This window comes from Nocardia brasiliensis ATCC 700358 (genome assembly GCF_000250675.2).
In the GTDB taxonomy this organism is placed as follows: Bacteria; Actinomycetota; Actinomycetes; order Mycobacteriales; family Mycobacteriaceae; genus Nocardia; species Nocardia brasiliensis_B.
The window spans coordinates 7121552-7352237 of sequence record NC_018681.1 but is presented as its reverse complement, the minus strand read 5'-3'; the positions used below and the strand labels follow the sequence as shown (position 1 = coordinate 7352237).

Sequence of the window (230686 nt, the reverse complement as noted above, 5' to 3'; positions counted from 1 at the left end):
GACAGCGTGCTGAGGGCCACGCCGGACAGCCCGCGTTGGGTGAGCGCCTCGCGAATATTGCCGCGCAGCACCGGGTGCGGCCCCACCTCGAGGAACACCGGATTGCCCGCCTCGAGCAGACCGCCGACGGCGTCTGCGAAGCGCACCGGCTCGCGCACGTTGCGGCACCAGTACTCGCTGCCCCATTCGGTGCCCGCCAGCGCCGTGCCGGTCACGGTGGACCACAGCGGGATTCGGGCCACGGTCGGGCGCAGCCCGGCGAGAACAGCGCGGAGTTCGTCGAGAATCGGGTCCATGAGATGGCTGTGATACGGCACCTCCACCCGCAGGGGTTTCGCGAAAATCTCTGCGGCGGTGAGGCTTTCCCGGAGCTGCTGCAGTACGCCGAGGTCGCCCGCCAGGGTGACCGCGTTCGCGGAGTTGACCGCGGCCACACAGACCCCGTCGAGGTCTTCGATCTGCCGCAGTGCCGTGTCCTCGGGCAGTCCCACGGCGAGCATGCCGCCACGGCCTGCCGTGGTCGCTTGCAATCGCGACCGGTGGTAGCTGACCAGCAGCGCGTCGTGCAGTGACAGCGCGCCGGAAACGTAGGCGGCGCTCACCTCGCCGACACTGTGGCCCAGCACCGCGCGCGGGCGGATGCCGAGTTCGGCCAGTTCCGCGGTGAGCGCGACCTGCACCAAGAAGTTCGCGGGTTGCGCGAAGACGGTACCGGTGATCCGCGAGTCTGCCTCGTCACGCAGCAGTTCGGCGATGATCGACCATGCGGCGATCGGCCGGAACACGGCGTCGATCTCGTGCGCGACCGCGGCGAACCGGCCGCCGGCCCGCAGCAGGCCGCGGCCCATGCCCCACCACTGCGGCCCCATACCGCTGTAGACGAAGACCGGGTCGGTGCCGAGCTCAGCCGGCGCCCGGCTCGGGGTCTGCCCACCGCCGCTCGCGAATTCGGCCAGCTGGGTCCGCAGATCGTCGCCGTCGCGATAGGCGAACGCGGCGCGCAGCGGGTGGTGGGCTCGTCGCGTCCACGCCGCCTCGGTAAGGGCCGTGGTCGCGGTCGTCTCGGCGAGTGCGCCGATCGATCCGGCTAGCTCGCGTAGCGCCGTCTCGTTGCGTGCGGAGAGCGGAAGTATCGGAAACGGCTGGGAATGAACATGTTTTGTCGGCAAAAGGGCGGGGGCCTGTTCGAGGACGGCGTGGGCGTTGGTCCCGCCGTAGCCGAAGCTGTTGACCGCGACGACCGCCCGTCCGTCGATGCGGGGCAGCGGCGCGGGCTCGAGCGGCACCCGCAGCCGCAGTTCGTCGAACCTGATCTCCGGATTGGGTGTGTCCAGGCGGAATTGGGGCGCGATGGTCGCGTGGTGCAGTGTCAGGGCGGCCTTGATGACACCGGCGACGCCCGCGGCCGCCTCGGTATGGCCGATGTTGTTCTTGACCGAGCCGACCGCCAGCGCGTCTTCCCGGCCCGCGACGGCACCGTAAACGGTACCGAGAGCGTGCATTTCGAGCGGATCACCGACTGCGGTGCCGGTGCCGTGCGCTTCCACGTAGCCGATCTGGTGCGGTTCGATTCCTGCGAGACGGTGCACCCGCCGCGCAAGGGCCTGCTGCGCCCGCGGGTTGGGCACCGGGATGGCCAGGGTGCGTCCGTCCTGGTTCACGCCGCTGCCGCGCACGACCGCGTAGACGCGGTCGCCGTCGCGCTGTGCGACTTCGAGCGGCTTGAGCAGGATTGCCCCGGCGCCCTCGCCGCGCCCGTAGCCGTCGGCGGCCGCGTCGAAGGTCTTGCACCGGCCGTCGGCGGAGAGGAAGCGGCCCTTGCACATCGAGATATAGGCCTCGGGGCGCAGCATCGCGTTCGCCCCGCCGACCAGCGCGGCCGCGCACTCGCCCGCCTCCAGCGCGAGCACCGCCTGATGCAGCGCCACCAGCGAGGACGAGCAGGCGGTATCGATGGTCAGGGTGGGACCGAGCAGATCGAGCAGAAAGGCGATCCGTGCCGACAGCAGGGTGTGCGACGCGCTGGTGGGACTGTGGCTGTTGATCGCGGCGCGGGCCAGCGCTCCGCTGCGCACCAGCGCGTTGTCGTTCATGAACCCGCCGACGAAGACACCGACCTCGCGCCCGCTCACCCGGCCCGCCATGCCCGCGTCGTCGAGTGCCTCCCAGGCCACCTCGAGCAGCAGCCGCTGCTGGGGGTCCATGATGGCGGCCTCGCGCGGCGAGATGCCGAAGAAGTCGGCGTCGAAGTCCCACAGCGACCGGGTCAGGAAGCCGCCGTGGCGCACATACATTCGGCCGGGGGCATCCGGGTCCGGGTCGTAGAACTTGGCCAGGCTCCACCGGTCCGGCGGCACCTCGATGATCCCATCGCCTTTGTGCAGGACCAGATCCCAGAAACTGGCCGGGTCGTCGATTCCGCCGGGGAATCGGCACCCTATGCCGACTATTGCTATAGCAGACATGCAAAAGTCCTTGGCTGTCGCGACATCGAATTCCGCGCAGGGACCGGCAATTTCTCGGTCGCGCCGCCGAATCGTTTGAAAGACACCGGAATAATGCGCCCGCCGAGCGTGATAATCAGCCGCGTCGTCCGGTGTGAGAGTGGTTCCGTGGTAGGAGTGCTGTGTCCAACCATGGTAGGAGAGTTGCTCGTCGACGGTCAATAAGTATCGGTCGGCAGTCACGAAATGCCTTGTCATTGACCTGAAATGGTGCCGATAGGCCTGCATGACAGCATTATTCTGCTGTTATCACAGGGTTATGCCGGAGGGCTCTTCGGGCATGACGATGTTATCGGATCGAATGACGTTGTTATGGCCTGCATTCGGTGGCGACTAATACGTAAACGATTGCCCGTGGGTCGAATTGGGCGGCTATGCTGAGGGCGCGAATCAGTGTCGGCGAAAGGCGTTGCGTCATGGATCCGTACCGCACCGGGGAGTTCCGCGTCGAGCCCGAGGCCGAGACGATCGCGAGCGCGGCCTGGCTGGCCGAGTTCACCGCAGGCTACATCGCGGGCTGGAACAGCGGCGACAGCACCGCGGTCGGGAAGTGCGCTACGGAAGACACCGTCTGGTACGACCCGTCGCTCGGCCGGCGCGCGGCCGGTCGCACCGCGGTCGAGGAATTCGTCGCGGACACGGTGCGATCGTTCCCGGATGTGGCCTATGTCAGTCCTTTTCCGCCCGTGCTCGCCGCGGACGGCAAACTGGCGGTGGTGCCGTGGCGGATGACCGGCACGCACCTCGGCCCCATCGAGCCGCCCGGGTTCGCCGCCACCGGCAAGAAGATAGATCTGCTGGTGGTCGACCTCTGGCAGTTCCGGGCGGGGCTCATCTGGCGCAGCCAGTCGAGCTGGGATCTCACCGAGATGTTGTTGCAGCTGGGGCTGATGCCACCCCGGGGCAGCGCCGCCGAACGCGCGATGGCCCGCGCGCAGCGGGTACGGTCCCGGCTGCCGTTCTGAGCCGCCGGGCGCCGGTCAGTCGACCGCGGTGAACCGTTCCATCGCCTCGATCACCGAGCGCCCGATCTCGTCCATTTCCGCGCCCATGCCGATGAGCAGGTTCATGATCGCGGGCACGAGTACTTCGAGCAATCCTTCGTCGCCGAGGTGTCCGGCCATCTCCAGTTGGACGAAGCCGAACAGGCCCATCCACAGCTGCGCGGCGGCGGAGCGCACATCGGGGGTGTCGATCAGGTGGGCCTCTTGTGCCCGGCGCACCGTGTCGACCACGTGGTCGAACGTCTCCTGATAATGTTCGAATTCTGAATCATTCTCGGCGACAAGGACATTGCCGCGATTGATCTTCATATCGATGCGCTGCGATCCGGTGCCGAACATCAGTTGGAAAAGTTCGGGCCTGCGTTGCGCCTCGTCCCGGAAGACCAGTCCGAGCACCAGCAGATCCGTGATCGGATCGTCGGTCATATCGAATTCGTCCATCCGCGCGCCGAGCAGCGCGAAACCCGCCGACCCCGCCGCCCGGATGAGACCCGCCATGCCGCCGAAGTTGGAGTACACCGCCATCGTCGAGACGCCGCACATGCCGGATACGCGGCGCACGGTCAGCGCGTGCAGGCCTTGCGTGGACACCACCTCGACGGTCGCGTCGATGAGCCGGTCGCGCAGGGCGGTGTTGAGCGGGTCCGGTGAATGCTCCAGCGGCGCGGCGAGTTCCGCAGTCCCTGCGGGTATACGTTCGTTCATCGCATCCGTTCGTGGCCGCGGGCGGGACCGGTCAGACAGTGGCGGCAGCGAGTCCGGACCGAAAGGTGACGGTGCGTGGTCGCCGGAATGTCGAACGAGATTCGCTGTCGGATTACTCGCCCGGTGGGGCGAGAAGTCTTCGGTCGCGCACGGAAATTCCGAGCGCAGTGCGAGTTACGGGAAAGGGGGAGAGCTGCGGTGGCAGGCTTCGCGGGGGATCGGCACCCGGTGGAGCGCCTTTCGGAACCCGAGGGTCGGCACTGAATCTCTAGGTGACAAAGTGTAACATCAACCCGGGCTACCCGAGATGCTTTGTGTCATTCCGTATTTCGCGGATAGTTTTTCGAATGGTTTGTGAGGCTTGACAATGGTGCGTCCCGGCGGGGAGTGGCCCGTCACAGCTTCCTGCCCGAATTGTCGGCATCCGCGTCGCCGGTATTCCGCATATCATCTGCTGTTCGTGCACCACGTCGGCGGACTCGACGAGAGTGCGCGCGCCTAGAGCACCGCTTGGGTTTGGGTCACCTTGGCGACGAGTTTCCCGGCGTCGTCGCGTATTTCGGTCTCGACGACGATGAACGAGCGGCCGGCGTGCAGCGGGGTGGCCGAGGCGGTGGCATAGCCCGAGCGAACCGCGCGTAGGAAGTTCGTTTTGGATTCGACGGTGGTCGTGCCCTGTTTACCTTCGGGCAGGTTCAAATAGGCGCACACCGCCCCCGTCGCGTCGGCCAGCGACATCAGCACCCCGCCGTGCATCACACCGCCCAGGGTGCACAGCGATTCGTCCCAGGAGAGGCGGCTGCGCACCAGGGCGGGACCGTGCTCGAGCACCTCGATGCCGAGCCGCTCGGTGAACGGCATGGTCTGGTGGAAGAGCATGGTGCCCGTCTCGTCGATCATGGTGCCGATCCTGCCCGAGGGGTGGGGCCGAGTCGATTACCCCCGGGGTAATGGTGTGGGGTCCGGCCAGGTGTGGCGTCGCAAGGCGTGCACCGCCACCGGGACGAGCACGAGCGCCGCGGTCAGTCCGCCGAGCATCAGCAGCGTGCTGGGCGTCGTCCGGTCGAGCACGCCGCCCCCGGCGAGCGCGCCGAGGGCGAACGTGGCCTGGAACGCGGCGGTGAACAGCACGGCGGCGGCCTCCGGCACTGTCGGGGCGGCCTTGGCGAACCAGGCCTGCGAGGACACCGGTACCGCGCCGTAGCCGAGCCCCCAGACGACGAGCAGGCACAGCGCGCCCGGCAGTGATCGGCCGAGCACCGGCAGCAGCAGCGCGGCGAGCGCGATGAGCGCCGCGGCGCACCCGAAGGTGGCGCGCGGGTACCGGGAGATCGTGGCACCGCCCAGGAAATTGCCGAGAATGCCCGCGACCCCGTAGCTCAGCAGCACGAGCGTGACCAGACCCGGGCCGAGCCGGGGCACCTGCTCGAGAAACGGCGTCACGTAGGTGTAGGTACCGAAATGGGCGAAGACGACGAGAAACGTGACCAGCAACGCGAATCGAATATTGCTGCCGCGCAGCAGGATGCGCAGCACGGCCGCGTCGGTGCCGCGGCGGGCGGGCAGCGGCGGCAGGAACACCACCAGCATGCCGAGTACCAGCGCGGACAGTGCGCCGAGCGCCGCGAAAGTCACGCGCCAGCCCGCTATCTCGCCGAACAACGTGCCCGCGGGCACGCCGAGCACGGAGCCGAGCGGCACCGCGGCGAAGATCACCGCGGTGGCCCGGGGCACCGCGGCGGTGGGCACGAGGCGCTCGGCCAGCCCGGCCGCGATGGACCAGAAGCCGCCGATGGTGACGCCGACGAGCACCCGGGACACCAGCACGAGCGGGTACGCGGATGCCACGGCCATCAGCACGTTCGCGGTGACGAGCAGGAACATGAACAGGCACAACATGATTCGGCGATCGATCCGGCCGGACGCGACGGTCACCACGGGCGCGGCGACGGCGGCGATCAGTCCGGGCGCGGCCATCATCAGCCCGGCGTTGCCGTCGGAGACGGTGAAGTCGGCACCGATCGAGGTGAGCAGTCCGATCGGCAGGATCTCGGTGGTGACGATCGCGAAGATCGCGAGGGTCACCGCGGCGACGGCGAGCCGGCCGGTTCGCGCGTTCGGCGCGGATGTCGTTGCGGGAGTTCGGAGCATCGTGGACACGTCGCCCAGTCCAGCAGCGGGCGGCGCGGGCTTCCGGCGGGTTTCGGCCGGGACCGTATCGAGGGCGAAAACCCGCTCAGCCGCGCATGGGGGCGAGGAACTCCGCGTTCGTCTCGGACTTGCGCAGACCCTCGAGCAGCAGGTCGAGCGCCTGCTGTCCGTCCAGCGTGCCGAGCGTGCGGCGCAGCGTGTCGATCGTGGCGCGCTCGGCGGGCGCGAGCAGCAATTCGTCGTGGCGAGTACTGGATTGGGCGATATCGACGGCGGGGAAGACGCGCCGGTTCGCGGCGGCGCGATCCAGTTTCAGTTCGGCGTTACCGGTGCCCTTGTACTCCTCGAAGATCACCGTATCGGCCACCGAGCCGGTCTCCACCAGGGCGGTGGCGATGATGGTGAGCGAGCCGCCGTGCTCGAAATTGCGGGCCGCGCCCAGGAAGCGCTTGGGCGGGGCGAGGGCGGCGGCCTCGACGCCGCCGGACAGCACCCGGCCCGAGGAGGGGCTGGCCAGGTTGTAGGCGCGGGCGAGCCGGGTCAGCGAATCGAGCAGCACGACCACGTCGCGGCCCATTTCGGCCAGGCGTTTGGCGTGCTCGATGGCGAGTTCGGCCACCGCGACATGCTCCTTGGCGGGCTGGTCGAAGGTGGACGCGGCGACAGCGGCGGGCACCGCTCGGCTGAGGTCGGTGACCTCTTCGGGACGCTCGCCGACCAGCACGAGCATGAGTTCGCACTCGGGGTGGTTCTTCGCGATGCCGTGCGCGATGGCTTGCAGCACAGAAGTTTTGCCTGCCTTGGGCGGTGCGACGATGAGCGCGCGCTGCCCCTTGCCGATCGGCATCACCAGGTCGGTCACCCGGGTGGTGAGCGCGTGCTGCTCGGTTTCCAGGCGCAGGCGTTCGTTGGGGTGGATGGGGACGAGCTCGGCGAAGACGGGCCGGTCGGTGAGTTTGTCGGGCGTCTGCCCGTTGACCGTCGCCACCGTCAGCAGCTGCGCGGGTTTGTCGTTCGTACTTTCGGATTGTGCTGTGCCGGTGAGGAAGTCGCCGCGCCGCAGCTGGTGCGTACGGACGAGGCGCTGGGGCACGGTGAGGTCGAGCGGGCTGGGAGCGTATCCGTCGACGCGGAGGGTGGCCCGGTTTCCGACGAGGTCGAGGATGCCGGTGACCGAGCGTGTCGACTGCTCAGAAGTATTGGTGTTCATGGGATTTCCTTCAGGTGATGGTTCGTGGGGTACGGCGAACGGCCGGATATGCGACGGCGTAGCGAGACGCGTCGTCAGAGGTGGGATCCTCGGGATACCGGAACGGCGCTGAAAGCCGGATTCGGAGAGGGGATCTCGGATACCTGGTGGGAGGAGCTACCTACATCCACAAGGAGAAGACCTGGCCGAGAGTACCTGGTCGATCTACACCACGCAAGGGTGGTGCGTCCAGCAGGGGGAACGACCTGCGACGCACGAATATTCCCCGCCTCGCGCGATCGCACCGACCGTCGACACGACGATGCCCGGTCCGGGACGCGAAAAGCGTCCCGGACCGGGCATCGGAAGGAAGGTGGCGCGGGTTATCCGTAGACGGCGCTGAAGAACTGGATCGCGCTGGCGATGCCGACCGGGACGCCGAGCAGCACCATGCCCGCCGCTGCCCCGAGGGCGATGCCGACGCCCGCGCCGGCGAGGCACAGGCCGATCGGGCCCGCGAAGAACGTCGGCACCACGAGCGGAGCGCCGATGATGGCGCCTGCGACGCAGCCGAGGACGCCGCCGACGATGGTGCCGACCAGGGTGCCGATCGCGGTGGCCAGGCCGAACTGGGTGGCGGCGGTGCTGAGTGCGGTGTTGAAGTCGGCGCCCGCGATGTCCTTGGCCTCGGCCGGCTTCAGCATGGCGGCGGGGCGGGCCGTCGCCGGGTCGGTGCTCGGCGTGAACGTGGCGGTGTTGCCGTCGATCTGGGCCGCGATCGGCCATTCCAGGCCGTCTTTCAGATATGTCAGCGGCATTCCGGCAACCAGGTGTCCCTGGTTATCCAGCACCTGGAACTGCGTGCCCTGGGTGGTCAGTGAGCCGGCGTCGGTCTTCAGGACAACCGATTTGTCCACCACATTCGCGGTGTAACGGATGCCGGGCAGAATATCGGTCTGCACGGTCGTCTCGGGGGCCGGGGCCGGGTCGACGGGCGCCGCGTAGGCGGTGCCGCTCGTGATGCCGATGGCCGCGATGACCAGGGTGGACGCGGCAGCGAACTTCTTGACCTTCATGTACCTCAAACACTTTCCTCAGCAGGAGCACCTTCGGCCCCTCGGGGGCTCGAGCCGGCGCGGCCCATAAATACGAACCTCCGCACAGGTTCGTCGGGGTTTATTACGTGAACGTAACAAGCACTGCAAAGGAAGCGTCAAATAGCGGCCGCAGGTGTTAAAGAAATATAAATTCGGACATTCAGCTAACTCTCAGCGCCCGTTTATGTGGCGCACAGCACTTTTTCAGCCGAGGCGCTGGACCACCGCACCCGGCAACCGCGGCAGCACCAGATCGATCAGCCGCCACGGCCACGCCGGCACGCACGCCCGGCGCTGTTCCTTTTCGATCGCGCCGACCATCGCCGCGACGCCTTTCGCCAGCGGCGCCACCAAGCGCGCGTCACCGGCCTTGGCGGCCATGTCGGTGGCGATGAACCCGGGCAGCAGCGTGGTGACGGCGATCGGCGAGCTCGCCAGTTCGGTGGACAGCGCCTGCCCGAGCGCGGCGAGACCGGCCTTGCTCGCCGAGTACGCGGCCTTCTTGCCCGGCAGCCCGCGAATCGCGCTCATCGAGGACACCAGCACCAGGTGTCCGGCGTGCTGGGCGCGGAAGATCTCCAACGCCGCCTCGGCCTGGGCCAGCGCACTGACGAAATTCGTTGTCGCCGTAGCGATATTGGCGTCCGCGCGGCCGGTGCCGAGCACCGCGCCCTTGCCGATGCCCGCGTTGACGATCACCCGGTCCAGCCCGCCGAGTTCGTCGCGTAACTCGCCGAACACCCGCGGCACCGCCGGATGGTCGTCGACGTCGAGTGCGCGGACGGCGACCGTGATGCCGGGGTGTGCGGCGCACAGCTCGGCACGCAGCGCGGTCAACGCGTCCAGGCGACGAGCGCACAGCGCGAGATCGCGGCCCTTGCTCGCGAAATCGCGGGCCATCGCCGCGCCGAGCCCGGCGCTCGCGCCGGTGATCAGAATCTTCGTCCGCGTCATGGCCCGACGATAGCGCCGCCTCGCTCAGCCGCCGAAGGAGCCCGAGCGGGGCGGCGCGGGCACCAGTCGCCACGGTCCGCAGTTCTTCGTCTTGAACGCCAGATCGGTGGGCTTGATCTCCGCGAGCACCCGGCCGCCGCGGGTGTAGTCGTTGCCGATGATGTAGCGCATGTCGGTGTTGTCGCCCTCGACCTTGAACAGCCTGCGCCAGTCGCACGGGTGGTCGCGGTCCGGCGCGCCCGGCGCCTCCCACCAGCCCGGGAAGATGTCGACGCCCACCAGGTAGAGGCCGTCCTCGGGCATCGTGTTCGCGGGTTCCGCGGCAGCCGTGGCGGCACCGAGCAGGGTCAGCGCGGACGCCATGGCACCCGCGACAAGAAGCGTGCCTGCACGCATGGTGATGTTCTCCTCGAATCGTGCTCCGACCCCCGCGCAGCGGTTGACCTGGGAGATCGGCGAATCTCCGGGGCCAAGATCTACCAGAGGTCGCGGTCGGATGTGGCGCGTTTCGCTTTTTCTTGTGGCGATGCATGACCGGTTCGCCCGCGCTGTTGTCATCGGTCCGGTCCGCCGCGATATCTCAGGTATGACGTGTGCTCGGCTCGAGTCCGGCCGGACAGCTCGGCGGCCGGTCCCCTGCGGTGCGGCCTGCGCGGGGTTGTGTACCGACGCGGGCCTCGCGGCGGTATTGGCGAGCGACCGGGCTCTGCTGCACTGGCGTGCCGTGCGGATGCTGGGCGACAGCGGCTTGGCCGAACAAGCGGTGCAGGAGTCGCTGCTGCGGGCGTGGCGTTCGTGCGCGTACTTCGACGAAACCAAGGGCACCGTGCGCACCTGGCTGTTGACCATCCTGCGCAACGTCGTCATCGACATTGCCCGCTCGCGCGCCGCGCGTCCCGGCGACAGCGGTTGGGACGAGATCGGCGAACTGAGCGACGTCCGCTACGCCCACCCCGACTTCTCGGAGGGCCTGGTCGACGGACTCCTCGTCGCCGAATTGCTCGCCCGGCTACCCGCCTCGCAGCGCGAAGCGGTGGTCGAGGTGATCCTGCGCGACCGCGCCTACCAAGAAGTGGCCGACGATATCGGCGTCCCCGTAGGCACCGTGAAAACCCGCGTCCACTACGCCCTGCGCTCCCTGCGCAGGCTGCCCCGCGGCGCCTGAGCCGTCGGAAAGGCGGCACCACCCGCCTATCCGCTGCGCCGGGTGACGAAGTCGAACTCGAGGTATTGCTCTGCGGCGGAAGGGATATGGGTGAGGGTCAGCTCGGCGAGGTTGCCCTGGTCGGTCTGCACGCAGAGGTGGCTGCCGGTCGTCAGGTGGTAGACGTCGTCCAGCGTCTGCGTCCAGCTGACCGTCGGGATCGCGGCGCAGCGGTCGGCGCCGGTACGGGTTCGATCCTGTGGTACCGCGAAGCGCGCGTTGCCGTCGGTCATGGCGTTGAGGGAGTCGGCGGTTTTGGAGGGGCTCATATCGACACCGGGCACGTTCTGGTCCCGCACCTGCCCGTTGTCCAGGTCGATGCCTTCGACGTTGACCAGTTTGGCGTGCCCTTGCGCGAGCGGGGGTTCGGTCGTGGTCGTCGGAGCCGCGGACGGTGACGGCGTCGAGGGCGCCGGGGGAACGGTCGGCTCGGCGGAGTCGGGCCCGGAGCATTGCGCGATACCGAAGATCAGCGCCACCACCGCACCGATCACGCCCGCCGCGCTGCCGACCACGGTCCAGAAGTGGGTCGATCCGTACCTGCTGCCGCTGCGCGCGGGCGGTGCGGGTTCGTGCTCTGCCATCTGCTGCCCCCTGGTGCCGGAAAATGTCGGAATAGGGCACAGGCGTAAACGCAACCCGCGCCGCAGAAGCGGTACCGCGCGATCGGCTGAACACCAAAAACCTTACACAGCAACGGCTCTCTCGATGGCGGATTCGCCGGCGACGTTCCCGGGTGACCGTGCCGCGTCGGCGGTTCCGGCTGAACGGTTGCTGAACTCGCCGCTGTCGGGCAGGTGACCAACTGTGAACACGCGTCTTCGGCGGTAACGGTTCAGTAACCGGTGTTGCTATCCTGATGCTTGCGTTGCCAGAGTGAACCACTGGGTTTGGTGTTACTAATGGGAAGGGAGAGGTGCCCGGTCCCGGGGTGCCGACCGAACATGAAGCAGCCAAGCATCATCAAGGCCGGAGTAGCTTCCGCCGTCACGGCCGCGGTCACGGTGACGCTGTCCGGGCTCGTCCCGGGTACCGCGAGCGCCGGCCCCGCCTTCCCCGAGATGGCGAAGAAGCTGACGGGCAAAACGGTGTTCCTCGACCCCGGCCATCAGGGGCCAGGGCACGGCGAGAACGTGGCCAAGCAGGTCAGCGACGGTCGCGGCGGTATGAAGGACTGCCAGACCACCGGGATGACCACGGTGCACGGCGTCCCGGAACACACCATCAACTGGAACGTCGCGCAGCTGGTGCAGACCTCGTTGGAGAGTCTCGGCGCGCGCGTGGTGCTGAGCAGGCAGGACGACCAGGGCTGGGGCGGTTGTATCGATGAGCGGGCCGCCGCCGCGAACAAGTCGGGCGCCGACGTCGCGGTCAGTATCCACGCCGACAGCGCGCCCGCCGATCAGCGCGGCTTCCATCTGATCGTGCCCGAACTTCCTATTCCCGACGCGATGATCGACAAGGTCCAGTCGGGTGCGGGGCTGGCGGCGTCGAAGGCGATGCGCGACGCGTACTTGCAGTCGGGCTTCGTCCCGGCGCCGTACGCCAGTGCCGATGGCCTGATGTCGCGCAGGGATATCGCCGGTCCTGCGCTCACCAAGATCCCCGATGTGTTCATCGAGATGGGCAACGGCGCCAACCTCGACGACGCGGCGCAGCTGGAAAGCCGAGAGGGACAGCTGAAGCACGCGATGACCATCACCACCGGGTTGGTCAGTTATCTGCTGGGCCCGCCGGGAACCACGCCCGCGTCCGCCGGGGCGGCGGACAACGCGACCGCGCCGCAGCCGGATCCGTCCCCTGTGCCCGCTGTCGCGCCGGTGCCGGCGAACTCGCCGCTGCAACCGCATCCGGCATCGATCGATCCGCCGGGCGGACAGGCCGCGCCGCAGACACTGACCCCGCTGCCCGGCCAGGCCGCCCCGCAAGCGCAGACCGTGCCGCAGGCCCAGTCGGTGCCGAACGCCCAGTCCGCGCCGAACGCCCAGACCGCACCGCAGGGCCAGGCCTCGCCGTTCACCCCGCCCGCGCCCGGCACCCAGCAGTCCACACCGGGCACCCAGCAGAGCCCGAGCCTGCCGGGCACCAGCCCGTCCACGGATACCCCGAGCGATATGGCGGCCGTCCGCGAAATCATGGACATGGTGCTCGAACTGGTGATGCCGCTGGCCAAGGCGCTGGGCGTGGACAACAACATGGTCACCGCGGAACTGATCAACCTCGCCTACGCACTCGCGGCCAAGTTCCTGGCACCGGCCAAGTAGCGCGTCCCCGCACGGTCGAACGGCACCCTCGACGAGGGTGCCGTTCGGCGCTTCGGCGGTGCTCGCGTCGCGCAGTATGGTGGTCGGCGTGGCTGACCGGATACCTGTTGTGATCGTCGCGGGGTTTCTCGGCTCCGGGAAGACGACGCTGCTCAACCATCTGCTGCGCAACAGCCGCGGCACCCGGATCGGGGTGGTGGTCAACGACTTCGGCGCGATCAACATCGACTCGATGCTGGTGGCCGGGCAGGTCGACGCGATGGTCTCGCTCGGCAACGGCTGTGTGTGCTGCGCCGTCGACGTCAGCGAACTGGACGAGATGTTCACCCGCCTGGCGCAGCCGCGCGCCAAGATCGACGTGATCGTGGTGGAGGCCAGCGGTCTGGCCGAGCCGCGCAATCTCATCCGCATGGTGGTGGGCAGCGACAACCCGCGCATCCGCTACGGCGGTCTGGTCGAGGTGGTCGACGCCGAGCAGTTCCCGGCGAGCAGTGCGCGCCATCCGGAGCTGACCACGCACCTGCGGCTGGCCGATCTGGTGGTCGTGAACAAGGCCGATCGGGTGCCCGCGAGCGAGCTGGCCACGCTGCGACAGGATATTTCGGCGGTGGTCGGGCAGGTCCCGGTGTACGCCACCACGCACGGCAGGCTCGAGGCGGGCCTGCTGTTCGACGAACCGCTGCGGGAAACACCGCGCGTCGCCGAGCAATTGAGCTTCGACGCACTGCTGCACGAGCACGAGCACGAACCCGGGCACGCGGAGCACCGCCACCTGCACGACGACTACGTCAGCGTTTCTTTCACCAGCGAGCGGGAACTGGACCCACGCCGGTTGATCGAATTCCTGGAGGATCCGCCGCCCGGCCTGTTCCGGGCCAAGGGCTTCGCCACGTTCGCGGTCGCCGAGGAGCGCCGCAAGTTCGTCATGCATCTGGTCGGGCGGCACCTGGTGTTCGAGCCGCAACACTGGGCCCGCGGCGAGCAGCGCGTCACCCAGCTGGTGCTGATCGGCGCGGGCATGGACGTCGAACTGGTCCGCAAACGGCTGGACGACACCGTGCACACCGCCGAGGACTGGCTCGATCCGCAGTCGCTGCTCGGGGTCTGGCGCTACACGCCGCACTGATCCCACGAATTGGCACTGATCCCACGATTTGGCATCGATTCCGCGAAAGTTGGCGCGTTCGGTCCGAAACTGGCGCGTTCGGTTGTGGCGGCGGCGCCGGGCGGACACGAGACTGTCCTGGTGCCCGCCGCGTCGGCACGTGCGCAATGGAGCGAGCATGCCGCGCGACGTGTCGGGGTCGGCGCACCGATTGACGATCGAACAGATTCGTTTGGCGACCGATGGGAGTTTTCCGTGTTGGATTCGCAGGAGAGCGCCACCGCGTATGTGATCGAGGTGCTGGAGGCCAAAGGGACCGCCACGCGCTACGACTTCGATGTGCCCAGCATTGTGGCCGAGTCGCACGCCGTCGCCAACGGCTGGGATTTCCGTGGGATCGAGGACACCACGTTCTGGGGGATCGTGGCGCGTTTCCTCAAACCGTGATCGACCAGCGGCGCGCGGCGCGGCGCATCGAGCCCGCGTCCGAATAGCCGAGGAGTTCGGCTTGGCGCGCTCGGCTCAGCTTGCCTGTCGCGGTCGCCGCATCGAGCCGGGCGGTGCGCGCCCGGTCCAGTTCCTGCCGCCATGTCGTGCCGGCCTCCATCAGGCGGCGTTGCAGCGTTCGTGGGCTGGTGGCCAGGCTGCGGGACACCCGATCCAAGGACACGTCACCGGACTCCAAGGCGTCGGCCAAGGCGGCCGCGACGCGTTCGGGCCAGGCGCCGGCCAGCGGCGGCGGGGGCGGCAGCGCCTCGGCCAGCGGCTGCAGGATCGCGGCGAGCACCGGGTCGCTGGTGGTGAGCGGCAAATCCATGTCGGTCGCGCGGAAGACCATCGCGTCCACCGGCGCGTCGAACTCGATCGCGGTGGTGCCGAACACCTCGACGAACGTGTGCACCTGCGCGGGCGCCGATTGGCGCAACGAAACCCGCAGTGGCGCAAGGGGAGCACGGACCACCCGGCGGGCGCGGCTCAGCACGGCGGTCAGGCCCCACAGCTGGGTGAGGTCACGGCCGCGGCCCTCGCCCCGGATCATGTCGAGATAGAGGGTGACTTCCTCGTCGTTCTCCGCGACGAGGTCGAAACGATGGTTGGTGGTCACCGCGGTGACGTACGGCCCGCAGGTGGCCAGGCCCGCGCCGAGGGTCGGCGCGGTGGAGAACAGATAGTCGTAGAGTCCGAGCGTGGGCAGCTGGTAGCGCCGGGCCACATGCAACGCGACGTCCGGGTCACCCAGTCCGTGCTCGCCGAGCTCCCACAACCGGGAGAAGGTGTGGCTGGGCAGGTGCACGTCGTCACCGGCCATCGTCCACTCCGGTAGCCCGGTCTCCCTGATCAGCCGGTCTCGATCGAGCCCGGCCGCGCCGAGTTGAGAGATGACGAAGCGGTGCAGCAGAACCTGGTCGGTGCCCATCGCGTCCTCCCGTGTCTCGCGGGGGTCCCCGCCACCCCGGTGCTGTGCTGAATGGCTGCGCTGAGCAGGTCCGCCAGGCTGAACCAGCCGTCGATGAACTGCGCGCGCGAAAACGCTAACTCCGGCGTGTTGATTCGTCATAGGATTCATGTCACGGGCTTGTTACGCCCCACAGGCGTTGACCCATTCGGACAATCCGTCGGCGAACAGCTGCCGCTTCCAGATCGGCACCTCGTGTTTGATCCGGTCCACCAATTCGGCGCACGCGGTGAACGCTTCCGCGCGGTGCGCCGCGGCGACGGCCACGACGATCGCGTCGTCGCCGATCGTCAACTCGCCCACCCGGTGCACGGCCGCGACCGGCAACTCCGACGAGGCGGCCAGTTCGGCGCAGACCTTGCGCAGGAAGCGCTCTGCCTCCGGGTGCGCCGAGTACTCCAGGGCGGCGACCGCCTGGCCGCCGTCGTGGTCGCGCACCTTTCCGGTGAACACCACGACCGCGCCGTAGTGCGGTCCGGTCACCGCGGCTTCGACCTCGGCCGCGTCGAGCGGCTGGGCGCTGATCCGCGCGAGCCGGACGGTGGGTTCAGTTGTCGTCATGGTTGCCGCCTCCGGCTACTTGCGCGAGCAGATGATCGAGCAGTGGTTCGAGCACCGCGATACCGTCCTTGACGCCGCCGGGCGAGCCCGGCAGGTTCACCAGCACCGACCGGCCGGACAGCCCGGCCACGCCGCGGCTGAGCGCGGCGAGCGGAAACTTCGCGGTGCCGCGCTGACGGATCGCCTCGGCGACGCCGGGTAGTTCCCGGTCGAGCAGGGCGAGGGTGGCCTCGGGGGTCGCGTCGGTGGGCGAGGCGCCGGTGCCGCCGGTGCTGACCACCAGCGACGGCTGGAACCGCAGCGCGTCGGCCAGGCCGACGGCGATATCGGCGTCGGCGTACACCAGCGGTCCGCGCACCGAAAAGCCGAGACCCGCAAGCCATTCCGTGAGCACGGGGCCGGTCGTGTCGACCCGGGTACCCGCGGCGGCGCCGGTCGAGGCGACCACGACCACCGCGGAGCGCGACTCGAAATCTGTTTGTGCGCTCACGGTTTCGGGCGCGGATGCGGGTGTCGCCGCCGACTGTTCCCAATGTCCTTGCTTGCCACCGTCTTTGGTGAGCAAACGGACGTCGTTCAGCGTCGCCGCCGGATCGACCGCCTTCACCATGTCGTGCAGCGTCAGTCCCGCGACCGCCACCGCGGTGAGCGCCTCCATCTCGACGCCGGTGGGCCCCTTGGTCTTCGCGGTCGCCTCGATGGTGATCGCGGTATCGGTGAAACCGAACTCGACCTTGACCGAGGACAGCGCCAGCTGATGGCACAGCGGGATCAGCTCCGAGGTCTTCTTCGCCCCGGCGATGCCTGCGATCCGCGCGGTGGACAGCACATCGGCCTTGGGCAGGTCGTCGGCGCGCACCAGCGCGATCACCTCGGCGGTGGTTCGCAGCTCGCCCGCCGCGAGCGCGACCCGGGTGGTGTCGGCCTTCGCGCTCACATCCACCATGCGGGCCCGGCCCTCGCCGTCCACATGGGACAACTCACTCATCGCCTACTCCTCGGGTAACTCCGCTGTGCGACAAGGCGTGTCACAGCGTCCACACTCGTACCACGGTGCCCGCGGGCAGCGTGGTGGCCGCGGCGGGCACGTCGATCAGGACGTCGGCCCACGCCATGCTCGCGATCAGGTGCGAGCCGGGACCGGACACCACCTCGACCGCCTCCGGAAGCTGCTGCGACGCAGGCAGATCACCGGATTCCGGATGAATCAGCTTGCCGCGCAGGAATTGCCGCTTACCCTGCGGCGAGCGGGCGACCGCGTTGCGCAGCGGCAGGTCGTAACTCGGCACCGGAGCCAGTCCGGCGAGCCGGCGCAGGATCGGCCGGGCGAACACCTCGAACGACACCATGGTGCTGACCGGGTTGCCCGGGAAGCTCAGCACCGGCACCCCGTCGACCACGGTGCGTCCCTGCGGTCCGCCGGGCTGTACGGCCACCGGCCCGAACTGCCCGCCGAGCGGCTCGAGCACGTCCTTGACCACCTCGAAGTCGCCCTTGGACACCCCGCCGGAGGTGAAGACGACGTCGGCGGAGCCGGTCGCGGCGGCGAGCAGCTTGCGGAACTGGGCGGGATCGTCGGTGCTGTGCTCGACCGAGACGACGGTGACGCCGTTCGCGGTGAGCGCGGCCGCCAGCGCGATCCCGTTGGAGTTGTAGATCTGCCCGGGGCGCAGCTCGGTACCCGCCGGGACCAGCTCGTCACCGGTGGTGATGATCGCGGCGAGCACCGGGCGCACCACCGCGACGGCGGGCAACCCGACCGCGGCGAGCGCGGCGATGTGCCGGGGCGCGAGGGTGGTGCCCGCGCGGGCGAGCAGATCGCCCGCGTGCACGTCGGTACCCGGCTCGCGGACGAATTCGCCTGCGCTGCGGCCGCGTTCGACGGTCACCGTGCCCTCGTCCGCGCGCGCGTCCTCGACCGGGACCACACAGTCCGCGCCGGGCGGGATCGGCGCGCCGGTCATCACCTTCATCGCCGCGCCCGGCGGCAGCGGTGTCTGCCCCGCGTTGCCCGCCGCGACCACGCCGGCCAGCGGCAGCGTCACGGGGGCGACCGCGACGGACGCGGCGCGCACCGCGTAGCCGTCCATCGCCGAATTGCGGAACACCGGCAGGTCGACGGGCGCGCGGACATCGTCGGCCAGCTGCCTGCCCAACGCGTGCGGCACCGCGACGTCCTCGACCGCCCGCGCGGCCAACGGGCGCAACAGCTGTTCGATGCTGTCGCGGTACTCGTCGACCGGCCGGGCCGAGATACTGGCGGGCCTTGGATTCATGCGAGCCAGCGTAATCGGTGCCGATCGGTACCGGCCGCCTGTCCCGCTTGTACGAAGCTCAGAAAAATGTCCGGTGCTCGGCGGCGGTTTCCGTACCTTCGGCGGCTGACCACCGAGGGCCGGAGGTCATAATGGACACGTGACTCTGGTCGAGATGGGGATACCTGCCGTGCGGTCCGGGCGTCCCTCGCTCGACGGACGCCCCGACACGCCCTTCCTGCTGGACCGCTTCGGGCGGGTGGCGCGCGATCTGCGCGTGTCCATCACGGAGAAGTGCTCGCTGCGCTGTACCTACTGCATGCCCGAGGAGGGCCTGCCCGCGATCCCGCCGGACGAGCTGCTGACCGTCGACGAGATCGTCCGGCTGGTGCGGCTCGCGGTGCGCGAACTCGGTGTGCGGGAGGTCCGGTTCACCGGCGGTGAGCCGTTGATGCGCCGGGATCTGGAGCGGATCATCGCGGGCTGCCACGAACAGGTGCCGGACGTGCCGCTGGCGATGACGACCAACGGCGTCGGGCTAGAGCACCGCGCGCACGCGTTGGCAGCCGCGGGGCTGCACCGGGTGAACGTCTCGCTGGACACCGTGGATCGGGCCGGTTTCGCCAAGCTGACCCGCCGCGATCGGCTCGGCTCCGCGTTGGCGGGGATCCGCGCCGCGCGCGACGCCGGGCTCGCGCCGGTGAAGATCAACGCCGTGCTGATGCGCGAAACACTCTCCGGCGCAGCGGATCTGCTGCAGTGGTGCCTCGACGAGCAGTGCGCGCTGCGGTTCATCGAGGAGATGCCGCTGGACGCCGACCACGAATGGGCGCGCGCCAATATGGTCACCGCCGCCGAACTGCTCGACGTGCTCGGCGCGCGGTTCACGCTGACCCCCGCGGGTCGCGACGATCCGGCCGCGCCCGCCGAGACCTGGCTGGTGAACGGCGGTCCCGCCACCGTCGGCATCATCGCCTCGGTCACCCGCAAGTTCTGTGACAGCTGCGACCGCACCCGGCTCACCGCCGACGGCATGCTGCGCTCCTGCCTGTTCAGCGATCAGGAATACGATCTGCGCCAGGTGCTGCGCTCGGGGGCCGGCGACGACGAACTGGCTACGCTGTGGCGCGGTGCGATGTGGAACAAATGGGCTGGTCACGGGATCGACGCCGAGGGTTTCGTCCCGCCCGAACGCACGATGGGAGCCATCGGTGGTTGAGATCCGCTACTTCGCCGCGATCGCGGACGCCGTCGGCAAGGACCGGGAGCACCTGGACTTCCCGGTCGGCGCGACCGTCGGCGACCTGCGTTCCACCCTGTCCGCGTCGTACGGACCCGACCTGGACAAGATGCTGTCGGTCTGTGCCTATCTGGTCGGTGACGAACTCACCCGCGATCCCGCCGCGGCCCTGACCCAGCGGGTGGATGTGCTGCCGCCCTTCGCGGGCGGTTAGAGCCTGATGTAGAGACCCGGTGGCGGTGTTCGTCGCTTGAATAGAGGGGCAGCAGGCCCTTCGATTCGAGGAAGGATGGCGATCATGCAGTACTTGGCGACATTGGTGGGACCCGCGGACGCGCCCTACGCCGAGCCGGGCACCCCGGAATTCGACGCGGAGGTCGCGCGTTACGCCGCCTTCGAGGCCGCGGCGGGCGCGGCGATCGCGGGCGGCGTCGCGCTGTTCCCGGCGGAGACCGCCGTCGAACTCCGGCACACCGGTGGCAGGCTGATCACGACCAACGGCCCGTTCCCCGAGCAGACCGAGGTGGTCGGCGGGTTCCTCGTGTTCGACTGCGCGGACCTGGACGAGGCCATCGAACTGGCCCGGCAGGCCCCCGCGGCCGAGGACGGCGCGGTCGAACTGCGTCCGCTGGTCCAATGGGCGCCGCACGCCGAGCCCGGCCCGGACTGGTGGCTCGCGCTGCTCTGGGAGACGCCGGGCGCGGTGATCGCGCCGGGCACCCCCGAATGGGATCCCGCGGTGGCCGAGCATCAGCGGTTCGGCGCGAAGTTCGGCGCAGCGATCCGCGGCGGCGGGGCCGTACAGCCGCCGGCCACCGCGACGACCGTGCGGGTCCGCGACGGACGCCTGTCCCTCACCGACGGCCCGTTCGCCGAATCGGCCGACGTGATCGACGGCCTGTACCTGTTCGCCGCCCCGGACCAGGCCGCCGCGACCGAGATCGCGAGCCAGATCCCCTGTGGCGAGAAAGGACACGTGGAACTGCGCCGCGTCGTCGAACTCGACGACTGAGCGCAGGACCCGCGAGTAGAAATAGTTTCGGGTCGGGTGTAGAGAAATCCGCGCGGCGTTCGTCGTCTGGGTAGGGAAGGGTATCGGGCCCCTCCGTTCGAGGAAGGTTGGCGACCATGCACTACTTGGCCACGATTGTCGGCGGCGAATCCGGACCGAGCGCCGCGCCGGGCACACCCGAGTTCACCGCGGGCGTCGCGAAGTACGCGGCGTTCCAGGAGCAGGCGGCCGCGGCGATCGCGGGCGGCGCGGCGCTCTACCCGTCGGCGACGGCGGTCAATATCCGCGGCGGTGCGGGCGAAACACTGATCACCGATGGTCCGTTCACCGAACAGAACGAGGTGGTCACCGGTTTCTACGTGTTCGACTGCGCGAACCTGGACGAGGCGGTCCAGCTCGCCAGGAAGATCCCGGCGGCGGCGCAGGGCTCGATCGAGGTGCGGCCGATGCAGATGTGGCTGCCGCACTCGACGCCCGGCGCCGACTGGTGGTTGGCGCTGCTGTGGTCGCCGCAGGGCGATTTCGTCGCACCAGACACGCCGGAGTGGGACGCGATGGCCGCCGCACATCAGCAGTTCGTCGAGCAGGTGGGCGCGGCGATCCGGGGCGGCGGCGCGCTGCGGCCGCCGACCGAGGCGACCATCGTGCGGGAACGCGATGGCGGGCTGTTGCGCACCGATGGTCCGTTCACCGAGGGCGCCGAGGTGGTCGACGGGCTCTATGTGTTCACCGCGGCGAGTCCGGCGCAGGCCGGCGAGATCGGGGCGCGGATCCCGCGTGGCGAGAAGGGGCGCACCGAGGTGCGCCGGATCGTCGACGTGGGTTTCTGATCGTGCGCGACGGCCAGGACACGGCGATCGACGGCATCTACCGGGCCGAATTCGGCCGTGCCCTGGCCACGGTCGCCCGGCTGGTCGGCGATATCGGGCTGGCCGAGGACGCGGTGCACGAGGCGTTCGCCGACGCGCTGCGCAGTTGGCCGGAGCGCGGGGTGCCGGCCAACCCGGGCGCCTGGATCACCACCGCGGCGCGCAATCGCGCACTGGACCGGGTGCGGCGCGAATCGGCCCGGGGCGCCAAAGAGCAGGACGCCGTCCTGCTGACCGTGCCGAACGAGGAGCCCGACGTGACGCCGGTACCGGACGACCAACTCCGCATGATCTTCACCTGCTGCCATCCCGCGCTGTCGCAGGAATCTCAGGTCGCCTTGACGTTGCGGCTGGTGTGCGGGTTGCGCACGGTCGAGATCGCCCGGGCCTTCCTGCAGCCGGAACACACTGTGGCGCAACGGCTCACCCGGGCGAAGGCGAAGATCCGCGCGGCCGGTATTCCGTTGCGGGTGCCGCCGGTGCACCTGCTGCCCGAGCGGGTGCCCGCCGTGCTGGCGTGCGTCTACCTGGTGTTCACCGAGGGCTACGCCGCGACCACGGGCCCGGCCGCCATCCGAGACGAGTTGTGCGACGAGGCGATCCGGCTCGGACGGCTGCTGTGCGGGTTGCTGCCGGGGGAGCCGGAGGCGCGGGCGCTGCTCGCCCTGATGCTGCTGAACGACAGTCGCCGAACCCAAAGGCGCAGTGCCGAAGGCGATCTGGTGCCGCTCGAGGACCAGGACCGGGCCCGCTGGAATCGGGTCGCGATCGAGTCCGGACTGCGCTGCCTGATCTCGGCCGCCGCGGCGGGCAACGGCCCCTACCTGATCCAGGCCCGGATCGCCGCTGCGCACGCCACCGCGCCCAGCTTCGCGGAAACCGATTGGGCCGCAGTTGTTTCGGCCTACGACGAACTACTCGGGTACTCCGCGTCGCCGGTGATCCGGGTGAACCGGGCGATCGCCGTCGCCTTCCGGCACGGCTTCGACGCGGGCCTGGCCGCGCTGGACGAGGTGGCCGATCATCCCCGCCTCGGTACCTCGCACCTGGTGCCCGCCACCCGCGCCGACCTGCTCCGCCGCGCCGCCCGGTATCCGGAGGCGGCCGACAACTATCGGGTGGCGCTGGAGCGGACCCCGAACGATCAGGTCCGCCGCTTCCTCATCCGCCGCCTGGCCGAGGTGACCGCCCGCATCCGCGCTGACGCGTAACCGGTTGTGGCCGGACGCTATTCGCGCCACCAGGTATCGAGCGGGGTCACCGGGACGGCGCGCTTGTGCCGGGTGGCGCGGAAGATGGACTCGATCCGCTCGGCGACCTCGGCGGTGACGTCCGCGCCCTCGAGATAGTCGTCGATCTCGCGGTAGGTGAGGCCGAGCGCCTCCTCGTCGGGCAGAGCGGGCCGGTCGTCCTCCAGATCCGCGGTCGGGACCTTGGACCACACGCTCGCCGGTGCGCCCAGCTCTTGCAGCAGTGCCGCGCCCTGCCGTTTGGTCAGGCCGGTGAGCGGGGTCAGGTCCACGCCGCCGTCGCCGTACTTGGTGAAGAAGCCGGTCACCGCCTCGGCCGCGTGGTCGGTGCCGACCACCAGCAGGTTCTCCTGTCCCGCCAGGGCGTACTGGATCACCATCCGTTCGCGCGCCTTGATATTGCCGCGCACGAAGTCGCGCAGCTTGTCGATCTTCAACGCGGAGGCCACCTCGCCCGCGGCCGCGTTCGCGCTGGGTCGCACGTTCACCGACACCGACTTGTCCGGCTGGATGAAACGCAGCGCGGTGCGCGCGTCGGCCTCATCGGCTTGGACGCCGTAGGGCAGCCGCACCGCCAGGAAGGTGGCGTCCGCGCCGTCGGCCCGCAGTTCCTCGACGGCCAGCTGACACAGCCGCCCGGCCAGCGAGCTGTCCTGACCGCCGCTGATGCCGAGCACGAAACCCTTTGCGGGAGTAGCGTTCAGATAGTCCTTCAGGAAGTCGACCCGGCGCCGCACCTCGGCTTTCGGTTCGATACTCGGCTGAACGCCCAATTCCGCAATGATCTGTTCGCGCAGGTTCCGCATGCCAGCCCACTCTACTGACTGTTCATCCCGAAACAACGCGGCGAACCAAGGCTTCCCAGTTGTCCCCGATCTGTTCGCGGCTGTACCCCTGGGTGTGCATCTGGTGCATGACCAGCGCCGAGCCCAGCGCCGCGACCAGGCTGTCGGCGAGCAGCGGAATCTCGCCCGGTACGCCCGCCTCCCGCAGCAGCATCGCCACGTGCGCCTTGAGCAGCAGATAGGGCGCGCCGGAAAACCGCTCGCCGGCCTCGCCGACCTCAGCGGCGCGATACAGCTCGCCTTCCACGTCGATGTCGAGCAACCGGGCCCGGCCGAACGCGACGAGCCGGTCGGCCGGCGGCGCGCCGGGGCCCAGCGGGGGCGGGCCGAACATGAACGCGTGCTGGAACTTTCGCTCCGAATGGTCGAGTAGCGCCAGCAGTAGCCCGGATCGATTGCCGAACCGGCGGAAGACGGTGCCCTTGCCGACGCCGGCCCGTTTGGCGAGTGCGTCCATGGTGAGACTGTCGACGTCGTGCTCGCGGACCAACTGCTGCGCGGCGTCGAGCAGCAGCTGCCGATTGCGCGCGGCGTCGGCGCGTTCGGTGGGCTCGGCCGTGCCGGGGAGCGGCGCGCCGATGCCGAGCAGCGGTCGGCCTTCGGGCATCGGGATATCCGAAGTGGGGTAGCTCACAGCACTCACGCAGTCTCCGCGGGAAGTAATCGGACCGTGGTCCGGTTAGTGTCAGGTGAAAGTTCGGACACCACACTCAGTACACCAGGAGTCGTCATGGGACAGACCCGCATCCTCGCTCTCGTCGGTAGCCTCCGTGCCGCGTCGATCAATCGACGACTGGCCGAGACCGCTGCCCTCACTGCCCCCGAGGGCGTAGAGGTCACGCTCTACGAGGGTCTCGCCGATATTCCTTTCTACAACGAAGACCTCGATATCGAGGGAGCCGTGCCCGCGCAGGCGCAGGCCCTGCGCGATGCGATCGCCGCGGCCGACGGTCTGCTGATCGTGACGCCCGAATACAACGGCACGCTGCCCGGCGTGTTGAAGAACGCGATCGACTGGGCCTCGCGCCCATACGGCGCGGGCGCGATCAAGGCCAAGCCGACTGCCGTGATCAGCGCCTCGATCAGCCCGCGCGCCGCCCAGTGGGCGCATGGCGACACGGTCAAGTCGCTCGGGGTGGCCGGCGCCGTGGTCGTGGAGGCCGCGCATCTGCGCTTCGCCACGATCGGCGAGCGGTTCGCCGCGACACACCCGCGCGAAGACGCGGAAGCGCTGACCGAGCTCGCGGCCTCGGTGCACGAGTTGGTGGAGGCGGCGCGCGGCCAACTCGCCACCGTGTAAGCTTCCCGTCCGGTCTCGAAGAGGGCCATCTCTCCCGGTAGAGGTGGCCCTCTTCGCTTGTCCCGAGGGTTTGCTGGATATCAGCTACGGTACGGAATTGTGATCTGCACCACGGCCGTGTCGGGTTGCGAATCGAGTGTCCAGGTACTTACCGCCTTCGAATTTCATCCTTGTGACTCGCAACATGTCGTGTTGTATGAATCTGTCGGCCACTAGGTGTAGTGTCTTCGGTACTGGAAGACGGCATGACATCCCGCCCTGCGTACCTCGGCCCGAAGGGGCTGAGCAGGAGGTTCGAGGCCAGATCCAGGAGTTTGCGCAGCAACTCGGATCGTGCATTGCAGGTCGGTCGAAATGACCGGCATACGGATCACAGGCTGTGGATCAGGCACAAGGAGAGAGGGACCTCAATGACCGTCACCGTGTACACCAAGCCCGCTTGCGTCCAGTGCAATGCCACCTACAAGGCCCTCGACAAGGCCGGGGTGGACTACGAGGTGATCGACATCTCGGAGAACGAGGAGGCCCGTGACTACGTCATGGCCCTCGGTTACCTGCAGGCTCCGGTCGTGGTGGCCGGTGAGGATCACTGGTCCGGCTTCCGGCCCGACCGGATCAAGTCGCTCGCGACCGTCGCGGCCTGACGCCGCGCCGTTCCTCCGAGAGAGGTGAGGTGAGCGTGTCCGGCAACGACGATCGCTCGAGCACCGAACCCGGCGCACTGGTCTACTTCTCCAGCGCCTCGGAGAACACGCACCGCTTCGTCGAGAAGCTGGGTATCCCGGCGACTCGCATTCCATTGCATACCGCCGACTCGCTGCGCGTCGACGAGCCCTACGTGCTGATCGTCCCCACCTACGGGGGCGGTCGGCACGTGCTCGACGCGCAACGGCCGAACAGCATCAGCGGTCACCGATCCGACAAGGATTTCGTGCCGCGCCAGGTCGCCAAGTTCCTCAACGATCCGCACAACCGCGCGCTGCTGCGCGGCGTGGTCGCGGCGGGTAACACGAACTTCGGCGACACCTACTGCTATGCGGGTGAGGTGATCTCGCGCAAGTGCGGGGTGCCCTACCTGTATCGCTTCGAACTCATGGGAACCGCCGAGGACGTCGAGCGCGTCCGAGAGGGATTGGGATTGTTTTGGCAACAACAACGACAGCACCGACCGGAAAAACGGCTCGCTTAGAGCAGCCACCGGTCCGCAATGCCGAGACAGGCGAGGTACTCGACTACCACGCCCTCAATGCGATGCTGAACCTGTACGGCCCGAACGGTGAGATCCAGTTCGACAAGGACCGGGAGGCGGCGCACCAGTACTTCCTGCAGCACGTCAACCAGAACACCGTCTTCTTCCACAACCTGGACGAGAAGCTGGACTACCTGGTCGACGAGAACTACTACGAGTCCGAGGTGCTCGAGCAGTACAGCCGCGGGTTCATCAAGAAGCTGTTCCAGCAGGCCTACGCCAAGAAGTTCCGGTTCCCCACCTTCCTCGGCGCGTTCAAGTACTACACCTCGTACACGCTGAAGACCTTCGACGGCAAGCGCTACCTGGAACGGTTCGAGGATCGCGTCTGCATGGTCGCGCTCACCCTCGCCGCCGGCGACGAGGTGCTCGCGGGCAAGCTGGTCGACGAGATCATCGACGGCCGTTTCCAGCCCGCCACCCCCACCTTCCTCAACTCGGGCAAGAAGCAGCGCGGCGAGCCGGTGTCCTGCTTCCTGCTGCGCATCGAGGACAACATGGAGTCCATCGGGCGCTCCATCAACTCCGCGCTGCAGCTGTCCAAGCGCGGCGGCGGGGTCGCGTTGCTGCTCAGCAACATTCGTGAGCACGGCGCGCCGATCAAGAAGATCGAGAACCAGAGCTCGGGCGTCATCCCGATCATGAAGCTGCTGGAGGACTCGTTCTCCTACGCCAACCAGCTCGGCGCGCGCCAGGGCGCGGGCGCGGTGTACCTGCACGCGCACCACCCCGACATCTACCGGTTCCTGGACACCAAGCGGGAGAACGCGGACGAGAAGATCCGCATCAAGACCCTCTCGCTGGGCGTGGTGATCCCCGACATCACCTTCGAGCTGGCGAAGAAGAACGAGGACATGTACCTGTTCTCGCCGTACGACGTGGAGCGCATCTACGGCAAGCCGTTCGCCGATATCGACGTCACCGAGAAGTACTACGAGATGGTCGACGACAAGCGGATCCGCAAGTCGAAGATCAAGGCGCGCGAGTTCTTCCAGACCATCGCCGAGCTGCAGTTCGAATCCGGCTACCCGTACATCATGTTCGAGGACACGGTGAACCGGGCGAACCCGATCGCGGGCAAGATCACCCACTCCAACCTGTGCTCGGAGATCCTGCAGGTCTCCACGCCGTCGGTGTTCAACGACGACCTGTCCTATGCCAAGGTGGGCAAGGACATCTCGTGCAACCTCGGCTCGCTGAACATCGCCAAGACGATGGACTCACCCGATTTCGCGCAGACCATCGAGACGTCCATCCGGGCGCTGACCGCGGTCTCGGATCAGACGCACATCTACTCGGTGCCCTCGATCGAGCAGGGCAACAACGAGTCGCACGCGATCGGCCTCGGTCAGATGAACCTGCACGGGTACCTGGCCCGCGAGCGGGTGCACTACGGCTCCGAAGAGGGCATCGACTTCACCAACATCTACTTCTACACCGTGGTCTACCACGCGATCCGGGCGTCGAACCTGATCGCGCAGGAGCGCGGCACCTACTTCGGCGGCTTCCCGGAGTCGAAGTACGCCAGCGGTGAGTACTTCGACAAGTACACCGAGCAGGTGTGGGAGCCGAAAACCGAGCGGATCGCGCGGCTTTTCGCCGACGCCGGGGTGCACATCCCGACCCAGGACGACTGGCGGGCGCTGAAGGCGTCGGTCATGGCGCACGGCATCTACAACCAGAACCTGCAGGCGGTCCCGCCGACCGGGTCGATCTCCTACATCAACCACTCCACCAGTTCCATCCACCCGGTGGCGTCGAAGATCGAGATCCGCAAGGAAGGCAAGATCGGCCGCGTCTACTACCCGGCGCCCTACCTCGACAACGACAACCTCGAGTACTACGACGACGCCTACGAGATCGGCTACGAGAAGATCATCGACACCTACGCCGCGGCCACCCAGCACGTGGACCAGGGCCTGTCGCTGACCCTCTTCTTCAAGGACACCGTCACCACCCGCGACCTCAATCGCGCCCAGATCTACGCCTGGCGCAAGGGCATCAAGACCCTCTACTACATCCGCCTGCGCCAAATGGCGCTGGAGGGCACCGAAGTAGAAGGCTGCGTCTCCTGCATGCTGTAACCCCCGACCACCCGAAAGCCCCGATGCCGCAAGTGTGCGATCGACCAGCTCTGCGGATTGCGCGGCGAGTAGACCACGTCGATGAGGTCGCCGATCGACGGCCAAGCATTGACGTCCCAGGCGAAACGCCCGTAGACGACCGCGCCGGAGACCGAGGGCCCGGTCAGGTTGCCGGTGATGGTCACGTACTGCTCGCCCTGGGCGTCCGGGCGTGGGCTCACGCCGGTGACGTAGAGCGTGCCCGCTTCCGCCTGCGTGGGCCGGAAGCCGCCGCGGCCGCGCAGATAGAGCACGACCATCCCCGCCACCGCGAGGACCATGATCAGCAGCATTCCGAATTCGAGCATGTGCCCATGCTATTGCCTCGCCGGCGCTGCTCCGGCGCTACACCGCGGCGAGTTCGCTGGTGCCGTGGTCGGTGCGCCGGACCTGCCACACCACGCTGCGCGTGCGCGCCGAACGCCCGTTGCCGCGATCGATCAGGGCCCGATTGTTGGTGGTGTACACGAGTTGGGCGCCGCGCGAATTGGTTTCGGGGTTCTGGAAGAGCTGGATCAGGCGATCGGTTTCCTCCGCGGGCAGGTGCGCGCCGATATCGTCGACGGCCAGGACCCGGCCCGCATCGAGGGCATCCAGCATGGTCGGCAGGACGCGCAGCAGCGAGACCGTCGCGGTGGATTCGTCGGCGAGGTCGAACGGGTTGTCGATGCCGTCGTGCACCAGACCGAGGCCGACGCCGCGCCGGGCCACCATCCGGGCGTACAACGCGTCCCTGGCGGATTTCATGTTGGTGAGTTCGCGTTCGAGCAGCACCGGCGTGACGCCGCCCTCCCGCAGCAGCCGGTCGGCGAAGTCCGCCGAGGTGGCGCACAGTTCGATCTGCTTGCCGATCGCCGCGATATCGGCATCCAGGTCGCGCAGGTAGTCGGCGTACATCGGATCGTGCTCGGCGAGCAGCAGATCGGTGATCCCGAGTTCGGCGGTGCGCAGCAGCATCAGCAGCCGCGCGGCGTTCTCCGGCGAGCGGGACAGGTGCCCGCCGAGGCGGTGCGCGACGGCGTCGGTATCGGCCGGGCCGCGCTGGACCTCGAGCATGGACTCGAACCAGCGATAGGCGGGCACCAGCGCGTCCGCGTACATCTGTCCGGCCAGGCTGAGCAGCAAGGCATTCGGGCGGACCAGCGGCACCAGTGCGGCGATGCCGTAGCGCGCCGCCTCGAACATCGGCCCGATCTTGATCTGTTCCCCGTTGCGCTCGAACACGATTCGCTTACGCGAACGCGGCTGGGTGTACAGCCACTCGGCCGTCACGTCGGCGTTGTCCAGGCGGAAGCCGTAGGTGTAGGGCACGCCCTCGGCCACGAAGCTCGCCACGAATTCCGAAGGGCGGTCCGCGAATCCGAGATGCGGCGTGCGCACCGGGCCGGCATAGGGATCCCACCCGGTGACCGAATGCAGCACCGCGTCGCGCATCTGTGCGAGCGCGTCGATCAGATTGGTCTTGCCCGCCGCCGCGGTGCCGTGGATCGCGGTGACCGGTACCGCCACCGGCCCACTCCCCTTGGTGAGCCGCAACTCCTGCTCGTCGGCCAGCGATCTGTGATTGGTCACCTGAAAACTGCGCAGCATCCCGCCATCCTGTCGTCCGGCGGCTCGTGCCACGACGGCAGGGGCGCGGCCGCCACCGCCGTGAACCAAAGAAATCCATAGCTATTGCACATAAGCAAAGCTTGACGGGCCATGCGTCCGTTGAACGACCACGCGACCTGCCCCGATCGCCCGACAAACCCCCTGGTGCCGGGTTAGCATGCTGGACGCCGCGGCACCCCGCGGCCATACGCAGGAAACGCTCGAAACCGATGGGTAGTGATCAGGTATGACGGTTCGTCGCCTTGTTGTCCGAAGCTCCGTCGCCGCCGCGCTCGCCCTCGGGTCGATCGCGGTCGTCGCACCGCACGCGGCCGCCGACACGTGTAGCGACGGCACCGCGCGCATCTTCTTCGCCAACGCCGAGCCCGCGTGCGTGACCGGCACGACCAGCTACCGCACCCAGACGATCGCGAAGGTGTGCTCGATGCCGGGCGCCGACGTGGTCGCCGAGGCCACCTTCCCGAAGCTGCGGGGGAAGGCGGTCACCCAGCGACTCGAACTGACCAACGGCACCTGTGGCCGCTTCGAGATCATGACCCAGGAAAGCGCCACCGTCTCCGTCACCCAGAACTAGTCGCTCGCGCTACCCCAGCAGCAGGGCGCTGTCGCCGAACTCGTGCCACAGGTATCCCGTCTCCAGTGCCGCCGCGTAGGCCGCGTCGACCGTGGCCTGCCCCGCCACCGCGACGAGCAGGTCGAGGTGGGAAGCGCCCGGCGCATGCCAGCCCGTGATCAGCCCGTCCACGACGCGGGCGGGCCGCCGCGCGCCGAGGACCAGCTCGGTCCAGCTGTGCACCGGATGTACGACTCCCGCGGCGTCACCGGCGGTTTCGAGCGCCCGGGTCACCGTGGTGCCGACCGCGATGACGCGCCCGCCCGCCGCCTTGGTGTCGTTCACCCGGCGCGCAGTCGACGCCGAAACGGTGAGCCGCTCCGGGCTCGGCGGCTCCCCCGCCTCGGGTGACGAGACACCGGTGTGCAAGGTGATCGGTGCGAAACCGATACCGGCCGCGACCAGGTCGAGCACCAGTCGCTCGGTGAACGGCCTTGCCGCGCTGGGCATCTCCGCGCTACCCGGCACCCGGCCGAACACCGTTTCGTAGTAGGACGGCGACCATCGTTGCGGCACATACGAATAGGTGATCGGGTAGCCGTAGACCGCGAACAGCTGTCTCGGGTCGGCGGTGAGGTCGGCCACCCAGAGCCGGCGACCGCCCGGCAGCCACGGCGACCGCAGCGTGGCGCGCACGCCGTCCGGCAGCCTGATCACCGCGCCCGCCGAAAGTTCTTCCGCCGGAAAGGGAGTGCGGGCGGTGGTGCGCACCTCGACCACCCAGCCGCCGTCGTCCAGCCAGGTCGCGAAGTGCAGCGCCATCGGCCGATCGTCGAGCCTGCCGTCCACCGCGGCGGCCAGCGTCGCCGAATTGTTCACCACCACAAGGTCACCGGGACGCAGCTGCCGTGGCAATTCGCGGAACCGGGCGTGCGTGAGGCTCGCCCCTGCGACGAGCAGCCGGACCTCGTCCCGGGCCAGCCCGCGCGCCTCCGGCGGGGCGACCGCATTGCGTTCGGGCGGGAGAACGAACCGCGGCCGGTCGATGAGCACGGTCATGACCGGTGCCCCACCGCGAAATCGGCGGCGGCGTAGCGCCCGTTCTTCGGTTTCTCGTCGAGCAGCCGCAGCAGCGCTGGGACCACGGTCTCGGGCTCGGGACGGTCGGAGATGTCGTCACCGGGAAAGGCCGCCTGGTGCATCGCGGTCCGCATATCGCCCGGATCGAACGCGTAGATCGACAACTGCGGATGCTCGGCGCCCAGGATCACGGTGAGCTGGTCGAGCGCCGCCTTCGACGAACCGTAGCCGCCCCATTCCGGATACGGCTCGAGCGCCGCGTCCGAACTGAGGTTCACCACGCTGCCGTCCGCCGCCAGCAGCGGCAGCGCGAACTGCACTACGGCGAGCGGCGCGATCACATTGGTCCGGTACACCAGCTCGAGTTCGTCGAGCGGATAGTCGGCGAGGCGGACCAGCGGACTCGGTCCGAGCGCGCTCGCGTTGTTCACCACCAGCGCTAGTTCTCCTGCGCCACTGGCCACTTCGGCCAGCTCCGCACGATGCGCCGGATCGGTCACATCGCCGGGGACCGCGACGAAGGCGGGCCCGAGCTCAGCGGCCACTCGGGCGAGCCGTTCGGCGTCCCGGGCCGTCCCGAGCACCCGCCAGCCCCGATGTACGAGCGAGCGGGCGAGCGCCCGGCCGAATCCGGCGGAGGCGCCGGTGATCAGTGCGGTACGACGAGCCATGATGACCTCCTGGTAGTGCCCTACCAGTCGATCCTCATACCTCGAGATAGGTTGAGGTCAAGGGAGCGGCGGCGAGTAACTCGCACGCCGGGTGAATCCGGCTGTCCTGCTTACCCTTCCGTCTCGGACTCGATTTCGGACTGCGGCGTCACCGCGTCCGGCCCCGCCTCCAGCAGCAGCCGGAACCCGTCCTCGTCGAGGATCGGCACCCCGAGTTCCTCCGCCTTGGCCGCCTTCGAGCCCGGCGCATCACCGATCACCACGAACGCGGTCTTCTTCGACACCGAACCCGCCGCCTTGCCGCCGCGCACCAGAATGGCCTCCTTCGCGCCGTCGCGGGAGAACCCGTCCAGCGAGCCGGTGACGACGATGGACAGCCCTTCGAGCGTGCGCTCGATGGACTCGTCGCGCTCGTCGGCCATCCGCACGCCCGCGGCGCGCCACTTGCCGACGATCGCGCGATGCCACTCGACGGTGAACCATTCCGCGACCGCCGCCGCGATGGTGGGTCCGACCCCGTCGGCGGCGGCCAGCTCCTCGGCCGAGGCGTCCTGGATCCGATCGAGACTGCCGAACTCCCGCGCCAGAACCCTTGCGGCAGTGGGCCCGACATGCCGGATCGACAACGCCACGAGCACCCGCCACAGCGGCCGGCTCTTGGCCGCGTCCAGGTTGTCCAGGAGGCGGCGGCCGTTCGCGGACAACCCGCCGTCCTTGTTGGCGAACAGTGTGGTCGCCAGCAGACGGGATTCATCGAGGTCGAACAGATCACCCTCGTCGGTGATCACGCCCGACTTCAACAGATCGTTCGCCGCCTCGTACCCGAGCGACTCGATATCGAACGCGCCGCGCCCGGCCACGTGGAACACCCGCTCACGCAGCTGGGCTGGACAGAACTGCTGGTTCGGGCAGCGGATATCGGCGTCGCCCTCCTTCTGCGGGGCCAATTCGGTGCCGCAGGCCGGGCAGTGCGTCGGCATCACGAACGCGCGCTCCGCGCCGGTGCGCGCGTCCACCACCGGGCCGAGCACCTCGGGGATCACGTCGCCCGCCTTGCGGATGGTGACCGTGTCGCCGATGAGCACGCCCTTGCGTTCGACCTCCGACGCGTTGTGCAGCGTGGCCATCGAGACCGTCGACCCCGCGATGGACACCGGCTCCATCACCGCGAACGGGGTGACCCGGCCGGTGCGACCGACGTTCACCTCGATGTTGAGCAGCTTGGTGGTCGCCTCCTCGGGCGGATACTTGTAGGCGATCGCCCAGCGTGGCGCGCGCGAGGTGGACCCGAGCCTGCGCTGCAGGGCCATCTCGTCGATCTTGATGACCTGGCCGTCGATCTCGTGCTCGATATCGTGGCGATGCTCGCCCCAGTACGCGACCCGTTCGATGACGGCGTCGATGCCCTGCACCAGCTTGGTGTGGTCGGACACCGGCAGGCCCCAGGCCGCCAGCGCCCGATAGGCCTCGTGCTGCGAGGCCGGGGCATAGCCCTCGATGCGGCCGAAGCCGTGGCAGATCATCCGCAGCCGGCGGCGGGCGGTGACCGCCGGGTCCTTCTGCCGCAGTGAGCCGGCCGCGGTGTTGCGCGGATTGGCGTACGGCGGTCTGCCGTCGGCCACGATGGCCGCGTTGAGCGTCTCGAAGTCCTCGAGGCGCATGTACGCCTCGCCGCGCACCTCGAGCAACGCCGGGATCGGGAACTCGGCGCTGGGCGTCAGCTCACCCGGGATGTCCTCGATGGTGCGCGCGTTGAGCGTGACGTCCTCGCCCGTGCGCCCGTCACCGCGGGTCGCGCCGCGCACCAGCCGCCCGTTCTCGTACACCAGGTTCAGCGCGACGCCGTCGATCTTCACCTCGCACAGATAGTGCAGATCGGGCCCGGTCTCGGCCTCGACGCGGCTCGCCCAGGTGCGCAGCTCGTCGAAGTCGAACACGTTGTCCAGCGACAGCATCCGCTCCAGGTGGTCGACCGCGGTGAAGTCGGTCGCGAACCCGCCGCCGACCAGCTGGGTCGGCGAATCCGGGGTAAGTAGATCGGGGTGCTGTTCCTCCATGGCCTGCAGGCGGCGCAGCAGCGTGTCGAACTCGCCGTCGGTGATGATCGGCGAATCGCGCACGTAGTAGCGGAACTGATGCTCGCGCACCTCGTCCGCCAACTGCTGCCACCGCACGCGTTGCTCGGCCGTCGCCGGGGCGGGCGCGTTCGTGTCGTTGTCCACCGCACTGCTGTCACTCACCCAACGCACATTAGCCGAGCCCACCGACATCACACGGCAGTGTTCGCGCACGTCGCGGCCCCGCGTCGGCCAATTTTCGGGCGGACTCAGCGCCGCGCCGCGCGGTTATGCGTCGCGCCACACCGCGTCACTGCGGCGCGCTCCGTCACCGCACCCGCATCTCACTCGAAGGTGAGGGACTCCGGGTCCTCCGCGTAGGCGCGGGCGACCTCGGCGGCGCGGCTCAGGGCCTGGCGGGCCCAGGTCAGCGGTGCGTTGCCCAGGCCGCACGCCGGGCTGACCAGGATCTGGGTCGCCAGGGTCGCGCGGGGGAAGCCGAGCCGATCGACCAGGCGGACACCGGGTTCGGCGAGCGCGCGCCAGCCCGGCATGACGGCGGACGCAGTGGTGGGCACCGCACCGAGTACCAGATGTTTGCCGGCGTCGAGCAACTCGCCCACCGGGTCGAGTTCCTTCGTGCCGATCGTGGCCAGATCGAATCCGATTGCGGCCGCGCTGGTTCGGCGCAGGAAGCCGAGCGCGGGCGGGGCGGCACAGCTGTGCAGCAGCACCGGCGCGGACTGCGCCGCGAGCACCGCGTCGAGTGTGGCGAGCGCTTCGGGTTCCGGCATGGCGCGCACCGTGTCCAGCACGCTCACACCGCGCAACGACCCGTCGAGCACCGCGGTCAGCGACGGTTCGTCCACCTGCAGCAGCACTTGCGCGCCGAGCCGTCTGCGCACCTCGGCGACGTGCTCACGCAGCCCCTCGGCGAGCGACGCCGAAAGGTCGCGCAGCGCACCGGAATCGGTGAGCACCAGGTGCCCGTGCGGCAGTTCCACCTGCGCCGCCAACGTCAGCGGGCCCGCGACCTGTAGCTTGATCGGCCCGCTCGAACCCGTTGTCTCCCAGACTTCTTCGAGCGCGTCGAGGTCGGCCCGCAGCAGATCGCGGGCCCGCCTGGACAGCGCGCCCGGCCGCGGCGCGAGTCGGTAACCGCGGGTTGTGGTGTCGAAGCGCATGTCCACCAGCAGGGCCGACATGCGCCCGATCAGGTCCGCGCCCGCGCCCCGGCCGGGCAGCTCCGCCAGGTGCGGTAGCTCCGGCAGCTCGCCGAGGATGGTCGCGGCGGCTTCCCGCGGGTCGGTGCCCGGCCACGAACCGACACCCGTCGCCGTGCCGCCGTGCAGGATCGGGCGAGCCGCGGCCTTGCCGTCGGCTTCGCTGTCGCGTCCCTCGCCCGTGCCGTCCTGATACACCGTTGCCCGTTTCCGTCGGTCGATCATCGTGTGCGCACACCGGTCCCCGATGCGCTCCGATCATTGTGCGCGCCTAGCGGATTCACCGAGGCGCCGCGGTCCGGCGCGGCACATCCCGCCGGTGCGGCACCGAGGTGGCGCGCCGGCACCCCACCGTCCCGGCGGCTCGAATCATCGTGTCGCGGCGGCGGCTTCGCTGTTCGCGGCGGTGCTGTCCGCCCCGCCGGTACCGGAGATGGTGCCGCTGCCGATCACTTCGTCACCCAGCTCGTCGGGGCGGTACAGCACGACCGCCTGACCGCGGGCGACACCGGTCAGCGGTGCGCGCAAACGCACCGCGAGCCCGGTACCGACGGCCTCGGCGACCGCGGGCGCGGTGCCGCCGTGCGCGCGCACCTGCGCGACGCACTCGATCGGCCCCTCGGGCGCGGTGCCCGAGGTCCAGATGGCCCGCTCGGCGTCGACGGTCCACACCTGGAGGTCCTCGGCCGAGCCGACCCGGACGGTGCCGGAATCGGGATCGATGCCCGTCACGTAGCGCGGCTTGCCGTCGGCGGCCGGCCCCGGCAGGCCGAGACCCTTGCGCTGGCCGATCGTGAACCCGTGCACGCCTTCGTGTTCGCCGAGCACCTGCCCGTCGGCGTCGACCACCGCGCCGGGCCGGATGCCGATCTTCGCGCCGAGGAAGGCGCGGGTGTCACCGGAGGGAATGAAGCAGATGTCATGGCTGTCCGGCTTGTTCGCGACGGCCAGCCCGCGCTCGGCGGCCTCCTCGCGGATCCGCGGCTTCGGGGTGTCGCCCACCGGGAACATGGCGCGCGAGAGCTGCTCGGCGTTCAGTACGGCGAGCACGTAGGACTGGTCCTTGTCGGCGTCCACGGCCCGGCGCAGCACGCCGTCGTCGAGGCGCGCGTAGTGCCCGGTGACCACGGCGTCGAAGCCGAGCGCCACCGCGCGGTCGGCCAGCGCCGAGAACTTGATCTTCTCGTTGCAGCGCAGGCACGGGTTCGGCGTCTCCCCCGCCGCGTAGGCGGCGACGAAATCGTCGATCACGTCTTCCTTGAAGCGGTCCGCGAAATCCCAGACGTAGAACGGGATGCCGAGCACGTCGGCGGCGCGCCGGGCGTCGCCCGCGTCCTCCTTCGAGCAGCAACCCCGCGACCCGGTCCGCAGCGTGCCGGGCGTCGCGGACAGTGCCAGATGCACGCCGACCACCTCGTGACCCGCGTCGACCGCACGCGCCGCCGCCACCGCCGAATCGACACCACCACTCATCGCGGCGAGTACCCGCATCAAACACCTCCCTTCGCACCGGCCAGACCCGCGGCCCTGGCCCGCTGCACCACCTGGGGCAGCACCTCCAACAATCGGTCCACCTCGGCGCGGGTCGAGGTGTGCCCCAACGAGAATCGCAACGAGCCGCGGGCCTGCCACGGTTCGACGCCCATGGCGATCAGCACGTGACTCGGCGACGCGACACCGGCGGTGCACGCCGAGCCGGTCGAGCATTCGACTCCGGCCGCGTCGAGCAGCATCAGCAGCGAATCACCTTCGCAGCCGGGGAACGTGAAGTGCGCGTTGCCGGGCAGTCGTCGTTCGCCGGGCGCGCCGTTGAGTACCGCGTCCGGCTCGATGGCCTGGACGCCGTCGATCAGGCCGTCCCGCAGGGCGGTCAGTTCCGCGGTGCGCGTGGGCAATTCGCGCACCGTATGGCGTAGCGCGGTGGCCAGGCCGACCGCCGCGGCGATATCGGAGGTCCCGGAACGCAAGTCGCGCTCGTGCCCGCCGCCGTGCAGCAGTGGCACGCAGGGCACCTCCCGGCCCAGCAGCAGCACACCGATGCCGTGCGGGCCGCCGACCTTGTGCCCGGCGAAACTCGCCGCCGAGAGGTTGCTCGCGGCGAAATCGATCGGCAGCTGGGCCGCGGCCTGCACCGCGTCGCTATGCATGGGCACGCCGAATTCCTGTGCCACGGAGGCCAATTCGCCGATCGGCTGGATGCTGCCGACCTCGTTGTTCGCCCACATCACGGTGACCAGCGCGACATCGCCGGGGTCGGCGGCGAGCGCGGCGCGCAGCGTGCGCGGCGAGACCACACCCTCGGCGTCCACCGGCAGCCAGGTCACCCGCGCGCCCTCGTGCTGTTCCAGCCACTCGACCGCGTCGATCACCGCGTGGTGCTCGATCGAGCTCGCGATGATCCGGGTCCGGCGCGGCTCGGCATCGCGGCGCGCCCAGTAGATGCCTTTGACCGCCAGGTTGTCGCTCTCGGTACCGCCGGAGGTGAAGATGACCTCCGAGGGCCGGGCGCCCAGATCGGCGGCGATCGATTCGCGCGCCTCCTCCAGCGTGCGGCGGGCAGCACGGCCCGAGCCGTGCAGCGACGACGCGTTCCCCACCAGCCCGAGCGCAGCCGTCATCGCCTCGATGGCGGCAGGCACCATCGGGGTGGTGGCCGCATGATCGAGGTAGACCGTCTGGGGCGCCGCACTGTGCTCCGGACCCGAAAAACCCGCCATCATGACCTAGAAAGCCTATCCCAGCGTTGACCTGCGTATCTGCGGGGTGTCCCCCAGTGAGCTATGACTCACCTATCAACCAGAACCCGGCGACGGTGTCCGGCTATTCCCGGCAGGCGTGTCCGCGCACGCGGTCGACGACTGGTTCAGTTCCCGATCGGGTACTGGAAAACGGCGGGGACGAAGGTGGCGACCTTGCGCAGCCATTCGGGCCACGTCGCCGGGTCCAGCGCCATCGATCCGACGTCGTTGAAGACGCAGCCCTGCTGCACCGGCACCCCGTCGAAGCGGTCCTTCAGCCAGGTGGTCTCCTTGGCCCACGCGATCGCCAGCAGCGAGAAGTGCTCGCTGAAGTTGTCGCGCATGTATTCGACGCGGGCGTTCGGGTCCTCGCAATAATGCGCGTAAAGGTCGTTGACCGGGCCGACCGGAACAATCCAGTCGGGATTGGCCTGGAACATGAAGACCGGCATATCGGGAGTCGAGTGGCCCATCCGCAGCTTCTCGAACACCGCGGCGGGCACCGGATCGCTGAACACGTCCGGGCTGTCGAACAAGCCCGGCAGGTTCACGAACGGCAGCACCGCGGCCGACCACAGACAGAACGGGGCCTTCACCGCGGCCATCGCTTTGCCGAAGCCGTTCATGTGCTGGTCGTAATACTGTGCCAGTTCCGGATATTCGCGCGCGGCCGACAGCATGCCCGACAGCAGCAGGCCGGAGCCGGCATTATTGCTGGCCAGCTTGATCATCCGGACCAGGTCGGCGGGTATGCCGCCCATCGCCGAACCGACGACATTGAGTTCCGGTGCGTAGGACGCCTTGAGTTCGGCCGCGTGACCGGTGGCGATGGCACCGCCGGAATAACCGAGCAGACCCACCTTGGTGGCGGCGCCTTCGAGTCCGAGCAGATCGAAGTTCTCCGCGGCGCGGATGCTGTCCAGCGTGATCCGCGCGTTGAGCGGGCCCGCGCCGAAGGCCATGTCGGGGCCGTCGTAATCGGGCATGTTCAGGGCCCAGCCCAGGCCGACCGTGGTGATCGCGTTGATGAACTCGACCGGAATATTCAGCGCTCCGGTGATATTCGGCGGCACGGAGGCCAATTGCAGCACGTAGGACGGTGAACAGTATTTCGCGCTGGAGTCCGGGGCGAATTGATAGGAGAGCAGATTGCGTGGCACACCATTGTTGTCGCCGCGCGGTTTCACCACGGTGGTGACCGCCGCGACGGGTTCGTCCCTGGTGTTGGTGGAACGGAAGGACAACTGCCAGGCGTCGACGTTGTACGGCAGCACCGAATACAGCGAGACGTGGACCTCGCGCGCCGCGATGATCTCGCCGGGTTTCTTGGCGGCCACGACGGCCGGGTCCGGTTCGTAGAACGCCGGATCGAATTCCGGCGGCGTCGGCGGGATGGGAAAGGGCAGTACCGGCTGCACCGGAACCGGTTCGGCCGCCACGGTACCGGCGGTGGCGACCAGGCTGACCGCGCACAACACCGCGAACGGCACGGTCGACCACCGGCGCAACAGATACCGCAATCCGACGACACGCATGGCGCACTCCTCGACAAGAGATCACACGACGAAACGATCAGTGTTAGGGCGAAACATCCGCCGAGATTGCCGACTCGATGCTGTTTTCGTTCGATCACGCACCGAACCCGGATCTCCACGAAAACAGCGAGTCACTCACCTCGACGCCTGCGATGCGGTGCAATGTATCACTATGAGTAGCCCCACATTCGCTATGCGCTTGTGTCGTACTCCATCAATTCCAAACCACCCGGTTTGCATCGTCAATCGGCACCCCGCCGAAAAAGGGCCACCGGCACTCGCCACTGTGCACAATCCGTCCAGGTGCGATCGTCCGGATCTTTCGTGGCCGACGCCGCCGACGAGGCGAAGCGGCCGCCGCGCGCACCTGAATGTGATGATTCGAGCAGCACGTTTTCCGACTCTGCCGAAGTAGGGGTGAATGCCGGTGCCGCACCGTGAGGACGCCGAGAACGCGGCCGCGCCCGACGCGGTGCTCGACCGCCTGCACGCCTTCGCTGCCGCCTTGATCAGCGAATTCACCGTCGGAGCCGCGCCATACGACCAGTTGTCGCCCACCCTGATGGACGCGGACTTCCGGCCCGGCGCGGAACTGAATGTCGACCTGTTCTTCGAGTTCGCGCGCACCGGCGTCGAGCCGACCGAGGCCGAGACGCAACCGCTGGTGGACCGGGCGGTGGGCCTCGTCCGGCAAGGCATGGAACTCACCGAAGCGATGACCAACTATCGCCTGGGTGTGTCGTTCCTGTGGTCGCAGCTGATGCAGAAGTGGTCGGCCGAGCAGGAGTCACCGCTGCCCGCGGCGTTGCCCTTTCAGCTCAACGACTATCTGGGCCTGATCACCACCCGGATCGCCGCCGCGGTGGTCGAGGACATCCGCCAACCTCGCTGGGACATCATCGAACGCCATCGGGAGATCGCCGACGCCCTGCTCAACGGGCGCGATCCGGTCGAGTGGGCGACCGGCCAGGACATCGCGATCGCCGCCGCGTTCCTGATCGCCGTGGTGCGTCTAGGCGACCCGAGCCCCGGCTCGGTCACATTGCTGCGCAACACCTTTCACGCCATGCCTGGCGCTTTTCTGCGCCGCGACGGCGGCGGCTGGACCGCGCTCATCCCGTACGACACCGCCGTCGAGGAAGACGCCGCGGTCTCCGCGCTGGCGGCACAGCTCACCGCGATCTCGGCCGGGCGGCCGCAGCTGTGGATCGGTGTCGCGGCGGCGGTGCGCCATGCCGACATCCCCGCCGCCTACGCGGAAGCACAGGCCGTGGCGGAGGTCGCGCGGAGCACCCACTGGCCCGAGTTGGTCTGCCGTCGGCAGGCGATGATGTTCGAATACCTGGTCGCGACGGCGAGACCGGCCAGGACCGCGCTGGTCGGCCTGCTCGAACCGCTCGCGGATCAGCCGGTGCTGCGCGAAACCCTCGGCCTGTTCATCGACCGCGACTTCAACCAGAACGCGGTGGCCCGCGAGATGTTCGTGCACCGCAACACGATCACCTACCGGCTGAACCGGGTCGCCGAACTCACCGGACTCGATCCGCAACGCCCGTCGGGCATCGCGACGCTCATGGCCGCACGCATCGCCGAATCACTCGGCACGCCGTAGTCGCTCCCCCACCGGGAACGACAAAGAGCGGCAAGGGTTTTCCCTGCCGCTCCCGTCGATCGATCGAGCTATCCGGCGACCGCTTCCGCCCGGCGCGCGCGCCCGCGCAGCAGCGGGAGCCTGCGGACCGGCCTGCGTACCTCGGGTGCGTCCGAGGCGACGGACGGGTCCTGGACCCGGGTCGATCCGGCCTCGATCCAGACCGTGGCGTCGAGCGCGCCGTGCCGCGACAGCTCCGTGCCGCGCACCGCGGCCGCGCACCGCCGCGCCAGATCCCGCCGGTCGGTGCCCGGCTGCTGCAGCGGCTCGAGCACCACCTCGGCGACCATGCCGCGCGAGCGGAGCACCCGCTTGGCCGACGACGCGAAGGTGTCCTCACCCACGAATCCCGGGACCGTGCACTGCTTTCCGTGCCGGTCCAGGTAACGCAACCGGACCGGCTGCACCGCGGTCCCGGTGTCGACCGCGGCCTGGAACAGCGCGGGCCGCATGCTGCCGTACGCGCGGCCGCACCAGGTGGTGCCCTCGGGGAACACCGCGATCCGCTCACCCGCCGCGAGCCGGGCGCCGATCTGCGCGACCACTCCGGGCAGCGCACGCAGCTTCTCCCGCTCGATCGGGATGACCCGCATCAGCGTGGCGAGTTTGCCGAGCACCGGCCAGTCGACCATATCGGCGCGGGCGACGAAGCCCAGCGGCTGCACCGCGGCCAGCGCGACGATATCGGTCCAGCCGATATGCCCGGCCACGACCATGACCCCGGCGCCCCGCTCGCCATACGCGACGGGCGCGGTGCTGCCCTCATCGACAGCGCCGCGCCCGTTCGTGTCGACCCGCCGGTCGACTATTCGCAATTCCATTCCGAGACAACTCAACAGGGTCCGCGCGTAGCCGCGCTGCAGATGTTCTCGTTTCCCTTGCGGGGTAACCAGATTCACCATCGGGAAGCTGATCAGCAGCCCGGCCACGCCGAGTAACCTGCCGAGCACGCGCCCGGTGCCGACCGCATCGATCGGCTCGATGCAGCCGGGCCCGCACGGGCTCGACGGCATCCACGAGTGCGCCTTCACTTCGGCAGGTGGTGCGTCGAACACCATGTCGCTCACCGTCCTCCGTCGAAATTGGCGGCTGCGCCCTGCAACCGCTCGAGGTAGCGGGTGTTGATAGTGTCCAGCCCGAGCAGCACGACGAAGTCGGCGACCGCGAAGTCCGGATCGTGCGCGGGCTCGCCGCAGATCTCCGCGCCCAGGCGCAAATAGCCGCGCAGCAGTGGCGGCAGCTTGGGTCGCGCGGGCGGGGTCATCTCGTCCAAGGTCTTGCCGTCCACCACGACCGGACGATAGGGCCGCACCCGATGCTCGGGATCGGAGGCGTGCCGGCCGAGCAGCAGGTCGCGCACGCCACGGACGTTCACGCCGGGCGCGTCGGCAGGCGTGTCCTGCATCGGCACGGACGCGCAGCCCATCACCCAGTCGTACCCGGTGAGCTGGATGTAGTGCAGGATGCCCGCCCACATCAGGGTGAGCACCGAACCGTTGCGATGCTCCGGCACCACACAGGCCCGGCCCATCTCCACGATCCGCCGGCCCGTCGGATCCAGTTGGGACAGTTCGAATTCCGTGGCCGTGTAGTACCCGCCCGCGGCGGCGACCTTGTCCGGCGGCAGCATGCGGTAGCAGCCGACGAACTCCTCGGTCAGATCGTCGCGCACCAGCATGTGGTCGCAGTGGTCGTCGAACCGGTCGGCGTCCAGGCCGGTGCCGTTGTCGGGAATCCGGAAACCGGGCTCGTTCGCGAACACGCCGTAACGTAGCCGCTGCGCCGCGATGCGGTGCTCGGTGTCGGAGGACACGACCAACGAGTACCGTGCTCGTTGCTCTCCGGCGTCCGTCGAGCGGGCCGGGGCGGTCAACACCGACGTGATCGCGCCCTTCGCCCCGTCGCCACCCCTGATCGAATCGCTGAGCGATGCTGTCATATCCGTGATGAAGCCAGGCTGAAGCTGCGCTGGAGCAACCTCGAAGTGTCCCCGCGATGCAGGTTCGGTGAACGAGATGCGGATCACACCGCGCGTTCATCCCGGCGTCGCACCGCGTTCGCGCCCACGCGCTGGAAACGCGACTTTCAGCCGTCGGAAGCGTTGTCCGTGAACACCATTCGAACGCGACGCGAACAACAAGAAGTCGCACCGCGAGGGGCGCGATGCGACTTCACGTCGTGTTCCGGCGGTGTGCGCCGCGAACTGTCAAGCGGCGGAGCGTTGCTCGGCGCCGACCGGTCGCTGCGCCTTGTCCACCTCGGCGAAACCGGGACGACCGGTGCCGATGAAGGCGACCAGCCAGGAGGCGACGGCGGCGAACCGGTTGCGGAAGCCGACGAGATAGAACAGGTGCACCGCGAGCCACACGAACCAGGCGAGCACGCCCCGGAAGGTGATCTTGTCGGTGAGCTTGGTGACCGCGCTGAACCGGCTGATCACCGCCATGCTGCCCTTGTCCCAGTACTTGAACGCGGTACCGGCGGGCTTCTTGCGCCGGATGATGTCGGCGGCGTGCCTGCCCTCCTGCATGGCCACCGGCGACTGTCCCGGGTAGCCGTTGAGCGAGGTCATGTCGCCGATCGCGTAGATATCGGCGTAGCCGCCGACGGTGAGGTCCGGATTGATCAGCAGCCGGCCCGCGCGGTCGGTCGCCACGCCGGTGGCCTCGGCCAGGATCTTCGCGAAACCGCCCGCCTGCACGCCCGCCGACCAGACGACCGTCTCGGCCGCGATGCCGTGCTCGACCCCGCTCTTGTCCTTGACGGTGACCTTGCCGTGCTCGATATCGGTGACGAAGGTGCCGAGCAGCACCTCGACGCCCGAGCGGGTCAACGACTTCTTCGCGTACTCCGAGAGCCCACCGCCGAACGGGGGCAGCACCTCGCCCGCGCCCTCGACCAGGGTCACCGAAACCTCTTGGTGGTAATACCGTTTCGCCAGCTCTTTGAGCTGACCCGCGACCTCGACACCGGTGGCGCCCGCGCCGACCACGACGAAGCTCAGCAGCCTGCGCCTGGTCTCCTCGTCGGCGCCCGCGGCCTCCGCGAACACCCGCTGGATCTGCGCGCGCAGCAGTTTCGCGTCATCGATGGTCTTGAGCGAGAAGGTCTTCTCGGCGAAATCGTCGCGGCCGAAATAGGACTGGCTGGCACCGGTGGCGGCGATCAGCGAACCGTAGCGGATCCGGTGCTGCGTGCCGTCCTGCTCATAAGTGACGATCGCCTTGTCCGGGTCGATGGCGACCACCTTGCCGAGGCGCACGTCGGCCTCGCGGTGCCGGCGCAGAATGCCCGCGATCGGCGGGGCGATCTCATCCGATGCCAGCACACCGGTCGCTACCTGGTACAACAGCGGTTGGAACAGGTGCTCCGGCGTGCTGGAGATCAGCACGTAATCGATACCCGACTTGGCAAGTTGCTTGGCGGCGGACAGCCCGCCGAATCCCGATCCGACGATGACAACACCCGCGGTCTCGATTCCCGCATCCACGTACTGCATGACAGCCTCCTTCTCTCATTACCAACCGTCATCCGGAAGCGAGATATTTCAGGTGTCAGGGCGCATAATGCAGATGACTCTTATCTCGATCCGTCATTAATCGGAGGCGCTGTGGAACTACGGCAGCTCACCTACTTCGTCGCCGTCTGCGAGGAGCTCAGCTTCAGCGGAGCGGCCGCACGGTGCTTTATCTCACAGTCCGCGATCAGCCATCAGATCTCCCGGCTCGAGCGCGACCTCGGCGTGCAACTGTTCGAACGCTCGACAAGATCAGTGGTACCCACCGACGCCACCGCACGGCTACTTCCCCTTGCGAAACAGATGCTGAGCCTGGAATCGGCGATCCGGGCGGCGGTGCGCACGGTGGGCCCGCGCATCCGGCTCGCCGCGAACATGTCCTTCGCGACCAGATCGCTGTCGGCCATCGCCGGCGCGCGAGCGACACACCCGGAGGCCGAGATCGAGTTCGTGATCAAACCGTTCCGGCAGCGGATCACCGCGGTCGCGGACGGCGACTGCGATCTCGCGCTCATCCGCGGCAGCGTCGATCAGCCGGGACTGGAGGTGGAGAAGTTGTGGGTAGAGGATCTGGTGATCGCGACCTCCAGCGCGCATCCGCTCGCCACCCGAGAGACGGTGACGCTGTCCGACCTGAGCCGCTATCCCCTGTTGCTGCCGCCGGAACAGGAACAAGTGCTGTTGCACACCGTGATTCGGTCCGCGTTCGCCGAGCTGCCCACCGGCCCCACCTTCGGCCCGCCGATCCCGCCCGACCACACCGCGACGCTCGAATTGATCAACCGGCCCGACGCATGGACCGTCCTCTACGCGGAAAGTTCCACCGAGGGCCTGGTCGTCCTGAAGCTGGCCGAACAGAAACTGCGCATCCCGGTCTCGGCGGTGCTGCGCAGCGACGTGCGCCGCTCACCGATCCTCACCACCTTGCTCGCCGGGTTGCACCGCAACTGATCCCGGCGCCGAGAACGCGAAAGGGCCCCGGGTGCGCACCCGGGGCCCTTTCGGCCGAATAAAGGGATCAGCCCTTGTGGGTCTTGACCGCCTCGGTCAGCTGCGGCGCCACGTTGAACAGGTCGCCGACGATGCCGTAGTCCGCGATCTCGAAGATCGGGGCCTCTTCGTCCTTGTTGACCGCGACGATGGTCTTCGAGGTCTGCATGCCGGCCCGGTGCTGGATGGCACCGGAGATGCCGAGCGCGATGTAGAGCTGCGGCGAGACCGTCTTACCGGTCTGACCCACCTGGAACTGGCCCGGGTAGTAGCCGGAGTCGACCGCGGCACGCGAGGCGCCGACAGCGGCACCCAGCGAGTCGGCCAGCGCCTCGACGACCGAGAAGTTGTCGGCGGAACCGACACCACGGCCACCGGAGACGACGATGGTCGCCTCGGTGAGTTCCGGACGGTCACCGGCGACGACCGGCTCCCGCGAGGTCACCTTGGTCACGCCGTCTTCCTGCGCGGGCACGTCGACGGTGACCTTCTCACCGGCGCCGGCCTGCGCGGACGCCTCGATGGCACCCGGGCGCACCGAGATCACCGGCACGTCGCCGGTGGCCTTGGCGTCGACGGTGAACGCGCCACCGAAGATGGAGTGCACAGCGGTGCCGTCGGACTTCACGTCGATCACGTCGACCAGCAGGCCGGAGCCGATGCGCGCGGCAAGGCGGCCCGACACCTCCTTGCCCTCGGCCGAGGCGGCGACGATGACGGCGGCAGGCGAGGCCTGCTCGGTCAGGCCGGCGAGCACGTCGACCTTCGGGGTGACCAGGAAGTTGTCCACGTCGTCGGACTCGGCGATGTAGATCTTCTCGGCGCCCGCCGCGGCCAGCGCGTCGGCCAGCTTCTCGCCGGTGCCCGCGGTGCCCAGCACCACGGCGGCCGGGGTGCCCAGGTTGCGGGCGGCGGTCAGGAGCTCGGTGCTGACCTTCTTGATCGCACCGTCCGCGTGCTCGATGAGCACAAGTACTTCAGCCATTTGTGTTCTCTCCTAAGCAGTCTCGGCGCGAAATCAGATGATCTTCTGACCGACGAGGTACTGGGCGATCTTGGTGCCGCCGTCGCCCTCGTCCGCGATCTTCTCGCCCGCGGTGCGCGGCGGCTTCGGGGTGGCCGCGCTGACCGCGCTGCCGGCGTTCGCGACGCCCACGGTCGACGGGTCGACGCCCAGGTCGGCCAGCGTGAAGGTCTGCACTTCCTTCTTCTTCGCGGCCATGATGCCCTTGAAGGACGGGAAGCGCGGCTCGTTGATCTTCTCGGTGACGCTGACGATCGCCGGGAGGGTGGCCTCCAGCTTGAACACGCCGTCGTCGGTCTCGCGCTCGCCGGTGATCTTGTCACCGTCGACGGTGAGCTTGCGCAGGTGCGTCAGCTGCGGCAGGCCCAGGTACTCGGCGATGATGGCCGGTACGGCGCCCGCGCGACCGTCGGTCGCCTCGTTGCCCGCGATGACCAGCTCGACACCCTCGACCTGGCCGAGCGCGCTCGCCAGCACCCACGCGGTCTGCACGGCGTCGGAGCCGTGGATCGCCGGGTCGTTGATGTGGATGGCCTTGTCGGCGCCCATGGACAGCGCCTTGCGGATGGCCTCGGTGGCACGGTCGGGACCGGCGGCCAGCACGGTGACCTCACCGCCCTGAGCTTCCTTGATCAGCAGCGCTTCTTCGACGGCGCGCTCGTTGATCTCGTCGAGGACGGCGTCGGCGGCTTCGCGATCGAGGGTGAAGTCACCATCGGTCAGCTTGCGCTCGGACCAGGTGTCGGGAACCTGCTTGATGAGTACGACGATGTTCGGCATCGGTCTTCGTCGACCTCCTGTTCTGGTTACACGTGTGGGTGGTCGCACGAGCGGGAGCCGTACGTCCGTGTGAGTAGCTCGGGCGTGACATTACCCTACGCTAAGTTACCCATGGGTAACTTAGCCTCTTCTCTCTCACAATGCCAGCCCCGGCGATATGGTGCGCCGGTCCGGGAGGCGGGTGCGAGTGTCTCGCAACTAGACGTACCAGTAACGTGCGAATGATGAGCGAGGCTGTGATCCCTGCCGCAGTGGACCAAACTTCCGGCACGAACAACGCCGAACCGCTGCCGTTGACCGGCGAGCGGACCGTGCCCGGCATTGCCGAGGAGAACTACTGGTTCCGCAGGCACGAGATCGCCTACGCCGAACTGCTGCCCCGCTGCGCCGGAAAAACCGTGCTGGAGGCCGGATCCGGCGAAGGCTACGGGGCCGACATGATCGCCGGCGTCGCCGCCAAGGTCACCGGTGTCGACTACGACACGGGCGCGGTCGAACACGTGCGCGCGCGTTACCCGCGCGTCGAGATGATCCAGGGCAATCTCGCCGCACTGCCGCTCGCCGACGCCTCGGTCGACGTGGTCGTGAATTTCCAAGTGATCGAACATCTCTGGGATCAAGCCCAATTCCTCCGGGAATGCCTGCGGGTGCTGCGACCCGGCGGCGAACTGCTGATCAGCACGCCCAACCGGATCACCTTCTCGCCCGGACGCGATACCCCGCTCAACCCGTTCCACACCCGCGAACTGAACGCCGCCGAACTCACCGAACTGCTGGTCGAGGCCGGGTTCGAGGTAGCCGAGCTGACCGGTGTGCACCACGGCCCGAGCCTGAAAGCGCTGGACGCCAAGCACGGTGGCTCGTTCATCGACGCCCAGATCGAGCGCGCGCTGGCCGGTGAGCCGTGGCCGGCCGAGCTGACCGCCGACGTCGCCGCCGTCACCATCGACGATTTCGTGCTGCTCGCCGAGGACATCGACGCGAGCCTCGACCTGGTCGCCATCGCGGTGAAGCCTTGACCGGGGCGGTACCCGGCCAGTTCACCCTGGTGCTGCACTCGCACCTGCCCTGGCTCGCGCACCACGGCCGCTGGCCGGTCGGCGAGGAATGGCTCTACCAATCCTGGGCCGCCTCTTATCTTCCCGTCGCGGAAGTACTGAGAACGCTTGCCGCCGAAGGACGTTCGCACCTGCTCAGCCTGGGCATCACGCCGGTGCTCGCCGCACAGCTGGACGACCCGCACTGCCTCGCAGGCATGCACCACTGGCTCGGCAACTGGCAGCTGCGCGCCGACGAGGCCGCGATGGCGGGCAATCGCGCGCTCGGCCGGCACGAACATCGTTTGGCCACAGCGGCGCTCGCGGATTTCGAAACACGCTGGCGGCACGGCGCGGCACCGGTCTGGCGCGAACTCATCGACGCCGACGCCATCGAACTGCTCGGCGGACCGCTCGCGCACCCGTTCCAGCCGCTGCTCGACCCGCGGCTGCGTCAGTTCCAGCTCAGCGAGGGCCTCGGCGACGCACGGCATCGCTGGGGCCACACCCCCACCGGCATCTGGGCGCCCGAATGCGGTTACACCCCCGGCATGGAGACGGGCTACGCCGCCGCGGGTGTGACGCATTTCATGGTCGACGGGCCCGCCCTGCGCGGCGACACCACCCTCGGGCGGCCGGTTCGCGAGTCGGACGTGGTCGCGTTCGGCCGCGATCTGCACGTCAGCTATCGGGTGTGGTCGCCGAAGTCCGGCTATCCCGGGCAGAGCGCCTACCGTGACTTTCATCACTACGACCACGCGACGGGCCTCAAGCCCGCGCGGGTCACCGGCAAGACGGTGGCCGGTCCGGACAAGGCGCCCTACGACCCCGAACTCGCCGCCGCGGCGGTGGTGCGCGATGTGGATGATTTCGTCCAGACGGTCCGCGAGCGACTGATCGGCGAATCCGAGCGGATCGGCCGGCCCGCGTTGGTGGTGGCCGCGTTCGACACCGAATTGTTCGGCCACTGGTGGCACGAGGGTCCGCAGTGGTTGGCCCAGGTGTTGCGGGCCCTGCCCGAAGCGGGCGTCACCGTCGGCACGCTCGCCGACGCCAGGGAACGCGGATTCGTCGGTGCGCCTGTGCCTTTGGCGGATTCGTCGTGGGGTTCCGGCAAAGACTGGCGGGTCTGGGCCGGTGACCAGGTGCGCGACCTGGTGGAACTCAACGACGACATCGTGCGGCTCGCCCTCGACACCATCGACAAGATGCGGGCCGCCGACGGTGGCCGCGGACTCCGCGACAACGTTGCCGACCAGTTGCTTCGCGAGGCGATCCTCACCGTGTCCAGCGACTGGGCCTTCATGGTCAGCAAGGACTCCGCCGCGGGCTACGCGCGCGACCGCGCACACCGGCACGCGCACGCCGTGCGGGAGATCGCGGCCGCCGTCGGCGCGGGCCAAGTCGCCAAAGCACGGCAATTGGCGGCAGGATGGGGGGCGGCTGACGGACTGTTCCCGGGTGTGGACGCCCGGCGGCTCGCGAGCGCCGGAACCGGAGCACATGTCGCAGTGCCTGCCCAGCACGCCGCCGCCGCAGGATCGGGCCCCGTTGAACGGTCCACCGCAGAAGGACATGCATGAAGATTTTGATGGTGTCGTGGGAGTACCCGCCGGTCGTGGTCGGCGGGTTGGGCAGGCATGTGCACCACTTGGCGACCGAACTGGCCAAGGCGGGCCACGAAGTGGTCGTGCTCGCGCGCAGGCCGTCCGGCACCGACTCCTCGACCCATCCGACCCACTCCTTCATCGCCGAGGGGGTGCTGGTCGTGGCCGTCGCGGAGGATCCGCCGGTGTTCGACTTCGGCGAGGACATGCTGGCCTGGACGCTGGCGATGGGGCACGCCATGGTGCGTGCGGGGATCGCGCTCGGCAAACCGGGCATCGGTGACGGCTGGGTGCCCGACGTGGTGCACGCGCACGACTGGCTGGTCGCGCACCCGGGTATCGCGCTGGCCGAGTATTACGACGTGCCGCTGGTCTCGACCATCCACGCCACCGAGGCGGGCAGGCACAGCGGCTGGGTCGCGGGCAAGGTCAACCGGCAGGTGCATTCGGTCGAATGGTGGCTGGCCAACGAATCCGACGCGCTGATCACCTGCTCGACCTCCATGCAGGACGAGGTGGAACGGCTCTACGGGCCCGAGCGGGTGCCGATGACGGTGATCCGCAACGGAATCGACGTGGGCGCCTGGACATTTCGGCCGCGCTCACCGCGCACCGGGCCGCCGCGGCTGCTCTACGTCGGTCGCCTCGAATACGAGAAGGGCGTGCAGGACGCGATCGCCGCGCTGCCGCGGATCCGGCGCGCCCACCCCGGCACCACGCTCACCGTCGCCGGGATCGGCACCCAGTTCGAGTGGCTGCGCGAACGCGCCCGGGTACATCGGGTGGCCCGCGCGGTCACCTTCGCCGGACAGCTCGACCACACCGAACTCCTCGGCTGGCTGCACGGCGCCGACGCCATCGTGCTGCCGAGCCGGTACGAGCCCTTCGGCATCGTCGCGCTCGAAGCCGCCGCCGCGGGCACCCCGCTGATCACCTCCACCGCGGGCGGGCTCGGCGAAGCCGTGATCGACGGCGTCACCGGCGCCTCGTTCGAACCGGCCGACGTCGACGGCCTGGTCGAGGCGGCCCGCGCCACCCTCGACGACCCGGCCGCCGCCCAGGACCGCGCCTACGCCGCCCGCGAACGCCTCACCGCCGACTTCGCCTGGGACGTGGTCGCCGCCGAAACCGCCCAGGTCTACCACGCCGCCAAACGCCGCGTCCGCAACCCCCTCGGCCGCCCCACCATCATCGAACGCCCCCTCCCCGAACGAGACCCGAAGTAGGCGCGACTCTTCGCGGTGGGTCAGCAAGAACAGGACCCCGCTGCCGCTGGAATGCGGACCGACCCGCCTAGAAGTTGCTGATGCTCAGGGCGGCGGTAGACAGCGTGAGACGGCACTACGATTGCTCATGCACTCGATTCGTCAAGAGCTTCACCGTCTCATCGATGAGCTACCCGAAAACGAACTCCGCCCTGTGCTCCGGCTGCTGCGAGGCATCCTTTCCACGAACGACAGCGCACCGGAGCGCACCTCGTCCTGAATCGCCCCGTGGGCAACGAGTTCGGTCCGCAGCAATGCCGCGCGCTTTTCAGCGTCACGCCCGCGAGTTCGTCGGCTGACACGCGCGCGGCACGTCAATTTGTACGCGGGAGCGTTATCCACAGCGCGAGGCTGTCCACAGGTACCCGGTTTCGGGGCTGATCCGGGGGGCGTGGCAGGCACGATGGGCGAATGGGCACCGGACCGATCCAGCGCAGTGAGGCGCTGGCAGAAGGATTCAGCGACCACGAGTTGCGGAGATTGACCGCTCGTTGCGGCTGGCACCGGATACGACCCGGCTCCTATCTGCCACCGCAGGTGTACGAGACGTTGGACCGGCAGCAGCGGTACAGCGCCTTCGTCCACGCAGCGGCAGCACACCTGTCCGCACCTGCGGTCCTCAGCCATCAGTCCGCAGCGGTGGTCCAGGATCTGCCGTTGTGGGGATTGGCGCTCGATCGCGTGCACGTCACTCGGCACCGAGCGGGCGGTGGTCGACGCCGCAAACATCTCCATGTGCACTGTGCGCCGTTCGAAGAGGCGGATGTTGTTTCGGTCGGCCCGTTGCGCGCATTCACACCGGCACGCACCGTCGCCGATATCGCACGTACCGCCGCGTTTCAAGCTGTCGTGGCCGTCGGCGACGCGGCAGTACGCCGTTTCCAGTTGTCGCACGAAACCCTCTGTCAGGCACTGTCTTACGCAGAAGGCAGGCCTGGCTTCCGCGCCGCCGCACGCGCAATCAGACTACTCGACGGACGCAGCGAAAGCGTCGGCGAATCCCGCAGCCGTGTCGTCCTCGCCGACCTCGATCTGCCGACCCCGGAATTGCAGAGCACGATCCTGGACACGGCCGGTCGATTCGTCGCCCGCGTCGACTTCTGCTTCGAGCAACTGGGCATCATCGGCGAATTCGACGGCAAACTGAAGTACGACGGGAGCCTGACAGAACCCGCGACCACGGTCTACGAGGAGAAACTCCGCGAGGACAACCTACGCGACCTCGGCTGGGAGGTCGTCCGCTGGACCTGGCCGGACCTCGACACCACAACGAACTTGGCGGACCGCTTCCGCCGCGCCGTCGCACGGGCCGCGCACCGTCCGCGTCCCACAGGGCGCATCGTGCGAATGCCGCGCACCTTTTAGCGCCGCGCGCACCAATTCGCCGACGAAAAGGTGCGCGGCACGCGAAAAGGTGCGCGGCGGAGCGTCAGCGCTCGGGTTCGAAGGTGAAGAGTTCGCCGATGCGGGTGGCTACCAGGACTTCACCCTTCGGGCCGATGGAGGTGCCGGTGGTGCTGCCCTGGGCGCCGGGCAGGACATCGGAGTCGATGGTGGCACCGGTTTTGGTGTCGAAGGTGATCAGGTTGAGGCCGTCGCCGATCGCGGCGGTGGTGTAACCGGTGCCGCCCGCGGTTTGCACCGGGGTGCCACGCAGGGCGAGATCCTTACGCTCCCAGACGGTTTCCGCGGCATCACCGGTGTCACGGAGGGCGAGCAGGTAGCCGTCGTCGCCGGCGGGGATGATCAGGCCGGCGTCGGACACCGAAAAGCCGCCCTGTGGAGCCCATTCCAGCTGATGCACCCACTTGGTGCGGCCGTCGGCGGTGTCCACCGCGATGAGCCGCTTGCTGTTGTCGCCGACGTAGAGCGTTTTGCCGTCGCTGGACAGCACCGGGCTGGTGCCGCTGCCCCCGGAAAGCAGCTCGGCGCTCCACTCCTGCTGAATCTTGTTGTCCGCGTAGCGCAGTGCGACGAGCGCCGCGGCGGGATGCCCCGGCTTCCAGACCGTCACGAAGAAGCGGCCGCTCGCGGCGTCGACGGCGGAGATGTTCGCGACCGGGCACTGCGGTCCGCCGGTGCGGCAGTCGTCGAGCCCCTGCCCGGCCGCCGGACGGGTCAGATTCGGGTACTCCAGGAAGTCCGGCTCACCGAGCAATTGCGTGGTCGGGACGGTCCGCTCGCCGGTCTGCCGGGACAGCACATCGACCTGGCCGGACTGCGTGACGACCAACAGCCTTCCGTCACCGGTGAATTGCGTCGACACCGGGGTGCCGCCGATCGGCGTCCGCCAGCGAGGCTGCCCGAGATAGTTGTAGGAGTTGACCGCGTCGTCGTCGCCGACGTAGACGTTGGTCGCGCCGTCGACCACGCTCGGCGCCGAGATCGCGCTCGGACCGAGCTTGCTGCAGAAGCGCTTGCGGCCGGTGGCCATCTGGCCCGAGAAGAGCATGCAGTCGCGCGAGAGCGTGGTCAGGAAGAACTGCCCGTCGGGACCGATGGTGACCGGCTCGGCGATCGGCCCGCCGATCGGACGCGACCAGCTCAGCGCGATCTTCTTGGCACCGGTGACCGGACTGGTGCCCGCGTTGCGACCGTCGTGGAAGGCGGCGGGCCAGCCCTTGCCGGGCCCGACCGTGATGTCGTCGACGTCGGTGCCACAGCCGGTCAAGGCCAGCGCGCTGATCGCGGCCAGCGACGCGGCCAGCCGCACCCGCGACGGTCGCCACCGGGAACTGGCCAGTATGCCGCCGCTACGCACCTGCTGCACTCCTGTCGTCGTTTCCGCTCGGACGAGACTAAAGGGTGTCGACCCACCGTCGGCGCAGCAACCCGGTTTCGGGTGTACGCGTGTGGATTCCGGGACGCCGCCCCCGGCGTCGGAGCCACTGTACGGGAGCCGCACCCGCGCGTCCGTCAAGTGGTGCGGTTCCGGGGCGGGTGGCCTGCGGATGGACTGCGTCCGACCACGCCAACTAGGCTCTACCCCGTCGCCGCCGGGGCGCGCGACCAGTCGTTGGACCAGGACAGGAGAGCCGTACGTGACGAGCATGTGGGGCGCGCCGTTGCGCTCGCGCTGGCGTGGATCGCGCCGCCGGGATCCGCAGCAGGCCCGTTTTCTGACGGTGGCCTCGCTGCGCTGGGTGCTTGCCAACCGGGCGTACACGCCCTGGTATCTGGTGCGCTACTACCGGCTGCTCAAGTTCCGGCTGGCCAACCCGCATATCGTGCTGCGCGGCATGGTCTTCCTCGGCAAGCGGGTGGAGGTGCACGCGACTCCCGAACTGGGCCGGATGGAGATCGGCCGCTGGGTGCACATCGGCGACGGCAACGCCATCCGCTGCCACGAGGGTTCGCTGCGCATCGGCGACAAGGTGGTGTTCGGCAAGGACAACGTCGTCAACACCTACCTCGATATCGAGATCGGCGAATCCACCCTGGTCGCCGACTGGTGCTACATCTGCGACTTCGACCACAAGATGGACGACATCACGCTCCCGATCAAGGACCAGGGCATCGTGAAGAGCCCGGTGCGCATCGGCCCCGACACCTGGATCGCCGCGAAGGTCACCGTGCTGCGCGAAACCCGGGTCGGCCGCGGCTGTGTGCTCGGCGCGCACGCGGTGGTGAAGGGCGAGATCCCCGACTACAGCATCGCCGTCGGCGCCCCCGCGAAGGTGGTCAAGAACCGCAAGGCGGCCTGGGAGGCCGGCGCCGAGGAGCGCGCCAAGTATCTCGCCGCGCTCGAGGACATCGAACGCAAGAAGAACGGCGCCACCACGACGGCTTAGTCGCTGCGGCCCGCCGCACTCGGTAGCGTCTGCGGTATGCACACCTACGCCGCGCTGTTGCGGGGGATCGCGCCGAGCGGGAAGAACATGAGCAACGACAAGTTGCGCGGCGTGTTCGAAAGACTCGGGTTCGACAAGGTCGCTTCGGTGCTGGCCAGCGGCAACATCGTGTTCCGCAGCACCGACACCGATATCGTCGAGCTGGAAGACCGGATCCAGCAGGCGTTGAATCGGGAACTCGGGATTCCGGGCGGCACCATCATCCGCAGCCACACCGAACTGCGCGCGCTGCTCGACAGCGACCCGTTCCCCGGACTGACCCACGGACGTGGCACCTATCTGGTGGCGACCTTCCTCAAGGACGGGGCGAAGGCGCCGGGCAAGCTGCCGGATCAGCCCGATCCGCTGACCCGCATCGTCGGCTACGACAAGCCGTGCCGCACCTTTCTCGCCGTCGTCGACAACAGCGAACCGGGCAAGACGCCGGACTTCATGAGCTGGCTGGACAAGACGTACGGCAAGGACATCACCACGCGCACCTGGCTGACGGTGCAGCGTGTGGTCAAGAAGATGGAGGCGTAGCCGCGACGGCCGTGCACAGGAAGGCGGTGGGGGTGCGGCCGATTCGGGTGATGACCAGCGTGAAGGGCTGGCTTCCTTGGGGTTTGAGGGTGCGGCGGAGTTTGTCGGGGTCGACGTCTACGCCGCGGACCAGGATCTCCAGTGGGCCGCAGTCGTGGCCGCGGAGTGCGGCGCGCAGGGTTTTCTCCCGGTAGTCGAGGCGGTCGACGATGCGGAAGCCGCGGGTGCCCGGCGGGACGGTGTCGCCGGTGAGATAGGCGATGCGCGGATCCAGTTGCCAGAGGCCGTGTTTCGCGGCGTAGTGCCGCACCAGGCCGGCCCGGACCACCGCACCGTCGGGATCGATGAGCCACGCGCCGGGCGCCTGCTCGGGGATATCGTCGGGGTCCGCGTCGGTGAGAGTGAAAGATGGTCCGGCCGAGAACAGTACGGTCGCGCGACGACAGATCGCGGGATCGGTGAGGCCACGCGACCACAGGCACGCCTCGCGGACCGCGCCGTCGAGCGAGGCGACCTCGATCTCACCGGACCAGTCGAGCCGGTCGAAATCCAGTCCGGGAGCGCATTTCACGACCAGGTCGCGCCCGGGGTAGGCGGCGAGCAGGTCGGGCAGCGGCGGTTGCAGCTTCGCGGGATCGTGGGTCCGTTTGCCGTCGGCCCGCCGCGCCGGGTCCGCGACCACCACGGTGTCCCTGCTCACCGGCACCAGCGCATCCGCCTTGGCCAGCAACACATTTCGGGATTCGGCGAGATTGTGCGCGGCCATCGCCAGCCGCACCTCGTCGAGGTCGCTGCCGAGTACCGCGGGACAGACGCGCGCCAGCTCGGCCAGCTCGGCCCCGATCGAACAGGTCACGTCGTGCACGGCACGCCCGGCCAGGCGGACGGCGCGATGCCGGGCGACCAGCGTCGGGGTCGCCTGCTGCAGAGCGTCGTCGGTGAACAACCACGCCCCCGCGGCGGCGAGCTTGACGGCCGCCTTGCGCCGCAGCCGCACCGTTTCCACCAGCGCGGCCGCCCACGGGCCGTGCTCGCGCCGCACCCGTTCCAGATCGCGCAGCAGCGCGGCCGGGGTCAGCTCCAGCCGGTCCACCTCGGACAGCGCGGCGCTACCCGCCGAGCTGCCGAGGAAGGCGACATCCGGACGACCGAAGCCGTAACCCACTACTTGGCGGCGGAGTGCGGCTTCACGCCGGTGATCATCGCGTTGTAGAAGAACTGGCGGGGCACCACGCGGCGCATCACGTTCTCGTCCAGCCAGCTCAGCCGCAGCCACGCCTTGTACATGGCCATCCGGTAGCCCATGGTGAGCTTCTCGTCCGGCACGGCCGCCTCGAAGGTGCGCACCGGCCAGCCCCACAGCGCCGCCGCGAACTCCTCGGTGGTCGCTTTGACCTCGATCGCACCGGCCGAGCGCGCCATGCCCTCCAGGTCGCTGGGATCGAACGTGTGCAGGTCGACGACCGCCTCGAGCGCCGCGGCCCGCGAGGACTCGTCGAGCTCGGTCTGCGGACGCCGCCACCCGGCCAGCTGCGGCAGCTTGGTGACGGTGGTGGTGGCCTTCCAGGTGATCCGGCCGAGCCAGCGCGCGTAGAAGTTGCCCGCGGTGGTCGGCTCGCCGGCGAACACGAAGCGCCCGCCCGGCTTGAGCACGCGCAGGCATTCCTTCAGTGCCAGTTCGACATCCGGGATGTGGTGCAGCACCGCGTGCCCGCACACCAGGTCGAAGGTGTCGTCCTCGTACGGGATGGTTTCGGCGTCGGCGACCCGGCCGTCCACGTCGAGGCCCAGGTTCTGCGCGTTGCGCAGCGCGACCTTGACCATGCCCGGCGACAGGTCGGTGACCGAACCGGATTTGGCCACGCCGCCCTGCATCAGGTTCAGCAGGAAGAAGCCGGTACCGCAGCCCAGTTCGAGGGCGCGCTCGTACGGCAGCGGGGCGGGACCGACGGCCGCGTCGAACCGGCCGCGGGCATATTCGATGCAGCGCTCGTCATAGGAGATCGACCATTTGTCGTCGTAGGTCTCGGCTTCCCAGTCGTGGTAGAGGACCTGGGCGAGCTTCGTATCCTTGCGCGCTGCTTCGACCTCGGCCTCGGTGGCGTGCGGGTTCGGCGCGGGGTCGTCAGGGCGTACCGTCATGGCAGCCAAGCCTACCCAAGGTCAACCGATGATCTTGCCGTCGGCCCACCCAACCGGACGCCCGCCGGACCGGCGGCCGGACAGCAACCTGTTCCGATCAGGCGATCTTCCGGAAACCCCTGTTCAGAACGCTCGCGACGACGAGCCGCTGCACGCCTCAGTGCCCGACGAACGCGGCAGATCCGGGACCGTCCGCCAGGTAGGACTCGGTGCCGATCCGGCGGTCCTCGGTCGCGAACAGATCAGACCATTCGGTCTGTGCGCGATCCAGTCCGTGCGGGCCCGCCTCGAACACCGCCTTGGCCGCGGCGAGCGCCCGGGCCGGGGCCGCGGTGAACTGCTGGGCCCAGCGCAACCCGGCGGTGTACACGTCGTCGGGCGGCACCACCTCGTCGACCAGACCGAGCGCCAGCGCCTCGGCCGGCTCGACGAACCGGCCGCTATAGACGAGGTCCTTGGCCGGGCCGGGCCCGATCAGCAGCGCGAGCCGCCGGATGCCGGCGAGCGGGATCAGCCCCGCCTTGATCTGCGGCAGGCCGAGTTTGACGTTGTCGCCGATGATCCGCCGATCCGCGCCCAGCGCGAGCTCGAGTCCGGCGCCGAGACCGTAGCCGCTGATCGCCGCGACCGTCGGCTGCGGCAGCCGGGCCAGGCAGCCGAGGTGACCCTGCAGATCCGCGGCCAGTGCCCGCGCCTGGCCTTCGCCGAGTGCGGCCAGTTCGGCCAGATCGTCGCCCGCGGAGAACACCCGCTCGTCGCCGTAGACCATGACCGCGGCCACCGTCGGGTCGGTCGCGACCGCCGCGGCCGCCTCGGCCAGTTCGCGCGCCAGCTGCAGATTCAGCAGGTTCAACGGCGGGCGGTCGATCCGGAGGACGGCCACGCGGCGCGCGGCATCACCCTCCGGCAGCTCCAGGGTCACGAATTCGGCCATGGGAGCAGACGCTACCGGGTGCCGGGTCGTGGCCTCACTTGCGGACGGATCCCTTGAGCTTGCTCGGATCCGGCAGGTCGGTCAGGTAGCGCCCGTTGTCCGGGAACATCAGCACCCGCCGCCCGTCCTGTTCCACCAGCTCCGGCATGATCGGCTCGATCACCGGCTCGGCGGCGAGAATCTCTGCGGTGGAGCCGAATTCGCTGAGTCCCTGCAATTGCGACCAGGTAGGCGGCAGCAGGATGTCGGTGCCCGCCCGCCACCGCCGCAGCGCCTCGGCCGCGGTACGCCAATTCACCTCCGCCGCTTCGGAGGTGGCACCGTCGGCCAGCTGCCCGGCGGGCAGCACCGCGACGAAGAACCGGGTGTCGTAGCGGCGCGGCTCGACCACCGGGGTGATCCAATTCGCCCACGGCCGAAGCAGATCCGCGCGCAGCACCAGGTTCTCCGCGGCGAGGAAACCGGCCAGCGACAGTTCGCGACGTTCCAGCCGGCCGCGCGCGGCGCGGTAGCCGGTGGTGTCGGAGACCACCGTGTCCGCGGTCGGACCGGCGAGCAGCACCCCGCATTCCTCGAAGGTCTCCCGCACCGCGGCGCAGACCAGCGCCTTGGCGCGCGACTCGGTGGTCGCGAATCGCTCGGCCCACCAGGCGGGTTCGGGTCCGGCCCAGGCGATATCGGCGGTGCCGTCGGTGGGATCGACGCCGCCGCCGGGGAACACGGTCATCCCGGCCGCGAACGCCATCGCGCCGACCCGGCGCTGCAGGAAGATCTCGGGCCCCTCGGCGCTGTCGCGCACCAGCAGCACCGTCGACGCATCCTTGACCGGCGGGGCAACCTGAGAGCCGGCCGCGGTGTTTGTCTCACTCACCCCTGCACAGTAACCCGCGTGCGGTACGCGCTGTCACGGGTAGGTGCGGTCAGCGGGTGCGGTGTTTTCCGGCCCGGCGGGCGCGCCGGGCGAAGTAGCGGCCGTCCACCTGATCGAGCGCGATCGACTGACGGAACGCGTCGCTGAGGTTCTCCGAGGTGAGCACGTCGGTGAGCAAACCCTGCGCGATCACCTCGCCCTCGTTGAGCAGCAGGCCGTGCGTGAAGCCGGGCGGGATCTCCTCGACGTGGTGGGTGACCAGCACGATGGCGGGCGCGTCCGGGTCGGCGGCCAGATCGCCGAGCCGTTCCACCAGTTCTTCGCGACCCCCCAGGTCCAGGCCCGCGGCGGGCTCGTCGAGCAGCAGCAGTTCCGGATCGGTCATGAGCGCGCGGGCGATGAGCACCCGCTTGCGCTCCCCCTCGGACAGGGTGCCGTAGGTGCGATCGGAAAGATGTTCGGCGCCCAGGCTTTCCAGCATGTCGACGGCGCGGTCGGTGTCGACGTCGTCGTAGCGTTCCCGCCAGCGGCCGAGCACAGCGTAGCCCGCCGACACCACCAGATCGCTGACCTTCTCCTCGCGCGGCACCCGGCCGGCCACGGCCGCGGAGGACAAGCCGATCCGCGGGCGCAGTTCGCTGATGTCGACCTTGCCGAGCACTTCGCCGAGCAGATGCGCCACGCCGGAGGTGGGATGCAGCTCGGCGGCCGCCATGCGCAGCAGCGAGGTCTTGCCCGCGCCGTTGGGGCCGAGCACGACCCAGCGTTCGTCGAGCTCGACCTGCCAGGTCACCGGGCCGACGAGCGTGTGGCCCGAACGGCGAACAGTGACGTCGGTGAAATCGATGAGCAGATCCGGATCCGGTTGTGGCACGCGGTCCATCTTGGCCCACCCATGGGATCACTGGCCAACGCGGGCGGGGGTGCGTGGCGCGTGTCGCCGGGTCAGCGTTTGCGGCCGAGCGCGAAGAGACCGCGTAGCCGCTGGTCGTCGTCGTGCTCGGCCCCGGGATGCCGCTCGTCCCGCTCGGGCGACTTGTGTAGCAGTCGCGCCACGAGGAAGGCCAGTGGAACCGACAGCAGCACCCAGACGGCGAGAATCACCAGCAGCGTCGTCATAGCTGGTCCATCCCTTCGGTCGACAAAGCCGCGTTGCCTTGGGTCTTCGAGCCTCCGCTCGGCAGCCCCGGCGAGATAGAGCACAACGTCCTCGAGTGATACCCCGATTCGGCCCGCCCGAAGCCTCTTCGGCCCTCGCGACTGTTTCGGACGGTCACCCGGCTTGCGCGGGGACCGCTATCACTGTCATCGAGCCGGGCGCCACTTCCGTGAACCCGGCGTCGCGCACGGCCACTGCCGATCCGTGTGCGACCGCATCCGCCAACACTTTCCATTGTCGCGCGTCGGCTTCCCGGACGGCACAACGAAATTCTCGCTCGGCCCAGCACCGCGCCTGCGCCACGGTCAGCGCACCCGCCAGCAACATGCCGGCGTGACCGACCTGCGCGGCGGCCTTGCCCAGGGTCATGCCGAGCGCCGAATTCACCCACAGCACCGGCAGTTCCGCCGGGGCGGGACCGGGATCGTCGTGCTCGAGGTCGGTACCCCCGATCTGCAACCGCTTGATCCGCGGATCGACCGCGCCGACCGGTCCGGGGACGAACGCGCGGGCCTGCGCCCCGTCGACCTCGACGGTGACGCCCTCGACCTCGTTCGCGGCGAGCCACTGGGCGCCGCGGGCTCGCCTGCTCACCTTGCGGATACGCGAGCGCTTCCAAGCCAGGTAGCGCTCGGCCCACTCGCCGCCGGGGCCGACCCGTTCGTCGAGGCACAACGCCACCGTCGCGGCGGCGGCCGCGGCGAGCAACGCGCTGCGCGGTGGCGGGTCCTGTTTGGGCAGGTGCAGCACGATCTGCATGGCCTGCACCATGGCCGGATCGTCCGGGTCGCCCGCGCCGCCGTAGCCGGCCGCCAGCTCCGCGTGCCGGACGCGGAAGCCTGCCTCATCGAATTCGACTGTCCGCCCCGGACTTTCGTGTTCGTCCCGGATTCCGGCCGCGCATTCCGGGATGCTCGACATCACTCCACCTTGATCGTCAGCGAAAACGTCTGCGCGGGTGCGATTCCCTGCTCCCACGGGCGCATGTAATCCATCGTGAGTTGCGTGACGCCCGCGCCCTCGCCGACGAAGGTCCACTCCGAAGTGCCGCCCGCACCGGGCGCCACCGGCACCGACGAATCCTGCTTGAACGTCGGTTCGCCTTGCACCCGAGCCACATTCGGGTCCAGGCCGGAGATCTGCCAGGAGAAGCCGGTGGACGGATTCGCGGGCAGGGTCAGCACCAGCGACTGCCCGATGGTGAGCCGGCGCTCCTGCCCGTTGGCCTCCTGCGTCGCGTTCAGCACCGAGAACGCGGAGCCGGACGTCGGCGCCGCCGCGGACGTCGGTTTCGCGTCGGCAGAGTCGTCCTTGCCGCATCCGACGACCGACAGCCCGACTAACAGCACCAGCAGAGTCTTGCGCACCGAAAGCTCCGATCGCCTGATGATCATGGTCGGCGTCAGCCTACCGACGATGCCGACCCGAGCGGGACATCGACACCGGCTACCCGGCGCTCAGCCCAGCGGCACGCGCCGGAGCAAACCGTCCCGGGCGTCGGCGGCCTCCACCTCGTGCCGGGTGACGCCGAGGACGTAGAGCACCGCGTCCAGGTAGGGATGCGACAGCGCCGCGTCTGCGACCTCGCGCAGCGCGGGCTTGGCGTTGAACGCGACGCCCAGTCCGGCGGCGTTGAGCATGTCGATGTCGTTGGCGCCGTCCCCGACCGCGACGGTCTGTTCCATCGGCACGCCCGCCTCGGCGGCGAACTTGCGCAGCGCGGTCGCCTTGGCGGCCCGGTCGACGATCTCGCCGACCACGCGGCCGGTCAGCTTGCCGCCGATGATCTCCAACGTGTTGGCCTGCACGAAATCCAGTTCCAGCTCGTGCGCGAGCGGCTCGATCACCTGACGGAACCCGCCCGACACCACACCGCAGCGGAAGCCGAGCCGGCGCAGCGTGCGGATGGTGGTCCGGGCGCCGGGTGTCAGCTCGATCCGGTCGGCCACCTCGTCGATCACCGACTCGTCCAGGCCGGCCAGGGTCGCGACGCGTTGACGCAGCGATTCGGCGAAATCGATCTCGCCCGCCATCGCGGATTCGGTGACCTTGCGGACCTCCTCCTCGACGCCCGCGTGCGCGGCGAGCATCTCGATCACCTCGCCCTGGATCAGCGTCGAGTCGACGTCGAAGACGATGAGGCGCTTGGCCCGCCGGGCCAGGCCGGCCCGCTCGACCGCGACGTCGACCTGCTCGGCCACCGCGATCTCGGCCAGCGCGGTACGCAGTCGCGAGTCGGTGCCGACCCCGGTATCGGTCGCGGTGACCAGCAATTCCATTCCGGTGACCGGATAGTCGGCGATGCCGCGAATGGTGTCGATGTTCGCGCCGAGCGCGGCGAGCTGCCGCGACACCGCGCTGAACGCGTGCGCGGTGACCGGGGCGCCCAGGACCACCACCGCGTGGGTGGACATCGGCTGCCTGCCGATCTCCGCGTCCACCTCGACATCGACGTGCATGCCGACGGTGTTCATCGCTTCTTCGAGCTCGTCCTGCAGTGACTCGGCGTCACCCGGGCAGGTGACCAGCACGCCGAGCGTCAGCCGGCCGCGGATCACCACCTGCTCGACGTCGAGCAGGTCCACGTGGTGCCGCGACATCGCGGCGAGCAGCACGGACGTCACACCGGGACGGTCGGGTCCGGTAACGGTGACGAGAACGGTGGTGTCGGTCAACTGATGTGCTCCAGGGTCGTGGTGCGCCGTCGCTGTGCTTGACCTCGTTGTCACTTCGCTCCGGGCGATGATGCCCTGCGGTGAGCGCAAGCTCCCGCAGAAACGAGTGTGCACCTGCTGTCACCAGCAGGTGCACACTCGTCGTCGTAATCCTTGTGCCTACTTGGTCGCGACCGCGCCCTCGTGCACATCGTGGGCGTGCTTGCCCGAACCCCAGCCCACGTGCGCCTCGGCCCGCATCCGCTCGACCATGTGCGGGTAGTGCAGCTCGAAGGCGGGACGCTCGGACCGGATCCGCGGCAGCTCGTAGAAGTTGTGCCGCGGCGGCGGGCAGGTGGTGGCCCACTCCAGCGAGTTGCCGTAGCCCCACGGATCGTCCACGGTGACGACCTCGCCGTAGCGGAAGCTCTTGAAGACGTTCCACACGAACGGCAGCATCGAGGCGCCGAGGATGAAAGCGCCGATGGTGGAGATCGTGTTCAGCGTGGTGAATCCGTCGCTGGGCAGGTAGTCGGCGTAGCGGCGCGGCATGCCCTCGGCACCCAGCCAGTGCTGGACGAGGAAGGTGGTGTGGAAGCCGACGAAGGTGGTCCAGAAGTGCCACTTGCCGAGGCGCTCGTCCATCATCCGGCCGGTGATCTTCGGGAACCAGAAGTAGATGCCGGCGAAGGTGGCGAACACGATGGTGCCGAAGAGCACGTAATGGAAGTGCGCCACAACGAAATACGAGTCGGTGACGTGGAAGTCCAGCGGCGGCGAGGCGAGGATGACGCCGGACAGGCCGCCGAAGAGGAAGGTCACCAGGAAGCCGATCGACCACAGCATCGGCGTCTCGAAGGTCAGCTGGCCGCGCCACATGGTGCCGATCCAGTTGAAGAACTTCACACCGGTCGGGACGGCGATCAGGAAGGTCATGAACGAGAAGTACGGCAGCAGCACGGCGCCGGTGGCGTACATGTGGTGCGCCCACACCGCGATCGAGAGCGCGGCGATGCCGAGCGTCGCGTAGACCAGGGTGGTGTAACCGAAGATCGGCTTACGCGAGAAGACCGGGAAGATCTCGGACACGATGCCGAAGAACGGCAGCGCGATGATGTACACCTCGGGGTGGCCGAAGAACCAGAACAGGTGCTGGTAGAGCAGCACGCCGCCGGTGGCCGGGTCGTAGATGTGGCCGCCGAGGTGCCGGTCGTAGGCCAGGCCGAACAGGGCGGCGGTGAGCAGCGGGAAGGCAAGCAGGACAAGCACGCTGGTGACGGCGATGTTCCAGGTGAAGATCGGCAACCGGAACATGGTCATGCCGGGGGCACGCAGGCAGACGACGGTGGTCAGCATGTTGACGCCACCGAGGATGGTGCCCAGACCCGAGACGGCCAGACCGAGGATCCACAGGTCCGCGCCGACGCCCGGCGAATGCAGGATGTCGGTGAGCGGGGTGTAGGCGGTCCAGCCGAAGTCGGCGGCGCCGCCCGGGGTGATGAAGCCCGCGGTCGCCATCGTGCCGCCGAACAGGTACAGCCAGTAGCTGAACGCGTTCAGGCGCGGGAAGGCGACGTCAGGGGCGCCGATCTGCAGCGGCAGCACGATGTTCGCGAAGCCGAACACGATCGCGGTCGCGTAGAACAGCAGCATGATCGTGCCGTGCATGGTGAACAGCTGGTTGAACTGCTCGGGCGAGAGGAACTGCAGGCCGGGGCGGGCCAGTTCGGCGCGCATCATCAGCGCCATCAGACCACCGATGAGGAAGAAGCTCATCGCGGTCACCAGGTACATGACACCGAGCACCTTGGGGTCGGTGGTGGTGACCATCTTGTAGAGAAAAGAACCCTTCGGCCCGGTCCGTGCCGGATACGGCCGAGTCGCTTCCAACTGCTGGACTGGCTGGGGCTCTACCGCAGTCACTGATCCTCCTGAAGGTGCCTTTAGGTCGCTCCGCAGGCTCCGCTGCTTGCGTCCATCCCCGGGTCGGAACAGACGACAGTTCGCTTGCGCTTCTGGAATCGTAAACCGTGCTGCCGCAGCAATCCGCACGGGTCCTACTCTGTGTCGTATTTCGTTGATGAGCACAGCGCTGGTCCGGCGGACCGACCACTCCGCACAACACGCTACCGATGAGTCAGCCGCGCGGCGACCGTCTCTATGGCAGACACTGTTCCGCCCCAGGCCAGGAGACCAGCCATGACCGTTCCGAACCAGCCCGCACCCGGCGATCCCTGTTGGGTCGAGCTCTACACCTCCGATCCCGAGCGCAGCATCGCGTTCTACCGCGAACTCTTCGGCTGGACCGTGGATCGCGCGCCCGCCGAGTTCGGCGGCTACCTCACCTTCCGCAAAAACGGCCTGGCCGTCGCGGGCGGGATGGGCCGGATGGCCGGCGACGACAGCCCGGAACAGTGGACCGTCTACCTGGCCAGCCCGGACGCCGCGGCGACGGAGAAGAAGGCGGTCGCGCAGGGCGCCACGGTCGTCGTGCCGACGATGGCGATCGGCGATATCGGTCATATGGCGGTGCTCGGCGATATCGGCGGCGCGGGCGTCGGCATCTGGCAGGCAGGCACTTTCGGCGGTATCGAGACCGCCGCGCTGGTCACCGGCGGGCAGTGGAGCGACCACCACGGCGTGCCCGCCTGGTTCGAACTGCACACCCGCGACTATGACGCCGCGCTGGACTTCTATCGCACGGCCTTCGACTGGCGGGACCCGTTCGCCGTCGCGGACGGGCCCGGGTACCGCTACACCACCATTCACGCGCAGAGCCCGATGCTCGGCGGCGTGCTGGACGCTGCGGCTTTCCTGCCCGAGGGCGCGCCCGCGAGCTGGACCGTGTACTTCGGCGCCACGGACGTGGACGAGTCGGTCGCCAAGGTGGTCGAGCTCGGCGGATCGGTACTGTCCCCGGCCCAGGACGCCGAGTTCGGCCGGATGGCGACGGTCACCGACGCCACCGGAGCCCGGTTCAACCTCGGCGGCAACAAGGCCGGGTAGCCGTACAGCGGCCCGGAATCCCCTGCCGCGCAGTGTGATTCCGGGCAGCGCGGGCGGCATCCGGTGGGCCGCGAAATGCCGATACCGGCGCGAACGCAGGATCGACCGTTCCGGCGGGCGGCGCGCGGCCGCAGTGACCTCTCCCCCGCCGGAACGGTCGGCGCATGTACCCTCACCCGCATGCCGCTGAGCGCCTTCGTTCGTACCCGAAACCGCACAGCTACTCCCGGATCCGGCAGCGCCCGCGTGGCGCGGCGCCGGCTGGCCGCCGTCGTCGCGCTCGCCGCCACCGTCGTCGCGGCGGGGTGCAGCAAGACCGACGACGCGAGCACCATCGTGCGCACCACGACCAATATCGCGGGCGCGGGCGTCGTGGGGCTGGAACGCGACACCACGCGCGCGTGCCCGCTGCCGAGCGCACCCGACCCGGCCAACGGCAGCACCCGCACGGTGACCCACGCCGCGGGCGTCTCCGAGGTGCCCGCCGACCCGAAGCGCATCGTCGTGCTGACCACCTCCGCGCTCGACGCGACCTGCGCGGTCGGGCTGTGGGAACGCGTGGTCGGCGCGGTGACCATCGACGGACCGAGCCCGCAGCCGGCCTATCTCGGCACCGGCGTGCTGAAGATTCCCGGTGTCGGCACCGCGGCTCAGCCGAACCCGGCCCTGATCGCCGAGCTGCGTCCGGACCTCATCATCGGCGACATCCCCACGGCCACCGCGAGTTTCGACGCGTTGCAGGCGATCGCGCCCACCGTGCTGGTCGGCGCGAACAACAGCTGGCAGGCCGAATTCACCGCGCTCGCAGCCGGTTTGGGCCGCAAGGCGGCCGCCGACGCCGCGCTGGAGGACTATCGCACCGCCGCGACCGACACCGGCAACGTGCTCAGCTCCGGCCAGACGCAGGCGTCGGTGCTCCGCTTCACCGGCGATACCAACCAGATTCAGGGCAGCAACAGTTTCGCGGGCCAGATCCTCGCGGACGCGGGTGTGCAGCGGCCGCAGGCCCAGCGCGGCACCACCTTCGACGTGCGGCCCGACGAGTTCGCCGGCAAGCTCGAGGGCGATCTGATCTATGTGCTGCTGGCCGGCGCGGACGGGAAGAAGCACGGCGAGCAGGTGATGCGCTCGGATGCCTTCAAGGACCTCGGCGCGTCGACCGACAAGCGGGTCTTCGCGGTCGAGGACACCGTCTGGCACGGCAACGGTCTCACCGCCGCACGGGCGCTGCTCACCGATCTGACCGGCACCCTCAACGGGTTCGTCACCGACTGACCGCGGCGCGGTACCAGATACCGCGGTACCCCCTGGGGTGAAAAACGCACACCCTGGGAGGGACAGCGTCCAGCGCTTGGGTTGCTGTCGAAGTTCGCCCTCGTGGCCGAGATTTAGAGGCAAGCAAGAAACCTCTTCTCCGAGACTTCGAGGGACGGACATCATGTACACGCTGACCGCATCGCAGACCGACAACCTCCGCCTGCTGCCGCTCACGCGGCCCGTCGCCGTGGTCGATCCGAACGCGGTCGTGGCGTCCACCTCCGATTGCGCCCTCACCTACGCCGAGCTGGACCGCTGGTCCAACCGCCTGGGCCGGCTGCTGCTCGGGCTCGGCGCGGGTCTCGACACCCGCGTCGCGATCGCGATCGACGACGAGATCGAGTCGGTGGTCGCCGAGCGCGCCACGGTGAAGATCGGCGGCATCCCCGTCCCGGCCACCGGCGACGCCTCGTTCGCCCTCGGCACCACGGTCGGGGTCACCACCAAAGCCCGCCGCGGCGAGCTCACCGACGCGATCGACTGGCTGGTGCTCGACGACCGCTCGACTTTGCAGCGCTACCTCGCGGGCTCCGACGCCCCGCTCACCCCCGCCGACCACCCGCTCGCGGCCTGAGCTGCGACAGGCGCGTCCGACGTCGTTCGGGCGCGCCTGTCGCGTGTCCGGGTACCGCATGTCGGCAAACACCCATCGGTGCACACGTCATCGGTTCAGAATGAACCTGTCGCGAAGCTGTGCGGCAGGTACTACCACTACCGCGAAAGCCAGCGGCGGTCACAGCCGCGCAGCTGTGAGCGGTAAGAACGTAGGACTATTCATGCAACAGCCTTCCCTCGCCCCCGTCGAGACCGCTACCGGTCTGCCCGAAGGCGCCTTCCCGCTCTCGGCGGCTCAGCGCGGCATCTGGTTCGCCCAGCACATCGCCGGCGACACTCCCATCTCGATCGCCCAGTACGTCGAGTTGCGCGGTCCGATCGAGCTCGACCTGCTCGCCCGGGCGGCCCGGCAGGCGGGTCGCGAATTCGGCACCGGCTATCTGCGGTTGGTCGAGGTAGCCGGTCAGCCGTTCCAGTTCGTCGACCCCACCCTGGACGACAACCTGATCACGCTGGACCTGCGCGGCGAGCCGGATCCCGAGGCTGCCGCACACGCCTGGATGCGCACGGAATACAACGCGCCGCTCGATCTCACCCGCGACCGGCTGGTCCGGGTGGTGATGCTGCGGCTCGCCGCGGACCGCTGGTACTGGTACTCCCGCATCCATCACATCGTGCTGGACGGCATGGGCGCGCTGACCATGGTGCAGCGCACCGGGGAGCTGTACAACGCGGCGCTCGCGGGCAAGGAGCCGCCCGCGGCCAAGGCCGAGGATCTGCGCAAGATCGTCGAGGCCGATCTCGCCTACCGCACCTCCGAGCGGTTCGCGGCCGACCGTGAGCACTGGCTGACTCACCTGGACGGGGTGGCCGATCCGGTCAGCCTCGCGGGCCGCACCGCCGAGGTCGACGCGCATCCCAGTCGCGTGGCCGGTGCGCTGCCTCCGGACACCGCGGTACTGCTGGATTCCGTTGCCAAGGGTGCCGATTCGGGCGTCGCGCCGACCGTGGTCGCCGCCTTCGGCGCGTACCTGGCGGCGATGACCGGCGCCGCCGAAGTCGTCCTGAGCCTGCCGGTTTCGGCACGCACCACCGCGATCCTGCGCCGTTCCGGCGGGATGATCGCCAATGTCGTGCCGCTGCGGCTGCGGCTGACCCCGGCCACCACGGTGGGCGAGGTGATCCGAGCCGCGCAGGGTGAGCTGACCAGCGCGCTGCGCAGGCAGCGGTACCGGCAGGAGGACATCTTCCGCGACCTGGGCTGGTCGATGGACGAGGCCGCGTCGTTCGGCCCCTCGGTGAACCTGATGATGGTGGACACCAGGATTCAGCTCGGCCCGGTGACCGGGCGGTTGCACGTGCTGACCTCGGGTCTGATCGATGACCTGTTCCTCAATTTCTACCCCGGCGTGGGCGGCGAGAGCACCCACATCGACTTCCAGGCCAACGCGAACCTCTACAGCGACACCGAATTGGCCGCGCAGCACCGGCGCTTCCTGCGCTTCCTGCACGAATTCCTCACGGCCGGGCCGGATGCGGCGCTCTCGACGGTGCCGGTGGTGTCCGAGGCAGAGCGAGCCGAACTGGTGCCCGCCACCGGGGCCGCGGCTGTGGCCGCCCGAACGCTTCCCGAAATCCTCACGGCCGGAGCACGACTCGATCCGGACGCGATCGCGATACGGGCCGGCGACGTCGCGCTCACCTACCGGGAGGTCGACGAGCGCACGAATCGCCTCGCCCGGGTGCTGATCGCGGTGGGGGCCGGACCCGAACGCGCCGTGGCGATCTCGATCCCGCGCTCACTGGAATCGGTGCTGGCCACTCTCGCCGTCGCCAAGACCGGGGCGGCGTTCGTCCCGATCGACCCCACCTATCCGGCCGACCGGATCGAGCACATGGTCGGCGACAGCGGCGTCGTCGCGGGACTGACGGTCGCCGCGGCGCGGGCCGTGCTGCCGGACCGGGTGCACTGGTTGATCCTCGACGACGCGGACACCAGTCGCACCGTGGCCGAACAGGACTCAGCCGCCGTGACCGCCGCCGAACGCACCGGCGCGCTGCACCTCGACCAGATCGCCTACCTCATCTACACCTCGGGTTCCACCGGTCTGCCCAAGGGCGTGGCGGTGTCGCATCGCGGACTGGCGAACCTCGCGACCGGCTCCGCCGCCGGATTCGGCGTCACCGCGGACTCCGTCGTCGCCCATGCGGTTTCGCCGAGCTTCGACATCTCCGTCGAGGAGATCCTGGTGACGCTCGCGACGGGCGCCACCCTCGCGATCGTGCCGCCCGCGGCCTACGCGGGCGAGGAACTGGCCGAGGTGCTGCGGGCACACCGTGTCACGCACTTGAATGTCACTCCGGCAGTGGTCGGTTCGCTCGACCCGTCGACCCTGCCCGAGCTGCGCACGGTGATCGTCGGCGGCGATGCCTGCCCGCCGGAGCTGGTGACCAAGTGGGCGGGCCGCACCCTGCTCAACGGCTACGGCCCCACCGAGACCACGGTGACCGCGACCCTCAGCGGACCGATGGTGCCCGACGCGCCGGTCACCATCGGTGGCCTGGCCCGCGGCGTCACCGCGGTGGTGCTCGATCCATGGCTGCGGCCGGTACCGCCCGGCACGCTGGGTGAACTCTATCTCGCGGGCCCCGGTCTGGCGCGCGGATACCACCGGCGCAACGGGCTCACCGCAGGCCGGTTCGTCGCCGACCCGTACGCTGCGGGCGCGCGGATGTATCGCACCGGCGACCTGGTGCGCTGGCACCGCCACGACGACCGGCTCGAGCTGGAGTACCAGGGCCGCAGCGACTTCCAGGTGAAGGTGCGCGGCTTCCGGATCGAGCTGGGCGAGATCGATGCGGCGCTGCAGCGACTGCCCGAGATAGATTTCGCGATCACAATCGGCGCCGAGACCGGCACGGGCGCGACCGCGCTGGTGTCCTACGTCCTGCCGCGGCCCGGCGCCGAGGTCCACCCGGAAGCGTTGAAAGCGGCTGCCGGAGAGACACTCCCGGCCTACATGGTGCCCTCCGTGGTGATGGTGCTGGAGCACGTTCCGCTCACCCCGCTCGGCAAGGTGGACCGCAAAGCACTGCCCGCACCGGATTTCAGCACCCGCGCGCTCGTCAGCCGGGCGCCGTCCACGCCGCGCGAGCAGACCCTCGCCGCGCTCTTCGCGGAGGTGCTCGGCCTCGACCAGGTCGGCGTCGACGAGAGCTTCTTCGCGCTCGGCGGCGACAGCATCGTCTCCATTCAGCTCGTGTCGCGGGCGAAGGCCGCGGGCCTCGGCCTCAGCGCGCGAGATGTGTTCGAGCGCAAGACCGTTGCCGCGCTTGCCGCCATCGCGACCGAGGTGCCGTCGCAGGTGGTGCACGAACTCTCGGGCGGTGGCGTCGGCGCGGTCGAGCTGACCCCGATCGTGCACGCCATGCTGGCGCAGGGCGATACCTGGCCCCGTTTCGCGCAGGCGGTACTCGTCGGCCTGCCCGCGAACTTCGAGCGGAAACAGGTCGTCGCGGCGGTGCAGGCACTGCTGGACCGGCACGATCTGCTGCGCTCCGCACTGCGCCGGACCGACGACGGCTGGTCCTGGACGGTGGCCGAACCCGGGGCCATCGATGCCGAGTCCCTCGTCGAGGCGGTGCGGGTGGACGCGGACCCCGCGGCGAGCGCGGAACGCGAATTGCAGCGCGCCGCAGACCTGCTCGATCCGGCGGCGGGCGTGGTCGCCCGTTTCGTCCTGCTCGAAGCGGACGAGCCCGCGCTCTGGCTGGTGCTGCACCACCTGGTGACCGACGGCGTCTCGTGGCGCATCCTGCTGCCGGACCTCGCGACCGCCGCGATGGGCGGCACCCTCGCGCCGGTCGGCACCTCGTTCCGGCGCTGGGCGCACGGCCAAGCCGAGCAGGCCGCCGAACGCGCCACCGAACTGCCGCTCTGGCAGGACATCCTGGCGACGCCGGACCCGGCTTTCGGCGCCGCGACCTTGGATCCCGAGGTCGATGTCGTCGCCACCATGGCCCAGCGGCAGACGGTGATCGTCCCGGAGATCGCGGCCGCCGTGCTGACCACCGCGCCGGACCGATTCCATTGCAGCGCAGACGATGTGCTGCTGGCCGCGCTCGCCCTGGCGGTCGGCCGGTGGCGGGACCGGCACGCGACGCTGTTCACCCTCGAAGGCCACGGCCGGGCGGAGGAGATCCTGCCCGGCGCCGATGTCGCGCGCACGGTCGGCTGGTTCACCAGCGTGTATCCCGTGGCGATCGACCTGACGGGGATCGACCTGGACGAGGCGTTCGCCGGTGGGGCCGCGGCAGGCGCGGCCATCAAGGCGACGAAGGAACAGCTGCGCACGGTGCCGGACAAGGGCATCGGCTTCGGCATGCTGCGTTATCTGCACACCGAGTCCGCCGCGGCGCTCGCCGCCGGTCCGACCCCGCAGCTCAGCTTCAACTATCTGGGCCGGGCCACCACCGGCGCGGACGCGGGACCTTGGCTGCCGCAACGCTTCACGGCGACCCAGGACGATCGGGCGCCCTTGGCCGCGGTCGTCGACATCAACGCCGTGCTCACCGACGCGGGCCTGGAGGTGACCTGGGCCTACGCGTCCCGGCTGCTCGCCGCCGCCGAGGTGGACCGGCTGGCCGAGTGGTGGAGCGAGGCGCTGCGCGGGCTCGCCGCGCACGCGACGAGCGCGGGTGCGGGCGGGCGCACGCCCTCGGACTTCGAGCTCGTCCCGGTCACCCAGGCCCAGATCGACACCTGGGAACGCGATTACCGCGACCTCGCCGACGTCTGGCCGCTCTCGCCCCTGCAATACGGCCTGCTCTTCCATGCGCTGTACGACTCGGACACCGCCGACGGCTACACCGTGCAGTCCCTGCTCACCCTGGCGGGCACCGTCGACGCGGCCCGATTGCGCACCGCCGCACAGGCATTGGTGACCAGGCACGAGAATCTGCGGGTCGCCTTCGTGGAGACCGACGACGGCCCCCGCCAGCTCGTGCTGGCCGCGGCCGAGATCGGCTGGCACGAGGTGGATCTGACCGGTCTCGCCGATCCCGAGCAGCGGCGGCGCGAGCTCGACCGGGTGATCGCGCTCGACGCGCACACCCGATTCGAACTCACCAAGCCGCCGCTCATCCGGTGCACGCTGATCCGGACCGACGCCGAGGAGTATCGGTTCGTGCTGACCAATCACCATCTGGTGCTGGACGGTTGGTCGACGCCGCTGCTGGTGCGCGAACTGCTGACGCTCTACGTGACCTCGGGTGATGCGAGCGCGCTGGCACCCGCGCACTCCTACCGCGAGTTCCTCGGCTGGCTGCGCGAACAGGACAACGAGGCCTCGATCGCCGCGTGGCGGCAGTCGCTGGCCGGCGTCGACACCCCCACCCGCGCGGTGCCCACCCTGGCCGGGATCGAATCGACCGAGACCGGGATGCTGTCCACCGATCTGTCCGCCGAGACGGTCGCCCGTCTGGAAGCCGCCGCGCGCGAATCCGGCGCCACCGTCAACACTCTGGTGCAGGCGAGCTGGGCGATGCTGCTCGCGATGCGCACCGGCCGCACCGATGTGGTGTTCGGCGGCACCGTGTCCGGGCGTCCGCCGGAGCTGGCCGGTGTCGAAGAGATGGTCGGCCTGTTCATCAACACGCTGCCCGTGCGGGTACAGCTCGATCCGGCCGAGAAGGTGGTCGATCTGCTCGCCCGGCTGCAAGCCGAGCAGGCTCGGTTGCTCGATCATCAGCACGTCGGCCTGGCGGCCATCCATCAGGCGGTGGGGCTCGCCGAATTGTTCGACACACTCACGGTTTTCGAGTCCTACCCGATCGACCGCGAGGCCCTGTCCCAGGCACTGGACATCGCGGGCATGCGGGTGCTCGAGGTGGAAGGCACCGACGCCACGCCGTATCCGTTGAACCTCATGGTCATTCCGCTGCGCGGCGACAACGGTCGCGACACCCTGCGGATCACCTTGAAATTCATGGCCGACCAGCTCGAGCCCGCCGCGGCGCGACCGCTGCTCGACCGCTTCGTCCGGCTGCTCACCCAGCTCGCCGACAATCCCCGGGCGCTGGTCTCGCAGGTGCAGTACTGCGACGCGACCGAGCGCGCGGCGCTGCTGCCGGTGCACGGGCCCGAATCGCTCGCGCTCAGCACACTTCCGGAGATCCTCGCCGCGGGGGCGGCGATCGATCCCGACGCCATCGCGGTCAGCGCGGGCGAACTCACCATGTCCTACGGCGAACTCGACGCCTGGTCCAATCGCTTCGCGCGGCTGCTGCTGAGTCGCGGTGTCGGCCGCGAGGTTTTCGTGGTGCTGGCGCTCACCCGCTCGCTGGAGTCGGTGGTGGCGGTGTGGGCACTGGCCAAATCCGGCGCGGCCTTCGCGCCGCTGGATCCCAACTATCCGGTGGAGCGGATCGAGCACATGCTCACCGACTCGAAGGCGCCCATCGGGGTCACCGTGACCGCGACCGGCGAGACTTTGCCCGGCAGCATCGACTGGCTGCTGCTCGACGATCTGAACACGATCCGCCGGGTGATGACCGTGTCCGCCGATCCGATCACCGACGACGAACGCGGCGGCCCGATCGACCTCGACCAAACGGCCTACCTCATCTACACCTCGGGCTCCACCGGCAAACCGAAGGCGGTGCTGCTCAGCCACCGCGGCATCGCGAATCTCGTGTCCGCCCAACGGGAAACACTCGCCCTCGATCCGACGGCGAGCGCCCTGCAGGTGGCCTCGCCCAGCTTCGACGCCTCGGTCTTCGAACTGCTGAACGCGCACGGCGCGGGCGGCAGGCTCGTGGTGTCGCCGCCGGACGTCTACGGCGGCGCCGAGCTGGAACAGCTGCTGCGCACCGAACGGGTGACGCACGCGGTGATCACGCCCTCGGCGCTGGCCACCATGGAACCCACGCGGCTCGACCACCTGCGCGTGCTCGCGGTGGCCGGCGAGGCGGCCACCCCCGAGCTCATCGAACGCTGGTCGGTCGGGCGGCGGATGGTGAACCTGTACGGACCCACCGAGTTCAGTATCTGGGCGACCGGCCCCGCCGAACTCGTCGCGGGCGAGCCGATCACCATCGGCGGCCCGATCCGGGGCGCCGCCACCATGGTGCTCGACACCTGGCTGCGGGCGGTCCCGGTCGGCGTCGCGGGCGAGTTGTACCTGGCCGGACCGGCGCTCGCCCGCGGCTACTTCAACCGTTTCGAGATGACCGCCGGTCGCTTCGTCGCCGATCCCTATGGCGCACCCGGCGCACGGATGTACCGGACCGGGGACATGGTGCGCTGGGTCGTCGGGCAGAGCGGCGACTACGAACTGGAATACCTGGGCCGCAGCGACTTCCAGGTCAAGATCCGTGGCCTGCGCATCGAACTCGGAGAGATCGACGCCGTGCTGTCGCGCGACGAAGAGGTCGAGTACGCGGTGACGATCGGCCGCGCCGGGCCCGCCGGCGCGACGGTGCTGGTGTCCTACGTGCTGCCCGCTCCGGGCGTGCGGCTGGACACCGAACGGCTACGCGTCCGGGTTGCCGGTGAGCTGCCGGGATACATGGTGCCCGGCTACCTCGTCGTGCTCGACTCGATTCCGCTCACACCGGTCGGCAAGCTGGACCGCAAAGCGCTTCCGGTGCCCGACTTCTCGGACGCCAACCGGCCGTACCTGGCTCCCCGCACGCCGGTGGAACAGGCGGTGGCCGCGGTGTTCGCCGACGTGCTCGGCACCGAACGGGTCGGCGTCGACCAATCGTTCTTCGAACTCGGCGGCAACTCATTGAGCGCGACCAAGGTTGTCGCACGGGTCAATTCGACGCTCGGCTCGACCATCGCGTTGCGCGACCTGTTCGACGCGCCCACCGTCGCGCAGTTGTCCGCCCGCGTCGTCCCCGCCACCGACGGTGCGCCGGGCCGGTTCGCGCTCGCGCCGCGCATCCGCCCGGACCGCATCCCGCTCTCCCCTGCGCAGCAGCGGATGTGGGTGCTGAACCGGCTCGACCCCGGCTCGCCCGCCTACAACATCGCTGTCGCACTGCGGCTCACCGGCGCGCTCGACCTCGACGCGATGCGCCACGCGTTGACCGATGTGGTGCGCAGGCACGAGAGCCTGCGCACGATCTACCCCGCGGACGCGGACGGTCCGCGCCAGGTGATCTTGAACGCCGAAGCGGCGGATCCCGTGCTGGTCGTCGTCGACACCGAAGACGGTGCCGCGCTGCGTACTCGGATCAATGCCCTCGCGGGTACCGGCTTCGACATCGGCCACGAACCGCCGCTGCGAGTCGGCTTGTTCTGTGTCACAGCGGGTTCCGTCGCGGCGAGCGACACCACGCGCGTGGCGGGGCCGGTGTCGTCCGGTGCGGTCGGCGGTGCTCCGGCGGTGTCGTCCGGCGCGTTCGCGGGCGTGCCCGCGGTGGCATCCGGTCACTCCACCGCCGAGCCGTCGCCGGTCACCGAGGCAGCGGTGCACGTCGTCGTCCTGGTGGTGCACCACATCAGCGCGGACGGCGCGTCGATGGCACCGCTGGCCACCGATCTCGTCGCCGCCTACTCCGAGCGCGCGGCGGGAGCCGACACCACTCGGGTGCCGCTGACGGTGCAGTACGCCGATTTCGCGCTGTGGCATCGCGAGGTGCTCGGCAGCGAGAACGATCCGGAATCCCTGGCGGCACGCCAGATTCGGTACTGGACCGAGACCCTGGCCGACGCCCCCGAGGTGCTGGAGCTGCCCGCCGATCGTCCGCGCCCGGCCGTGCAATCGATGCACAGCGCCGATGTCGAGTTCGCGATCGAAGCCGAACTGCACAGTGCCCTGGTCGAGTTCGCAGCGGCGCAGCAGGTGAGCCTGTTCATGGTCGTGCACGCGGCCCTGGCCGTGCTGCTGGCCCGGCTCGGCGGCACCGACGACGTGGTCGTCGGCACGCCCGTGGCGGGCCGCGGCGAGGCCGCGCTGGACGAATTGGTCGGCATGTTCGTCAACACGCTCGCGTTGCGCACCGCGGTCGATCCGAGGCTCGGGTTCGCCGAGTTCCTGCATGCCGTGCGGACGGCCGATCTCGACGCGTTCGCCCACGCCGACGTGTCCTTCGAACGTCTCGTGCAGGCGTTGAATCCGGCTCGGTCGACGGCCCACCACCCGCTGTTCCAGGTATCGCTGTCGCTGCAGAACTTCGTCGAACCGGTGCTGGAGCTGCCCGGACTGCGGCTGGAGGTGGAGGACTTCGACCGGCGCGCTTCGCAATTCGATCTGACTCTCGATCTGCGCGAACGCTTCGACGGGTCCGGCCCGGCGGGCCTCGCCGGTGTCCTGACCTACGCGACGGACCTGTTCGACGAGGCGACCGTGTTCTCGTTCGTCACCCGCTGGCGCCGGATCCTGGCCGCGGTACTGGCCCGGCCCGACGTGCGGCTCGCGGATATCGAGCTGCTCGACGAGCAGGAACGCGCGCAACTGGTTCCGGTGCGCGGCTTCGACAGTGTCGCAACGACAACGCTGCCCGCCTTGCTCGCGGCCACCGTGGCTCGGTATCCGCAGCGACCCGCCGTGGTCGCGGCCGGTGACACGACCACCTATCGTGAACTCGACGCGCACGCCAACCGGCTGGCCCGGCTCCTGCTCGCAGCGGGCGCCGGACCGGAAACCGTGGTGGCCCTGGGCCTGCCGCGCTCGCCCGACCTGCTCACCGGCATGTGGGCGGCGGCGAAGATCGGCGCGGCCTTCCTACCGGTCGACCCGAAACACCCGATCGAGCGCATCGATCACATGCTCACCGATTCCGGTGCGCGCGTGGGGCTCACGCTGCGGGCCTATCGGGACCTGCTGCCGGACAGCACCGATTGGCTGGTGCTCGATGATCTCGACGTCGTGCAGCGGTGGTCCGCCGCGAACGCGCGTCCGGTGCGCGACCACGAGTTGCCGCGACCGATCCGGCTGGACAATCCCGCCTGGCTCATCTACACCTCCGGCTCCACCGGCACCCCCAAGGGCGTGTCCGTAACGCACCGCGGCATCGCCGATTTCGTCGCGGCCCAGGGCGATCTGCTCGACCTGGACGAGGAGTCGCGGGTGCTGCACGTCGCCTCACCGAGTTTCGACGCGTCGATTCTCGAGGCGCTGATGGCGTTCGGCTGGGGCGGCGCTTCGGTCGTCTCACCCGCCGATGTCTTCGGCGGCGGTGCGCTGGCCGAATTGATCGACGCCGAGCACGTGACGCACGTGATGATCACGCCGTCCGCGCTCGCCACCATCGATCCCGCCGGCGTGCCGGAGGTGCGGGTGCTCGCGGTGGGCGGCGAGGCGGTCGGCGCCGAACTCGTCGAGCGGTGGTGCGGCCACCGCCGCGGGCTGCGAATGGTGAATCTGTACGGGCCGACCGAGTTCACCGTCGTGGCGACCGGTGCCGCGGTGCGCGTCGGCGCGCCCGTCTCGCTCGGGCCGCCCATTCGCGGCGCGGCGGCCATGGTGCTCGACGCCAGGCTGCGGCCGGTCCCCATCGGTGTCGCGGGCGAGCTCTACCTCGCCGGGCCCGCGCTGGCGCGTGGCTACCACGCCAGGCCGAGCCTGACCGCCAGTCGATTCGTGACGAATCCCTATGGCGCGCCGGGTGAACGGATGTATCGCACGGGCGACCTCGTGCGGTGGACGCCTGCCGATACGCGGACGGCGGACGGCGGGCCGGTGCTGGAGTACCTCGGCCGCACCGACTTCCAGGTGAAGGTGCGCGGGCAGCGGATCGAACTCGGTGAGATCGATGCGGTGCTCGGCCGGGCGGACGGCGTCGATTTCGCACTGACACTGGGCGTCACAGGGCCCGCGGGCACCACCGTATTGGCCGCGTATCTCGTCCGGAAGCCCGGTGTCGAACTCGACCTCGCACAGATCCGCGAGTTCGCCGCCGAGGCGCTGCCCGGCTACATGGTGCCATCGGCGTTCGTCGTCCTGGACGAGATCCCGCTCACCGCGGTCGGCAAACTGGATCGAAAAGCGTTGCCCGCACCGCAGTTCAGCGCCGAGGAGACCGAATACCGGGCGCCCCGGACCGCGACCGAGGAAGCCTTGGCTCAGCTCGTCGCCGGTCTGCTCGGACTCGACCGGGTCGGTATCGACGCGTCGTTCTTCGAGCTCGGCGGCGACAGCATTCTCGCGATCCAGCTGGTGTCCCAGGCGAAGCAGCGGGGCATCGAGTGCACGCCGCTGCAGGTGTTCGAGCACCGCACCGTCGCCGCGCTCGCCGCGGCCGTGGACGGGGCCGGTGCGGTCGCACCGCTGACGGAGCTGCCCGGCGGCGGCGTCGGTGACCTGCCGCTCCCGCCGACGACGCGGTACCTGCTGGAGCAGGACAGCGGTTTCCTGCGCGCCGCGCGCATCGCGACACTCGAGCTGCCGATCGGCATCGAGCGTGCACAGCTGATCACCACCCTCGCGGCGGTGATCGACCGGCACGACATGCTCCGGGCACGGCTGCGGCACGCGGGCGGCGACTGGCGGTTGCAGGTCGGCGAACCCGGCTCGGTCGAGGTCGGCGCACTGGTGCGCCGGGTCGAGTTCGATGCCGCGGCCGATGCCGTCGATCTGCGCGAATACGTGCTGGCCGAACTGGACTCGCCGGCCAACCGGCTGGACCCGGCGAACGGCGTTGTGCTGCGGTGCCTCTGGCTCGATCCGGTCGGCGACGCCGGCGCACGGACCAGCGCCGGTCGTCTGCTCGTGCTGGTGAGCCGGCCGCTGATCGACGATGCCTCGTGGGAGATTCTGCTGCCGGACCTGATGGCGGCGTGGGCGCAGGTGCGCGTCGGCAACACCGCGGTGCTCGCCGAGACCGGCACGTCCATGCGCCGGTGGGCACATGCGCTCACCGACGAAGCTCACAGCGCCACCCGCGTTTTCGAGCTCGGGTATTGGCAAGGTGTGCTCACCGGCGCGGACCCGACGATCGGCAGCCGGGCACTGGATCCCGCCGTCGATCGGACGCGTCGGCTGCGCACCGTGCGCTGCGAGGCGTCCGCCGAGGTCACCACGGCCGTATGCGCGGACCTGCCGAGACTGTTCGCGGCCGAGACCGAGCACGTCCTGCTGACCGCGCTCACGCTGGCACTGATGCGCTGGCGGGTCCAGCGATCCGGGGAAGCGGGCACGGATACGCTGCTGCGTCTGGCGGGACGGGGCAGGCAAGTCGACGCCTTCCCCGGTGCGCGCTTGTCGCGCACGATCGGTTCGCTCGCCGGGCACTATCCGGTGCGACTCGAACTCGGGCAGGTCGACGTCGACGCCGCGTTCGCGGCCGGTCCGGTGCTGGGCACGGCGATCCGTGCAGTGAAGCAGCAGCTGAACGCGGTGCCGGACAACGGGATCGGTTTCGGTCTGCTGCGTTATCTCAACCCGGACACGGGTGCCCGGCTGCGCACCGCCAAAGGTGCACCGGGACAGATCGGCTTCCGTTATCGCGGAGTTGGATCCCCGGCCGATGCCCCTGCCGGACTCGATGGCTTGGGGTGGACACGGACCGACGAGTTCGGTGCCTTGCCCGCCGCGGCCGAGGCCGACCTGCCCGTGCTTTCGGTGCTGGAGGTGCACGCGGTAGTGGTCGACGGCAAGCTGCGCGCGGACTTCACGTTCCCGCAGACCCTGCTGCACCGCGCCGAGATCGCCGGGCTGGCCGGCCTGTGGCTCGACGCGCTCGGTGCCGCAGCCGAATTCGCGCGCACCCCCGCCGCCGAGCTGGCGGCGGCGGAGGAAGCGGCGGCGATCGCGGCGGCCCGGCCCGCGCTGGACCTCGCGCTGGGACTGGACGTCGTGTTGCCGATCCGGCAGGACGGTACCGAGCCCGCGCTGTTCTGCATCCATCCCTCGTCCGGAATCTCCTGGAGCTACTTGGGATTCGCCCAGGTACTGCGGCCGGGGCGGCCGATCTACGCCCTGCAGGCACCGGACCTCAGCGGCCGCGAACCGTCGCTGCGCTCGATCGAAGAATTCGCCGAGCGGTATGTCCGCGAGATCCGGGCGCTGCAACCGTCCGGGCCGTACCACCTGCTCGGCTGGTCCTTCGGCGGCGTGATCGCGCACGCCGTCGCCGCCCGGTTGCAAGCGGACGGGCACCGCGTCGGCCTTGTCGCCCTGCTGGATTCGGATACCGCCGACGTCGACGGTGCGGAGGTCGAACAGCTCACGGCGGGGGCCTTCGTCAACAGTTTCGGCGCGATCTTCGGGATCCACGATGTGCCCGCCGAAGCCACCGCGAGCGAAGCGGCCGAGCGCATCCGCGCACGGCTCGGCGGCCTCACGCTCGTCGACGCGGCCATGATCGAGCGACTGACCGAGTCGTACAACGCGGCCGCCCGCTCCCGCGCGGGGTATCAGCGACCCGTATTCGACGGCGACCTGCTGTATTTCAGCGCGACGGTCGACAGCTCCGACATCGTCGGACCGGACGGCTGGCGGCCGTACGCGACCGGTTCGGTCGTCAACCACGACATCGAGGTCACGCACAACGAGCTGACCGCACCACACGTGCTGCCGATCATCGCGCGCGTGCTCGACGAACATCTGGAAGGACAACAATGAATTCCGAGCAGGGAGTGGTGGTCGAGGGCATCGAGAAGTCGTTCGGTGCCGTACAGGCATTGCGCGGCGTCGATTTCGTGGCGACACCGGGCGAGATCCTCGGCATCCTCGGTCCCAACGGCGCAGGCAAGACCACCACGGTGAACATCCTCTCGACGCTCATCGCCCCCGACCGCGGGCGCGCGCTCGTCGCCGGGCACGACGTCGTCACCGACCCGGCGGCCGTGCGCCGCTCCATCATGTTGACCGGGCAGTACGCCGCGCTCGACGACATGCTCAGCGGCTACGAGAATCTCGTGATGTTCGGCAGGCTGATGGGGCTGCGCAAGCGCGCCGCCCGAGCCCGGGCGGACGAACTGCTCACCGAGTTCGATCTCGTCGGCGCGGCGGGACGCCGGGTCGGCACCTACTCGGGCGGCATGCGACGACGCATCGATATCGCGTGTGGCCTCGTCGTCCGTCCGGACGTGGTGTTCCTCGACGAGCCGACGACCGGTCTGGATCCCCGCAGCAGGCAAGGGGTTTGGGATCTGGTGCGCAGCTTCAAGAAGGCGGGCATCACCACCCTGCTCACCACCCAGTACCTCGAGGAGGCCGACGCGCTGAGCGATCGCATCATCGTGATCGACCACGGCGTGGTGATCGCCCAGGGCACCGCGGACGAGCTGAAATCCCGGACCGGCGGCAGCTATTGCGAGGTGGTGCCGCTGGACCTGACCGACCTGAACGTCATCGCCGCTGCTCTCGGACCGCTGCTGCCCGCGGAGAATCGAGCCGCGCTGACCCCGGATTCGGATCGCATCACCATCCCCGCACCCGACGGGGCCAAGACGCTCGCCGAAGCGTTGCGGCGGTTGGACGGGGCCGAGGTGGAGCTGGTCGACATCGCGTTGCGCAGGCCGTCCCTCGACGACGTGTTCCTGCAGTTGACCGGACACCTCGCCACCACCGACGAGGCGAAAGCCGTTGACGTGGAGGCGGTCTCATGACCACGGGAGCATGGCTCGCCGACGTCGGCGCGACACCGGCCCGCGCCCGGCAATGGTGGGTACTCACGTCCCGACTGATCGTGCCCTCGGTCAAAACCGGTGAGGTGCTGACCTCGATCCTCGCACCCGCGACGTTCACCGCGGGCTTCTACATTCCGCTGAAGACGGTGATGACATTCGCGGGCACCGGATTCAGCAGCTACGCGCAGTTCATGATGCCGCTCGTCGTGCTGCAGGCCGCCGCCTTCACCGCCATCTCGGCCGCCTTCCGCGCGGCCACCGATTCCGTCGCCGGACTCAACCGGCGCTTCGGGTCGATGCCCGTCGGCCGGCTCGTGCCGGTCTCGGCGCGGATGTCGGGCAACATCTTCCGGCTCGCCCTGTCGCTGTGCGCGGCCGTCGCGTGCGGGCACGTCATCGGATTCCGGTTCTATCTCGACACCGCGCACACCCTCGGCTTCCTGCTGCTGTCGATGCTCATCGGCACCGCGTTGACGCTAGGCGCGGACGTGATCGGCACCCTGTCCCGCAGTCCGGAGGCCACCACGCAGGCATTGGTGCTGCCGCCCTTGATCTTCGGCATGCTGTCGACGGGATTGGCTCCGGCACACCAGTTTCCGGCCTGGGTACAGGCGTTCGTCCGCAACCAGCCGGTATCGCAGTTCGTCATCGGCCTGCGCGCGCTGGCCGGCGACTCGCTGGGCAACGCGGGCCAGGTCACCTGGTCGCTGATGGGGCCGTCGCTGGCCTGGACCGCCGCGATTCTGCTCGTGTGCATACCGCTGACCATCCGGTTGAGCGCAGGGAGGGCATGATGGCACTGCTGGCCGATCGAAGCGAAGGCGTGCGCGCCTCGGAGGTGTCGTCCGCTGCGCTGTTGCGGCACACGCTGATCCAGACCCAGCGGCTGTTGCTGCGCTGGGCGCGCAACCCGGTCACCCTGCTGGAGGCGCTGATCATCCCGTGCCTGCTGCTGATCATGCTGGAAACGGTGGTGGGCGGCCAGATCCAGCGTTTCACCGGCGAAAGCGCGCTCTACGGTTCGGTGCCGATGGTCACCATCGCGGGCGCCGTCTCCGGCGCCGTCGCATGCGGGGTGCTGCTCGGCCGGGAACGGGAAGCGGGGCTGCTCGCCCGCTTCTGGGTGCTACCAGTACATCGGGCGTCCGGTCTCGCGTCCCGCATCGTCGCCGAAGGCTGCCGGATCTTCGCGGGCACCCTCGCCATCATCCTGGTCGGGTTCCTGCTCGGCTTCCGCTTCCACCAAGGGTTGCTGCCCACGCTCGTATTCCTGCTCATCCCAGTGCTTTTCGGCTTGGCCTTCGCGACCGTGGTCACCTCGGTCGCCGTCTTCAACGCCAAAGCCGCACTGGTAGAGGGGATCACTATCCTCACCTCGCTGATGATGTTCTTCAGCACCGGTTTCGTCCCCCTGGCCGCCTACCCCACCTGGATCCAACCCGTCGTCCGCAACCAGCCGATGTCCGTCGCCGTCGACGCCATGAAAGCCCTCGCCCTCGAAGGCCCCCTCGCCCGCCCCCTCACCCTCACCTTCGCCTGGTCCCTAGGCGCCATCGTCCTCTTCGCCATCCCCGCCACCATCGGCTACCGCCGAGCCAGCAGGCGGTGAGTCTGCGTAGAGCGGGTTGAGACAGCCGATCGGGGCGGCGGCGCGGAGCGGACATGGAAAACGGCGGCAGAGGATTCTGCCGCCGTTTCGGGTTGGGGGTGGTTCAGAACTCCCAGTCTTCGTCTTCGGTGTTGACGGCCTTGCCGATCACGTAGCTGGAGCCGGAGCCGGAGAAGAAGTCGTGGTTCTCGTCGGCGTTCGGCGAAAGTGCCGACAGGATGGCCGGGTTCACCTCGGTCTCGTCCTTGGGGAACAGGCCCTCGTAGCCGAGGTTCATCAGCGCTTTGTTGGCGTTGTAGCGCAGGAACTTCTTGACGTCCTCGGTGAGGCCGACCTCGTCGTAGAGGTCCTGGGTGTAATCGACCTCGTTGTCGTACAACTCGAAGAGCAGCTCGAACGTGTAGTTCTTCAGCTCGTCGCGCTCGGCCTGGCTGACCAGCTCCAGACCCTTCTGGTACTTGTAGCCGATGTAGTAGCCGTGCACGGCCTCGTCGCGGATGATCAGCCGGATCAGGTCGGCGGTGTTGGTGAGCTTGGCCCGCGAGGACCAGTACATCGGCAGGTAGAAGCCGGAGTAGAACAGGAAGCTCTCCAGCAGGGTCGAGGCGACCTTGCGCTTGAGCGGATCGTCACCGTTGTAGAACTCCAGCACGATCTCGGCCTTGCGCTGCAGGTTGCGGTTCTCCTCCGACCAGCGGAACGCGTCGTCGATCTCGCGGGTGGAGCACAGCGTGGAGAAGATCGAGCTGTAGCTCTTGGCGTGCACCGACTCCATGAACGCGATGTTGGTGTACACCGCCTCCTCGTGCGGGGTCAGCGCATCCGGGATCAGGCTCACCGCGCCGACGGTGCCCTGAATGGTGTCCAGCAGCGTCAGGCCGGTGAAGACCCGCATGGTCAGCTGCTTCTCGTCGGTGGTCAACGTGCCCCACGAGGGGATGTCGTTGGACACCGGAACCTTCTCGGGCAGCCAGAAGTTGCCGGTCAGCCGATCCCAGACCTCGGCATCCTTCTCGTCGGGCACCCGATTCCAGTTGATGGCCGATACCCGATCGATCAGTTTCATGCTGCCTCCACACCTTTCCCGAGCCCGCGGCCGTCACGGAATTTCCCTCCCCTGGACACTACTCCTTGGGGGTGACAAGTCCGTGCAGCACAACACCTTGTGTCGCAGCGATGTGTGTCACCTGGACGGAACGGCCGGGAGCCACCGCGTGCGGCCCCTATTGTGCGCCACCGGCACCCGAACGACCACATCGATGCGGGCGCGCCGCGCGAGATCGCGGAAAGTTTGCCACCACGGTTGCGATCCGCCGATCTGCGCCGGTTTTCGCCTGATCAGGGGCTACGTTGAGGCGATAGGTGTACCACGCGTTTCGGAAGGAGTGTGTGTTATGACCAGTCCCGGACCCGTCCGCACCGGCCCGGTGCTCAACGACATGACGATTTTCGCCGGTGTCCTGATCCTCGTCACCGGCCTGCTGCATCTGATGACCGCCATCGCCGCGATCGCGGGGCGCGACATCTTCGTCGTCACCGAAGACCAGGTGTTCCTGGTCGACGTCTCGACGTGGGGCTGGATCCACCTGGTGATCGCGATCCTCGTCCTGGTCGCGGGCTTCGGCATCGTCACCGGCAAGACCTGGGGTTACCTCGCCGGCATCGTCATGGCGGCGATCAGCATCCTGGACAACTTCCTCTTCGCCCCCATCTATCCTTTCTGGGCGCTGGTGATCATCGCGATCGATGTTCTGGTGATCTGGGCGCTGGCCCGGCAACTCGCCACGCAGTAAGTGCGCACGTTTTCGACCCCAGCGTCCCGCGCGGGCGCTGGGGTCGATGCGTTGCAGGGGTCGAACAGGTTGGTGCGCAGTTGGTTTCACAGAGCCGAGTGCACGTCCCGGCCGGGACTATCCGAGCCACCGCTGTCATTACGGGCACAGGCCACGAGCCGTACGCGACGAATGGGCGCGTCTGCCATCGCCCGAAGCCGCTGCACCTCAGCCCGATTCACCGAGCAGGGCACCCGAACTCCGGCAAGCGCACCCGCGCGCGGAACTCCCGAACTTTCGCACCCATTCTGCGTTCCTGCACTCGTTTCGGCAGGCCATAGCGGGTGCGACAACCCAAAAGTCGTGCGGCAGGGACATGCGAATAAATGCGCGTTCAACGCACGGTCGAATGGCAGCAATAACCCACCGCGAGGGCAATCGCCATTTAGGAATGTTCCAGTTGGAACGCGACTTTTTTCTACCCTGCGGGGTCGATTGAGTTGACGCACTGAGCAATTCGGTAAATTGGCAATCCTCCTATACAGTCGCCTGGTTGGATGAGCACGGACACCGAATCGGGATGGCGGGCCGGTCGGGTTTCCGCGAACACCAGCAATGCAACAGCACAGCCACCCGATCGGGACCTTGCACCACCGAGTTCGTCGCGCTTTTTCGGCAAGGTTCCAGAGTCGGCGCCATATTCAGGTTCCAAAACGGACCCAATCCATTAGCGACCCTTCGGAGATGCTGCCCATGACGACTGGCTCGACCCTGCCCCGCCGGCTACTGGCCCGCGAGCTCCGCCGCGCACGCCTCGAAGCATGTGTGACCGCGGAAGTCGCCCGCAACGAGATCGGCGTCAGCAAACAGACCTTCTGGCGGATGGAGAACGGCGTCCAGATCCGCCTGAATCCGCTGTACATCAAGCGGTTGTGCGAGATCTACGAGTTGCCGCCGAGTCTGACCCGAATGCTGCTCGGGCTCATGGAGGAGACGCAGAACAAAGCGTGGTGGCACGCCTACGACGACGCGCTGCCTTCGCACGGCGGGCTGTTCGTCGGGTTGGAAGACGCTGCGCAGCACATCATTTCGTATCAGCCGATGTTGTTGCCCAGCCTGGTGCAGACCGCCGACTACCGCCGCGCGATGACGTGGGCGCTGCACCCCAACTGGCCGACCGCCGATATCGAGAAGAACGTCGAGGTCATGGCGCGGCGGCAGTCGCGGCTCACCGACAGCGCGAACCCGCTCGCCTTCGACGCGTTCATCGATGAGGCGGCGTTGCGGCGGGTCACGGGCAGTATCCGGGTCATGTCCGACCAGTTGACCCGTCTCGCCGATCTCGCTCGGCTGCCCAATGTTTCGGTGCAGGTCCTGCCGCGCACGGCCGGCGCGTATCAAGGTCTGCTGGTGGGCAGCTTTGTCCTGCTGGAGTTTCCACCGCACCCCACCGCATACCTGTCCGAGCCACCGGTCGTCTATGTCCAAGGCTTCACCGGCGACCTCTACCTCGAGCACCCCGAAGAGATCGCCACCTACCGCGCCGTATGCACCGACCTCAAACGCCTGGCCCTGCCCGAAACCGACAGCCGTGCATACATCCTCGACATCGCCGCCGAGCTCAGCGAATAATTCCTGGCCCGTGCGACCACCCGACTTTCCTCCTGGGCAATCGATCACCAGGTAATGGTGGCGTCCCTCTCTTCCGATACCGCCACCATTACCTGACGATCAAGTGGCCAGCAATATCTCCGCATTCTTTCCGCTGGAGCGGATTTCGGATGAGTGTCGGGGATTCGGCCGATTCCGCCGCGATGATCACCGGCTGATCGCCGCCACGACGCCACGCTCGCTAGCCTGACCGGTATGGAACTGGTGGCGCGTGCTTATGACAGTCCGGACGCGCGGAAGTTGATCGCGGAGGTGCAGCAGGAGTATGTGGTGCGTTACGGCGGGCCGGACGAGAGTCCGACCGATCCGGGCGAGTTCGCGCCGCCGTTGGGCGCGTTCCTGATCGGGTACGTCGAGGGGATCCCGGTGGCGTGTGCCGGGTGGCGGGCGCACGAGGGCGACGAACCCGAATTCCGGGACGGGGACGCCGAACTCAAACGGATGTATGTGGCGCCGGAGGTGCGCGGCCGCGGGCTGGCCCGACAGCTCCTGGCCGCCATCGAGCACAGTGCGGCGGCGGCCGGACGCCGCCGCATCGTGCTGGAAACCGGCACCCGCCAACCGGAAGCCATCGCCCTCTACACCTCCGCCGGCTACCACCCGATCCCCGGCTTCGGCCGCTACCGCGAAGAATCCGGCAGCAGACACTACGCCCGAGACCTGAGCCCGAGTCGTAAGGTGCTGGAGTGATCGAGATCGGGGGGCGAGCACGGCGGCTGCCTGCGCCACCCCGGGTGGTGTGGGGATCGCTGGTGGAACCGCGCCGGGCGGAAGCGCGGCCATGGTTGCGGCTACTGGCGGACGAGGTCGATCCGGTGGTGTTGGCGGCAGTGGAGCCGGAGCGGGTGGTGTGGTCGTCGTTGTGGCCGAGCAGGCCGCACGACGAGGTGCACTTCGCGTTGAAGGCCGTGCGCGGCGGCGAGACGTTGTTGCGGTTCACCCTGCTCACCCCGGACGATCTGCCCGACCCGAGCAAGCTCGGACATCTGCGGCGGCGACTCGGCACCCTGCTGTTCGCCGACCTGCGGTTCTCTTACGGGCAATAGACGAGAACACTCTGAGCGTGGCAGTATGCTGGCGTCTAATATAAGTAGAAACTTATGAAGGAGGACCTGATGGCTTTGTTGAGCGACCCTGTCACGCTTGCCGGACTGGTGACGCGGGAGATTCGCAGTGGGGTGCGCGATGGCGTGCCGACCAAGGTGGCGGTGGCGCGGCGGAGTTATTCGACCGATCAGCCCGACCTGTGGGAGGCGCTGACCGATCCGGAGCGGATTCCGCGCTGGTTCCTGCCGATCAGCGGGGAGTTGGCGCTCGGCGGGCGCTACCAGCTGGAGGGGAATGCGGGCGGGGTGGTCGAAGAGTGTGACGAGCCCAAGGGTTTCGCGGTGACCTGGGAGATGGGACCGCAGGTGTCCTGGGTGCGGGTCGTCCTCACGCCGAGCGAGGCGGGCACTCTGCTCGAACTGGCGCACGAGGCACCGGTCGATCCGGGCTTCTGGACACAGTACGGTCCCGGCGCCGTCGGGGTCGGCTGGGATCTCGCGCTGGTGGGCCTCGGGCTCTACCTGACGAGCGGTGCGCCGGTGGACCAGGCCGAGGCACTCACCTTGCACACCACGCCGGAGGGCAAGGAGTTCATCCGCACGGCCGCGGCGGGCTGGGCGGAGGCCGCGATCGGTGACGGCGACGAGCCGGACGCGGCCCGCGCGGCCGCGGCGAATACGGTGACCTTCTACACCACGGAATCCGAGGAGAGCCCCGAGTCCTGATGGACCGTTCTACCGCAAGCATTTTCGAGGCGCTCGGCGACCCGATCCGCCGCTACATCCTGGAGCTGGTGGCGGCCGCCGAACAACCGGCGGGCGCGGTCGTCGCGGCGGTGCAGGAGCACGCGCAGATCTCCCAGCCCGGCGTCTCCCAGCATCTCAAGGTGCTGCGCGACGCCGGGCTGGTGCGCGTCCGCGCGGCGGGCACCCGGCGCTTCTACACGCTGGACGAGGCGGGTTTGGCGGCCGCGAAGACCTGGCTGAGCGCGCTCGCCGACCCGCTGCACCACCTCGCGCAACCGCTGGACGCGCTTGCCACCGAGATCGCCCGCGGCAAGCGCACCCGTCGCACCGCGGCACCGCACCGCGACCTGGACCGCGACGCCCGCCACGCCTGACACCTCAGCCGACGACGGCCAGATACTCCCCGTAGAAGAGCATCAGCCCGACCGCGGCGGCGATCCCCGCGAGCAGCCAGAACCGAATGATGACAGTCGTTTCGGCCCACTTGCCCAGTTCGAAATGATGGTGGAACGGCGCCATCCGGAACAGCCGGTTGCGCGTGGTCCGGAACACCACGATCTGCAACAGCACCGAGAGGATCTCGGCGAAGAACAGCGCGCCCACGACCGCCATCAGCAGCTCGGTGCGGGTGGTGATGGACAGCCCGGCGAGCAGGCCGCCGAGGGCCAGCGAACCGGTGTCGCCCATGAAGATCTTCGCGGGCGCCGCGTTCCACCACAGGAATCCGATGCACGCGCCCGCGCCCGCCGCGCAGACCACGGCCAGGTCGAGCGGGTCGCGCACGGTGTAGCACCCGGCGACGGGCGTGCTCACGCACGAATTGGTGTACTGCCAGAAGGTGATGATCACGTAGGCGCCCAGCGCGAAGCTCATCGATCCGGCGGCCAGCCCGTCGAGGCCGTCGGTGATGTTCACCGCGTTCGACCAGGCGACCACGAGAAAGCAGACGACGAGCAGGAAGCCGATCACGCCGAACGACACGGTGGTCACGTCGCGGACGTAGGACATGTGCCTGCTGGCGGGGGTGAGCCCCATATCGCCGGGGAACCGCAGCGCGAGCACGCCGAAAATGACCGCGGCGAGCAGCTGTCCGATGTACTTCCCGGTGGCGGTCAAGCCGAGATTGCGCTGCTTGCGGATCTTGATGAAATCGTCGAGGAACCCGACGAAGCCGAGCGCGGTGGCCAAGCCGAGCACCAGCAGACCGGAGACCGAGATCTCGGCTTCGTCGTGCCGGCTGTCGAGCAGATGCGCCCCCAGGTATCCGGCCCACATGCCGATCAGGATCGCGATGCCGCCCATGGTTGGGGTGCCGCGTTTGGACTGGTGGCTGGCCGGGCCGTCGACCCGGATCTCCTGGCCGACGTTACGTCTCGTGAAAAGCTTGATCAGCAATGGCGTCAACGTGATCGACACCACGAGCGCGATCATCGCCGAGAACAAGATCTGTCTCATTCGCCCCTCATGTTGTTGTTCGAACGCTCCGACGGTAGCAAGCTCGCGGGGGCAGTGCGGTAACGAGCGGTTGCGCCGACGCGACGAGGCCGCGACCGCCCTGCTGGACGGCCGCGGCCCCGAGCGCCGATCACCTGTTCCAGATGGCCGCGACGAAGGTCTGTCCCCGCACCTGGTACCGGTGCTCGTGCACGAGGCGGTAGCCCTGCGCGCCGAGCTGAGCCGCCGTGCTCTGGTACGCCTGCACCGAAATGTCGTGGCGCGCTTGCCAAGCCCGGCCGTCGTTGCGCTCCCAGATGCCGGCGAAGCGCGACGCGCCGTCGACCTCGTAGCCGCGAACCAGCGTCAAGCGGTACCCCTGCGCCAGCAGCTTGTCGAATTCGGCCTGGTAGGTCTTGGTGTCCAGGCCGTGCCGGGCCTGCCACGCGCGGCCGTCGTTGCGGACCCAGCTGCTGGAATAGCGCGGATCGTTGCCGCCGGTGACCCGGATATCGCTGATCCGGTAGCCCTGTGCGACCAGTTTGTCGAACTCGGCTTGATGCTGCGCGCCGTTCAGGTTGTCCCGGGTGACGGTCACGGGCAGGGTGGGCGGCGGGGTGGTGTTGTCGGCGGCGAAGGTGACCGTCCAGTGCCGCCGGTCGCCCTGGTAGATCACCGCGACGCCGACCTTGTCCAGCTTGCCGTCGAGGATGATCGCCCGGTGCCCAGGCGAATTCGACCAGAACCGCACGGCGTCGGCGGGCTCGACCTCACGGCCGTAGAAGTTGATCTCGGCGATCTTGGGCGCGTTGCCGGGCACGCCGCACTGCGCGAAACGGGTCTTGATATCGCGGCCGAGGGTGTCCACGTGGTCGGCGGGCGAGCTGCCCCGGCGCGCGCTGTCGTTGCTCGCCCATTCGGCGGGACGCGCGAGCACCTCGCTGTGCGTGACCGCGGCCAGGCCCGCGTCCTTGCGCAGCTTGTTGATCTGGTCGAGCACGACGCCCTCCTCGCCGCGCAACGCGAGCGCGGCGGGTTCGACATCGCAGTTGGTGTAGGTCGTCGCGGACGCGGCGGGCAGCGCGAACAGGCAGGCGCCCGCGGCGATCGCGAGGGTGGCGGCGGTGGATTTGACGTTCATCGGTGGCTCCGTGTGCTGGTATCCGGGTGATCGCACACAGAGTCGCGCCGGGTCCTAACCGGAAATCAACGAAGCACTAACGGAGCTGCTCGCGCCGACCTCCGGTCGCCGACCTCGTTCGCGCCGAGCGGTGTTCGGGCTCAGATGCCGAGCACCAGCTTGGCGGTGGTGAAGTAGATGACCAACCCGGTGGCGTCCACCAGGGTGGTCACCATCGGAGCGGACACCACCGCCGGATCGATCCGCAGCTTCTTGGCGAGCAGCGGCATGGTGCCGCCGATGGTCGCGGCCCAGCCGCAGATCAGCACCAGGGTGATGCCGACGACCACCGCGACGCGCGGGCCGACGAACAGCCCGCCGATCACCAATCCCGCGGCGGCGAGCATGGCGCCGAGCACCAACCCGACCCGGCATTCCCGCCAGATCACCTTGAACAGGTCCGAGACCCGCACCTCGCCGACGGCGAGCGCGCGCACGCAGGCGGTGGCGGCCTGCGCACCGGCGTTGCCGCCCGCGCCGATCAGCAGCGGGATGAACAGCGCGAGGTGCGCGGCCTGCTGCAGGGTGCCCTCGAACATATCGGTGACGCTGACCGTCAGGGTCGCGGCGAGCAGCAACAGCACCAGCCACATGGCGCGATACCGGGCCAGCTGGAACACCCCGGCGGCCATGTAGTGGCCCTCCCACGGCGCCGAACCCGCCTGCCGGGCCACATCCTCGCTGTCGGCGGCCTCGATCACCTCCACGGCGTCGTCGATGGTGAGCAGTCCGACGAGCCGATCCTCGCTGTCCACCACGGGCAGGTTGATGTCGTTGGTCTCGCGCATCAGCCGGGCGGCCTTCTCCGCCGAGTCGGTCGCGCGCGCGAAAGCCGGTTCGGTGACGACCAATTCGGCGATCATCGCGTCCGGCTTGCTGAGCACCAGCTCACGCAGTTCGACGATGCCGGTCAGCCGGCGGCCCCCGTCCACCACGGGCAGCGTGTAGACCGTTTCCGCGTCGGCGCCCTTGGCCCGCACCACGGTCAGCGCGTCGGCGACGGTGAGATCGCGGGGCAGCGCCACCAGGGCAGGCGTCATGTACTGCCCGGCCGAACCTTCCGGGTAGCCGAGCAGCGTGGCGGTCATCCGCCGCTCGCGCGGACTCAACCCGGCCAGCACCTTCTTGGCCACCTTCGCGGGCGCCTCGCGCAGCATGCGGGCGCGGTCGTCGGGGGCCATGCCCTCGACCAGGTCGCGGAAGCTCTGGTCGCGCAGGCCCTGCAGGATCTGCTGCTGGTCGACCGGCTCGAGTTCCTCGAAAACAGCCAGCGCCGAATCCTTGTCGAGCAGCCGGAACGCCATACCGGCCTGGACGGCGTCCATCCGGGCCAGTTGATCGGCGATGACATGCGGCGGGCGCTCGTCGAGCCACGCCAGCGCGGCGTCGACCCGGTGGGTGTCGACGACGTCCTGCAGGGACTCGGACAGCGTCGGACGAACTTCGATTACGTCGGTCTGCGACATGGGGGATCCTCAGCAAATACGCGTGAGTGAACAAGAGCGGGCGCGAAGAGTCACACCGCGGGCGCCGGCCCCCACCGTCGCTGATTACTCAGGAATGCGAAGGGGCGACGCCGCGCGGCCTTCGACTGGGAGGTTCGCTGCGCATGGCAACCCCACCTCCTCTTCGTCGCGGCCGCAGACCTGGGCGTCTACACCGTCTTCACCATTGATCGGACGCGAATGCATCCCCACGCAGGATACAGGCATCCGTCCAGATTCTTCACCTCGACCGTGGGTGGGCGCTACTCGGCGACGGCGGCTGTGACGGCCGTCTCCACCGCGATCCAGGTGGGCACGTGGCAGACCCAGTCGGGCACGGGTGCGGTGTGCGGGCCGAACAGGTACAGGTGCGGGACCAGTCCGCGCAGCGCGTGATGCACCTCGAGCCGGTCATCGATCATGTGCGTGATGCCGAGTTCGGCGCAGTGCACCGCCTTGTGCGCGCGCTCGCGGCAGAACCGCAGGTGGTCGCGCTGTATGCCGGTGCGCGTGAAGAAGTCGTGGTGGTCGAGCCATTGCCGGGTGCGCTGCTCCACGCGCGGACCACATTTGGAGATGACCCACGCCTGCCCGGCGAAACGCTCGACCAGGCGGGTCAGGACTTCGAAAGCGTTGGGGCTGGGCGGAGTTCGCATCGCCTCGGCATGTCCGCCAGAGAGGAAGACCGTGTCCGGCGCGCCCGGCCGTAAGGCCGCCCCCTGGATGACCCGGCCGAAGTCGACGCCGAGTCGTGGTTGTCTTGCGTTGTTCATGTGCGTTCCAGGATGACTCGGCACCCCTGGTGCTGTCGAGCGAATTACGCTCGCGGGCAACGACTCACACCGGCGGGGCGGGGTCGTACTGGATCGTGTGCCGGACCTGGCGGGCACGTTCGGCGCCGGCGAGCCGGCGCACGAGATGCAGTGCCATGTCGATGCCCGCGGAAACGCCCGAGGACGTGATGATGTCGCCGTCGTCGACGAATCGTTCGTCGGCGCTCACCGCGATGGTGGCGTCCAGTTCGCGCAGGTGATCGAGCGAGGCCCAGTGCGTGGTCGCCGGGCGGCCGGCCAGGAGTCCCGCGGCGGCGAGCACCAGGGAGCCGGTGCAGACGCTGGTGATCAGCGGGGTCGTCGCGCGCTGTGCGCGCACCCAGTCGAGGGCGGCGGCGTCTTTCAGCATCGGCCGGGTGCCCATGCCGCCGGGGATGATCAAGACATCGCGCCGCGGCGCGGTGTCGTAGGAGTACTGCGCCTCGATCCGCATGCCCTTCGCGCACTCGACCGGGCCCTCGTGCTCGGCGAAGGTGAAGACGGTGTAACCGTCGTCGGGGAAGTATTGCGTCCAGACCGACAGCACCTCCCACGGACCGACCGCGTCCAGTTCTTCGACACCGGGGAACAGCAGCAGGCCGATGGCGCTCGTCATGCTCCCTGCTTAGCACACCCGCACAGCCGATCGTTTGCTCAATGATTGCGAATGGAACATCAACACTTCACACCGGAAGCTTGCCCTGGTTGAACCTTTCAGGTCCAATGACTGATACTTTCCCGCAAAACAGCCACTACTTGCAGATATAAGCGAGAGAACCGGCCCGGACGACCTGATGCGCGCGCGGATAACGGTTCACCAACACCCTCTGCACATCCATTTGCTATGAGTTAGCGTGTGGCATGACCAAGATACTGGCCTTCACCTCACCGGCAAAGGGACATCTGTATCCGGTCGCGCCTGTACTGTCCGAGCTGGTTTCCCGCGGCCACTCCGTCACCGTGCTGACGATTCCCGGTAGCGAGCAGGAGCTCGGCCCACTCGGCCTCACGGTGCGCGAGCTGCCGCCGGCCCTGGCGATGGACACGCTCAACGACTGGGCCACCACCGCCAAGATCCCCGCACTGCGCGCCGCGCTCCGCGCGCTCGTCGCCCGCATCCCCGACGAGATCCAGGCCCTGCGCAGCGCGATCATCGCGGAACGCCCCGACGCGCTGCTGATCGACATCACCGCACCGGGCGCGCAGATCCTCGCCGCGGCCAGCGGGCTGCCGTGGGCGTCCTGGGCACCGAAGCTGCTGCCACTCCCCTCGGTCGACACCCCGCCCTTCGGCCCCGGGTTGACGCCGCGGACCGACCTGTTCGGCCGCCTGCGCGACAACGGCCTGCACTGGTTTCTGGAACGAAGATGGAACGAGGTGCTACCCGAGCTCAATCACATGCGCCAGTACTACGGCCTCGACGTCTTGGACAGCATCGTCGACTACCTGCGGATGCCGCCGCTGACCCTCAACTTCACCGCGCCGCCGTTCGACGACGTGCGCTCGGACTGGCCGGAATCGGTCGCGCAGGTCGGCCCCGGCCTGTGGGCCCCGGACGCCGAACCGCCCGCGTGGCTGGCCACGGTCAATCGTCCGCTGGCGCTGGTCACCTGCTCGACCGAATTCCACGACGACGGCAGGATCGCCCAGACGGCGATGGACGCGCTGGCCGAGAGCGGGATGTACACCGTGGTCACCTCGGGCGCCATCGATCCCGAAACCCTCGTCGCCGCACCGAATGCGCGAGTCGAACGGTTCGTGCCGCATCACCTGCTGCTCGACCGCGCCGCCGTGGTGGTCTCGCACGGCGGCATGGGCCTCGTCCAAAAGGCGTTGGCCACCGGCGTTCCCGTGTGTGTCGTGCCGTCCGGGCGGGACCACTTCGAGGTCGCGCGCCGGGTGGTCGGCAACCAGGCGGGCAGCTGCGTCGCGCCGAAACGGCTCACCGTCGCCAGACTCCGCGCCGGGATCGAGCGGGCGCTGGCCTGCCGCGACGGCGCCGCCCGGGTGGCCGCCGGGTTCCGGGGCGCGACCGGCACGCTGCACGCCGCCAACCTGCTCGAACACCATTTCGCCGGGGTCGAGACCGGGCACCCGGCCCGCTTCGGCTCCCTGCCGGTCTACGAGTCCCACCACTACCCGACGAACGAGGTGGCCCCGGAGATCGTCCCCGGCGAACCGGATCCGGTGGTTCTGCCGCCCAAATCCGCTCCGGTACAACAGGAACGGCCGCACCGCGAGCGCTGACGGGCACCAACCGGCCGATCCCGGGATGATTGGTTAGGTTGTGGGCAAACATACGAAGGAGAAATCTGTGCGCTTCGGCATCTTCATCCCGCAGGGTTGGCGGCTCGACCTCGTCGGTATCGACCCCGCCGACCAGTGGCGGGTGATGCGGGACCTCGCGCAACGCGCGGATGCCGCCGACACCTGGGAATCCCTGTGGGTGTACGACCACTTCCACACCGTCCCGGTGCCCACCGAGGAGGCGACCCACGAGGCGTGGACGCTGATGTCGGCGTTCGCGGCGTCCACCTCGCGTGTGCGGCTCGGGCAGATGTGTACCGCGATGAGCTACCGGAACCCGGCCTATCTGGCGAAGGTCGCCGCGACCGTCGACCTGATCTCCGGTGGCCGGGCGGAGATGGGCATCGGCGGCGGCTGGTACGAACACGAATGGCGGGCCTACGGTTACGGTTTCCCGTCGGCGGGTGAGCGGCTCGGCCGGCTCGACGAGGGCGTGCAGATCTTCCGGCAGGCGTGGACCACCGGCAAGGCGACGCTGGACGGCCGGTACTACCAGGTCGACGGGGCGATCGTGCAGCCGCTTCCGTTGCAGGAGAACGGTATTCCGCTGTGGATCGCGGGCGGCGGCGAGAAGAAGACGCTGCGGATCGCGGCGAAGTACGCCCAGTACACCAACTTCAGCGGCGCGCCCGACGAGTTCGCCGCGAAGTCGGACATCCTGCGCGCGCACTGCGCCGACGTCGGCACCGATTTCGCTGCCATCGTGCGCTCCTCGAACTTCAACGCGATCATCGCGAGCACCGAAACCGAAGTCGAAGAACGCCTTTCGGCGGTGCAAGCCAAGCTGGCCACGGTGATCGGCGACGATCAGGCCAAGGGTTTCGTGGACGGCATGTTCCGCACCTCCGCCGCCGTCGGCACCCCGGAGCAGGTCGCCGAGCGCCTCTCCACCGTGCGCGACCTCGGCCTCGGCTACGCCATCCTCAACTTCCCGGAAGCCGCCTACGACACCTCCGGCATCGAGCTCTTCGAACGCGAAGTAGCCCCCACCCTGGCCTGAGCGGGTACGGACCGTCCCACGAGAAAGCCCCGGGTCCGGTTGCCCCGGCGCGCGACCGAGCCTGGGTTCCTGAGCGCGGGCAGGTGTGACGTAGACCGTGTTACGTCGAATGGCACGATGCCGGGTATGGATCCGAACGATGCCAAGGACACGCGGTTGGAGATCCGGCCCGCGCGATCGGACGAGTACGCGGCGGTCGGCGAACTGACCGTCGAGGTGTACGTCGGCGAGGGATTCGTCCGAGCCGGCACCCCGTACGCGGCCGAGCTGGCCGATACCGCGCATCGCGGCGCGTCCGCGGAACTGCTGGTGGCCGTGCACGCCGGCCGGATCGTCGGCTCGCTCACCGTCGCTCGCCCCGGCACGCCCTATGCCGAGATCGCGCGTCCCGGCGAACTCGAGTTCCGGATGCTGGCCGTGGCGAAGACCGCGCGCGGCCTAGGCGCGGGAACCGCGTTGGTACGCACCGTGATCGATACCGCGAAGGCGGAAGGCTTTGCGGCAGTGGTGCTCACGACCATGCCCGCGATGGTCGACGCGCGTCGCATCTACGATCGCTACGGCTTCGTCCCGACCCCCGACCGCGACTGGCACACGCCCGCAGGCGAACTCCTGACGGTGCTGCGGTTGGCGCTCGCGCCGTAGATCCCTGCGCCACACCGGCCGCGTGAGCGGAGGCGCTGACGTCGGCGACCGAATCCGATGCCGAGGCTGGGTCAGGCGCTGGCTAGCCGAGTACGGTGGCCACAATGCCCGCGAGATAGCCGAGGCGGGCGACCTCCGAAGGGCGGAAGTCCGGGCCGCCGGGGCGCCCGAGCAGCAGTACCTTGCCGGTGTTGCCGAGCGGCGCGGCGGCGAGTTTGGTATCCATGTCCCGCCAGATCTCGGGCACCCATTCGGATTCCGGATCGAGGATGGCGGGCTTCTCCAACGGCATCCACGGCGCCGAACCCGCTTGTGTCTCAGGCGCACTCGGGCTGCCGACCACCCGGTAGGCGCCCTGCGGACCCATGTCGATGATGGTGCTCCAGCCGACCCGCAACACCCGCGGCACGCCGTCGACGAGCACCTGTAAGCGGTCGTCCTTGGCGCTGGCCACCTGGTCGATCAGTTCGAGTTCGCGGTGGGTGTCCAGCACGCCCGAGTACGGACGGATGGAGTCGACCCGCACGTCGCCGATCGATTCGGCGGCGGTGATCAACGTGTCGGGCAGCGCGCCCTGGGGCACCTCGACGACGAGGTCGTCCACGGCGAACCCGGCGCCGCGCTCCACCACGTCCAGCGAGAGGATGTCGGCGCCGACAGAGCCGAGGGCGAGCGCGAGCGCACCGAGGCTTCCCGGTCGATCCGGAAGTTGCACGCGGAGCAGGTACGACACGTGCTTTCCTTTCCTTGGGTGGCCGAGGCTCTGAACGGATACCCGGGTCACGCAATACTTACACCCCTGGGGCCGGGTTATCGACCCGAAGTGCGGCCAGTGATGTACGCCACGCGGCGATTTCGTGACAATACGGCGTGTCGAGCTAGTTCGAGAAACCGTGTCGTCCCGCCGCTTCACCAGTTTCAGTTACCCTCGGCGGCCCGATCAGCCTACTGCGCGGCGGTGACACGGAGGACCGGTCGCCGGGGTGCGGGTGTGGGTGGCGTGTGCGGTGGCTAGGCTCGTAGTCCGTACGCTACCCGTGTACACGATACGAAACGACGTTCGCGCCCTGCCACGAATGCGATACGCGCGAACGAAATTGTTGATACCGAAGCCGAAAGGGGTCCCGCGGTGCCCGCCATCTCCCGTGACGAGGTCGCACACCTCGCCCGGCTGTCCCGGCTCGCGCTGTCCGATGCCGAACTGGATCAGTTCGCCGGGCAGCTGGATTCGATCCTGAGCCACGTGCGGACCATTTCCGAGGTCGCCGCCGCCGACGTCCCGGCCACCGCGTCGCCGAATCCGACGACCAACGTGACCCGTCCCGACGAGGTCGTCCCCTGCCTGACGCCCGAGCAGGCGCTGTCCGGCGCCCCGGCCGCCGAAGAGCAGCGATTCATGGTTCCGCAGATCCTGGGAGAAGCCGAATGAGCGAGCTGACTTCGCTGTCGGCGGCCGAGCTGGCCGGCAAGATCCACGGCGGCGAGGTGTCCTCGGTCGCGGTCACCCAGGCGCACCTGGACCGGATCGCGGAGGTCGACGGCGAGTACCACGCGTTCCTGCACGTGGCGGGGGAGCAGGCGCTCGAGTCGGCCGCCGCGGTGGACGCCGCGCTCGCCGCGGGCACCGCGCCCGCGTCGCCGCTGGCCGGAGTTCCGTTGGCGCTCAAGGACGTTTTCACCACCACCGACATGCCGACCACCTGCGGGTCGAAGATCCTCGAGGGCTGGGTCGCGCCCTACGACGCGACGCTGACCACGCGCCTGCGCGCGGCGGGCATCCCGATCCTCGGCAAGACCAACATGGACGAGTTCGCGATGGGTTCGTCCACCGAGAACTCGGCCTACGGCCCGACCCGTAATCCCTGGGATACCACCAGGATTCCCGGTGGTTCGGGCGGCGGCTCGGCCGCCGCGCTCGCCGCGTACCAGGCGCCGCTGGCCATCGGCACCGACACCGGCGGTTCCATCCGCCAGCCCGCCGCGGTGACGGCGACCGTCGGCACCAAACCGACCTATGGCACCGTCTCCCGCTACGGCCTGGTCGCCTGCGCGTCCTCGCTGGACCAGGGCGGGCCCTGCGGCCGGACCGTGCTGGACACCGCGCTGCTGCACGAGGTGATCGCCGGGCACGACCCGCGCGACTCCACCTCGCGGAACGTGCCGGTGCCCCCGGTGGTCGCCGCGGCGCGCGAAGGCGCCAAGGGCGATCTGAGCGGCGTGAAAGTCGGTGTGGTGAAGGAACTGCACTCCGACAGCTACCAGCCGGGCGTGCTCGAATCCTTCGACGCCGCGGTGGCGGTACTGAAGGAACTCGGCGCCGAGGTGATCGAGGTGTCCTGTCCGCACTTCGAATACGCCCTGTCCGCCTACTATCTCGTCATGCCCAGCGAGGTGTCCTCGAACCTCGCCCGGTTCGACGCGATGCGCTACGGCCTGCGCGTCGCCGACGACGGACAGCACAGCGCCGAACAGGTGATGGCCGCGACCCGGGCCGCCGGCTTCGGCCCGGAAGTCAAGCGCCGCATCATGATCGGCACCTACGCGCTGTCGTCCGGGTACTACGACGAGTACTACGGTCAGGCGCTGAAGGTGCGCACGCTGATCGCCCGCGACTTCGACAAGGCCTACGAGCAGGTCGACGTGCTGGTCTCGCCGACCAGCCCGTTCACCCCGTGGAAGCTGGGCGAGAAGGTCGACGACCCGCTGGCCATGTACCTGTCCGACCTGTGCACCCTGCCCACCAACCTGGCCGGGCACCCGGCCATGTCGGTGCCGTCCGGGTTGAGCAAGGACGACGGCATGCCGGTCGGCCTGCAGATCATGGCGCCCGCCCTCGCCGACGACCGGCTCTACCGGGTCGGCGCGGCATACGAAGGTGCGCGCGGACCGATCGCCTGAGTGGTGTTGCCCGGCGGCGATGAGTTCGCCGGCCGGGCAACATTTTTCGGTCACTCACCGGAGATTCCCGCTGGCGTGCTAGGTCGGCAGAGATCCGCGTCTGACCGGGTTCGTGCAGTGGGTACTTCGTCCCGAACCCGAGGCGTGCCCGCTTCGGTGGTGTCCGAGGCGGGCACGAACTCGCGGAGCGGCTAAGCGGGCCAGGTGAATTCGGGGTCGGTCAGGTAATCCTGGCGGCGCTGGTCCAGTGCCATGGTGACCATGTGGTGCGCACCCGGGCCGATCACCTTGCGCACCGGCGGATTCGGCATGTTCACCAGGGCGATCAACGCTGCCGCGCCGACTTCCGGTGCGGGCTCCTGCCATTCGGGGTTGTCGACGGCCGGCGGCGGGGCGCTCGGGTCCGGATAGTCCGGCATGCCGAGGATGCCGGTGCGCAGTCCCTCGTACGCCGGCAGTCCGCTGCCGAACTGCATGCTCGACTTCGCCCAGTCGGTGTCGAAACCGCCCATCTGCGCGAGGGTGACCGAGATGCCGAAGGGGCGCAGTTCGTCGGCCAGCGAAGCGCTGAAACCTTCCAGTGCCCACTTGCTCGCGTTGTACATTCCGAACAGCGGGAGGCTGCCCACCGCGCCGACCGTCGAGATCTGCACGATGTGACCGGCGCCCTGCGCGCGCAGATGCGGCACCGCGGCCTGCGAAACCCAGAGCGCGCCATAGAAGTTGGTGTCCATCTGGTCGCGGATCTGCGCTTCGGTGAGTTCCTCGATTGCGCCGACCAGACCGTAGCCCGCGTTGTTCACGACCACGTCGATCGTGCCCATCAGCGCGAAAGCCTGGTCCACCGTGGCGATCACGTTCGCGCGATCACGAACATCCAACGGCAGCACGGTGAGTCGCTCCTCGGCCAGGTCGGCCATGGTGCGCGGGTCGCGAGCGGTCGCGACGACCCGGTCACCCTCGGCGAGCGCGGCCACCGTGAAGGCCCGGCCGAGTCCGCGATTGGCGCCGGTGATGAACCAGGTTCTGGTCATATGTCGATCCTTTCGTCGCGAGACGCTCCGTCTCGTTGAGAACCGATAGTGCCAGCCGCGATCTTGGATGTCAAGACGAACCGTATCGTCTCGCTTGTTGGGCAGTTGGCGTCCCGGCTTTCTTTGCCGCACCCTTTCTGATTTTCTCCCCGGTGTGTCACCCGGCGAGTCGGGGTGCGGGACGTCAGAAAGGGTGCGGCAGGCGAATCAGGGGGTGCGCAGCGCTTCGGCTCGCTGCTGGATGCCCGCTGTCATGCCGGCGAAGCCGGCCTTCAGATGCTTGCCGAGTAGGGCGACCACCAAGGGGTGCAGCCAGCCGTTGAGTTCGAAGTGCGACTCGTAGCGGGTGCGGTGATCACCGAGCGGAGTCAGGGTGTGCGATCGCAGGCTGTGCAGCGCACCGAACGGTGTCGGCTTCATCGAATAGCTCAGCTCATGCCCCGGCGTATGCGAGCGAATCCATTCGCGCTGGCGGCGCGGACGTCCACCCAGGTGCACGACCATATCGATCGGTTCGCCCGGCACCAGCGAGCTGCGGCACTCGCTGACAAAAGGATTCCACTCGCCGTAGTGCGGAAAGTCGGTGATCACCTGCCAGACCCGCTCGGCGGGCGCGTCGATGTCCACGGAAGCGTCGATGACAAAGGCCATGCCGACGATTAGAACACGTTCTACCGCGGTCCTGTGGCCCGGTTCGCAGCCCCGCCCATGCGAATCCCGGACCTGGGATGCATTCCTCGCGCGAGGTCGGCCCGAGCGTGGGGCGGCCTGAGCCTGGGGTGGCCCGAGCGTGCGGGGCTGCGTGTGCGGTGGTCGAGTGTCGGCGGCCCGCGTGTGCGGTGGTCGAGTGTGTGGCGGCCCGCGTGTGCGGTGGTCGAGTGTCGGCGGCCCGCGTGTGCGGTGGTCGAGTGTGTGGCGGCCCGCGTGTGCGGTGGTCGAGTGTGTGGCGGCCCGCGTGTGCGGTGGTCGAGTGTGTGGCGGCCCGCGTGTGCGGTGGTCGAGTGTGTGGCGGCCCGCGTGTGCGGTGGTCGAGTGTGTGGCGGCTGCGGGTACGGCGGCCCGAGTGTGCGGTGGCTGAGTGTGTGGTGGCCGGGCGTGTGGTGGCCGAGCGTGCCGTAGTGGGCAAAGTGCACCACGGCGAGCAAGCGAAGCTTGGGCAGCCGGAGGTCAGGGCTTACCGAGTGGGCTGTGGTCGGCCAGCCGGTCTTGGAGCTGCCGATCGTCAGGATGCTCGTCAAGCGGGGCAGTGACTGGTCGCACTCTGCGGCCGTCCGGGTCTTCCTGCTCGTCGATTCAAGGGCCGCGCGACCTTCCAGCCGCTGAGTTGCCTGCCGCACCGGACCCGTAGGTCGTGCGAGCGTCCCGGCTGAGGTCATGAGGGCCGCGCGGTCGGGCCTATCGGGTGCGTTCGCCAACCTCTACCGCTGCCCATCGACGTGCCCTGGTCGGTGCGGTGGTCGGCGAGCCGGTCATGGCGGCTGCCCATCGTCAGGATGCTCGCCGAGTGGGGCAGTGGCTGGTCGCACTCTGCGGCTGTCCGGGGTTTCCTGCTCGTCAATCCCAAGGTCGGAGCGACCTCCCGCCGCCGACCTGTCTGCCGCACCTTGGCTGGTAGTCGTGCGAGCGTTTCCGGCTGAGGTCACGAGGGTTGCGCGGTCGTGCCTTTCGGGTGTGTTCGCAACCTCAGGCAGTGCCCGTCGACGTGCGGTGGTCGGCGAGCCGGTCCTGGGGCTGCCGATCGTCAGGATGCTCGCCCGGGGTAATGGCCGTCGACTCGGCGGGTTGTTCGGGGCTGGTGGTGCGAGCCTCCCGGCTCAGGTCATGAGGGCCGCGCGGTCGGGTCTATCGGGTGTTCGCGCCCTCAGCAGGTGCCCATCGACGTGCCCTGGTCGGTGCCGTAGCGGTGGCCGTGTCCGGCGGGTGCGTCGAGGGCGGCGAGGAGGTCGGCGGTGGTCTGGACGAAGCTCACCACCGGGAGCCAGTGCGGCAGGGGTGCGTCCGAGCGGGTGCCGGTGAGGTCGGGTGCGCGCCAGAGCAGGGCGGGGGACCAGTGCACCACCGGGTCGGAGCTGTTGGCCAGTACGGTCGCGCCCGCCCGGTGCACCTGTCCGGCCGGTGGTCCGGCCCAGAGCGCGGCGCAGGTCCGGCGATCCTGGTCGGCGTCGTCGGCGAAAACCGAACTGCCGCCGAACGCGCCGAGGCTCTGACCGTAGAGGTAGAGCCGTGGCTTGTGGTCCAGGGTGCGGATGCGTGCCTCGACGGCGGTGAACAACGCGCGAGCGGCGGTGACCGCCTGATCGCGGCCGAACACGAAGGTGACCCAGCTCGGCGCGAACGAGTACTGCAGGCCGACCAGTGCGACATCGCTGCCGAAGCGTTCCTCGAAACCGCGCACGGCGTTCTTGTCGATCCAGCCCGAACCCGTCGGCACCATCAGCACGAGATGGGACCGGTCGAACGCCCCCGAACGTTCCAGTTCGCGAACCGCCAGCGCGACACGCGATTCCAGGCTCGGCGCGGACTCCACGCCGACATAGACCCGTATGGGTCCCGCAGGCGATCCGCTGACGAACTTGCGGCCCTCCGCCCCGAGCGAGGACCAGCTCACCGCCGACCCGGCACTTCCCGACCTGGTATTCGAAACCGGCTGCACCAGCGTCGGATCCACCATCGCGTTGGCGCTCGCATACGCAGACTGCCGCCACCCGACCACCGTCGGCGTCGCGACGAAATACAGCACCGCCCCGGCCACCGCCGCCAGCGAAACACTGCGCGCCCAACCGAGTTTGCGCAGGGCCCAGCCCACCCCCCACGAACCTCCGGCGACCACACCGACGATCAGCACGGTTTCGAGCAACCACCGCACCCAATACCCCGCCCCGATCGGCGCGGCGTCCATCGCGCTCCGCAACTGGTTCTGCCAGTGCCACGCCTGCGCCCCCGCCGCCGTCACGAGCAGTGCCGTACCCGCAAGCAACGGCGCTCGCACCCCGGGCCACCGCCGATCGACATCGAACCCCCAGCGCCGCACCACGAATCGAACGATCCCCGCGACCCCCAAGCCGATCGCCACCAGCAACGCAGTAAGAATCGCCTGCGCCCCGGCGGTGCGCGGCAACAGTCCGGGGCCGAGTGATACCAGCACCCCGACCCCGACCGCGAGTGTCGTCCCGATGCGCGGACGCGCCAGCCGCCCGGCAACGCCCGACACGGCCCGAACCGCCCGCCGGCCCGACCCGTTGCGCCCCGGCGCGATCCCCCCACTCGTGGACTCGACGCCGCGCCCCGCAGGCGAAACCTCCTGCAACACAGAGGTGTCGCGCGCACGACCCGCTGTCGGCGACTCCGCCGTCCATAACGCCGCCCCGCCGGCCCGATCACCCACCTTCGACTCCGCAACACCGCCCGCACGAACCGCGCCGCGCGTCCCGAACCTCGGCGGCACAGTCGCAATGGCCTGTCCCCGGCCTGTGCCCTGCGTCGCGCGGACGGGCGCGCCGCCGATCCCGCTGTGCATTTCGCGCACCGGCACGTCAGACGTGCGCACCCTCTGCTGCACTGCCGATGTCGGCGTGGTGGTGGCGTCTGTCGTTGTTGTGGTGACGGGTTCGTGTACTGCGGAGGTCGGTGGGGTGGGGCGGGTGCGGTGTGCGCCTTGCCTTCTCGGACGCGGGGAGGTCGATCCGCCGTTGTCGGCGCGCGGGGGGAGTGTGCTTGTCATCCTTGGACCCCCTGTGCGGCAGTCGAATTGGTGCGGGAGCGGAGGGTGAGGGCAGCGGCGAGGCCGGTGACGCCGGCGCCGAGGATGCCGAGCAGCTGCCAGCTGGTGGTGGAGCCCGGGTCGGCGGTGCCGAGGAGCGTTTCGGTGACGGGGGCGCCGTAGTCCTGGCGGCGCGAGTTGAGGTCGACGAAGGTGGCGGCGATTGTCGCCATGGTTTCGCAGCGCGCTCGGGAGAACGTGTCGGCGCGGCTGCCGCACGCCTCGTGCATGTGCCGGTCCAGGGTGGCGTCGAGCGCCTGCCGCGCCCAGGGTCCGAGCGGCTCGCCGTGCTCCTCGGCGTAGCGCAGCAGGTCGTAGCCGAGATCGTGGGCTTTGCAGGCGGTATCGAATTCGGCGGGCAGTGTCACCGGCGACGAGCAGTCGCCCTGCGGGTTCACCACCAGTCCGTCGAGCGTGCCGGGCCGGTAGCCGAAGCGGGCGGCGAAGTCGTCCGGGATGGCGGTGAGCGAACCGGGACCACCGGAGGTCAACTCCGCGACCGCGATTCGTGCCGGCGCGCTCTCGACGGGCCCCGACGAGGCCGCCGCGGCGTGCGGGGCGGGCGCGAGGAACACGGTGGCCGCCATGGTGGTCAGCGCGGCGGCGGTGAGGGCGGCGCTGCGCCGGGCGGTGCGGCTTGCGGCCTGCGCGGGCCGCGCCGTTGCGGGCCCTGCGGGGGTCGGTGTGCTCATGGGCTAGACGCTAGGAACGCGCGCCCCTCGCCGACCTCACGCCGGGGACCGGTTTCCGGCCTGCGGCCCGTGGGTGAGCAGGGCGAATGTCTCGCACCGTGGTACGGGGTGCGAAATCACCCGACGGTATGACGTGTCAGCACGACCCGGTTTCTACTGTCGTAGACATGATGCAGAAGAGTCGTGCCCGGATGAGGCGGATGTCGGGGCAGATGTGGTTCGACACGCTGACCGTCCTCGTCGCCCTCATCTTCTACGCGGTGGCGTGGCCGACGCTGCATCTCACGCACAGCGTCGCGCCCCCGGTGCAGCCGTTCATCGCGGCGCTCGCGGCGTTCCCCGTGCTGCTCGTGCGGCTCAACCCGCCACTGGGCTGGGCGATCTCGGCGGGCTCCGGAATGATCATCGCGCTGGCGATTCCGAACCAGCCGAACAACGAGCTGCCGATGCAGGTCGTGCACATCCTGAGTTTGTTCATCCTGCTGCTCGCGGTGGCGGTGCGGGCGACGCCGCCGATCATCGGTGTCGCGTGGGTCGCGACCTCGCTGCTGCTCGGCACGACGATGTCGAACCAGAGCGGCGAGCTGGGCAGTTCGGTGTGGGGCTGGCCGATCGCGCTCGGCGCGGTGGTGTTGTTCGGGCTGCTGGTCCGGTGGCTGGTGGCCTCGCGCAAGCAGTTGGTGCGTCAGGAAGAGGAGAACGAGGTCGAGCGCGCCCGCCGCGCCATCCTCGAGGAGAAGGCGCGCATCGCCCGCGATCTGCACGACGTGGTCGCCCACCACATGTCCCTGGTGGTGGTGCAGGCGCAGACCGCGCCCTACCGGGTGGAGGGGGTAACCCCCGCTGCCCGAGCCGAATTCGAGTCGATCGGCGCGACCGCGCGCGAGGCCCTCAACGAGATCCGCGGCATGCTCGGCGTGCTGCGCAGCGACGGCCAGGCCCCGGAGCACACGCCGCAACCCAAGGCGGCGGACGTGCCGGCCTTGTTCGAGGGTGCGCTGCGCGCGGGCGTGCGGATCGCGTGGACGATCGACGGTGCGCTCGAGTCCGTCCCTGACGCGCCGGGTCTCGCGCTGTACCGGATCGCACAGGAGTCGCTGTCGAATGCTTCTCGGCACGCACCGGAGGCGGCGATCCAGGTGCGGCTACGGGTGGCCGGTCCGGTGCTGGAACTCGTCGTGCACAACGGGCCCAGCGCATCGCCCGGCAAGCCGATCGGCAACGGCGGGCACGGCATCGCGGGCATGCAGGCCCGTGCCCTGGCGGTCGGCGGCGAGGTCACCGCGGGGCCGAGTGCGGACGGCGGTTTCGAGGTGCACGCCCGGCTGCCGCTGCATCCGGCCGCGTCGCTGGACTCGACACTGCTCGGTCAAGCCGGTAACTGAGCCGTCTCGCTGGTCGGGGCCGGGTCCGCATAGGGTGGTGCGGTGGCAATAACCGTGTTGATCGCCGACGACCAGGCGATGGTGCGGCAGGGCTTCGGCGCCCTGCTCGCCGCCCAGACCGACATCAGCGTGGTGGGCGATGCCCCGGACGGCAAGATCGCGGTGGCCGAGGCCAAGCGGCTGCGCCCGGACGTGGTGCTGATGGACGTCCGGATGCCGGAGATGAACGGGCTCGACGCGGCCCGCGCGATCCTCGCCGCCGGGTTCGATCCGCCGGTGCGGGTGCTGATGCTCACCACCTTCGATATCGACGACTACGTGTACGAGGCGCTGAGCATCGGCGCGAGCGGGTTCCTGCTCAAGGACGCGCCCGCGGAGGAACTCGTGCGCGCCGTCCGGGTGGTCGCCGACGGTCAAGCGCTGCTCGCGCCGACGGTCACCCGCAGGCTCATCGCCGACGTCACCAGCCGCCGTTCGGCCGCGCGCGCCAAACCCGCGCCCGCGCTGGCCACCCTGACCCCGCGCGAGCGGGAGGTGCTGGAGCTGATCGCGAAGGGCATGTCCAACACCGAGATCGCGGAAACCTTGTTCGTCGCCGAGCAGACCGTGAAAACCCATGTCTCCAAGGTCTTCTCGAAGCTGAACCTGCGCGACCGGGCGCAGGCCGTCGTGCTCGCCTACGAATCCGGTCTGGTCGTTCCGGGCTGACCGGCGCGGCTCAGTGCGCGCAGGTGCCGCCGCGCAATTCCGCCAGGTGCCTGCCGAGCAGCACCGCCAGCCTGCTCAGGATGGCGGTGGAGTCCTCGTAGGTCCCCGAATCCGCTTGCGCCGCAAGGGCGACGGCCACCATCCCGTTCTGCGTCGGCACCACGCCGAACTGGCGGACGGTGTAGATGCCGGTCTCGTCGTCGGGCCCCCAGCCGCCCTTGAACGCGGCCCCTTCGAGATTGCCGAGCCCCCAGGACTGGTCGGGCGTGATCTCGGCCATGAGTTCGGGCACCTGGAACGTCTCTGGCAGGCACGGCAGCCGGGACGCGAACCGCACCTGATTGGCCAGTGTCCATTCGGTCTGCCCGAAAGCGGTGTAGTCCAACCTGGTTCGCGGTCCGGCGAGGCCGGTGGTGGAGTCGCCCGCCTCGTCGATCACGTCCTGTACCGCCTGCGCCGCCTCCAGTCCGTCGCCGAGCGATTCCCACAGCGCTTCGGCGGCGCCGTTGTCGGAGACGGTGATCGCGGCTTCGGCGTTCTCGAAAACGCTGTCGTCCGGGTCGTGCCGCAGCGCCGCGATGGCCAGCGGCACTTTGATGGTCGACCAGGCGATGCCGCTGACCCAGTCGCCGAAGATGGTCATCCGGCCGCCGCCGACCGGCATGATCGCCAAGCCGACCTGGCCGCCCAGGTTCGGTTGCAGCTGAGTGAAATCGGCCGCCAGCGAATCGGGGATGGATACCGAGAGACCGGGCCGGAACGACCCGGCGGTGTCGACGACGACGGCGGGGCGCTCGTCGCGGTCGCGCTCACCGGGCAGCAGCGCGCACGAGGTCACCACGAGCAGCGTGAGCAAAGCGGTCGCGCGCAAGGCGACGCGATACCCGAAACCTGTTCCCGTCGACTTCACCACGCGTCCTCCCCACCACCCTTGCGTGATCGCTGTTCGTCGGCGGTGCAAAATTTAGCTCATCGGTCGGCCCCGGTCGATGACCGGGCGTGAGGCCATCATGAACGCCCCACCATAGTTTTGCCGATCGTCGCGAAGAATTCGAAACCGCGTGGCCACGGCGTTACCCGCTATGCTCCAGGATCTGAGGGAGCGCAGGGACGCGGCATCGGCACGCCGCGGTGAAATCGGAAGGGACCGTATTGCTGACCAGCGGGGAGGTGTTCGCCGGGTTCACCATCGAGAAAATGCTCGGGCAAGGCGGTATGGGATCGGTCTATCTGGCCCGACATCCCAGGCTGCCCCGGCAGACCGCGCTGAAACTCCTCAACCGCGAGCTGTTCACCGACGTCGAGGTGCGCGCCCGGTTCGAGCGGGAGGCCGACCTGGCCGCGCAGCTCGATCATCCGAACATCGTCCAGGTGTACGACCGCGGCACCGAGGACGATCAGCTGTGGATCTCCATGCAGTACGTCGACGGCGTCGACGCCGCCACGGTCAATCCGCAGAGTCTGCCGCCGGAGCGGGCGGTGCAGATCATCGAAGGTGTCGCCGACGCACTGGATTACGCGCACGGCATGGGCGTGCTGCACCGCGACGTGAAGCCCGCGAACATCATGCTGGCCCGGTCCGGCGGCGGGAACCGCGAACGGGTGTTCCTCACCGATTTCGGCATTGCCCGGCTGCGTGAGGATTCCACCCACTTGACCCAGACCGGCATGTTCACCGCGACGCTGGCCTACGCCTCGCCGGAGCAGATGACCGGCGCGCACCTCGATCACCGCTCCGACCAATACTCGCTGGCCTGCGCGCTGTTCTGGCTGCTGACCGGGATCGCGCCGTTCGACGCGCCCGCGCCCGCCGACATCATCCGCGGCCACCTGCAACTGCCGCCGCCGTCTGCCGCGGCCCGTCGGGCCGGTCTGTCCCCGGCGGTGGACGCGGTCATCGCGGTGGCGATGGCGAAGCGACCCGATCATCGGTTCGCCTCCTGCGCCGATTTCGCCGCCGCCGCGAGACAAGCGCTCAGCGGCCAGGTTCCGCCGCTGCCGTACACCCCGGCGCCGACCGTGGTGGCCCAGCCGCCGAGCCAGGGCGCGTATCAGGCGGCGCCGCCGAGCCAGGGTGCGTATCAGGCGGCGCCGACCTATGTGCCGCAGGCCGCCGCGGCCGGCTCCGTGGAGTGGAAGCAGTACGGGCCGAGTTCACCTGCGGGACAGCAGTTCTCCGCCACAGGCTATGTGGACGCGCCGCCCGGCGCCGGTACGCCGTACCCGTCCGGCGGATACCAGGACGCCGCATCCGTTGCCGCCCAGCCATACCCCGGTGGCTACCAGGACGCGCCGCCCACTGCCGGTGCCGGACAGTCCTTTCCGGGTGGCGGCGGCTACGGCCCACCGAATTCCGGTGCAGGCCAGTCGTTCCCGCCGCAGGGACCGCCGCCGATGGCTTACGCACCCGCCGCCGGCTACCCGATGCCGCCGCAACGTCGCTCGAACACCGCCCTCATCGTGGTGATCGCGCTGATCGTCATCGTCGTGCTGGTCGTCGCCGGTGTGGTGATCGCACAGGTGACCTCGTCGGATTCGTCGTCGCCGAGCGATCCGGGCAAGCCGCCCGCGGCCGTCGCCTCGACCGACGCCGATGCCTTGGCCAAGGCGTTCCCGAAGATCCTGCCGCAGGGTGTCGACACCAAATACGGGGTCGGCAGCGGCAAGGGCTACCAGGACAAGACCTGCTTCCTCGGCACCGGCAAAGCGGGCAAGAAGGTGTCCAGCGAGGACGGCGTGCCCGACTTCGCGAACTGGGAGACGGCCTGGAACTGCTGGGGCGTGCCGATCGACCAGCCCGACTTCACCGCGATCGCGTTCAAGAGCGCCGAGGACGCGAAAGCCGCGGCCCGCGCGCTGCCGTCGAACACCAAGGCGAGCGAGTCCGCCAACGGCAAGCAGTACACGACCTACCGGTGGCAGAAGAAGGACAGCGGTCTCCCGGACGGATACCTGGTGGTGAGCTTCGAGAACGATCCGGCCCGGGCCAATTATCTGTTCTTCGCGCAGGTGTCGATCACCGACAGTCTGCCGGATTCCGGCTTCGGTCTGACCCAGCAGAAGTTCAAGGCCTGGTTCACCAGCCTGCCTCTGTAGCAGCAGAATTCAGTCGACCGCCAGCGCGGCCACGATCGGCAGCCGGGCCGCGCGCAAGGCAGGCGGGATCGATCCGAGCATCGCCAGGACGAGCGCGGCCGCGCCGTAGGCCAGCAGGATCGGTCGCGGCTGGTAGGTGACGTCGATGGTCAGTGCGTGCGCGATGGCGACGGTGGCCAGATACTGCACGGCCAGGCCGACGACGAGACCGAGTGCGGCGCCGACCAATCCGATCCCGGCGGCCTCGGCGAGCACCGAGCGCATCAGAAAGCCGCGGTTGGTGCCCATCGCCCGGAGTACGCCCAATTCTCTGCGGCGCTCGAGCACGGACAGCATCAAGGTGTTCAGCAGCGCCACCGTGGCGACGAGGACCACGATCCACAGGATCGCGTTGCTCATCGCCGAGCCCTGCCGGATGCTGGATGCCGCGGCGACAACGGTATTCGGTCCGGTGTCCACGTGGATCTGCGGCGGGACCACCTGCCGGATCGCCGCCAGCACGGCCGGGCGGTCCGCGCCGGGCGCGATGTTCACGGACACGATCGTCTCGCCGGGCCGTTCGTACCACCGGCGCAGCAGGTCGAGATCCATCATGACCACGCCCGCGATTGCCGAGAAGTACGGAATCACTTGCAGCACAGTCACGGTGTGCGCGCCGGTCGGCGTCGGCAGCGTCAGCTGGGAACCGACGCCCACGCCGAGATCCCGGGCGATGTCGCGGGAGATCGCGACCCCGTCCCCGGCGGACAGGCGGGCGGCCGCGGCCGCGTCCAGCATGTGCATCCGGGTCTCGCGCGCATCGGCCGGAAAGCCCTGCAGCATCACCCGTCCGGCGCCGAGGGTGGCGAACGCCATCTGCGCGGGGCTCACCGACTGGACGCCCGGGACCGCGGCGATCCGATCCTTCAGCCCGGCGGGCAGCAAAGGGCCGGTGGGGAACTGGGCCATGGACGCGGGACTGACGTAGACGTCGTTCTTGGCCAGATCCTGGAACGTGGTGGTGGCGGAGTCCACCATGTTGGTCGTCGCGCCACCCATCGACACCGTGGCGGCCACGCCGATCAGGACGGTCATCACGGTGGCCCAGACCCGCCGCGGTGCGCGTTCCAGTGTGGTCGCGCCGAGGGCGCCGGCCGCGCCGAACATGCGCGCGGTCGCCGCGGCCCATCGGACGATCGGGCCGATCGCGGCGAAGCAGAGCACGACCGCCGCGATGATCGCGGTCGAGACGGCGCCGAGCGAGTAACGGCCCAGGTCGATTTCCGCGACCGCCACCGAGCAGGCCGCCAGCGCGAGCCCGAGTACCACTGCGGCCCAACGCAACGCGGCGCTCGCGGTATCGGCCCGGCCGACGCCGACCGGAACCAGGGCTTCGATGGGCTCCACCTTGTAGACCTGCCGCGCGGCGATACTCGCCGCGAGCACGCTGGCGAGGACGCACGCGGCGATCGCGAACGGCACGGCGTAACCCGGCACCAGGTACTCGGTGCGCGCCTCCACCGACGACATCACCGCGGCGGGGAGCTGGCCGATCGCGATGCGGCCCATGAAGATACCGATCACCGCACCGACCGCGCCGCCGCACAGCCCGAGCAACGCGGCCTCGGCCAGCAGATCCCGCACCATCGGCCCGCGCTTGCCGCCGAGGGCGCGCAGCAACGAGAGCATCGGCCTGCGCTGCGCGATCGCCATGCTCATCGCGTTGTAGATGAGGAACGCCGAAACGATCAGCGCCGCAGCCGAAGCCATCGTGGTCGAATAGCGCACGAGCTGGATCGCGCCGCCCGCCTGCGCGGTGCGCAGGCTCGGTTCGGCGACCACCGCGCGGCCCTCGACCGCCGCGGTGAGTTCGGTGCGCAGCGCGGCCACCGAGGTGCCCGGCGCGGGGATGATCTGGATCGAGTCGAGCCGACCTTGCCGCTCGGTCAGTTTCTGCGCGAGCCCGAGCGGCGCGGCGACCAGATGACCGCCGTTGAGCCGCTTCGAGGTCTGCGGATCGAGCACGCCCGCGACAGTGACGGTGGCCGAGCCCAGCGTGAACTGTTCGCCCTCCCGGTGCCCCATCGCCGCCCCGACCAGGACGCCGTTGGGCACCGAAAGCAGTTTGCCGGTCTGCGCGGCCAGCGGACCGGACAGCTCACTGCCCAACGCGGTGATGTTCTGATCGGCGCCGATCAGCAGTGCCCGGTCCGCGCCCGCGCCGATCTGCGCCCGCAGCATCGGCACCGCCTTGTCCACGCCGGGCGTGTTCGCGATCCGTTGCAGCAGTTGCTGATCGAAGCCCGCGTCGGTGACCCCGGTGACCTCGAGCGCGGCCCGGCCGCCCAGGCTTTCCGTGAGCCGCTGCACCGACCCGGTGACCGAACCGGAGATGCTCAGCACCGCGACCAGCAGGCCCGCCGAGACCCCCATCACCACCAGCGACATCATGGTCCGTCCGCGGTGGGCGAGGAGTTCACCGATATTGAACAGCCGCAAGCGATCCCAGGCGGCGCCGATCACGCGATGGCCGATCGCTCTGCGGGTTCGTTCGAGCCGATCCGTCCGTCGCGCAGGGTGACCACCCGATCGCAGTACGCCACCGCGCCCATGTCGTGGGTCACCATGACCACCGAGTTGCCGGAACCGGCGAGCTCACCGAGCAATTCGAGGATGGCGGCCCCGGTCTTGGAGTCGAGGTTGCCGGTGGGCTCGTCGGCCAGGATCAGCGGCGGATCCATGATCAGCGCCCGGGCCACCGCGACCCGCTGCATCTGACCGCCGGACAGCTCGGCCGGACGATGTTCGGCCCGGTCGCGCAGGCCGACCCGGTCGAGCAACTCCAGCGCCCGCGGCTTGGCCTTCCGTAAGCCGGTGCCGTCCAGCAGCTTCGGTATCGCGACGTTCTCCCAGGCGGACATCGTGGGCAGCAGGTTGAAGAACTGGAAGACGAAACCGACGCGATGGCGGCGGAACTCGGACTGTCGTTCGTCGTCCAGTGCGCCGATCTCGTTGTCCTGGAACCGGATCGAGCCGGTGTCCGGGGTGTCCAGCGCGCCGAGCAGGTGCAGCAGCGTGCTCTTGCCGGAACCGGAGGGCCCGATGATGGAGGTGAATTCACCGGTCTCGATGCGCAGGTCGATGCCGTCCAGTGCCCGGACCGACTGTCCGCCCACCCGGTATTCCTTGGTGACGCCGGACAATTCGAGCATGGCCGCCTTCGGCATCGCTGCCCCCCGCTGTGGTCTATCGGTCACCAATGGTTCGTCTCTCGTCGTGCTAGCGAGCCAAAGCTTGCGAGGTCTGCCTGCGCCGCCGGTACTGGGCGTCCAGGACCGCGCGTAGCACCGGCTGCTCGGCGGCCAGCTCGAGGTAAGCGTCGATCGCGGACTGCCCGCGCGTCAATGCCTGATCCAGCTTCGCGTCGAGATGGTTGTTCCACCGATAGCGCAGCGCGAGCAGGAGGCCGTCCGCGTCGCCGAAGAGCCTGCGCAGGCCGGGGATGTCGGCGAACAGGTGCGGATCGGCCGGGTCCACCGCGGCCCGGGCCAGCACGAGGTGCACGATTTCGGTACGGGTGTGCTGATCTTCCCAGGACATGAGCCTCGCCTTCCGTGCGACGACGCATTCCACGCTACGGAGCGCACGCGGGGCTGTCTTCGTGCCAGGGACCCGAATCGATCTCCGACCACGGTAGGAGAAACGGACCGCTCGCGGAACGATGTATCGCCCGGTATCGGGCGGTTAGCCTTACCGCATGGGTGTGATCGGCGTCGCCGCGCCGGCCGGTGAGCCGGGGCGGGCGACCCGCGCGCGGCGCCGGGTCGCGCTGGGCTGGCGGCAGTCCAGGGCGCGGATCGCCGAATTCGTCCGGGAACCCGTCACCTCGTTCCAGCGCCGGGTCGAGGAACTGCCGTTCGACTACCCGCCCTCGGTCATCGTGGCCGTGGATCTGTCGCTGTTCCTCGTCGCCGTCGCGGCGGCGATCCAGCGGCACAGCTACTTCCCGACCGTCCTGCCGATCATCGCGGTGCTGCTGACCGCCGCGTTCGGCCCGATGTACGCCTTCCTCGGGGTGATGCCGCGGCCGCTGACGCTGGGCCTGCTCGCCATGGTCGCCGAGGCGCTGTTCCTGCTCCAGCCGGTCTCGCCCGACCTCGCGCCGTTCGTGCTGGTGGCCGCGGCGGGTGAGGTGGCGGCGATCGCGCCGAAATGGGTCAGCGTCCCGATCACCCTCGCGATGATGCTCGAGCTGGTCGTGTTCGACCTGTATCGGGATATGGCACAGGGCTTGCCGACCTATGTGGTCGCCGTCGCGTTCGGCTGGATGGCCGGGTTGATGCTGCAATATCAACGCCGCTCGCTCTACCAGGAGCGCGGATATCAGGACATTCGCGCGGCCCAGGCCGCCGACGAAGAACGCCGCCGGATCGCCCGCGAGGTGCACGACGTGATCGCGCATTCGCTGAGCATCACCCTGCTGCACATCACCGCGGCCCGGCACGCGCTGCGCACCGACCGCGATGTCGACGAGGCGGTGGAGGCGCTCGCCGAGGCCGAGCAGCTCGGTCGTCAGGCCATGGCCGATATCCGGCGCACGGTGGGGCTGCTCGACGCGCGACCGTCGAAGCTGGTGCCCGAGCCGACCGTGCAGGACATCGAGGCGCTGGTCGGCGATTTCGCCCGAGCGGGCCTGGACGCGGGATACCGGTGCACCGACGATCTGCGTGTGGTCTCGCCCGCGGTCGGTCTCGCGCTCTATCGGATCGGTCAGGAATCGCTGGCCAATGTCATCAAGCACGCGCCGGGCAGCACGGCGACCGTGCGGGTGACGGTCGACGGCACGGCGGTCGCGTTGACGGTCGACAACAGCCTGCCGGTCGGGCTGCCCGCCCAGCTCGGCACCGGCATGGGCCTGTCCGGGATGCGGCAGCGGGCCGAACTGCTCGGTGGTGAGCTGATCGCGGGTCCGTGCGGCGACGGCTGGTCGGTGCGGGCCGCCATCCCGCTCGCGCCCACCCGCGGCGGCATGTTCTGCACGGTGTGGGAGCCGATCTCCCGCCGAACCCAGGAGAGTCTGTGACAGCGGCATCGCCCACGGGCGCCGAGGACGCGGTGACCGTTCTGGTGGTCGACGACCAGGAACTGGTCCGCGGCGGCTTGCGCCGGATCCTGCGCAGGCGCGACGGGTTCGTGGTCAGCGAATGCGCCGACGGCGACGAGGTGCTCGCGGCGGTCGCCGCCGAACGACCCGACGTGGTGCTGATGGACCTGCGCATGAAACGGGTCGGCGGCATCGACGCCACCCGCATCCTGCGGGCCCGCGACGGTGCGCCACCGGTGTTGGTGCTGACCACCTTCGACGACGATCAGCTGCTCTCCGGTGCGCTGCGCGCGGGCGCGGCGGGCTTCATCCTCAAGGACTCGCCGGCCGAGGATCTGATCCGCGCGGTGCGAACCGTCGCGGGCGGCGGCGCCTGGCTCGACCCGTCGGTCACCGAGCGGGTGCTCTCGACCTATCGCCGGATCCGGCCGAGCCCGGCGCGGCCCAGCGCTCGGCTCGCCGAGCTGACCGCGCGCGAGTACGAGGTGCTCGAGCTGATCGGCCGCGGCCGGGTGAACGCCGAAATCGCCCGCGAACTCGGCATCTCGGAAGTGACGGTGAAAAGCCATGTCGGGCACATATTCGGCAAGCTGGAGCTGCGCGATCGGGCCGCGGCGATCGTCTTTGCGTTTGACCACGGGGTGGTGACACCCGGAGAATCCACTCTTTGACGGGCAAGGTCACGAGATCATAAACGTGCACTCCTGGCCCGGGATGTGGAGGATTGACGGGGTGGAGTCACCTGGACCGAGAACCGGCACACGGTTCGGGCCGTACGAATTGCGATCGCTGCTGGGCAAGGGGGGCATGGGCGAGGTCTACGAGGCCTACGACACGGTGAAGGACCGGGTGGTGGCGGTCAAGCTGCTGCACGAGGAACTCGCCGGCGACCCCGTGTACCAGGTGCGCTTCCGGCGCGAATCGCAGGCGGCCGCGCGGGTGGCCGAACCGCACATCGTCCCGATTCACGACTGGGGCGTGATCGACGGTGTGCTGTTCATCGACATGCAGCTGATACCGGGCGTCGATCTGCGCACGCTGTTGCGCAGCGAGGGGCCGCTGACCCCGGTGCGCGCGGTGGGCATCATCGAGCAGATCGCGTCGGCGCTGGACGCCGCGCACGCGGGCGGCCTGGTGCACCGCGACGTGAAACCGGCGAACATTCTGGTCACCGAGGCCGATCACGCCTACCTCGCCGATTTCGGCATCGCACATACGCAAGGCGACAGCGCGGTCACGGTCGTCGGCATGGCGGTCGGCTCCTACATCTACATGGCGCCCGAACGCTTCGACGTCGCCGAGATCACCGGCCGCGCCGACATCTATTCGCTGGCCTGCGTGCTGCACGAATGCCTGACCGGCGCCAGCCCGTTTCCCGCCGCCAGCATGAACGTGCTCATCCGGTCGCATCTCGCCGATTCGCCGCCGCGCGCGAGCTCGCAGCAGGCCGGCATCCCGGCCGGGTTCGACGCGGTGATCAGCCGCGGCATGGCCAAGGATCCGGCCGATCGCTGGCCGAGCGCGTCCGAGATGGCCGCGGCCGCGCGCGCCGCGCTCACCACCGCGCCGCCGACCGGGCCGATGCTCGTCGTCCGCGCGCCCGCAAAGAATCGCGGCGCGGTGCCGCCGGAATCGACCGGGGAGATCTCGGCGGTGATCCTGCCGAGCGCGCCGACGGTGGTGCGCCCGACCGAAATCCAGTTCACCACGCTGTCGGAGCAGGAGCCGGTGGCGCCGCTCGGCCCGCCGCCGCGCTGGACCCCGGACCAGGGGCTCCCGCCGATGCGCCCGTTCCCGGACGCACACCTGTACACCGACCAGCCTGCCGCGCAGGGGTATCCGGCGCCGCAAGGTTTCGCCGCACAGTCCGGTCCGCCGGGATACCCGCATCGCCCCGATTCTCCCGGGCACCCGGAAGAGCCCGGTGCCCAGGGATTCTCAGCGCAATCCGGCTACCTCGACCCCTCGGGCGCGCAAGAACATCCGGCACAGTCGAACGTGCCGGGACACGGGGAGAACTCCGGTTCGCGCAGGTTCCCGGAGCAGCCCGGCACTCCAGATTATCCGGCGCGGTCCGCCTCGCCGGGGTTCGCGGACAACCCTGCCGCACCTAGGTATCCGGGACAGTCCGGTGCCCCGAGGTTCGCCGAAGAAGCTGCCGCGCAGGACTATCCAGAACGGTCCGACGGGGCGGGCTTCGCGGACGACGCTGCCGCGCAGCGCTACCCGGAACGGTCCGGTAGGCCGGGCTCCGCCGAGGATTCTGCTGCGCAGGGTTATCCGGGACCGTCCGGCGCACCGGGGTTCGCGGACGATTCCGCTGCGCACGGGTATTCGGCGCTGTCCGGTGGACCGGGGCTCGCCGACGACTCTGCCGCGCCGGGCTATTCCGAACGGTCCGGCGCACCCGGGTTCGCGGATCGGCCCGATTCGGCGGGGTATGCCGAACATCAGGCCTACTCGGACCAGGCCGGGGCGCAGGGTTATACGGAGGGGTACGGTCCGCTGGGGGACACCGGTCAGCCTGGACCGCAGGCGTATTCGGCGCGGTCCGATGCGCCGGACTATCCGGGCCAGGGTGGGGCGCAAGGGCATTCAGGTTCGGGGTACGACGCGGATTACGGCCTGCTGGGCGGCGCCGCGCAGGGTTATCCGGAACGGCCGGACGCGCACGGGTACCCCGATCGACCTGGGCCGCAGGCGTATTCGGAGCATCCGGGTGCGCAGGCGTACTCCGCCGACGAGCCGTTCGTGGGCGGACAGGCGTATTCGGACGCCCCGTCCTACGCGACGCGGAAGTTCCCGGACGCACCGGGCTATCCCGCGCCGGGCCAGGCCGAGGACTACCCGGCCGATCACGCACCGACCCAGGCCTATTCGGCCCCCGCTGCCTACTCCGCCGCGGACCCGTATGCGACTCCGGACGAATACGGTGGTCCCGCCGCGTATTCCGAGCCGGGCAGTCATGCTCGCGCCGACTACCCGCCGCAGAGCAATTACGCGAGTCAGCGGGATTACGGCGATCCGGGCTACGACGACTACGACGAGTACGACGACGACCAGTACGCCCCGCCTGCGAAGGGCCGCTCCATCGTGCTGCCCATCCTGATCGCGGTGGCCACCATCGTGGTGATCTCGGTCGGCGGTGTGGTGGGCTGGCAGGTGTTCGGCTCGGGCACTGTACAACCGAAGACGACCTCCGATCAGCAGGCGGCCGCCCCCGGACCATCGACGAGTGCGGCGGCCCCGGCGCCGGCGACCTCGTCCACGCCGCCGGTCACGACCACGCCGACCAAACCGGGCGCGGTCACGCTGCCCGCCGGTGCGAAGCCGTGCAACCAGGGCACACCGGTGCAGGGCGCGTTCACCCAGTCGGCCACCGGCTCCGCCGTGACGAGCTGCCAGTTCGCCGAGGAAGTCCGGCGGGCCTACGCCGAAATGAATACCGCGCAAGGCGGTTCGCGCGAGGCGCCACGCACAGTCGTGGCGACCAGCCCGGTCACCGGCCGGGCCTACACGATGAGTTGCCGTAGCGAGGGCCAGCTGGTCACCTGCAGCGGCGGTGAAAACGCGGTGGTGTATGTATATTGATCGATTCCGTGCGGCTCGTATGCGAAAAGCGTTGGGCGGCGCGGTATTAGCCATGCTCTTGGTGTCCGGCTGCGGCACCGGTGCGGAGCAGTCGGCGTCCGAGCAGACCAGCATCACCGAGGCCGCCTCGCACGCGGATCAAAAGGGCCTGTCGATCACCGTGCCCGGCACGCTGGCGGCCGGGGTCGCCGAGCTGCAGGCCGGGGTCCGCGGGCATCTGGGCTTGGCGATCATGCCGGTGGGCGGCGACCAGGTGGTCAGCTTCGGCGACTGGAGCACCGGGCCCGCCTGGTCGACCATGAAGGTGCCGTTGACGATCGCCGCGCTGCGCCGCGATTCCAGCAGCTCCAATTACGCTGCCTCGGCGGCGATCACGGCCTCCGACAACGCCGCCGCCGACACGCTCTGGCAGTCGCTCGGCAGCGGCCAGGACGCGGCGCAGGCCGTGCAGTCGGTGTTGCGGGAGGGTGGGGACAGCAAGACCACCGTGCCCGCCACCCGGTCCCGGCCCGAGCATTCGGCATTCGGTCAGGCGGATTGGTCGCTCACCGAACAGGTCCGCTTCGCCTCCCGGCTGCCCTGCCTGCCCGCGACCGCGAACGTCATCGACCTGATGGAGCAGGTGCAGCCGAGCCAGCGCTGGGGCCTCGGCGCCTTCTCCGGCGCGGAGTTCAAAGGTGGCTGGGGCCCGGACCCGAAGGGTGCGTATCTGGTCCGGCAGTTCGGGGTGATCTCGGCGCCGTCCGGGCGGATCGCCGTCGCGTTCGCCGCGCAGGCGGATTCGGGCGCCTTCTCCGACGGCATGACGATCCTGGACAAGCTGGCCACGCTCATTTCCCAGCACATCGACGAGCTGTCCGGCGGCACGTGTCCGGCCTGATCCGGCGCACTTGACCGGGTAACGGCGACACCCGAAAATCCCGACGTATCGGATGTGGGCCCCGCAGGGCCTACGGTTGTGGTGCGCCGGGTCGCGCGCGTGAGTGGAGGTAACGGGGTGGACGGACCGCGGACGCGGATCGGCACGGTTTTCGGTCCTTACCAGTTGCGTTCCTTGCTGGGCCGCGGCGGCATGGGCGAGGTGTACGAGGCCTACGACACGGTGAAGGACCGAGTGGTCGCGGTCAAACTGCTGCCCACCGACCTTGCGAAGGATCCCGTCTTCCAGCAGCGGTTCCGGCGGGAATCGCAGGCGGCCGCGCGGCTGGCCGAACCGCACGTCATCCCGATCCACGACTGGGGCGAGATCGACGGCGTGCTCTACATCGACATGCGCCTGGTGCGCGGGCACGACCTGCGATCGGTCCTGCGCGGCGAGGGACCGCTGTCGCCGGCCCGTGCGATCGGCATCCTCGAGCAGATCGCGTCGGCGCTGGATGCCGCGCACGCCGAAGGACTGGTGCACCGCGACGTCAAGCCCGCCAACATTCTGGTCACCGCCTCGGAATTCGCCTACCTCGCCGACTTCGGCATCGCCCGGTCCGCGCAGGACCCCGACATGACCGGCACCGGCGCCGCCGCGATCGGTTCGTACAGCTACATCGCGCCGGAACGTTTCGAGAACGGGCCGGTCACCGGAACCGCCGACGTCTACTCGCTGGCCTGCGTCCTGTACGAATGCCTCACCGGCACACAGCCTTTCCAAGCCGACGCGATGAGTGTGCTGATCCGGTCCCATCTTTCGACGCCGCCGCCGCGACCGAGCCTGGTGCGCGCGGGCGTGCCCGCCGCGCTGGACGAGGTGGTCGTGCGCGGCATGGCGAAGAAACCCGCCGACCGCTACTCGACTGCGGGCGGCTTGGCGTCGGCCGCGAAATCGGCGCTCACCGGACGCGCGGTGGTCGCGATCTCGCAGCTGCCGACCGACCGGATGAACCTGGTCTCGCCCAAAGCGCCGCCGACGGTGGTGTTCCCGGCTGTTTCCCCGGACGACTCGAACCCGAACGCCTTACCGACCGACGCGATCGCGCGGCCGCCGGACGGGCGCGCACCGGTGGACACCGGCCCGAGGCGACCCGACCCGGGACGGAGCTTCGTCGGCCCACCCGCGCATCGCACCGACCCGCCCAGTCATACCGATCTGCCCAGCCGCACCGATCCATCCCGCCGCACCGGTCTGCCGCGGGAGCCGCTGCGGACCGACTCCGGTCGTAACGAACAGCGCCAGGGCACGGGGGTCCAGCGGGCCCCAGGCCTCGGCAGCAGCCGGGTCTACCGCGCGGATGTCGAGCCGAATATCGAACAGCGACAAGCCGATTCGGTCAGCAAGCCGGAGACACCGGCCGAAGCCGAGGGGCGATCCCGTTCAGGCAAGCCGAAATTGATCGCCGCCTTCGTGATCGTCGCACTCGCGCTGATCGGTGTCGGCGGCTGGTTGCTGCGGGAAAAGTTCACGCCGGACCCGGTCACCCCGACCCTCGCACCGGTGCCCGCCAACGCCAAAGGGTGTGCGACGAAGTATCCACCCATGGGTCGCTTCACCTACTCCGCCATCGGCACCTCGGCCACCACCTGCGACTTCGCGGAAGAGGTGCGCAAGGCGTACGGCACCGGCCCGGACACCGACGGCACCCGTCCGGTCGCCGCGTTCAGTCCCGCCACCCAGCAGGACTACACGATGGAGTGCGTCACGCGCGACGGCCTGGTCACCTGTATCGGCGGGGCGAACGCGATCGTCTACATCTACTGAAAGCGCGCAGCCGCCGTCAGGCCGGGTCCGCGCACGCTGTTACGCAGGGTTTATGGGGGTCGACCTGCCGCGCGTGGCCGAGCCGGGCAAGATAGCGGCCATGCGCATCGGAGTTTTGACCGGAGGCGGCGACTGCCCTGGACTGAACGCGGTCATCCGTGCTGTCGTTCGCACCGCGAACGGCCGCTACGGCGACGCGATCGTCGGCTTCGAGGACGGTTGGCGTGGTCTATTGGAGGATCGCAAGATTCAGATCCACAACGACGATCGCACCGATCGGTTGCTCGCCAAGGGCGGCACCATCCTCGGCACCGCTCGCACCAATCCCGACGTCCTGCGCGCCGGTCTCGGCCGGATCAAGCGCACCCTCGACGACAACGGCATCGACGCGTTGATCCCGATCGGCGGCGAGGGCACGCTCACCGCGGCCAGCTGGCTGTCCGACGAAGGCGTGCCGGTGGTCGGCGTGCCCAAGACCATCGACAACGACATCGACTGCACCGACGTGACTTTCGGCCACGACACCGCGCTGAGCATCGCCAGCGAGGCGATCGACCGGCTGCATACCACCGCGGAATCGCATCAGCGCGTGATGCTGGTCGAGGTGATGGGCCGGCACGCGGGCTGGATCGCGGTGAACGCGGGCATGGCGGCCGGCGCACACCTGACGCTGGTGCCCGAGGTGCCGTTCGACGTGGACCAGGTGTGCACCATGATCAAGCGCCGTTTCCAGCGCGGTGACAAGCATTTCATCTGCGTCGTCGCCGAAGGTTCGCATCCCGCCGAGGATTCCGGCTTCACGCTGCGCGCGGGCGGGATCGACGAGTTCGGGCACGAACGGTTCACCGGTGTCGCCCAGCAACTCGGCGCGGAGATCGAACGCCGCATCGGCAAAGAGGTACGGACCACCGTGCTCGGTCACGTGCAGCGCGGCGGCAGCCCGACGCCCTACGACCGCGTCCTCGCCACCCGCTTCGGCCTGCACGCCGCGGAGGCGGTGCACGCCGGTCAGTTCGGTCAGATGGTCGCCCTGCACGGCAGCACCATCGAACTCGTCCCGCTCTCCGAGGCCACCAAACAGCTCAAGCGGGTTCCGTCCGAGCGCTACCAGGAAGCCGAGGCGTTCTTCGGCTGATCCGGCCCTGCCGATCCGCTGTGTCCCGGGGCTACAGCGGATCGGCGCCTGACCGTGAACAGCCGAGTTACCCTGGCTGGCATGGCCGACCTTGCTGTGCACGACCTGCCCGACGCCGCCCGGACCGTCCTGCGCCGCCGCGCCGCCGCCGCCGGTCTCCCGCTGACCATCTACCTGCGGGCGGAGCTGATCGCGCTCGCCGAGCGTCGCAGCTCCGACGACACTGTCGTCGAGTTCCTCGAATCCGAGGGCCGCGACCTCACGCCCGAGATCGATGCGGCCGCCGTCGCACTCGTGGACACCTATGACCTGCCCGCCGCCACGCTGGCCACCTTCGGCCGCCGCGCCCACGCCGCCGACCTCCCGCTCGGCGCCTACGTGCGCCGCGCCCTCATCGTCTCGGCCCGCCGCGCCACCGTCGACGACGCGATACTCGAATTTCGCGAACTCCAAGACGAGAACCCAGCTCTCGACTTCGACTTGGCCGCGCTCGCCGACTCCGTCCGCTACGCGCGGGGCGAGTAACGGTCGTTCGCTGACGCGGTTGCGCGGCGCAGGTCAGGAGTTCGGTCGTTGGGGTCGCCGGTACCCGGGTCCGTCGCATGGTGGGTGATCGGCTATGTCGCGGCGGTCGGCGCGGCCAGGCTGGTCTTTGCCGCGGAAACGATGAGCGATCGGCTGATCAACTGGTTGATCGGGTGGACGCTGGCCGGTCTGCTGCTGTACCGATGTACGCCGACACCCGATATCGCCAGTCTGCCGAATCAGCTCGCGCTGGGCTGCATCGTCATGACCGGCATGTATCTCTACGGGCTGAGCCGGTTGTGGGAGACCGAAGCGGGGCCGGCCGAGACGCGTTGGCGCCAGCGCGTTTACAACAGCGTCGCGGTGCTGTCGACGGTGGTGATCGTGCTGGCCGGTCCGGTGGCGGCGCGCGCGGGACGGCTGAGCGATCAGACGATCAACTGGGGCGGCATCGTCGTGTGGACGGCGTTCGCCCTGCCGCAGGCGGCGGCCTCGGTGGTGCTGGTCCGGTTGTCCGTCCGGGAACTGCGGCGCGGCACGCTCGGCACCTTCGTGCAGGTGGTCTGCTGTTCGATCGTCGTCGCGTGCCTGCCGTTCTGGGTCGAGCAGCAGCTCCCGTGGCTGCGGTCGGCGTTCGGGTGGGATGTGGCGTATCCGCATATCGCGCGGGTGGAGTTCCTGTTCACGTTCGATACCGCGCTCGTCGTCGCGACCTTGTTCGTGGTCCCGGTGCTCGGCCGGTTGCCCGGGCTGGTGGGCTGGGATCGCGACGGCCGCATCTGCCGCCGCTTGCGGCCGCTGTGGCACGCGGTCACCGCCGCCGTTCCCGAGATCGTCATGGACCCGGCCACCAGCGGACAGCGCAGCGGCGACTCCACCGCGCGCCTGGTACGCATGACCGTCGAAATCCGCGACGCCCTCTTGCATCTCGGCCCCTACCTCGCCGCCACCGATCCCGCGTCACCCCTGCGAAACACACCTGATCAGCAGCTACGCGACTATGCGACCCGTCTCCAGCAGGCCGCGCACGCCCGCCGCACCGGCCGCACCCCACCCGCCTCCGGCCCTGTCCCGCAACCCTTCCCGACCGCCCAAGACTTCGACACCGATACTCCGCCACCTACTCGACCTCGCCCGCGTCTGGCCTGCGTCGACCCCCGCCCGCCCCCGCAGGACGGTTGATTGATAAGTCCTGCGGGCGCTACCGCGCGTCCCGGAGTGTTCATCCTGTCGACTCGACGAGGGCCTGCGGCTATTCTGCTGCGCGGGGAGAGCAGGAGGGGATCCGTTGGCACCGCCGGTTCCAGGTTTCGTGCTGTGGTCGGCGATCGGTTATGTCGGGTTCGTTGCCGCGGCGCGGCTGTTGTTCGTGCGGGCCTCCACGGTCGACCGGCTGGTCAACTGCTTGCCGCTGTGCGGCCTGGTGGGCTTGCTGCTCTATCGATTCGCGCCGACGCCGGATATCTCCGAGGTCATGACTCAGCTCGCGCTGGGCTGTGTCGTCCTGCTCGGGATGTTCCTCTACGGTCTGGGTCGGCTGTGGGAATCCGACACGGATTCGGAGCTGACCTGGCGCAGGCAACGGATCTACTGCACGGTCGCGGCCGCGGCGACAGCGGTGTTCCTGGTGGCGGGGCCGTCGGCCGGTGCCGTCGGCCGGCTCGCCGATCAGCAGCTCAACTGGGGCGGAATCGCGGTCTGGGCGGCGTTCGGCATTCCCCAGTTGGGGACGGCTCTGCTGATGTTTCGCCTGTGCCGGCACGAACTCGTCAGTGCGCGAACGCGGCCGTCGACGAAAGTCCTCTGCCTCTTCATACTTTTCGCGCTGGTGCCGTTCGGTGCCGATTTGGTGCTCGGTGCGGGCGAGATAGCGCTGGGCTGGGATGTGCCGTATCCCCATATCGTTCGAGTAGAGATCATCTTCGTCTGTACCGCCGTGCTCACCTCGACACTCGCGGGGACCCGGATGATCGATTCCCTGCTCGCATACGCCGAATGGGATCGAGACGGGCGCATCTGCCGTCGGCTGCGGCCGCTGTGGCGAGACGTCACCGCGGCTGTGCCGGAAATCGTGCTGGCTCCGGACCCGGCCGACGGCTCCGATGGCACCGCCCGGCTCCTTCGCACCATGGTCGAGATACGCGATGCGCTGCTGCATCTTTCGCCCTACCTACCGCCCGTCGAAACCGCTGACGAGGGGTCGCCGTCGGATTGTGCGATGAGCGGCTACGCACTCCGGCTCGCGATGGCGGTCCGTTCGCGGCAGTTGGGTTTCGCACCGCTGAATACCGGTCCCGTGCCGCAGGTCCTACTCGCCGCTCAGGATTTCGACACCGAACTCCGTCAGGCGTTGACCCTGGCACGCGTATGGCCCGCCGCGCGTGCAGCGGTGGACGGTATGGCGTCCGGCGCGCAAAATTCAGTCGTCGGTACTGCGGGCACTCGCCGTTTCTGATATCCCCAAACCGTTCCGGCGGACCTCCTGATTTCGCTCTGTACTGTTGATCTCATGCGCACCGGGCGAGTTGTCGCGTTGGCTCTGTTCGTCATTGCCGTGTTGGTCGCGGGGTGTTCGCGGTCGGATTCGAACCCACCGGAACCGACTACGGGCGACTGGCGTGGGGCGATCGAGATACCCGGGCAGCCGGTCGAGGTCGGGGTGACGTTCACCGACAAGGGCACGGCCACCATCGACATCCCGAAGCAGGGCATGTCGGCGGTCGAGTTGAAGGAGGTGCGCTCCGATCGCAACGGGGTGTCCTGGGCGATCCCCGACGTGCCCGGCGAGCCGAAGTTCCAGGGCATCTACGACAAGGGCGCCGACCGGATCAACGGCGACTTCGTCCAGGGCGGACAGACTTTCAAGCTGTCGTTGCAGCGCGGCAAGATCGCCCCGCTGGCCCGGCCGCAGACCCCGCAGCCGCCGTTCCCGTACAAGTCCGAGGACGTCACCTACCGCAACGGCGATATCACCATCGCGGGCACGCTGACCAAGCCGGAAGGCAACGGCAAGTTCCCCGCCGTCCTCATGATCACCGGCAGCGGCCCGCAGAACCGTGACGAAGAACTGTTCGGGCACAAGCCTTTCCTGGTGATCGCGGACAGCCTGACCAAGGCGGGCTACGCGGTGCTGCGCACCGATGACCGTGGCGTCGGCGGCACGAGCGGCAAACTGGACGACGCGAACTACACCGATCTCGCTGACGACGCCGCGGCGGGCGTCGCCTTCCTGCGCGGCCGTCCGGACATCGACCCGGCGCGGGTCGGCCTGTTCGGGCACAGCGAGGGCGGCTATCTCGCCCCGCTGGTCGCCGCCCGTCCGGACAGCGGCGTCGCCTTCGTCATCGCGATGGCCGGACCCGCCGTGAGCGGCGCGGACGTGCTGATCGAGCAGACCAAGCTGATCGGCACCGCGAACGGCACGCCCGCCGACGAGCTGGACAAGTCGGTGCGCCAGACCACGGAGATCTCGGCGCTGCTGAAGGCCGGTGACATCGCGGGCGCGAAGGCGTTGGCGCGCAAGCAGAACGCCGAGTCCCCGCCCGACCAGCGGGCGACCGACGAGCAGATCGACGCCAGCATGACCACGTACTTCGCGGCTTTGATCGCCTACGACCCGGCCCCGGCGCTGCAGGCGCTGCGCATGCCGGTGCTGGCGTTCTACGGCGGCAAGGATCTCCAGGTACCGCCCGCACAGAGCGAAGGGCCGATGCGCGCGAACCTCGCCAATGACCCGGACGCGACGGTCCACGTGTTCCCCGGCCTGAACCACCTGATGCAACCCACCCAGACCGGCAATCCCAAGGAATACGTCGACATCGAGACCAGCGTCGCACCCGAGGTGCTCACCTACGTCACGGCCTGGTTGACCCAGCGCATCCCGCCGAAGTAGGCGGGGTGTGAGCCCGTGCGATCGGGTTCGAGGGTTTACATAGACTGTCTGCCATGAGTGAGCGCAGCGAGCGAAAAATGGGCACAGCCACCGGTGCGGTCATGCCGGAGCTGAGCGTCAGCGAGGCGCAGGCATGAGTGCACCCACAGTCGACTTGATGGACTATTCGGATGTCATCGCCCGGTTCGAGCCGGTGCTTGGCATGGAGGTTCACGTCGAGCTGTCCACCGCGACCAAGATGTTCTGCGGTTGCCCGACCGAATTCGGTGCCGAGCCGAACACCCAGGTGTGCCCGGTGTGCCTCGGTCTGCCCGGCTCGCTGCCGGTGGTGAACGAGAAGGCCGTCGAATCGGCCATCCGCATCGGGCTCGCGCTGAACTGTTCGATCACGCCGTGGGGCCGGTTCGCGCGCAAGAACTACTTCTACCCCGACCAGCCGAAGAACTACCAGATCAGCCAGTACGACGAGCCGATCGCCACGAACGGTCACCTCGACGTGGTGCTCGATGACGGCAGCACGTTCCGGGTGGAGATCGAGCGTGCGCACATGGAGGAGGACACCGGCAAGTCGACCCATGTCGGCGGTGCCACGGGCCGCATCCACGGTGCCAGCCACTCGCTGCTCGACTACAACCGCGCGGGTGTGCCGCTGATCGAGATCGTCACCAAGCCGATCACCGGTGCGGGGGAGCGGGCGCCGGAGGTGGCGCGCGCCTATGTGACCGCGCTGCGTGAGGTGCTCAAATCGCTGGACGTGTCCGACGTCAAGATGGAGCAGGGTTCGCTGCGCTGCGACGCCAACGTCTCGCTGATGGCTGTCGGCGCAACGGAATTCGGTACCCGCACCGAGACCAAGAACGTCAACTCGCTCAAGAGTGTCGAGGTCGCGGTGCGCTTCGAGATGCGCAGGCAGGCCGCGGTGCTGGCCGGCGGCGGCAGCATCGTGCAGGAGACCAGGCATTTCCACGAGACCGACGGCACCACCTCGCCGGGCCGGGTCAAGGAGACCGCCGAGGACTACCGCTACTTCCCCGAACCGGATCTGGAACCCGTTGCGCCCGCGGCGGAATGGGTGGAACAGCTGCGCGGCACCATTCCGGAGTACCCCTGGTTGCGCCGGGCCCGGATCCAAGCCGACTGGGGCCTGTCGGACGAGGTGATGCGCGATCTCGTGAACGCGGGCGCGCTCGATCTGATCATCGCCACCGTCGACGCGGGCGCTCCGGCCAATGAGGCCCGCTCCTGGTGGGTCGCCTACCTGACCGAAAAGGCCAAGGAGCGTGAGGTTTCGCTGGAGGACCTGCCGATCACCCCGGCCCAGGTCGCCGCGGTGATCAATCTGGTCGAGGCGAAGACGGTGAACAACAAGGTGGCCAAGCAGGTCGTCGACTTCGTGCTGGCGGGCGAGGGCGATCCGGCGCAGATCGTCGAGGCCAAGGGCTTGGGCATGGTCAGCGACGACAGCGCGCTGCAGGCCGAGGTGGAGAAGGCGCTTGCCGCGAACCCCGATATCGCCGAGAAGATCCGCTCCGGCAAGGTGCAGGCCGCGGGCAAGATCGTCGGCGATGTCATGAAGGCCACCCGTGGTCAGGCCGATGCCGCGCGGGTGCGCGAACTCGTCATCGCCGCTTGCAGCTGAGTGACAACACGAATCAGGGGCCGACTCCGCGGAGTCGGCCCCTGATTCGTGTCTGCGGCTAGTCCGGGCCGCCGCCACCCGCCTGCGGCGGCGGAATGCGTACCACCCGATCGTCATTCGGCCCCGGTTGGCCGTCGGTCTTGTTCACCGTGCCGACCCAGATGGTGCCGTCGGGCCCGACCGCCGCGCCACCGAGCTGTCCGTACTTGTCCTGCGCGAGCATGGTGGGGGCGGCGGTGACGGCGTGCGTGTTCGGGTCGGCGGCCGCGATGGCCAGCGCCTTGCCCTTGGTCAGCGAGATCGCCACGCCATCGGTGGCGGCGGCGCAGCCCGCGACGCCGGGACGGTCGGGCCAGGTCCACGCGGTGGTGACGCTGCCGTCGCCGCCGAGCCGTTGCAGCCGGTCCTCGACGGCGGTGCGGTCGGTGATCCAGACGCTGTCCTTGCTGTCCCGGCAGATATCGCCCGCGATCCCGATGCCCGACAGGGCGACCTCGGCGTTGGCGCCGGGCGCGGGCGAGTTCACCCGCAGCAGCTTGCCCGCCAGCGAGGCCGGTGAACTGGCCGCGCCGGGATTGCCCGCGTCGCCGGTGAGCACCAGCATCTGGCCGGGCGTGGCGAACTCGATGGCGCCGTGATTTCCGCTCGGCCCCTTCGGGATTCCGGTCAGGATGTCCTTGGGCGGTCCGCCGCCCTCGGCGATCCGCACCACCCGGTTGTCGCTCGCCGTGGTGATGTAGGCGTAGATCAGCCCGTCCTCGTGGAAGGTGGGGGAGAGCACGATATCGCTCAGGCCGCCGTCGCTGGAACCGTCCACGTCCACCCGGGCGAATTCGGTGGTCGGCGTCTCGGGGGCGACCTTGAGGATGCGTCCGGTGCGGCGCTCGGCGACCAGTGCGCCGTCGCCGAGCGCGACCAGGCCGCCGGTGGTGTCCAGGCAGGTGGCCACCACGGCCGGATCCGGGTCGATGCACGGACCGCTGGGGCGGGTGGTCGAGGTGGGCGGCTGCGACGGCTTCTTCGGGTCGATGTTCGCGCCGTGCAGCGTCGGCTCGGGAGTGAACGGGCTCGACGCCGAATCATCGAACCGCGCGCATCCGGTCACCAGCGCGGACCCCACCGCCACGGTCACCGCGACGCGACCAATGCCAACCAACCTCATAGCTCAGACGTTACGGAAATCTTCTCGCCCGCGCCCCTCCGCCCCACCTTTGCGCCCGGGTATTTCGTACCGGGGCGCACCGCCCGGCAGCGGACGCGCGGCTGTTGCCCGTGACACAGCGTCTCGCGCGCCGTGTTCGGGGCCTGTTCCGGGGGAGCGCGGCTTAAGGTATTGGCCGTGACCGACAAGTCGAAAGACACTTCCGAATCCTCGGCGGCCCAGGGTGCGACGCCGTCCACGGCCGAGCAGTCGGCGGTGTCGTCCACCGGTCGGGGCGTCAGCAGCCCCTTCGATTCGCCGACCGAGCAGTTCCCGAAGCTGACCAAGGACGTGCCGCGCACGGACGACGAACTCGGCCTCGACCCCGGTCCCGATGTGCCGGCCGTCGGTGCGGACGGCCTGTCGGCGGACCCCCCGACCTACGCCTACGCGAGCATCCCGCCCGCCGCGAACCCGCCGGGCGACACCGCCCGATTGCGTCGCCGCAACCGCGAAACCCAGCGCGGCACCTTGGATTTCGGCTTGTTCCTGCTGCGCCTGGTGGTCGGCGGCACGTTCATCTATCACGGCCTGCAGAAGCTGACCGGCTGGTTCCACGGCCCCGGCCTGGACGGCACCCGCGACATGATGGCCAACGGCGGCTGGGATCACCCCACCCTGTCGGCCATCCTGGTCACGGTCGGCGAGCTCGGCGGCGGTGTGCTGCTCGTGCTCGGCCTGGCCACGCCGTTCGCCGCGGGCGCCCTGCTCGCCGTCATCCTCGACGCATGGGCCTGGAAGCAGGGCATGATCCCTGGCTTCCAGTACAAGGCCGGCGTACAGACCGGCGTCGAAATGGAGAGCATCCTCGTCGGCGCCACCGCCGTTCTCGTGCTCACCGGTCCGGGCCGGTGGGCGCTCGATCGCAACCGCGGCTGGGCCACCCGCCCGTTCGCTGGCTCCTTCGTGGTGCTCGTCTTGGCCATCGTCGCCGCCGTACTCGCCTACTGGTATCTGCACGGCGGCAACCCGCTGACCGGAATCGGTCCCTTCGACTGATCCCACCGCGAAACGACGATGGCGCCCTCCATGGAGGGCGCCATCGCTGTTCTCGAGGGCTTACGGCACGTAGCGGACCGCGCCTTTGTCGGCCGAGGTGGCGAGCGCGGCGTAGGCGCGCAGCGCCGTGGTGACCTGTCGGTCGCGGTTCACCGGCTGCCAAGGGCGTTCGGCGGCTTCCATTTTGGCGCGGCGCTCGGCCAGCACGGCGTCGTCCACCAGCACCTCGAGCGTCCGGGTGCTGACGTCGATGCGGATCTGGTCGCCGTTCTCGATCAGGCCGATGGTGCCGCCGCTGGCCGCCTCGGGGGAGATGTGGCCGATGGACAGGCCCGAGGTGCCGCCGGAGAAACGACCGTCGGTGATCAGCGCGCACTGCTTGCCCAGACCCGCGCCCTTGAGGAATGCGGTGGGGTGCAACATCTCCTGCATGCCGGGCCCGCCCGCGGGACCTTCGTAGCGGACGACGAGCACGTCACCCGGCTTGATCGTCTTGTCGAGGATCACCGAGACCGCCTCCTCCTGGGATTCCACGACGAGCGCGGGCCCCTGGAAGGTGAACAGTTCCTCATCGATGCCCGCGGTCTTGAGCACGGCGCCGTCGGGAGCGACGTTGCCGCGCAACACGACCAGGCCGCCCTCCTTCGTGTACGCGTGCTCGATATCGCGGATGCAGCCGCCCGCGGCATCGGTGTCGAGCGAGGACCAGCGATTCGCGGTGGAGAACGGTTCGGTCGTGCGCACACCGCCGGGTGCGGCATGGAACAGCTCGAGCGCCTCGTCGGAAGCCTTGCCGGAGCGGATGTCCCAGGTGTCGAGCCACTCGTCGAAGCTGGCCGAGTGCACCGTGCGCACGTCGGTTTCGAGCAGTCCGGCGCGGCGCAGTTCGCCGAGGATGGCGGGGATGCCACCGGCCCGGTGCACGTCTTCCATGTGGTAGTCGGAGTTGGGTGACACCTTGGACAGGGTCGGCACCCGGCGACTGGTCTCCTCGATGGTGTGCAGATCGAAGTCGATCTCACCTTCCTGCGCGGCGGCCAGCGTGTGCAGCACCGTGTTGGTGGAGCCGCCCATCGCGACATCGAGCGCCATCGCGTTGCGGAAAGCCTTGGCATCGGCCACGTTCCGCGGCAGCACCGACGCGTCGTCATCGCGGTACCAGCGGTTGGCGATATCGACGATCACGGTGCCCGCCCGCTCGAACAGCGCCCGGCGCGCTTCGTGGGTGGCCAGCGTGGAACCGTTGCCCGGCAACGCGAGTCCCAGCGCCTCGGTGAGGCAGTTCATCGAGTTCGCGGTGAACATGCCCGAGCACGACCCGCAGGTCGGACAGGCGGACCGTTCGACCTCGGACAAACCTTCTTCGGACACAGCCTGATTCGCGCTCGCGGAGATCGCGGTGATCAGGTCGGTCGGTGCCTGCGCGACGCCGCCGACCACAACGGCCTTGCCCGCCTCCATCGGCCCGCCGGAGACGAACACCGCCGGAATGTTCAGCCGCATAGCGGCATTCAGCATGCCCGGGGTGATCTTGTCGCAGTTGGAGATGCACACCAGTGCGTCGGCGGTGTGCGCGTTCGCCATGTATTCCACGGAGTCGGCGATGATTTCGCGCGAGGGCAGCGAGTAGAGCATGCCGCCGTGGCCCATCGCGATGCCGTCGTCGACGGCGATAGTGTGGAATTCGCGGGGCACACCGCCTGCGGCCCGTACCGCCTCGGCGACGATCTCGCCGACGTTCTTCAGGTGCACGTGGCCGGGCACGAACTGGGTGTAGGAGTTCGCGATGGCGATGATCGGCTTGCCGAAATCGGTGTCGGTCATGCCGGTGGCGCGCCAGAGCGCGCGGGCGCCTGCGGCATTGCGGCCGACGGTGGTGGTGCGTGAACGAAGCGGTGGCATAGAGGGTCCTCGGTCTGGTCGCGGGGGCTGCGGTGCGACGGGCGCGGAGCTTGGCTCCGCGGCCGTTTCACGGTACTCCCGCGTGGAGGTGGGCTTACCGCCGGTCGGGCGCGGCTCGTGGCCGTCGGCCTGGTCCGTGCCAGGTGGTGCGGTGTCGTGGGTCGCCGCGAGTGGTGGTCGTCGGCGCTGACGGTGTCGCCGGAGGTGCCGGCCCGTCGGGCTCGCGGGGTGCGCGCCGGGACGGATCCGCCCGACGCGGTGACCGCATCGCATAGCCGACAACATCGTAGCGCCGGCACTTTGTTCCGGCTCGCGCCTTATTGCGCGTTCTTGTCCCCGGGGGTGTTCTCGGCATCGGTGTTCGCGCTTTCGGCGCTCGCGGTGTCATCACTCGACTTGTCGGCCGATTCCGCGTCCGCCGAATTGTCGGCCGGCTCTTCCTTGGGCACCACATACGGATCGGGAATCCACCCGTGCGAGGCCGCCGCCAGATCCCGCACCCGGTCATAACTCACCGCGGGCAATTTCACCTCGGTGCCGTCCACCAGATCGGCGCGCACGTATCCACGCTTCGGGATACGCACCCCCTTCAGCTGAGACCAGTCCAGGTGCCGCGAGCCGAATACGGTGCGCAGATCGAGCCCGGCGTCGGACACCGTGGTCTGCGTCCGCTGTACCCAGACGGCCACCGCGACGGGGATCAGCAGCAGCGGCCACAGCCCGGCGGGCCAGCCGACGAACATGAAGAACATGCACATCAGAAGGATGAACACGCCTAGGAAGGCCAGGCGTGGGATGCGGATCACAGTGGCGGTCGAGGCGCTACCCGTATCCGATCCCTCGGTGGCGGTGTGGGACGATTTAGCCGGTGGCACGGACTGATGCGGTGATGACACACCACCATCCTCGCATCCTGGTGAAGGACCCAAGCAGCCGCACTATCCCACATAATGGGAGCTGTTTGACTCTTCGGCCAACGCACACATACCGTCATGCGCGTGAACCGAAACGAGTTGCTCGTAATCGGCCGGCGCGTCCAGCGTTGAGCCTGACTACCTGAGTCGAATACGTCAGCTCGCGTTGCGACGCGCCACCCTCGAACAGCCATGCGCTGTCGGGGGCTTTTTTGTGTTCGGACGAATTGTCCGACAGGGCGAGTCGCAAGACACCGCATGTCAGACACAAATCCGGGGTCAGAACGACAAGCAGTTAGGAACAAGACGGTGAGTGCACCTACCGCACGGCCCGGGCCCTCGGCCCGCAGGCCGGCGCCTGCGGCCCATCAGCCGGGCGCCGGCAGCTCGACGACGCAGGCCAACCGCCGCCAGGTCCCGCCCGAGCGGGTCACCGGCGCGCAGTCGGTCGTCCGTTCGCTCGAAGAGCTCGGCGTCGACACGGTATTCGGCATTCCCGGCGGCGCGATTCTCCCGGTCTACGATCCGCTGTTCGACTCGACCAAGGTCCGCCACGTGCTGGTCCGGCACGAGCAGGGCGCGGGTCACGCCGCGACCGGCTACGCGCAGGCCACCGGCAAGGTCGGGGTCTGCATGGCCACCTCCGGCCCGGGCGCCACCAACCTGGTCACCCCGATCGCCGACGCGCAGATGGACTCGGTGCCGATCGTCGCGATCACCGGGCAGGTCGGTCGCGGACTGATCGGCACGGACGCCTTCCAAGAGGCCGATATCTCCGGCATCACCATGCCGATCACCAAGCACAACTTCCTCATCACCGAGGGCGTGGACATCCCGCGCATCATCGCCGAGGCGTTCTACCTGGCCGCCAGCGGCCGGCCGGGCGCGGTGCTCGTCGACATCCCGAAGGACGTGCTGCAGATGCAGACGACCTTCAGCTGGCCGCCGGAGATGCGGCTGCCCGGCTACCGCCCGGTGACCAAGCCGCACGGCAAGCAGGTGCGCGAGGCCGCGCGGATGATCTTGGAAGCCAAGTCGCCCGTGCTCTACGTCGGCGGCGGCGTGATCAAGGCCGACGCCTCGCCGGAACTGCTGGAACTGGCCGAGCTGACCGGCATCCCCGTGGTCACCACGCTGATGGCGCGCGGCGCGTTCCCGGACAGCCACCAGCTCAACATGGGCATGCCCGGCATGCACGGCACGGTGGGAGCCGTTGCGGCACTGCAACGCTCGGATCTGCTGATCACCCTCGGCGCGCGCTTCGACGACCGGGTCACCGGTCAGCTCGACTCGTTCGCGCCGGACGCCCGGGTGATCCACGCCGATATCGACCCGGCCGAGATCGGCAAGAACCGGCATGCCGACGTCCCGATCGTGGGCGACTGCCGCGAGGTGATCATCGAGCTGATCGAGACGCTGAAGGCCGAGCCCACCGCCACGACACCGCTGCTAGACCTGGCCGAGTGGTGGAAGTACCTGGACGGCGTGCGCAAGAGCTACCCGCTCGGCTGGACCACGCCCAGCGACGGCTCGCTCTCGCCCGAATTCGTCATCGAGGCCCTGGGCCGCCTGGCCGGGCCCGACGCCGTCTACTGTGCCGGCGTCGGCCAGCACCAGATGTGGGCCGCGCAGTTCATCAAGTACGAAAAGCCGCGCACCTGGCTGAATTCCGGCGGTCTCGGCACCATGGGCTACGCCGTGCCCGCCGCCATGGGCGCCAAGATGGGCGCGCCCGAGAAAGAGGTGTGGGCGGTCGACGGCGACGGCTGCTTCCAGATGACCAACCAGGAGCTGGCCACCTGCGCCGTCGAGGGCGTGCCGATCAAGGTCGCGCTGATCAACAACGGCAACCTCGGCATGGTCCGGCAGTGGCAGACGCTGTTCTACGAGGAGCGCTACTCCAACACCGATCTCGGCACGCACACCCTGCGCATCCCCGACTTCGTGAAGCTCGCCGAAGCCCTTGGCTGCCACGGCATCCGGGTCGAGCGCGAGGAGGAGGTGGAGGCCGCGATCCGCGAGGCGCAGGCGATCAACGACCGCCCCGTGGTGATCGACTTCATCGTCGGCAAGGACGCCCAGGTGTGGCCGATGGTCGCCGCGGGCACCAGCAACGACGAGATCATGGCCGCCCGCGGCATCCGCCCGCTGTTCGACGAGGACGAGCAGGCCGCCGAGCCCGCCGTCATCCACGAGGCGATGTCGCACGAGAAGAACAAGGGGAGTGAGCAGTGAGCACGACACACACTTTGAGTGTGCTGGTCGAGGACAAGCCGGGCGTGCTGGCTCGGGTTGCGGCACTGTTCTCGCGCCGCGGGTTCAATATCGAGTCGCTGGCCGTCGGCGGCACCGAGCTGCCGGAGATCTCCCGGATGACCATCGTCGTCACCGTCGAGGACCTGCCGCTCGAGCAGGTCACCAAGCAGCTCAACAAGCTGGTGAACGTCATCAAGATCGTCGAGCAGGACTCCGACACCTCGGTGGCCCGCGAGCTGATCCTGGTGAAGGTGCGCGCGGATGCCAGCGTGCGGACCCAGGTGATCGAGGCGGTTACGCTCTTCCGGGCGAAAGTGATCGACGTCTCCCCGGACGCGCTCACCGTCGAGGCGACCGGCACCCGGTCCAAGCTCGACGCGCTGCTGCGCATGCTGGAGCCGTACGGCATCCGGGAGATCGTGCAGTCCGGTGTGGTCGCCGTCGGCCGTGGGCCGAAGTCGATCACGGCGACGCGCTAGCGCTCGCAAATCTCAGACCTATACAGAAAAATCCAGAAGGGAACCAACCAGTGGCAGTCGAGATGTTCTACGACGACGACGCCGACCTGTCGATCATCCAGGGCCGCAAGGTCGCTGTCATCGGCTACGGCAGCCAGGGCCACGCGCACTCGCTGAGCCTGCGCGACTCCGGTGTCGAGGTCCGCGTCGGCCTCGCGGAGGGTTCGAAGTCGCGGCCCAAGGCCGAGGAGGCGGGCCTGACCGTCGGTACGCCGGCCGAGGTTTCGGCGTGGGCCGACGTGATCATGGTGCTGGCCCCCGACACCGCTCAGGCGTCGATCTTCACCAACGACATCGAGCCCAACCTGAAGGACGGCGACGCGCTGTTCTTCGGCCACGGCCTCAACATCCACTTCGGCCTGATCAAGGCGCCGGAGTTCATCACCGTCGCGATGGTCGCGCCGAAGGGCCCGGGCCACCTGGTGCGTCGTCAGTTCGTCGACGGCAAGGGCGTGCCCGCGCTGATCGCGGTCGACCAGGATCCGAAGGGTGAGGGTCAGGCGCTGGCCCTGTCCTACGCGAAGGCGATCGGTGGCGCGCGCGCCGGCGTCATCAAGACCACCTTCAAGGAAGAGACCGAGACCGACCTGTTCGGCGAGCAGGCCGTGCTGTGCGGCGGCACCGAGGAACTGGTCAAGACAGGTTTCGAGGTCATGGTCGAGGCCGGTTACGCGCCGGAGATGGCGTACTTCGAGGTGCTGCACGAGCTCAAGCTCATCGTCGACCTGATGTACGAGGGCGGTATCGCCCGGATGAACTACTCGGTCTCCGATACCGCCGAGTTCGGTGGCTACCTGTCGGGCCCGCGGGTCATCGACGCCGACACCAAGAAGCGGATGCAGGACATCCTCAAGGACATCCAGGACGGCACCTTCGTCAAGCGCCTCGTCGCGAACGTCGAGGGTGGCAACAAGGAGCTCGAGGGTCTGCGCAAGCAGAACGCCGAGCACCCGATCGAGGTCACCGGCGCCAAGCTGCGCGGCCTGATGAGCTGGGTCGACCGCCCGATCACCGAAACCGCGTAAGTTTCCGGCTGCGTGGCCCGGCACCCGAATGGTGCCGGGCCACTGTCGTTTCCGGGGACTAGCTGCTGCCGAACAGGCCGTGCGGGCGGTTCTGACGGAACTGCCAGAACGGATCGTCCTGCCTGCCGCGGTCGAACGGGCCGTTGTTGCAGCGCCAGTTCTCGAACGGGCCGAAGTCGCAGTTGTGGTTGTGGTGCGGCCGGTGCCGGACCTCGGTGACGCCCGGCACGGCGATGTTCGCGTCCGCCGAGGCCGGAATGGCCATGGCGGTCAACGGAACCGCGACGATCGCACCGGCGACGGCGGCCCGGGCCAGCAGACGCCGCGACGGCGTGGACTTGGTGGTGGAGAACAACGTGGATCCTTTCACTCTGCGGCGAACTGTGCGTTCACCATCCCCCGGCTGCGGTCTGCCCACGTCGCACAGCGGTCGCTGACATGCGCGCCGCGAACAGGTCGGGATCAACTGTGTCGCCGCTACTTCGCGAGGCGCCCCCGGCATACCCGGCGCAGCACCGACTGCACGGTCTCACTCTCGCGCATCCGGCGCGCGACGTCACGGGTGTTGTCCCCATTCCGGAGAATTTCAGCCATTGGTATTAGGGGTTAACCCCCATACACGGATCGGCTGCGGGCCCAAGCGAACTCGGCAGCGTAGGGCCCAGTCAATTATGCCCGCCGGCTATTCCTTTGTCGCGCCGTCGCTTACCGAGACGTTCCGCGATCAGCGGCGCCCCGATGCCGTGCAGGATCACGCTGCCGACGACCACCACCAGGGTCACGCCGATCACGAGGAACGCGTCGTCATCGTTGCGCAAACCGTTGAAGGCCAGCAGCGCGAACACGATCGACGCCACACCGCGCGGCCCGAGCAGGCCGATCATGAGCCGCTCCCGCCTGGTGAACGGTGAACCGAGCAACGAGAGCGCGACCGGCACCAGGCGGACCAGCGTCAACGCAAGCAGGCCGTACACGATGACCTGCCAGCTGAGCCAGGACAGCGTCGCCGCCGCCACATTGCCGACGATGAACCACATTGCCAGGCCGGAGAACTCGGCGACGTCCTCGGTCGATTGCAGTGGCTCGCCGGGGAGTTCGTGCCGGGTCGTGCTGTAGGCGATGCCCGCCAGGAAGGCCGCCACGAATCCGTTGCCGTCGAGCCAGACCGCGACGCTGTAGGTGAGCACGGGGATCGCGATCGTCCCGATGCGCACGGCGCGCGCGTCCGTCCAGCGTTTGCGGGCGGCGAACGTCATGCAATATCCGGCCAGCGCCCCGATGGACAGTCCGATGAGGATCGACTTCACCACCGCGGGCACCGCGTGACCGAGGGCGTTCAGCGCCTGGTCGGAGTCCGCGCTGGCCTCCGCCGCCGCCAGCGCGAACAGGAAGATCGGGGCGACGAGTCCGTCGTTGAATCCGCTCTCCACGTTGAGCGCGTGCCGAACCCGTTCCGGCACCCGCAGATCCCGCACGATCGCCTGCGCGGGCACCAGGTCGATGGGGATCACGATGCACGCGATCAACAGCAGCACGGTCCACGAAACACCGGGCAGCAGTACGAATCCGAGCAGATACGCGGCACCGAGGCTCAGCGGGAAGGCGAGGAAGAGCAATCGGAATATCCCGGTGTGCCGCCGCCCGGACAGACCGTCGCGCACCTCGGTCGCATCGGTGAAAAGAAACAGCGCCAAGATGAATTCGACGATCCGCTGCGCCGTGTCGGTGTTGATCGCCGCGGTCAGCCAGTGGTCGCTGCTCCAGCTGACCACCGCACCGACCACCACCATCGCCAGCGGTGCGGTCACCTTCCAGCGCGCCATCGTCCGGGACAGGCACGACCAGATCAGGATGACCGTCATCGTCGCGGCGATCGCAATGAACATGAGTCTCCCGATTCCGGCCCATGAGCGGGTGCCGACCGCTGCGCAGTCGCCTGCCCGTTGACAGCAAACGACGAGCTTACTCGGGGCGGGGCGGTTCCCCGTGGTCCAACTCGGGTATTCATGATCAACGGCACATGACGGGGCGTCTGGCCCGCCCGCCGTCTGGCTCAGCCGACGTTGCGTGACTCCCCGTCCGGGTTGGCGGGGTCGAGGTGCCAGCTCTTGATCCGGCGGGGGTGGATGCGGATGATGTCGTTCGAGAACCAGTCCGGCGCGACCGGCGGCACGTCCACCATCAGTGTTTCCACCACGCCGCGGATCTCGATGCCGCGACCCCAGCCGGGTTTGACGGCGCCCGGCTCGTCCGGCGTCATGTCGTCGATCAGCAGGCTGACCCGCGGGTTCCCGAGAATGTTCTTGTAGCGTTGCGTCGCAACATGATTCGGCCCACCGATATCGATGGTGTCGTCCGCGTTGAGCCGGAACCCCAAAGCGGTGAGCTGCGGTGCGCCCTTGGCGGAGACGGTGGCGAGGCGGGCAAGCTGCTGACTCGCGAGATAGGCGCGTTCGATGTCGGTGAAGATCATGCGTCGACCGTAGAACCTCGAGTGCGGTTCAGTTCAAGTCACATACCGAAGCCCTGGAAGCCGGGCGTTCTAGACTGGCTACCGATGAGTAAGTTCTTTGACTCCGTCGACGCGGTCACGCAGCGGCTCACCGAGGCCGGGTACATCCCGTCCCTCGATATCGCCACCGCGGTCTTCCTCGCCGGACACCTCGGCAAGCCCCTCCTGATCGAGGGGCCGGCCGGCGTCGGCAAAACCGAGCTCGCCAAGGCCGTCGCCGCCGCGGCGGCCGCCGACCTCATCCGGCTGCAATGCTACGAAGGCATCGACGAGGCCCGCGCCCTCTACGAGTGGAACCACGCCAAACAGCTGCTGCGCATCACATCCGAACGCGCGGACTGGGACAACACCCGCGACCACGTCTTCACCGACGAATTCCTGCTCGCCCGCCCGCTGCTCGCCGCCATCCGCAACCCCGACCCCACCGTGCTGCTCATCGACGAACTCGACAAAGCCGACGTGGAACTCGAAGGGCTGCTGCTCGAGGTCCTCGGCGACTATCAGGTCAGCATCCCCGAACTCGGCACCATCACCGCCGTCCGTGCGCCGTTCGTCCTCGTCACCTCCAACGCCAACCGCGACCTCTCCGACGCCCTGAAACGCCGCTGCCTGTACCTCCACATCGACTACCCCACAGCCGAATTGGAGCGAGCCATCGTCCGGATGAAGGTGCCGGAGCTCGACGAAGCGCTCGGCGAACCCCTGGTGCGGGTCGTCGGCGCGCTACGCGAACTGTCGCTGCGCAAGCCGCCGTCGGTCGCCGAAACCGTCGACTGGGCAAGGACTCTCGTCGCGCTGGGCGCTCGCGCCGTCACCGGCAACGTGATCCGCTCGACGCTTGGGGTGCTGCTGAAATATCAAGCGGACCACCGGATTGCGAGCGAGAAGCTGGGGTTGGGGGAGTCGGACGAAGGTGCGTCGAGATGACGGTCCGCGGTGCACGTCAGTTGCGGGAGGATGGGCGGGTGCACTCCAGCATGAGTGCCGTCCGTCGCGAAAGCGGTCACGCCGCAGCGGCGATGCGTCACGCCGGTCGTGGTGCCGTAACCACTACCGGCCGAGGCGTGCGCCTGGTCGCGCATGGACCGGATGTGTGCACGTTCGGGTGTTCGGGTGGGCTTTGTTGCCGGAGAAGTGGGGGCGGTGCAACCGCCTTCCGCGGTGCCGGCGAAGCCCGCAGGAGCGAGCCCGTCCGCAGGATAGCGGCATGACCTCTTCCGCGCGGCGAGCCGACACCGCACCGCAACCGCCCGAGACGATGACGGACCGTTTGGTCGAGTTCGTGGGGTTGTTGCGGGATCACGGCATCACGGCCGGTCCCAGCGAAACCCTCGACGCCGCAGCGGCAATGGTCGCGCTCGGTTTGTCCGACCGCAACCGGCTGCGTTCCGGGATGGCGGCGTGCCTGCTGCGCCGCAACGGCCAGCGCGCCGTCTTCGACCAGCTCTTCGATCTCTATTTCCTGACCACCGAGCAGCCGCAGGCGTCGATGCCCGCCACCCCGGAATCCATTGCCTCGCTGCGGGATCGCCTGGTGGCTGCGCTGGCTGACGACGATCCCCAAGCGACCGCCGAACTCGCCCGCCAGGCGCTGACCGAACTCGGCACCTATGGGGGAGCGGGCTCCGGACAATCCAGCACACCCGTCACCACCGCGTCCGGCGCCGGCTGGTCCTCCTACCTGACCATGAAATCCCTTCGCCCCGAAGAGCTTGTGGACCGTGTCGCCGCCGAGATGGGCGGCTCGTCGCCCCTCGACAGCACCGTCCACACCATCGAAGCCAACCGCCGCCTCAACAGATTCCGCACCGCCGTCCAATCCGAGGCCCGCCTGCGCTCCGCCCAACTCCGCGGCACCGAATACATCGCCCGCCGCGGCGTCGACACCAGCTCCGACCAAATCGATTTCCTCGGCGCCCGCGAACAGGACCTCGCCGAAATGCGCCGCCTCGTAAACCCTTTGGCCCGCAAACTGGCCACCCGCCTGGCCGCCCGCCGCCGCAAATCCGTCCGCGGCCACATCGACATGCGCCGCACCCTGCGCCGCTCCATGGCCACCGGCGGCGTCCCCATCGACCCCGTCCTGCGCGCCCGCAAACACGGCCGCCCCGACCTCGTAGTCCTCGCCGACCTCTCCGGCTCCGTCACCGGCTTCTCCGAGTTCACCCTCCAACTCGTCCAAGCCCTGCAAGACCAATTCACCAAGGTCCGCAGCTTCGGCTTCATCGACACCTGCGACGAAATCACCCCCCACTTCACCCCCGGCGACCCACCCACCACCGGCCTCGCCGCCCGAATCATCCGCGAAGCCAACGTAACTCGCTACGGCAGCTCCAACTACGGCGAAGCCCTCCAAGGGTTTGTGGATCAGTACCTCGAAGCCCTAGGCCCCCGCACCTCCCTGCTCATCCTCGGCGACGCCCGCACCAACCGCACCAACCCCAACCTCGAAGCACTCCAGGTGATGTGCGACCGAGCAAAACACGCCTACTGGCTGAACCCAGAACCCTCCCGCTCCTGGTCCACGGGCGACTCCGCCGCTGAGGTGTACGCCGAGCACGTGACGATGCACGAGTGCCGGAACGTCAAACAGTTAGCCGAGGTCATCGGACGTCTCTTGCCCGCATGACCTCGGCTTCAGGCGTTGAGTTGAAGGTGAACGAGCGGATCAGCCCAGCGTTGCCGCATCGTCGGTACCCAACAGGTCGAACTGCTCCTGGGTAGGGCTGACGGGCGTAGGTGTCTTCTTCGTGCCGCGTTTAGTACTTTGCTGGTCGCGCTTCTTGGCTGCTTTCAGTACTTCGAGGATCGACTTGCCTACGGCTTTTGCTACGGGCGGCGGGAACGCATTTCCCACTTGGCGGTACTGCGCTGTCTTTCCGCCTGAGAATTCCCACTCATCCGGAAAGCCTTGAATGATAGCGGCCTGTTTTACGGTGAGCATGGGACCGTCCGGACCGAAAAGGTCTCGGTCCTCGCTCCGCTTCTCCGCGCAGGTCTTGATGTCGTTGGCGACGCCCATGCCTGAGATGCCCAGTTGCTTCCAGGCGGTTTTTGCGCGGCTTGGCCCGAGATCTGCGCCGCCGTGCTTCTTGGATCCGCCGACCAGGGTGGGCGCGATGCCCCCTCCCTTACCCTTGAGCTCAGCGTCGCGATCGCCCGCCTTCTTGCGCCACTGTGCGTAGGCGGCGTGAGCTCGCTTCGAGTGCTCACTGTCGAAGTATGCTTCGAACCGTTCCAGCATGGAGGACTCGAGGCTCTCCAGGACACTGACCGGGTCTTCATGTGTGGCAGTGGGCCATACGTATTCGAGGTCTCCGAGCACCTCACGGCGAAACGCGACGAGGATTGCACGAGGGCGGAGCTGTGGTACACCGAAGTCGGCAGCTTCCAGGACTCCCCATTTGCAGACGACGTAGTCGAGTTGTTCCAACTCGTCCTGAATCAACTTGCGGTAGTCCGAAAATTTTGGATCCATGAGTCCGCGGACGTTCTCGATCATCACAGCCCGTGGTTGCAGGATCTCAACTAGCTCCAGCATCCGAGGGAAGAGGTCGCGCTCGTCGTGTTTACCGAGTTGTTTTCCCGCATGAGAGAACGGCGGGCACGGCACGCCGCCGGCCAGCAGATCCAGCCCCCGCTGACGCAGTAGCCCGGAGCTCTTTTTCATGAGAGTGGTGTCGAAGGGGTCGAACTCCTTGACATCGGCTTCGAGGATGTCGCAGTGCTTCCGCTCCCACGTCCACAACCGGTGGTCTTCGATGTTGAGTTCCAGAGTTTTGGCCGCATACTGATCGATCTCGACGAGTGCGAGATGGCGGAAGCCTGCCTGATGCAGGCCGACCGCCTGCCCGCCGGCGCCGGCGCAGATCTCGATCGAGGTGAACTCGGGCTCTTTCGACGCCTTGGTCGCGCCCTTCGATCCACTTCGAGTCATGTCCTCGTCCCGTCACGTCGAACGAGCAGGCTCATCACGCGATCCACCATCACTACGCCCCCAACGATCTGTTTGCTTGCGCAACTCTCTATGGTGCGAAGGTCGGTCACGCTAGTGCCTTTCGGTATGGAGGCCTCGGTCGAGTGGTGGTGTGTGCGGGAGTATCTTTCAGTACTACACCCTCTTGCACCACACCCGCCTGCCCGGAACTGTGACAGATGTGACTGAGGAACGATCGGCCAGCGCCAGGACCAGAGCCCACGAGCGCGGCCTCTACCCTGCGCCGCTCAACGAGGGCCGTTCGCGCAACATGCGAGCCAACCGGCGAACAGGTACCAAGCCGGAGATCGCGTTGCGAAGCGCGTTGCATCGTCTCGGCTATCGGTATCGCAAGGACTTCAGGCTCGACCTCGGCTCGATGAAGGTCCGACCCGACATCGTCTTCACAGCCCGCAAGGTCGCGGTCTTTGTGGACGGCTGCTTCTGGCACGTCTGTCCGGAGCACGGTCGACAGCCGACGACCAACGAATGGTATTGGGCGCCAAAGCTTCGACGGAATATGGACCGTGATCGCGCCGCGGATGTTGCTCTGGCAGAGGCCGGCTGGAGGGTGGTCCGCCTTTGGGAGCATGAGACGCTGGAGGACAGCGTGACTGCAGTCACCAGCGTCTTGGAAGACGGACCCGAACATGTGAGCGATCATATGGGATCGGCGCGAAGATGATCAGCGGACGCTCCGGACACGCTAGATTTGCCAGCTGTGAGCGCCTCGTTCAGGACGGAGTTGCTGGGCTGGAAGCCGAGCAAGAAGAACAAGCTCGGCTGGAAGTGGGTTCCCAACTCCGCGGACGTCGACAACCCGACGAGCTTGCGGCTGGCGGCCCATGTGCTCGAGCAACTTGGTGCGCCGAACCCGAATTCGACAGATACAACGCCTGATGTGCCGCCGCCGAACCCGGGTGGCTTGCTCGAGACTATGGTGCTCGCCAACTTGGTCAGCGAGTTGCCGCTCCTGGATCCTGGGCGGAAATGGGACTTCGCTCGTGGACAGAGCATCGTCGGCTATGCGCAATACCAGCATCTAGCTGGTGTGGACGCTGCTATCGCCCACGATCCGAACCTCCGCGTGACACTTGGCACCGACTACCTGATCAAGCCCGACGTGCTGGTTGGACTGCTTGGAACTCCTACCAGCACAATGCATCCGTGGCTTCACGCTGCAATCGCATGCAAATGGACTATTCGCTCCGATCGGGTGCAGAACATCCGTCACGAAAACGGCAACATGATCAGGCACCGCCGCGGGCGATTGCCTCATCTCGTAGCCGTGACGGCAGAGCCGCTGCCGAGCCGGCTTGCCTCGATCGCGCGGGGGACCGGCGAGGTAGATGCGACATACCATATTGCATACGACGAGTTGTCGAATGCTGTTGCTGCGTATGGTAGTTCAGAGCAGCAGGGCGCGTGGGAGGAAGTAACCAAGCAGGGGAGATTGCTGGACTATCGAAACCTGGCCAAGGCATTGGTGGATTGGTAGCACAAATCACAGAGGGTCATGGCTATCCTTTTCCTGTGTCGAGGTGGCGCAGAAGCGCGCGTACATCTGCGGCGTCCATACCGGCACCGGTTGCGGGTTCCTCCTGCAGGTCAGCGAGCTGTTGGACGCCGGGGTCATCGAGGATTCTGCCCATGAACTCGAGTTTCTCGTCCAGCCGCAGCGCAACTATTTCATCCACTGTGTGGCGGGTAGCCAGAATTGTCACTCGCGTCTCGGTGCCAGGTGCCAGGCCCAGGCGGTGGATGCGATCCAAGCTCTGCAGGAACCGCCCGGCCATGAAATCACGGTCCACGTACACGGCATCATGGCAAACCTGATGGAGATTGATGCCCTCGCCTAGGGTGGCAGGATTGGACAGCAAAACATGACAATCTGGATCCTGGCGGAAACGGCGTAGCTGTTCGTCACGATCGACAGTACCGCCATAGACGACGGCCGGGTTGTAGCCTTCAAGCAATTTTTCGAGGGTCATAAGACTTCGAACGAATGTCGTCCACACCAGGGTTTTGCGACCATTGGAGGTATTGTCCGCAACGATCTGCAGTGTCTCCTGGTACTTCGGCGACAGCCCCAGGCTCGGAAGTTTCTGCAGAAGCTCGAAAAGTGAGTCTTCGGGGGAAGGTTCCAGCGGCGGAAGTTGATACTCGAGCGGTTCGTATTGGCTTGCTCCCTCCAGCAGCAGAGCAGGACTGATGGCCGCCATGAGCAGCCGAAGCATCGCCCGTCCCAGCGCTTCGATACTGCCGCGCGAGCCTTCCGCGCGAGCAGAAAAGTTGCCCTTCAGAGCCTCGTAGATCTCTGCGTGCACTGGAGGCATGCTGATATAGCGGATCTTTGGCTGGAACGGCGGCAGGCCGAGCTCGTCTTTGGTGGTGCGTGTGAACAGAGGGCGCAGAACTGTGCTCGCGTAGGCGAGATCTCCACCGCCGACAGCCTCGGTGACCACTCGTTTCCCATGCCCTGGCCATACGAACGACAGCAAGTTCTCGAGATCCCTTGCCCCATTGGGGGCTGGTGTACCGGTAAGGATCAGCCTCCTATTCGCCAACGGACCGAGAGCGAGGCATGCGGAACCATAAGTGCCGCTGGCGCCGAGCTTCATACGGTGGGCTTCGTCGAGCACCACCATCGACGGTCGTGACCGCAGCCAATCAGCCAGGTTGCCCAGTGAACGGTCGAGCCGTTCGTAGTTCACGATGCGGAGCTCCGCGAGCGGGTCGTCTACGTTTCCCACCACGCCGGTGCGTAGCGGTTCTTTGAAGCAAGTGGAGCTTTCGAACTCCCAGGACTCGTAGGCCGACTTCGGTCCAACGACCAAGAGCCGTTCGGCCTCCCCGCGCTCACGCATAGCCGCATAGACCGCGAGGGCGACGCGTGTCTTGCCGGCGCCGGGGACACTGAAGTTGGCGCCGTGGCGCAGTGACAGCAATCGAGCTATGTCGCGCTGTTGAAACGAGGTCAGGTCGGCAGTCCATTCGGTGCCGAGCAAGTCGATGACGTCAGTCGGCTGGACAGCAGCGGCAGGACCCCCTGTACGCCGGTCGTCAAGATTGTGCTCTACCGTCTCAGCGTCATCCAGCACGCCGTTGACAAGCTCGATGAGATCAGGAGCCCAGTCGACGTCAGGGTGAATCCAGGTTGCCAGCTCGTTCAGATTGACCAAAAAGTCATCGAGATCGACCTCCGCGGAGAGTGGACCGCGTTGTCCCCTTGTCGCGATTCGAGCTGTCAGCTGGGCAAAGTCGCTCTGAAAGGCAGGCACGGTTCGCAGCTCGACCCGTGTGCGCGTGACGTCGAAGCCTAGACGCAGTGAGGGTGCGCTATTGACATCACTCACGACTGCGGTCGCTTCATATCCAGCGCAGCGATCAGCCATGAGAGTCCCTCTCCAGGGAGGTCGATAGTGCGTTGTGCCTCAATTGCCACTTTGTCGAGGACTGCACGGAGCTGAACAAGAGCATCGTCGAATGCTCCCTCATCGAGACTAGCGCTGCCCCGAGATAGCACCAGGTCGGTTATAGATTGCTCCAGATCCTTGCAGGCTTCGACGATCCGGTCAGGCGCAGCAAGCTGTTTCTTCCTCAGCCGGGCGTCCCGGCCTGCAAAGTCGATGGCCTCGTCGAACGCATCGCGAACCGATTGGATGGTCTTCAGCGCAGCCGTATGCTCCGTTGAAGAAGCCGCGGTGCCCACGGACTCGATCGTCTTCGCCCGCAGGACGATGTCAGTGAATGCACGTGCCGCCGCCACCTCTGCTCCTGCTGCCTTAACTGATCGATTCAAGCCTGGGATCTGAACGGTAGAAGGAGTGGCAGTCTCGGCCGCTTTGAACTCCTCTGGCAATGTCCTATCAAGATACCGGCGATGGAAATCACCTCCGATGGTTCGGACGTCTGTTTTGGAAAACTCCAGCACGATCGCGGCAAGACGGGCTTCCTTGAGGAGGTCAGCCTTTTCCTTGCTCTTGCTGTATTCCTTCTCATAGGTTCGATATAGCTCAGCAAGTCTTTCTTGGGCGCGCTCGAAATCCATCAATCGTAGAGTTGCTCCCCTCGGGGTGGCGCTACGTTTGATCAGATCCTGTAGTTGCGCAAAAACCCAGATATCGCGTTCGCACGCCTTGACTGTGGTGTGGAACGCCTTGGCGATCGCCGAGAGCTCGCGATTAAGCTGAACTCTTTGCTCGTCTATTGCCAGCAGACGGTTGACATACGAGTAGTCGCGTCTCTTATCGGGCCGCAACTGGAGTGAAATCTCGACGTCGTTTATGTCGTCCCAGGTGCAGGACTCCGGCAGTACGCCGACCCGCATGCTGGTGGCACCGATATCGGCATCGGGATCACGAAGGGCTGCGCAGCGCGTATTGCCATTGACGAGTATGCCGTCGCGGGTGATCAGACCCGGCTCAATCTGCTTGTGTTGTTTGAGGCTGTCGATCAGGGCATCGAAGTCAGGGTCGCGGTGGTCAGGCTGCGCTGGGCGAATAGTCAGCAAGTGTCGCAGATAGTCTTGCCCTTCGGAACTCCACGGATCTGCAATGAGGGCAGCATCGCGATCTGAATCCAGACTTCGCTGCGCGCGAATCCGATGCGTGCCGGGGTTGTAATAGAGTACCTCTAGCGGCATGTCGATGACCTCGACGTGCCGCGGCCGACCGCGCCATTCAACAGTCAGGGTCTCTGCGACGCCGGCATTTTTGTGCTGCTCCTCCACCCGCTGGTCGACCAGCGAGCGCGTACTGGCAGCGTTCGGTGGGCTTCCGAAGTCGGTGAACATGTCTCAAATTCTCCTCAGTAGGAACGGTAGTGTGTCCGCGGCGTCGTGTTGTTATTGCAGAGCGGCACGGACCTTCTCCCGAGCGTCTGCCGGCAGGGTTCGGTAAGCCGCCCATAATTCTTCCGCATCACTGAAGTTGCGCGAGTCTTGCTCAACCCAGCTGGCGAGCATCTTCCGTTCGTAGAGGGGCAAACGGGTGACCCGTGTGAGGACATCATCGAGGTTCGCTGTCAAATCGCGTCCTCCGACGCGGCAACGGTTGCATTCGATCACCAGCTGCACGACAACTTCACCCGTAGGCATCCGCACCGGACGGCGAGCGACATCGAGCTGCGACGTGACGTAGGTTCCGGCGTACTGCTCGCCGGGACCGATTCCACATGAACGACATTTGTGCCCGTCGCGCATGAGCAGGGCGTGCCGCTCAGCGGCAGTAACGGTTGCGCCGGCCTTCCTCGTCGCCTTACCCGGCTCCCACACCGGGTCGCCTTGCTTTACGAACCGTTGCTCATGTGACCCGAGCGCGGGGTCCTCTCGGTTGGTGTCGATTCGCCAACCGAAGTCACGCAAGTCGCGCATGCGCCGATCGATCTGCGACGTTCCGGGAAACGCCTCACGAAGCTGTGACTTGGTGAACAGCTCGCCGACGCCGACGGACTGCACTAGCCAGAGCGCTACGCGTTTCATAGCACCGAGCTGAGGATCCTCCCATGACGGCACAGCCATATTGAAACCCACCTTCCACGGTCAAGGTACGAGCCGGACTCCTGCAAGTGCCCAACTGGTTGGGCGTGGATCGCTGGTGTCGGCTTCCTTAACTACTGAACAGCATCGGCCCGTGGATCGGGGGCGTGATCGTGTCCTGAAAGAAAGTGGGACACGTGAAGGTGGTGCGGATCGACATTACAGACTCGTGTCCCGAAAGTGTGGGTTCCGTGTCCCGACTCCGGCTGTCCCGAAACTCCACTGTCCTGGATATCAGGACAGTGGAGTCTACGGTTCGAAATCTGGGACAGGCGCAGACATTTCGGCATGAAAGTAGGTCAGGCGAAACCGGAGGAACCTATTGGAAAGGAACGTTCCACGAAGGAGAATGGCAAGGTTCGTACCAACGACTGGATGGAGGCGATCCGTTTGCCGCAGCTAGGGAAGTTTGCTGACCTCGACCGCAACAAGCTGTCACAGGAGTGGCTGGAGCTCGCCGAGGCGATACGCGATTTGATAGGCCTGACCGGCCTCTCCTGCAGAGCCATCGTGGACGCTGTCGCGGAGAGATTGAAGGAGTTGAAGAAGGAGCTGGGCGCTCGGGCGGACGAGGCCCGTGCGGACGAGGTGCGGGCGGAGCTGGCCGAGCTCAAGAGTAGGTACCTGTCCAAGTCGGTCTTGGCCGACCTGGCGAACGGCAAACGGAAGCGTCCGAAGGCGATACACCTTCGGGAACTGCACAGTCTTGCGCTGGTTAAGGCAGGTCCGGGCGCTGTCATCTCGTGGGACGATCTCGAGCGACTCCGGGAGCGTGCGGCCGCAAAGCCGGCTGAACGGACCATCTCCGCTGCCGCCATCACTCCGGTCGTTGCGCCGGTCCCCCACTCTGAGGGGGACCGGCGCAAATTCGTGACCCCCGACGTCGCGTGGCCGCCTGCCAAGGATCTCGCCGTGTACATCTCGGTCGGCAACTTCGAGCGGGCCAACGGTCTCATCCGTTATGTCGGCAGTGAAGCTTCGCCAGCGGAGACGGCGAACGCTGTCATTTCTTGCCGTGACCTGGGCATGGCTGAGGCGACCGAGGCCATCATCACCTACGCCGGAAACCGGTCGGAACGCGACGTGCTGCGCATCCTTCATTCACTTAAACAGCATGATCGACGAGCCGACGCTGACGCGCTTTTGGATAACGTGCTGGCGCGTGCAAGCTAACAGCGTCCTCTATGAACACGTCAGTGACGTCTCGATCGACGGCGTAAGACCTCATGGTTGTGGCGCCCGATTGGGAGCTATGGCGTACTTTGCTGCATGGTCGACACCCCTTGCGGCCAGTTATGACTGAAACTGTTGTCGCCGAAGCGTGATCGTGGTCATCGCGCACCCTGCAATCCGTTGCTCGATTGGGTGTTTCAGCCGGCTTCATCAGCTAGTCGGTCGTGCTACTCACGGAAGCAGTGATTGTCTGTCCATCGACGACTGCTCGATCCTGCGAATAGACCCTCCAGCAGACTCGACCGCTTTATCGATAGCAACTATTGAGCATCACGCTTTCTGGCCTTCGGGCCATGCGTTAGAAGCGCTGCCCCCACCCGGTCAGGGGCAGGGACAGCTTTGGAAACCCCGATCTACCTCCACATACGAACCAGAACGGAGCTCACATGCACAGCGTAACCAGGTCGGTCTGCGAGCCAGCTACCGCGTCGCTGGCAGCTGTCTGGCCATCCCCTTCGCCCCTGCGGGAGAAGCATGCGCTCAAGGTGGACCCGGGCATTGCCATGGCAACGCCGACGATCGAGATCGAAGCAAAATTGTCGGACGACGTGCCTGTAGCGGCGCTGTCCCTCTGTCTTGCAGTCGCGGTGGCCCTCATCGCAGGGCTACTGACCGTGATCCTGAGCCGGATCGATGCCGCATCGCCCGCGAAGGCTGCGTTGCGCGGAGGAACGGCTTTCGGATCAACGCTACTGATAGGTATCGCGGTGATAGCGCTGTTCTTCTAGTGCCGACACGTTAGCCACGAGGCCTTCCGGTGGCTAACGTGTCGGTTCATCCGTCACGGGTCCGGTCCGTCGCGTCCTCACGGCGACCTGGCGCAAACGCGGAGATGCTGAAACTCTGCATCACCAACCCTGTTTGAGGAGACGGCGCGATAGGAAGGAGGATGCTCAGCAGGCCTCCCGTCTAGTGATGCTCATCGACCTACTACGGTTCCTGCCCATAGGTGGAGCCGGCTGTAGCCATGCCTACAGCCGGCTTCGATATTTGAGATCAGCGACGAACTTCGGATACCTGCACCGGCCGTTCCTCCCGCCGCGACAGTTCGCAGGCCTCGGCCACATAAAACGCTTCCAGCGCATCCACTGGACTGCAAGGGTTTTCGAGCTTTCCTGTCGCCACCCCAACGAACGCAACCAGCTCGTCTGTATACGCCCGACGGAACCGCTCCATGAACCCTGGGTAGGCGGGGAAGGAGGAGGGGAGGTAGTCGGGTTCTACGGAGGTGAGGGGGGCTCGGTCGTCCAGGCCGACGATGGCGTTTCCTTTGGAGCCGAGGGCTTCTAGGCGGACGTCGTAGCCGGCTCCGTTGTAGCGGGTGAGGGAGACGGTGGCGAGGGTGTCGTTGTCGAGGTGCAGGACGATGGCGGCGGTGTCTACGTCGCCGGCGGCGGTGAAGAAGGGTTCGCCCTGGTTGGTGCCGGTGGCGTAGACGGAGACGATTTCGCGGCCGGTGACCCAGCGGATGATGTCGAAATCGTGGACGCCGCAGTCGCGGAAGATGCCGCCGGAGCGGGGGATGTAGTCGGCGGGGGGAGGGGTGGGGTCGAGGGTGGTGGCGCGCAGGGTGTGCAGCCAGCCGAGGGAGCCGGCGGCGACTGCGTCGCGGGCGGCGCGGTAGCCGGCGTCGAAACGGCGTTGGAAGCCGATTTGCACTGGGACGGTCGAGGATTCGAGGTGGTTGAGGACGGCGAGGGTGCCTTCGATGTCGGCGGCGACCGGCTTTTCGCAGAAGACGGGGATGCCGGCGGCTACGGCGCGCAGGATGAGTTCGGGGTGGGAGTCGGTGGCGGTGGCGATGACGATGCCGTCGAGGTCGGCGGCGAACAGGGCGTCGAGGTCGGGAGCGAATTCGACACCGAGCTTGGTGGCGGTGGCGCGGGCACGGTCGGCGTCGGCGTCGGCTACGACGACGTTGGCGACATTCGGGAGATTCTTGAGGGTTTCGGCGTGCGCGGTGCCGATCCGGCCGGTGCCGGCGAGACCGAGGGTGACGGCTTGATGGGATGACATCGGCTCTCCTCCTGAGAACGTGCGGAACTGCCTTGTGGGCAGCGAGAATTCAGTTGCTGGGGGCGCCGGTCGTCGCGCGGACGACGAGCGAGGGCTGGAGGCGGCGACGGACCGGTTCGGTGCGGTCGTCGCGTAGCCGTTCGACGAGCGCTTCGACGGCGAGACGGCCCATTTGGATGCGCGGCTGATCGATGGTGGTGAGGGAGACGTGGCGCAGCGCGGCGAGTGAGGTGTTGTCGTAGCCGACGACGGAGACGTCGTCGGGCACGCGCAAACCGGCTTCCTCGAGTGCGGACATGGCGCCGACGGCGTTGAAGTCGTTGCCGCACACGAGCGCTGTCGGAAAGCTGTCGCGGGAGAACAGATTCAACAGTTTGCGGACCGCGGCGATACCGGCGGCATCGGTGTGTTCGCTGGGGATGACCATCGGCTCGAGGCCGTGCCGTTCCATCGCGGCACGGTAGCCCTTGCGTCGCGGCGCCGCGGTGAACGCGCCGCCGCCGTCTAGGTGCACGATCCGCCGATGTCCGAGGGAGACAAGGTGATCCACGGCCAGGGCGGCGCCGACCTCACCGTCGTCGTTGACGGTGTCGACGTCGGGAATAGCCGAACTGCGGGACACCAGAACCAGCGGAGCCTGTTGTGCCGCATCGCGAATGGCGGCGGCGGGCAGGATCGGCGAGAGCAGGATGATGCCGCCGGGGCGGAACGCGAGCAGGCTCTCCAGCGCGGTGCGTTCGCGGGCGGCGCTGCGCCGGCCGGTGTTGAGGATGAGTTCGAGGCCGGATTCCTGTGCGGCGGCGTCCATTCCCTCGACGACATCGGCGAAGAACGCGTTGCGCAGATCAGAAACCATGACGCCGACGATGTTCGAGGTCCGGCTGGCCAGTGACCGCGCCATGATGTGCGGTTGGTAGCCGAGATCTTTCGCGGCTTCCAGCACGGCACGGCGACGGTGCTCGCTCACCTTGGGGGAGTTGCGCATGACCAGCGACACAAGCGCCCGGGAGACGCCGGCGCGCTCGGCGACATCCTCCATGGTCGGCCGTGCCATGTCGCCTCCGTTCCCCGTTCGATGATGTGTGCAGTGTCGGACGTTACAAGGTTGGAGCGCGCTAATCAATAGAGCGCTCTAATCGGACTTTCCTTGCGAAGAGGTTTACCGTCATTTTCGCTGATCGACCACGTATTACCAGGTAGTAGCGATATTCTGGCCAACGGGCACCCTCTTGACACAATATGACCCACGTTACATAGTTGGAGCGCTCTAATTGGTTGGAGCGCTCCAACTCGACATCGAAGGTCGGAGAAGTCCTGATGACCGAACCGCTCTACCCGCTGCGCGTCGCGGCCGCACCAATCTCCTGGGGAGTCTGCGAGGTTCCCGGCTGGGGGCATGTGCTCGACGCGCGCACCGTCCTCGCGGAAATGGCCGCGCTCGGCCTGACCGCCACCGAACTCGGCCCGCCCGGATATCTACCCCGCGACCCGGACGAACTGCGGTCGCTGCTGGGGACCTTCGGTATCTCGTCGGTGGGCGGATTCCTGGCGTTGGTGCTGCACGAGGCGCCGGAGCGGGCGATCGAAGCGTCCCGGGAGTCGATCGCCCTGTTCGCCGCCACCGGCGCCGACGTGGTCGTGCTGGCCGCCGCCACCGGGCTCGGCGGGTACGACACCCGCCCGCAACTCGACGATGACGAATGGCGCACCCTGATCGGCTCCGCCGCCGCCATCCGCGATATCGCCACGGAGCACGGCCTGCGCACGGTGCTGCATCCGCATGTCGGTACCCACGTGGAGACCGAGGCGGAAGTCGAACGCTTCCTTGCCGATTCGGCGCTCGACCTGTGCCTGGACACCGGCCACCTGCTGATCGGCGGAACCGATCCGGTGCGGCTCGCGCAGCGTCATGCCGACCGGATCGGGCATGTTCACCTGAAGGACGTGCGCATCGCCGTTGCCGATGAAGTGCGCGGCGGGGCAATGGAATACAGCGAAGCTGTGCGGCAAGGTCTGTACGTTCCGCTCGGCGACGGTGACGTCGATATCGCCGCGCTGGTGCACAGCATGCAGGCCGCGGGCTACCGCGGCTGGTACGTCATGGAGCAGGACACCGCTCTGCAGCCCACCGACTCGGCGGAGTTGCCGAGCCGGCATACCGAACGCAGCCTGCGTCACCTCGCGGGCCTTGTGACGGCCGCACCGATCCAGTAGGGAAGTGATGACAACGATGTCTCATCGACTGCACCGCGGGTGGCAACGCTCGCGCCGCCTGGTGCCGTGGCTCGCCGCGGCCGCGGTCCTCGCCGCGTGTAGCGGGCCGGGCGCGGACGTGGTCGCACCGAGCCAAAGCCCGGTCGCCGCAGGTAAATTGAACTCGGTCGCGGTGGTCACGCACGGCAGCCCGGGTGACGCGTTCTGGAACGTGGTCAAGAACGGCGCGGAAGCCGCAGGCAAGGACCTCGGGGTCCGGGTCGAATACAACTCCTCGGGCGATCCGAGCCAACAGGCCAAGCTCATCGACAACGCGGTCGCCCAAGGGGTGGACGGGCTGGTCGTCTCGATGGCCAACCCCGACGCGCTGCGGCCCTCGATCGAAAAGGCGGTCGCCGCGGGCATTCCGCTGGTAACCATCAACTCCGGCGAGGCGGAGAGCGTCAGGTACGGCGCCATCGGCCATGTGGGACAGAGCGAGTCGCTGGCCGGGCAGTCGGCCGGCAAGCGACTGGCCGACGCGAAGAAGACCAAGATGCTCTGCGTGATCCACGAGGCGGGCAATATCGGCGCCAATCAACGCTGTGAGGGCGCGAGCAAAGCCTTCGGGAATGCGGCGACACTCCAGGTGGACATCAACAATCCGACCGACGCCCAGTCCCGCATCAAGGGCGCGCTGGAGGCGGACCACTCGATCGACGCGGTACTCACCCTGAACTCTCAGGTCGCCGCCCGCGCGGTGGACGCGGTGCAGGAGTCCCGCTCGGCGGCCACGGTCGCCACCTTCGATCTCAATACCGATGTGGTGGAGGCGATTCGCGGCGGCAAGCTGCTGTTCGCGGTCGACCAGCAGCAGTACGAGCAGGGCTACCTGCCGGTGGTGCTGTTGCAGGCCTACCGGACGAACCTGAACACCGTCGGTGGCGGCGCACCGGTGCAGACGGGTCCGGCCTTCGTCGACAAGAACAACGTCGATGCCGTCGCCGCGCTCGTGGCACAGGGCACGCGGTGAGGTCAGGAGTGAATGAGATGACTACTGCCACAAAAGCTACCGAGGCCGCACCGGCCGCCCAGGACGGACCGTCGCTGCTGCAACGGCTCGCCGTCCGCCCCGAGATCGGCGCCGCGCTCGGCGCCCTGCTCGTGTTCGTGTTCTTCTCGATCATCACCGACCGCTTCCTGAGTCCGCTCGGCGTCGCGACCTGGCTGGACGATTCGTCCACGCTCGGCATCATGGCGGTCGCGGTGGCGCTGTTGATGATCGGTGGCGAATTCGATCTGTCGGCCGGTGTGATGACCGCGTCGACCGCGTTGGTCACCGCCTTGCTCGCGGTGCACGCCGGCTGGAACGTCTGGTTCGCGCTGCTGGCCTCGCTGGTGCTGGCCCTGCTGGTCGGCGCGTTCAACGGCTGGCTCGTGATGCGCACCGGACTACCGAGTTTCATCGTCACCCTCGGCACTTTCCTTGCGCTGCAAGGCCTCAACCTCGGCGTGACCCGCCTGGTCACCGGAACCGTTCAGGTGTCGGGCATTCGGAGTGCCGAGGGCTACAACTCGGCCGGGTGGGTGTTCGCCTCGACGTTGAACATCGGCGACGCGCGGATCCAGGCCTCGGTCATCTGGTGGATCGTGCTGACCGCGATCGCCGCGATCGTGCTGGTGCGCACCAGGTTCGGCAACTGGATCTTCGCGGTCGGCGGTGCGCTGCCGAACGCGCGGGCGGTGGGCGTGCCCGCCGATCGGACGAAGATCATCCTCTTCATGACCACGGCCTTCGCCGGCTGGGTGGTCGGTTCGTGCGGCATCCTGCGCTTCGCCAGCGTGCAGGCGAATCAGGGCGTGGGGCTCGAACTGCACTACATCATCGCCGCGGTGGTCGGCGGCTGCCTGCTGACCGGTGGTTTCGGTTCGGCCGTCGGCGCCGCGATCGGCGCGCTGATCTTCGGCATGGCCCGCCAGGGCATCGTGTTCGCACGCTGGGACAGCGACTGGTTCATGCTGTTCCTGGGTGTGCTCTTGCTGGCGGCGGTGCTGGTCAACAACAGATTCCAGAAGCGAGCCGAGAGGGTACGCCGATGACTACAGCAGCGCGGGGCGATGCGACGGGCATCCCCCTCATCGAGGCGATCGGCCTCGGCAAGAGCTACGGCGGCGTGGTCGCGTTGCAGGACGTGTCGACCGTGGTGAACGCGGGTGAGGTCACCTGCATCCTGGGTGACAACGGCGCGGGCAAGTCGACGCTGATCAAAATCCTTGCGGGCGTGCACCAGCACGATCGCGGCGAGCTGCGGATCGAGGGCGAGCCGGTCCGGTTGTCCTCTCCGCGTGCGGCATTGGATCACGGCATCGCCACCGTCTATCAGGATCTGGCGGTGGTCCCGCTGATGAGCGTTTGGCGCAACTTCGTGCTCGGCTCGGAGCCCACCGTCGGCTACGGCCCGTTCCGGCTGCTGGATCGCGCCAAAGGACGCGCGATTGCCCGAAAAGGTCTGTCGGACATGGGTATCGAGTTGCGGGACATGGAGCAACCGGTCGGCACGCTGTCCGGCGGGCAACGGCAGTGCGTCGCGATCGCGCGGGCCGTGCACTACGGCGCCAAAGTTCTGATCCTCGACGAACCGACCGCCGCGCTCGGCGTAAAACAGGCAGGCGTGGTGCTGAAATACGTGGTGCAGGCGCGTGATCGGGGCCTGGGCGTAATCCTCATCACGCACAACCCGCACCACGCGTACCCGGTCGGTGATCGTTTCCTGCTGCTCAAACGCGGAGCCATGCTGGGCTCGTACGAGAAGTCGGAGATAGATGTCTCGGAACTCACCCGGCAGATGGCGGGTGGCGCCGAATTGGACGCGTTGCAACACGAATTGCAGCGGGTGGTGCCGTGACCGGCCCGGAGGTGCTGACGCTCGGCCGGGTCGGCGTCGACCTCTACCCGCAGCAGAGCGGTGTCGGCCTCGCCGAGGTCGAATCGTTCGCGAAATCGCTGGGCGGCACCGCGACCAACGTCGCGGTGGCCGCCGCCCGGCTCGGCCGGGACAGCGCGGTGCTGACCAAGGTCGGGCCGGACGGATTCGGGGACTATGTCCGAAAGGCGTTGGGCGAATTCGGTGTTCGCGCCGACTACGTGTCGACCGAGCCGGATCTGCTGACGCCGGTGGTGTTCTGCGAGCTGAATCCGCCCGCCGACCCGCCACTGCTGTTCTATCGTGCGCCCATCGCACCGGATCTCACGCTCACCGTGGACGAGGTGCCCTGGGACGTGGTGGATTCGGTGCCGCTGCTGTGGGTCACCGGCACGGGCGTCAGCGCGGAACCCGGCCGCGGCACGCAGCGCGCGGTGCTGGAGCGCCGCGCCCGCCGTGGGCACACGGTGCTCGATCTCGACTATCGGCCGATGTTCTGGCCGGATGTCGCGACCGCGCAGCGGGAGATCGGTTGGATGATCGATCACGTCAACGTAGTCGTCGGCAATCGCACCGAGGTCCAAGTCGCCGTGGGCACCGCCGATCCCGACGCGGCGGCGGACCGGCTGCTCGCGCGCGGGGTGCGGCTCGCGGTGATCAAACGGGGTGCCGAGGGCGTGCTCGTGGCGACCGAATACGAACGCTGGACGGTGCCGCCGTGCCGTGTCGAGGTGGTGTGCGGGCTGGGCGCGGGGGATGGATTCGGCGGTGCCCTGATCCACGGGCTGCTCTCGGACTGGGATCCACACCGCATCGCCACCTACGCCAATGCCGCGGGCGCACTGGTGGCCTCGCGCCTGGCCTGCGCGGACGCCATGCCGACGGACGCGGAAATCGAGGAACTGCTATGCCGCTGAACCAGCGGATGAACCCGGAATCGGAGGAACTACGGTGCATTTGACCGACGGACGCTGGCGTGAGCTGCTGCGCGTCCGCGCGACGGACCCGGCGGCGGTCGAACGGGCCTATGCGAAGCGGATGCGTCGCGCGAACCTGCTCGCGGACAAGCAGACCCTGTTCCTGGTCGCCGCCGATCACCCGGCCCGCGGCGCCCTCGGCGTCGGATCGGACCGCACCGCCATGGCCGACCGGCGCACGCTGCTGGAGCGCTTGCTGATCGCGCTCGCGCATCCGGATGTCGACGGCGTGCTCGGTTCCCCGGACATCGTCGAGGAACTGCTGCTGCTGGACGCGCTGGACGACAAGGTGGTGATCGGTTCGATGAACCGTGGCGGCCTGGCCGGTGCGGAGTGGGAGATCGACGACCGGTTCACCGGCTACGACGCGGACTCGCTGGCCCGGTTCCGCCTCGACGGCGGCAAAATGCTGCTGCGCCTGGTCGATTCGGACGCGGGCACGGTGCCGACGCTGCAGGCCTGCGCGCAGGCGGTCTCGGAACTGGCCGCGAACGGTTTGATGGCGATGGTCGAGCCGTTGCCCTACCACCGCAACGAGTCCGGGTCGCTGGTGATGAGCAAGGACGCGCCGTCGCTGTCCAGGGCGATCACGGTGGCCTCCGGGCTCGGCGTCACCTCCGCGTACACCTGGTTGAAGATCCCTGCCCCGCAGGATGTTTCGGTCCTCGACGCGACCACGCTCCCCGTCGTGGTGCTGGGCGGCGCTCCGTCGGGTGACCCCGCGGCCGACCTCGCCTTCTGGGATGGCGCGCTGGGCCACGACGTGGTCCGCGGTCTGGTGGTCGGTCGCACGCTGCTGTATCCGCCGGACGGGGACGTGGCCGCGGCGGTCGATCAGGCGGCGAAGATGCTGCGGGAGGCGCGATGAAGCTGCACCGACCGGCCGGAACCGTCGGCGCGGGCAACGATCCGGTCGTCCTCACGCCGGAGGACGCCGGTTGGCACTACACCGGACTGCGCGTGCTCACCTTGGCTCCCGGCCAGAACCGGATGCTGCGCACCGGCGAGTTCGAGGCCTTCGTGCTTCCGCTGTCCGGGTCGTGCACGGTGCAGGTCGACGACGTGACCTTCGAATTGACCGGCCGGGAATCGGTTTTCACCCGGGTGACGGATTTCGCGTACGTACCGCGTGACGCCGAAGTCACACTGCACGCCGAGCGCGCGCTCGAGGTCGCGCTGCCGATGGCCCGCTGCGCGAACCGGCTGACCCCGAAATACGGTCCCGCCGAGCAGGTGCCGGTCGATATCCGCGGTGCGGGCCGGGCCACCCGCCAGGTGACCAACTTCGGGGTGCCGGGGGTGTGGGAGCACGCCGACAAGCTGAACGCCTGTGAGTTGATCACCCCGGACGGCAACTGGTCGTCCTATCCGCCGCACAAGCACGACGAGGCGAGCGACTGCGAGGTCGTCAACGAGGAGATCTACTACTTCCGCATCGCCGGACGCGACGGCATCACCCCGTCCCGGACGGGTTTCGGCATGCACCGCACCTACACCGCCGACGGCCTGCTGGACGAGAACGTCGCGGTGCGTGACGGCGATGTATTCCTGGTCCCGCACGGCTATCACGGACCGTGCATCGCCGCGCCGGGCTACCCGATGTATTACCTCAACGTGCTCGCGGGTCCGGGGCCGCAGCGCTCGATGGCCTTCTGCGACGACCCGGCGCACAGCTGGGTACGCGGCAGCTGGGACGACGAACCGCTCGATCCGCGCTGCCCCGTCACCACTCACGAAGGACGGAACGGATGAAACTGACTGCGGCACAGGCCTTGGTCGCGTGGCTCGTCGCGCAGCGCTCGGAGACGCTGGACGGTCGCGAAGTCCCGCTGTTCCCGGCGGTTTTCGGCATCTTCGGGCACGGCAATGTGCTCGGCCTCGGTACCGCGCTGCACGAGCGGCGTGACGAGATCCCGGTCTGGCGCGGCAATACCGAACAGGGCATGGCGCTGGCCGCGGTCGGCTACGCGAAGGCGACGCACCGGCGCCAGGTCGGCGTCGCGACCTCTTCGATCGGCCCCGGGGCGTTGAACATGGTGACCGCGGCCGGCGTGGCGCATGCCAATCGTCTTCCCCTGCTGCTGCTTCCGGGCGACACCTTCACCACCCGCGCACCCGATCCGGTGCTCCAGCAGGTCGAACATTTCGGCGACGCGACCGCGACGGTCAACGACGCGTTCCGCGCGGTGAGCCGGTACTTCGATCGGATCACCCGGCCGGAGCAGTTGATTTCCACACTGCCGCAGGCAGTTCGGGTGCTCACCGACGCGGCCGACGCGGGCCCGGTGACGCTGGCCCTGCCGCAGGACGTGCAGGCCGAGACCTACGACTTCCCCGACGCGCTGTTCGCGCCGGTGGTGCACCGTCTCGTGCGCACTAGGGCCGATCGTCGCGCACTCGCCGATGCCGCCGCGGCACTGCGCGCGTCGACGCGACCGCTGCTGGTGCTCGGTGGCGGCGTCCGCTATTCGGGCGCGGGTCGTACCGCGCTGGAATTCGCCGAACGCCACGGCGTTCCGGTGGTGGAGACGACGGCGGGCCGCACGCTGGTTCCGCACGCGCATCCGCTCTACGCCGGTCCGCTCGGGGTCACCGGTTCCGCCTCCGCGAATGTCATGGCCGCGACGGCGGATCTGGTGCTCGCGGTCGGAACTCGGTTGCAGGACTTCACGACTGCGTCGTGGACCGTGTTCGCGCCGGACGTCCGCCTGGTCACGATCAACGCGGCGCGCTTCGACGCGGTCAAACACGGCGCACTCGCGGTGGTCGGCGACGCCGAAGCCACCCTCACCGAACTGGCCGAGCAGCTGACGCACTGGCGCGTCGACCCGCAGTGGACGTCTCGCGCGGCCCACCATCGCGACACCTGGGACGCGCATATCGACAAACTTCGCGCGCACACCCCCGGTACACCGAGCTATGCCCAGGTGGTGAGCGTTGTCAACGAGCTGAGCGGCCCGAGCGACTACGTCATGACGGCATCGGGCGGGATGCCCGGCGAGCTGGTCGGCGGCTGGCGGGCCACCGGCGCCACGCCGACGATGGACGTGGAATACGGGTTTTCGTGTATGGGCTATGAGCTCGCGGGTGCGTGGGGCGCCGCCATGGCACATACCGACGGTTTGGTCACCACGCTGCTCGGCGACGGCTCCTATCTCATGTTGAATTCCGAACTATTCTCCGCGGCTTTCGCCGGGCATCCGTTCGTCGCGGTCGTCTGCGACAACGACGGCTACGCGGTAATCGCCCGATTACAGGAAGGCCAGGGCGGCGCGCCATTCAACAACTTTTACGCCGATTGCCGTAGCGCCCACGCCGACCCGCCCCGGGTGGATTTCGCCGCGCACGCTCGGGCGCTGGGTTGTGCCGTGTATACCGCGACCGACCTGGCCGAATTCCGGGCCGCCTATGCCGAGGCCAGGACGGCCGCGGTCCGCGAATCCAAACCCGCGGTGCTGGTGGTCCGCACGCAGCCGTCGTCGTGGACCGAGGCGGGGGCGTGGTGGGAGGTCGGTGTGCCCGAACATCTTTCCGGTCGCGCGGCGCACGCCGAGGCCAAGCCGCGTCAGGTGCGATACCTCCGTTCCTGACCGGGATGTGCTGCGCGACACCAGGAAAAGTCGTAGGATGACTTATCGGCGTCCGCGGCAGCGGGTGTCGATGGCCATTGCGGCACAAGGCAACTGGATGTGCACCAAAGATCGGCGAGTACTCGTCGAAGAGGAGTAGGCCCGTGCGGATCGAGGCGATCGGAGCGGGAACATGACCCTCAACCGGGGCGACCACACCGCGTTGGCGCTCTGGGCCGCCGCTTGCGCCGAACACGTGTTACCGCTGTTCGAGCGCGCCCGCCCGGACGACGCACGGCCGCGCGCGGCGATCGAGGCGGCGCGCGGCTGGGTGCGCGGCGAGCTGACCATGCCCGAGGCGCGCCGGGCCGCGTTCGCGGCGCACGACGCGGCGCACGGGCTCGAAGGCGCGGGCGAATACGCGGCCCGTTCCGCCGGCCATGCCGCGGCGACCGCGCACGCCGCGGGCCATGTCGTGCACGCCGCCAACTATGCCGTCAAGGCCGCCCAGGCCGATTCGTCGGAGGACAGCGACGAACGCGCCTGGCAGGAATCGCAGGTACCCGCGCGGCTGTTTCGCGTCGTGTTCCCGGATCGGGGCCTGTCGGAGCATGGGAGGTGAGGGCCACACCCCACCGTGAGGGTTGGATTGCTCACAGTTGGTGGGGGTACGTGTGGAGAAATTCGTCGGATCATGGCATCGTTGATCTACGAGACCAGGACATTCCATTGTCAGAATCTGGCTCGTCTACAGAAAGTATGAAATGGCTCAGGGCATTGTGAAGTGGTTCAACAGCGAGAAGGGCTTCGGCTTCATCGCGCAAGACGGCGGAGGCCCCGACGTCTTCGTGCATTACTCGGCTGTTAGCGGCTCGGGTTTCCGGTCCCTCGACGAGGGGCAGCGCGTGGAGTTCGAAATCGGCCAGGGCCAGAAGGGCCCGCAGGCGCAGGACGTTCGCGTCCTCTGATCTCGCTCCCCAGCTTTTGAAAGGCCTCACACCGGCGCGGTGCGGGGCCTTTCACCGTTTCCGGGGGACCTGTGGTCAGGACTGGCGGGTGAACTCGACGTGGGTGACCGCGGGGGAGCGGACCACGGAACTCACCTGGTAACCCGGCAGCGTGCCGAGATCGTCGTAGAGTCGTTCGCCGCCGCCCAGCAGGATCGGCACCACCGGCAGGTGTAGTTCGTCGACCAGGCCTGCCCGCAGGAACTGACGTACCGTGGCGGCACCGCCGCCCAGCCGGACGTCCTTGCCGTCGGCGGCCGTAAAAGCTTGCTGGAGCACCTTTTCCGGCGTGTCGTTCACGAAGTGGAAGACCGTCCCGCCCGTCATCGGCAAGGACGGACGCGCGTGATGCGTCATGACGAAGGTGTCGTGGTGGTACGGCGGGTTGTCGCCCCACCAGCCCTGCCAGTCCTCGTTCTCCCACGGGCCACGGAACGGCCCGAACATGTTGCGGCCCATGATCGTTGCGCCGATTCCCGCATCGCCCGCGCGGATGAAGTCGTCGTCGATGCCGCTCTCGCCGCCCGCGCTGCCCGTCATCTCGCGGCCCGCCCGCGTCTGGAACACCCACTCGTGCAGGCGCTCGCCGCCTTCGCCCAGCGGATTCTCCCGGCTCTGGTTCGGCCCGGCGACGTAACCGTCCAATGAGATCGCCAGATTGTGCACACGAAGCTTCGGCATGATGCTGTCCTTTTCGCTACTGGTTGCAGTTCGCAACCGCTTGTGGGCAGCGTAGGGGTAACTGGTTGTATATTGCAAGCAGAAGTTTCGTATGGTTCCGCGGACAGGAGTGGTGGATGCGCGACGAGGGACGCTCAGGCTGCCCGATCAACGCGACGATCGAGGTCATCGGGGACCGGTGGACCTTGCTGGTGCTGCGTGACGTGATGTTCGGGAACCGGCGCTACTTCCGGGAACTGCTGGCTGGATCGGAGGAGGGGATCGCCTCGAACATCCTCTCGGACCGGCTCAAGCGATTGGTCGCCGCGGGCCTGCTCAGCCGCGAAGACAGCAGGCCCGGGCAGAAGGCGGAATACCGGCTGACCGAGGCGGCCGTGCAACTGGTGCCGATCATGGCGCAGCTCGGTTCCTGGGGGTTACGGCACCGCCCGACGACCAGGCGACTGCGGGTGCGCGCCGAACTGCTCGAACAGGGCGGCCCCGAACTCTGGGCGGACTTCATGGACGAACTGCGCGAATCCCACCTGGGCGTACCGCGCCCGGACCCGGACCGGCCGACCGCCACCGATCGGCTGGCCCAGGCGTACGCCGCCGTGCTCGCCGAGGCGTAACCCGCTAGCGTGTGGCTTCGCGGCGGAAGAACTCCGCCGTGCGAGCACGCGCGTGCGCCAGGTCCGGATCTCGCGTCTTCGGGAAAGCGTCTGCGGCCAGGTCGAATTCGGCTGCGATGAACGATGCGATCGGCACCGGCACTGTGCCGCTGCCCATTTCGCGGGTCCGCGACTTGAGTTCGGTCAACTCCGCCACCGCGGCGACCAGATCCGCGGGTAGCTCGCACTGGTCCATCAGGGTCGGCAGATGCATCGGCGCGACCGCCGCGTCCGGATGCTGACGCAGCCACCGCAGCGCCATGGCGGGGCGCAGCGAATAGAACACCTTCTTCAGTGATCTGTTGCGGTCGAACAACTCCCACTGCTTGCTACCCAGATGCAGGTAGTGCCGGGCCACCCGGCTGCGGTCGGCGACCTCGTCGGCCAAGGCACGGAGTTCGTCGCGGAACGCGGGGTCGCCGCGGTACACGATCGGCGACATCAGCCATTCGATGAGCACGGCGTTGCCCGCGACCAGCAGGCGCAGCGCCTTGGCGAGGTCCCAGCCGTTCACGTCGAGCAGCCCCGCCAGCGGTGTCTCGATGACGTCGCGGGTGCGCCATGGGGATAGGTAGGTGTCCAGGCTCGCCACGTAGACGAACCGGCAGTCATAGTCCGAGTCGGGTGACGGGAAACCCCAAGCACGACTGCCGCTTTCGATAGCCAGCCGCACCGAGACGCGATACTCGCGCGCCACCCGGTCCAACTCGTCGTCGATGGACCCGACCACGGTCGGGTCCATCGAGGCGGGAACGGCGCGCAGGGACATGGGCCGATGCTATGCGGCCGATGATCTACGCCGCACCTCGTTTTCGCTATCTCTGCTGCTCGGACCGGCCCGGTGTGGGGCTGACCGTAGCGATCGCCAGCGCGATGAACACCAGCACGCCGCCGAGCCACATCGCCGAGGTGACGCCGAACGCGTCCGCCATCCGGCCGCCGAGCAACGAGCCGAGCGCGATGGCGCCGTTGAAGACGCCGGCGTTCAACGAGGACGCGCCCTCGTTGGCGTCCGGTGCGGCGGCGAAGACCCAGTTCTGCGCGGTCACCGAGACCCCGCCGTAGGACAGGCCCCACACCACCATGAGCACCACCGCCAGGATCAGGGATCCGCCGAGGGCCGGCACCAGCAGCACGGTGGCGGCCAGCGGCACGCCGATGGTCAGCAGGGTCCGCCGCGGATTGCGGACGCCCGTGCTGCCCGCGCCGAAATTGCCGAGGACACCGGCTATTCCGTAGATCAGCAGCAGCGTGCCGATGGTGCTCGCGCCGATACCGGTCACCTTCTCCAGCAGCGGACGGATGTAGGTGTAGGCGGCGAAGTGCCCGGTCACCAGGAACGCGATGACCAGCAGGCCGGTGCTCATCTGCGGCCGCCGGGTCAGTCGCAGCGCGGCGCGCAGTGGAACGCCCTGTGTCGCGGACAGTTTCGGCAATACCGCCGCCACCGTGAGCAGCACCGCCAGCGCGAGGCCCGCGGTGACGACGAACGCCGTGCGCCAGCCTGCCAGCGCGCCGAGGTAGGTGCCGGTCGGGACGCCGATCACCGAAGCCACCGCGACACCACTGAACACCAGTGCGGTCGCGGTGCCGACCGAACGGGCGGGCACCAGGCGCGCGGCCATGCTCGCCGCGATCGCCCAGACACCGCCGATCGCGACGCCGACCAGCACCCGCGCGCCCATCATGACGCCGAAGCTGGGCGCCCAGGCCGAGCCGAGGTTGCCGAGCACCAGGACCGCGAGCAGCCCGCACAGCACGAGCTTGCGGTCGATCCGCCTGAGGGCCGCGGGCAGCAGGGGTGAGGCGGCCGCCGCGACGAAGCCGGTCGCGGTGAGCGAGAGTCCGGCCGCCCCTTCGCTGACCCGCAGGGTGTCGCTCATCGGGGTGAGCAGGCCGACCGGCAGCATCTCGGAGGTGACGACCGTGAACGTGGCTCCCGTCACGGCGCCGACGCCGAGCCAGCCGCGCCGCGTCGAACCACCCGCCCGCGGTGCTGGACTCGTGACTTCTTGGACCTGTGTCATGTCTCCAGACAACGGCTTCGGACCAGGTGGAAACAACGGCGAAGGTCTCATCGTTCTATGAGCTGGACTCATCGACGGTGGAGAGGAAGCCCATGACTGGCTTGGAAGTGCGCGAGCTGGAGGCCTTTCTCGTGTTGGCCGAGGAACTGCACTTCGGACGGGCGGGCGATCGCCTGTACGTCTCGCAGAGCCGGGTGAGTCAGCTGCTGCGGGCGCTGGAGCAGCGGGTCGGTGCGCGGCTGATCGAACGGACGAGCCGCAAGGTCGCGCTCACCCCGCTCGGCAAGGATTTCCTGGCCGAGTTGCAGCCCGCCTACGACGCGTTGCGGGCGACGGTGGACGGCGTCCGCGCGGCGGCCCGCGGCATGGAAGGGCTGCTGCGCATCGGCTTTCAGGGCTCGACGAGCGAGAACCTCGCGGCGGCGGTCGCGTTGTTCGGCAGCCGCTTCCCGTCCTGTGCCACCGAGGTGATCGAGATTCCGCTGGCCGACCCGTTCGGCCCGGTGCAGCGCGGCGAGGTCGATATCGCGGTGGTGCTGTTGCCCATGGGGGAGAGTGAACTCGTACTGGGACAGGTCTTTTCGGAGCAGCCGCAAATGCTGGCGATGCGACGGGACCATCCGATGGCAGGCCGGGGCAGCTTGTCCGCGGAGGATCTCGCCGAGTTCGCGCTGATCGGCGTGCGCGGACCCGCGCCGCGGTACTGGCGGCGGGCACAGGCGCTGGACGTGACCCCGGGCGGGCGACCGGTCGCCGCCGGACCCGAGGTCGGCACGCTGTGGGAGGGGATCGATGCGGTGGCCGCGGGGCACGGCGCGATGCTGCTGTGTCATCCGACCGCCGTGTTCCACGACCGGCCCGAGGTCGCCTTCGTGCCGGTGACCGGGCTGGCGCATTCCCGGCTCGGGCTGGTGTGGCACCGCAATCGCGAGACCGCGCGGGTGCGGGCGTTCTCGCGTGCGGTCGCCGCCGTCAGTTGATGAACCGGCGGGCCGCCGCGGACGTTATGTGACGCGTTATTCGACTGGGTGACTCGCCATCCCGAACTAGCCTGTCTGCGTTGTTCCGGTACCTCGGCTAGTCATTTGTTTCGGTTGCGTGCGCGCGTAATTCGGCAACCTACGCCACCGTAGTCGAGTTCTTTATCGAGGCCGGTCTCTCACTAGGCTGTCAGCGATTTCTCAGAGAGAATTTATATTTGCCCGGACGGGGACTGTGTCGGCCATCTTCTGTGGTCAAGACCCTGACGATCAGGGCATTCGCTTGGATTGGACGTCTGACCAGGTGTTCTTCGTGATGTGACTGTTACCTACGTCACTAAACGGTCGAATTCCGTAACCGCATTTGTTCGAAGCCCGATGTGCCCTGTGTCAGCCAGTACAACTGGATTGTCTTCCAACGAAGAGGTATTTCAATGATCCCCGTTATCATCGACACCGGTAGCGCTGCCCTCGGCGGTTTCCTGGACACCTTCGGTGCCGCTCTGCACGGAATCGTCAACACCCTGTGGACGGGATCCTTCGGCGGTCGCTGAATCAACGTGACGGCCGTTTGATCGGCCGGGTCTCGCGCCATTCGGGCGCGTTTCCGGAGAGGGCCCTGCACCCGAGTGGTGCGGGGCCCTCCTCGTCTCCGGGCTACCGCACCGGACCTACTGACGACGGCCGCCTACCAGGGGGTAGCAAGCGGCGAAACAGGGCACACTAAGCTGATCCGCGGTAATTGCCGACCCCTTTCCCCAGGAGTACTCCACAGTGAGCCAAGCAGGCCGTCCTGTTGTCCTGATCGCCGACAAGCTTGCCCAGTCGACCGTCGACGCGCTCGGTGACGGAGTCGAGGTTCGGTGGGTCGACGGCCCCGACCGTCCGGCTCTGCTCGCCGCGGTGCCCGAAGCCGACGCGCTACTCGTGCGCTCGGCGACCACGGTCGACGCCGAGGTCCTGGAGGCAGGCAAGAACCTGAAGATCGTCGCCCGGGCCGGCGTCGGCCTCGACAATGTCGATGTGCCCGCGGCCACCGAGCGCGGCGTCATGGTCGTCAACGCGCCGACCTCGAATATCCACACCGCCGCCGAGCACGCCGTCACGCTGCTGCTCGCCGCCGCGCGCCAGATTCCGGCCGCCGACGCCACGCTGCGTGAACACACCTGGCAGCGCAGCAAGTTCAACGGTGTCGAGATCTTCGACAAGACCGTCGGCGTGGTCGGCCTCGGCCGCATCGGCCAGCTGTTCGCCGCCCGCCTCGCGGCCTTCGAGACCAAGATCGTCGCGTACGACCCCTACGTGTCGCCGGCCCGCGCCGCGCAGCTCGGCATCGAGCTGCTGAGCCTGGACGAGCTGCTCGAGCGCGCCGACCTGATCTCCGTGCACCTGCCCAAGACGCCCGAGACCAAGGGCATCATCGGCAAGGAAGCCATCGCCAAGACCAAGCCGGGCGTCATCATCGTCAACGCCGCGCGCGGTGGTCTGGTCGACGAGCAGGCGCTCGCCGACGCCATCAAGTCCGGCCACGTGCGCGCCGCCGGCCTCGACGTGTTCGAGACCGAGCCGTGCACCGACAGCCCGCTGTTCGAGTTGCCGCAGGTCGTGGTGACCCCGCACCTCGGCGCGTCGACGGCCGAGGCGCAGGATCGGGCGGGTACCGACGTCGCGAAGTCCGTGCTGCTCGCGCTCGCCGGTGAATTCGTGCCGGGCGCGGTGAACGTCACCGGCGGCAGCGTCGGCGAGGACGTCGCACCGTGGCTGGACATCGTGCGCAAGCAGGGTGCGCTGCTCGGTGCCCTGTCCAACGAGCTCCCGGTGAGCGTCGAGGTCCAGGTGCGTGGCGAACTCGCCGCGCAAGACGTTGCGGTGCTGGAGCTTTCGGCGCTGCGCGGCATCTTCTCCGCGCTCGTCGAAGACCAGGTCACCTTCGTCAACGCGCCCGCGCTGGCCAAGGATCGCGGCATCACCGCGACCGTGAACACGATCTCGGAGAGCCCGAGCCACCGCAGCCTGGTCGACCTGCGCGCCGTGTTCGGCGACGGCCGCACCCTCAATGTGGCGGGCACGCTCACCGAGCCGTCGCAGGTGCAGAAGATCGTCAACATCAACGGCCGCAACTACGACATGCGCGCCGAAGGCACTAACGTCGCCGTCCTCAACTACGAGGACAAGCCGGGCGCGCTCGGCAAGATCGGCACCAAGCTCGGCGAGGCCGGCATCGACATCCTCGCCGCTCAGCTGAGCCAGGACGTGGACAAGGAAGGCGCGACGGTGATCCTGCGCGTCAACCGTGAGGTGCCCGCCGAGGTCGAGGCCGCGATCGGCGAATCCGTCGGCGCCGCCAAGGTCGTCGTCGTCGACCTGTTCTGATCGACCGAACGGAGCGTTGTTGTCATGAAGCTTGCTGTCATCCCGGGCGACGGGATCGGGCCCGAGGTCATCGCCGAAGCGCTCAAGGTGCTCGATGCGGTGGTGCCCGGCGTCGAGAAGACCGAGTACGACCTCGGCGCCAAGCGGTACCACGCGACCGGCGAGATCCTGCCGGACTCCGTGCTGCCGGAACTGCGGCAGCATGACGCGATCCTGCTGGGCGCGATCGGCGATCCGTCGGTGCCCAGCGGGGTGCTCGAGCGTGGGCTGCTGCTGCGCACCCGGTTCGCGCTGGACCACCACGTGAACCTGCGGCCGTCCAAGCTGTTCCCCGGTGTGACCAGCCCGCTCGCGGGCACCCCCGATATCGATTTCGTGGTGGTCCGCGAGGGTACCGAGGGGCCGTACACCGGGACCGGCGGCGCGATCCGCGTCGAGACCCCGCACGAGGTGGCGACCGAGGTCAGCACCAACACCCGGTTCGGCATCGAGCGTGTGGTGCGCTATGCCTTCGCGAAGGCGCAGGCCCGGCGCAAGCATCTGACGCTGGTGCACAAGACCAACGTGCTCACCTTCGCCGGATCGCTCTGGCAGCGCACCGTCGATGAGGTCGGCGCCGAATTCCCGGATGTCGCAACGGCTTACCAGCACATCGATGCCGCGACGATCCACATGGTGAACGATCCCGGCCGCTTCGACGTGATCGTCACCGACAATCTGTTCGGCGACATCATCACCGACCTCGCGGCCGCCGTCAGCGGTGGCATCGGCCTGGCCGCCAGCGGCAACATCGACGCCTCGGGCACCAACCCGAGCATGTTCGAGCCGGTGCACGGCAGCGCGCCGGATATCGCGGGTCAGTCCAAGGCCGACCCGACCGCCGCGATCCTGTCGGTCTCGTTGCTGCTCAGCCATCTCGGCAACGCCGAAGGCGCGGCGCGCATCGAATCGGCCGTCGCGAAGGACCTCGCCGCGCGCTCGGGCAGTGCGTCGACGGTCGAGGTCGGGGACCGCATCGCGGCCGTCGTCTGAGCACGAATCGCCGGAACAGCGGCCCTGCACCGAATCTGTCGGTGCAGGGCCGCTATTCTTCGTGGCCGGTGTATCCCGGGGGTCGGGTGTGAATCGGGTGCAGCGTGGTACTCATGCCGTGGTGGCGCCGGTTGTTCGTCGGCGACCCGGCTCGGCTGGCGAACGGAGGCGCGGGTGAGCGGACAGCGAAGGTCCCGTCTCGGCCCGTACACGGCCACGGACCTGCGTGGATTGCCCGGCGGCGGTAAGGGTTACGAGTTGGAGGACGGCTGGCTGGTCGAGGTCGTATCCGGCGCCAGGCACAATCACGTGGCGCAGCGTCTGGGCAGATTCATCGATGCCGGCGCGGTGGGCGCGGCCGTTCATCTGTGCGTCGGCAGTGGCTGGGAGATCAGCACGCGCAGCGGGGTTCGCAAACCCGACATCATCGTGGTGCCCCGAGAAGTCGCGCGGGCCGCGGTGGTCGCCGAGGTGCCCAAACTCATTCCGGGCACCGAGGTTCGGCTCGCGGTGGAGGTCATCGCGCCGGGCAGCGGGACCGAGCGCACCGATCGGGTGCGCAAGGTGCACGAGTACGCGGCGGCCGGAATTTCCCAGTACTGGATCGTCGAGCATCAGCCCGACGTACAGGTGCATCGAATGGTGTTGTCCGACGGTACCTATGGCGCCGATCCGGTGGTCGGGCCGGGCGCGGTGTTCGACGCGGTGGTGGAGGCTGATCAGCCGTTCCGGGTCACCTTCGATCCCGCTGCGCTGCTTGCTGTTTGACCGGGATTGTGCATACTGGTCGGTTGGTGCGCGATCGGCCCATGATCGAAAAGCGTTGTGCGGCAGTGCTGCAATAGCCGATGGCGCGCTCAGCTCTTACTGCGCGTGCGGGGCGGGCGGTGGCTGATGCCGACGGCGCGACGGACGAACGCGACTGTCTCCGGCGCGATCTCGTCGTGCAGCCGGCCCGAATCGATGCGTTCGATGGCGCGGCCGAGCGCGCCGTCGATCAGGTCCGCGGTCAGGTCGGGGTCGGGGTTGCCCATATCGTTGAGTGCCGCGCGTAACGGTGCCGCCAGATCGTGATGCGCGTGCGCGAGATCGCGGCGCGCGGCCTCGTCGCGGGGCAGGGTGCCGCCGAGTACTGCGATGCGGTGCGCGCCGGATGCCGCCAGTGCCAGGGTCGTTCGGACGTACGCGTCCAGCTGGCCCGCCGGCGTCTCGGCCCGTTCGACGGTGTCCCGGACGCGTTCGCCCCACTCGGCCAACGCATCCGAGACGATCTTGGCCAGGATCTCGTCGCCGGAGCGGAAGTATTTGTAGACGCTGCTGCGCGCCAAACCCGCGGCCGCGCCGACCGCGGCGGGCGTAACCGCCTGTGGCCCTTTCTGTAACAACACAACGCGCGCGGCGTCGAGTAGCGCTCGCTCTTGGTTCGCCCGGTGTTCGGCGACGGTTGGTGCGTCGATCCTCGGCATTGCACTCCTGGTCACGACGGCGACGGAAGGGTGTCCATCCTACACTTGGCAACACCATGTCGCTAAACCCGACATCGCCCGGAAGTGGGAGAATCGGTACGAAGTGGACCAATCCGTCAGTGTGGCACGACTATTGGGCGGGACGATCGGCCGGCACCAGCGGGATCGCGACCACCGCCAGCACGGCGGCCACGAGATAGGCCGCCGCGAAACCGCTCGCGGTGATGAGCGCGCCGAAAACCGGGGGGACGGCGGCCATCGCCAGATTCTGGCCGGTGTTCTGCAGGCCGAGGCCGCGGCCGCTCCAGTACGGACCCGCGATCTCCGCGACCGCGGTGAAGGCGAGGCCGTTGTCGGTGACCGTGATCACCGAGGCGGCGATCAGCAATGGTATTGCCGCCCACCACGTATGGGTCCAGGCGGCCAGGGCCAGGGCCGTCATCGACAGCACCGCGGCGATCGCGACGATCCGCAGCGGTCCCATCCGGCTGCCGACCCGGTCGGACCACGCGCCCGCACCGATTCGGCCTGCGGCGCCCAGGATTTGGGTGGCGGTGACCAGAACTCCCGCCGCGGCCAGCGACCAGCCGACGTCCCGGTGCAGCCACAGCAGCGCGAAAGTCCATACCGTGCCTTGGGGAATCACCAGTAACAGGGACACCGCGTGGATACGCCACAGTGTCGTGTCACCCCGATAGGGGTTGGCACGCAACGTTGCGTCGGTTTCGGCCCCCGCGGGGCGTGGGGGATCGATGATGCCGATCAGGCAGGCCACCGCGGCCAGGCCCGCCAGCGTCGCGGGCACCAGAATCGCCGCGGGCACACCGTATGTCGCCGCGACCGCCGGCACGGCCAGCGCGCCGACGGCGACGCCGAGCGGTTGTGCCCCCTGCCGGATGCCCATCGCCAGTCCGCGCCGCTGCGGTGGGAACCAGCCGACGATGACCCGGCCGCTGGCGCCGTTGGTGCTCGCCGCCCCGATGCCACCGAGGAACAGCAGCGCGCCCAGGGCGACGTCGTTCGTGGTGCACGCGGCGGCCACGCCGGCGGCCGCCATCAGCAGCGGCCCGCCGACCAGCACCTTGCGCTCGCCGATCCGATCGACCACATAGCCCCACGCGATCAAGGTGCAGACCAGCCCGACAGTGGGCATCGCCACCAGCAGTCCGGCGGTGGCCAGGTGCATCCCGCGATCGGTCAGCGCGGGCAGTAGGAAAGGCACGCCCTGCACGAAGACGGCGCTGGCGGCCTGCGCGAAGACGCCGAGGCCGAGCATGGACCACCGTCGGATGTCCGTCAACGCCGTCACGGTGGTCATCGGCCTCACCTCGTAATCTCAATATTTGGGACTCAATTCCCACTGAATGAACTCGCCGCCAACGCTACACCTTGGGGGCAAGCGGATTTCGCGGGTGAGCGATCTCTCACACCGCACGCGGGCGGACGGTCCGCCCGCGGATGTCGGACTCCGCACAGTGGCGGTGCAGCCCGGTCCGCAGACCGCGGGTGACCGCTCGGTCGGGTGCGTTAGGGCAGGTGGAAGCCGGTCGATAGACTGCCGGACATGCGTCTAGGTCGAGTTGCCAGTCCCGATGGGGTCGCGTTCGTCAGCATCGAAGGAGAAGGAAGCGACAGCACCGCGAAGGAGATCGCGGAACATCCGTTCGGTACGCCGACGTTCACCGGACGGAGCTGGCCGCTGGCCGACGTGCGGCTGCTCGCACCGATCCTGGCGAGCAAAGTGATCTGTATCGGCAAGAACTACGCCGCGCACGCGGCCGAAATGGGCGGGCCCGCACCGGAAGACCCGGTGATCTTCATGAAGCCGAACACCTCGATCATCGGGCCGAACGTGCCGATCATCCTGCCGCCCAGCTCCTCTCAGGTCGACTACGAGGGCGAACTCGCCGTCGTCATCGGCAGGCCGTGCAAGGACGTGTCCGCCGCCCGCGCGCTGGACGTAGTGCTCGGCTACACCGTCGCCAACGACGTGACCGCGCGAGATCAACAGCGCCACGACGGGCAGTGGACCAGGGGCAAGGGCTACGACACCTTCTGCCCGCTCGGCCCCTGGATCGAAACCGCCCTGGATCCATCGGATCTGGAGATCGTCACCGAACTCGACGGTGAGGTCCGCCAGCGCAGTCGTACTTCACTGCTGCTGCACGACATCCCGAAGCTCATCGAGTGGATCACCACCGTGATGACGCTGCTGCCCGGCGATGTCATCCTCACCGGAACACCCGAAGGTGTCGGACCCGTGCAGGCCGGACAGCAAGTGTCCGTGACCGTCGAAGGGATCGGCACGCTCATCAATCCCGTTGCCGCCAAACGCTGATCATCGAAAGAGAGCCATGACTGAAGTACGGGTCCGTTTCTGCCCGTCACCGACCGGCACGCCGCACGTCGGCCTGATCCGGACGGCGCTGTTCAACTGGGCCTACGCCAGGCACCACGGTGGAAAGTTCGTGTTCCGGATCGAAGACACCGATGCGGCACGGGATTCCGAGGAATCGTATCGCGCGCTGCTGGACGCGCTGCGCTGGCTCGGCCTCACCTGGGACGAGGGCCCAGAGGTCGGCGGTCCCTACGAGCCGTACCGCCAATCCCTGCGCAAGGACCAGCATCTCGACGTGGTCCGGCGGTTGCTGGCCGCCGGCGAAGCCTACGAATCCTTCTCCACGCCTGAGGAAGTCGAAGCCCGTCATCGCGCCGCCGGACGCGACCCGAAACTCGGGTACGACAACTACGACCGCGACCTCACCGCGCAGCAGCTCGAGGCCTACCGAGATGCCGGGCGCCCCGCGGTGATTCGGCTCCGGATGCCCGACGAAGACATCACCTGGCACGACCTGGTGCGCGGCGAAACCACGTTCAAAGCCGGTGTCGTACCGGACTTCGCGCTCACCCGCGGCACCGGCGAACCGCTCTACACGCTGGTCAACCCGGTCGACGACGCGCTGATGAAGATCACCCACGTGCTGCGCGGCGAAGACCTGCTCTCCTCGACCCCGCGCCAGATCGCGCTCTACGCCGCCCTGCGCCGCATCGGCGTGGCCGACTTCACTCCGCAGTTCGGTCACCTGCCGTTCGTGATGGGTCAGGGCAACAAGAAGTTGTCCAAGCGCGACCCCGAGTCGAATCTCTTCGTGCACCGCGACCGCGGCTTCATCCCCGAAGGTTTGCTGAATTACCTGGCATTACTCGGTTGGAGCATCGCCGACGACCACGATGTGTTCACCATGACGGAGATGGTTGCCGCCTTCGACATATCGAAAGTGAATTCGAATCCGGCCCGCTTCGATCAGAAGAAGGCGGACGCGCTCAACGCCGAGCACATCCGATTGCTGGAGACCGGAGATTTCACCCATCGGCTGCGCGAGTATCTGACCGATCACTCGCATATCGGCGCCGAAATCGATGAGAAGCTGTTCGCCGCCGCGGCCGAACTCGTACAGACCCGCATCGTTGTGTTGTCCGACGCTTGGGAACTGTTGCGTTTTCTGTTGGCGCCCGCCGAACAATTTGCGATCGACCCGGCAGCCGGGACCAAGAATCTCGGCACCGAAGCCACCCCGGTATTGCAAGCCGCTATTACCGCGCTGGAGCCACTGGCCGAGTGGACCACCCCCGCAATCGAAGCAGCGTTGAAAACCGCCCTGATCGACGAACTGGGGCTCAAACCGCGCAAAGCATTCGCACCGGTCCGCGTCGCCGTCACCGGCTCACACATCAGCCCGCCGCTCTACGAGTCCCTCGAACTCCTCGGCCGCGACGTCAGCCTCGAACGCCTCCGCTCCGCCCAGGAGTGGTCCGCAACGGCCTGACACCGCCGAAACAGCCGAAAACATGGCCTCTACCAGCCGATTTGTAGTAAACGGGTAGCCGTTTGGTACTCTTCTTCTCGGCCGGAACACGGCCTCCCAGTCAGCCAGACTGCGAGGCCGAATTACCAGGTCATTGGGGTATGGTGTAATTGGCAACACAGCTGATTCTGGTTCAGCCATTCTAGGTTCGAGTCCTGGTACCCCAGCGGAGAGAGTAGCTGTCGACAACGGTACGCGACCGAAAATCGAACAGCACCTGGCGATTTGGTCGCCAGGCCTCGGGAAGCTAAGCTAACCGAGCCTCCAGATCGAAAGATCACAAAGGTGCTCCTCGTACCAACGAGAAGCAGTCCAAGGCCCCGTCGTCTAGCGGCCTAGGACGCCGCCCTCTCAAGGCGGTAGCGCGGGTTCGAATCCCGTCGGGGCTACAACCAGATCGAAGGCCCATGCTCACACAGAGCGTGGGCCTTTTCTGGTTTCCGCGTATTTTGTGGGGGCGAAGCCCCCACGCCCCACCCGGCGGGCTGGCGCCCCCGGACCCCCTTGGCGAGGACGCTTCGCTGCTCGCGCTGCCGTTGTTCGCAGCAAGTGTGGTGGCGTTCCTGGGGTCTGTTGCGAGGTTGCTTCGCTGCTCGGGCTGCCGTATTGCGCTGAGGGATAGCTTTGCCGCGTGCCGCTCGGTTCGGATGGGGGGTGCCGTACTGCGTTGCTGTGGGTGCTGATCGTTGCTTCGTTGTCCGATGGGTCGGCCTGGCCTGCGCTGGGTGGGTTGCTGGGGTGCCCGCTGGGTTTGTCGCCGGGGTCAGGTTGCCGTGCGGGTTTTGGGCGTCGCGGGGGTGTTCGGTGGCGGACATGTGCGCGGGATGTGCGCGGGGCGGCGGCTAGCCTGCGTGGGGTGCAGGGTGGGGTGGGGCGGAAAAAGTTAGGCCCTCCGCGGAGGCGGAGGGCCTGGTGCTTATCCGCTCTTGCGGCGGAATTCGCGTTTGTGGCTGGCGTTGCCGTGGGCGGCTGATGCCTTGGAGCGGCCGTCGAGGTGGTCGGCGGTTCGGGCGTGGTTCTTGTTCTTGCGGTCCAGCGCCTCTTTGAACTTTCGTTTCACCTCGTCGGCGCTTGCGCCCTCGGAACTGCCTGAACTCTGGGAACTATCCGATTCCGCCATCGCCTGCTCCTCGTCGTCGCGGCCGCGCGCCGCAGCATTGGGGGCGGCGGTGCCCGGCCGATCGGTGTCGAACGGTTCGACGGTAGTCGCCGGGGGAAGGGATGTCAGGTGGATATCGCCGCGCGTCTCGGGGTGGTGGGTGGAGACGGGTGTGCGGGGGTGTCTCGAGAGGTGGGACGGGTCAGTCCAGGGGGTGGGCGGTGGTGCCGCCGAAGGGGATCGGGGGGAGGCCGAGCTTGCGGTGGTCCCAGCTGCGGACGCGCTCGGGGACGACGCGGATGGCGGAGCGTTTGTGCAGCATGGCCTCGACCATGGGACGCACCTCCTCGCTGTACGGGGCGGTGTAGCGCTCCCAGACGCTGACCCCGACGGCGAACAGCTGGTCGGGGTCGTCGATGATCTCGGCCCGGCCCTCGATGGCGACGCCGCGCAGCTGGTCGTAGGTCTGGCCGGCCTCGACCATGCAGGTGATGCGCGAGTCGCGGCGCAGATTGACCGCCTTCTGCGATTTGGTCTTGGTCTCGAACCAGATCTCGCCGTCGAGCAGCGCGTACCACATGGCGGTCAGGTGCGGCCTGCCGTCCTGTCCGAGGGTGGCGAGCGTCGCGATGCGGCTGCGCTGCAGGAACTCGGTGATCTCGGTCTCGGACATGACGATCTGTGCCCGTTGATTGACTCCCATGGGCCAACTCTAGAGGCAGATTTCTAGAACGTGTTATAGGCGCTTGTGCAGGGCCTCGGCGGCGGCGACGAGGTCGGCGGCCCAGCGGGCGCCGGGCCTGCGGCCCATCCGGTCGATCGGGCCGGAAACGGAGACGGCGGCGATCACGGTGCCGCCGGCGTCGCGGACGGGCGCGGATACGCTGGCCACGCCGGATGCGCGTTCGGCGGCGCTCTGCGCCCAGCCACGCTTGCGTACCTCGGTGACGGCGCGTTCGCCGAAGACGGCATCGGCCAGGATGGTGCGCTGCAGCTCGGGATCGGCCCAGGCGAGCAGAACTTTCGCGGCCGAACCGGCGGTCAGCGGCAGCCGCGCGCCGACGGGCACGGTGTCGCGTAGGCCGACCGGCGGTTCCATTGCCGCGATACAGACGCGTGCATTGCCGTCCAGCCGGTACAGCTGGACGCTTTCGCCGGTGATCTCGCGCAATCGGGGCAGCACGGCCGAAGCGGCCTCCAGGAGTGGATCGGTGGCTCCCGCGGCGAGTTCGGCGAGCGCGGGCCCCGGCCGCCACATGCCGCCGTTGTCGCGGGCGAGCAGGCGATGGACCTCTAGTCCGACGGCGAGGCGGTGCGCGGTGGCGCGGGGGAGTCCGGTGCGGGCGCACAGCTCGTTGAGACCGCAGGGATGCTCGGCGACGGCGTACAACACCGCCACTGCTTTGTCGAGGACGCCGATGCCGCTATGCTGTCTCATAGAACGATACTAGCGTCTCGGATGCTGGGAAATCCACTACTGCGGATGCTCCCCGGCGCGGCTGCTCGCCACGCGACATCCGATCTCGCATATCCGAAAACTTGTGCAGCCGTCGCCGCGTTCACAGCCCCGATCGCGGACCGGATGCTTGTCGAAAGGTGATCGAGAATGGCACAGCCGCGCACCATGGCCGAAAAGGTGTGGGAGCAGCATGTCGTCGCCCGCGGTGCGGGCGAGGGCGTCGGGCGCGAGCCCGACCTGATCTACATCGACCTGCATCTCGTGCACGAGGTGACGAGTCCGCAGGCCTTCGACGGGCTACGAGCGGCGGGCCGGCCGGTGCGGCGACCCGATCTCACCATCGCGACCGAGGACCACAATGTCCCGACGGTCGATATCGACAAACCGATCGCCGACCCCGTTTCGCGCACCCAGGTGGACACCTTGCGCCGCAACTGTGCGGAATTCGGTGTGCGGCTGCATCCGATGGGCGATCTGGATCAGGGCATCGTGCACGTCGTCGGCCCGCAATTGGGGCTCACGCAGCCCGGGATGACGGTGGTCTGCGGCGACAGCCACACCTCGACGCACGGCGCGTTCGGCGCGCTGGCGATGGGCATCGGCACCTCCGAGGTCGAGCATGTGCTTGCCACCCAGACACTCTCGCTGCGTCCGTTCAAGACGATGGCGATCACCGTCGACGGCACCTTGGCCCCCGGGGTGACGAGTAAAGACCTGATTCTCGCCGTCATCGCGAAGATCGGCACCGGTGGCGGCCAGGGCTACGTGCTGGAGTATCGCGGCGAGGCGATTCGCGCGATGTCCATGGAGGCGCGAATGACCATCTGCAACATGTCCATCGAGGCGGGCGCCAGGGCGGGCATGATCGCCCCTGACGAAACAACCTATGAATTCCTCGCGGGACGCCCGCACGCCCCGCAGGGGGACGACTGGACGGCAGCAGTGGCCGCCTGGGAGGCGCTGAAGACCGACGAGGGCGCGGTTTTCGACGCCGAGGTGCACATCGACGCGAACGCGCTGACCCCCTTCGTCACCTGGGGCACGAACCCGGGACAGGGCGCGCCCCTTGGCGAATCGGTGCCCGATCCCGCCCAGATAGCCGACGAGACGGCGCGCGAGTCCGCGGAGAAAGCGCTGCGATACATGGATTTGGCGCCGGGAACCCCGTTGCGCGATGTGGCGATCGACACCGTATTCGTCGGTTCGTGCACCAACGGGCGCATCGAGGATTTGCGTGCGGTGGCCGGGATTTTAAAGGGACGCCGGGTCGCCGACGGAGTACGAATGTTGGTTGTACCGGGATCGATGCGGGTTCGCGCACAGGCTGAATTAGAAGGACTGGGCGACATTTTCGCCGCGGCGGGCGCCGAATGGCGGCAGGCGGGGTGCTCAATGTGCTTGGGAATGAATCCGGATCAGCTCGCGCCGGGGCAGCGCTGCGCCTCGACGTCGAACCGGAACTTCGAGGGCCGCCAGGGCAAAGGCGGCCGCACACACCTGGTTTCCCCGCTCGTAGCGGCCGCGACGGCGGTCCGCGGAACCCTGTCCTCGCCTGCGGATCTGGACTGACCGGGCGCGATACCTCTACCGACTCAGGAGAATCAATGGAAGCCTTCACCGTGCATCAGGGGATCGGCGTGCCGTTCCGCCGTTCCAATGTCGATACCGATCAGATCATCCCGGCCGTGTACCTGAAGCGGGTGACCCGCACCGGATTCGAGGACGGACTGTTCGCCGCATGGCGAACGGATCCGGACTTCATTCTGAACACCGAGCCGTACAAGCGGGGAAGTGTGCTGGTGGCCGGCCCGGATTTCGGTACCGGATCCTCACGTGAGCACGCCGTTTGGGCGCTGTCGGACTACGGCTTTCGGGTGGTGATCTCGTCCCGGTTCGCCGACATCTTCCGCGGCAATGCCGGTAAGGGCGGTCTGCTGGCCGCTCAGATGTCACAGAACGATGTCGAAATGCTCTGGAAGTTGCTCGAGGAACAGCCCGGGCTCGAATTGGTTGTGGACCTCGAGGCGCGCACGGTGACCGCTGGAACCGCCGTGTTGCCGTTCGATATTGATGACTACACACGGTGGCGTCTGCTCGAAGGATTGGACGACATCGGGCTCACTCTGCGCCGCAGCGAGACCATCGCCGAGTTCGAAAACGCAAGGCCAGCATGGAAACCCACTACCCTCCCAGCACGTATTTCGCAGTCCTAAACACCCCGCTCGGTTAGCTGGATGGGCAGGGGGCCGATAGCTGGACGTGTGCTAAACCACATGAATTTTGGCGTGGCACATAGACTCTTGCCCATTGTGGGTTTACCGTGGTACCTAGTCGGTCCGACGACGGGCCATTAGTCTGCGGAGGATTCAATGAACAAGGCGGAACTGATCGACGTTCTGACCGAAAAGTTGGGTACGGACAGGCGCACGGCCACCGCGGCAGTCGAGCATGTGGTCGACACCATCGTGCGCGCGGTGCACAAGGGTCAGAGCGTCACAATCACCGGATTCGGTGTGTTCGAACAGCGTAAGCGTGCGGCCCGAGTCGCCCGCAACCCGCGCACCGGCGAAACGGTCAAGGTGAAGCCCACTTCGGTGCCTGCGTTCCGTCCGGGCGCTCAGTTCAAGGCCGTGATCGCCGGCAAGCAGAAGCTGACCGCGAGCGGCCCGGCCGTCAAGCGCGGCGCGAATGCCCCGGTGGCAGCGAAGAAAGCGGCCGCCAAGAAGACGGCAGCCAAGAAGACCGCCGCCAAGAAGGCGACCCCGACCAAGGGCCCCGCCAAGACGACGGCGAAGAAGGCTGCCAAGAAGGCACCCGCAAAGACCGCCGCTCGCAAGGCGACTGCGACCAAGACCGCAGCCAAGAAGGCTCCGGCCAAGGCCACGGTGAAGAAGGCTGCGGCCAAGAAGGCCCCCGCCAAGAAGGTCACCGCCGCCAAGAAGACCACTGCGGCAAAGAAGACCGTCGCCAAGAAGGCGCCCGCGAAGAAGTCGGCCGCCAAGAAGGCGCCGGCTCGTCGCAGCCGCTAGGAACAAGCGGTAAGACCGCGAAAACGGCCCCGGAGGTTCGCCTCCGGGGCCGTTTCGGCTGTCCTGACCGGTCTTTCGGGCCGTGTGGGCTGAGTTTGGCTCCCGCGCACCGTGGGCGGGCGTCGCAGCCGAGGGCCGGTGCCCGGCCGGTTCGTCCGTCAGACGCAGCCGTAGCGGCCCTTTCCGGCCCGCTGCGGGCCGAAAGGGCCGGTTTCCCCTGTCGGGGTCCGGCTTTGGGGGGCGGGTGCGCTCAGGCTCGAACGACGTCGGCGGACAAGGTGCGGTCCATGTGGTCGGCCGCGACGAGCCGGCCGCGGTGGCAGGACAGTACCCAGACGCTGCCCTTGCGGTTGCGCGCGGAAGGTAGTGTGACGCCGTCCCGGTCGGCCCACCATTGCAGCAGATCCGGAATCACCTTGCCCTGACTGCACACAACGCGAACCTCGGTCTCCGAGACCAGCGAGACGAGTCGCTCGCGCGCCTCGTCCTGCGCTGCGGCATAACCGGTTTCGGACAGCAGCGGCTCGAGCACGATCTCGGTGCCGAGCTTCTCCGCCAACGGTGTCACCGTCTGCACACAGCGCACCGGATCGGCCGAATGAATCTCAGATGCCCCGAACGCCAGCAGATTCGGCACCAGCACCCGGGATTGGGACTGCCCCTCCCGATCCAGCGGACGCAGCGGGTCCGGACCGGAGAAGCGGTCGCGCCGACCAGCTTTCGCGTGCCGCACCAGCAGCAGGGTGCTGGTATCCGGTGGCAGCCGGGTGAACGCGCGGACCACCTGCCGGTCCATCGGGTAGGACAGCTGATCCATCACCCGATCCAGCGGATGCCAATTCAGCACGTCCACTTCGCTATTGGCGCTGAACTCACCACCGGCCACCGTCGCGGCCCAGTAGTCGACCCGCTTCAGCTTGCGGTGCCCCGGAATCGGGTAGGTGACGTGTCCGAGGTAGCGACCGAGCTTGCAGTCCAGCCCGGTCTCCTCGCGCACCTCGCGTAGCCCGGCGAGCACCGGCGTCTCGCCCGGGTCGAGCTTGCCCTTGGGCAGCGACCAATCCTGATACTTGGGTCGATGTACGACGGCGATCTCGATCGTGCCGCTCGGCGTCCTGCGCCACACCACCGCGCCCGCGGCGTGAATGTTGGCGGTTACCCGGGGGTCCCAGAAGGGACCCCCTTCCATCTCGTACCCGGTGCGACCGTTCACTGCTGATCGGGCCTCCGCAGCCGCATGAGGAATTCCTGGTGGTCCCGTACTTTCACGTCGTCATCTCCGGCGTGCTCCGGCCAAGCGAGCCAATTACCATCCGAGCGGAGTACCCAGCAGCGGGTATTGGGATGCAGGGCGGAGTCGAAAACCTGGCCGAGTTGTTCGGTCAGCCGCGGATCCTTCACCTGCGCCATCACTTCCACGCGCCGATCGAGGTTGCGGTGCATCATGTCGGCGCTGCCGATCCAGTACTGATCCTGGGCCTGGAAGTGCAGAACGCGGGAGTGTTCGAGGAAGCGGCCGAGGATCGAGCGCACCTCGATGTTCTCGCTCATGCCCGGCACCCCGGGCCGCAGCCCGCAGATCCCGCGCACCACGATCTGCACCGGCACGCCGGCCAGCGAGGCCCGATAGAGCGCGTCGATGATCTCCTCGTCGACGATGGCGTTGGCCTTCAGCCGGATTCGGGCATCCGCGCCCGCCCTGGCCAACTCGGTCTCGCGCTGGATCCGTTCGATGATCCCGGCGCGCACGCCGTGCGGTGCGACGAGCAGGTTGCGGTAGTTCTCTTTTCGTGAGTAACCCGTCAGCGAATTGAACAGGTCGGTCAGGTCCGCGCCGATTTCCGGTGCGGCGGTGAGCAATCCGACATCCTCGTAGAGCCGCGCGGTCTTCGGGTTGTAATTGCCGGTGCCGATATGGCAGTAGCGGCGGATGGTCGCGCCCTCCCGGCGCACCACCAGACACGTCTTGCAGTGCGTCTTGAGGCCGATCAGTCCGTAGACCACGTGGACGCCCGCCTGCTCCAGCGCGCGCGCCCATTTGATGTTGGCCTGCTCGTCGAAGCGCGCCTTGATCTCGACCAGCGCGACGACCTGCTTGCCCGCCTCCGCCGCGTCGATGAGCGCGTTGACGATCGGGGAGTCACCGGAGGTGCGGTAGAGCGTCTGCTTGATCGCGAGCACCTGCGGGTCGGCGGCCGCCTGTTCGATGAACCGCTGCACGCTGGTGGAGAACGAATCGTAGGGATGGTGCACCAGCACATCGCCCTCGCGCAGCGCCGCGAACACGTTGCGCGGCGTCTCCCGCTCGCCGAACGCGGCGGGCGTCGCGGGCACGTACGGGGTGTCCTTGAGGTTCGGCCGGTCCACGCCGTACACCTGCCACAGGCAGGACAGGTCGAGCAGGCCGGGCACCTGGATGACGTCGCCGGGATCGACATCCAGTTCCCGCAACAACAATTCGAGCATGTGCTCGGTCATGTCGTCCGAGACCTCCAGGCGCACCGGCGATCCGAACCGCCGCCGGGCGAGTTCCCGCTCCAGCGCCTGCAACAGGTCTTCGTCGCGATCCTCGTCGACCTCGAAGTCGGCGTTGCGGGTGATCCGGAACGAGTGCTGCTCAACCACTTCCATGCCGGGGAACAGCAGATCGAGGTGCGCCGCGATCAACTCCTCCATCGGAAGGAACGCCGCGATGGGGGAATTCGAGTCGGTGCGCCGCACCCGGACGAACCGGTCGACATTGTCCGGCACCTTGACGCGGGCGAAGTGCTCGCCGCCGGTCGACGAATCCTTCACCGTCACGGCGAGATTGAGGCTCAGGCCGCTGATGTACGGGAAGGGGTGTGCCGGATCGACGGCCAGCGGCGTGAGCACCGGGAACACCTGATCCTGGAAGTGTCCCGAGAGACGTTGGCGCTCATCGTCGTTGAGATCGTTCCAGTCGATGATCGCGATGCCCTCGTCGGTCAGCGCGGGCAGCACCTCGTCGAGGAAGACCCGCGCGTGCCGCTCGGCGATCTCCTGGGTGCGCTTGGTGATCAACTCCAGCTGTTCGCCGGGGGAGCGGCCGTCGGCGGAGCGCACCAGTAAACCGGTCTCGGCGCGCCGTTTCAGGCCCGCGACCCGCACCATGTAGAACTCGTCGAGATTCGACGCGAAGATCGCGAGGAACTTGGCCCGTTCGAGCAGCGGCAGCGAAGCGTCTTCGGCCAGGGCGAGTACGCGGGCGTTGAAGTCGAGCCAACTCAACTCGCGATTGAGATAGCGATCGCGTGGCAACTGCTCGACGGTGGCGTCCGTCGGCACCGGTGAGGCCGCGGGCGGCGGGGTGGGCAGCAACTGTTGCTTGACGGTCTCGGTATCGCTCATGCCCGTACCTCGCTGGCGCTCGGCGCCGACATGCGCGATGCGCACCGGTCCATAGTTAGCTCACTCACGCCAACGATCATCCCCTACTCGGGGTGCGATGTGCAGGCCGACACTGCGATTGCCGTCACCATCGGCCGCTGGTGTGGCGACCTTCTAGCACACTCGGCGAACGGGCTGGTGAACGCGACCCTGCCAGCCGATGTCGTGTAGCACAGCGCGGGTCGACCCGCCCGCCCCGAGCTCGATCGCCAGGTCCAGGTCGTCGGCCGTATCCACATCCAGCCGTAACCCCGGCCAATCGCCGGGTAGGTCCACCGCGCCCGCCGCGACATGCTTGCCCGCCGAGCCCGGCCCGAACCTCGGGTCGAGCGGGACGACAGGGTCGCGGACAAGTAGCGCGGCCGTTCCGGTGCCCGCGTGATCGACCACGATCGAGCGGACGCCGCGCGGCGCGGTCGCCAACATATCGGCCAGTTCCTCCGGCCGCAGCGCGGGCAGATCCGCTTGCACGGCGAGCAGATCGACCGCGCCGTGCCGGTGGCGCAGCGCGGCGGCGGCATCGGCCAATGCGGCGTTCAGGCTGTCCGGCCCGGTGGGGCGCGGCTCGGGATGGACGGCGGCACCGAGCGTGCGCGCCAGATCGGCCACCGCCGGATCGGGCGTGACGACGGTGACCGAGGCGATCTCCTCGACGGTCGCGGCGGCGGTCACGGTGTCGGCGAGCATGGCCAGGACCAACCGGGCCCGGTGTTCCGGGCGCAGCCGGTCGGCCAGTCGACTCTTGGCCTGATCGAGGCTCTTGACCGCGATCACGGCATGCACGGCGTGCGGGCGCATGCGACCAATCCTTCCATGGCATATTGGGCAGATGACGAGGGCGGCAGTACTGGGCGCGGGATCATGGGGAACCGCGTTCGCGAAGGTTTTGGCGGACGCGGGCACCGATGTCACCATCTGGGCTCGACGACCCGAGGTCGCCGAGGTACTGCGCACCGATCATCGCAATCCGTCCTATCTTTCCGATATTCAGTTGCCGCCGATCGCCGCCACGCACGACCCGGCGGTCGCGCTCGACGGCGCGGACCTCGTCGTCCTCGCCGTGCCGTCGCAGTCCCTGCGCGCGAATCTCGCGCACTGGAAGGACCTGATCGGCCCGGACGCGACCCTGCTCAGCCTGGCCAAGGGCATCGAGACCGGCACCCTGCTCCGGATGAGCCAGGTGATCGCCGACGTCAGCGGCGCCGACCCGAGCCGGATCGGGGTGCTGTCCGGTCCGAACCTGGCGCGGGAGATCGCCACCTGCCAGCCCGCGGCAACGGTGATCGCGTGCACCGATGCCGAACGTGCTGTCGCGGTGCAACAGGCCTGCGCCACCGGTTATTTCCGCCCGTACACCAACACCGACGTGATCGGCTGCGAGATCGGCGGCGCCTGTAAGAACGTGATCGCCCTCGCCTGCGGTATCGCCTCCGGCATGGGCCTGGGCGACAACACCGTCGCGAGCATCATCACCCGCGGTCTCGCCGAGATCATCCGGCTCGGCGTCGCCCTCGGCGCCGAACCGGCGACCCTGGCCGGCCTGGCCGGCGTCGGCGACCTCGTCGCGACCTGCACCTCGCCGCTGTCACGCAACCGCTCCTTCGGGCACGCGCTCGGCGCGGGCGGTTCCATGGAATCGGCCCAGGAGGCGACCCACGGCCAGGTCGCCGAGGGCGTCAAATCCTGCACCTCCATCCGCGCCCTCGCCGAAAAGCACACCGTCGACATGCCCCTCACCACCGCAGTCCACCAGGTCTGCCACGAAAACGTCCCCGTCCTCGCCGCCGTAGGCAACCTCCTCGGCCGCCGAATCAAGCCGGAGTAGGCACTAGTTCCCGGAGTTTTCGATGATGTGCTTCAGCTTCTCGGTCTCCTGCACCTGCTGTTCCTGCTGGAGCGCGAAGCTGGTGGCGGCAGTGTGCAACGCGTTGCCGATCTGCTCAGCCACAGGCTTCGCCTCGTTGAGCCGCTTCTGTATGAATTCCGCTGCGCCGGTGTAGGAGTCCCACATCCCGAAGAACAGGGGGCCGAACTGTACAACGGTGTACTTCAGCGGGTCGATCTCCCCGGCGGTCTGTGCCAGCTCCGGGGCGACCTCGTTCAGCCACACTTTGGAGACCTGCTCGAGCAGGTCGACGTCTACCTTCAGTTCTCTGGCCATGATTGATCACTCCACGGGTGTTCGATACTTATTGCGTTCAAAAGCCGATCGTGCTCAGCCCGGATTCACTATCCGCCAAATCGCCAGCTCGGCTTCCCGGGAGGGGGTGCCGTTCCACGGATGCCCTTGAAAATTCTCGTCGGTCAGCAGTGTTCGGTACGTCGGCTTCGCCGCACCTGCGTTGGTGACGTCCACGACCGATGTACGAGTCGCTACCGCTGATTTCTTCAGCAGGTGTGCGATTTCGGTGGCGGCGGGTCGCAGATCATCGGGACTCGTCGATGCCGCCACATTCAAGTCGACTGTGACTGCTATCTTGCCCGGCTCATCACTCCGGTCCACGGTATCGACCATGAAAAAGCAGGTGCCTGCGGGGAACGACACTTTCTCTAGTTCTGCCGTCAAATATTTTTCGTCAGCGTTCTGCGCCGGAGAGATCGGACCTCTGGGGCACGGCCTCGGCTCCGTTGTCGTCGATGAAGAACTCGGTGCTGCGGTCGGGGTAACGAAGTCGTCCGATCCGCACGCGGACAAAACAAGTATGCCGCTGGCTGCGGTGACACACTTAAGCATCCGGAGGTGGGTCGGGAAACGGGCCAGGGGCTTGGGCCGATAGGAACTCATTTCTCTTTCTCCTCACCATCCTGGTGCCAATCGTCATCCTTGTTGTCGAACAGATCGGTCGCGCCGGAGGGCCATGTCACGGAACCAGATTTGGCGACATCGAACCCGGCTGGTGCCCGGATAAGATTCTTGAGGTCGTTGCTTGCGACGAAGACTTTGCTTTGGACCTTGACGAAGTCGGTGAGCGCTTGGGCGACGAGTTCGACGGCCGTCACAATGGCGGAGTTCAAATTGTTGATGGTCCAGATCGACGCAACACCAGCCGTAGCTGCCGTCTCATCGACGAATGTGGCTACGTTTGCGATTATCGTGGCCAGTTTATTGGCCAGGTTGTAGTAAAGGTTTTGTCCTTCTTCGGCGACAGTGATCATCCGATCGTGAATGGTGGTGCACATGTTGTCGATAGTGGTCATCGCCGCCTGCTGGCTTTCCTTGGTCGTTTTGAACGACTTGTAGGCGCTTCCGTCCCATCGACCTTCCATATTCAGCTCGCGACGGCCCTGCATGCCGATGCAACCTCGGACTTCGGCGCCGATCCATTGCCATTTTGCCGCGTAGTCCAGGAACAACCAGGGCGCGAACATGCCCTCGACAGCCTGTTTGAGATTCTCGAAGAGTTCGGCCAGGGTGTCTTGTATATCGTCCCTGACTTCGCTCACCTTCAGATAAACCAGGGGAGCAATGTACTTCAGCTTGTCGACAGCGTCGTTTATTTGATCAGGTGTCTTCTTGACCTCGTCGACCGCGCGGGAGAAGTCATCCCGAACCTTGGTAAGGGTCTTTTCCGATAATTCGACCATGAATCCGAATTCCGTTCTTTCTCAAGCTAGCTGTATGTCAGAAGATACTGCTCGTGTTCCAGCACCTGCGACGCCAGCTCGTCGTCCGCGACGTGCGTGAAGTGGCTATCAATTATCGGTCGAGGCTTCTTTGCGCGTATCTGCTGACAGCAATCGAGAATATCCTGCGCGATGAAATCGGCTTCGATGCCTGCTGCCCAGTCCGGGTCGATTGTGATCGATATCAATTTCGACCACGTGGCCCGGACCGTGAGGGCCGACTGGCCGAATGCGTCGCGTCCCGGTCCTTGCACCTGAATCGGAGTTTCTAAAAACAGTTGGTCGTACAGCACTCTGTACTCGTCGATAGAGCGGGTTCGCAGCAGTAAAGGTGCGGCGGTACGCAGAGACGGTATAGTCGACGGTGGCAATTCGCCGGATTCGACCGTGCGCGCGGCCCACTCGTACATTCCGTAGCGATACGCCTCCACAATCGACTGACCGTATTGAGCAGGGGTGAATGCGTACTTCCAGTCGCGCCCCAGCTTGATGCTCTTGGGTAGACGATCGTCGGCGACGTCGACGGAAATCAGCGATGATTTCGGCGGTGGCGTTATGCCGAGCCTTGTCATGGCGGTTGACGAGTTGACCGAGCCTGCTGTTCCGCGGCTGGCAGGCACAGGACGGCTGGGCGACGCTTCGGGTGTGAACGGCGGCGAGGGCGCACCGGATGCAGGCGGTCGACCCGCGGCGTTGCCGTACGACGACTGAGGTTCGGGCGCGGGCTTTGTGGTCGGTCTGAGCGGCTCCTCGTCCCAGAATTCATCAGGATCGTCGTAGTGGTTGTAGAATCCGCCGGCCATCACATCACCCCACCGCGACCTCGGGCCCGCAATGCAGGCAGCATCGTAAAACGGACAATCAACGTATACCCCCACTTCGAGTCAGCCGCCGAGACGGACGCGATCACCCTCGCTGGGACCGGTCGGTTTGTCAACTGAACCGCACTGCCATTTTCGGGGACCGTTACATAGCGTGGAGCGTCGCGGGAATGGGTAGCGGTGGAGGCGGTAGGGGTGGCGGGTACGGTTCGGGGCATGACGAACCGGATCCGGGTGGCTGTGGTTTTCGGCGGGCGGAGCAATGAGCACGCGGTGTCGTGCGTGTCGGCCGGTAGCGTGCTGCGCAATCTGGATCCGGAGAAATACGATGTGGTGCCGATCGGGATCAGCACCGAAGGCACCTGGGTGCTGGCCGACTCGGAGGTCGCCGCGCTCGGCTTCCACGATCGTGCGCTGCCCGCGGTGGATGGCACCGGCACCGCGCTGACGCTGGCCGCGGGCCCGGGCGGTTCCGGCGCGCTGGTCGCCCTGGACGATCCCAATGCGATGTTCGGTGCGGTCGACGTCGTATTCCCCATCCTGCACGGCCCGTTCGGCGAGGACGGAACCCTGCAAGGTCTGTTGGAACTCGTCGGGGTGCCCTACGTCGGACCGGGCGTGCTGGCCAGCGCGGCAGGCATGGACAAGGAGTTCACCAAGAAACTCCTTGCGGCCGAAGGACTGCCGATCGGCAAGCAGGTGGTGTTGCGGCCGGGCACCGCGACACTCGATGCGGCCGACCGGGATCGGCTCGGACTGCCGGTGTTCGTCAAGCCCGCGCGCGGCGGCTCCTCGATCGGCATCACCAAGGTCACCAGGTGGGCCGAACTCGACGCCGCCATCGCGGTGGCGCGTGCGCACGACCCGAAAGTCATTGTCGAGGCGGGCATCATCGGCCGCGAGGTGGAATGCGGCGTGCTGGAGTTCCCGGACGGACGGGTGCAGGCGAGCATGCTGGCCGAGATCCGGATGCCGGAGGACGACGCCGCGGCGCACCCCGAGTTCTACGACTTCGAGACCAAATACCTCGATGACGTCTGCGAATTCGACATCCCGGCGAAGCTGGACGACGAAATCGCCGACAGCGTGCGCGAACTCGCGGTCAGGGCGTTCCGCGCGCTGGACTGCCAGGGCCTGGCCCGGGTGGACTTCTTCATCACCGCGGACGGCCCGGTGATCAACGAGATCAACACCATGCCCGGTTTCACCCCCATCTCGATGTACCCGAAAATGTGGGATGCCACCGGCATCGACTACCGGACCTTGATCTCCACCCTGATCGAAACCGCCGTCACACGCGGCACCGGACTTCGCTAGTCGCGGTCGATACCGGCGGCATCGAGCGCGGACGAAGGCGGGTCAGATGCAGGTTGCGGTGCTGTTCGGCGGGACGAATGCTGAGCGGGATGTCTCGATTGCCACGGCGGGGCAGGTGTTTCGCGCGTTGCGTACGCGCGGGCACGAGGTCTCGGCCTACGACACCACGGCGGGTCGCCTCGACGCCGACGGCGAGGATCGGCTCATGGCGGCGACGGTCCCCGCGGAGCCGCCGCAGGTCAGCGGTGCGGTGCCGGACGTGACCATGCGATTGCTGTGCGAGCAGGGCGGATTGCGCGACGTCGACGTCGTCTTCCTGGCGTTGCACGGCGGCACCGGCGAGAACGGCACCATGCAGGGCCTGCTCGATCTGGCGGGCGTGCCCTACACCGGCAGCGGGGTGCTGGCCAGTGCGATGGCGATGGACAAAGACGTGTCCAAACGGCTGTTCCGGCTCGCCGGGGTGCCGACACCGGACTGGGAGATGGCGGCGGACGAGTTCGACGATCGACTCGGCTGGCCGGTGATCGTCAAGCCGAACAAACAGGGCTCCACGGTCGGTCTGACGGTCGTCAAGGATCCCGCGCAATACGCCGAGGCGGTGCGGGTGGCCCGCGCGCACGACGACGAGGTGATGGTCGAAAGGTTCGTGCCGGGACGCGAATTCGTGGTCGGCGTGCTCGGGGACGATCCGCTCGCGGTCGGCGAGATCATTCCGCAGGGCAGCGAGATCTTCGACTACCGCAGCAAGTATCAAGTCGGCGGCGCGGTCGAGATCTTCCCGGCCGAGATTCCCGCCGAGCTGGCGGACGAGATGCGCGCCCAGGCGGTGCGCGCGCACCGGGCGCTCAAACTCGGTGCCTACAGTCGCGTCGATTTCCGGGTCGACGCCGCCGGTGACGTCTGGTGTCTCGAGGCGAACACCCTGCCGGGCATGACGGCGACCAGCCTGCTGCCGCAATCCGCGGCGGCCGCGGGCATCGACTTCGCCGAACTGTGCGAGCAGATCTGCTTGCACGCCTTACGCAAGCTCGATTAGCCGATTCTGCGTATCGTCGAGTCATGCTCGTGGCGATGACGATTCCGGGGTTGGCGCTGTTGCTGATCGCGCTGTCTTTTGCCGAGGTGATGTGGCGGAAGGTGAGCGGGAAGTCGCTGGTGCCGTGGATGCGCGACAGCGGGCGGCCGGTGGCCGCCGTGGGGTTCGAGCAGTTCGATGCGGTGTTCGCGGCGGGGAAGCAGCACGAGTTCGAGCAGGTGCAGTCGACGCTGATGTATCGGGAGAACCCGGGGGACGGCGCGCCGGGCGGCGTGGACGTAGACCTGTCCAACGGGAAGGTGACGTTGAGTCCGTCGGTGCAGTGAGTTCGAGTGGCAAGTACGGCGCCTCCGAGCCCGCCGCGCAGTGACTTCGAGTCGCCAGGCAGGGCGGCTTCGAGTCGCCAGGGCGCAGGGACTTCGAGTCCCCAGGCACGGCAGCCTCGAGTCCCCAGGCGTAGTGGCCTCGAGTTCTGACGGGACCGTGAGTTCGAGTCCGAGGGTCGACGCCGCCGTGATCAGTTGGGCAGCGGTCCCGGGTCGAGTGCCTTGGCCGGGAGGTTGGCGGTGATCGCGTCGGAGACGCTTTGCAGCGGTGTGGGTCCGGAGCCGTCGGGCACGGTGAGCGCGATATAGGTCTCGCGGTCGACGGCGAACCAGGTGCTGGCCTTGGCGGCCGGGTCACGGGCCTCGAACCACTGGACGTTGTTCACCAGTTGCAAGGGCGAGGCGCGGTTGAATTCGAGCGGGCGGTCCAAGCCGCAGCGCAGGACGATCGCGTCGCCGCCGTCGGGTCGCTGCCAGGCTCGGGTGCCGGGCGGGGAGGGCTCCACGAGAGTGGATTTGGTGAAGTCGCCGACGGTGGTCGGCAAGGCGGGCAGCAACGTGACGCACGCCTGACCGTCCGCGGCGGGCGCGGCGACCGGACCGAGGACCAATGGTTCACGTTCGACCGGTGCGCGGCGGGCGAGCACCGCGGCCACGAGCAACCCGACAATGAGCACCACCGGCAGCGCGACCGCCGTGGCGATCAGCGCGGGCGGATACTGCCGCGCGATCCCATCAGTGCTCGCAGCGGCTTCGGATTCCTCGGCGTCGGACGCGCCATCGCGCGCCGCCTCGGACTCGGCCACATCGCTCCGGGTGGTCGCCGCATCGGCATCGCGCTTATCCGTCGCCGTCGCGTCGGCCTCCGTGCTTCCGGGGACGGCGGTGGTGTGGGAGCCTCCGGTCGCCGTCGCGTCGGCGTCAGTGTTTCCTGCGCTGGCATCGGTGTCAAAGCTTCCGGTGGCCGCGGCCTCAGCGCCAGTGCGTTCCGTGGCAGCGCCGGGTTCGGTGCTTCCGGTGGCTGTGGCCTTGGTGCCGGTGCGTTCCGTGGTGGCGTCGGTTTCGGTGTTTCCGGCGACGGCGGTGGTGTGGGAGCTTCCGGTGGCAGCCGCGTCGGCGTCAGTGTTTCCCGTGATGGCGTCAGCGCCTTCTGCGCGGGCCGTGGTGTCGGTGCTTTCGGCAGCCGTGGCCTTGGTACTGGTGCTTCCCGTGCTTCCGGTGGCGGCGTCGGTGCCGGTGCTTTCCGTGGCGGAGGCGTCGGTGCCGGTCCGGTCCGCGGCATCGGTTGCCGACTTGCCTGCTCCCACAGTCGAGGACTGCTCGGTGTCACGCGCGGACACACCGCCCACTCCGGCGTCCTCGCCCTTCGACGAATCGCGGTTCGACGATTCCGCCGCCATGCTCACCGACCCTTCCTGCGCTGGATGACCGGTCGGGGCCGCGATCGCTGCCGCGGGTGCCGTGACCGGCCCGGTAGTACTCGATTGCCCTGGAAAGGGTACCTTCGGGTCGTTTCCAGCCAGCAGCGTGTCGGAAAGGACCCGGTCATCAGCGAGAGCGCTACGCCGAGGACGGTGCGCGAACTGGGGGAGTTCGCGCTGATCGAGCGGATCAACCGGCGTCGGGTGCAGGCACCCGGCGTGCTGCTCGGGCCGGGGGACGATGCCGCGCTGGTCGCCGCGCCGGACGGCCGATTCGTGGTGACCACCGACATGCTCGTGCAGGACCGGCACTTCCGGCTCGACTGGTCCAGTCCCGCGGACATCGGCCGTAAGGCGATCGCGCAGAACGCCGCCGATGTGGTCGCGATGGGTGCCGCGCCCAGCGCGTTCGTGGTCGCGCTCGGTTTACCGTCGGACACCCCGCTCGAGGTGGTCGACGGCCTGGCCGACGGGATGTGGGCGGAGGCGGGCCGTGCCGGCGCCTCGATCGCAGGCGGCGACCTGGTGTGCAGCCGCGAGATCGTGATCTCGGTGACCGCGTTCGGTGATCTGAGCGGCCGGGCACCGGTGCCGAGATCCGGTGCGCGCGTGGGCGACACGGTCGCGGTGGCGGGGCGGCTCGGCTGGTCCGCGGCTGGCCTCGCGGCGCTGACCGCCGGTGTGGACTCCGCCGAGTTCGCCGAAGTGCTTGCCGCGCATCGAGTCCCGCAACCGCCCTACGCCGCGGTGCTGGACGTCCTGCCCGCGAAAGACACTGCGACGCACCCGCACGACACTGCGACGCACCCGCACGACACTGCGATCCACCCGCACGACCACGCCGCGAATTCGGCAACACTGAGCCCGAATTCACTCACCGACATCTCCGACGGCCTGCTCGCCGATCTCGGACATATCGCCGCGTCCTCGGCCGTCGCCATCGATCTGGATTCGGCGGCGTTGCGCGACCCGGCACTCGAGCGGATCGCCGCCGCACTGGATGCCGATGCGGCGCAATGGATTCTGACCGGCGGCGAGGACCACGCCTTCGCCGGCAGCTGGCCCGCCGGTCGGCCGCTGCCCGCGGGCTGGGTGCCGATCGGGCGCGTGTGCGCCGGTCACGGCGTCACAGTCGACGGTGTGCCGCGCTCCGGCAGTGCCGGTTGGGAATCGTTCGGTGGGGCGGACTCGGCGTCGGCCGGCGAACCACGCTAAGTTGTGCGGTCATGGGCGCGAAACCACTGTCGGAAATCATGGATCCGGGATGGGCGAAGGCACTCGAGTCGGTGGCGGATCGAATTTCGGCCATGGGCGAGTTCCTGCGCGCCGAGAACGCGGCGGGCCGCGGCTATCTACCGGCCGGTGAGAATGTGCTGCGCGCGTTCCAGCGCCCGTTCGACGCGGTCCGGGTGCTGGTGGTGGGCCAGGACCCGTATCCGACCCCCGGTCATGCGATGGGCTTGAGTTTCTCTGTCGCTCCGGATGTTTCGCCGGTGCCGCGCAGCCTGTCCAATATCTTCGCCGAATACACCAAGGATCTCGGCCACCCGACCCCGTCCTGCGGCGACCTGAGCCCGTGGTCGGACCAGGGTGTGCTGATGCTGAACAGGGTGTTGACGGTGACACCGGGCCAGCCCGCCTCACATCGCGGCAAGGGCTGGGAAGCGGTGACCGAACAGGCGATTCGCGCGTTGGTCGCGCGGGATGAGCCGCTGGTCGCGATCCTCTGGGGTCGGGACGCGTCGACGCTGAAGCCGACCCTGGTCGAGGCCGAGGTGCCCTATATCGAGTCCGCGCATCCGTCGCCGCTGTCGGCGTCGCGCGGTTTCTTCGGTTCCCGCCCGTTCTCCCGAGTGAACGAACTGCTCGACGAGCTGGGTGCCGAACCCGTTGACTGGCGCCTGCCGTGAGCAGGCGTCTGTGTGTGATCTACCGAGTTCGAATCGAGTGAGGAGCTCTACCCATGCCCAACACCACCGTTCGTGGCGCACTGCGCGGCACCACCGCCACCCTGGCCCTCTGCGCCGCTCTCGCCGGTGGCGCCGCCACCGCGAGTGCCAAGGGTCTGCCGCTGGAGCAGGCCACGGACACCACCTCGGCTCCGGCCGGTACCACGTCGGCGCCGATCGGTGAGGAATTCACCTCCAACGGCTCCTCTACCATCTCGTCGTCGGTCAACGCCAAGGTCACCTGCTTGCTGCAGAACACCTTCAGCGCGTCCGGCAAGTGGAATTGCTGAGCGGAAACCCGTTCTGGAGGCTCGCGAGTGAACTGTAACCAGTTCTATGCGATCCTCGGTTAGTGAGTAATGCGAACAATCTGCTCGAGCCCGCGCCGCTGCGGCTGCGTGGTTCGGGTGGTCTCGAGCTAGTTGCCGACCAATTCGGCCCGATCGACGGCCCGCTCGTGGTGTTCCTGCACGGCGGCGGGCAGACCAGGCACTCGTGGAAGCAGACCGGCGTGAAGCTGGCCGCCTCCGGCATGCGGGTGGTCACCCTGGATGCGCGCGGGCACGGTGACAGCGCATGGTCCGCGGACGGTGACTACCGCCGCGACACCATGGTTCGAGATCTTTTGCTGGTGTTGGAGCAGCTCGGTGCGCCCGCCGTCGTGGTGGGGGCCAGTATGGGCGGGATCACCGGGCTGCTCGCCACCGCGGTCCCCGGCGCACCGATCAAGGCGCTGGTGCTCGTCGACATCGTGACCAGGCCGGAGCAGGCCGGGGTGGCGCGGGTGATCGACTTTCTCGGCCGGCATCGGGACGGCTTCGACTCGCTCGAGCAGGTCGCCGACGCCGTCGCCGAATATCTGCCGCATCGTCCGCGGCCGGAGAACACCGACGGGCTGCGACGCAATCTGCGACAGCGCGACGGTCGCTGGTACTGGCACTGGGATCCGGACATGCTGGCCGGCCGGGTCGAGGACGCCTCGGAGATGGTCGATCAGATGGAGTCGGCGGCCCGCCGGCTGACCATGCCCGTGCTGCTGGTGCGCGGCTTGCAGTCCGATGTGGTGAGCGCCGAGGGAGCCGCCGCCTTCCAGGAACTGGTGCCGCACGCGGAGTTGGTCGAGATCGGCGGTGCCGCGCATACCGCGGCGGGCGACAACAACGATTCGTTCACCGACGCGGTCGCCAAGTTCGTGCTGCGCAACGAACAGTAGCTACCGGTACTCCGGCTTCCGCTTCGCCACGAACGCGTCCACACCCTCGCGCCCGGTCGGGCCGTCGGCCGCGGCGGCGATCGCCTCGCGCTCGCGGTCGAGCTGGTCGCTGAGGGTCGACGAAGTCGACTGGGCCAGCAGCGTTTTGATGCTGGCATGGGTCGAACGCGGTCCGGCGGCGAGCGTGCGGGCCAGGTCGAGCGCTGCGCTCTGCACGTCCTCGTCGGCGACCAGCCTGCTGAGGATGCCGAGCCGCACCGCCTCGTCGGCGTCCAATACGGCGTCGGTGAGCAGGATTTCGCGAGCCCGGCCCAGTCCGACGATGCGCGGCAGCGTCCAGGACATGCCGCCGTCGGGGCTGAGCCCGATACCCGGGTAGGCGGGGCGCAGTTTGGTGCCGGGGCCGCCGAGCGCGATATCGGCGGCGCAGACCAGGCTCATGCCCGCGCCCGCCGCCCAGCCGTGCACGCCCGCGACGACCGGCACCGGGGTCGCGTCGAGCGCGCGGACGAAGTGGTGCAGATCGGTGGCCAGACCGTAGATGTGTGCGGCGCGATCGTCGGCGGCCGCGAAGCCGCGCACGTTGCCGCCCGCGCAGAAGTTCGCCCCGCTGCTCGTCAGCAGCACGGCCCCGACGTCCGCGCCGAGCGAGCGCAGGGCGGCCGTGCCGGCGACGATGCCACCGAAGTCCATGGACGTGCCGTTGGCGGCGGTGGCGATGGTGATCTGCAGGACGCCGTCGACGGTGCTCACGTACCCGGTCTGCGCGGTGGAGGTCATGCCCTGCACTTTAACGGGTGGCCACGGCGGGGCCGGACGGCGTTGCGCCGAGGTCGGTTTCGTCCGGTGGGCGCACCATGCGCAGTTCCAGCACGGCGGTGAACGGTTCGATCTTGCGCGCGCCGTCCGGGCGGAAGCCGTGCCTGCCGTAGAAGGCGCGGGCCCGCGGATTGTCCTCGAACACCCACAGCGAGCAGGGCTTTCGCGGGTCGAGCACCGTGCGCAGGAGATCGTCGGCGACGCCGGTGCCGTACCAGGCCGCGCGGACATACAGCGCGGTCAACTCCAGTGGTGTGACCGGTGATTCATCGGTGGACTCGCCCGCGCTGGCGAACCCGATCACGGCGTCGCCGAGCACCGCGACGTGCGTGCGTCCCGGGTAGCGGAGGCGGTCGCGTTCCCATTGGGCGGCTCGGCGGCGCACGTCGAACGCGGCGAGCACGTGCGCGGGCACCAGGTCTGCGTAGGCCTCACGCCAGCAGGCGATATGACATTCGGCGAGGCGGTAGGTGTGTTCGGCGGCGAGCGGCAGGATGCGCCACGTCGACTCGGTCATGGGCACCATGGTCGCCGAACGGACCCGCAGATGACTACGCCCCGGCCACCCGTGAGGGTGCCGGGGCGTGCGTCGGTCTCGTACCGATCAGCCGTGGCGGTTCAGCCGCGGACGACCTTGCCCGCCTTCAGGCAGGAGGTGCACACGTTCATGCGGCGGGTGTTACCCGGCGCAACCTGGGCGCGAACGGTCTGGATGTTCGGGTTCCAGCGACGGTTGGTGCGCCGGTGCGAGTGCGAGACCGACTTCCCGAAGCCGGGGCCCTTGGCGCAGACGTCGCAGACGGCAGCCATAGTCGCGAACTCCTTCATGTCATGGTGGGGACCGCCGCCCGCGGGCAGCATGTCCGGAAACAATGTATCGACGTACCCCTGCCGACTGATGTCGGCCAGCGCAAACCGGCGACGGCCACGCGAGGCAACCCTGCAAGGGTAGCGGGACGGGCACCGATCCACCAAACCGGGCGTCGGCAGCCGATGCCGGTGACGGCTGTGGGGTACCCCGAGTGTAGCCGGAAACGACCGGTCGCCCGCCGCGGCCCACACCGTCGGCCGGGTGTCGGTATCGCCCGCTAACCTGGCGAGCGGCGTCTGCGGCGCGAGCGCGGGCCCGGCGGCGTGCCGCGCGCCGGAAACAAGTGGCGGAGGGAGAGGGGTGACGGTGCCCGGAGTGCGGGATGTGATGGACGGCACGGCGCTGCTGCGCTGGGGTCGAACCTGCCTCGACGGCCTGGCCCATCGGCGCGAGGAGATCAACGCACTCAATGTCTTCCCGATACCGGACGCCGACACCGGCACGAACCTGCTCGCGACGATGCGCGCGGCGATGGCGGCCGCCGAGGCGATAGCGACCCCGTCGAGTGCGCGCGAGGTGACGGCACACGAGGTCGCCGCCGCCATGGCGCGCGGCGCGACGATCGGCGCCCGCGGCAATTCCGGCATCATCCTGTCCCAGGTGCTGCGCGGGATCGCCGAGGCCGTCCGCGCGGGTCCGCTGACCGCGGCGACGCTGCGCGAGGCGTTGCGGCGCGCGGCCGTGCTGGTCCGGGCGGCGCTGAGCGTGCCGATCGAGGGCACCATTCTCACCGTGCTCGACTGTGCCGCGGCCAGCGCCGCCGCGGACGCCGACGGCACGCTCGCCGAGGTCGCCCTCGCGGCGGCCGACGGCGCGGCCAAGGCGCTGGGCGAAACGCCGTCGCAGCTCGGCGTGCTGCGCGATGCCGGGGTGGTCGACGCGGGCGCCCGCGGCCTGGTGGTACTGCTGGACAGCCTGGTGTCGGTGACGCTCGGTGAGATCCCGTCCCGGCCGGAGTACACCCCGAAGGAACCCGGCATGCCCCGGCCCGAACCCGAACCGGCCGAAACAGCTTCGCCCACACCGCAATACGAAGTGATGTACCTGCTGAGCGACACCGACGAGGCGCGGCTGGCGGCACTGCGCGCCCGGCTCACCGAACTGGGGGATTCGGTGGTGGTGGTCGGCGACGGGCAGGGCTCCTGGTCCGCGCACGTGCACTGCGCCGATGCCGGCGCGGCGGTGGAGGCGGGCCTCGCGACGGGGCGGCTCAGCGGTATCCGGATCGAGAGCTTCGCCCTGGCCCGGCATGAGCCGCTGCACGACGCCGCCGAACAGCTCGTCACCGGTGACGAACTGCCCGTCCCCGAGGGCCCCGCCGATCGCGGCATCCTCGCGGTGGCCGCGGGCGACGGCGCGGCCGCCCTGTTCGAGGACGCGGGCGCGGTGGTTTTGGACGGCGACGGCCCGGTGACCGCGGCCGCCTTGCTCGACGCGATCCGTGCGATGCCGAATCGTGAGGTCCTGGTGCTGCCCAACGGCGCACTGCCCGCGCACGACCTGGTCGCGGTCGGTGTCGCCGCCCGGGACGCGCACCGCGACGTGCTACTGCTGCCGAGCGCGTCGGTGGTGCAGGGGCTCGCGGCGCTGGCGGTACACGACCGCGGCCGGATCGCCGTCGACGACGCCTTCGCTATGTCGGAGGCGGCCGCGACCACCCGCTGGGGTGCGCTGCGGGCCGCCCCGGAGCGGGCGCTCACCATGGTCGGCACCTGCGAGGCGGGCGACGGACTCGGTCTGGTCGGCCACGATGTCGTCGTGATCGACCACGATGTGCGGGCGGCCGGACTGACGCTGCTCGACCGGATGCTCGCCTTCGGCGGCGAGCTCGTCACGTTGCTCATGGGCGCGGCCGCGCCGGACGGCCTCGCCGACGCGCTGGCCGCACATATCGGCGACGAGTTCCCCGGCGTGGAGGTCACCGTGTATTCCGGTGGGCAGCACGGGGATCTGGTGCAGATCGGAGTGGAGTAGATGGCGACCCTGAGCGATCGGCTCGACCATATCCTCGGCGTGAAGGCGGCCGGGTCCCTGGTCGACGCCTTCGACATGCACACGGTGGAGGACCTGCTCCGGCACTATCCGCTGCGCTACGCCACCCAGGGGCAACCGCTCACCGAGGAGGCGCCCGAGGAGGGCGCGCACATCACCGTGATCGGCCGGATCACCAAGGCCGAGCTGCGCCCGATGCGCAACCGGCGCGGTTCGCTGCTGAAGGTGGTGCTGGACACCGGTTCCGGCACCGGTCGCGGTGTCGACGTCACCTTCTTCAACGGTGACAAGGTGAAATACGTTGTCAAAGAAGGTCTTCGGGCGATGATGTCGGGCACCGTCACCTACTGGCGGCCCGGCCAGTGGAACCTGAGCCACCCCGGCTACCTCATCCTGCCCGAGGCCGACGACGAGGAGAAGGTCGGCTCGCTCACCACCGTGCGCGGCGGCGGCAACTTGCGCGGGCTGGCGCAGAGCGCGAAAGGCGCCGAGGGCGTGGACACCTCGTTCATGGAGCGCGAGTTCATCCCGGTGTATCCGGCCACCGCGAAGGTGCAGAGCTGGGACGTGCTCGCGTGTATCCGGCAGGTGCTCGACCAGTTGGACCCGATCGACGATCCGGTGCCCGACGACATCCGGGCGGATCGTTCGCTGATGAAGATCTCCGACGCCCTGCGCCTGATCCACCTACCGGAGCGCAAGACCGATATCGACCAGGCCAGAGAGCGGCTGCGGTTCGACGAGGCGCTGGCGCTGCAACTGGTGCTCGCCGAGCGCAGGCATGAGGTGTCCGGCCGGTCCGCGCGCCCGTGCCCGCCGCGCCCGGACGGCATCGCCGCCGAGTTCCAGACCCGGCTGCCCTTCGAGTTGACCGCCGGTCAGCAGCAGGTGATCGCGGAGATCTCCGCGGACATGTCCCGCAGCCAGCCGATGCACCGGCTGCTGCAGGGCGAGGTGGGTTCCGGTAAGACGATCGTCGCGCTGAACGCCATGTTGCAGATCGTCGACGCGGGGCAGCAGTGCGCGTTGCTCGCGCCGACGGAAGTCCTTGCCGCCCAGCACTATCGGTCGATGCGCGGGATGCTCGGTGATCTCGGCAGCGGCGGCGAACTCGGCGCGGCCGAGCACGCGACCAAGGTGGTGCTGGTCACCGGTTCGATGTCGGCCTCGGCGAAAAAGGCGGCGCTGTTGGAGGCGGTGACCGGGGAGGCGGGCATCGTGATCGGCACGCACGCGCTCATCCAGGACAATGTCGAGTTCTTCGACCTGGGCATGGTGGTGGTAGACGAGCAGCACCGCTTCGGTGTCGAACAGCGGGATGCGTTGCGGGCCAAAGCGAAAGCCGGAGCCAGCCCGCACCTGCTGGTGATGACCGCGACGCCGATTCCGCGCACCATCGCGATGACCACCCTCGGCGACCTGGAGACCTCGACGCTGACCGAGTTGCCGCGCGGCCGCTCGCCGATCACGTCCAAAGTCGTACCGCGCAGGCAACATCCGAACTGGGTCGACCGTGCGTGGGAACGCATCCTGGAGGAGGTCGACGCCGGTCGGCAGGCCTACGTGGTCTGCTCCCGGATCGGCGACGACGAAGAGGCCGCCGGTAAGTCGAAGAACGGCAAGGCCAAGGCCAAGGACACCGAGAAGGAAGGCCCCACCACGGCGGCCGCGCTCGACGTGTTCGATCAGCTGCGGGCGGGGCCGCTGTCCCGGGTCCGGGTCGGCCTGCTGCACGGCAGGCTGCCGGCGGACGAAAAAGACCAGGTGATGCGCGCGTTCAACGACGGCTCGGTCGACGTGCTCGTCTGCACGACGGTCGTCGAGGTCGGCGTCGACGTGCCGAACGCGACCGTGATGGTGATCGTCGACGCGGACCGTTTCGGCGTCAGTCAGCTACATCAGCTGCGCGGCCGAATCGGTCGTGGCAAGCATGCCGGGTTGTGCCTGCTGATCACCGATTCCGCGCCGGGTGGCTCGGCGATGGCGCGGCTGGACGCGGTCGCGAGCACCACGGACGGCTTCGAGCTCGCGGTGCTCGACCTGCGCACCCGGCGCGAAGGCGACGTGCTCGGCGCGGCCCAGTCCGGAACGGCCCGCTCCCTGAAACTGCTCTCGCTGCTCGACGATCTCGAAGTCATCACCGCCGCACAGGAACTCGCGCGCGAGGTGGTCGAAGCCGACCCCGGATTGAAGAAGCACCCGGGCCTGGCCGGCATGATGCACGCCGCCGTCGACTCCGAACGCCTGGAGTACCTGGCCAAGTCGTGAGCTCGGCCCTAAACCGTCGCGACCGCGGTGATGTGGCTGAGCGAGCAGCGCCAGCCCTGTGGGGTTTCGACATAGACGTCCGTGGTCCACTCGTCGGCGTCGAACCGTTTACCTTGGTAGTGCGCGGTATTGGTGACTCGGACCGTCAATACCGCGACCGTGCCGTGGCTTTGGATCACCGGGTCGCCCACCCGCTGCATCGCCGAATGGGTGAGCGCGCCGGACGCGATGAACCCCAGGAAGTCCCGGGCGCTGGTGATCCCGTTTTCGGAGACCATCGTCCAGTCGTCGGTCATGAATTCGCCGATCCGTGCCGCATCGTTGGCGACGATGGCCGCCATCCATGCGTCGAGCAACGGCACGAGACGATCGTGCAGTGCGCCGGTCGTGGGTGTGGTAGCCATGAGTGCAACGGTAGGCCCCGCTCGAGTGGGTGGCTTGGACGAATGGAACGTCCCGTGTCAGTGCCCGATGCGGGGGTAGGGGAGGTCGGTGCTGGTGTTCTCGTCGACGGCCAGGGGGCTGCCGATGTGCGGGAAGGCGCGCTGGGGGCAGGCGGGGCGTTCGCACACCTTGCAGCCCGCGCCGATCGGCACCGCTGTCGCCGGGTCGTCCAGTTGCAGTCCGGAGGAATACACCAGGCGGTCGGCGTATTCGATATCGCAGCCCAGCCCGATCGCGAAATTCTTTGTCGCGGTACCGAATCCCTGCGGCGCGGTCATCGCGGTGCGCGCGATCCACAGATAGCGCCTGCCGTCGGGCATCTCGGCGATCTGGGTCAGGATGCGGCCCGGATAGGCGAACGCCTCGTGCACCACCCACAGCGGACAGCTACCGCCGACCCTGGAGAAGTGAAAAGCGGTGGCGGACTGGCGTTTCGAGATATTGCCCGCCCGGTCGGTGCGGACGAAGAAGAACGGCACGCCGCGCTGGCCCTGCCGTTGCAGGGTGCTGAGCCGGTGGCAGATGGTCTCGAAGCCGACCTCGAAACGCAGGCCGAGCAGGTCGATGTCGTAGTGCAACTCCTCGGCCGAGCGCAGGAAGCGACTGTAGGGCAGCACCAATGCGCCCGCGAAGTAGTTGGCCAGTCCGATGCGGGCGAGCGTGCGGGATTCGCCGGTGAGCGATGGGGTTTCGGCGAGCACGCCGTCGAGTTCGGTGCCGTACAGCAGCAGGGCGAGGGTGGTCGCGATCTGGAAGGCGCGCTGGCCGGGCCGCAGTCGCCGAGCCAGGGTCAGCGTGCGGGTTTCGGGATCGTAGTGGCGTTTCGGGATGGTGGGATCGGCGCCGTCGCCGCGGACCAGCACCGTGACCCCGGCGCGTTCCTCCGCGACCCTGGCGAGCTGGCGATCGAGCGAGCCGATGGTCAGCCCGGACTGTTCGAAGAGCTGCTCGGCGGCGATGTCCAGCTGCGGGATGTGGTTGTGGTGGTCGTAGAAGAAGTCCCGCACGTCCTCGTAGGGCATGGGCACGCCGGGCGTGCCGGCGGGCGTGTCCACCCGGGCGGAGAGCAGGTCCAGCTGGTCGGTGGCGGCGCGCAGTCGCCGGTGCATCGCGACGACGATCCGCGCGACGTCGGGCTGTCTGGTCGCCAGCTCCTCCACTTCGGTGAGCGGCGCGGTGTGCCCGCCCGCGGCATCGATCAGCACCTCGTGCAGATCCGAGACGAGCCGGGCATCGGAGTCCGCCGCGAAGAACTGCACGTCCAGGTCGAAGGTGGAGTTGAGTTTCAGTAGCACCGGGATGGTGAGCGGGCGCTGGTCACGTTCGAGCTGGTTGAGATAGCTGGGTGAGAGATCCAGCGATTTCGCCAGCGCCGCCTGGGTGAGCCGGCGTTCCTCGCGCAACCGCCGCAGCCGCGCACCCGCGTACATCTTCCGCACGTGCAAGATGGTAGCCCCACACCTTCGCAAACATCGCATATCCACGCTTGTTCGTTGCGAAAATATGTCACTGCGAGGTGTTTTGTCCGAGATGTCAGCTGCGTAGCATGCGAAGAGGCTACTGGTCGCTACCCCAGATCAAGGCCTGTGCGGCGATCACGTCCGTGCCGTTGAACGTCACCGCGGGCGAGCCGTGCAGCTGATAGCCCTGATCGAGCAGGGCGCTGATCCGCTCGCAGAACGTCGCGTCGTCGACGCCGGTGATCAATCGGTAGCGCAGGGGTTGATCGGTCATCCGGTCAGCCTAGGCGGTGCCGCGGACAAGTCGATATCCGTGTGCGACACCGAGACTGAGGTCCGGCCAGTGGGCGCGGGGGTTCCGAACCGAGCATTTGCTTGGTTGAATCGGGGGTGCGCGGCGCGTGCCGTCCTCGAACGAAAGTGAGCCAAGTCGATGCCGAGCCCCGATGAACTCGTCCGTGCCATGTGCCGGAGCTGGTCGGACCCCGATCCGGACCGCATCGCGTCCTTCTTCGCCGAAGACGCCGTCTACCACAACATTCCGATGGAGCCGGTGGTCGGCCGGGCCGCGATCCGTGATTTCCTCGTCGGATTCCTGGCCACCTTTCGAGGCGTCGATTTCGACATCCACCACCAGGTCGCGGCCGGCAACCTGGTCATGAACGAGCGCACCGACACCCTGCGCACCGCCGACCGTGCGATTCCGCTCCCGGTCACCGGCGTCTTCGAAGTATCCGACGGCGCGATCACCGCCTGGCGCGACTACTTCGACATGGGTGCCATCAACAAGGCTTTCGACCTCTGAAAGAGGCCCAGCGCCTCCTCCCGAACCGGGAGGAGGCGCTGCGCTGTCAATGCGTGATCGCGGTGCTCAGCGCACCGCGGCCGCGGCGGCGACCATGTTGCGCAGTGACGCTGCCACTTCGGCCTGGCCGCGGGTCTTCAGTCCGCAATCCGGGTTGACCCAGAGCCGTTCGGCGGGAACGGCTTTCAGCGCGGCCCGCAACGAGGTGGTGATCTCCTCGACACTGGGCACCCGCGGCGAGTGGATGTCGTAGACACCCGGCCCCACCCCGAGATCGAAGCCCGCCGCGTTGAGATCGTCGAGCACCTCCATCCGGGAGCGTGCCGCCTCGATCGAGGTCACGTCGGCGTCCAGGCCGGCGATCGCGTCGATCACCTCGCCGAACTCCGAATAGCACAGGTGCGTGTGCACCTGGGTGGCGTCGGAGACCCCCGCGGTCGCCAGCCGGAACGACTGCACCGACCAGTCGAGGTAGGCCTGCTGATCCGCCTTGCGCAACGGAAGCAGTTCGCGCAGTGCGGGTTCGTCGACCTGGATGATCCGGATGCCCGCACCCTGCAGGTCCACCGTCTCGTCCCGGATGGCCAGTGCCACCTGACGCGCCGAATCACCGAGCGGCTGATCGTCGCGGACGAACGACCAGGCCAGGATGGTCACCGGCCCGGTGAGCATGCCCTTGACCGGCTTGTCGGTGAGCGATTGCGCGTAGCTGATCCAGTCGACGGTCATCGGCGTGCGGCGCGCCACATCGCCGAACAGGATCGGCGGCCGCACGCAGCGGGTGCCGTAGGACTGCACCCAGCCCAGCTCGGTGGCCGCGAAGCCGTCGAGCTGTTCGGCGAAGTACTGCACCATGTCGTTGCGCTCCGGCTCGCCGTGCACCAGCACGTCCAGGCCCAGCTGTTCTTGCAGCGCGATGACATCGGCGACTTCGGCCCGCATCCGGCGGACGTACTCGTCCTGGTCGATCTCGCCCTTGCGCAGCTCGGCCCGGGCTACCCGGATCGCCGAGGTCTGCGGGTAGGAGCCGATCGTGGTGGTCGGCAGCGGCGGCAACTGCAGCCGATCCTGTTGCAGCACACGGCGTTCCTCGGCGGGTGCGCGTGTGACGGCGTCCGGGCCGAGCGCGGCCAGCCGGGCACGGACCTGTGCGTCGTTCAGTCGTGGGTCGGTGTGGCGCGAGGCCAGTGCCGCACGGGTGTCGGTCAGTTCGGCGCTGATCGCCTCGGTGCCCTGGGTCAAGCCGGTCGCGAGCAGCCGCACCTCGGCGACCTTCTCGGTGCCGAACGCCAGCCACGACCGCAGCGCGTCGTCCAGCCCGGTCTCGACGGCCAGGGTGTAGGGCACGTGCAGCAGCGAGCTCGACGTCGAAACCGCCACCGACCCAGCCGAACCCAGCAGGGTGCCGAGGGTGGTCAGCGACTTGTCGAGGTCCGTGCGCCACACGTTGCGTCCGTCGACCACGCCGGCGACGAGCAGTTTGCTCGAGAGCGCGGGCACCGCCGCGACGTCGGAAACATCGGTGCCGGAGGTGAAGTCGAGCGCGATGCCCTCGACGTCGGTGCTCGCGAGCGCGGTCAGCGCGGCGTCGGGGTGCCCGAAGTAGGTCGCCACCAGGATCGCGGGACGCTCCGCCGAGGCGGTGAGTTCGGCGTAAGTGCTACGCACCAGCTCGATTTCGGCCGCAGTGAGATCGGTGACCAGGATCGGCTCATCGAGTTGGACCCAGCCGAGGCCGGCTGCGGCGAGCTGTGCGAGCAGGTCACGATAGAGCGGCACCAGTTCGGCGAGCCGGTCCAGCGCCGCGCCGCCCGTGGCCTTGGCCAGCTTCAGGAAGGTGACCGGACCGATCACCACCGGCCGGGCCGCGACACCCAGGTCCAGTGCTTCGCGCACCTCGGCCAGGAGCTTCTCCGGGTGCAGCGAGAACGCGGTGTCCGCACCGATTTCCGGCACCAGGTAGTGGTAGTTGGTGTCGAACCACTTGGTCATCTCCAGCGGCTCGACGGTCTCGTTGCCGCGCGCGGCCGCGAAGTACCGATCCAGCGGGTCGGCGATGCCGGCGACCCGCGGTGGCAGCGCGCCGAGCAGTACGGCCGTGTCGAGCACCTGGTCGTAGTACGAGAAGGTGCCGACGGGAATCGAATCCAGGCCTGCCGCTTGGAGTTCGGCAAGCTGGGCCTGCCGCAGCTCGCGCGCGACGGCGTGCAGCTGATCGGCGTCGATCTTGCCGGCCCAGTAGGATTCGGTGGCCCGCTTGAGTTCACGTCGCGGCCCCACCCGTGGTAGCCCGAGAACCGTTGCGGTGAACGGTGTCTGATGTACAACAGTCACGATGTCTCTCCAGTGCTGAGTCGTGGACCATCGCCATACGGGCGGCGCGGTCACCGGCTGACGAGCCGGCCGACCACGAAGGGAGCCCGACACTGCAGCACTGGTGCAACCGCACGCCCAAATCCACGAGGCGGTGGTCGCCGGATACGGCGTACCCGGCACGGCTGGCAGGTCTTCGGACTCACAGGCACCGGCCGTTGTCGGCCGACCTACTAACCGTCGCTTTCCGGGTTGGGGTACCCAGTGCTCGTGACGGCATTCGTTCCTGTTTACCGCTGCGGGACAGTCCCGGATTCCCACCGGGTTCCCTCTCGCCCGGCCCCCCGTTTCCGGGCGGCCGAACTCGGCTCCGTGCGCGTCGTCGGGGCTCCATCTCGCGCGCATCGGTGAACCAGCTGCGCGTACCAGCATAGGCCGAGGCCGCTCGCGGTGGTGTGCCCGGGCGCGTCACCAGGGAGTACCGACAACTGCCTGCCGGAAATCCGGCTGCGGGCGGTGTTGTCGCAGATCGTGCGGGTGCCGTTCACCGGTGGCCTGGTCGCCGAAGAACGCAGGCTGATGTTCGGTCTCGCCGTCGGTCAGTTCCGCGGTGGGCTGCGGCACCGGACCTTGCGCTGGGCATAGCTCGGCGGCGGGCCGGATCTGTGACGGCCCGGTGAACGCAACTTCGCAGCGTTGCCCTGTGCTGTTGTGAAGATCCCTGCGAAGGCTGCATCAGTGTCTGTGAGATGCGCGCAGCCGGGTACCTTAGGCCAATGTTCACGAAAGTCTTGGTCGCCAACCGCGGCGAGATCGCCATCAGGGCCTTCCGTGCGGCCTACGAACTCGGCGTGGGGACGGTAGCCGTCTTCCCGTACGAGGACCGCAACTCGGTCCATCGGATGAAGGCGGCCGAGTCGTACCAGATCGGTGAGCAAGGGCACCCGGTCCGGGCCTATCTCTCGATCGACGCGATCATCGACGCGGCGAAGTCGGCGGGCGCCGACGCGGTGTACCCCGGCTACGGCTTCCTGTCCGAGAACCCGGACCTCGCGGCGGCTTGTGCCCGCGAGGGCATCACCTTCATCGGCCCCTCCGCCGAGGTGCTCGAGCTCGCGGGCAACAAGGCGCGCGCCATCGCCGCCGCCAAGGCCGCGGGCCTGCCGGTGCTGCGTTCCAGCGCGCCGAGCGCGGACGTGGACGAACTGCTCGCGGCCGCGCAGGAGCTGGAGTACCCGATCTTCGTCAAGGCGGTCGCCGGTGGTGGCGGGCGCGGCATGCGCCGGGTCGCCGAGCCCGCGCAGCTGCGCGAGTCGATCGAGGCCGCCTCGCGCGAGGCCGAATCGGCCTTCGGCGATCCGACGGTGTTCCTCGAGCAGGCGGTGGTGAACCCGCGCCACATCGAGGTGCAGATCCTGGCCGACCAGCACGGCAACGTGATGCACCTGTTCGAGCGCGACTGTTCGGTGCAGCGCAGGCACCAGAAGGTGATCGAGCTCGCACCGGCACCGAACTTGGATCCCGCACTGCGCGACCGCATCTGCGCCGACGCGGTGGCTTTCGCGAAGGAGATCGGCTACAGCTGCGCGGGCACGGTGGAGTTCCTGCTCGATGAGCGAGGCAATCACGTCTTCATCGAGATGAACCCGCGTATCCAGGTCGAGCACACGGTGACCGAGGAGATCACCGACGTCGACCTGGTGCAGTCGCAGCTGCGCATCGCCGCCGGCGAGACACTCGCGGATCTCGGCCTGAGCCAGGACAAGGTCACCATCCGCGGCGCGGCGCTGCAGTGCCGGATCACCACCGAGGACCCGGCCAACGGCTTCCGCCCGGACACCGGGCGGATCACCGCGTACCGCACGCCCGGCGGCGCGGGCATCCGGCTCGACGGCGGCGCCAACCTCGGCGCGGAGATCGGTGCCTACTTCGACTCGATGCTGGTGAAGCTCACCTGCCGCGGCCGCGACTTCCCGGCCGCGGTCGCGCGGGCCGGGCGGGCGCTGGCCGAATTCCGCATCCGCGGCGTCACCACCAACATTCCGTTCCTGCAGGCGGTACTCGACGATCCGGACTTCAAGGCGGGCCGGGTCACCACCTCGTTCATCGATGAGCGGCCGCAACTGCTGACGCTGCGCGGCTCGGCCGACCGTGGCACCAAGATTCTGAACTATCTGGCCGACATCACCGTGAACAAGCCGCACGGTGAACGGCCGACGACGGTGTACCCGCACGACAAACTGCCCGCCATCGACCTGTCGGTGCCGCCCCCGGACGGCTCGCGGCAGCGGCTGTTGCGTTTGGGCCCTGAGGGTTTCGCGCGGGATCTGCGCGCTCAGGCGGCGGTCGGCGTCACCGACACGACCTTCCGGGACGCGCATCAGTCCCTGCTCGCCACCCGGGTGCGCACCAACGGCCTGCTCGGCGTCGCCGGGCACGTCGCGCGGTTGACGCCGGAACTGCTGTCCATCGAGGCGTGGGGTGGTGCGACTTACGATGTGGCGCTGCGGTTCCTGTACGAGGACCCGTGGGAGCGCCTGGCTCTGCTGCGCGAAGCGGTGCCCAACATCTGCCTGCAGATGCTGCTGCGCGGCCGCAATACCGTCGGCTACACGCCCTACCCGGAGCAGGTGACCCGCTCGTTCGTCTCCGAGGCGACCGCGACCGGCATCGACATCTTCCGCATCTTCGACGCGCTCAACAACGTCGACCAGATGCGCCCGGCGATCGACGCGGTGCGCGAAACCGGCACGGCCATCGCCGAAGTCGCGCTCAGCTACACCGGTGATCTGTCCAACCCGGACGAAACCCTGTACACCCTGGACTATTACCTGAAACTGGCCGAGCAGATCGTCGACGCGGGCGCGCACGTGCTCGCGATCAAGGACATGGCCGGACTGCTGCGCGCTCCCGCCGCGGCGACTCTGGTCAAGGCCCTGCGGAGCAACTTCGATCTGCCGGTGCACGTGCACACCCACGACACCCCCGGCGGTCAGCTGGCCACCTACCTCGCCGCCTGGCAGGCCGGCGCCGACGCGGTCGACGGTGCCAGCGCCGCGATGGCCGGAACCACCAGTCAGCCCGCGCTTTCCGCGATCGTCGCGGCCGCGGCGCACAGCGAGCACGACACCGGACTGAACCTGCAGAACGTGTGCGATCTCGAGCCGTACTGGGAGGCGCTGCGAAAGGTGTACGCGCCGTTCGAATCCGGGCTGCCCGCCCCGACCGGCCGGGTGTACACCCACGAGATCCCCGGCGGTCAGCTGTCGAACCTGCGCCAGCAGGCCATCGCGCTCGGCCTCGGTGACCGGTTCGAAGAGGTCGAGGCCAAATACGCTGCGGCCGACCGGCTGCTGGGCCGGCTGGTGAAGGTGACGCCGTCCTCGAAGGTGGTCGGCGACCTGGCCCTGTCCCTGGTCGGCACCGGTGTGGACATCGAGGACTTCGCCGCCGACCCCGGTCGCTTCGACATCCCCGATTCCGTGATCGGTTTCCTGCGTGGCGAACTCGGCACGCCGGCGGGTGGCTGGCCGGAGCCGTTCCGCAGCCGCGCGCTGGAAGGCCGCGGCCCGGCCAAGCCCGAGACCCCGCTCACCGCCGCGGACGAGACAGGGCTGGCGGGCAGCTCCGAAGAGCGCCGGGCCACCCTCAACCGGCTGCTGTTCCCCGCGCCCACCGCCGAATTCCTCGCGCACCGGGAGAAGTACGGCGACACCATGGGGCTCTCGGCCAACCAGTTCTTCTACGGCCTGCGCCACGGTGAGGAACACCGCGTGCAGCTGGAGAAGGGTGTCACGCTGCTGATCGGCCTCGAGGCCATCTCCGAACCCGACGAGCGCGGCATGCGCACGGTCATGTGCATCCTCAACGGGCAGCTGCGCCCGGTCGCGGTGCGGGACCGGTCCATCGCCAGCGAGATCCCGGCCGCGGAGAAGGCGGACAAGGGCAACGCGAGCCACATCGCCGCCCCGTTCGCCGGAGTCGTGACATTGGCTGTGTCCGAAGGCGATTCGATCGCGGTCGGGGACACCATCGGCACCATCGAGGCGATGAAGATGGAGGCCGCGATCACCGCGCCGCGCGCGGGCACCGTCGGCCGGGTCGCGATCGGCCAGGTGCAGCAGGTCGAAGGCGGCGATCTGCTGATCGAGCTGGCGTTGCGCGAGTCCGCGGCCGAATGACGCGGATCGTCGCCGGGACGGCGGGCGGGCGGCGCCTGCGGGTGCCGCCCGCTGGTACCCGCCCGACCTCCGATCGGGTGCGCGAGGCGCTGTTCAGCGCGCTCGACGCCCGGATCGACTTCGACGGCGCCAGAGTGCTCGACCTCTACGCGGGGTCGGGGGCGCTCGGGTTGGAGGCGCTCTCGCGCGGCGCCGCGCACGCGCTGCTGGTCGAATCCGATCGCAAGGCCGCGGCGATCGTGCGCGGCAACATCGCCGACCTCGGACTGCCCGGTGCGGAACTGCGTCTCGGCACGGTGTCGTCGGTGCTGGCACTGGGTGGTGCGGGCGAATTCGACCTGGTGCTCTCCGATCCGCCGTACGCGGTCGAGACCGACGCGGTGCTCGCGGATCTGCGCGCGCTGACCCGCGGCTGGCTGCGCCCGGACGCCTTGGTGGTGGTGGAGCGATCCATCCGGTCACCGGAGATCGTCTGGCCCGCAGGGTATTCCGCGCTGAAGCCGCGCAAATACGGGGAGACGCGGATCGAGTCGGCGACGTTCGAATAGCCGCGGTGTGGCCTGGCGCACCCGCTGTGGTGTGCGGCGGGTCGACACGATAGCGTCTGACCATGGCTGGAGCATTGTGCCCCGGGTCCTTCGACCCCGTGACCAACGGACACATCGACGTCTTCACCCGGGCCGCGGCCCAGTTCGACGAGGTCGTTGTCACCGTCATGATCAACAAGAACAAGCAGGGCATGTTCAGCGTCGACGAGCGCATGGAGATGCTGCGCGAGTCGACCGCGCACCTGCCCAACGTCCGGGTGGAGTCCTGGTACGGGCTGCTGGTCGATTTCGCCAAGGAGCAGAACGTCACCGCGATCGTGAAGGGCCTGCGCGACGCGACCGACTTCGGTTACGAACTGCAAATGGCGCAGATGAACAAAAAACTCTCCGGCGTAGAAACCTTCTTCATAGCCACCAACCCCGCCTTCGGCTACCTCTCCAGCTCCCTCGTCAAAGAAGTAGCAGCCTTCGGCGGCGACGTCGTAGACATGCTCCCCCCCTCGGTCCACAAACGCCTCCTAACCCGCCTCGCCGACCGCAAAAGCTGATCGAACCGCTGCCTCCGTCGCACAAAGTCACCGCGCTGATACGGACGGAGATCGAATGGGATCGGATTCTGCTGGAACCGAGTTCGTCATGGTGGGGCCGGATTTCGAGATTATCAGGCAGCTGACACGTCAAATGGGGGACGTGAACCGGGCGGCTATGGTCGGACATGGTTGGACTCGGGAGATCGATACGCTCTTGTACGAGCTTGTGAGGTCGATTCCGCGAGAGGTGGCTCGGGTCAGGATCGTTGCGGGGGATCGAAAAGCCGATCGGGCCGAAGTGCCGGAGCAGGCGCTCAGGGCAGACGGCGAAGTTGTGCGGTATGTTCGTCGGCCGGTCCTCGAGCTATGGCCGGTTCTTCTTGCTGCTACCTGGGAACTGTTGGGGGGCAAGGAGGCGCGTTATCGCACCGGCTACGACGCGGACGAGATCACGGCTGCCCTGGCTTCGGTGACGGAGGCGGTTCGCGAGGCCCTTCGCGGCTCTGGATAGGAATCAGCCCCGGGCCGGGTTCGGCGCCGGGGCTGATTCGTGGGCTGCGGTGATGGTTCAGAAGACCAGGCCGCGTAGGGCGAGGAAGCGCATGCCGCCTACTGCCGCGGTGATGGCGAGGATGGCGGTGGCCTCGGCGGGGCCGCCGATGCTGGGGGCCCAGACGTCGAGGGCGGCCAGGCCTGCGGTGGTGATGGCGAGGCCGACGAGGGCCAAGCCGCCGCCCTCCCACTGGGCGGTGAACCAGCCGACGCGGCCGCGGGCGTGGAAGGTGAGCTGGCGATGCAGTTCGTTGGCGATGACGGTGCTGACGATCGAGCCGACCACGTTGGCGATCAGCGGGCCGATGCCGTGCATCGCGAAGAACAGCAGGACGTAGGCGATATTGCTGGAACCGCCGACCAGCGCGAAGCGGATGAGCTGGGCGAACGCGCGGTCGCCGCGCAGGTAGGTGATCAGCTGCTCGAATCGCGCCGCGACGGGTGCTGCGGGTAGCACCGGGTACGGGCCGACCCACGGCAGGAACAAGCTGGTCGCGTTTGCTCCCGCCGGTCGCTCCAGATCCAGAACTGTCATGGTCTTTCCGATCGAACAGGGCCTTCGAGTGGGACAACAGCGACGGTGATCGCTTCCTTCCCGCCGGGCTCTCGGCAGGTTTCGCACAGAACCTGTCGACAACGGGCGGACCGGTGTGGCCCTTGCTCTCTGGCTTCCTCAATCCCGCAGGTCCCGGTGGGGACTGCGCGCTAAGCCGAAGACCTTGTCGATCTTCCTATCGAAGGTACCACGAAGTGGAGGCTTATCCTCCACTTGATTTATGTGGCGTGCGAGACACTGGCACGACACACCGGAGGGTGACTCGGCACAAGCCGTGACGAGGGGCACACTGGGGCTCGGCGGAGAGTTCGCCGTGAGTCGTAGGAGAGTGGGGTAGTCAGCATGTACCGCGTATTCGAAGCACTCGACGAGCTGGTCGCCATCGTCGAGGAGGCGCGTGGCATCCCGCCGACCCGCAGCTGCATCGTGCCGCGCGGCGACGTGCTCGAACTGCTCGACGACGTGCGCGACGCGTTGCCGGGCGAGCTGGACGACGCCCAGGATGTGCTGGACATCCGAGACAAGATCGTGTCCGACGCCCGCTCGGCCGCCGACGTGACGGTGACCAGCGCCAACGAGCAGGCCGCGCACACCATCGGCTCGGCCCGGGAAGAGGCCGATCGCATCCTCGCCGACGCCAAGGCGCACGCCGACCGGATGGTGGCCGAGGCCAGCGCGCACGCCGACCATCTGGTCAACACCGCGCAGGCCGAGGCCGATCGCGTGGTCGCCGACGGCAACGCCGAATTCGAGGCCGTCACCAACCGGGCCCGGGTGGAGTCCGAGCGAATGATCGAGGCGGGCAAGGCTTCTTACGACCGCTCGGTGGCCGACGGCGAAGCGGAGCGGGACCGGCTCGTCTCGCAGACCGAGGTGGTGCGGGCCGCGCACGCCGAATCCGCGCGGGTGATCGACGCGGCGCACGCCGACGCCGACGCGATGCGCGAGGAATGCGACCACTACGTCGACTCGAAACTCGCCGACTTCGAGGAAACCCTCTCCAATACCTTGCGCACGGTCGGTCGCGGCCGGCATCAGCTGCGCTCCGGCGCGGGCGCCCCCGACTACGCCGGCGAATACCGCCGCTGACCCGCGCTCCGGCGGCGCGGGACCGGTGCTCGCGCAATTTGGGTGGACGAACCCGCTCGCGTATCGTGGAGTGGTTGCCCATTCCCCCCGATTGTGAAGTGAGTTCGTGATGCCCGCCGGTTCCGGTTCTGCCTCGCGTCCGCGCTCGGCCTCGCGCCGGGAGCCGGACGCGGCTTTCGTGCTGGACGTGCGCAGCCTCGGCCGCCGGCCGGGGACCATGCGTGAACTGCAGCGCACCTTCGATACCACCGCGCGGATCGGCCTCGACCTGGTCGGCGTCCCGGTGGGTGCGCAGGTCGAGTTCGACCTGCAGTTGCAGGCGGTGTCCGAGGGTGTGCTGGTCACCGGAACCGTGCACGCGCCCATCGAGGGCGAGTGCTCGCGCTGCCTCGAACCGTTCACCGATGGGATCGATCTGCCTCTCACCGAGCTGTTCGCCTACCCGGACAGCACCACCGAGCAGACCACCGACGATGACGAGGTCTACCGCATGGTGGACGACACCATCGACCTCGAACCGGTGGTCATCGACGCGATCGGGCTGGAACTGCCGCTGCAGCCGCTGTGCACCCCGGACTGCGCCGGACTGTGCGCGGAATGCGGCGTACGGATGGCGATTGCGGGTTCTGCGCACTCGCATGAGATACTTGACCCTCGCTGGGCCGGGCTGGCGAAGTTCGCCACCGAATCGCCCGGTAACGGCAGCCCCGAATCGGGTGCGGCCACAGCAACAGACCACTCAGCCGATATGGCAAGCAATAGGACAGAGGAGAAGTAGTCGTGGCCGTTCCCAAGCGCCGGATGTCCCGTTCCAACACCAGGTCGCGGCGCAGCCAGTGGAAGGCCACCGCGCCGACCCTGATCACCTGCCCGAACCGCGCCTGCGGTGAGAAGACCCTGCCGCACATCGCGTGCCCGTCCTGCGGCACCTACAAGGGTCGCCAGGTCACCGCTGCTGTCTGACAGTTCGACCTGTCGTATCGACGTGACTGATGAACCAGACTCGTCCGGTGCACACGCGAGCCTGCTCGCGGCGCTCGGCGTCGAGGTGCAGCCGGAGTTGCTGCGCCTGGCGCTGACGCACCGGTCCTACGCATACGAGAACGGCGGGCTGCCGACCAACGAGCGTCTGGAGTTCCTCGGCGATTCCGTCCTCGGATTGAGCATCACCGAGCGGCTGTATCACGAGCACCCGGACAAGTCCGAGGGCGAGCTGGCGAAGCTGCGCGCGAGCGTGGTGAACATGCACGCGCTCGCCGAGGTGGCTCGTCAGCTCGGCGCGGGCGGTCTCGGCGCGCACCTGCTGCTCGGCAAGGGCGAAGAGCTCACCGGCGGCCGGGACAAGCCGAGCATCCTCGCCGACGGGATGGAGTCGCTGCTCGGTGCGGTGCACCTGGAGCACGGCATCGATGTCGCGCGCGCGGTGGTGTTGCGCCTGTTCGCCGACCTGCTCGAGCGCGGTCCCCGGATGGGGGCCGGGCTCGACTGGAAGACGAGCCTGCAGGAGCTCACCGCGGAACGCGGCCTCGGCGTGCCCAGCTACGAGATCACTTCGACCGGTCCCGATCACGACAAGGAATTCACCGCGACCACGATGATCGGCGGCCAGGCCTACGGCCAGGGCGTCGGCCGATCGAAGAAGGAAGCCGAGCAGAAGGCCGCGGGCACCGCCTACCAGGCGCTGACCGCCGAAGCCTGATCGTGCCCGAACTTCCCGAGGTCGAGGTCGTCCGGCGCGGTATCGCCGAACACGTGGTCGGCCGGGTCATCGACTCGGTCGCGATCACCCATCCCCGCTCGGTGCGCCGTCATCTCGAAGGCGCCGCCGATCTCGCCGCACGGCTGGCCGGACTGAAGGTCCAGTCCGCCGAGCGGCGGGGCAAATTCCTCTGGCTCACCTTCGACGAGCCGGACACGTCCCTGGTCGTGCACCTGGGAATGAGCGGTCAGATGCTGGTGCAACCCGCCGACGCGCCGCTGGAGAAGCACGCGCACATCCGCGCCACCCTGCACGACGGCACTCAACTGCGTTTCGTCGATCAGCGCACCTTCGGCGGCTGGGCGCTCGCGCCGCTGGTCGAGGTGGACGGCACCCTGGTACCGGAACCGGTCGCGCACATCGCCCGTGACCCGCTGGACCCGCGCTTCGACGTCGAGTCCGTGGTGCGTGCGATCCGCGCCAAGCAGACCGAGATCAAACGCGTGCTGCTCGATCAGAGCGTGATCTCCGGCATCGGCAACATCTACGCCGACGAATCCCTGTGGCGGGCAAAGCTGCACGGCACGCGCCTCGCCTCCGGTCTGTCCCGCCCCGTGCTGCGCGGCCTGCTCGCCGATGTCGGCGCGGTGATGGGGGAGGCGCTCGCCGCGGGCGGCACCTCGTTCGACGCGCTGTATGTGAACGTCAACGGCCAGTCCGGCTATTTCGAGCGCTCCCTCGCGGTGTACGGCCGCGAGGACGAGCCGTGCCGCCGCTGCGGTGCCGCGATCCAGCGGGAGAAATTCATGAATCGTTCCTCCTATTCTTGCCCGCGGTGCCAGGCGAAGCCTCGCCCTCGTTAGGGAGCACGAGCTACCTTTCTTGTAGGCGGTCCGGGTGTCGGGGCCGTGGAGGAAGGACATATGCGCAAGCTCACGTACTACGTAGCGTCGACCATCGACGGATTCATCGCCACCGATGACGGGTCGGTCGATTTCTTCCCGGTCGGCGGCGACCACGGCCCTGCGATCACCGCGCAGTACCCCGAGACGCTGCCGACCAAGGTGCGCGAGTCGCTCGGCATCGATAAGCGCAACCGCTATTTCGACACCGTGCTGATGGGCCGCAAGACGCACGATTTCGGCGTGCGGACGGGTACGTCGAGCCCGTATTCGCATCTGAAGCAGTACGTGGTGTCGACGACGCTGCCGGAGGACCCCGACCCGGACGTCGAGTTGATCGCCGCGGACCCGCTGGCGAAGGTGCGCGAACTCAAGCGCGAACCCGGACTGGGCATCTGGTTGTGCGGCGGCGGTGAACTCGCCCAGGTGTTGTTGCCGGAGATCGATCAGATCTTCCTCAAGCTGTACCCGGTGCTGCTCGGGCACGGCCGGTCGCTGTTCGGCACCGGTCCACGGCTGCCCGACGCGGCCAGGTTCCGGGTGATCACCAGCCGCGTCTTCGAGGACGGAGTGGCGTTCATGAAGTACAGCAGGATTCGTTAACCGCAGTGGCGGAAGACGATTCGAGCGCGACCGGTCCGGCGGCGACGCCGGGCCCGGTCGAGGTGCTGCGCGAAATCGGCTTCTGGCTGGAACGCGCACGAGCCGAGACCTACCGGGTGAAGGCCTACCGTAAGGCCGCCGATATCGTCGCCGGACTGTCCGCGGCGGAACGCGCGGCGCATCAGGCGGCGCACAGCTGGCGGGAGATCCCCGGGATCGGCCCGAAAACCGCCGCGGTGATCGAGCAGGCCTCGGCGGGTGTGCTGCCGCAGTACCTGATCGATCAGCGCAACGCCGCGAAGCCGATCGGCGCGTCCGGTAAGGCGCTGCGCACCCGCCTGCGCGGCGATCTGCACACCCACTCGGATTGGTCCGACGGCGGCAGCCCGATCGCGGAGATGATGGGCGTCGCCGCCGCGCTCGGGCACGAATACTGTGCGCTGACCGACCATTCGCCCCGGCTGACCGTGGCGAACGGCCTGTCCGAGAGCCGGTTGCGCAAGCAGTTGGACGTCGTCGCCGAACTGAACGAGCGGATGGCGCCGTTCCGCATCCTGACCGGCATCGAGGTGGACATCCTCGACGACGGCACCCTGGATCAGCAGGCCGATCTGCTCGCCGAACTCGATATCGTGGTGGCCAGCGTGCATTCGCACCTGCGCGCGGACAGCGCGACGATGACCAAGCGGATGGTCTACGCGGTCGCCAATCCCAATGTGGACGTGCTCGGGCACTGCACGGGCAGGCTGGTCACCGGTGGTCGCGGCACCCGGCCGGAGTCGAGCTTCGACGCCGAGGTGGTGTTCGAGGCGTGCCGCAAGTTCGGCACCGCCGTCGAGATCAACAGCAGGCCCGAACGACGGGATCCTCCTTCGCGTTTGATGCGACTGGCGCTCGAGATGGACTGCCTGTTCGCCATCGATACCGACGCGCACGCGCCCGGTCAGCTCGATTGGCAGGGCTACGGCTGCGAACGCGCGGTGGCCAATGATGTTCCGGCCGAACGCGTGATCAACACCTGGCCACTGGCCGACCTGCTGGCCTGGACGGAGACCGCCGAAGCTTGATGGCCGCCGGATTAACTGTTGCCGAATAGTTCTGTCGTTCCGGGGTGTTCGCCCGCGTCCGCCTGAAAATGGTTGCCACAGAGATCATGTGGCGTGGGGGGATCGTTGGGCGAGTTTCCGGTCGATATCGTGCTGGCGCTGGTCGGTATCGCGGTGCCGGTCGGTGCGTTCCTGTACGAGTTCGTGCTGGTCGGGCGCAAGCGGCTCGGCTACCGAGTCCAGATGGACACCCCGGTCACCGGCGAGGTGGCCTCGGTGTTCCCCGGCGTGCTGCCGCAACTGCGGCCGGCGGGGGACGGCGCGGGGCCGGAACTCAAGGATCTGTCCGTGGTGCTGGTGCGCATCGAGAACAGCGGCGCGACCGATATCGACACGCGCGACTACCGGGCGCCCGACGCGGGCCGGATCGGCTTGCATCTGCGCTTCCCGCAGCGCCTGGTGATCGGTATGGCGGTGACCGAACTCAGCGATCCAGGCCTGGCCGACAGCCTGGACCGGGATTCCGGCCTCGCGGTGCGCGAGGACATGGCGGGCCATATCGGCGTCATCGATCTGCCCAAGGTGCCGCTGAATCGTGGCGAGCACTACAAGATCCTGGCCATCCTGCAACGGGCCGAGGGCGTCGGCGAGTATCCGGCGCCCCTGCTCACCGGTGGCATCAAAGGCGGCCGCGTCCTCGAAACCCGAAGCCGCACCGGCATTCCCCGCATGATGGTGGCGTTGACGGCGTTTCTGATCCTGGTGATCGTCGTGCAGTTCGTCGTCGCGTCGTCGCAGCCGCCGCCGACACCGCTGGAGTGCGCCGCGGGCAAACTCACCGTCGTCGGCTCGTCGGCGTTCGATCCGGTGCTGCGCAAAGCCGCCGATCAGTACGGGAAGCGTTGTACCGGAGCGCAATTCGCGTTCGGGTTCGAAGGAACCGAGCGTGGACTGGATCGGCTGGCCGAGGAGGGCAAAGATCATCCGGGTCTGCTCGCGATCAGCGACGGGCCGAAGGGCAGCGGGTATCCGGCGCTGGTGGCGCGGCCGCTGGCGCTGTCGCTGTTCAGCGTCATCGCCAACGAGACCGTCGGGGTGCGCAGTCTCACCGAAACACAGATCCGGGATCTGTACCTCGGCCGCATCGGGAACTGGCGCGAAGTCGGCGGACCAGACCTCCCGGTGGTGCTTGTGAACCGGATCCCCGGCTCCGGCACCCGTAACACCTTCGAACGCAGACTCCTCGGTTCCGATCAACCGGACCGCGCGCACGTCAGCTGCACCGCGCTCAAAGGCACCGTGCTGACCGGCGCGGCGCATTGCGACGTGCAGGTGACCAGGGACATGCAGAAGGCGGTCCGCGAAATTCCCGGCGCTGTCGGCTATTCCGAGTCCTCGGAAGCCGCCCAGGCGGGGTTGCCGACCCTGGCGATCAACGGCGTCCCGGCCGGCCGTGACGCGGCGATAGCGCGCACCTATCCGTTCTGGGGCGTGGAATACGCTTACAGCTACGGGGAAGTGCCCGGCGACTCGCTGGCCGCGGCGTTCCTGCACTACCTGGTCGATCAGAGCGGCAAGGATGTGTTGCGCGAACACGGGAACGCGCCGTGCGCCGAGTTGCCCGATCCGGGCCGGTGCCTGCCGGAATCGTGAATTACGCGAGACCGCGTCACACTCGCGGCCGCTGTCTCGTCCCTCTGTTGTACGAGGACATCGAGGAAAGGACGTCACCGTGGCACGGATGAAGCTCGCAGAGGTCGCCCCCGAGTACTACAAGGCGTGGTTCGAGGCGGAGAAGGCGATCCGGCGCGGTCCGTTGAATCCGGTGGTGCGCGAGCTGGTGAAGATTCGCGCGTCCCAGATCAACGGCTGCGTGTACTGCATCGACCTGCACACCACCGACGCGCGCCTGGCGGGGGAGACCGAGAAGCGGATCTACCAGCTCGACGCCTGGCGTGAGTCCGCGCTCTACGACGACACCGAGCGGGCCGCCCTCGCCTACGCGGAGGCGGTCACAAAACTCGGCGAGCACGGTGTGAGCGACGAGATCTGGGCCGAGGTCGAGAAGCATTTCGACGAGGGCGCGCGGGCCGGACTGGTCGCGGTCACCGCGATGATCAACCTGTGGAACCGGATCGGGGTCCCGCTGCGGATGCAGCCCGAGGTCGGCTGAGGCACCATGCGTGGGCACCGGCCCGGTGCCCACGCGCGGTTCACTCCTTCGGCGGCAGGAACGGCCGGGAGAAGTAGTCCTCGACCGGCAGCGGGCCGGTGTAGCGGCGGCACGGGCACTGCACCCACTCCCACACCGAGGGCGCGACGGAACGGCGTAACTCGGTGTGGCATTCGCCGTTCGGGTCGTGCACGGACAGATCGTGACCGCAGCCGCACTGCGCGGCGCTCTTCGTCTTGCCGAACGCCGCGCGGTGGCCGTAGCGCCCGATCGCCCAGCCGACGCCGGCGATCCCGGCACCGACGGCCAAGGTGATGGGATCGAACATGAACACATTGTACGTATACGTATGCCCGGCGGAATCGGCCCGATGTGTCGGTGCCATCGGCGAAGATGGCAGGCATGACGGAACTATCGCTGCGTGAGCTGAACCGAACCCTGCTGGTGCGTCAGATGCTGGCACAGCGGGTCGCGATGACACCGTTGGAGCTCGTCCGGCATCTGGTCGCGGTGCAAGGGCAGGAACCCAATTGGCCCTATGTCGGCCTGTGGTCCCGGCTCACCGATTTCCGGCACGACGATCTGGCCGCCTTACTACGAGAACGAAAACTGGTGCGGTCCACCATGATCCGCCGCACCGTGCACCTGGCCGACGCGGACGACTTCCGCTGGCTGCGCCCGACGGTGCGCCCGATCGTGCACGCTGCGTTGCAGGCGCCGTACTACCGCGACGAGATCGATGGCATCGATCTCGCCGAACTCGCCGTCGCGGGAAGGGAATTGCTGTCCGGTCAGATCCTGTCGCGCACCGAGCTGGGCCGCTTGCTCGCCGAACGCTTCCCGGATCGGCACGCGCGCAGGCTCGCCGAGGCGGCGGAGCTGCTGGTGCCGATGGCGCACAGCCCGGTGACCGGGGCTTGGGGCAAATGGCGCAACCGGTCGGTGACGGTCGCGCTCGCCGACGAATGGATCGGTGTGCCGATGGAGACCGAGCCGCACGCGCAGACCTTGATCCTGCGGTATCTGGCAGCGTTCGGCCCCGCCACCGTGGCCGATATGCAGGCGTGGGCGGGGGTGACCAAGCTCGCCGAGGTGGTCGACGAGATGCGTTCGAGCCTGCGGGTTTTCACCGACGATCAGCATCGCGTGCTGTTCGACCTGCCCGACGCGCCGCTGGCTGATCCGGGCCTGCCGGTGCCCGTGCGCTTCCTGCCCGCCTTCGACAACGCGCTGCTCGGGCACAAGGACCGCCGCCGGATCATCAGCGAGGAGGATCGGCAGCGGATCGCCAAGGAGGCCTCGGGCGGGGTGCCGATGTACCTGGTGGACGGTTTCGTGCACGGCCGATGGGCGTTGGAGGACAGCACCATTCGGGTCACGCCGTGGCATCCCCTGTCCGCGGCCGACGAGTCCGCCCTGCGCGCCGAGGCCGAGCGCCTGCTCGGATTCGTCGCCTCCGGTCAGGACGGAAAGATCATCATCGAGGGCTGATCCGAGGGTGCGTGAGCCGGATGGGGCTACTCGGGCAAAGGTGCGGCCTGGTCGGCGAAGTGCAGGCCGCGCAGGGCCAGTTCCTCTTCGAGGATCCGGATCGCCTTCGGGCCGACGCCGTGGATGCGCAGCAGTTCCTTCGCCGTCACCTCGGTGAGCTGGTCGTAGCGGGTGTACCCGTGCGCGGCCAGCTCGCGGTTGGCGACCTTGCCCATCCGGTGCGGAAACTCTGCCGCCGACGCTTGCTCCGCCATCACGACCTCCCGTGCGTTGTGCATTCCTCGGATAGGCGCACGGTAGCAACACCCACCGACATGCTGCCGGGCGATCGAGGCGTGACGAAAGTCTGACGGTGCGGCGTGGAGCGCCCGCCGCGGCGCGTTCACCAGGCACGATCGGTGCATGACACGAATTGCACGGCCAGGAGATCCGGCGTGACCGGCATGCGGGTGTTGTTGACCGGCGCGGCCGGGTTCATCGGTTCGCATATCCGCCGCGCGCTGGCCGCCGCCGGGCACGAGGTGCGCTCGGTCGACCTGATGATCCCGGCGGCGCACGGACCGTCCGCCGCGGTGCCCGACGGCGTCCGGCAGGTGGACGTCCGGGACGGGGACGCACTCGATGCGCTGCTGTACGGCGTCGACGTCGTCTGTCATCAAGCCGCAGTGGTCGGCGCGGGCGTGAGTGCTCAGGATGCGCCCGCCTACGCGAGTCACAACGACTTCGGCACGGCGGTGCTGCTGGCGGCGATGGATCGGGCCGGGTGTCGCAGGCTGGTGCTCGCGTCGTCGATGGTGGTGTACGGCGAGGGACACTACCGCGGCGAGCGGTGCGGGCCGGTGCCGGCCGGCGTCCGCCGCCCTGCGGATCTCGCGGCCGGGATGTTCGAGCATCGCTGCCCGGCGACCGGTGAGGTTCTCGACTGGGAAACGGTACGCGAGGACGCTCCGCTGCGGCCGCGCAGCCTGTACGCGGCAAGCAAACTGGCGCAAGAGAACTACGCCGCCGCGTGGGCGGCGGTGACCGGGTCCACGGTGACCGCACTGCGCTATCACAATGTGTACGGCGACGATATGCCCAGGGACACACCCTATTCCGGGGTCGCCGCGATCTTCCGTTCGGCGCTCGAGGCCGGGCAGTCGCCGCAGGTCTTCGAGGACGGTCGGCAGGCAAGGGATTTCGTGCACGTCACCGATATCGCCGCGGCGAACCTCGCGGCCGTCGAGCAGCCGCTGTCCGGCTTCGTCGCGCTCAATGTCTCTTCCGGCCGCCCGATCACCATCGGCGAGGTGGCGCTGACGTTGGCCGCGGCGCGCGGCGGCCCGGACCCGGTGGTGACGGGCCGCTATCGGGCCGGCGACGTGCGGCATATCGTCGCCGATCCCGAACAGGCCAGGCGCGTCCTGGGTTTCGTGGCACAGGTGGATCCGGTGGCGGGTCTCACCGAGTTCGCGTTCGCCCCGCTGCGCGACAGCGCGGGGATGTGCGCGCCGACCCTGTGAGCGGTCAGTTGCCCGACAGCGGCAGCCGTACCTCGAAACGGCTGCCGCCGGGCCGGTTCTCGGCGGTGATGTGCCCCTGGTGCGCCTCGACCAGACCGGCCGCGATCGCCAAACCCATACCGCTGCCGGTGGGTACGCCGTCGGCGGCGACGGGGGAGCGCGCGGCGGTGCCGCGATAGGCGACCTCGAAAATGCGCGGCAGGTCCGCCTCGGCGATCCCCGGCCCGGTGTCGTCGACCCGCGCCCACGCCTGACCGTCCGCGGTGCCCGCCGAGAGGGCGACCTCGCCACCGGGCGGCGTGTGCGCGATGGCGTTGGACACCAGATTGGTCAGCACCCGGCCGAGCGCCTGATCGTTCGCGGTGACGACGATGCGCGAATCCGGTTGTTCCGCACGGAGTTCGACCTGGGCGCGGGCCGCGGTCGGCCGGTTCGCGGCGAGCACCTCGTCGATCAGTTCCCGCAGATCCACCGGCTCCAGCTCGAGGCGCAGGGCGCCCGCGTTGATCTTCGACATCTCGAACAGGTCGTCGACCATGCGGGAGAGCCGGTTGGTCTCGACGCCGATCTGCTCGGCGTAGGTCGCCACGTCGGCTTGCCCGCTGACGACACCGTCGGAAAGCGCTTCGGCCATCGCGCGAATACCCGCCAGCGGGGTCCGCAGGTCATGGCTCACCCACGCGACCAGCTCGCGCCGGGACTGCTCCGCCGCGCGCTCCTGCTCCAGGATCTGCTTCTCCCAGACCATCTTTCGGGCCTGTTCGCGTCCGAGCAGGATCGCGGCGGGGACGGTGACCGCCGCGACGATGCCGAGCACCACCGCGGTGCGCTGCAACTCCTGGGTGAACATCAGCCCGCTGACCCCGATCACGCCCGCGAGGGTGGCCAGCGTCGGAATCAGCACCAGCACCGCCATGCTCGTGGTCACCGACCGATTCCTGGTGGTGCGCAGGATGATCGCGCCGATCAGGACCACCGGCAGCGAGCAGGCCAGCGAGTAGACGATGAGCTGGGTGGTGTCCTCAGGCATCGACGGCTCCGTTCCCGGTGCGCGCCCACGCGTAACCGCGGCCCCACACGGTTTCGATGCGATGGCTGTCGCCGAGTTTGGCGCGCAACCGCTTGATGTGCACGGTGACTGTGGACAGGTCGCCGAAATCCCAGCCCCAGACCTTGGCGAGCAAGGCTTCCCGGCTGAACACCTGCTGCGGATGCTGCAGTAGGAAGACGAGCAGGTCGAACTCGCGCGGCGTCAGATCCACGGGCACTCCGGCGACGAGGACGAGCCGGACCGCCGGGCGGATCTCCACGGCGCCGTCGCGCAGCACCGGGTGGTCGCTGTCGCGCACCACCTGTGAGCGCCGCAGCACCGAGGCGACCCGCAGCGCGAGTTCCCGTGGGCTGAACGGCTTGGTGACGTAGTCGTCGGCGCCCGCCTCCAGACCGAGTACCCGGTCGTCCTCGTCGCCGAGGGCGGTGAGCAGGATGACCGGCATGTCCGGTCGCGGCCCCGAGCGGATGCCGCGGCAGATCTCGATGCCGTCCGGCGCGGGCATCATCACGTCGAGCACGGCCAGCTCGATCACCTCGTCCGGATTCGCCAGCGCCGCCACAGTGGTTGTGCCGTCTGCAGTTTCGCGCACCTCGTGGCCGTCGCGCTCGAGATAGCGGCGGACCACGTCCCGGACGACGGGATCGTCGTCGGCGATCAGAATCGTCATGCTCTCACCAGTTCGTCAGGATCGTGTGGACCAGCAGCAGGGTTGCGGCGGCTTGCAGCGCGAGCCAGCGCCGGGCGGCGGCGCCCGGCAGGAAAGCGGTCGCGGCGAGCAGCCAGACATCGAACGGTAGCCAGATCCGCTCGGTTTCGGCTTTGCTCAGTCCACTGAGGTCTGCCGCGAGTATCGCGCACAGGGCCGCGGCAACCAGTAGTGCCGTCGGATCGAGGGCACGCAGCGTGCGCGGCGACAGCGCGCGGGACAGGCCCGCGGCGGTCGCGAGGCCCACCGCGCACACCGTCGCGGCCAGGTTGCCCCACCACCAGTAGGCGTAGGACCGCTCACTGGCTATGCCCTGGTAATAGCGCTGCACCACCAGGTGATAGCCGTCCAGCCACCAGAAACCGGCCAGCGTGAACGCGGCCACGACCGCCAGCGCACCGGCCAGCGCGGGCAGCAGCGGGCGCGCGGTCCGGGCCGCGATCAGCACGGCCACAGCCGGAAACGCCATCAGTACCAAGCCGTAGCTGAGATAGATGCCGAGCGCGAACAGCACGCCCGCGGCGAGCGCGGCGCCGGTCTTGCCGCCGGGTCGCGCGGCGATCGCCAATAATGCGACGGCCCAGGCCGTGACACCGGCGAACATCGCGTCCGCGGAGACCGCGATCCACAGCGCGGCGGGGGCGAGCACCAGGAACGGCAGCGCCGCCCGCGCTCGATCCTCGGCTCCGAGCGCCCGCAGCGCGACCGCGACGGCGAGCACCGCGCTGGTGCCGATCAGCAGACAGGCCGTGCCCGCCCACGCGCCGCCGCCGAGGCCGACGCGGTCGAGCAGGACGAAGAAGAGCAACGCACCCGGTGGATGGCCCGACACGTGCGTGGTCCACGAGTCCGGCTCGAAATCGAGGATGCGATCGGCGAATCCGCGCAGCATCGCGCCGATGTCGGTGACGCCACCCACCTCGTGCAGGTACTCGTTGGAATCGGTGAGCCGACGGGCGAATCCGCGCTCCCAGCCGTCGACCATGGCGAGTGCGAACGCCCAGCCCAGCGCGCCGGCCCAGGAGACGGCCAGCAAGGGACGCCAAGACAACCGCCGCGCGAGCGTCGGGCCCTGTGCGACAACGACAATCGCGAGGGCGACGGCCGGCACGGTACCCCAGCCCGCGTGCGGCAGCCAGTTGCCGAAGATCGGCGCGGCACCGGCGTACAGATTGCTCCGCCACGATTCGCTGGCAATTCGCGGGACGACGAATGCCGCCGCGACGAGCACGGCGGCGCTGCCTGCGCCCACCAGGTCGCCACGGAACCGGGCACGCTGCGGGGGATCGAGGACGGAGGTCTCGGACACGGCTCTCACGATAGGGCGGTCAGCGAGCTGTCTGTGCAGATCCTGGCCACTTTTTCGATGATGTCACTGTTTCGTCACAGGTTTTCCGGCCGTTTCGCGGCCCCGACGGCTTAGCGTCGGCAGCGTG

At 68.3% G+C, this 230686-nt stretch carries 208 protein-coding genes, 2 tRNA genes, 1 pseudogene and 1 riboswitch (2 of these 212 cut by a window edge); of the genes and pseudogenes, 115 read left to right on the top strand and 96 right to left on the bottom strand.

Annotated features, from left to right (window positions below; genetic code table 11):
* Positions 1 to 2465 carry the start of a type I polyketide synthase gene (locus O3I_RS32645; RefSeq protein ID WP_041563011.1) on the bottom strand. Its footprint begins 3880 nt before the window's first position, so only the first 2465 of its 6345 coding nucleotides appear in the window; its start codon is at positions 2463 to 2465; the stop codon falls past the left edge of the window.
* Positions 2466 to 2920: 455 nt separating this feature from the next.
* On the opposite strand from O3I_RS32645, the gene O3I_RS32640 reads away from it, so the two are divergent.
* Entirely contained in the window at positions 2921 to 3469 is a 549-nt protein-coding gene (locus O3I_RS32640; protein ID WP_014987296.1) for an ester cyclase, read from the top strand.
* A gap of 15 nt (positions 3470 to 3484) precedes the next feature.
* Here O3I_RS32640 and O3I_RS32635 read toward each other — a convergent pair whose 3' ends face one another.
* From O3I_RS32635 to O3I_RS32605, 7 genes and pseudogenes are all read right to left on the bottom strand, one after another.
* Complete coding sequence (locus O3I_RS32635) at positions 3485 to 4213, bottom strand: TetR/AcrR family transcriptional regulator (RefSeq protein ID WP_014987295.1); 729 nt, start codon at positions 4211 to 4213, stop codon at positions 3485 to 3487.
* Between the two features lie 498 nt (positions 4214 to 4711).
* Entirely contained in the window at positions 4712 to 5113 is a 402-nt protein-coding gene (locus O3I_RS32630; RefSeq protein ID WP_014987294.1) for a PaaI family thioesterase, read from the bottom strand.
* Between the two features lie 36 nt (positions 5114 to 5149).
* On the bottom strand, positions 5150 to 6364 hold the full coding sequence (locus tag O3I_RS32625; protein WP_051067052.1) for an MFS transporter: 1215 nt from the start codon (positions 6362 to 6364) through the stop codon (positions 5150 to 5152).
* An 85-nt stretch (positions 6365 to 6449) separates the two neighbouring features.
* Positions 6450 to 7583: pseudogene (locus O3I_RS32620) on the bottom strand (transcription termination factor Rho, short form); the annotation flags it as partial.
* A 353-nt stretch (positions 7584 to 7936) separates the two neighbouring features.
* Complete coding sequence (locus tag O3I_RS32615) at positions 7937 to 8629, bottom strand: hypothetical protein (protein WP_014987291.1); 693 nt, start codon at positions 8627 to 8629, stop codon at positions 7937 to 7939.
* A 225-nt stretch (positions 8630 to 8854) separates the two neighbouring features.
* Entirely contained in the window at positions 8855 to 9604 is a 750-nt protein-coding gene (locus tag O3I_RS32610; RefSeq protein ID WP_014987290.1) for an SDR family oxidoreductase, read from the bottom strand.
* Positions 9605 to 9628: 24 nt separating this feature from the next.
* Positions 9629 to 10000: a hypothetical protein gene (locus O3I_RS32605; RefSeq protein ID WP_041563010.1), complete on the bottom strand. Its 372-nt coding sequence runs from the start codon at positions 9998 to 10000 to the stop codon at positions 9629 to 9631.
* Between the two features lie 130 nt (positions 10001 to 10130).
* Here O3I_RS32605 and O3I_RS32600 point away from each other — a divergent pair, with 130 nt between their 5' ends.
* The gene (locus tag O3I_RS32600; RefSeq protein WP_237748173.1) at positions 10131 to 10769 is read left to right on the top strand and encodes a sigma-70 family RNA polymerase sigma factor; all 639 of its coding nucleotides are present in this window, start codon (positions 10131 to 10133) and stop codon (positions 10767 to 10769) included.
* A gap of 26 nt (positions 10770 to 10795) precedes the next feature.
* Here the strand turns inward: O3I_RS32600 and O3I_RS32595 are convergent, their stop codons facing one another.
* Complete coding sequence (locus O3I_RS32595; RefSeq protein WP_014987287.1) at positions 10796 to 11392, bottom strand: hypothetical protein; 597 nt, start codon at positions 11390 to 11392, stop codon at positions 10796 to 10798.
* A 360-nt stretch (positions 11393 to 11752) separates the two neighbouring features.
* Here O3I_RS32595 and O3I_RS47095 point away from each other — a divergent pair, with 360 nt between their 5' ends.
* The 3 genes from O3I_RS47095 to O3I_RS46605 all read left to right on the top strand — a co-directional run bounded on the left by O3I_RS47095 (position 11753) and on the right by O3I_RS46605 (position 14624).
* On the top strand, positions 11753 to 13072 hold the full coding sequence (locus tag O3I_RS47095; protein ID WP_014987286.1) for an N-acetylmuramoyl-L-alanine amidase: 1320 nt from the start codon (positions 11753 to 11755) through the stop codon (positions 13070 to 13072).
* Positions 13073 to 13148: 76 nt separating this feature from the next.
* Positions 13149 to 14198: a CobW family GTP-binding protein gene (locus tag O3I_RS32585; RefSeq protein WP_041564652.1), complete on the top strand. Its 1050-nt coding sequence runs from the start codon at positions 13149 to 13151 to the stop codon at positions 14196 to 14198.
* Between the two features lie 9 nt (positions 14199 to 14207).
* Entirely contained in the window at positions 14208 to 14624 is a 417-nt protein-coding gene (locus O3I_RS46605; RefSeq protein ID WP_014987284.1) for a hypothetical protein, read from the top strand.
* On the opposite strand, the gene O3I_RS32575 is transcribed toward O3I_RS46605, so the two are convergent.
* From O3I_RS32575 to glp, 4 genes are all read right to left on the bottom strand, one after another.
* Positions 14614 to 15594 carry an AraC family transcriptional regulator gene (locus O3I_RS32575; protein WP_014987283.1) on the bottom strand — a complete coding sequence of 327 codons (981 nt, stop codon included), beginning with the start codon at positions 15592 to 15594 and terminating at the stop codon, positions 14614 to 14616. The genes O3I_RS46605 and O3I_RS32575 overlap by 11 nt on opposite strands.
* A 162-nt stretch (positions 15595 to 15756) precedes the next feature.
* On the bottom strand, positions 15757 to 16194 hold the full coding sequence (locus O3I_RS32570; protein ID WP_014987282.1) for a molybdenum cofactor biosynthesis protein MoaE: 438 nt from the start codon (positions 16192 to 16194) through the stop codon (positions 15757 to 15759).
* Positions 16181 to 17182, bottom strand: a complete 1002-nt coding sequence (gene moaCB, locus O3I_RS32565; RefSeq protein ID WP_014987281.1) for a bifunctional molybdenum cofactor biosynthesis protein MoaC/MoaB — start codon at positions 17180 to 17182, stop codon at positions 16181 to 16183. Before moaCB ends, O3I_RS32570 begins: the two co-directional genes overlap by 14 nt.
* Positions 17183 to 17222: 40 nt before the next feature.
* Positions 17223 to 18470: a gephyrin-like molybdotransferase Glp gene (gene glp / locus O3I_RS32560; RefSeq protein WP_014987280.1), complete on the bottom strand. Its 1248-nt coding sequence runs from the start codon at positions 18468 to 18470 to the stop codon at positions 17223 to 17225.
* A 139-nt stretch (positions 18471 to 18609) separates the two neighbouring features.
* Between glp and moaA the strand changes: the two genes are divergently transcribed.
* The 5 genes from moaA (at position 18610) to O3I_RS32535 (ending at position 22781) form a co-directional block, all read left to right on the top strand.
* The gene (moaA, locus tag O3I_RS32555; RefSeq protein ID WP_041563009.1) at positions 18610 to 19668 is read left to right on the top strand and encodes a GTP 3',8-cyclase MoaA; all 1059 of its coding nucleotides are present in this window, start codon (positions 18610 to 18612) and stop codon (positions 19666 to 19668) included.
* Positions 19661 to 19903, top strand: a complete 243-nt coding sequence (locus tag O3I_RS32550; protein WP_014987278.1) for a MoaD/ThiS family protein — start codon at positions 19661 to 19663, stop codon at positions 19901 to 19903. The genes moaA and O3I_RS32550 overlap by 8 nt, the downstream gene beginning before the upstream one ends.
* 84 nt (positions 19904 to 19987) lie before the next feature.
* A complete protein-coding gene (locus tag O3I_RS32545; RefSeq protein ID WP_041564650.1) occupies positions 19988 to 20701 on the top strand; it encodes a YciI family protein in 714 nt (237 codons plus the stop codon).
* A gap of 116 nt (positions 20702 to 20817) precedes the next feature.
* Positions 20818 to 21531: a YciI family protein gene (locus O3I_RS32540; RefSeq protein ID WP_014987276.1), complete on the top strand. Its 714-nt coding sequence runs from the start codon at positions 20818 to 20820 to the stop codon at positions 21529 to 21531.
* 2 nt (positions 21532 to 21533) lie between these two features.
* The gene (locus O3I_RS32535) at positions 21534 to 22781 is read left to right on the top strand and encodes an RNA polymerase sigma factor (protein ID WP_014987275.1); all 1248 of its coding nucleotides are present in this window, start codon (positions 21534 to 21536) and stop codon (positions 22779 to 22781) included.
* A 17-nt stretch (positions 22782 to 22798) separates the two neighbouring features.
* Here O3I_RS32535 and nadE read toward each other — a convergent pair whose 3' ends face one another.
* Together nadE and O3I_RS32525 are read right to left on the bottom strand one after the other, a co-directional pair.
* Complete coding sequence (gene nadE, locus O3I_RS32530) at positions 22799 to 23626, bottom strand: ammonia-dependent NAD(+) synthetase (RefSeq protein ID WP_014987274.1); 828 nt, start codon at positions 23624 to 23626, stop codon at positions 22799 to 22801.
* Between the two features lie 22 nt (positions 23627 to 23648).
* Positions 23649 to 24272, bottom strand: coding sequence for a TetR/AcrR family transcriptional regulator (locus O3I_RS32525; protein WP_014987273.1), 624 nt, complete (start codon positions 24270 to 24272; stop codon positions 23649 to 23651).
* A gap of 123 nt (positions 24273 to 24395) precedes the next feature.
* Here O3I_RS32525 and O3I_RS32520 point away from each other — a divergent pair, with 123 nt between their 5' ends.
* From O3I_RS32520 to nrdE, 4 genes are all read left to right on the top strand, one after another.
* Positions 24396 to 24965: an NAD(P)H-dependent oxidoreductase gene (locus tag O3I_RS32520; protein WP_014987272.1), complete on the top strand. Its 570-nt coding sequence runs from the start codon at positions 24396 to 24398 to the stop codon at positions 24963 to 24965.
* 410 nt (positions 24966 to 25375) lie between these two features.
* Complete coding sequence (locus O3I_RS32515; protein ID WP_014987271.1) at positions 25376 to 25609, top strand: redoxin NrdH; 234 nt, start codon at positions 25376 to 25378, stop codon at positions 25607 to 25609.
* Between the two features lie 35 nt (positions 25610 to 25644).
* The gene (gene nrdI, locus O3I_RS32510) at positions 25645 to 26154 is read left to right on the top strand and encodes a class Ib ribonucleoside-diphosphate reductase assembly flavoprotein NrdI (protein ID WP_014987270.1); all 510 of its coding nucleotides are present in this window, start codon (positions 25645 to 25647) and stop codon (positions 26152 to 26154) included.
* A gap of 62 nt (positions 26155 to 26216) precedes the next feature.
* Positions 26217 to 28298, top strand: coding sequence for a class 1b ribonucleoside-diphosphate reductase subunit alpha (gene nrdE, locus O3I_RS32505; protein WP_014987269.1), 2082 nt, complete (start codon positions 26217 to 26219; stop codon positions 28296 to 28298).
* Here the strand turns inward: nrdE and O3I_RS32500 are convergent.
* Together O3I_RS32500 and O3I_RS32495 are read right to left on the bottom strand one after the other, a co-directional pair.
* Entirely contained in the window at positions 28229 to 28645 is a 417-nt protein-coding gene (locus O3I_RS32500) for a hypothetical protein (RefSeq protein WP_014987268.1), read from the bottom strand. The two genes, nrdE and O3I_RS32500, sit on opposite strands and share 70 nt — an antisense overlap.
* A gap of 37 nt (positions 28646 to 28682) precedes the next feature.
* On the bottom strand, positions 28683 to 29927 hold the full coding sequence (locus tag O3I_RS32495; RefSeq protein ID WP_014987267.1) for an AAA family ATPase: 1245 nt from the start codon (positions 29925 to 29927) through the stop codon (positions 28683 to 28685).
* Positions 29928 to 30174: 247 nt separating this feature from the next.
* Here O3I_RS32495 and O3I_RS32490 point away from each other — a divergent pair, with 247 nt between their 5' ends.
* Positions 30175 to 30522, top strand: coding sequence for a hypothetical protein (locus tag O3I_RS32490; RefSeq protein ID WP_014987266.1), 348 nt, complete (start codon positions 30175 to 30177; stop codon positions 30520 to 30522).
* A gap of 9 nt (positions 30523 to 30531) precedes the next feature.
* On the opposite strand, the gene O3I_RS32485 is transcribed toward O3I_RS32490, so the two are convergent.
* The 7 genes from O3I_RS32485 to O3I_RS32455 all read right to left on the bottom strand — a co-directional run bounded on the left by O3I_RS32485 (position 30532) and on the right by O3I_RS32455 (position 39805).
* On the bottom strand, positions 30532 to 31560 hold the full coding sequence (locus tag O3I_RS32485) for an S-adenosylmethionine:tRNA ribosyltransferase-isomerase (RefSeq protein WP_014987265.1): 1029 nt from the start codon (positions 31558 to 31560) through the stop codon (positions 30532 to 30534).
* Positions 31557 to 32252, bottom strand: a complete 696-nt coding sequence (locus O3I_RS32480) for an SDR family NAD(P)-dependent oxidoreductase (protein WP_014987264.1) — start codon at positions 32250 to 32252, stop codon at positions 31557 to 31559. Before O3I_RS32480 ends, O3I_RS32485 begins: the two co-directional genes overlap by 4 nt.
* 110 nt (positions 32253 to 32362) lie before the next feature.
* A complete protein-coding gene (gene ligA, locus O3I_RS32475) occupies positions 32363 to 34522 on the bottom strand; it encodes an NAD-dependent DNA ligase LigA (protein ID WP_051066801.1) in 2160 nt (719 codons plus the stop codon).
* A gap of 131 nt (positions 34523 to 34653) precedes the next feature.
* Complete coding sequence (locus O3I_RS32470; RefSeq protein ID WP_014987262.1) at positions 34654 to 35757, bottom strand: methionine synthase; 1104 nt, start codon at positions 35755 to 35757, stop codon at positions 34654 to 34656.
* Positions 35758 to 35901: 144 nt separating this feature from the next.
* Entirely contained in the window at positions 35902 to 37023 is a 1122-nt protein-coding gene (mnmA, locus tag O3I_RS32465) for a tRNA 2-thiouridine(34) synthase MnmA (protein ID WP_014987261.1), read from the bottom strand.
* Entirely contained in the window at positions 37023 to 38252 is a 1230-nt protein-coding gene (locus O3I_RS32460) for a cysteine desulfurase family protein (RefSeq protein ID WP_014987260.1), read from the bottom strand. The genes mnmA and O3I_RS32460 overlap by 1 nt, the downstream gene beginning before the upstream one ends.
* A 143-nt stretch (positions 38253 to 38395) precedes the next feature.
* The gene (locus tag O3I_RS32455) at positions 38396 to 39805 is read right to left on the bottom strand and encodes a lipase family protein (RefSeq protein ID WP_014987259.1); all 1410 of its coding nucleotides are present in this window, start codon (positions 39803 to 39805) and stop codon (positions 38396 to 38398) included.
* Between the two features lie 421 nt (positions 39806 to 40226).
* Here O3I_RS32455 and O3I_RS32450 point away from each other — a divergent pair, with 421 nt between their 5' ends.
* Positions 40227 to 41417, top strand: a complete 1191-nt coding sequence (locus O3I_RS32450) for a PucR family transcriptional regulator (protein ID WP_014987258.1) — start codon at positions 40227 to 40229, stop codon at positions 41415 to 41417.
* Between the two features lie 68 nt (positions 41418 to 41485).
* Here the strand turns inward: O3I_RS32450 and O3I_RS32445 are convergent, their stop codons facing one another.
* The 3 genes from O3I_RS32445 to O3I_RS32435 form a co-directional block, all read right to left on the bottom strand.
* Entirely contained in the window at positions 41486 to 42523 is a 1038-nt protein-coding gene (locus O3I_RS32445) for a lysophospholipid acyltransferase family protein (protein ID WP_014987257.1), read from the bottom strand.
* Positions 42520 to 43395 carry a GNAT family N-acetyltransferase gene (locus tag O3I_RS32440; RefSeq protein ID WP_014987256.1) on the bottom strand — a complete coding sequence of 292 codons (876 nt, stop codon included), beginning with the start codon at positions 43393 to 43395 and terminating at the stop codon, positions 42520 to 42522. The genes O3I_RS32445 and O3I_RS32440 overlap by 4 nt, the downstream gene beginning before the upstream one ends.
* A 267-nt stretch (positions 43396 to 43662) precedes the next feature.
* Positions 43663 to 44955 carry an NAD(P)/FAD-dependent oxidoreductase gene (locus O3I_RS32435; RefSeq protein ID WP_014987255.1) on the bottom strand — a complete coding sequence of 431 codons (1293 nt, stop codon included), beginning with the start codon at positions 44953 to 44955 and terminating at the stop codon, positions 43663 to 43665.
* Between the two features lie 111 nt (positions 44956 to 45066).
* On the opposite strand from O3I_RS32435, the gene O3I_RS32430 reads away from it, so the two are divergent.
* Positions 45067 to 45924 (top strand): LysR family transcriptional regulator, encoded by an 858-nt coding sequence (locus tag O3I_RS32430; protein WP_014987254.1) that lies wholly within the window; start codon positions 45067 to 45069, stop codon positions 45922 to 45924.
* 67 nt (positions 45925 to 45991) lie between these two features.
* Here the strand turns inward: O3I_RS32430 and O3I_RS32425 are convergent, their stop codons facing one another.
* Together O3I_RS32425 and O3I_RS32420 are read right to left on the bottom strand one after the other, a co-directional pair.
* On the bottom strand, positions 45992 to 46948 hold the full coding sequence (locus O3I_RS32425; protein WP_014987253.1) for an electron transfer flavoprotein subunit alpha/FixB family protein: 957 nt from the start codon (positions 46946 to 46948) through the stop codon (positions 45992 to 45994).
* 33 nt (positions 46949 to 46981) lie between these two features.
* Positions 46982 to 47767, bottom strand: coding sequence for an electron transfer flavoprotein subunit beta/FixA family protein (locus O3I_RS32420; protein WP_014987252.1), 786 nt, complete (start codon positions 47765 to 47767; stop codon positions 46982 to 46984).
* A gap of 221 nt (positions 47768 to 47988) precedes the next feature.
* Between O3I_RS32420 and O3I_RS32415 the strand changes: the two genes are divergently transcribed.
* The 4 genes from O3I_RS32415 to O3I_RS32400 all read left to right on the top strand — a co-directional run bounded on the left by O3I_RS32415 (position 47989) and on the right by O3I_RS32400 (position 53041).
* Complete coding sequence (locus O3I_RS32415; RefSeq protein WP_014987251.1) at positions 47989 to 48786, top strand: class I SAM-dependent methyltransferase; 798 nt, start codon at positions 47989 to 47991, stop codon at positions 48784 to 48786.
* Entirely contained in the window at positions 48783 to 50387 is a 1605-nt protein-coding gene (locus O3I_RS32410) for a 1,4-alpha-glucan branching protein domain-containing protein (protein ID WP_014987250.1), read from the top strand. The genes O3I_RS32415 and O3I_RS32410 overlap by 4 nt, the downstream gene beginning before the upstream one ends.
* Positions 50384 to 51637 (top strand): glycosyltransferase family 4 protein, encoded by a 1254-nt coding sequence (locus O3I_RS32405; RefSeq protein ID WP_014987249.1) that lies wholly within the window; start codon positions 50384 to 50386, stop codon positions 51635 to 51637. The genes O3I_RS32410 and O3I_RS32405 overlap by 4 nt, the downstream gene beginning before the upstream one ends.
* Positions 51638 to 52087: 450 nt before the next feature.
* Entirely contained in the window at positions 52088 to 53041 is a 954-nt protein-coding gene (locus O3I_RS32400) for a hypothetical protein (RefSeq protein WP_014987248.1), read from the top strand.
* A gap of 64 nt (positions 53042 to 53105) precedes the next feature.
* Here O3I_RS32400 and O3I_RS32395 read toward each other — a convergent pair whose 3' ends face one another.
* Positions 53106 to 54446: a PQQ-binding-like beta-propeller repeat protein gene (locus O3I_RS32395; protein ID WP_014987247.1), complete on the bottom strand. Its 1341-nt coding sequence runs from the start codon at positions 54444 to 54446 to the stop codon at positions 53106 to 53108.
* A gap of 271 nt (positions 54447 to 54717) precedes the next feature.
* Here O3I_RS32395 and O3I_RS32390 point away from each other — a divergent pair, with 271 nt between their 5' ends.
* Both O3I_RS32390 and O3I_RS32385 read left to right on the top strand, forming a co-directional pair.
* Complete coding sequence (locus O3I_RS32390; RefSeq protein WP_029898358.1) at positions 54718 to 55467, top strand: acyltransferase; 750 nt, start codon at positions 54718 to 54720, stop codon at positions 55465 to 55467.
* Positions 55468 to 55503: 36 nt separating this feature from the next.
* The gene (locus tag O3I_RS32385) at positions 55504 to 56049 is read left to right on the top strand and encodes a DUF1697 domain-containing protein (protein ID WP_014987245.1); all 546 of its coding nucleotides are present in this window, start codon (positions 55504 to 55506) and stop codon (positions 56047 to 56049) included.
* Here O3I_RS32385 and O3I_RS32380 read toward each other — a convergent pair.
* From O3I_RS32380 to ctaD, 10 genes are all read right to left on the bottom strand, one after another.
* Positions 56030 to 57214, bottom strand: a complete 1185-nt coding sequence (locus O3I_RS32380) for a class I SAM-dependent methyltransferase (RefSeq protein ID WP_014987244.1) — start codon at positions 57212 to 57214, stop codon at positions 56030 to 56032. The two genes, O3I_RS32385 and O3I_RS32380, sit on opposite strands and share 20 nt — an antisense overlap.
* The gene (locus tag O3I_RS32375) at positions 57214 to 58191 is read right to left on the bottom strand and encodes a class I SAM-dependent methyltransferase (protein ID WP_014987243.1); all 978 of its coding nucleotides are present in this window, start codon (positions 58189 to 58191) and stop codon (positions 57214 to 57216) included. The genes O3I_RS32380 and O3I_RS32375 overlap by 1 nt, the downstream gene beginning before the upstream one ends.
* Positions 58192 to 58348: 157 nt before the next feature.
* Entirely contained in the window at positions 58349 to 59125 is a 777-nt protein-coding gene (locus tag O3I_RS32370; RefSeq protein WP_014987242.1) for an enoyl-CoA hydratase-related protein, read from the bottom strand.
* 34 nt (positions 59126 to 59159) lie between these two features.
* On the bottom strand, positions 59160 to 59996 hold the full coding sequence (locus O3I_RS32365) for an NUDIX hydrolase (RefSeq protein ID WP_041563006.1): 837 nt from the start codon (positions 59994 to 59996) through the stop codon (positions 59160 to 59162).
* 49 nt (positions 59997 to 60045) lie between these two features.
* The gene (locus O3I_RS32360; RefSeq protein ID WP_014987240.1) at positions 60046 to 60879 is read right to left on the bottom strand and encodes an ABC transporter ATP-binding protein; all 834 of its coding nucleotides are present in this window, start codon (positions 60877 to 60879) and stop codon (positions 60046 to 60048) included.
* A gap of 62 nt (positions 60880 to 60941) precedes the next feature.
* Positions 60942 to 61115, bottom strand: coding sequence for a hypothetical protein (locus tag O3I_RS45100; RefSeq protein WP_014987239.1), 174 nt, complete (start codon positions 61113 to 61115; stop codon positions 60942 to 60944).
* Positions 61116 to 61269: 154 nt separating this feature from the next.
* The gene (locus O3I_RS32355; RefSeq protein WP_014987238.1) at positions 61270 to 62076 is read right to left on the bottom strand and encodes an aminoacyl-tRNA hydrolase; all 807 of its coding nucleotides are present in this window, start codon (positions 62074 to 62076) and stop codon (positions 61270 to 61272) included.
* The gene (locus tag O3I_RS43130; protein ID WP_014987237.1) at positions 62076 to 62549 is read right to left on the bottom strand and encodes a protease inhibitor I42 family protein; all 474 of its coding nucleotides are present in this window, start codon (positions 62547 to 62549) and stop codon (positions 62076 to 62078) included. Before O3I_RS43130 ends, O3I_RS32355 begins: the two co-directional genes overlap by 1 nt.
* 63 nt (positions 62550 to 62612) lie before the next feature.
* Positions 62613 to 63830, bottom strand: a complete 1218-nt coding sequence (gene serB, locus O3I_RS32345; protein WP_014987236.1) for a phosphoserine phosphatase SerB — start codon at positions 63828 to 63830, stop codon at positions 62613 to 62615.
* 159 nt (positions 63831 to 63989) lie between these two features.
* Positions 63990 to 65732 carry a cytochrome c oxidase subunit I gene (gene ctaD, locus O3I_RS32340; RefSeq protein WP_029898337.1) on the bottom strand — a complete coding sequence of 581 codons (1743 nt, stop codon included), beginning with the start codon at positions 65730 to 65732 and terminating at the stop codon, positions 63990 to 63992.
* Positions 65733 to 66008: 276 nt separating this feature from the next.
* Between ctaD and O3I_RS32335 the strand changes: the two genes are divergently transcribed.
* The 7 genes from O3I_RS32335 to O3I_RS32305 all read left to right on the top strand — a co-directional run bounded on the left by O3I_RS32335 (position 66009) and on the right by O3I_RS32305 (position 84880).
* A complete protein-coding gene (locus O3I_RS32335) occupies positions 66009 to 66815 on the top strand; it encodes a VOC family protein (RefSeq protein ID WP_014987234.1) in 807 nt (268 codons plus the stop codon).
* Positions 66816 to 66995: 180 nt separating this feature from the next.
* A complete protein-coding gene (locus O3I_RS32330) occupies positions 66996 to 68090 on the top strand; it encodes an ABC transporter substrate-binding protein (protein ID WP_063632287.1) in 1095 nt (364 codons plus the stop codon).
* 163 nt (positions 68091 to 68253) lie between these two features.
* Positions 68254 to 68706, top strand: coding sequence for an AMP-binding protein (locus O3I_RS32325; RefSeq protein ID WP_014987232.1), 453 nt, complete (start codon positions 68254 to 68256; stop codon positions 68704 to 68706).
* A gap of 202 nt (positions 68707 to 68908) precedes the next feature.
* Positions 68909 to 82261, top strand: coding sequence for a non-ribosomal peptide synthetase (locus O3I_RS46600; protein ID WP_014987231.1), 13353 nt, complete (start codon positions 68909 to 68911; stop codon positions 82259 to 82261).
* Complete coding sequence (locus O3I_RS32315; RefSeq protein WP_014987230.1) at positions 82258 to 83250, top strand: ATP-binding cassette domain-containing protein; 993 nt, start codon at positions 82258 to 82260, stop codon at positions 83248 to 83250. The genes O3I_RS46600 and O3I_RS32315 overlap by 4 nt, the downstream gene beginning before the upstream one ends.
* Entirely contained in the window at positions 83247 to 84065 is an 819-nt protein-coding gene (locus tag O3I_RS32310; protein ID WP_014987229.1) for an ABC transporter permease, read from the top strand. Before O3I_RS32315 ends, O3I_RS32310 begins: the two co-directional genes overlap by 4 nt.
* Positions 84065 to 84880 carry an ABC transporter permease gene (locus O3I_RS32305; RefSeq protein WP_014987228.1) on the top strand — a complete coding sequence of 272 codons (816 nt, stop codon included), beginning with the start codon at positions 84065 to 84067 and terminating at the stop codon, positions 84878 to 84880. Before O3I_RS32310 ends, O3I_RS32305 begins: the two co-directional genes overlap by 1 nt.
* A gap of 103 nt (positions 84881 to 84983) precedes the next feature.
* On the opposite strand, the gene nrdF is transcribed toward O3I_RS32305, so the two are convergent.
* Positions 84984 to 85946: a class 1b ribonucleoside-diphosphate reductase subunit beta gene (gene nrdF / locus O3I_RS32300; protein ID WP_014987227.1), complete on the bottom strand. Its 963-nt coding sequence runs from the start codon at positions 85944 to 85946 to the stop codon at positions 84984 to 84986.
* 328 nt (positions 85947 to 86274) lie between these two features.
* On the opposite strand from nrdF, the gene O3I_RS32295 reads away from it, so the two are divergent.
* The 6 genes from O3I_RS32295 to O3I_RS32270 all read left to right on the top strand — a co-directional run bounded on the left by O3I_RS32295 (position 86275) and on the right by O3I_RS32270 (position 90490).
* On the top strand, positions 86275 to 86673 hold the full coding sequence (locus O3I_RS32295) for a DUF7144 family membrane protein (RefSeq protein WP_014987226.1): 399 nt from the start codon (positions 86275 to 86277) through the stop codon (positions 86671 to 86673).
* A gap of 732 nt (positions 86674 to 87405) precedes the next feature.
* Positions 87406 to 88284, top strand: coding sequence for a helix-turn-helix domain-containing protein (locus O3I_RS32290; RefSeq protein WP_014987225.1), 879 nt, complete (start codon positions 87406 to 87408; stop codon positions 88282 to 88284).
* Between the two features lie 234 nt (positions 88285 to 88518).
* Positions 88519 to 89013 (top strand): GNAT family N-acetyltransferase, encoded by a 495-nt coding sequence (locus O3I_RS32285; RefSeq protein ID WP_014987224.1) that lies wholly within the window; start codon positions 88519 to 88521, stop codon positions 89011 to 89013.
* Entirely contained in the window at positions 89010 to 89369 is a 360-nt protein-coding gene (locus O3I_RS32280; protein ID WP_014987223.1) for a hypothetical protein, read from the top strand. Before O3I_RS32285 ends, O3I_RS32280 begins: the two co-directional genes overlap by 4 nt.
* A 69-nt stretch (positions 89370 to 89438) precedes the next feature.
* Positions 89439 to 90095: an SRPBCC family protein gene (locus O3I_RS32275; protein ID WP_041564639.1), complete on the top strand. Its 657-nt coding sequence runs from the start codon at positions 89439 to 89441 to the stop codon at positions 90093 to 90095.
* Positions 90095 to 90490: an ArsR/SmtB family transcription factor gene (locus tag O3I_RS32270; RefSeq protein ID WP_014987221.1), complete on the top strand. Its 396-nt coding sequence runs from the start codon at positions 90095 to 90097 to the stop codon at positions 90488 to 90490. The genes O3I_RS32275 and O3I_RS32270 overlap by 1 nt, the downstream gene beginning before the upstream one ends.
* A gap of 4 nt (positions 90491 to 90494) precedes the next feature.
* Here O3I_RS32270 and mraY read toward each other — a convergent pair whose 3' ends face one another.
* The 5 genes from mraY to O3I_RS32245 form a co-directional block, all read right to left on the bottom strand.
* A complete protein-coding gene (gene mraY, locus O3I_RS32265) occupies positions 90495 to 91571 on the bottom strand; it encodes a phospho-N-acetylmuramoyl-pentapeptide-transferase (protein WP_014987220.1) in 1077 nt (358 codons plus the stop codon).
* Positions 91572 to 91701: 130 nt separating this feature from the next.
* A complete protein-coding gene (locus O3I_RS43125) occupies positions 91702 to 92691 on the bottom strand; it encodes a CAP domain-containing protein (protein ID WP_014987219.1) in 990 nt (329 codons plus the stop codon).
* 140 nt (positions 92692 to 92831) lie between these two features.
* A complete protein-coding gene (mgtE, locus tag O3I_RS32255) occupies positions 92832 to 94196 on the bottom strand; it encodes a magnesium transporter (RefSeq protein WP_014987218.1) in 1365 nt (454 codons plus the stop codon).
* A 281-nt stretch (positions 94197 to 94477) separates the two neighbouring features.
* Positions 94478 to 94987, bottom strand: coding sequence for a hypothetical protein (locus O3I_RS32250; RefSeq protein ID WP_041563005.1), 510 nt, complete (start codon positions 94985 to 94987; stop codon positions 94478 to 94480).
* 64 nt (positions 94988 to 95051) lie between these two features.
* The gene (locus O3I_RS32245) at positions 95052 to 95642 is read right to left on the bottom strand and encodes a DJ-1/PfpI family protein (RefSeq protein ID WP_014987216.1); all 591 of its coding nucleotides are present in this window, start codon (positions 95640 to 95642) and stop codon (positions 95052 to 95054) included.
* A 245-nt stretch (positions 95643 to 95887) separates the two neighbouring features.
* Here O3I_RS32245 and O3I_RS32240 point away from each other — a divergent pair, with 245 nt between their 5' ends.
* The 3 genes from O3I_RS32240 (at position 95888) to O3I_RS32230 (ending at position 98978) form a co-directional block, all read left to right on the top strand.
* Positions 95888 to 97273: a glycosyltransferase gene (locus tag O3I_RS32240; RefSeq protein WP_014987215.1), complete on the top strand. Its 1386-nt coding sequence runs from the start codon at positions 95888 to 95890 to the stop codon at positions 97271 to 97273.
* Positions 97274 to 97340: 67 nt separating this feature from the next.
* Positions 97341 to 98333: an LLM class F420-dependent oxidoreductase gene (locus O3I_RS32235; protein WP_014987214.1), complete on the top strand. Its 993-nt coding sequence runs from the start codon at positions 97341 to 97343 to the stop codon at positions 98331 to 98333.
* Between the two features lie 126 nt (positions 98334 to 98459).
* Entirely contained in the window at positions 98460 to 98978 is a 519-nt protein-coding gene (locus O3I_RS32230) for a GNAT family N-acetyltransferase (protein ID WP_014987213.1), read from the top strand.
* Positions 98979 to 99060: 82 nt separating this feature from the next.
* Here O3I_RS32230 and O3I_RS32225 read toward each other — a convergent pair whose 3' ends face one another.
* A complete protein-coding gene (locus tag O3I_RS32225; protein ID WP_014987212.1) occupies positions 99061 to 99711 on the bottom strand; it encodes an amino acid-binding protein in 651 nt (216 codons plus the stop codon).
* 396 nt (positions 99712 to 100107) lie between these two features.
* On the opposite strand from O3I_RS32225, the gene gatC reads away from it, so the two are divergent.
* Both gatC and gatA read left to right on the top strand, forming a co-directional pair.
* Positions 100108 to 100407 (top strand): Asp-tRNA(Asn)/Glu-tRNA(Gln) amidotransferase subunit GatC, encoded by a 300-nt coding sequence (gene gatC / locus O3I_RS32220; protein WP_014987211.1) that lies wholly within the window; start codon positions 100108 to 100110, stop codon positions 100405 to 100407.
* On the top strand, positions 100404 to 101876 hold the full coding sequence (gene gatA / locus O3I_RS32215; protein WP_014987210.1) for an Asp-tRNA(Asn)/Glu-tRNA(Gln) amidotransferase subunit GatA: 1473 nt from the start codon (positions 100404 to 100406) through the stop codon (positions 101874 to 101876). Before gatC ends, gatA begins: the two co-directional genes overlap by 4 nt.
* A 191-nt stretch (positions 101877 to 102067) precedes the next feature.
* On the opposite strand, the gene O3I_RS32210 is transcribed toward gatA, so the two are convergent.
* The 4 genes from O3I_RS32210 to O3I_RS32195 form a co-directional block, all read right to left on the bottom strand.
* Positions 102068 to 102910, bottom strand: coding sequence for an SDR family NAD(P)-dependent oxidoreductase (locus O3I_RS32210; protein ID WP_014987209.1), 843 nt, complete (start codon positions 102908 to 102910; stop codon positions 102068 to 102070).
* A gap of 207 nt (positions 102911 to 103117) precedes the next feature.
* Positions 103118 to 103561 (bottom strand): SRPBCC domain-containing protein, encoded by a 444-nt coding sequence (locus O3I_RS32205; protein ID WP_014987208.1) that lies wholly within the window; start codon positions 103559 to 103561, stop codon positions 103118 to 103120.
* 1210 nt (positions 103562 to 104771) lie between these two features.
* Positions 104772 to 106121, bottom strand: a complete 1350-nt coding sequence (locus O3I_RS32200) for an alpha/beta-hydrolase family protein (RefSeq protein WP_014987207.1) — start codon at positions 106119 to 106121, stop codon at positions 104772 to 104774.
* 506 nt (positions 106122 to 106627) lie between these two features.
* Positions 106628 to 107362 carry a hypothetical protein gene (locus tag O3I_RS32195; RefSeq protein ID WP_014987206.1) on the bottom strand — a complete coding sequence of 245 codons (735 nt, stop codon included), beginning with the start codon at positions 107360 to 107362 and terminating at the stop codon, positions 106628 to 106630.
* Positions 107363 to 107529: 167 nt separating this feature from the next.
* On the opposite strand from O3I_RS32195, the gene O3I_RS32190 reads away from it, so the two are divergent.
* Entirely contained in the window at positions 107530 to 108747 is a 1218-nt protein-coding gene (locus O3I_RS32190) for a sensor histidine kinase (RefSeq protein ID WP_424769560.1), read from the top strand.
* A gap of 42 nt (positions 108748 to 108789) precedes the next feature.
* Positions 108790 to 109455 (top strand): response regulator, encoded by a 666-nt coding sequence (locus tag O3I_RS32185; RefSeq protein ID WP_014987204.1) that lies wholly within the window; start codon positions 108790 to 108792, stop codon positions 109453 to 109455.
* 10 nt (positions 109456 to 109465) lie between these two features.
* Here O3I_RS32185 and O3I_RS32180 read toward each other — a convergent pair whose 3' ends face one another.
* Positions 109466 to 110368 carry a hypothetical protein gene (locus tag O3I_RS32180; RefSeq protein WP_014987203.1) on the bottom strand — a complete coding sequence of 301 codons (903 nt, stop codon included), beginning with the start codon at positions 110366 to 110368 and terminating at the stop codon, positions 109466 to 109468.
* 218 nt (positions 110369 to 110586) lie between these two features.
* On the opposite strand from O3I_RS32180, the gene O3I_RS32175 reads away from it, so the two are divergent.
* Positions 110587 to 112551: a serine/threonine-protein kinase gene (locus tag O3I_RS32175; protein WP_337587872.1), complete on the top strand. Its 1965-nt coding sequence runs from the start codon at positions 110587 to 110589 to the stop codon at positions 112549 to 112551.
* Between the two features lie 9 nt (positions 112552 to 112560).
* Here O3I_RS32175 and O3I_RS32170 read toward each other — a convergent pair whose 3' ends face one another.
* From O3I_RS32170 to O3I_RS32160, 3 genes are read right to left on the bottom strand one after another with little or no spacing between them, the layout of a single operon-like run.
* Complete coding sequence (locus tag O3I_RS32170) at positions 112561 to 115053, bottom strand: ABC transporter permease (RefSeq protein ID WP_014987201.1); 2493 nt, start codon at positions 115051 to 115053, stop codon at positions 112561 to 112563.
* Positions 115050 to 115757 carry an ABC transporter ATP-binding protein gene (locus tag O3I_RS32165; RefSeq protein WP_014987200.1) on the bottom strand — a complete coding sequence of 236 codons (708 nt, stop codon included), beginning with the start codon at positions 115755 to 115757 and terminating at the stop codon, positions 115050 to 115052. The genes O3I_RS32170 and O3I_RS32165 overlap by 4 nt, the downstream gene beginning before the upstream one ends.
* 52 nt (positions 115758 to 115809) lie before the next feature.
* A complete protein-coding gene (locus O3I_RS32160) occupies positions 115810 to 116130 on the bottom strand; it encodes a hypothetical protein (protein WP_014987199.1) in 321 nt (106 codons plus the stop codon).
* Positions 116131 to 116287: 157 nt separating this feature from the next.
* Between O3I_RS32160 and O3I_RS32155 the strand changes: the two genes are divergently transcribed.
* The 11 genes from O3I_RS32155 (at position 116288) to gatB (ending at position 131105) form a co-directional block, all read left to right on the top strand.
* Positions 116288 to 117613 (top strand): sensor histidine kinase, encoded by a 1326-nt coding sequence (locus tag O3I_RS32155; protein ID WP_014987198.1) that lies wholly within the window; start codon positions 116288 to 116290, stop codon positions 117611 to 117613.
* On the top strand, positions 117610 to 118305 hold the full coding sequence (locus tag O3I_RS32150; protein ID WP_014987197.1) for a response regulator: 696 nt from the start codon (positions 117610 to 117612) through the stop codon (positions 118303 to 118305). The genes O3I_RS32155 and O3I_RS32150 overlap by 4 nt, the downstream gene beginning before the upstream one ends.
* A gap of 61 nt (positions 118306 to 118366) precedes the next feature.
* Positions 118367 to 121225: a serine/threonine-protein kinase gene (locus O3I_RS47090; RefSeq protein ID WP_014987196.1), complete on the top strand. Its 2859-nt coding sequence runs from the start codon at positions 118367 to 118369 to the stop codon at positions 121223 to 121225.
* A 52-nt stretch (positions 121226 to 121277) separates the two neighbouring features.
* A complete protein-coding gene (locus tag O3I_RS32135; protein WP_014987195.1) occupies positions 121278 to 122105 on the top strand; it encodes a hypothetical protein in 828 nt (275 codons plus the stop codon).
* Between the two features lie 117 nt (positions 122106 to 122222).
* Positions 122223 to 123914 carry a serine/threonine-protein kinase gene (locus O3I_RS44585; protein ID WP_014987194.1) on the top strand — a complete coding sequence of 564 codons (1692 nt, stop codon included), beginning with the start codon at positions 122223 to 122225 and terminating at the stop codon, positions 123912 to 123914.
* Positions 123915 to 124014: 100 nt separating this feature from the next.
* A complete protein-coding gene (locus O3I_RS32125) occupies positions 124015 to 125049 on the top strand; it encodes an ATP-dependent 6-phosphofructokinase (RefSeq protein ID WP_014987193.1) in 1035 nt (344 codons plus the stop codon).
* Between the two features lie 81 nt (positions 125050 to 125130).
* On the top strand, positions 125131 to 125574 hold the full coding sequence (locus O3I_RS32120) for a hypothetical protein (RefSeq protein ID WP_014987192.1): 444 nt from the start codon (positions 125131 to 125133) through the stop codon (positions 125572 to 125574).
* A 48-nt stretch (positions 125575 to 125622) separates the two neighbouring features.
* Positions 125623 to 126756 carry an MAB_1171c family putative transporter gene (locus tag O3I_RS32115; RefSeq protein ID WP_141691641.1) on the top strand — a complete coding sequence of 378 codons (1134 nt, stop codon included), beginning with the start codon at positions 125623 to 125625 and terminating at the stop codon, positions 126754 to 126756.
* A 106-nt stretch (positions 126757 to 126862) separates the two neighbouring features.
* A complete protein-coding gene (locus tag O3I_RS32110; protein WP_014987190.1) occupies positions 126863 to 128029 on the top strand; it encodes an MAB_1171c family putative transporter in 1167 nt (388 codons plus the stop codon).
* Between the two features lie 54 nt (positions 128030 to 128083).
* Positions 128084 to 129466 (top strand): alpha/beta hydrolase family protein, encoded by a 1383-nt coding sequence (locus tag O3I_RS32105; protein ID WP_014987189.1) that lies wholly within the window; start codon positions 128084 to 128086, stop codon positions 129464 to 129466.
* A gap of 133 nt (positions 129467 to 129599) precedes the next feature.
* A complete protein-coding gene (gene gatB, locus O3I_RS32100; RefSeq protein WP_014987188.1) occupies positions 129600 to 131105 on the top strand; it encodes an Asp-tRNA(Asn)/Glu-tRNA(Gln) amidotransferase subunit GatB in 1506 nt (501 codons plus the stop codon).
* A gap of 58 nt (positions 131106 to 131163) precedes the next feature.
* On the opposite strand, the gene O3I_RS32095 is transcribed toward gatB, so the two are convergent.
* Positions 131164 to 132267 carry a PQQ-dependent sugar dehydrogenase gene (locus tag O3I_RS32095; protein WP_041563002.1) on the bottom strand — a complete coding sequence of 368 codons (1104 nt, stop codon included), beginning with the start codon at positions 132265 to 132267 and terminating at the stop codon, positions 131164 to 131166.
* Positions 132268 to 132444: 177 nt separating this feature from the next.
* Here O3I_RS32095 and O3I_RS32090 point away from each other — a divergent pair, with 177 nt between their 5' ends.
* Entirely contained in the window at positions 132445 to 133305 is an 861-nt protein-coding gene (locus O3I_RS32090) for a DoxX family protein (protein ID WP_014987186.1), read from the top strand.
* Positions 133306 to 133365: 60 nt separating this feature from the next.
* On the opposite strand, the gene ilvD is transcribed toward O3I_RS32090, so the two are convergent.
* Both ilvD and O3I_RS32080 read right to left on the bottom strand, forming a co-directional pair.
* Complete coding sequence (ilvD, locus tag O3I_RS32085; protein ID WP_014987185.1) at positions 133366 to 135207, bottom strand: dihydroxy-acid dehydratase; 1842 nt, start codon at positions 135205 to 135207, stop codon at positions 133366 to 133368.
* Between the two features lie 317 nt (positions 135208 to 135524).
* Positions 135525 to 135980 (bottom strand): PH domain-containing protein, encoded by a 456-nt coding sequence (locus O3I_RS32080; protein ID WP_237748169.1) that lies wholly within the window; start codon positions 135978 to 135980, stop codon positions 135525 to 135527.
* A 450-nt stretch (positions 135981 to 136430) separates the two neighbouring features.
* Here O3I_RS32080 and O3I_RS32075 point away from each other — a divergent pair, with 450 nt between their 5' ends.
* From O3I_RS32075 to ilvC, 3 genes are all read left to right on the top strand, one after another.
* On the top strand, positions 136431 to 138356 hold the full coding sequence (locus tag O3I_RS32075) for an acetolactate synthase large subunit (RefSeq protein ID WP_014987183.1): 1926 nt from the start codon (positions 136431 to 136433) through the stop codon (positions 138354 to 138356).
* A complete protein-coding gene (ilvN, locus tag O3I_RS32070; RefSeq protein WP_014987182.1) occupies positions 138353 to 138856 on the top strand; it encodes an acetolactate synthase small subunit in 504 nt (167 codons plus the stop codon). The genes O3I_RS32075 and ilvN overlap by 4 nt, the downstream gene beginning before the upstream one ends.
* 62 nt (positions 138857 to 138918) lie before the next feature.
* A complete protein-coding gene (gene ilvC / locus O3I_RS32065) occupies positions 138919 to 139920 on the top strand; it encodes a ketol-acid reductoisomerase (RefSeq protein ID WP_171904443.1) in 1002 nt (333 codons plus the stop codon).
* Between the two features lie 58 nt (positions 139921 to 139978).
* On the opposite strand, the gene O3I_RS32060 is transcribed toward ilvC, so the two are convergent.
* The 3 genes from O3I_RS32060 to O3I_RS32050 all read right to left on the bottom strand — a co-directional run bounded on the left by O3I_RS32060 (position 139979) and on the right by O3I_RS32050 (position 142393).
* Positions 139979 to 140275 carry a hypothetical protein gene (locus tag O3I_RS32060; protein WP_014987180.1) on the bottom strand — a complete coding sequence of 99 codons (297 nt, stop codon included), beginning with the start codon at positions 140273 to 140275 and terminating at the stop codon, positions 139979 to 139981.
* 310 nt (positions 140276 to 140585) lie between these two features.
* Complete coding sequence (locus O3I_RS32055) at positions 140586 to 141806, bottom strand: cation:proton antiporter (RefSeq protein ID WP_014987179.1); 1221 nt, start codon at positions 141804 to 141806, stop codon at positions 140586 to 140588.
* Positions 141807 to 141973: 167 nt separating this feature from the next.
* A complete protein-coding gene (locus tag O3I_RS32050) occupies positions 141974 to 142393 on the bottom strand; it encodes a PPOX class F420-dependent oxidoreductase (protein WP_014987178.1) in 420 nt (139 codons plus the stop codon).
* 84 nt (positions 142394 to 142477) lie between these two features.
* On the opposite strand from O3I_RS32050, the gene O3I_RS32045 reads away from it, so the two are divergent.
* Both O3I_RS32045 and O3I_RS32040 read left to right on the top strand, forming a co-directional pair.
* Positions 142478 to 143359: an AAA family ATPase gene (locus O3I_RS32045; RefSeq protein ID WP_014987177.1), complete on the top strand. Its 882-nt coding sequence runs from the start codon at positions 142478 to 142480 to the stop codon at positions 143357 to 143359.
* Between the two features lie 280 nt (positions 143360 to 143639).
* Complete coding sequence (locus tag O3I_RS32040; protein ID WP_014987176.1) at positions 143640 to 145061, top strand: vWA domain-containing protein; 1422 nt, start codon at positions 143640 to 143642, stop codon at positions 145059 to 145061.
* Between the two features lie 39 nt (positions 145062 to 145100).
* On the opposite strand, the gene O3I_RS32035 is transcribed toward O3I_RS32040, so the two are convergent.
* Positions 145101 to 146369 (bottom strand): DNA cytosine methyltransferase, encoded by a 1269-nt coding sequence (locus O3I_RS32035; protein WP_014987175.1) that lies wholly within the window; start codon positions 146367 to 146369, stop codon positions 145101 to 145103.
* Positions 146370 to 146589: 220 nt separating this feature from the next.
* Here O3I_RS32035 and O3I_RS32030 point away from each other — a divergent pair, with 220 nt between their 5' ends.
* Positions 146590 to 147093 carry a very short patch repair endonuclease gene (locus tag O3I_RS32030; protein ID WP_041564627.1) on the top strand — a complete coding sequence of 168 codons (504 nt, stop codon included), beginning with the start codon at positions 146590 to 146592 and terminating at the stop codon, positions 147091 to 147093.
* Positions 147094 to 147129: 36 nt separating this feature from the next.
* Complete coding sequence (locus O3I_RS32025; protein WP_014987173.1) at positions 147130 to 147906, top strand: NgoMIV family type II restriction endonuclease; 777 nt, start codon at positions 147130 to 147132, stop codon at positions 147904 to 147906.
* A 22-nt stretch (positions 147907 to 147928) separates the two neighbouring features.
* Here O3I_RS32025 and O3I_RS32020 read toward each other — a convergent pair whose 3' ends face one another.
* Genes O3I_RS32020 through O3I_RS32010 form a run of 3 tightly spaced genes read right to left on the bottom strand, consistent with a single transcriptional unit; the run spans position 147929 to position 151890 of the window.
* Positions 147929 to 149764, bottom strand: a complete 1836-nt coding sequence (locus tag O3I_RS32020) for a DEAD/DEAH box helicase (protein ID WP_014987172.1) — start codon at positions 149762 to 149764, stop codon at positions 147929 to 147931.
* Positions 149761 to 151203, bottom strand: coding sequence for a hypothetical protein (locus O3I_RS32015; protein WP_014987171.1), 1443 nt, complete (start codon positions 151201 to 151203; stop codon positions 149761 to 149763). Before O3I_RS32015 ends, O3I_RS32020 begins: the two co-directional genes overlap by 4 nt.
* 51 nt (positions 151204 to 151254) lie before the next feature.
* Positions 151255 to 151890 (bottom strand): hypothetical protein, encoded by a 636-nt coding sequence (locus O3I_RS32010; protein ID WP_014987170.1) that lies wholly within the window; start codon positions 151888 to 151890, stop codon positions 151255 to 151257.
* 345 nt (positions 151891 to 152235) lie between these two features.
* On the opposite strand from O3I_RS32010, the gene O3I_RS32005 reads away from it, so the two are divergent.
* Together O3I_RS32005 and O3I_RS32000 are read left to right on the top strand one after the other, a co-directional pair.
* Complete coding sequence (locus O3I_RS32005) at positions 152236 to 153120, top strand: hypothetical protein (protein ID WP_141691640.1); 885 nt, start codon at positions 152236 to 152238, stop codon at positions 153118 to 153120.
* A 446-nt stretch (positions 153121 to 153566) separates the two neighbouring features.
* Positions 153567 to 153908: a hypothetical protein gene (locus O3I_RS32000; protein ID WP_141691639.1), complete on the top strand. Its 342-nt coding sequence runs from the start codon at positions 153567 to 153569 to the stop codon at positions 153906 to 153908.
* A gap of 268 nt (positions 153909 to 154176) precedes the next feature.
* Here the strand turns inward: O3I_RS32000 and O3I_RS31995 are convergent, their stop codons facing one another.
* Together O3I_RS31995 and O3I_RS31990 are read right to left on the bottom strand one after the other, a co-directional pair.
* Positions 154177 to 155196: a Gfo/Idh/MocA family protein gene (locus tag O3I_RS31995; RefSeq protein ID WP_014987167.1), complete on the bottom strand. Its 1020-nt coding sequence runs from the start codon at positions 155194 to 155196 to the stop codon at positions 154177 to 154179.
* 49 nt (positions 155197 to 155245) lie between these two features.
* Positions 155246 to 156250 (bottom strand): LacI family DNA-binding transcriptional regulator, encoded by a 1005-nt coding sequence (locus tag O3I_RS31990; protein WP_014987166.1) that lies wholly within the window; start codon positions 156248 to 156250, stop codon positions 155246 to 155248.
* Positions 156251 to 156513: 263 nt separating this feature from the next.
* On the opposite strand from O3I_RS31990, the gene O3I_RS31985 reads away from it, so the two are divergent.
* The 10 genes from O3I_RS31985 to O3I_RS31940 all read left to right on the top strand — a co-directional run bounded on the left by O3I_RS31985 (position 156514) and on the right by O3I_RS31940 (position 165827).
* The gene (locus tag O3I_RS31985) at positions 156514 to 157410 is read left to right on the top strand and encodes a TIM barrel protein (protein ID WP_014987165.1); all 897 of its coding nucleotides are present in this window, start codon (positions 156514 to 156516) and stop codon (positions 157408 to 157410) included.
* A gap of 7 nt (positions 157411 to 157417) precedes the next feature.
* Positions 157418 to 158422, top strand: a complete 1005-nt coding sequence (locus tag O3I_RS31980) for a sugar ABC transporter substrate-binding protein (protein ID WP_237748168.1) — start codon at positions 157418 to 157420, stop codon at positions 158420 to 158422.
* A gap of 17 nt (positions 158423 to 158439) precedes the next feature.
* Positions 158440 to 159489 (top strand): ABC transporter permease, encoded by a 1050-nt coding sequence (locus O3I_RS31975; RefSeq protein ID WP_014987163.1) that lies wholly within the window; start codon positions 158440 to 158442, stop codon positions 159487 to 159489.
* Complete coding sequence (locus O3I_RS31970) at positions 159486 to 160295, top strand: ATP-binding cassette domain-containing protein (RefSeq protein ID WP_014987162.1); 810 nt, start codon at positions 159486 to 159488, stop codon at positions 160293 to 160295. The genes O3I_RS31975 and O3I_RS31970 overlap by 4 nt, the downstream gene beginning before the upstream one ends.
* Positions 160292 to 161230 (top strand): 5-dehydro-2-deoxygluconokinase, encoded by a 939-nt coding sequence (iolC, locus tag O3I_RS31965; RefSeq protein WP_014987161.1) that lies wholly within the window; start codon positions 160292 to 160294, stop codon positions 161228 to 161230. Before O3I_RS31970 ends, iolC begins: the two co-directional genes overlap by 4 nt.
* 34 nt (positions 161231 to 161264) lie before the next feature.
* Positions 161265 to 162158, top strand: a complete 894-nt coding sequence (locus O3I_RS31960; RefSeq protein WP_041562999.1) for a Cgl0159 family (beta/alpha)8-fold protein — start codon at positions 161265 to 161267, stop codon at positions 162156 to 162158.
* Positions 162155 to 163042 carry a 5-deoxy-glucuronate isomerase gene (gene iolB / locus O3I_RS31955; RefSeq protein ID WP_014987160.1) on the top strand — a complete coding sequence of 296 codons (888 nt, stop codon included), beginning with the start codon at positions 162155 to 162157 and terminating at the stop codon, positions 163040 to 163042. The genes O3I_RS31960 and iolB overlap by 4 nt, the downstream gene beginning before the upstream one ends.
* The gene (gene iolD, locus O3I_RS31950) at positions 163039 to 164880 is read left to right on the top strand and encodes a 3D-(3,5/4)-trihydroxycyclohexane-1,2-dione acylhydrolase (decyclizing) (RefSeq protein ID WP_014987159.1); all 1842 of its coding nucleotides are present in this window, start codon (positions 163039 to 163041) and stop codon (positions 164878 to 164880) included. The genes iolB and iolD overlap by 4 nt, the downstream gene beginning before the upstream one ends.
* Positions 164881 to 165052: 172 nt before the next feature.
* On the top strand, positions 165053 to 165481 hold the full coding sequence (locus O3I_RS31945; protein ID WP_014987158.1) for a putative immunity protein: 429 nt from the start codon (positions 165053 to 165055) through the stop codon (positions 165479 to 165481).
* 142 nt (positions 165482 to 165623) lie between these two features.
* Positions 165624 to 165827: a cold-shock protein gene (locus O3I_RS31940; RefSeq protein WP_014987157.1), complete on the top strand. Its 204-nt coding sequence runs from the start codon at positions 165624 to 165626 to the stop codon at positions 165825 to 165827.
* A gap of 75 nt (positions 165828 to 165902) precedes the next feature.
* On the opposite strand, the gene O3I_RS31935 is transcribed toward O3I_RS31940, so the two are convergent.
* Positions 165903 to 166547: a dihydrofolate reductase family protein gene (locus O3I_RS31935; protein ID WP_014987156.1), complete on the bottom strand. Its 645-nt coding sequence runs from the start codon at positions 166545 to 166547 to the stop codon at positions 165903 to 165905.
* 116 nt (positions 166548 to 166663) lie between these two features.
* On the opposite strand from O3I_RS31935, the gene O3I_RS31930 reads away from it, so the two are divergent.
* Complete coding sequence (locus tag O3I_RS31930; protein ID WP_014987155.1) at positions 166664 to 167158, top strand: winged helix-turn-helix transcriptional regulator; 495 nt, start codon at positions 166664 to 166666, stop codon at positions 167156 to 167158.
* Positions 167159 to 167162: 4 nt separating this feature from the next.
* Here O3I_RS31930 and O3I_RS31925 read toward each other — a convergent pair whose 3' ends face one another.
* Both O3I_RS31925 and O3I_RS31920 read right to left on the bottom strand, forming a co-directional pair.
* A complete protein-coding gene (locus tag O3I_RS31925) occupies positions 167163 to 167966 on the bottom strand; it encodes a nucleotidyltransferase domain-containing protein (protein WP_014987154.1) in 804 nt (267 codons plus the stop codon).
* A gap of 46 nt (positions 167967 to 168012) precedes the next feature.
* Positions 168013 to 169224, bottom strand: a complete 1212-nt coding sequence (locus O3I_RS31920) for an MFS transporter (RefSeq protein ID WP_014987153.1) — start codon at positions 169222 to 169224, stop codon at positions 168013 to 168015.
* A 92-nt stretch (positions 169225 to 169316) separates the two neighbouring features.
* Here O3I_RS31920 and O3I_RS31915 point away from each other — a divergent pair, with 92 nt between their 5' ends.
* From O3I_RS31915 to O3I_RS31900, 4 genes are all read left to right on the top strand, one after another.
* Positions 169317 to 170204 (top strand): LysR family transcriptional regulator, encoded by an 888-nt coding sequence (locus tag O3I_RS31915; protein ID WP_014987152.1) that lies wholly within the window; start codon positions 169317 to 169319, stop codon positions 170202 to 170204.
* Between the two features lie 774 nt (positions 170205 to 170978).
* Complete coding sequence (gene serA, locus O3I_RS31910) at positions 170979 to 172577, top strand: phosphoglycerate dehydrogenase (protein WP_014987151.1); 1599 nt, start codon at positions 170979 to 170981, stop codon at positions 172575 to 172577.
* Positions 172578 to 172601: 24 nt separating this feature from the next.
* Entirely contained in the window at positions 172602 to 173609 is a 1008-nt protein-coding gene (locus tag O3I_RS31905; protein ID WP_014987150.1) for a 3-isopropylmalate dehydrogenase, read from the top strand.
* Between the two features lie 174 nt (positions 173610 to 173783).
* On the top strand, positions 173784 to 174377 hold the full coding sequence (locus tag O3I_RS31900) for a Uma2 family endonuclease (RefSeq protein WP_041562998.1): 594 nt from the start codon (positions 173784 to 173786) through the stop codon (positions 174375 to 174377).
* Positions 174378 to 174466: 89 nt separating this feature from the next.
* Here the strand turns inward: O3I_RS31900 and O3I_RS31895 are convergent, their stop codons facing one another.
* The gene (locus O3I_RS31895; protein ID WP_014987148.1) at positions 174467 to 175075 is read right to left on the bottom strand and encodes a TetR/AcrR family transcriptional regulator; all 609 of its coding nucleotides are present in this window, start codon (positions 175073 to 175075) and stop codon (positions 174467 to 174469) included.
* 130 nt (positions 175076 to 175205) lie between these two features.
* Positions 175206 to 176393 carry an MFS transporter gene (locus tag O3I_RS31890; RefSeq protein WP_014987147.1) on the bottom strand — a complete coding sequence of 396 codons (1188 nt, stop codon included), beginning with the start codon at positions 176391 to 176393 and terminating at the stop codon, positions 175206 to 175208.
* Positions 176394 to 176639: 246 nt separating this feature from the next.
* On the opposite strand from O3I_RS31890, the gene O3I_RS31885 reads away from it, so the two are divergent.
* The 4 genes from O3I_RS31885 to O3I_RS31870 all read left to right on the top strand — a co-directional run bounded on the left by O3I_RS31885 (position 176640) and on the right by O3I_RS31870 (position 179330).
* A complete protein-coding gene (locus O3I_RS31885) occupies positions 176640 to 177413 on the top strand; it encodes a fumarylacetoacetate hydrolase family protein (protein ID WP_014987146.1) in 774 nt (257 codons plus the stop codon).
* Positions 177414 to 177429: 16 nt separating this feature from the next.
* Positions 177430 to 178902 carry a glutamate--tRNA ligase gene (gene gltX, locus O3I_RS31880; protein WP_014987145.1) on the top strand — a complete coding sequence of 491 codons (1473 nt, stop codon included), beginning with the start codon at positions 177430 to 177432 and terminating at the stop codon, positions 178900 to 178902.
* Positions 178903 to 179036: 134 nt separating this feature from the next.
* Positions 179037 to 179108: transfer RNA gene (locus tag O3I_RS31875), tRNA-Gln, on the top strand.
* A gap of 149 nt (positions 179109 to 179257) precedes the next feature.
* Positions 179258 to 179330: transfer RNA gene (locus O3I_RS31870), tRNA-Glu, on the top strand.
* A 527-nt stretch (positions 179331 to 179857) separates the two neighbouring features.
* Here O3I_RS31870 and O3I_RS31865 read toward each other — a convergent pair.
* From O3I_RS31865 to O3I_RS31855, 3 genes are all read right to left on the bottom strand, one after another.
* The gene (locus tag O3I_RS31865; RefSeq protein WP_014987144.1) at positions 179858 to 180061 is read right to left on the bottom strand and encodes a DUF5302 domain-containing protein; all 204 of its coding nucleotides are present in this window, start codon (positions 180059 to 180061) and stop codon (positions 179858 to 179860) included.
* A 181-nt stretch (positions 180062 to 180242) separates the two neighbouring features.
* Positions 180243 to 180743, bottom strand: coding sequence for a PPOX class F420-dependent oxidoreductase (locus O3I_RS31860; RefSeq protein WP_014987143.1), 501 nt, complete (start codon positions 180741 to 180743; stop codon positions 180243 to 180245).
* A 33-nt stretch (positions 180744 to 180776) separates the two neighbouring features.
* Positions 180777 to 181478 carry an IclR family transcriptional regulator gene (locus O3I_RS31855; RefSeq protein ID WP_014987142.1) on the bottom strand — a complete coding sequence of 234 codons (702 nt, stop codon included), beginning with the start codon at positions 181476 to 181478 and terminating at the stop codon, positions 180777 to 180779.
* A gap of 168 nt (positions 181479 to 181646) precedes the next feature.
* On the opposite strand from O3I_RS31855, the gene leuC reads away from it, so the two are divergent.
* From leuC to O3I_RS31840, 3 genes are all read left to right on the top strand, one after another.
* On the top strand, positions 181647 to 183068 hold the full coding sequence (gene leuC, locus O3I_RS31850) for a 3-isopropylmalate dehydratase large subunit (protein WP_014987141.1): 1422 nt from the start codon (positions 181647 to 181649) through the stop codon (positions 183066 to 183068).
* A 35-nt stretch (positions 183069 to 183103) separates the two neighbouring features.
* On the top strand, positions 183104 to 183712 hold the full coding sequence (gene leuD, locus O3I_RS31845) for a 3-isopropylmalate dehydratase small subunit (protein ID WP_014987140.1): 609 nt from the start codon (positions 183104 to 183106) through the stop codon (positions 183710 to 183712).
* 156 nt (positions 183713 to 183868) lie between these two features.
* Positions 183869 to 184528, top strand: coding sequence for an HU family DNA-binding protein (locus O3I_RS31840; protein ID WP_014987139.1), 660 nt, complete (start codon positions 183869 to 183871; stop codon positions 184526 to 184528).
* Positions 184529 to 184778: 250 nt separating this feature from the next.
* On the opposite strand, the gene O3I_RS31835 is transcribed toward O3I_RS31840, so the two are convergent.
* The 3 genes from O3I_RS31835 to cofC all read right to left on the bottom strand — a co-directional run bounded on the left by O3I_RS31835 (position 184779) and on the right by cofC (position 188734).
* Complete coding sequence (locus O3I_RS31835) at positions 184779 to 185717, bottom strand: NUDIX hydrolase (RefSeq protein WP_041564623.1); 939 nt, start codon at positions 185715 to 185717, stop codon at positions 184779 to 184781.
* Positions 185718 to 185737: 20 nt separating this feature from the next.
* Entirely contained in the window at positions 185738 to 187897 is a 2160-nt protein-coding gene (locus O3I_RS31830; RefSeq protein WP_014987137.1) for an RNA degradosome polyphosphate kinase, read from the bottom strand.
* A gap of 153 nt (positions 187898 to 188050) precedes the next feature.
* A complete protein-coding gene (gene cofC / locus O3I_RS31825; RefSeq protein WP_014987136.1) occupies positions 188051 to 188734 on the bottom strand; it encodes a 2-phospho-L-lactate guanylyltransferase in 684 nt (227 codons plus the stop codon).
* A 31-nt stretch (positions 188735 to 188765) separates the two neighbouring features.
* Between cofC and O3I_RS31820 the strand changes: the two genes are divergently transcribed.
* A complete protein-coding gene (locus tag O3I_RS31820) occupies positions 188766 to 189761 on the top strand; it encodes an NAD(P)H-dependent glycerol-3-phosphate dehydrogenase (protein ID WP_014987135.1) in 996 nt (331 codons plus the stop codon).
* A gap of 3 nt (positions 189762 to 189764) precedes the next feature.
* Here the strand turns inward: O3I_RS31820 and O3I_RS31815 are convergent, their stop codons facing one another.
* From O3I_RS31815 to O3I_RS31800, 4 genes are all read right to left on the bottom strand, one after another.
* The gene (locus O3I_RS31815) at positions 189765 to 190097 is read right to left on the bottom strand and encodes a hypothetical protein (protein ID WP_014987134.1); all 333 of its coding nucleotides are present in this window, start codon (positions 190095 to 190097) and stop codon (positions 189765 to 189767) included.
* Positions 190098 to 190151: 54 nt separating this feature from the next.
* The gene (locus O3I_RS31810) at positions 190152 to 190502 is read right to left on the bottom strand and encodes a hypothetical protein (RefSeq protein WP_141691638.1); all 351 of its coding nucleotides are present in this window, start codon (positions 190500 to 190502) and stop codon (positions 190152 to 190154) included.
* Positions 190503 to 190717: 215 nt separating this feature from the next.
* Complete coding sequence (locus O3I_RS31805) at positions 190718 to 191521, bottom strand: hypothetical protein (RefSeq protein WP_014987132.1); 804 nt, start codon at positions 191519 to 191521, stop codon at positions 190718 to 190720.
* 26 nt (positions 191522 to 191547) lie between these two features.
* On the bottom strand, positions 191548 to 192363 hold the full coding sequence (locus tag O3I_RS31800) for a hypothetical protein (protein ID WP_141691637.1): 816 nt from the start codon (positions 192361 to 192363) through the stop codon (positions 191548 to 191550).
* Between the two features lie 234 nt (positions 192364 to 192597).
* Here O3I_RS31800 and O3I_RS31795 point away from each other — a divergent pair, with 234 nt between their 5' ends.
* The 3 genes from O3I_RS31795 to O3I_RS31785 are packed head-to-tail and all read left to right on the top strand — an operon-like array spanning position 192598 to position 195063.
* Complete coding sequence (locus O3I_RS31795; RefSeq protein WP_014987130.1) at positions 192598 to 193698, top strand: D-alanine--D-alanine ligase family protein; 1101 nt, start codon at positions 192598 to 192600, stop codon at positions 193696 to 193698.
* Between the two features lie 46 nt (positions 193699 to 193744).
* Positions 193745 to 194737: a D-alanine--D-alanine ligase family protein gene (locus tag O3I_RS31790; protein WP_014987129.1), complete on the top strand. Its 993-nt coding sequence runs from the start codon at positions 193745 to 193747 to the stop codon at positions 194735 to 194737.
* 23 nt (positions 194738 to 194760) lie between these two features.
* On the top strand, positions 194761 to 195063 hold the full coding sequence (locus O3I_RS31785; protein ID WP_014987128.1) for a DUF6191 domain-containing protein: 303 nt from the start codon (positions 194761 to 194763) through the stop codon (positions 195061 to 195063).
* Between the two features lie 191 nt (positions 195064 to 195254).
* Here O3I_RS31785 and O3I_RS47085 read toward each other — a convergent pair whose 3' ends face one another.
* Positions 195255 to 195869 (bottom strand): DUF3515 family protein, encoded by a 615-nt coding sequence (locus tag O3I_RS47085; protein WP_041564622.1) that lies wholly within the window; start codon positions 195867 to 195869, stop codon positions 195255 to 195257.
* Positions 195870 to 196637: 768 nt separating this feature from the next.
* On the opposite strand from O3I_RS47085, the gene thiL reads away from it, so the two are divergent.
* The 4 genes from thiL (at position 196638) to O3I_RS31760 (ending at position 199646) form a co-directional block, all read left to right on the top strand.
* Complete coding sequence (gene thiL / locus O3I_RS31775) at positions 196638 to 197699, top strand: thiamine-phosphate kinase (protein WP_014987126.1); 1062 nt, start codon at positions 196638 to 196640, stop codon at positions 197697 to 197699.
* An 11-nt stretch (positions 197700 to 197710) separates the two neighbouring features.
* Positions 197711 to 198394, top strand: coding sequence for a uracil-DNA glycosylase (locus O3I_RS31770; protein WP_014987125.1), 684 nt, complete (start codon positions 197711 to 197713; stop codon positions 198392 to 198394).
* A gap of 53 nt (positions 198395 to 198447) precedes the next feature.
* Positions 198448 to 198723, top strand: coding sequence for a hypothetical protein (locus tag O3I_RS31765; protein WP_014987124.1), 276 nt, complete (start codon positions 198448 to 198450; stop codon positions 198721 to 198723).
* Positions 198724 to 198785: 62 nt separating this feature from the next.
* Complete coding sequence (locus O3I_RS31760) at positions 198786 to 199646, top strand: alpha/beta fold hydrolase (RefSeq protein ID WP_014987123.1); 861 nt, start codon at positions 198786 to 198788, stop codon at positions 199644 to 199646.
* Here O3I_RS31760 and O3I_RS31755 read toward each other — a convergent pair whose 3' ends face one another.
* The 3 genes from O3I_RS31755 to rpmB all read right to left on the bottom strand — a co-directional run bounded on the left by O3I_RS31755 (position 199647) and on the right by rpmB (position 201275).
* Positions 199647 to 200426, bottom strand: a complete 780-nt coding sequence (locus O3I_RS31755; RefSeq protein ID WP_014987122.1) for an enoyl-CoA hydratase/isomerase family protein — start codon at positions 200424 to 200426, stop codon at positions 199647 to 199649.
* A gap of 10 nt (positions 200427 to 200436) precedes the next feature.
* Entirely contained in the window at positions 200437 to 200982 is a 546-nt protein-coding gene (locus tag O3I_RS31750; protein ID WP_014987121.1) for a GNAT family N-acetyltransferase, read from the bottom strand.
* A gap of 101 nt (positions 200983 to 201083) precedes the next feature.
* Complete coding sequence (gene rpmB / locus O3I_RS31745) at positions 201084 to 201275, bottom strand: 50S ribosomal protein L28 (protein ID WP_011210730.1); 192 nt, start codon at positions 201273 to 201275, stop codon at positions 201084 to 201086.
* Positions 201276 to 201663: 388 nt separating this feature from the next.
* Between rpmB and O3I_RS31740 the strand changes: the two genes are divergently transcribed.
* Positions 201664 to 203310 (top strand): DAK2 domain-containing protein, encoded by a 1647-nt coding sequence (locus tag O3I_RS31740; RefSeq protein WP_014987120.1) that lies wholly within the window; start codon positions 201664 to 201666, stop codon positions 203308 to 203310.
* A complete protein-coding gene (gene recG, locus O3I_RS31735; RefSeq protein ID WP_014987119.1) occupies positions 203311 to 205596 on the top strand; it encodes an ATP-dependent DNA helicase RecG in 2286 nt (761 codons plus the stop codon). It begins immediately after the preceding gene.
* Between the two features lie 8 nt (positions 205597 to 205604).
* Here the strand turns inward: recG and O3I_RS31730 are convergent, their stop codons facing one another.
* From O3I_RS31730 to O3I_RS44215, 3 genes are all read right to left on the bottom strand, one after another.
* Complete coding sequence (locus tag O3I_RS31730) at positions 205605 to 206000, bottom strand: nuclear transport factor 2 family protein (RefSeq protein ID WP_014987118.1); 396 nt, start codon at positions 205998 to 206000, stop codon at positions 205605 to 205607.
* A gap of 57 nt (positions 206001 to 206057) precedes the next feature.
* Positions 206058 to 207479, bottom strand: a complete 1422-nt coding sequence (locus tag O3I_RS31725; protein WP_014987117.1) for a short-chain fatty acyl-CoA regulator family protein — start codon at positions 207477 to 207479, stop codon at positions 206058 to 206060.
* A 118-nt stretch (positions 207480 to 207597) separates the two neighbouring features.
* Positions 207598 to 207774, bottom strand: a complete 177-nt coding sequence (locus O3I_RS44215) for a DUF1737 domain-containing protein (RefSeq protein ID WP_014987116.1) — start codon at positions 207772 to 207774, stop codon at positions 207598 to 207600.
* A 159-nt stretch (positions 207775 to 207933) separates the two neighbouring features.
* Here O3I_RS44215 and O3I_RS31720 point away from each other — a divergent pair, with 159 nt between their 5' ends.
* A complete protein-coding gene (locus O3I_RS31720; protein WP_014987115.1) occupies positions 207934 to 208305 on the top strand; it encodes a limonene-1,2-epoxide hydrolase family protein in 372 nt (123 codons plus the stop codon).
* A gap of 66 nt (positions 208306 to 208371) precedes the next feature.
* Here the strand turns inward: O3I_RS31720 and metE are convergent, their stop codons facing one another.
* Positions 208372 to 210639, bottom strand: a complete 2268-nt coding sequence (metE, locus tag O3I_RS31715; protein WP_041562996.1) for a 5-methyltetrahydropteroyltriglutamate--homocysteine S-methyltransferase — start codon at positions 210637 to 210639, stop codon at positions 208372 to 208374.
* Between the two features lie 149 nt (positions 210640 to 210788).
* Positions 210789 to 210996, bottom strand: a riboswitch (cobalamin riboswitch).
* 138 nt (positions 210997 to 211134) lie between these two features.
* On the opposite strand from metE, the gene O3I_RS46885 reads away from it, so the two are divergent.
* From O3I_RS46885 to O3I_RS31695, 5 genes are all read left to right on the top strand, one after another.
* Positions 211135 to 211263, top strand: a complete 129-nt coding sequence (locus O3I_RS46885) for a hypothetical protein (RefSeq protein ID WP_014987113.1) — start codon at positions 211135 to 211137, stop codon at positions 211261 to 211263.
* 131 nt (positions 211264 to 211394) lie between these two features.
* The gene (locus O3I_RS31710; RefSeq protein WP_014987112.1) at positions 211395 to 214799 is read left to right on the top strand and encodes a pyruvate carboxylase; all 3405 of its coding nucleotides are present in this window, start codon (positions 211395 to 211397) and stop codon (positions 214797 to 214799) included.
* On the top strand, positions 214796 to 215347 hold the full coding sequence (gene rsmD, locus O3I_RS31705) for a 16S rRNA (guanine(966)-N(2))-methyltransferase RsmD (RefSeq protein WP_014987111.1): 552 nt from the start codon (positions 214796 to 214798) through the stop codon (positions 215345 to 215347). Before O3I_RS31710 ends, rsmD begins: the two co-directional genes overlap by 4 nt.
* Before the next feature lie 62 nt (positions 215348 to 215409).
* On the top strand, positions 215410 to 215895 hold the full coding sequence (gene coaD, locus O3I_RS31700) for a pantetheine-phosphate adenylyltransferase (protein WP_014987110.1): 486 nt from the start codon (positions 215410 to 215412) through the stop codon (positions 215893 to 215895).
* A 55-nt stretch (positions 215896 to 215950) separates the two neighbouring features.
* The gene (locus O3I_RS31695) at positions 215951 to 216388 is read left to right on the top strand and encodes a hypothetical protein (RefSeq protein ID WP_141691635.1); all 438 of its coding nucleotides are present in this window, start codon (positions 215951 to 215953) and stop codon (positions 216386 to 216388) included.
* Between the two features lie 57 nt (positions 216389 to 216445).
* Here O3I_RS31695 and O3I_RS31690 read toward each other — a convergent pair whose 3' ends face one another.
* Positions 216446 to 216964 carry a GtrA family protein gene (locus O3I_RS31690; RefSeq protein ID WP_014987108.1) on the bottom strand — a complete coding sequence of 173 codons (519 nt, stop codon included), beginning with the start codon at positions 216962 to 216964 and terminating at the stop codon, positions 216446 to 216448.
* Between the two features lie 363 nt (positions 216965 to 217327).
* Between O3I_RS31690 and O3I_RS31685 the strand changes: the two genes are divergently transcribed.
* The 9 genes from O3I_RS31685 to O3I_RS31645 all read left to right on the top strand — a co-directional run bounded on the left by O3I_RS31685 (position 217328) and on the right by O3I_RS31645 (position 224497).
* Positions 217328 to 218074: a DivIVA domain-containing protein gene (locus O3I_RS31685; RefSeq protein ID WP_014987107.1), complete on the top strand. Its 747-nt coding sequence runs from the start codon at positions 217328 to 217330 to the stop codon at positions 218072 to 218074.
* Between the two features lie 109 nt (positions 218075 to 218183).
* Positions 218184 to 218852 carry a YceD family protein gene (locus O3I_RS31680; RefSeq protein WP_014987106.1) on the top strand — a complete coding sequence of 223 codons (669 nt, stop codon included), beginning with the start codon at positions 218184 to 218186 and terminating at the stop codon, positions 218850 to 218852.
* 2 nt (positions 218853 to 218854) lie between these two features.
* On the top strand, positions 218855 to 219037 hold the full coding sequence (gene rpmF, locus O3I_RS31675) for a 50S ribosomal protein L32 (RefSeq protein WP_014987105.1): 183 nt from the start codon (positions 218855 to 218857) through the stop codon (positions 219035 to 219037).
* Between the two features lie 22 nt (positions 219038 to 219059).
* On the top strand, positions 219060 to 219773 hold the full coding sequence (rnc, locus tag O3I_RS31670) for a ribonuclease III (RefSeq protein WP_014987104.1): 714 nt from the start codon (positions 219060 to 219062) through the stop codon (positions 219771 to 219773).
* A 2-nt stretch (positions 219774 to 219775) separates the two neighbouring features.
* Complete coding sequence (gene mutM, locus O3I_RS31665) at positions 219776 to 220636, top strand: bifunctional DNA-formamidopyrimidine glycosylase/DNA-(apurinic or apyrimidinic site) lyase (RefSeq protein ID WP_014987103.1); 861 nt, start codon at positions 219776 to 219778, stop codon at positions 220634 to 220636.
* 60 nt (positions 220637 to 220696) lie between these two features.
* Positions 220697 to 221278: a dihydrofolate reductase family protein gene (locus tag O3I_RS31660; RefSeq protein ID WP_014987102.1), complete on the top strand. Its 582-nt coding sequence runs from the start codon at positions 220697 to 220699 to the stop codon at positions 221276 to 221278.
* A gap of 5 nt (positions 221279 to 221283) precedes the next feature.
* On the top strand, positions 221284 to 222345 hold the full coding sequence (locus O3I_RS31655) for a PHP domain-containing protein (RefSeq protein WP_014987101.1): 1062 nt from the start codon (positions 221284 to 221286) through the stop codon (positions 222343 to 222345).
* Positions 222346 to 222438: 93 nt separating this feature from the next.
* A complete protein-coding gene (locus O3I_RS31650) occupies positions 222439 to 223977 on the top strand; it encodes a PstS family phosphate ABC transporter substrate-binding protein (protein ID WP_237748167.1) in 1539 nt (512 codons plus the stop codon).
* Positions 223978 to 224065: 88 nt separating this feature from the next.
* On the top strand, positions 224066 to 224497 hold the full coding sequence (locus O3I_RS31645; RefSeq protein ID WP_014987099.1) for a carboxymuconolactone decarboxylase family protein: 432 nt from the start codon (positions 224066 to 224068) through the stop codon (positions 224495 to 224497).
* 40 nt (positions 224498 to 224537) lie between these two features.
* On the opposite strand, the gene O3I_RS31640 is transcribed toward O3I_RS31645, so the two are convergent.
* Complete coding sequence (locus O3I_RS31640; RefSeq protein ID WP_041564618.1) at positions 224538 to 224825, bottom strand: hypothetical protein; 288 nt, start codon at positions 224823 to 224825, stop codon at positions 224538 to 224540.
* Between the two features lie 74 nt (positions 224826 to 224899).
* On the opposite strand from O3I_RS31640, the gene O3I_RS31635 reads away from it, so the two are divergent.
* The gene (locus tag O3I_RS31635; RefSeq protein ID WP_014987097.1) at positions 224900 to 225988 is read left to right on the top strand and encodes a winged helix DNA-binding domain-containing protein; all 1089 of its coding nucleotides are present in this window, start codon (positions 224900 to 224902) and stop codon (positions 225986 to 225988) included.
* Between the two features lie 26 nt (positions 225989 to 226014).
* Here O3I_RS31635 and O3I_RS31630 read toward each other — a convergent pair whose 3' ends face one another.
* Complete coding sequence (locus O3I_RS31630; protein WP_041564617.1) at positions 226015 to 226242, bottom strand: hypothetical protein; 228 nt, start codon at positions 226240 to 226242, stop codon at positions 226015 to 226017.
* Between the two features lie 180 nt (positions 226243 to 226422).
* Between O3I_RS31630 and O3I_RS31625 the strand changes: the two genes are divergently transcribed.
* Positions 226423 to 227490 carry an NAD-dependent epimerase/dehydratase family protein gene (locus O3I_RS31625; RefSeq protein WP_014987095.1) on the top strand — a complete coding sequence of 356 codons (1068 nt, stop codon included), beginning with the start codon at positions 226423 to 226425 and terminating at the stop codon, positions 227488 to 227490.
* Between the two features lie 4 nt (positions 227491 to 227494).
* Here the strand turns inward: O3I_RS31625 and O3I_RS31620 are convergent, their stop codons facing one another.
* From O3I_RS31620 to O3I_RS31610, 3 genes are read right to left on the bottom strand one after another with little or no spacing between them, the layout of a single operon-like run.
* The gene (locus O3I_RS31620) at positions 227495 to 228520 is read right to left on the bottom strand and encodes a sensor histidine kinase (protein ID WP_014987094.1); all 1026 of its coding nucleotides are present in this window, start codon (positions 228518 to 228520) and stop codon (positions 227495 to 227497) included.
* Entirely contained in the window at positions 228513 to 229211 is a 699-nt protein-coding gene (locus O3I_RS31615) for a response regulator transcription factor (RefSeq protein WP_014987093.1), read from the bottom strand. Before O3I_RS31615 ends, O3I_RS31620 begins: the two co-directional genes overlap by 8 nt.
* A 4-nt stretch (positions 229212 to 229215) precedes the next feature.
* Positions 229216 to 230559: a hypothetical protein gene (locus O3I_RS31610; RefSeq protein ID WP_014987092.1), complete on the bottom strand. Its 1344-nt coding sequence runs from the start codon at positions 230557 to 230559 to the stop codon at positions 229216 to 229218.
* Positions 230560 to 230683: 124 nt separating this feature from the next.
* Here O3I_RS31610 and O3I_RS31605 point away from each other — a divergent pair, with 124 nt between their 5' ends.
* A protein-coding gene (locus O3I_RS31605; protein ID WP_041562995.1) for a glycosyltransferase family 2 protein crosses the window boundary here: on the top strand, positions 230684 to 230686 show its beginning. Its footprint extends 669 nt past the window's final position; 3 of the gene's 672 nt are visible here — the first part of the coding sequence; the start codon lies at positions 230684 to 230686; its stop codon lies off the right edge, out of view.

Bases quoted from the DNA above. Each gene is read 5' to 3' on its own strand.
- O3I_RS32640 (WP_014987296.1), top strand. From the start codon at position 2,921: ATGGATCCGTACCGCACCGGGGAGTTCCGCGTCGAGCCCGAGGCCGAG.
- O3I_RS32635 (WP_014987295.1), bottom strand. From the start codon at position 4,213: ATGAACGAACGTATACCCGCAGGGACTGCGGAACTCGCCGCGCCGCTG.
- O3I_RS32630 (WP_014987294.1), bottom strand. From the start codon at position 5,113: ATGATCGACGAGACGGGCACCATGCTCTTCCACCAGACCATGCCGTTC.
- O3I_RS32625 (WP_051067052.1), bottom strand. From the start codon at position 6,364: ATGCTCCGAACTCCCGCAACGACATCCGCGCCGAACGCGCGAACCGGC.
- O3I_RS32615 (WP_014987291.1), bottom strand. From the start codon at position 8,629: ATGAAGGTCAAGAAGTTCGCTGCCGCGTCCACCCTGGTCATCGCGGCC.
- O3I_RS32610 (WP_014987290.1), bottom strand. From the start codon at position 9,604: ATGACGCGGACGAAGATTCTGATCACCGGCGCGAGCGCCGGGCTCGGC.
- O3I_RS32605 (WP_041563010.1), bottom strand. From the start codon at position 10,000: ATGCGTGCAGGCACGCTTCTTGTCGCGGGTGCCATGGCGTCCGCGCTG.
- O3I_RS32600 (WP_237748173.1), top strand. From the start codon at position 10,131: ATGCATGACCGGTTCGCCCGCGCTGTTGTCATCGGTCCGGTCCGCCGC.
- O3I_RS32595 (WP_014987287.1), bottom strand. From the start codon at position 11,392: ATGGCAGAGCACGAACCCGCACCGCCCGCGCGCAGCGGCAGCAGGTAC.
- O3I_RS47095 (WP_014987286.1), top strand. From the start codon at position 11,753: ATGAAGCAGCCAAGCATCATCAAGGCCGGAGTAGCTTCCGCCGTCACG.
- O3I_RS32585 (WP_041564652.1), top strand. From the start codon at position 13,149: ATGGTGGTCGGCGTGGCTGACCGGATACCTGTTGTGATCGTCGCGGGG.
- O3I_RS32575 (WP_014987283.1), bottom strand. From the start codon at position 15,594: ATGGGCACCGACCAGGTTCTGCTGCACCGCTTCGTCATCTCTCAACTC.
- O3I_RS32570 (WP_014987282.1), bottom strand. From the start codon at position 16,194: ATGACGACAACTGAACCCACCGTCCGGCTCGCGCGGATCAGCGCCCAG.
- moaCB (WP_014987281.1), bottom strand. From the start codon at position 17,182: ATGAGTGAGTTGTCCCATGTGGACGGCGAGGGCCGGGCCCGCATGGTG.
- glp (WP_014987280.1), bottom strand. From the start codon at position 18,470: ATGAATCCAAGGCCCGCCAGTATCTCGGCCCGGCCGGTCGACGAGTAC.
- O3I_RS32545 (WP_041564650.1), top strand. From the start codon at position 19,988: ATGCAGTACTTGGCGACATTGGTGGGACCCGCGGACGCGCCCTACGCC.
- O3I_RS32540 (WP_014987276.1), top strand. From the start codon at position 20,818: ATGCACTACTTGGCCACGATTGTCGGCGGCGAATCCGGACCGAGCGCC.
- nadE (WP_014987274.1), bottom strand. From the start codon at position 23,626: ATGCGGAACCTGCGCGAACAGATCATTGCGGAATTGGGCGTTCAGCCG.
- O3I_RS32525 (WP_014987273.1), bottom strand. From the start codon at position 24,272: ATGCCCGAAGGCCGACCGCTGCTCGGCATCGGCGCGCCGCTCCCCGGC.
- O3I_RS32520 (WP_014987272.1), top strand. From the start codon at position 24,396: ATGGGACAGACCCGCATCCTCGCTCTCGTCGGTAGCCTCCGTGCCGCG.
- O3I_RS32515 (WP_014987271.1), top strand. From the start codon at position 25,376: ATGACCGTCACCGTGTACACCAAGCCCGCTTGCGTCCAGTGCAATGCC.
- nrdE (WP_014987269.1), top strand. From the start codon at position 26,217: ATGCTGAACCTGTACGGCCCGAACGGTGAGATCCAGTTCGACAAGGAC.
- O3I_RS32500 (WP_014987268.1), bottom strand. From the start codon at position 28,645: ATGCTCGAATTCGGAATGCTGCTGATCATGGTCCTCGCGGTGGCGGGG.
- O3I_RS32495 (WP_014987267.1), bottom strand. From the start codon at position 29,927: ATGCTGCGCAGTTTTCAGGTGACCAATCACAGATCGCTGGCCGACGAG.
- O3I_RS32490 (WP_014987266.1), top strand. From the start codon at position 30,175: ATGACGGTTCGTCGCCTTGTTGTCCGAAGCTCCGTCGCCGCCGCGCTC.
- O3I_RS32485 (WP_014987265.1), bottom strand. From the start codon at position 31,560: ATGACCGTGCTCATCGACCGGCCGCGGTTCGTTCTCCCGCCCGAACGC.
- O3I_RS32480 (WP_014987264.1), bottom strand. From the start codon at position 32,252: ATGGCTCGTCGTACCGCACTGATCACCGGCGCCTCCGCCGGATTCGGC.
- ligA (WP_051066801.1), bottom strand. From the start codon at position 34,522: ATGTCGGTGGGCTCGGCTAATGTGCGTTGGGTGAGTGACAGCAGTGCG.
- O3I_RS32470 (WP_014987262.1), bottom strand. From the start codon at position 35,757: ATGATCGACCGACGGAAACGGGCAACGGTGTATCAGGACGGCACGGGC.
- mnmA (WP_014987261.1), bottom strand. From the start codon at position 37,023: ATGCGGGTACTCGCCGCGATGAGTGGTGGTGTCGATTCGGCGGTGGCG.
- O3I_RS32460 (WP_014987260.1), bottom strand. From the start codon at position 38,252: ATGATGGCGGGTTTTTCGGGTCCGGAGCACAGTGCGGCGCCCCAGACG.
- O3I_RS32455 (WP_014987259.1), bottom strand. From the start codon at position 39,805: ATGCGTGTCGTCGGATTGCGGTATCTGTTGCGCCGGTGGTCGACCGTG.
- O3I_RS32450 (WP_014987258.1), top strand. From the start codon at position 40,227: ATGCCGGTGCCGCACCGTGAGGACGCCGAGAACGCGGCCGCGCCCGAC.
- O3I_RS32440 (WP_014987256.1), bottom strand. From the start codon at position 43,395: ATGACAGCATCGCTCAGCGATTCGATCAGGGGTGGCGACGGGGCGAAG.
- O3I_RS32435 (WP_014987255.1), bottom strand. From the start codon at position 44,955: ATGCAGTACGTGGATGCGGGAATCGAGACCGCGGGTGTTGTCATCGTC.
- O3I_RS32425 (WP_014987253.1), bottom strand. From the start codon at position 46,948: ATGGCTGAAGTACTTGTGCTCATCGAGCACGCGGACGGTGCGATCAAG.
- O3I_RS32420 (WP_014987252.1), bottom strand. From the start codon at position 47,767: ATGCCGAACATCGTCGTACTCATCAAGCAGGTTCCCGACACCTGGTCC.
- O3I_RS32415 (WP_014987251.1), top strand. From the start codon at position 47,989: ATGATGAGCGAGGCTGTGATCCCTGCCGCAGTGGACCAAACTTCCGGC.
- O3I_RS32405 (WP_014987249.1), top strand. From the start codon at position 50,384: ATGAAGATTTTGATGGTGTCGTGGGAGTACCCGCCGGTCGTGGTCGGC.
- O3I_RS32400 (WP_014987248.1), top strand. From the start codon at position 52,088: ATGGGCACCGGACCGATCCAGCGCAGTGAGGCGCTGGCAGAAGGATTC.
- O3I_RS32385 (WP_014987245.1), top strand. From the start codon at position 55,504: ATGCACACCTACGCCGCGCTGTTGCGGGGGATCGCGCCGAGCGGGAAG.
- O3I_RS32375 (WP_014987243.1), bottom strand. From the start codon at position 58,191: ATGACGGTACGCCCTGACGACCCCGCGCCGAACCCGCACGCCACCGAG.
- O3I_RS32370 (WP_014987242.1), bottom strand. From the start codon at position 59,125: ATGGCCGAATTCGTGACCCTGGAGCTGCCGGAGGGTGATGCCGCGCGC.
- O3I_RS32360 (WP_014987240.1), bottom strand. From the start codon at position 60,879: ATGGACCGCGTGCCACAACCGGATCCGGATCTGCTCATCGATTTCACC.
- O3I_RS45100 (WP_014987239.1), bottom strand. From the start codon at position 61,115: ATGACGACGCTGCTGGTGATTCTCGCCGTCTGGGTGCTGCTGTCGGTT.
- O3I_RS32355 (WP_014987238.1), bottom strand. From the start codon at position 62,076: ATGTCGAGCATCCCGGAATGCGCGGCCGGAATCCGGGACGAACACGAA.
- O3I_RS43130 (WP_014987237.1), bottom strand. From the start codon at position 62,549: ATGATCATCAGGCGATCGGAGCTTTCGGTGCGCAAGACTCTGCTGGTG.
- O3I_RS32335 (WP_014987234.1), top strand. From the start codon at position 66,009: ATGACCGTTCCGAACCAGCCCGCACCCGGCGATCCCTGTTGGGTCGAG.
- O3I_RS32330 (WP_063632287.1), top strand. From the start codon at position 66,996: ATGCCGCTGAGCGCCTTCGTTCGTACCCGAAACCGCACAGCTACTCCC.
- O3I_RS32325 (WP_014987232.1), top strand. From the start codon at position 68,254: ATGTACACGCTGACCGCATCGCAGACCGACAACCTCCGCCTGCTGCCG.
- O3I_RS46600 (WP_014987231.1), top strand. From the start codon at position 68,909: ATGCAACAGCCTTCCCTCGCCCCCGTCGAGACCGCTACCGGTCTGCCC.
- O3I_RS32315 (WP_014987230.1), top strand. From the start codon at position 82,258: ATGAATTCCGAGCAGGGAGTGGTGGTCGAGGGCATCGAGAAGTCGTTC.
- O3I_RS32310 (WP_014987229.1), top strand. From the start codon at position 83,247: ATGACCACGGGAGCATGGCTCGCCGACGTCGGCGCGACACCGGCCCGC.
- O3I_RS32305 (WP_014987228.1), top strand. From the start codon at position 84,065: ATGGCACTGCTGGCCGATCGAAGCGAAGGCGTGCGCGCCTCGGAGGTG.
- nrdF (WP_014987227.1), bottom strand. From the start codon at position 85,946: ATGAAACTGATCGATCGGGTATCGGCCATCAACTGGAATCGGGTGCCC.
- O3I_RS32295 (WP_014987226.1), top strand. From the start codon at position 86,275: ATGACCAGTCCCGGACCCGTCCGCACCGGCCCGGTGCTCAACGACATG.
- O3I_RS32290 (WP_014987225.1), top strand. From the start codon at position 87,406: ATGACGACTGGCTCGACCCTGCCCCGCCGGCTACTGGCCCGCGAGCTC.
- O3I_RS32285 (WP_014987224.1), top strand. From the start codon at position 88,519: ATGGAACTGGTGGCGCGTGCTTATGACAGTCCGGACGCGCGGAAGTTG.
- O3I_RS32275 (WP_041564639.1), top strand. From the start codon at position 89,439: ATGGCTTTGTTGAGCGACCCTGTCACGCTTGCCGGACTGGTGACGCGG.
- O3I_RS32270 (WP_014987221.1), top strand. From the start codon at position 90,095: ATGGACCGTTCTACCGCAAGCATTTTCGAGGCGCTCGGCGACCCGATC.
- mraY (WP_014987220.1), bottom strand. From the start codon at position 91,571: ATGAGACAGATCTTGTTCTCGGCGATGATCGCGCTCGTGGTGTCGATC.
- O3I_RS43125 (WP_014987219.1), bottom strand. From the start codon at position 92,691: ATGAACGTCAAATCCACCGCCGCCACCCTCGCGATCGCCGCGGGCGCC.
- mgtE (WP_014987218.1), bottom strand. From the start codon at position 94,196: ATGTCGCAGACCGACGTAATCGAAGTTCGTCCGACGCTGTCCGAGTCC.
- O3I_RS32250 (WP_041563005.1), bottom strand. From the start codon at position 94,987: ATGAACAACGCAAGACAACCACGACTCGGCGTCGACTTCGGCCGGGTC.
- O3I_RS32245 (WP_014987216.1), bottom strand. From the start codon at position 95,642: ATGACGAGCGCCATCGGCCTGCTGCTGTTCCCCGGTGTCGAAGAACTG.
- O3I_RS32240 (WP_014987215.1), top strand. From the start codon at position 95,888: ATGACCAAGATACTGGCCTTCACCTCACCGGCAAAGGGACATCTGTAT.
- O3I_RS32230 (WP_014987213.1), top strand. From the start codon at position 98,460: ATGGATCCGAACGATGCCAAGGACACGCGGTTGGAGATCCGGCCCGCG.
- gatA (WP_014987210.1), top strand. From the start codon at position 100,404: ATGAGCGAGCTGACTTCGCTGTCGGCGGCCGAGCTGGCCGGCAAGATC.
- O3I_RS32210 (WP_014987209.1), bottom strand. From the start codon at position 102,910: ATGACCAGAACCTGGTTCATCACCGGCGCCAATCGCGGACTCGGCCGG.
- O3I_RS32205 (WP_014987208.1), bottom strand. From the start codon at position 103,561: ATGGCCTTTGTCATCGACGCTTCCGTGGACATCGACGCGCCCGCCGAG.
- O3I_RS32195 (WP_014987206.1), bottom strand. From the start codon at position 107,362: ATGAGCACACCGACCCCCGCAGGGCCCGCAACGGCGCGGCCCGCGCAG.
- O3I_RS32190 (WP_424769560.1), top strand. From the start codon at position 107,530: ATGATGCAGAAGAGTCGTGCCCGGATGAGGCGGATGTCGGGGCAGATG.
- O3I_RS32165 (WP_014987200.1), bottom strand. From the start codon at position 115,757: ATGCCGAAGGCGGCCATGCTCGAATTGTCCGGCGTCACCAAGGAATAC.
- O3I_RS32160 (WP_014987199.1), bottom strand. From the start codon at position 116,130: ATGTCCTGGGAAGATCAGCACACCCGTACCGAAATCGTGCACCTCGTG.
- O3I_RS32155 (WP_014987198.1), top strand. From the start codon at position 116,288: ATGGGTGTGATCGGCGTCGCCGCGCCGGCCGGTGAGCCGGGGCGGGCG.
- O3I_RS32135 (WP_014987195.1), top strand. From the start codon at position 121,278: ATGCTCTTGGTGTCCGGCTGCGGCACCGGTGCGGAGCAGTCGGCGTCC.
- O3I_RS32125 (WP_014987193.1), top strand. From the start codon at position 124,015: ATGCGCATCGGAGTTTTGACCGGAGGCGGCGACTGCCCTGGACTGAAC.
- O3I_RS32120 (WP_014987192.1), top strand. From the start codon at position 125,131: ATGGCCGACCTTGCTGTGCACGACCTGCCCGACGCCGCCCGGACCGTC.
- O3I_RS32105 (WP_014987189.1), top strand. From the start codon at position 128,084: ATGCGCACCGGGCGAGTTGTCGCGTTGGCTCTGTTCGTCATTGCCGTG.
- gatB (WP_014987188.1), top strand. From the start codon at position 129,600: ATGAGTGCACCCACAGTCGACTTGATGGACTATTCGGATGTCATCGCC.
- O3I_RS32095 (WP_041563002.1), bottom strand. From the start codon at position 132,267: ATGAGGTTGGTTGGCATTGGTCGCGTCGCGGTGACCGTGGCGGTGGGG.
- ilvD (WP_014987185.1), bottom strand. From the start codon at position 135,207: ATGCCACCGCTTCGTTCACGCACCACCACCGTCGGCCGCAATGCCGCA.
- ilvC (WP_171904443.1), top strand. From the start codon at position 138,919: ATGTTCTACGACGACGACGCCGACCTGTCGATCATCCAGGGCCGCAAG.
- O3I_RS32055 (WP_014987179.1), bottom strand. From the start codon at position 141,806: ATGTTCATTGCGATCGCCGCGACGATGACGGTCATCCTGATCTGGTCG.
- O3I_RS32050 (WP_014987178.1), bottom strand. From the start codon at position 142,393: ATGATCTTCACCGACATCGAACGCGCCTATCTCGCGAGTCAGCAGCTT.
- O3I_RS32045 (WP_014987177.1), top strand. From the start codon at position 142,478: ATGAGTAAGTTCTTTGACTCCGTCGACGCGGTCACGCAGCGGCTCACC.
- O3I_RS32040 (WP_014987176.1), top strand. From the start codon at position 143,640: ATGACCTCTTCCGCGCGGCGAGCCGACACCGCACCGCAACCGCCCGAG.
- O3I_RS32035 (WP_014987175.1), bottom strand. From the start codon at position 146,369: ATGACTCGAAGTGGATCGAAGGGCGCGACCAAGGCGTCGAAAGAGCCC.
- O3I_RS32015 (WP_014987171.1), bottom strand. From the start codon at position 151,203: ATGTTCACCGACTTCGGAAGCCCACCGAACGCTGCCAGTACGCGCTCG.
- O3I_RS32010 (WP_014987170.1), bottom strand. From the start codon at position 151,890: ATGAAACGCGTAGCGCTCTGGCTAGTGCAGTCCGTCGGCGTCGGCGAG.
- O3I_RS32005 (WP_141691640.1), top strand. From the start codon at position 152,236: ATGAAAGTAGGTCAGGCGAAACCGGAGGAACCTATTGGAAAGGAACGT.
- O3I_RS32000 (WP_141691639.1), top strand. From the start codon at position 153,567: ATGCACAGCGTAACCAGGTCGGTCTGCGAGCCAGCTACCGCGTCGCTG.
- O3I_RS31995 (WP_014987167.1), bottom strand. From the start codon at position 155,196: ATGTCATCCCATCAAGCCGTCACCCTCGGTCTCGCCGGCACCGGCCGG.
- O3I_RS31990 (WP_014987166.1), bottom strand. From the start codon at position 156,250: ATGGCACGGCCGACCATGGAGGATGTCGCCGAGCGCGCCGGCGTCTCC.
- O3I_RS31985 (WP_014987165.1), top strand. From the start codon at position 156,514: ATGACCGAACCGCTCTACCCGCTGCGCGTCGCGGCCGCACCAATCTCC.
- O3I_RS31980 (WP_237748168.1), top strand. From the start codon at position 157,418: ATGACAACGATGTCTCATCGACTGCACCGCGGGTGGCAACGCTCGCGC.
- O3I_RS31975 (WP_014987163.1), top strand. From the start codon at position 158,440: ATGACTACTGCCACAAAAGCTACCGAGGCCGCACCGGCCGCCCAGGAC.
- O3I_RS31970 (WP_014987162.1), top strand. From the start codon at position 159,486: ATGACTACAGCAGCGCGGGGCGATGCGACGGGCATCCCCCTCATCGAG.
- iolB (WP_014987160.1), top strand. From the start codon at position 162,155: ATGAAGCTGCACCGACCGGCCGGAACCGTCGGCGCGGGCAACGATCCG.
- iolD (WP_014987159.1), top strand. From the start codon at position 163,039: ATGAAACTGACTGCGGCACAGGCCTTGGTCGCGTGGCTCGTCGCGCAG.
- O3I_RS31945 (WP_014987158.1), top strand. From the start codon at position 165,053: ATGACCCTCAACCGGGGCGACCACACCGCGTTGGCGCTCTGGGCCGCC.
- O3I_RS31940 (WP_014987157.1), top strand. From the start codon at position 165,624: ATGGCTCAGGGCATTGTGAAGTGGTTCAACAGCGAGAAGGGCTTCGGC.
- O3I_RS31935 (WP_014987156.1), bottom strand. From the start codon at position 166,547: ATGCCGAAGCTTCGTGTGCACAATCTGGCGATCTCATTGGACGGTTAC.
- O3I_RS31930 (WP_014987155.1), top strand. From the start codon at position 166,664: ATGCGCGACGAGGGACGCTCAGGCTGCCCGATCAACGCGACGATCGAG.
- O3I_RS31925 (WP_014987154.1), bottom strand. From the start codon at position 167,966: ATGTCCCTGCGCGCCGTTCCCGCCTCGATGGACCCGACCGTGGTCGGG.
- O3I_RS31920 (WP_014987153.1), bottom strand. From the start codon at position 169,224: ATGACACAGGTCCAAGAAGTCACGAGTCCAGCACCGCGGGCGGGTGGT.
- O3I_RS31915 (WP_014987152.1), top strand. From the start codon at position 169,317: ATGACTGGCTTGGAAGTGCGCGAGCTGGAGGCCTTTCTCGTGTTGGCC.
- O3I_RS31905 (WP_014987150.1), top strand. From the start codon at position 172,602: ATGAAGCTTGCTGTCATCCCGGGCGACGGGATCGGGCCCGAGGTCATC.
- O3I_RS31895 (WP_014987148.1), bottom strand. From the start codon at position 175,075: ATGCCGAGGATCGACGCACCAACCGTCGCCGAACACCGGGCGAACCAA.
- O3I_RS31890 (WP_014987147.1), bottom strand. From the start codon at position 176,393: ATGACCACCGTGACGGCGTTGACGGACATCCGACGGTGGTCCATGCTC.
- O3I_RS31885 (WP_014987146.1), top strand. From the start codon at position 176,640: ATGCGTCTAGGTCGAGTTGCCAGTCCCGATGGGGTCGCGTTCGTCAGC.
- gltX (WP_014987145.1), top strand. From the start codon at position 177,430: ATGACTGAAGTACGGGTCCGTTTCTGCCCGTCACCGACCGGCACGCCG.
- O3I_RS31865 (WP_014987144.1), bottom strand. From the start codon at position 180,061: ATGGCGGAATCGGATAGTTCCCAGAGTTCAGGCAGTTCCGAGGGCGCA.
- O3I_RS31860 (WP_014987143.1), bottom strand. From the start codon at position 180,743: ATGGGAGTCAATCAACGGGCACAGATCGTCATGTCCGAGACCGAGATC.
- O3I_RS31855 (WP_014987142.1), bottom strand. From the start codon at position 181,478: ATGAGACAGCATAGCGGCATCGGCGTCCTCGACAAAGCAGTGGCGGTG.
- leuC (WP_014987141.1), top strand. From the start codon at position 181,647: ATGGCACAGCCGCGCACCATGGCCGAAAAGGTGTGGGAGCAGCATGTC.
- leuD (WP_014987140.1), top strand. From the start codon at position 183,104: ATGGAAGCCTTCACCGTGCATCAGGGGATCGGCGTGCCGTTCCGCCGT.
- O3I_RS31840 (WP_014987139.1), top strand. From the start codon at position 183,869: ATGAACAAGGCGGAACTGATCGACGTTCTGACCGAAAAGTTGGGTACG.
- O3I_RS31835 (WP_041564623.1), bottom strand. From the start codon at position 185,717: ATGGAAGGGGGTCCCTTCTGGGACCCCCGGGTAACCGCCAACATTCAC.
- O3I_RS31830 (WP_014987137.1), bottom strand. From the start codon at position 187,897: ATGAGCGATACCGAGACCGTCAAGCAACAGTTGCTGCCCACCCCGCCG.
- cofC (WP_014987136.1), bottom strand. From the start codon at position 188,734: ATGCGCCCGCACGCCGTGCATGCCGTGATCGCGGTCAAGAGCCTCGAT.
- O3I_RS31820 (WP_014987135.1), top strand. From the start codon at position 188,766: ATGACGAGGGCGGCAGTACTGGGCGCGGGATCATGGGGAACCGCGTTC.
- O3I_RS31815 (WP_014987134.1), bottom strand. From the start codon at position 190,097: ATGGCCAGAGAACTGAAGGTAGACGTCGACCTGCTCGAGCAGGTCTCC.
- O3I_RS31805 (WP_014987132.1), bottom strand. From the start codon at position 191,521: ATGGTCGAATTATCGGAAAAGACCCTTACCAAGGTTCGGGATGACTTC.
- O3I_RS31800 (WP_141691637.1), bottom strand. From the start codon at position 192,363: ATGGCCGGCGGATTCTACAACCACTACGACGATCCTGATGAATTCTGG.
- O3I_RS31795 (WP_014987130.1), top strand. From the start codon at position 192,598: ATGACGAACCGGATCCGGGTGGCTGTGGTTTTCGGCGGGCGGAGCAAT.
- O3I_RS31790 (WP_014987129.1), top strand. From the start codon at position 193,745: ATGCAGGTTGCGGTGCTGTTCGGCGGGACGAATGCTGAGCGGGATGTC.
- O3I_RS31785 (WP_014987128.1), top strand. From the start codon at position 194,761: ATGCTCGTGGCGATGACGATTCCGGGGTTGGCGCTGTTGCTGATCGCG.
- O3I_RS31770 (WP_014987125.1), top strand. From the start codon at position 197,711: ATGGGCGCGAAACCACTGTCGGAAATCATGGATCCGGGATGGGCGAAG.
- O3I_RS31765 (WP_014987124.1), top strand. From the start codon at position 198,448: ATGCCCAACACCACCGTTCGTGGCGCACTGCGCGGCACCACCGCCACC.
- O3I_RS31755 (WP_014987122.1), bottom strand. From the start codon at position 200,426: ATGACCTCCACCGCGCAGACCGGGTACGTGAGCACCGTCGACGGCGTC.
- O3I_RS31750 (WP_014987121.1), bottom strand. From the start codon at position 200,982: ATGACCGAGTCGACGTGGCGCATCCTGCCGCTCGCCGCCGAACACACC.
- rpmB (WP_011210730.1), bottom strand. From the start codon at position 201,275: ATGGCTGCCGTCTGCGACGTCTGCGCCAAGGGCCCCGGCTTCGGGAAG.
- O3I_RS31740 (WP_014987120.1), top strand. From the start codon at position 201,664: ATGGACGGCACGGCGCTGCTGCGCTGGGGTCGAACCTGCCTCGACGGC.
- recG (WP_014987119.1), top strand. From the start codon at position 203,311: ATGGCGACCCTGAGCGATCGGCTCGACCATATCCTCGGCGTGAAGGCG.
- O3I_RS31730 (WP_014987118.1), bottom strand. From the start codon at position 206,000: ATGGCTACCACACCCACGACCGGCGCACTGCACGATCGTCTCGTGCCG.
- O3I_RS44215 (WP_014987116.1), bottom strand. From the start codon at position 207,774: ATGACCGATCAACCCCTGCGCTACCGATTGATCACCGGCGTCGACGAC.
- O3I_RS31720 (WP_014987115.1), top strand. From the start codon at position 207,934: ATGCCGAGCCCCGATGAACTCGTCCGTGCCATGTGCCGGAGCTGGTCG.
- O3I_RS31710 (WP_014987112.1), top strand. From the start codon at position 211,395: ATGTTCACGAAAGTCTTGGTCGCCAACCGCGGCGAGATCGCCATCAGG.
- rsmD (WP_014987111.1), top strand. From the start codon at position 214,796: ATGACGCGGATCGTCGCCGGGACGGCGGGCGGGCGGCGCCTGCGGGTG.
- coaD (WP_014987110.1), top strand. From the start codon at position 215,410: ATGGCTGGAGCATTGTGCCCCGGGTCCTTCGACCCCGTGACCAACGGA.
- O3I_RS31695 (WP_141691635.1), top strand. From the start codon at position 215,951: ATGGGATCGGATTCTGCTGGAACCGAGTTCGTCATGGTGGGGCCGGAT.
- O3I_RS31690 (WP_014987108.1), bottom strand. From the start codon at position 216,964: ATGACAGTTCTGGATCTGGAGCGACCGGCGGGAGCAAACGCGACCAGC.
- O3I_RS31685 (WP_014987107.1), top strand. From the start codon at position 217,328: ATGTACCGCGTATTCGAAGCACTCGACGAGCTGGTCGCCATCGTCGAG.
- O3I_RS31680 (WP_014987106.1), top strand. From the start codon at position 218,184: ATGCCCGCCGGTTCCGGTTCTGCCTCGCGTCCGCGCTCGGCCTCGCGC.
- O3I_RS31660 (WP_014987102.1), top strand. From the start codon at position 220,697: ATGCGCAAGCTCACGTACTACGTAGCGTCGACCATCGACGGATTCATC.
- O3I_RS31645 (WP_014987099.1), top strand. From the start codon at position 224,066: ATGAAGCTCGCAGAGGTCGCCCCCGAGTACTACAAGGCGTGGTTCGAG.
- O3I_RS31640 (WP_041564618.1), bottom strand. From the start codon at position 224,825: ATGTTCGATCCCATCACCTTGGCCGTCGGTGCCGGGATCGCCGGCGTC.
- O3I_RS31635 (WP_014987097.1), top strand. From the start codon at position 224,900: ATGACGGAACTATCGCTGCGTGAGCTGAACCGAACCCTGCTGGTGCGT.
- O3I_RS31630 (WP_041564617.1), bottom strand. From the start codon at position 226,242: ATGGCGGAGCAAGCGTCGGCGGCAGAGTTTCCGCACCGGATGGGCAAG.
- O3I_RS31620 (WP_014987094.1), bottom strand. From the start codon at position 228,520: ATGCCTGAGGACACCACCCAGCTCATCGTCTACTCGCTGGCCTGCTCG.
- O3I_RS31615 (WP_014987093.1), bottom strand. From the start codon at position 229,211: ATGACGATTCTGATCGCCGACGACGATCCCGTCGTCCGGGACGTGGTC.